The following is a 230,686-nucleotide window of genomic DNA, read 5'->3' on the forward strand; positions in this document are numbered from 1 at the left end:
ATGGATGAAGCCAGCCTGGGCCAAGGTTTGTGGCGTGCAGTTGTAGAGCAACTCGCCCAAGAAATGCCCGAGCAACAGTTCAACACCTGGATCAAGCCGCTGACCGCTGTCGTGTCGGACGACTTGTCCAAGGTCACGCTCTATGTGGCCAACCGTTTCAAGCTCGACTGGATTCGCGCCCAATACACCGGCCGCCTGGCCGCCATGCTGGAGGAAACCTACGGACAACCGGTGGCCATCGAGTTGGCCATTGCCCAGCGAGATGCGGCCGTGCGCACCGTTGTGCGCCCACCGGTGCGCAGCGGTGGTGCGCTTGCAGCGTCGGCTCAGGGCAGTGGCACCTCGTCAGGCATGGGCCTGGGGCCGTCCTACGGGCCAGCTAGCCGCAACCCCGGCCAGGCTGCCGCCAACGCGGCCGAGCAGTACCGCAACAGCATCCAGATCAGCGACGCCAGCCCCGCGCCCCATACGGGCCAGGCCAGCAGCGCCGAGGGTGATACCGGCAATGCCAGTGGCAACTTCCGCAACCGCCTGAACCCGGTGCTCACGTTTGACACGCTGGTCGAAGGTACTGCCAACCGCATGGCGCGCTCGGCGGCCATGCATGTGGCGGCGTCTCCCGGACATCTGTACAACCCCTTGTTCATCTACGGCGGCGTTGGTCTGGGTAAGACCCACCTGGTGCATGCCGTGGGCAACAAGCTGCTGGCCGACAACCCGGACGCCAAAGTTCTCTACATCCATGCCGAGCAGTTCGTTTCGGATGTGGTCAAGTCCTACCAGCGCCGCACCTTTGACGAGTTCAAGGAGCGCTACCACTCGCTCGATCTGCTGCTGATCGACGATGTGCAGTTTTTCGCCAACAAGGACCGCACGCAGGAAGAGTTCTTCAACGCCTTTGAAGCGCTGCTGGCCAAGAAGAGCCACATCGTGATGACGTCCGACACCTATCCCAAGGGTCTGGCCAACATCCACGAGCGCCTGGTCTCGCGCTTTGACTCGGGCCTGACGGTGGCTATCGAGCCGCCCGAGCTGGAGATGCGCGTTGCCATTCTGATCAACAAGTCGCGCGTCGAAGGCACCGAGATGCCCGAGGAAGTGGCCTTCTTCGTGGCCAAGAACGTGCGCTCCAATGTGCGCGAGCTCGAAGGCGCGCTGCGCAAGATCCTCGCCTACTCGCGCTTCAACCAGAAGGAAATCTCCATCCAGCTGGCGCGCGAGGCGCTGCGCGATCTGCTCTCGATCCAGAACCGCCAGATCAGCGTGGAAAACATCCAAAAGACCGTGGCGGACTACTACAAGATCAAGGTCGCCGACATGTACAGCAAAAAGCGCCCGGCCAGCATTGCCCGTCCGCGCCAGATTGCCATGTACCTGGCCAAGGAGCTGACCCAGAAAAGCCTGCCGGAAATCGGCGAGCTTTTTGGCGGCCGCGACCACACCACCGTGCTGCACGCGGTGCGCAAGATCGGTGGCGAGCGCCAGCAATTGACCGAGCTGAACCAGCAATTGCACGTGCTGGAGCAGACCCTCAAGGGCTAGCCGATGGAATTTTTTGATTTCGCCAATTGCCTGCCTGCCGCAGGCACAATGGCAAATGGGACAGGTGCAGAGGGGGCTCCGTGCACAACTGCCGTCCACAACAACACCGCAATTTGACAAGAGGTTGAAATGATTGTTCTGAAGGCCACACAAGACAAAGTCATCGCAGTACTGCAGTCGGTCGCCGGTATTGTCGAGCGGCGCCACACTTTGCCGATTCTGGCCAACGTGCTGATCCGCAAGACCGGCAATGCGCTGCAGCTGACCACCAGCGACCTGGAAATCCAGATCCGCACCACGGCCGAGCTGGGCGGTGACATGGGTGACTTCACCACCACCGTGGGCGCGCGCAAGCTGATCGACATCCTGAAGACCATGCCCAGCGACCAGACCGTGAGCCTGGAGACGCAGCAGTCCAAGATGATCCTCAAGGGTGGCAAGAGCCGCTTCACCTTGCAGACCCTGCCGGCAGAAGACTTCCCGCTGGTGCAGGAAGCACCCTCGTTCGGCCCCGTGTTCAGCGTGCCGCAAAAGGTGCTCAAGGACCTGATGGGCCAGGTCTCGTTCGCGATGGCTGTGCAGGATATCCGTTACTACCTGAACGGCATCCTGTTCGTGGCCGAGGGCAACACGCTGAGCCTGGTGGCCACCGACGGCCACCGCCTGGCCTTTGCCAGCGCCACTCTGGATGTGGAAGTGCCCAAGCAGGAAGTGATTCTGCCGCGCAAGACCGTGCTGGAGCTCCAGCGCCTGCTGTCGGACGCCAGCGGCGACAACCAGCCCGTCATCGAGATGCAGTTCGCCAGCAACCAGGCGCGCTTTACCTTTGCCGGCATGGAGTTCGTCACCAAGCTGGTCGAGGGCAAGTTCCCCGACTACAACCGCGTCATCCCGCGCAACCACCCCAACAGCATCACGCTGGGCCGCGCGCCACTGCTGGCCAGCATGCAGCGCACGGCCATCATGACCAGCGACAAGTTCAAGGGCGTGCGCCTGACCATCGAGCCCGGCACCCTGCGCATTGCAGCCAACAACGCCGAGCAGGAAGAGGCGGTGGATGAGCTCGACATCGACTATGGCGGCCCGGCCGTTGAAGTCGGCTTCAACGTCACCTACCTGATCGATGTGCTCTCCAACATGGGCCAGGACATGGTACGCATCGACTTTGCCGACAACAACAACTCGGCGCTGATCACCAACCCGGAAAACGACACCTTCAAGTACGTGGTCATGCCGATGCGCATGTAAGCCACGCAGGCGACCCGCGCGCCGGTTTGCAGCAGCAGGCCGGCGCAGCACCGAGATTTATTTGATTCAAAGACATGGCAGGGCGCCGCGCCCGCCAGTGCAGTACCAAGGCAGCTTCATGACCGCAGAAAACCAGCCGGAACAATCCCCCAGCACGCCAGGCCCCGATGCCAGCGGCTATGGCGAAGGCGCCATCCAGATCCTGGAAGGGCTGGAGGCGGTGCGCAAACGCCCGGGCATGTACATCGGCGATACCTCGGACGGCACCGGCCTGCACCACCTGGTGTTTGAAGTGGTGGACAACTCCATTGACGAGGCCCTGGCCGGCTATTGCGACGACATCCTGGTGACCATCCATGCCGACGGCTCGCTGTCGGTGGTGGACAACGGCCGGGGCATTCCCACCGGCGTGAAGATGGATGACAAGCACGAGCCCAAGCGCTCGGCCGCTGAAATCGCGCTGACCGAGCTGCACGCCGGCGGCAAGTTCAACCAGAACAGCTACAAGGTCTCGGGCGGTCTGCACGGCGTGGGCGTGTCCTGCGTGAACGCGCTGTCCATCAAGCTCAAGCTCATCGTGCGCCGCGAAGGCCAGGTGCACCAGATCGATTTCTCGCGCGGCTTTGTGCAAAACCGCCTGGTCGAAGTGGTCGACGGCGTGGAAGTCTCGCCGATGCGCATTGTGGGCGCCACCGAGAAGCGCGGCACCGAAGTGCACTTCCTGCCCGACCAGGAAATCTTCAAGGAAAACTACGAGTTCCGCTACGAGATCCTGGCCAAGCGCCTGCGCGAGCTGTCCTTCCTGAACAACGGCGTGCGCATCCGCCTCAAGGACGAGCGCGATGGCAAGGAGGACGACTTCTCCGGCGCCGGCGGCGTGCAGGGCTTTGTCGAGTTCATCAACGGGACCAAGAAAGTGCTGCACCCCACCGTGTTCCACGCCGAAGGCAGCCGCCCGGCCGAGACCTATGGCGGCATCCCCGGCACCGAGATCGGTGTCGAAGTGGCCATGCAGTGGAACGACGGCTACAACGAGCAGGTGCTGTGCTTTACCAACAACATCCCCCAGCGTGACGGCGGCACCCATTTAACCGGCCTGCGCGCGGCGATGACCCGCGTCATCGGCAAGTACATCGCTGACCATGACCTGGCCAAGAAGGCCAAGGTCGAAGTCACCGGCGACGACATGCGCGAAGGCCTGTGCGCGGTGCTCAGCGTCAAGGTGCCCGAGCCCAAGTTCAGCAGCCAGACCAAGGACAAGCTGGTCTCCAGCGAAGTGCGCGCGCCCGTCGAGGACATCGTCGGCAAGCTGCTGACCGAGTACCTCGAAGAAAAGCCCAACGACGCCAAGATCATCTGCAACAAGATCGTTGAAGCGGCCCGCGCCCGTGAAGCGGCCCGCAAGGCCCGCGAAATGACGCGCCGCAAAGGCGTGCTCGACGGCATGGGCCTGCCCGGCAAGCTGGCCGACTGCCAGGAAAAAGACCCAGCGCTGTCTGAAATCTACATCGTCGAGGGTGACTCCGCAGGCGGCTCGGCCAAGCAAGGGCGTGACCGCAAGTTCCAGGCCATCCTGCCGCTGCGCGGCAAGATCCTGAACGTGGAAAAAGCCCGCTACGAAAAGCTGCTCTCCAGCAGCGAAATCGTCACCCTGATCACCGCGCTGGGCACCGGCATCGGCAAGGTGAGCGAAGACTCGGGCAAGAGCAGCACCGACGACTACAGCCTCGCCAAGCTGCGCTACCACCGCATCATCATCATGACCGATGCGGACGTCGACGGCGCCCACATCCGCACCCTGCTGCTGACCTTCTTCTACCGCCAGATGCCCGATCTGGTCGAAGCCGGCCACATCTACATTGCGCAGCCGCCACTGTACAAGGTCAAGAACGGCAAGGAAGAGCTGTACCTCAAGGACGGCCCTGCCCTCAACCAGTTCCTGCTGCGCGTGGCCCTGCAAGGCGCCAGCGTCAGCACCGGCGGCGCCAACCCGCGCACCATCGATGGTGAAGAGCTGGGCCGCCTGGCCGGCATGCACCTGGCCGCCGAAACCGTCATCGACCGCCTCTCGTCCTACCTGGACGCCGAAGCGCTGCGCGCCATCGCCGACGGCGTGCAGATCCGCCTCGACACGCTGGACGACGCCATGGTCTGCGCCCCGGTGCTCGAAGCCAAGCTGCGCGAGCTGACCACCACCGGCGTGCCCGCCGAGGTCACGGGCGAGCTGGACCCGCACACCGAAAAGCCGATCCTGCGCATCAGCCGCCACCACCACGGCAACATCAAGAGCTCCATCCTGACGCAGGAGTTTGTCGAAGGCCAGGACTACGCGGCGCTGGCCGCCGAAGCCCAGAACTTCCACGGTCTGCTCGCCGAAGGCGCCAAGGTCACCCGTGGCGAAGGCGAAAAAGCCAAGATGGAAAAAGTGACCGACTTCCGCCAGGCCATGCAGTGGCTCATCAGCGAAGCCGAACGCACCACCGCCCGCCAGCGCTACAAGGGCCTGGGCGAAATGAACCCCGAGCAGCTGTGGGAAACCACGATGGACCCCCAAGTCCGCAGCCTGCTGCAGGTCAAAGTCGGCGACGCCATCGAAGCCGACCGCGTCTTCACGATGCTGATGGGCGACGAGGTCGAGCCCCGCCGCGACTTTATCGAGACCAATGCATTGCGGGCGGGGAATATTGATGTGTGATGGTGTAGGTTCTCGTAGGGCGCCGTATTGTTTGCGACTCGCGACACAATTTTGCGACTGGATGCCACAAACCAAACGACTCACCTACCTTTAGGCGTTAAATGAAGACTCTTGGCATAGCCAGCAAAAAGAGCCCGGATTCATCCGGGCTCTTTTTTATATCTTTTTCTATGGACAATTTGCAGTGATTGTTGTTACCTATGATCTCATTGCACTATTTCGCTCACAACCGCATAGCGGTCATTCGCGCACGGATGTTCGAGATGGCTCTGTGACGGCTTTCAACTCTTGATGGGCATGTTTTCGTAGCCCAAGCGGTGAGCGTTGGAGGGCGAGGTCAGGCCTTTCGCGCGAGCACCTCAAACTCGTGGTGAATTTCGGCTGGATTCGATGTGTTACGCAGGCCCGTGCTGAATCGCGCGACGGCATGAAGAAAACCCATGTGGTCAGTAACCCGGTAGAAGCCTGATTCTGGCTCCGGCCTTCCAAGACTTGGCGGCAAGGCCTCATCCCATCCCTCTTCGGCCGCTGGCCATGGCCGCAGGACATAGTCGCCCTTCTTGTGCGGGTACAGAACCCATTTACTGCCATCGTCAAAGGCGTAGCAGAAGAAGCTGCCGTTCAATTTCACCTCCTGCGCCCAAGGTGGAGAGGGTGGCGCCACAGGACCATCAGGCTCTTGGTGCTGCGTGAAAACGCGCGGTACAGGCTCTTGGATCACTTTGTTGGCAAATGCCGCTCTCAAAGCTCGAAGCTTTTCCCGTGGATCGAAGGCAACAGTAGATCTTGCAGCCAGGCGTTGGGCTTCCCGGCGACGCTCTTCCATTTGGGCAGCGAGTCGCCTTTGCTCCTGCTCCTGCTCCTGCGCCTGCGCCTGCTCCCGGATCAGGCGCTGACGCTCTTCCTCCTCAAACCGCGCCAGCAGAAGATCTGTATTGGTATCCAGCAACTCGCGCTCCTCGGTTGTCAGCGGTCGACCAGACCCACCGAAGTTGAACTGGGGCTGTCCCAGAGCTTTGGCGCTTCCATAGCGGCGCTCAAAGCATGTGCTGCCCAGCACCATCAGGACTCCGCCCTCGCGCACGATATGGATTGCCGCGTGCACCCCATGGCCACAACCAGGGTTCTGGCAGCGAACCCGCTCGTTTTCAGGTACACGAACAATCCCCAAGAGCTTTGAACCCATTGTTTGCATCTAGAACACCTCCGCTTTTTCGACAGTCTACAAGTGGCGGACCGAGCCAAACGGCACTTCATCCATCATTGCGCCCCGCCCATAGGACAATCCATGAATGACACTCATAGCCACCATCGCGGCAACCGGTAAAGATGTCGAGTCATTCAACCCGCCACCGGACATCTGGGCGCATTGGCGGAAGCAGCCCATCTTCACCTTTGTCATTGGCCGACACCGAACGCCAGCAGTACTCAAGCGCAGCCCACGCGGTCTCCAGTTCCTTGCCGCAGCACCAGGATATGCAGAAAGATGGCACACAGCATGGAAGTGGCAGGAGGGACGACCGGCTATGAGCACGAGGTTTAAAAAGGCGGCTCAACGCTTAGCATTTGAGCAGACTGTGCCACCCATGAGTGGAATTTGAAGCGCGTGAAATGAACTGGGCCGACTGCCGCTATTGGGTCAGACCGATGACTGCATAGGGCCGAGCAGCAACAGTCATGCGCCGCCACTTGGAGCTGCTGGTACGATGCCTCAATTCGGCCAGATGCAGTCCTTGACAGCATCCCTGAAGGCAGCAGCAGTCAGACTGAATGCAGTCAATCGAACAGGTTCGCTTATAGTTCCTAAGCAACTGATATCGGCTCCAACCCGTTGACTTGTCTGTGAAGCTTGAGGTACTTCATGATGCCTAGATGCATGTTAAGCACATCTCTTCGTAATCGAATGTTCTGATCGACTCCGAAGTGATGCATTTGGCCGCGTGCCAGATTAGGATGGATCACCACGTAACCGCTGTCGTCGAAACCGATTAATCCGCGGTCGAAAAGTTTATCTAGGCTTGGTGTGAGGAGCAGTCCGTTATCTGGATCCCAGCGCTCATCAGCGCTTTCGCACTTGCCCCAAGCATGAATGTGGGATGCGATGAGGAATTCCGTCAATTTGCAGCCCGTCACCGAGCAGCCACCCCATCTCCGGATGAGCTGCTGCCGGTAGTTGCTCTGCCCTATACGGATCTTCACCAAAGCCAAAATTTCTGACTCGCTAAGGTCAGAATTAGCCTGTAGCTCCTCTAGCGCCGCCTCATCACGAAGCCACGCAGGTGCAGGGTTGCTAGGCCTAGTGTCCGGCAGCGCGTCGTATTCAGCACCACCAGTCACAACAGCCTTAGCGAACAGGCAAAATTCCTCGCATAGAGAGTGAATGCGGGCATTAAACGTTTCGTCAGGCCAGGAGGACACATTGATTGTTGTTTCGTAACCAACAACGGGTCTACCTTCATCCTCCAAGTAACGCAACCAAGACGCGCCCGGATATGCGGGATTGCGTAGCAGCGCCACCCCTTCAAATGAGAAGAACTTGCCCAACAGCAACCGATCAAACTCATCTTTGTATTGCTCGTACAGAAATACGCGCAGCTTCAAGTATATCGGGCCATCTCCGCGGTTTGGCGTGATCCCTATGAAGCGCATTTCGTGCATGGGATGCATGACGCGAATCCAAGGGTGCCCATCTGGGTTGGGCATCATGTGGGACTTAATCCCCTTGCGTTCGAAAAGCTGGTCCAGCCCAGCTGCTGCTAGCCTTAATGCATCGACGACCCGATCTAATCCTTCGCGCATGATCCCCCCATTTTCTCGAGAAAAAATCTCACACCTCCGCTAAACGGCACGGTTTCACTACTGCGGCCAGCCCAACCAGTCTCTAGCAGATTCTCTACTGCTTTCAATCCAAATACCCCTGACAATAGTTCTATGTGGCTTAACTTTTAATTCACCGGCCGAAAAACGTGGTCGGTGCAGCGGAGCGTGAGGTCAGTCTCGGAATAAACAAAGATTTTTTATAAGCCGATCGCTAACTGACCGCCATGGTTCATGTCGAGCCCGACTGAATTACAAGAAATGTAACAGATGCATCATTTGGCGCTTCTCTACGCTTGCTAAGAGAGACCGCTTTGGGTCGGTTTGCGACAGTCGTAGATCGGCCAAATACAGTCGGAAACCGGCCACAAGCTGCCTCTGATGGCATCATAAAGCAGCCATACAACGGACTAGGTAAGCCGCCCACAGAATGCGTGTCGGCTTGAGCTAATAGCTAATGAATTCTTAAATCTTAAACTCTATACATTCACCTAGTCCATCAACCATAAGGGCGACGCTCACCCATATATCAAAAAGTGCTTTATTTTCATCAATCACCTTTTTCAGCTCATTGCTCACTATTTCTTGTGCTTCCTTTCTTTGTTTGGATGCAATATATGATTCAAGATAAATTTCCCCAGCAAATGCAGTCTCTACATCAGTAAGTTTTTCCCATTTATCTTTTTCAATTTCAGCAATTTGCCTTCTAGTGGAATTTGCTTTTTGAATTTTTGTTGCCTCATCACTCATTGGAGAGACTGAATACGTGAACAAGAAATTAAAAGTTGGCATATTAAAAATTTCCTAGTTTGGATGATTTCTCTAACATAGTTTGGCCCGTACCAAGCCGCAATCCATATTTGGCACATGCGGTATAAATTGACACGAAATAAATGCGGAGTGAGTTTTTTCGCCTAGATTTATAGAATCTATAATGTATAAAATACAGAAATAAATTCATTTATGAAATCCACTGGCCGGGCGTGTGTTGTACGCCACTCAGTTGCTGGACAAAGTCTGTGGGAGAATTCGTTACAGACACTACAGCCTCCCGGAGCAGGACTATGTGCAATGAGAGAATGGCCAAATTAGCTCCTTTCAATAATAGCCGCAAAAGTTATGGTTTGATGATTCGGCTGTACGCCGCCCAATCGATAGCTGGTACTGTGCCCAACGATTGCAATCGAGCCAACAAGCGGAAGAGGAAGTACATCAATGCGCCCTGTTCCGCGAACACTAGCTTGTTGCCGTCGTAGTCATCGTAGCAACCATCTTCGAGCGAACAGACACAGTCCAGTGATGAGTCAACATCATCTCCAAGGTTGCCAAGAAACGTATCACCTAAGCCACCAACCCAACCAGTATTCGGGGCGAGAAGGCCAGCAATGATGCGGAAATGCGGCTTTGGTTTAAAAGTACCACCAGCATGAGAGATAGCCACCGAAGTCCGACTCATTGAACGGACCGAAGCTGCCTTGTTCTCTGCATAAGCGATATAGCCTTTATTAACTTCCGGTTTGCACTCAAAAATTGCATACACCGCCTCAGCAGGGATGTAACGATGGCTTTTCTGGTCTAGCAGCGTGGGGGTGAAGTGCCGGTCAAATACCACAACGTCAATTTGGTCACTGCGATTGCCGAGTGAGTCAATAACGATGCCAGTGGCGACCTCGTAGCGATTGGGCAGGTATGAACGCAACAGCTCCAGCCAATACTCTTCATTTACCGAACCCATAGTTCCAGCGTGGCTAATGGACTGAGATGCGAGGGCCATCTGACCACTGAGGTTGCTCTGAACATTGACGAAAGCTCTCTTAAGCCACGTGGTGTCGTTAGCGCCCGCACCAAGCGCTGTTGCGGTCGCTGTTGTTGGAGAATTCTGTTGGGTCATAGAGAGAAATTAGGACAAAGGGAACTTGGGACCGAAGAGCTGTCGCCAAGCTTTAAGCGCTTCAGTGTTTTGGCCTTTACGCGCCAAATGAATAGCGTTTGAGGCTTCTCGACTAGCTGCGACAAGCATTTGGTAAGCACGCTCTTTGCGTGCATCGTCCATGCCATCGCTAATAGGTGAACCTAGGCCGGCTGGGTCTTTCCACTCATCCTTGATGCGGTCTGCTAGCGACGAAAACAGCGTCTGCACTTCATAGTCAAATCGGCCCTGCCATCCACCGTGCAGGCACTCCAGGGCCATCACTTCAATGAGAAACGAGGGCTTAACCGGCTTGTCAGCGCCATGCTTCGGGTTGTTGTTCCAGTACTTGGCCATCCGCACTAAGCCTTTCCATTCACTGGAAAAAGCTTGGTGAGCATCTCGCGCCTTGCCCGCATGGATTTCGGGGTTCGTCTTCATCCACTTACCCGTGTCATTGTTCGGAATTTCGTAGTCTGAGCCTGCAGACACTGCAGGAACTACATCCACGCTCAGAACTCGGTAGTCAGTGTTGTCGTCAGCATCGACCACTACACCGAAGTCAACGTTGATAGAGCGCCCTTGCTTACGCACAGCGGCCTCACCATACTTGTCTACCAAGACCTTGTGGAAATCCTCGAGCACTTTGGAGGGTGGTTGAGAGTGATATTTCTCAGTCTCAGATGCGCTCAGCACGAAGAAGATGTCAATATCCTTGAGCGGCTTAGTCTTAGTGTGCCGTGCATAGGAGCCCGTCAAAAAGTCACGCTGGATGGCGAACTTGGTGCGGATGTATTCGCGCACCTCAGTGTGGCGCTTTGATGCGTTAGTCTGCTCACGTTCATTTAACTCAAGACGCGACTTGAACTTGCGAAATGCTTCATCAAGGGAAATCATTAGCTGTGCCTCCAATATGCGGCGCTTGCTCCAAGGCCGCTGTGTTCCACGGTTGAGCCCAAGGCCTGACGGACCATGCCAGTTGTTGGACGGTTAGATGCCGGCCCCCAGCCAGAGACATCCGGGCGCCCAGCTTTCGTCTTGAGCAGAATGGAATAGCTGGCGTTCTCGGGTGCTACGCCAGCTTTCTTGATGGCGTACTTGAGCTGTTCTGTGTCGGTGTAAAACGCCCCATCACCGTCCGACCATTGGTAGACGATGTCCAGGTCCCAACGAACAAGCAGTGCGTTCGTCAGCGGGTTATAAATCTCAAGCTCCACGCGCTCTAGGTGTCGTGACTCGAGCCAAGTCTTGATGGCCCGGTGCTTGCTGTCCCAGCTATTCACCAAGTTCTCGGGAGAAAGACCGCTGAGGCGGATGACATCCTTAAGACTCTTAAGCACGTTGTCGGTGACATAAGTGGTTGATTGGGTGTATGAGTAGACTGCTACGGCGCTCATGATTTCAAAAAGCCTTCCATATCGAGCGTCACGGCGGTTGCACTCGCAGAAGCCTGTTCTTCTGCAATGACCAAGCCGGAGGCAGCATCGCGGGCGACAACACGAGAAGTGTGCTTCTTCAGTGCTGCCTGGACCCAGGCGAGGTCTTCGGAATGGACGGCGACGGAAACTTGCCATGACCCTTCAGTAGCGTCGAAGCTTAGCTTTTCCTCGTTGCAACTAGAGTCATCAAGCGCATCGTCGTCGTAAGAGCAGTAGATGCGGGTGCGCGGCCCATCGCAAGTCACAACGATGGGGCTGGATTTTGGAGCCTGGTCTGCGATGACACTACTAACAATACCTGCCACCTTCATCAGCTCCTTGCGGGCATCATCAGTGGTACTTTTCGCAGTGAGTATGTCGACGATAGAGTTCCAGGTTTCGAGGGCATCGCGATAGGGCACGCTTCGAAAGTCTCGGCGGACAGTTGAGCTCACTTTGCACCTCCTTTCTGCATGCGAACAGCTTTCGCGCTTGCCGCCGCAGAGAGCAGATGGTCAATGGTCAACTTGTTGGGGTCGGCAGCAACTTCACGGCTCTGAGCCATAGCGTTGACCACCATCTTGCGCAGTGCTCGGCCGTCGAGACCTTCACAAGCTTGAGCAACCTTAGCCAGGTCTTTCGACTTGGCAATTTTTGCGAGTGCAGGGAAATGCTCACTCAAGCTATCAATGCAGTGCTCGAGAATTTGAGCAACAGCTTCCTGTGCCGGAGGCGGAACCTCCACCACCAGGTCACATCGCGAAGTGAAGGCATCATCAATGGCCTGTGGGAAGTTGCTGGTAGCTATAAACAGGATATTGGGATTGCGTTCAGCCAGTGCGTCCAACTGCACAAGGACGGCATCTGTTGCGCGATGGATGTCGACAGGATTTGCTTCCAAGCTCATGCGGGAGCGGTCTGCCGCCAGCGTCTCAACTTCATCCAGTAGCACGATAGTAGGTCCACTGCTCGCCAATTCCGCGATGGTCTGCGAAAACAACTCGCTTACAGAGCGCTGTGTCTTACCCATCGCTGAACTGGTCAGTGCATGCGGGTCCACCTCAACAAGACGAGGTTTTGCTCTCGGCATGAAATGAGCCAGTTGGCTGGCTAATCCACGGGCGAGCGTCGTTTTGCCAGTACCTGGTGGGCCAACGAGCAGGATTACGCCATGCATCGGAAGCTTGTCTCGCGACACCTTTGTACGCAAAGAGAAGTTCAGAATGCCTTGCGAGAGCAGCTGTTCTTTGATTTCAGATTTGACGATGATGCTTCCCCACAGCGCATCGAGCTGCGAGTCAGGGAGCAGGCGCACGGCAGAAATACCGCGAGGGAGGTCTTCAGGACGCACAAGATGTTGTGCAGAGGTGCTTGCGTTCAAGGGTAAATCGCCCACAACCGGGCGCTGTTGTTGCTATGACCACTAGTGTTGCTGCAACGTGGAAAAGATTGGTTGAACTGCGGTTCAGGTGCTGAAACTAGCTATGCGCAGATTCCTAAACACCTGTAGAACCTCGACCGGTTTCCTTGACATCCTGTGGAAGGCGGTTCCGAAAGCTGAACCGGTGTTCAGGAAATTTTGGTCAAAGGCATGAGATGCTCGAAGGTCCCAGAATCATGTTCCAAGGTGCCGAATGAAACGCATCGCCATCATCGAGGACGTACGCCAAGACAGCGACATCCTAAAAGCGCTCATCGAAGACTCTTTTGACGCTCAAGTCGAACAAGCATTTAATAAAGCTGAAGCCGAAGCACTTCTACGCGATGGTAGATTTGACTTGGTAATAATGGATATCGAGCTTGGCTCAGGTGCAAAAAATCGATATGCAGGCTTAGGTTTATTAAGCGATATCCGAGCCACTTGGCCAACCCTCGTAGTTTCGGGCATGCCTGAGGATAACCTTCGAAGTCTTGCTCTTACGCTTCATGCTTATGATTTCATAGCTAAACCAGTTGATGAACGAGACCTTATCAACAAAATCGAACATGCATTTGAATGGTTCAAAGATGATGTGAGCAGCGACCTAGCAACGAGAAATGGCTTGCCTGACGGATTAACAGCTGACCCGCACAGGAAAAACAAATACCTTTGGAAAAATAGGCCTGTTGCACTTACGATGACCCAATTGAGCATCGTCCAGTGTTTAATTGAGAAGCCTGGCGCAGTAGTTGAAACTAGAAATCTCTTAAAGAATCTAAAATCAGGGATGAGCTCCAAAGCCCTTGCGACCCAAATCTCTAATATTCGAAGTCAATTTAAAGAAATAGATAATGAATTTGACCACATTAATAATGAGCAGGGTCGTGGCTACTACTGGAAAATCTAAACGGTGGCGTCTGCTGACGTTTTTTAGGAGCTGGGATTTTACTCTCGGCTCTATATTTCTTTTGACGGTTCTTACGACTCTTTTATTGGGTGCATTGTTCGACATCAGCTGGTCAGCATACAAAAAAGAACAAAGAGTTCAAGAGTCAGAGCTGAAGGGACAGCTTGCTCAGTTTTTACTTAACATTCGGGAAGCAGATGGTTCATCTTTACTTGAAAATCCATCTGACTTTTCTGCAGCTTCGCGTCCAATCACGATAGTTTCGTTGCGCAAGTCGTTCTTCTCTTACATGCTGCAGAGGGCTAATGCAAGAGCATTTAAGACGGGTGACATCAATATAGAAGTACCGCGTGCGTGCCAGTTGGTATACCAAGACAACACCAAAGGTACCGAATTACCAGGAAGCTTGCGCGCATGTTTTGCAGCAGTTCCTGGAGACCCCACTGGAAAGTATGTCTATTTCTTTCTACGCTATCCAACGAGCAAAATAGAACGCCATAGAGTAGGAAAACCTTTGGCAGAGGTTAACCGGGTAGTCCTTACCTTCAGTGGACAACGTGAGAGTCGCATCTCTTTAGCTTATCAAGTCCCTCCATTGGCTCGCATGCGCTACCCCTCACAACTCGCACGCTTTGAACAGATTCATGAGTTGTCGGGCTTTGCTGCGGGCGAAGGAGGATTGTCATCACGCTACATAAGCGGCCAAGCATTTGAAAGCTTGGTGGAGGAGAATGGAACCTCTCCTCAGAACTATGTGACTATTGTTGGCCGCCTCGACTCCGCACTATTACAGGCAGCCGGCTCCGACGAAAATTGGCCGCCAGATGCTTTAAAAAGGACCTTTGTTGGAATTAAGGTTTATGACAAGTCGGAACCGGAAATTGAGTCCAAGGTGATATTCGATATACCGCCAGGTAAAGAAGGCACCCCTCTTGTATCACTGACTCAGGCATATCTTTCTGCTGTTTCCTCCGGGACTTCACTTGAAATAACCTCTTCTAACTTAGCGGGAGTCCGCAACACTGTTTGGCGTTCAGACGATGTCGCCATAAGTCCATCCACAACTCGACTAGACGGCTGGTGGCAAAATGTCGCCGATGGCTGGTCTGAATTTATAATATCTCATGGCATACGACAGAGAGGCCCAGTTTCAGTTGCTGAAGATATGCGCGTGAGAGGACTTAGCAAAGTCCAAGCATCTTTGACCGCAACCCCATTCAAGCTGCCAGACCTTGCAACTCGAGCTTTTACCTGGATGTCCGCAGCAGGCTTAGTCATTATTGCTTTAGCCTTCTATTGGAGCCATAACGCAATCAAGCTAAGAAAACTAAGAAAAATGGCTTATGCGATGACTGTTGTACCTACACGCGATGGAGACCTCAAGAGGTTTGCCGGTAGAAACGAAATTGGGACGCTAGCTCGTGTTTTCTATCTATTGCTTAAACGTAGTCGTTCAAGAGATGTTAGCCTTGTTAAAAGACAGCGTCGAATAGCGATAGAGCAAGCTGAGCAAATGCGCCTCGCTGAAGCGCATGTAGTAAATCGCAAGTCTATTCTCGACGCCATTGGTCACGAAATTCGTGCCCCTCTCAACTCTCTATTTAATGCAACGAAAGGTCAGGAACTGGTCCAACAGAAGCTCTCCCGTATTCGACGTGCTGTTGAAGCACTTCAAGATGCGACAAGCGTTGAGGACGGCCTTCGTTCTGGTGAAATAACAATGGCGCCCACAAACTTAGCATTGTGGCTTCAAGTATTCTCTGACAATCTTAATCAAGACGGTAAAAATGTTACGTATGTTGGACCAACCGAAGAAGTAACTGTAGAGATGGATTCAATTCAGTTGGAGCAAATTCTGGACAATTTACTAGATAACGCCCAGCGATACAGAAAGCACGGTACGGATGTTGAACTAAGACTTTCGTTAATCAATGACAAAGTTGAATTAGCAGTCTTTAATCATGGAAAACCCATTCCAGAACAATATCTTCCGCGAATTTTTGATTTAGGTGTTAGCGGGACGGAAAAAACAGGGAACAGTGGTTTGGGACTTTTTGCGTCTAGAATCTATGCACTGGCAATGAACGTGACACTTAGTGCGAGAAACGAAGCGAATGGAGTATCATTGATTTTACAATTCCCTCGCGCAAAGGTTAAATAATTAAATAAATTCCAATTCATTATATTTACAAAGCTTAGCCGGTCAAGATGGCAAGGTATCCCAAAATGTCAGCGGTGCGCAAACTAGCTGGGAAGGCATTCCCTGAGCGAGGATTTCTTCAACATCTCCCTCATCCACCATTGGCCATTTAGCTCGGCGAATTGGATTAACATTTTTTACCTCAATAACCCTCATGCCTGTAGGGGCGGGTGTGATAATTATCCACTCTCCTGATTCGACAGTATTGCGATAACGTTTGTTATCGCCTCCGAGCATATCGCTATTTAGAAGCACCTGACTAATTGGAACCCGCTCCAGAGCTACAGCCTCACAGCCGGTGTAATCGCCTGTAGTTGACCACGAGGTCAACGTGTCATGGGGGACCTGAATGCTTGCTAGACCTGCTATCTGAGCTGCACGTGCGTACCTGAGGAGGCGGTTAGCATAATTGGAGCTTACACTTGACAGTCCCTGCCTCCAGCTTTCGTTTCGGTAACCGCGACCAATCTTTACCACCCCATTTGCGTATTGCGAAGAATGCTTCACCTGAGCTTGAACGAAAGGCTGCATATCCCTAAGCTCTTGAATGGCCTCTTGCACGGCATGGGGTACGGCAAGCAATTGTGCGGAGAATCGACGTATATCATCCTCGGTGTACCAGCCTCCACAAGTGAAGCAAGTGTCGGGAGATTCTTGATTTCGACTCAAACCGTAAGCTCTAGAGACTAGCCAAGTCAATAAACCACGCACTACTTCAATGTGTTCTTTGCTTTGTGTCCAATCACTACATATATTCAAGATGGATGGCTTATTATGATTTGAGCGCAATACAAAGTTATCCGTCATCAACTCAACAAGCAAATCACTTCCCAGTATCCATTTCGTTTGGCACTGACTCATCGGCATTAATACATCCTATTTTTTGCGCCACTATACCTCGGTCGGTGTGTGGCTTGGCATGAAATTTGGCAAAGCAACTAGATTTCACTGGCTTCAAGGATAATTCAATTTACCATCAACAATTTAGAAGATAGCCCAATTACGTAGAAAGGCGTTGTTGCACGAATCAGGCTGTCGGCTGCGGTAGGCTCAGGAGATGAGTGAGTGTTAGGGCCGATGCAATCTTGACCAGCAGGGGGTGCGGATAAAAACTTGGACTACCAGGAGGTAGTTCATGTATTCCTACGAAGATCGAATCCGAGCCGTTGAGCTCTACATCAAGCTGGGCAAGCGCGTCAGGCCCACCCTCCGGCAGCTGGGCTATCCGACGAAGAATTCTTTGAAGGGTTGGTACAACGAGTACCAGCTCAAGCTCGACTTGTCCGCTGGCTACGCAGGCCGTGAACCGAAGTTCTCGCAGGCGCAGAAGGCCGCAGCCATCGAGCACTACCTCACCCATGACCGATGCATCGCGGCCACCATGAGGGCGCTGGGCTACCCCAGTCGTGGAACGCTTACCAAATGGGTGCGTGAGGCTTTCCCTGAGGCCAGAAGGGCTCTGGTTGGCAGTGTGGGTCAACGAAGGTATCCCGAGAGCTTGAAGCAAGCGGGAGTCATGGAGCTTTGCACTCGGCAGGAAAGTGCGCAAACAGTGGCTGATAAGTTCGGCGTATGCCGGCCAACGTTGTACAACTGGAAGAACCAGCTGCTGGGACGTGAGGCACCCGCATCAATGAAGCACACCGATCAATCACCGCAGGAGCGAGAGCGCGAAGAACTCGAGCGCCAGGTTGAGATACTGCGCCGCGAAGTCAGGCAACTGCGCCTTGAGCAGGACCTCTTGAACAAGGCCAATGAACTGTTAAAAAAAGGTCTGGGCGTCGATCTGCAGCTCCTGTCCAACCGGGAGAAGACACTGCTGATTGACGCCCTCAAGGAGCACTACCGCCTGCCAGAGCTCCTTGCACAGTTGGGTCTTGCACGCAGCTCATACTTCTACCATCGGTCCCGCACAGTGGTCGGCGACAAGTACCTTGTGGTGCGCCAGTCCCTTACCGAGATCTTTGAGTCCAACCACCGCTGCTACGGCTACCGCAGGCTGCAAGCCTCTCTGGCCAGAGAGCAAGGCCCGATCTCCGAGAAAGTGGTGCAGCGACTGATGAAGCAAGAGAATCTGGTCGTCGCAAAGCCCAAGCGGCGCAGGTTCGCGTCCTACCTCGGCGAGATCAGCCCGGCACCAGATAACATCATCAACCGTGACTTCCAGGCGGCCACCCCAAATGAAAAGTGGCTCACGGACATTACAGAATTCCAGATCCGAGCAGGCAAGGTGTACCTGTCACCCATCATCGATTGCTTCGACGGCATGGTGGTGAGCTGGACCATTGGAACGAGCCCGGACGCAGAGCTGGTCAACTCAATGCTGGATGCAGCTATTGAGACAGTGGCAGACACAAGCGATCGTCCAGTGGTCCACTCTGATCGTGGTGGCCACTACCGTTGGCCAGGCTGGCTCTCTAGGATGAGCGAGGCGAACCTCACCCGCTCGATGTCTCGCAAGGCCTGCTCTCCTGACAACGCGGCTTGCGAAGGCTTCTTCGGCCGCCTCAAGAACGAGTTGTTCTATCCTCGGGACTGGAAGGGCACGACCATCGAGCAGTTCATTAAGGTGGTCGACTCGTACATCCGCTGGTACAACGAGAAGCGGATCAAGATATCCCTTGGCTCTCTCAGCCCTGTTGAATACCGGGCGAGCCTTGGACTTGCGGCGTAAACCAGTCCAAGTTTTTATCCGCATCCCCATACTTCGGACTAGTCAGAAACCTCCATAAAACAGCCGCGAAAGCGGCTGTTTTTGCGTGTGCTGGCGCGCTCGCGATTCATGCCTGCTCTCGCAATCTGCCTGCGACTGACAGACTGGGATTTCCATCAAACCCGAACTACTATCCAGCCATAAATCCTATTTTGCTAGGCATTTTTACAAACGTTATCAATGCCTTTCCATAATTCCTAGTCAACCAGGAACTATGAAGCTCGACATCAAGTCTTCGTCAGACCTTGGCCATGCCGTCCGAGCCATGCGCAAAGCCTCCAGTATTCGGCTGGATGGTCTCTCCGGCATCGTTGGTATCAGCAAGCAGACGACGTCCAATCTGGAGCTACACTGCTCCCGACCTCACTCCCCGCCCTTTCGCCTTGGCCCAAGCACCCCACAACCGCGCCGCCCAACGCAAGCGCAAGTCCAGCTGGTCATCGCTGCGCATGCCCCAGCACATGGCATCCACCCTGCAGAAAAAACACTGGCTGCGTCTGCATGGCCTGTGCATGGGGCTGCTGGTCTTGCTGGTGATGTGGGCGGTCACGGCAGCACTGCTCCATTCCGGGGTGACATCGATGGCGCTGCGCTATGCCATCAGCCTGGGCGTGGGCTATGCCGTGTACCTGCTGGTGCTGCGGCTGTGGGCGGCCTACCTGGTGCGCAATGCCTATGCGCGCAAGCGCGAAGACTCCTGGGCCGATGGCATCGACCCGGTGCCCGATCTGCACGTAGACAAAGGCGCGCCCGATTGGCAGTCAGGCGGGGGCGGCAATTTTGGTGGTGGTGGGGCGTCAGGAGATTGGGCGGAAGTGGACCTGTCGTCGACTGCATCAGGTGCTTCCAGCTCCTGGACCGATGCCGTCGATGTGGTCGATATCGGGGGCGGCGATGAGGGCATCATCATCGTCCCCATCCTGGCGGTGTTTGCCGCCCTGCTGCTGGCCTTCTTTGGCTTTGGCGCGCTGCTGTGGCTGTACTTTGGCGTGGATGTGCTGCTGACCGTCGCGGTGGAGCTGGCCTTTTCGATGATGACCGCCCGCGCCCTGGTGCGGGTCGAGCGCGCAGGCTGGCTGGCCTCGGCCGTGCGACTGACCTGGAAGCCGCTGCTCGGCGCCCTGGTCTGCGCCGTGGCGCTGGGTGCGCTGGCAGACTGGTGGGTGCCAGAGGCCACCACCTTGCGCGAAGTGATCGCCCATATCCGGGGCACGCGATAACTACCTTGGCCTACCCAGCGCTGCCACAAAGCCCGTTTATGCTGGTCCTTTGCTGGCCGCCACGGCTTCCCTCTCATCCATGACAAGGACTGTTCATGCCCATCGTTGTTACCGCCCAGAGCACCATCCAGATCGGCGCTGCCGAGCCGATGCAAGGTAATGCGCCCGAAGGCAGCTATGTGGCCGTGTTTGAAGACGATGGCGACACCGCCTACTTCTATGCGCTGGATTTTGCCAATGCCGAGCAACCCATCCAGAACGCGCTGCACATCTACAACGTGGCCGATGTCTCCGACAAGCACCTGCCGTCCGAAGTGACGATTGGCTGGTCCACCGACGGCAGCAAGGTGGTGCTGCTGATCAATGGCTACCCGCATGCGGTGTTTGATTTTGCGGCCAAGCGCGGCTACTGCCGCACCGCCTTTCCGCCCCCTGATGCAGATTCCGGCTGGAGCGGCCATGACTGGTCGGACGACGCCATCGAGCTGTTTGCCACCGAAGCCTGAGACGACGAGGAGCATCGCCATGCACAGCCACCAGTTTGACCGTTGGCCCTTTGCCGATGCGCACAACACCGCCAGCTTTTCTACGACCAAGGTGGTACGCGAGCATCTGCCAGTGTTGATGGTCTCGCATGATGCCGATGGGGCTTGGCAGTTTCTGGATGCCAGCACCGACGAGCCCGGCGAGGCCCTCCTGGTCTGCATGGCTTGCATGTATGAGCGCGACCAGAGCCTGGCGCAAATCGCAGACCTGCCACTGGGTTGGAGCGCCTGGCGCCAGGAAGTAGGTGGCGCCTGGGAGCGGTTTGAAAACCCGCCAGAGGACGACGACGAAGACGCGGACTGCGCGGATTGAATCCTCGCGCATCAGCGCCCTGCTCCAAGCCACCTCCACCGCCAGGGCTGCCGCCATCCCTTATTCTTGGGGTTTTGTTCAACCCAAGGCCCGCATGCACTACACCGTCCAACACGAAGAAGCCGATTCCAAAGGCGCGTTCTTTATCAACCGCGATGCCACACGCGTGGCCGAGATGACCTACAGCCGCACCAATGCCACGATGATCATCATCGACCACACGGAAGTGGATGATTCACTGCGCGGCGAAGGCGCAGGCCGCCAGCTGCTCAATGCGCTGGTGGCTTGGGCCCGTGAGACCCACACCAAGGTGCTGCCACTGTGCCCCTTTGCCAAGGCCCAGTTCGCCAAGGATGCGTCGCTGCGCGACGTGCTGTCCTGATCGGCTCTAGGCTGCACACATGGGACCTTACTTCGGCCCATGTGCGCTTTGACCACCGCCAATGCAGATCGACCCCCATAGCAGCAGCCGTCTGCCTCGCTCGTAAAGCTCAACCGATCAAAAAACCTGCAGCAATCCCCATGGAGAGAAACGGGAAGATTGCGCCATCCAGCAACAAATACTTCAGCTTGCCCTCATCCATCCTTTTCAGCAGCTGCACCTCCATCAGCGCCAACACCATTCCAATGCCAAACGCTTTGAAGAAGCTCAGCGCTGGCACCGAAAAAGCCATCCTCATCAAAAAGCAAATGCAGGCAGCAAGCAAAAATATGAGTGAGGGGATGAGAATCGAAGTGAGTCTGTACATTACAGTTCCGCAATCGCCATATTAAGCTCCATCAAGAAATAGGCCAATGCAACTGCCAGCAAGACTCCTAGCACCGCGCCTGTAATAGGGTTGGCAAAGAATAGCCCCAAAGCAGCAGCGCCCTCCATCGCGGCGACAGAGAATGACAGCACCATCAGAATCTGAGCCACTTTCTTGGGGGTAGACAGATCCGGATTCTGGACAATATCGACAATGGATACGATGAACGACAGAATCGTGGCGGCTTTAGCCGCCAAATTGATGTAATACGATCTCGTCAGTTCATTCAAAGGTCCATTGACTGCATTGGGGTTTCGGAGTTTTGTGATCAATGCATCTACCAGCCCAGCCAGGGCGGCTGAAAGCAACGTCAACCAGCCTCCATTGCTGCCCCCCTCAATGGTATAGGCGCCAGCGCCGGTTTCTGGATCAATGCTGATAAAACCAGCACCTTTCCAGCCATGCAAAATGATCGGGCGCTCGTGGATCGTTACCTCTTTCCCCGCAGCCAGTGCTTGCCCCACTTTCATCTGCGTCTCATAGCTGTGCGCGCTGAGTGCAGCATTCACGATGTTCGGATGGTTGGCGTAGATTTTTTGGGTGATGGTGTAAATCTTTTGCCCTTCAGCCGTTGCAAGCCCAATGGCTTTGACTGCCGAGATGCCCTCGGGGCAACTGGGCAGGCCTGCTACCGGATTGGCTGCCCCCACCAGGTTGCACTGCGCCGAATCATTAAAGAACCGCTCCGGTACTGCATGCTCCAGCGCACTCATGAACTGCCCGCGAATGCGGTTGTAGCCAATCCACTTGCTTTTGTCGTTGTCCTTCGCCCAGGTCAGGTTACGGATATGGCCAATGTCCAAATTCACACCGGGAAATCTGACCTGTCGAACCACACCCCAACTGTAAATAGGGCTGGCCGCAGCATGGAATAGACCGTAGCTCAGTCCTGGCGTCTCCATGACGCCGGTTTGGTTCTGGCTGAGGCGATTATGGCTTTCCGCCACCGCAAACCAGCTCCAGATGACGGCCGTCAGCAGGTCGCCACTGACTTTCTCACCCGTGAGGTTCTGCACGTCATTGGCTTGCAGCTGGCTCTTGGTGTTGTTCAGCCTTGCTTTGAGTACCTCCAGCTGCTTAGCACTGATCCCTCCCGCACTGATCCCAATCGCAGTCGCCTGCCCCACCACATGGCTCGAGTCGGGCGTCAGGTCCCACTGAGTGGGGTTGCTGTATTGCGTAAAACCGCCCTGGCCTTGCAAATCGGTGCCCATGGTGAGCCCCATGCTGCTGCGGGCGACAACCTGGCCATCCACATTGATTTGCGGGTTCAAGCGGATCAGATAGCCCGGCAGGCTTGTGGGCAGCTCGCTTGGCTGGATGGGGCTGCCGTCTGCATGGGGCTTGGGCAGATAGCTGGCGATCAGGTCTTCGGTGGCCTTGTCGGCGGGTACATAGCTCAGCGTGATGCGCTTGCCGGCCAACTGGCTGACTTTGGCGGTGTAGCTCAGGATCTGCTCGCCCCACTGGTCCATCAGGCTGTACTGGAACTGGTGCTGCAGGCTGGCAGGGATGCGGCTGGTGGCGGGGTTTTCCGTCACCACCGTGTAGGGCAGCTGGCCGCTCAGCGTGGAGGGCATGCGCTCGGCAATGATCTTTTTACCGATTACATCGCCCACGGTGGCGCCAGCGTTCTGGCTGTTGATGTAGCTTTGCAGTTGGGCCTGGTACTGCTGCATCTGGTTTTGCACGGCGGCCTGGTTCAGGTTCTGCACCCAGCCTTCAGCTTCGTTGACGGTGGCACCCAACTGGGCACTGTCGAGTAGCGCCTTGGCATCCAGCGGGACCGCCTTTTGCAGGTCCATGCCCGGGGCGTACTGGTATTGCTTGTAGCTGGCATCGAGCGGCAGCCAGCCATTGGCGTTCGCGTTGATGTTGGGGTGCTGCGGTGGGCTGGCATCGGCGCCGCCATCAACGGCGCCTTTGCTGGCTGCATAGTTGACATAGGCGCTGGCCCAGACGTGCTCCATACGAATGGAGGCAATCTTGCCATTCATGATGATGCCGGTGTTGGCGATGCCGCCCTGGGCCATCAGCTGCTGCGCAGCCGCGGGCACCTGGGCGCCGCCTACCCAGTTCATGGTCTGGGCCACGGGCAGCTCAATGGTGCCCAGCTGGTAGCGGGCGGGGATATTGCTCGCGCGCAGCAGCGCAATGGCCAGGCTGGCAATGTCAAAGGCATTGCCCCGGCCGCTGGCCAGCACGGTGTCGGCCGTCTGCACGGCTCCCCAGGTGGGCACCCATTCGATGTGGTTGCGCACCCAGTTTTGGATAGCGACGGGGTTCTTGCCCAGCTCGGCGGCCTTGGCCTTGATCGCATCGGTCAGCACGATCTCGTCGGTCTCGCCCAGGTCGGCATCGCTGGGCGCCTGGTCGGCGCTGGGTGGCACGGTAAATTGCACGCCGCCCACGGTGGTGAGCTTGGTCACTGGTGCAGACTGCAGCGCGGCCTGGCCCATTGGCAGGCCCAGTTGCTCGCTCCAGGCCTGGCGGGTCTGCGCGGGCTCGCGTTTGGTAGGGGTGGGAGTGCGCCAGGGCAGCTCCGGGCTGGTGGTGATTTTCTTCTGCGGTGCGCCTTGCGCGAGCAGTGCACCCAGCGCTTGCAGATCCGTGCTGTTGATGGCGGCGGCAGACTTGGCCGCCAGGCCGCCGTTGTTGCCCAGCAAGCGCGCAGCCAACGCATCGAGCTTTTGCACCTTCAACTCAAACTCGGCAGCCGCTGCATCGTGGCGGGCCAGTATCTCGGCACCCAGGCCTTTTTGCACCGACTCAGCGCGCATGCTGCGCAAGTCTTCGCGCGCCGTACCACTCTCGTCCTGGATAGCGGCCAGCGTGTCGCGCAGCGATGCCGGGGTGGTCTTGGCGTTGTAGATGGGCCCTGGGCCCGCCTTCTTTTGCTGGGGTTGGGTGAGCGACTGCTGTACCTGCAGATCCCGGGTTTGCTCGCCCGCTTGCGCAATCAATTCTTGCAAGCGCAACGATCCGGCCTGTTCCATTTTCTGGGCCTGGTAGTTGGCCGCCTTCAGTTTGGCATCCCAGGCCTGCAGGCGCTGCATTTGGCTTTGCGCCATCGGGTTGTAGGCCTGCTGGCCTTTTTCCTGGGCGATGGCGCTCAGCGGTTGCAGCGCCAACGCGATATGGGCGGCAGCCACCACGTAGGCAACAGGACGCACTATTTTCTTGAAGCCGCGCATCACGGCATCGGTCGCTGCATCACCCGCTGCGACTGCCATCCGGCTGTTTGCATTAACGATCGCCATGTCGTTCTCTCTCTCTTTTTTTGTCGTTGTCATGTGCGGGCCCATACCTTGGCGCATGGACCCGTTTTGTGGTGCTCAGCGGACCGATTGCCGGCGTCGCAGGCCCGCAGCGGCCAGGCAAGCCAGCGCGGCGCTCAGCAACAGCAATCCAGCAGGGCCATGGACTGGCACCTTCTTGGCTGTGCCGGTGTCTGTTCCGCTGCCATTGCCGCCGTTGCCAATCTTCAAGGTCGCAGTCGCCACCGCTTCCTCGCAGCCCGCTGCACCCAGGCTGGCAATCACCAGCACGTTGGCGGGCGCACCTTGCGGCACGGTCCAGCGGTAGTTCTGGCTCCACTGGCCAGAAGCTGCTACCGACACATTGGCGCTGGCCTCTTCCATCAGCAGCGCGCCGCTGTCGGGGTGGACCACACGCAAAGTGACAGCGCCGTTGGCCAGCGCAGCGCCGGGGTTGTCCAGCTTGAAGCCCAGCGCAACGCTGTCGCCAATGTTGGCCGTGCTGGGCGTTGCGGTAATGGCACCCACTGCACCAGGCACGCAAGCGGCTGCCGCCTTGACCTGGAAGCCCGTCGTGCTTTCAGACAAGAGGTTGCCCGCGCTGTCGTACAGCTTTAGATGCGCCTGGTAGGTGCCTTCGCTCAGTTGCCCTGCGAGCAGGGTGTAGCCAAACTCGCGCGATCCGGCGGGCACCAGCTGCGTGATCGCCTCCATCTGCTGGAACGAAGGGGACGCCTTCATCCGCTCACGCTTGGTGCTCGTCAGCTGCAGCACCACGGTTTCTGCACGCAGGTTTTGCTGCACCACGTTCGATGAAGTGTTGCCTGCACGTGAGGTGATCTGCGTGGCCTGGCCCACCAGGTACTCGGCCTTGTCGGTGCTGATCTTGGTCGCATTGCCGGGCCCCGGGCCGCCCACCACCTTGAAGGGTGCGGTGGCACTGCCGTAAACCACCCCTTCTGGCGACACCAGCTCGGCCAGCAGCAGGTAGTCGCCCGCCAGCACACCCGCTGCCGGCCAGGTACTGTCCACCTGCAGGGTCTGCCCCACACCGACGTTGACCGGTGCAGGCAAAGGCAGAGAGGCCACGGCATCGCCATTGGCATCCAACACGGTAAAGCGCACTTGTGCCTCACGCGCAGCCACACCCTGGTTGGTGACCGGAGCGGAGAAGAACGCGGTCTCCTGGCTGGTGTACACCGGCTTGTCCGTCAACGCCTGGATGCGGATGTTGGCATTGGCGGCAATGCGCGGCACCACGATGGGCGACACCACCTCGCCCACCACAAAGCTGTTCTGGAACTGCAGGCTCGCGATCTGCGCGGCCGGGCGCACTTCTTCAATGGCCATGTTGGCCAGCGCCAGGTCAAAGTTGACCTCGCGGCCCGTCTCGGTAATGCCGGTGAATGACCACAGGTATTGCGTGGAGCCATCGGCCTGCGGCAGCGTCTTGGTGGGCGCGGGCTGGATATTTGTCGGCGCCGTGTTGGCCGCAAAGTTCACCACCAGGTCGGCATCGAGCGCACCCAGACGGTCCAGCATCGTGGGCAGCCAGATCTCGATCCAGGTCGAAGACAGCAGCGATCCGCCCAGCCCCTGGTTACTCAGCCAGGAGCCATCGGCGCGCTGCTGGTTAAGCACATACTGAATCGCTCGCCGCAACCTCGGGTCGCTGCGCGAGGGGTTGGTGAAGTCCAGCGCCACGCCCACGATGGCCGTCGCCACCGGGTCGCTGGTGGTGTAACCCGTCGTATTGCCCCAGCCGCCGTCGCTGTTCTGGCGGCTCCACAAGGTCTGCGCCATGTCGTAGATCAGCGTATCGAACTCCGCAGCGCGCGCCGTGCCTTGGTAGTACTCGCGCAGCTTGGACAGGCCCATCATTCTGAACGCCATGTCCGCATTGTTCGAGGCATTGAATATCGAGCCCGCCACCAGCTTGGTCGCCGACTTCGCCAAGGCCGCGTCGATCTTGGCCGCAACATCAGCAGCGTCCGCCGGCGTGAATGCCATGCGGTTGAGGCTGTAGCTGTCGCTCCACAGCAGCGAGCCATCCGGCAAGGCCACCGCCGTGTTGACGGAGGCAAAGCCCAGGCGCTCGACAATCCAGTTCTCGTTGTACCAATACAGCCCATTGCTGGTGCTCAGCAAATAGCCCTTGTCGCCCCACCGCACCAGCTGGTAAGGCGTGCCATTGGTATATGCCGCAGGCGTGTCTCTGAACGCGCCACTCAGCTCAAAGCGCAAGACGCGGTTTTGTCCGGGGTGGGTCACCAGAATGGCGCCATCGGGCTCCTGCTCCAGTTGCCCGCCCGTCGATTCGAGCAGGTTGCTGTTAAGGAACTCCGACAGGTTGCCCGCGTCATCGAGTTTGAAGAGCTTGGTCTGCCCATAGGCCTTGAGCAAGTAGCCCCCGCCTGCCAGCTCCATCGCATCGCTGCTGGCCTGGCTGCTGATCCTGACGGGCGTGCCCCCGGTGTCCGACAGGTAGACACCCGAAGTGGTGGCGATCAGCAATTTGCCATTGGCCAGCACACGCAGGTTCTGGATCGGCAAACCCGTCGCCACTGGCGTCGCCTGGGCAGAGGCCAGATCCACCGCATAGACAGTTTGCCGGCCCCTGTCCCCCACATAGACCTGGCCGTTGGCAGCCACGGCCAAGCGCTGGTCACCAGTGCTGAGCCCTGCAATGCTGACTGGCGCATTGGTTTTGACGGTACCCGGGCCGTGCTTGTTCAGCAGCGTGCTGTAGTCCACCAAGCTGGCCACATTGATGCCCGTCGATTGACCGGTTGAGCCCCACCAGTGGCCGCCATAGTCCGGATTCCATTCGCCATTGTTGGCGATGGAGACAATGGCTTCGGCCAGCTTGCGGTTGCTCGATGCAATCTCCTGCGGGTTGTGCCACTCCTTGGTCGCCCACAAGCCCAAGGTGGTGGTGGTACGGATGTAGGTGTCACCCGAGTAATTGACTTTGCCGTCCGCACGCACCTGCTGCAAGATGGCATTCATCAGCTCGTTGCGCTTGTTCTGGTCGAGCGGCTGCACAAAGCGCAGGTTCTTCTCGCCACCCACCACAGCCTGCGTCTGCACATGGCAGGCAAAGCACTTGAGATCGCTCACATGGTGCTGGTAGGCATAGCTGTCGCCATAGCGCACGGCCTTGGTCACGGCATCCCGAATCACCGGCGCCAACGGATCGGTGCTGCTGCCCGATGCCATATCCAGCCCGGTGATCTTGATCTTGCCTTTGACCGTCTGGTCACCTGGCGGAACCACTGGCTTGTCAACCGTGAACTCGGCCTTGGCCATATCACCCACATACAGGCTGGACTGGATAGCGGCGCCCGGCGCAATGCCTGCCGTCACCTCCACCTTCAGGCTGGCCGCCTTGTCGGGCATCCAGGTACCAAAGCTGATCTCCTGCAGGCCACCAAGCGCAATGCTGGGGGCTTGCGCCGTGGTCTGGTACACCAGCGCGCCGGTGGTGGAGTCACTCACCTTGAGCAAGTAGCCCGATGCGGGCAGCACCACGTTGCCATCGTTCTTGACCAGGGCGCTAAAGGCCACCGGCGTATTCGCACCAGCCTGTACGACCGGCGGCTCTGCATTGGCCGAGCCAGAGAATGCGGCCTGGGGCGTGATGTCCAGTGCGGCGCGCAAGCTGCCGGTGACCACGCCAGTGGGGTTGTCCTTGCCGCGCGATCCGGGCTCGACCAGCTTGGCAATCACCGCATACCGGCCGGCGGCGTGGCTGGCGGTGTTCCAGTCAAAAAACACCTCCAGCGCTTGGCCAGGGTTCAGCGTCGCATCGCCCAATGGAATGGCCGCCGCATCCAGCGCAGACAGTGTGGCCACCACATCGCCGGCGGGGCGCTGGATCTCCAGCACGATGCTGGTGGTCGATGCCGCCGCAGAGTTGTTCTTCAGCTTGACGCTGGCCTTGACAGGCTTGTTCAAACCCGTGGTCGTGGGCGCTACCACCAAGTCGGCGAGATCGAGAAAGCCCACCCCTGCCGACGCCGGAATCACAAAGTCCTGCGTGATATCGCCGGGCTCGGCAATCGTCAGTTGGTAGCTACGCGATTGGAAGCCGCTGGCAGACACCTGCACATCCCAGGCGGTGCCTGTCAGCCCCTCGAGCACATAGGCACCGGCCGCATTGGTCAACGCGCTGTTTGCACCCACGGCCACCGTGGCATTGGCAATCGCAGCGCCCGATGTATCGGTCACCAGGCCATGCAAGACGCTGGTTTGGCGCGCCGCAGACATCTCAATGATGCCGGCATCCAGCCGCGATCCGATGGATGAAGTGCCAGACTGGCTGATGGCGCCATAGCCCGTCAGGGTGTACCTCAGGGTGATGGCCCCGATGGGCGCCGTCATCGAGAACTTGCCATCGGCACCCGAGGACCCGGTGGTTTGGGATGAGGGCCCTTGGATCGCGATCACGACACCGGCCAGTGGCGCTTTCGTCGCCGCATCGATGACCTGTCCGCTCACCGGCACCGATGTGGCACCCGCCGAGCTCGCATCGATCAGCGCAGGCGAGAAAAGGCCCGTGCTGCCGGCAGGCAGGTGTGCCGTGCCCGATGCACTGACCCAGCCCGCTTTGTCAGCAGAAAGTACGACTGCACCGGCAGCCACACTGGCGATGCTGTATTTGCCTGCGGCATCGGTGCTCGCCTGGTAGCTTGTTCCGGCGGCCGTGTTCTTCACTGTCACCGTCACCCCGGCCATCGGCGCGCCATTGGCTTCTTGGGTCACCGTGCCCTGCACCGTCACCGTCGTCACTGCGGGGTCCGGGTTGGCAGGCGGGGTCACGGTGATCGCCTTGGTCAACGTGGGCGAGAAGCTCAAGCTGCCGCGCGCCTGCACCACACCAGACCCGGAGACCAGGCTATAGCCCTCCTTGGTCGCCGCCACGCCTACCTGGCCGGCAGGCGATACCGCGATTTCGTACAAGCCTTGTGCATTGGTTTGCACCGAGATGGGAGCTCCTCCTGAAGCCGGTGTCACCGTGACCGTGGCGTTCTCCAGCGGTGCATTGCTGCTGCCATCTAGCACCATGCCCAAGACCGTGCCGGAGTTGGCCTGCTGGCCCGGGTCGGTCGGCTTGACGGCAACCAACGCCAAAGCCCTCAAAGCGAGGGCGGTCGTGTAGCTGTCGGCTTCCCAGGATCCATCGGGCTTTTGGCTGGCCAGCAAATAGCTTTGCACTTGGGTAGCAACCTGCGGTGCCGATGCGGTGTAGGGATGCACTGCTTCAAACACCAAAGCGGTGAGCATTTGGCTCTCGCCCCATGCGCCAGAGGCCGCCTGCTTGGCCAGCAGCGCCTGGGCCAAAGTCTGTGCCAAGGCCAAGGTGCCTGCGTCCTTCAAGGCATCTGGATTGATGGCGCGCAGCACCACCGCCGTGGTGTAGAGATTGGCATAGCCGCCCGCCTTGAGCATGCCGCCAGACTGCTTGGACATCAGCCACTGCATGACGCCTTGGCGCGTGGATGCGGCGGGTGTCGCCATGGTGCTGTAACCCCAGGCCGTGTCGATGATGCCGGGCACCATTTCATCGGGATAGGTGGCAAAGCCTTTGTCGGCAATAAACCGAGAGGACAACGGCGAGGTAATCTGCACGCCCTGCTGGGTTTTAAGCGACTGCCAGCAAGCCAGGGTTTCCGTCGGTACGTTATCGCCCGATGCGGGCATGGCATTCACCAGCGCCGTTACCTGGCTGTTATTGCCTGCCAGGCGAAGCAACGTTTGCGCCGCTTCGCATTGCGCCTGCGCAGCAGTACCAAAGCGTGATTTACTAGCCAGTTTGCCGGACGGCAGAACCTGCCCCTGCAACCATGCCAAACCTTTGGCCTGCGCCACGCCATCGGCCCGTGCTGCAGTCACCCCGGCAGCCATGAACAGCAGCAGTAACAGCCATATCGATAAGCGTCTGCCCCACGCACGAAAAAAATGCTTCCCCTCTGGCACCATTGTCGTCACCATCCATCTCTCGTATTTATAAAAATCGCAGCAGACACGACAACGCGGATGCGTACAGGCATCCCTCCGTTTCAGATCTGCAGGTATTAGGTTATCTCGGTATTTGCCACCACAGCGGGTGAGCCAGCCAGCGCGGCGCTGGTGCCAACCTCTCTAAAAGGGGTCGATGGCTATGAGAATTGACCAAGAGTGCGATCAGCTATTCATAGTGATCACTCACCACGCATTGCCAGCGTGGTTTTCGCCAGGGCGGCGAAGCATTACGACATCGATGCAGCGCGCGGCCGCTTCCCTCCCCCAGGCTCCCTCTATATACATTTTGTTTCCATTTGATATAACTATGGAGGCAAATGTAGACGAGCTTTACAAAAGCACCTAACGTGTTTGTAACCGTCGAAATGATGGTGGGTTTCTGGTTAGTTGTCAGCGACTTGTCAGTATCAAGCGCTAGGCACAATGGCGCACTGACTTGGATTTTTGGCCTAGAAATAGACCGTTTATCTTGAGATTTATTACGCTACAAGCTCTGCTTTTGGATAGCGGCTGTCAGGCACTAATCCCACGCCCCAGCATCGCCGTTCTAATAGTTCGGGATCCAATACAACGGCCAAGACACGCAAAACGCTGGTGGTGTTTATACAGATTTACACAGTTTGAAACAAAAAAACCCTGTTTTCTGACGCACAGGATTCAGATTTGTCTCATTTCAGCGTAAGGCCCCGTTACGTCATAGGCACCATGGACGCATATACCAGCGCAATTCTGAAAGCACGGATATCCCACCCAAGCCGGCCATCAAAAACTGCTTTGCTGGATATAGCATGGCTTATTGCAGCCGTTTTATTCGCAAAATGCGGCTCGACTCAAGCCCCCAACACCCCATCCCGCAACTGCGCCAGTGCCCCATTACCCAGCGCCTGCACGTTATAGCAAAGCCCAATGCGGCGTTTGAGCTCCACCTCCAGCGGCTGGGTCTGCACGCCCGGAATTGCTTGCGCGAGAGTTTCGGGCACGATCGCCCGGCCCACGCCGGCAGCCACCAGGTCCAGCGCCAGCGAGAAGTTGCCGGCCAGCGCGGCGGGGGTGTCTGCGCGGCTGCCGTAGATCGGCATCAGGCATTGGTGGCTGGCGTGGCTGGGGCAGACGATCCAGTCGGTGGCGAGGTCTTGTGGGGTGCCCGCTGCGTGGTCTGGCGGCAGCGCTTGGTCGGGCAGGGCCAGCACATAGCGCTCGCTGAGCAGCGGTAAAAACAGCTCGTCCTCGCAGCGCAACTCTTCGCTGGCCAGGCGCGCATCGCCCTCGCACTGCGCCAGCAGGTGCAGCTGCAGGCCGGGCACGCAAGCACGGGCGGTGGCGGCCAAGTGCTGCACGGTGCTGCGGGCCACATCTTCTTCGACGCCAATGGTCAGGCGCGCACGCGCGCCGCGCTGGCGAAAGCGCTGGGCCAGGTCGTCGGCCTCGGCCACCATGCGGCGCAGCTGGGGGTAGAGCGCGCGGGCGTCGTCCGTCACCTCCACCCCCCGCGCCTTGCGCACAAACAGCGCCGTGCCCAGGGCCTCTTCCAGCAGGCGGATGCTGCCTGACAGCGCCGGCTGGCTCAGGTGCAGGCGCTGCGCGGCGGCGGTGATATTGCGCTCTTCAAAGACGGCCACAAAGGCGCGGAATTGGCGGTAGTCCATCTCAAGCCATAAGTAAAACGTATGAGTGAAAGAAGAATAAACCATTTTTCAAACGCCATACGCTCGCTCTACACTAGATTCTCTACTGATTCATCAGAAAAATCTATTTCTTTAGAAAGCCACACCACCATGCAAAACCGCCAACCCCTGATCGTCATCACCGGTGCCAGCTCGGGCATTGGCCTGGCCACCGCGCAGCTGTTTTCGTCGCTCGGCCACCCGCTGCTGCTGCTGGCGCGCCGGCTCGAGCCCATGCAGGCGCTGAACCTGCCTGGCACGCTGGCGCTCTCCGTCGACGTGACCGACCGCGCCGCACTGGCCGCCGCCGTGCAGCAAGGCGAAGCGCGCTTTGGCCCGGCCGATGCCATCGTCAACAACGCCGGCGTCATGCTGCTGGGCGAGATCACGCGCCAGGACCCGGACCAGTGGGACCGCATGCTCGACGTGAATGTCAAAGGTGTGCTCAACGGCGTGCATGCCGTTGCCGCCGGCATGGTGCAGCGCCAGCGCGGCAGCATCATCAATGTGAGCTCGGTCGCCGGCCGCAAGACCTTCCCCAACCATGTGGCCTATGTCGGCACCAAGTTTGCCGTGCATGGCCTGACGGAGAACCTGCGCGAAGAACTCGCTGCCCACCATGTGCGCGTGACCACCATCGCCCCCGGCGCGGTGGAGACCGAGCTGCTCGGCCACACCACGGATGCGGCCATCAAGTCCGGCTATGAAGACTGGAAAACTGCCATGGGCGGCAAGGTGCTGGCGGCCCAGGATGTGGCCAACGCCATCCACTACGCCTATGCGCAGCCGGCCGGCGTCTGCATTCGCGAAATCGTGCTGGCCGCAACGCGCCAGCAAGCCTAAAAGCTCCGGCTCCACCCCGGCCACAGCCTCCATCGCCGCCAGCATGTTGCGGCCTTGGAGGCTTTTTGTGGACGACTGAAGATGCCCCACCCAAGCGAAACTGATCCTAAGTATTAGTTTTAATTAAGTTGTTATCAAAATCTCCGATTAATGGCTAGTATTTGTAGAAATACTAATACTTAACGACCCTCTGTAAAACTCCCTGCCGTGGTCTGATCGCGGGCTCGGGCGATCCGCTGTGTTTTCTTTCTTGTCAATAGCGCGCTATTGACTGCAAAAGACGCCTTGCGCCTCATCCCGATCCGCGTCCATCCCGCTTGGCGAGGGTTTTGCAGAGGATCCTTAATAATCCACCGCAAAACGCCTCAGTTGCTGCAGCGGATCCACAACGGAGACGACATGAAGACAACCTCGGGTCTCGATGTGCGCGCCTTGAAGATTTTCGAGGCCGTGGCGTCTTCGGGCAGCCTGTCCAAGGGCGCGGCGGCGCTGGGGGTCACGCAATCGGCGGTCTCACAGACCATCACGCAGATCGAGGCGATCTTGCAGACGCAGGTGTTTGACCGCTCGCAGCGGCCGTTCAAGCTCACGCCGGCAGGCATTGCGCTCAGCCGCCGGGCCGGGCAGATTGTCGAAGACATGGAGCGGCTGGTGGTGCATGTGCGCGATGCCGACCTGGCCAGCCGCCCGGCAATGCGTGTGGGCATGATCGACTCCTTTGCCGCCACGGCAGGGCCGGCCATCGTCAAGAAGGTCACCGAATCGGCCAGCCAGTTGCTGCTCTGGTCGGGCCTGGCCAACAGCCATGCGACGGCGCTGATGAAGCGCCAGCTCGACCTCATCGTCACGACAGACACGCTCGATGACATTGACCACATCGTGCGCCGCTCGATCTTCTCCGAGCCCTTTATCGCGGTGATCCCCAAGGTGCGCGAGAAAGAGTTCAAGAACGCCGACCTCACCACCTTGATCGAGAAGATGCCGCTGATCCGCTTCAGCGCCCGCTCCCACTTTGGCGCGCTGATCGAGCGCCACCTGCGCCGCCAGGGCTTCACGCCCCGCCCCTATCTGGAGATCGACACCTCCGACGTGGTGATGGCCATGGTCGCCGCCGACCTGGGCTGGACCATCACCACCCCCATCTGCCTGCTGCAGGGCCGCACCTACAGCGGGCAGATCACTGCCATTCCGCTGCCCGGCGCCAGCCTGCACCGCACCATCTACCAGCTCTCCAGGGAGGGGGAGTATGTGGACATGGCCGAGAACTGCTTCCAAGTGAGCAGAAGCGTCATGGAAAACGACATCTTTCCCGATGTACGCCAACTGATCCCCTGGCTCAGAAGCGGGATCGCGCTGAGCTAGCCCACCCTTGCACAAGCCGCTGTCCATGGCTGGGATGCCGCCGCATCCGCGCCAGGGGAGTGTCTTGTCCAGCGATTGGCCAGCTCTTTAAAAAACAGGAAATCCAAGGAGACACATATGACCCTCAACCGCCGTTCTTTTATCCAACAAAGCGCCGCCGCCTCATTGGCCAGTGCGCTGTCGCTGCCCAGCTGGGCGGCCGATGCGACCGTCAAATACGGGGGCTCACCCTGGCTGGGCCACTACCCCGCCCACCTGGCGATGGCCGAGGGCTATTTGAAGGAGGTGGGCATCACGCAGGACTGGCAGTCCTTTGCCACCTCGTCGGCCCGCATGAGCGCCTTCATGTCCGGCGGCGTCGATATCGGCTGCGCCGGCATTGTCTCGGCATTGGCGCTGATGTCGCGCGGCGCCAAGCAGTTCGCGATCATTGCGATTCCGGAAAACTTTGGCCGCGTCGAAGGCCTGGTCGCCCGCAAAGGCATCGACTCCGTGGCCGATCTCAAAGGCAAGAAGATCGGCGTGACCTTTGCATCCAGCACCCACCTGCTGGTGCTCGATGTGCTGGAGCAGGCGGGCATCAAACCGGGCGGGGCCGATGTGCTCAACATCCCCGGCCCGGAGCTGCATGGCGCGATCAAGACCGGCCAGATCGATGCGGCCGCTGCCTGGACCCCGCACTTTGACAACATCCTGCGCGAGCCCGGCGTCAAGCTCTTGGCCGATGACTCGCAGTTCAGCCTCTACAAGTCCTTCAAGGTCACGCCCGGCCCCGATGTGCTGCTGGTGCGCCGCGAGTTTGCCGCCAAGAACAGTGAGCTGGTCAAGCGCTACCTGTCGGCCTACTTCAAGGCCAGCGATCTGCTGCGCGAGCAGCCCGAGAAGGCCTCGCAGGCGCTGCTCAAGTTCACCGGCCTCACCATGAAGGAGCAGATGTCGGCCGTCACCGGCTCGGACTGGTACCCACAGGCCCAGCAAAAGGAGCTGCTGACGGGCGAGTTTGTGCAAGGCCTGCAAAAGCTCGCCGAGATGCTGGTCAAGCACAAGCAGATTGACAAGGCCCCGGTCGTCAAAGACTGGATTGATGCCTCCTTTGTCTGAAGGCCGGAGCACACCCCGTGATCGCCAAACCCCCTTCTTCCATGGCGCTGGCCGCCACCAGTGCAGCCTCCGTGCTGCTGTTCATCGCCGTCTGGGAGGCCGTGTGCCGCGCAGGCCTGGTCGACCCCATCTTTCTGCCCCCGCCCAGCGCCGCGCTGGGCAAGGCCGCCGCCATGCTGGGCGATGGCACCTTCTGGCCCCACATCCTGGCGTCTGCGCGCCGGGTGATGATCGGCTTTTTGGCGGCCACCGCCGTCGCCATTCCGCTGGGCATTTTTCTGGGCACCTCGTCGTACGCCCGGGCGGCCTTTGACCCCATCCTGTCGTTTCTGCGCCCGCTGCCGTCGATGAGCTGGATTCCGCTGTCGCTCTTGTGGTTCGGCATCACCGAGACGCAGAAGTACAGCATCGTCTTCATGGGCTGCTTTGCGCCAGCGATGGTCTATGTGATAGAGGCCACGCGCAATGTCGATCCGCTCCTGGTACGCGCCGCGCAAAACCTGGGCGCTTACCGCTGGCAGGTGATGAAGGAGGTGATCCTGCCGGGCAGCCTGTCGCAGATCCTGAGCGGCTTCAAGGTGATCCTGGGCCTGGCCTGGACCTGCGTGATCGCCGCTGAGCTGGTCGCCGCGCGCGAAGGCCTGGGCTTTCTCATCATGAATGGCAAGGAGTTCTTCCAGACCGAGGTGGTCGTGCTGGGCATGGTGCTCATCAGCACCACGGTGCTGATCACCGACTTTTTCTTCCGACTGATTGAAAACTGGGTACTGAGGTGGAAACAATGAACGCGCAACACAAAGGCCCGATGATCTCCATCCAGGGGATCGCCAAGCACTACGGGGATTTCAAGGCGCTCGAGCGCGTCGATCTGGAGATTGAAAAGGGCGAGTTCGTCGTGCTGCTGGGCGCCTCGGGCTGCGGCAAATCCACCTTGCTCAACCTGGTCACCGGTTTTGACAAGCCCACGGCCGGGCGCATCGTCGTCAACGGCCGCGAGGTCAACAAGGTCGATCCGCACTGCGGCATGGTGTTCCAGCAGTACGCGCTCTTTCCCTGGCTCACGGTGCTCGACAACGTCGCCTTTGGCCTCAAGATGAAGGGCATTGCCAAGGCCGAGCGCCTGCAGGTGGCGCGCCGCTTTATCGACATGGTGGGCCTGCAGGGCTTTGAGGACAAGTACCCCAATGCCTTGTCGGGCGGCATGCGCCAGCGCGTGTCCATCGCCCGGGTGCTCGCCAATGACCCCGATGTGATCCTGCTCGACGAGCCCTTTGCCGCGCTCGATGCGATGACGCGCCAAGTGCTGCAGGACGAGTTGCTGCAGATCTACGAAAAGAGCAAGAAGACCATCATCTTCATCACCCACTCCATCGACGAGGCGCTGCTGCTGTCCACCCGCATGCTGATCATGAGCGCGCGGCCCGGCCGCGTGGTCACCGACATCCGCAACGACCTGCCCATGCCGCGCAATGCACAGGTGCAGCTCTCGCCGCGCTACAACGAACTCAAGGGCCAGATCTGGGACACCGTGCAGTCCGAGGTCATGCGCAGCCTGCAGGCCACCCGCCACTAACCAACACCACCCCATGTCCAAGCAACCTACTTTCCCGAGCTACCAAGCGGGCTCGGGCTGGAATACCTTGCTCCCCAAAAGGCAGGCCCACACGCAGGCGCCCACGGAGCGGCACTTTGATGCCATCGTCATTGGCGCCGGCGTCACCGGCCTGGCCGCTGCCCGTCGCATTGCTGAGCTCGAGCCCCAGGCACGCGTGCTGCTGGTCGATGCCAGCACCGTGGGCGACGGCTCCTCGGGCCGCAACTCGGGCTTTTTGATCAACCTGCCGCACAACACCGGCATGTCCGGCCACGGCAGCCCCATCGAGGTGGCGCGCAAGCAGATGGCGCTCTACAACACCGGTCTGGCCTGGCTCAAATCGCTGATCGACCAGCACCAGATCGGCTGCGGCTGGAACCCTGTGGGCAAGTACCACGCGGCCGCCACGCCCGATGGTGCCGCCCGCCTCAAAAGCACGCTCCAGCAGTACCAGGACTGGGGCGTCGCCTATACCGAGCTGGGGCGCGATGCCTTGCAGCAGCAGCTGGGCACCACGCACTACCGCTACGGCTACCACTCGGACAACAACGTCTTTGTGCAGCCCGCCGCCCTGGTGCGCGGCCTGGCCGACAGCCTGCCCGCCAATGTGCAGCTCTGGGAGGGCGAGCCCGTGCTGTCGCTGCACGAGGGCAAGCCCCACCGCGTGCGCACCGCCACGGCCGAGCTGAGCGCCCCGCGCATCGTCATCGCCAACAACGGCTTTGCCCGCAAGCTCGGCTTTGCGCGTGACCGCGTGTTCACCATCTACACCTACGCGGGCCTGACCGAGCCGCTGGACGAGGACGAGCTGAAAAAACTGGGCCCCGCACCGGAATGGGGCGTGATCCCCGCCAACCGCCTGGGCACCACGTTGCGCAAGGTCGCGGGCGGGCGCTTCATGGTGCGCAGCTCGTACTCGTACGACAGCGAAGAGCCGCTCGCCGAAGTGCGCCAAGCGCTGCAGGGCTGCTACCAGATGCGCTACCCGCAGATGCGCTCGCATGCGCTGCCGCTGGTCTGGGGCGGCGTCACCGCCCTCACCCGCAACGGCGCGCTCTACTTTGGCCAGGTGGGCGATGGCCTCTACATTTCCATCGGCTGCAATGGCGCGGGCATGCTCAAGGGCAGCATGTTCGGCAAGCTGCTCGGCGAGATGGCCTGCGGCCAGCAGTCGCCCCAACTGGCCGATGCGCTGGGCTTTGAGCGCCCCAGCTGGCTGCCACCCGAGCCGCTGCGCCGCATCGCCGTGGTCAGCACCATCCAGTACCAGAAATACAAGGCCGGCATTGAGCGCTGATAAAGCACCCGCCTTTTGCCACCATTCAGGAGAACACCCCATGAGCAACAACACCATCACCCGCATCGGCGGCAACCACCGCATGTCCCAGGTCGTGCGCCACGACCACACCTTGTACCTGGCCGGCCAGGTGGCCGACCAGGCCGATGCCGGCATCAGCGGCCAGACCCAAGAGGTGCTTGCCAAGATTGACCGCCTGCTGGCCGAGCATGGCAGCCACAAGGAGCGCATCCTGAGCTGCCAGATCTACCTGGCCGATATGCGCCACTTCGCCGAGATGAATGTGGTCTGGGACCAGTGGGTCGCCGCTGGCCATGCACCGGCCCGCGCGACGGTGGAAGCGCGCCTGGCCAGCCCGGCCAAGCTGATCGAGATTTGCGTGGTGGCCAGCGCGGCCACTTGATGCCGCCGGCATGGCGCCCGCCATTGATGAGCCCCGCTCATGATGGCGGGCCATGCCAGCCGTCTAGTCATCACGGGGCTACATACCTACGTTGATAGGCATGAACTCTGATACCCACACCCCCATCCCCGCCCGCCCACTCAGTCGCAGCGGCCTGCAGGTCTCCGCCCTCGGCCTGGGCTGCATGGGCTTGAGCTTTGGCTATGGCCCCGGGGTTAGCCGCAGCGCAGGCGTGCAGCTGATCCGCGAGGCAGCAGCCCGTGGCGTCACCTTTTTCGATACGGCCGAGGCCTATGGCGCCTTGAACGAAGAGATGGTCGGCGAAGCGCTGGCACCCTAGCGCAACCAGGTGGTAATTGCCACCAAGTTTGGCTTCAAGGATGATGACTCTAAGAACCTGTTCAAAGTCTCCTCGCGCCGCGACAGTGTCTTTGCGGGATGGGATGCGAGGGGGGGGGGGGGGGGGGCGCCCAGCCGCGCAATACCGCAGCAATAGCCCAGCTATTGCGAGGATTTGCAACGACGCAGACCGCCCCTGCCCGGGCGGCCCTCGCCGGGCGCCCCTTCCCGGGCAGCGCAAAGCCACTGTCCCCCTAAGGGTTGGAGTGAAATCGGGCGATTTCTGCGCGCTGGCCCTGGCTTGCACCCCGGTGCAAGCTGCGTTCCATCCCTTCGAACTCATCCCGATTGCACTCCAACGCGGCTGCGTGGAGACTTTGAACAGGTTCTAAGGCCGGGCTCGACAGCCGGCCCGAGCGCATCCGCGCGGTGGTCCATGCCTCGCTGCAGCGCCTGCGCACGGACCCTATCGATCTGCTCTACCAGCACCGCGTCGATCCTGTCGTGCCGATGGAAGAGGTAGCCGGTGCCGTCAAAGACCTGATTGCCGAGGGCAAGGTCCGCTACTTTGGCCTGTCCGAAGCCGGCGTCGATTCGATCCGCCGCGCCCATGCGGTGCAGCCAGTTGCAGCGCTGCAAAGCGAATATTTGCTGTGGTGGCGCGAGCCCGAGCAGGCCACCTTGCCGCTGCTCGAAGAGCTGGGCATCGGCTTCGTACCCTTCAGCCCGCTGGGCAAGGGCTTTTTGACCGGAGCGATCCAGGCAGACACCGCCTTCAGCCCGGATGATTTTCGCAACATCGTGCCGCGCTTTAGCACCGAGGCGCGCCAGGCCAACCAGGCGCTGGTCGATGCGCTGGGCAGCATGGCGATTGAAGGCGCACGCTACCTCGGCCATCTGGCCAGTCGGTTCAGCCGTTGACACTTGCGGCCATCGCCCCAAGTGGCGCGTGCGGGTGCAACACCCCAGGGGCCTATGCCAGCGCTGCGCTCAGGCGGCCATCAACAGCCATATGCAGCCATATGCAGCCAGCCACCCAGATAAATACCGCCCATCAATGGGCGGAATGTGCTGCAGCCAGCATTGCGCCCCCTCTCCAGGTCAAAAACGACGACTTCTCCTCTCGCCTTGCGCATCAAATGCGCAGGCATTGCAATGCGTTGCAATCCCATTTTCATGACCTATATCAAGAATATTTGATAGCAAGATTTTGACAATCTTTAACAAAGTGAATAATCACATTCTTTTAGAAAATTGAATTTAGAAATATGCATAAGTACTTGTTTTTATGGACTATTGATGGCTCTATGCGTTTGGTATAGTAATTTTCTCATCTCTTATAACTATGATAAAAAACCTCATCATAAATTTAAATACTAAATGAGGTGAGAGCATGAAACTAGGACAACTGTTGGCGGGAGTGCTGGTCAGCGTGCCAGCCATCGTTTTGGCCCAGGCCAATATCGACAACGGCACCTTGCGGGTGGGGGTGCGCAACGATGGCTCGTTGATGCCCGAAGAAATATCGCCACTGACGGGCATCACCTATTTGGCCAACGGCGCCGATGGTCTGACACCAGGGTGCTATTGCGAGGCCTGGGGCATTGCCGATGCCCTGAGCAATACGTCGGGATTTACCGGCGCCAGCGTGGGCATCCAAGGGATTACGTCAGAGTCGTTCACCTCTACGGCCACGACCGCAACCGCCGTGGCCAATGCCTTTGGCACCTTCCGCGTGACCCACGCTTTCGCGCCTTCTACGGCCACCAGCAATATTTACGAAGTCAAGGTCACAATCGAAAACATCTCGTCCGCACCGGTCGAGGCGCTGTATGGCCGCGCGATGGACTGGGATGTTTTCCCCACCCAGTTCAACGAATACACCACCATCCAGCGCGGCAGCAGCACGGCGCTGGTCTTCTCCAGCGACAACGGCTTCCATACCGCCGACCCGCTCGAGAGCGATTCGGGCATCCTGTTTGTCGACCAGGATGTGGTGGACAGCGGCCCGACCGACCACGGCGCGCACTTTCGCTTCAACTTTGGCACCATTGCGCCCGGCGCCAAGGTCGAATTCACCATCGGCTACGGCGTTGCGGGCAACCAGGTCGATGCGCTGGCCGCATTGGGCAGCTTTGGCGCCGAGGCCTATTCGCTGGGCAAGCCCAGTGAGAACCCTCCCGGCACCCCGAACACCGATGGCACGCCCAACACCTTTATCTTTGCCTTCAAGGGCATTGGCGGTGTGCAGCTGATTGGTGTCGATGCCGTCAATGACGCCGCCCCCGCCATCACCCGCCCCACCAGCGGCACGGTCACCGCCGTCAATGTGCTGGCCAATGACACGGTCGATGCGGCACCCGCCACCACCAGCAATGTGGCCCTGACGCCCGTGGGCACCTGGCCCACCGGCATCACCGTCACGCCCGATGGCAATGTGCTGATTGGCGCGACCGCCACGCCGGGCGCCTACACGGTGAGCTACCAGATCTGCAGCACCGTGCAGGCCACGCAATGCGATACGGCCACCGTCACCTTGGAGGTGACTGCCCCCGTAGTGGTCGTGCCCAAGGCGGTGCCGGTCGGCCACCCCCTGGCGCTGGCGGGCCTGGGTTTGCTGCTGGTCGGCCTTGCCCGCCGAAAACTGGTCTGAGTCTGCGGCGCGTCGCGGCCTAGCAAGACCCCAGGGTGCGCTGCACGGCCACCCTGCTCCGTCATAGTCAATGCCCCGTGGCCTGCGCCCGGGGCATTTTTATCGCTGGTGCCCAGAGCGCCGTCGCCGCTACGGCGCCCTGGCGCGGGCACAAAAAAGCCGGGGCAGCTGCCCCGGCGGTTTGGCGTATCGGCGCTCAGCGGCCCCGGTGGAATGGGCCACCTAGCCCCTGCTGCCGCGCAGAGGCTTAGTGCATTCAGCCCTGGCGCCGGCGCAGCGTGGCAGCGCCCAGCAGCATCAGCGACAGCGCCACCAGCGCCCATTGCTGCAGCGTAGGCACGGCAGCGGGCACGGCGGGCACCGTGCGCACAAGGGTGTAGACAAAGGATGCCGTGTTGCCGCTGGCGCCAGTCACCAGACCCACCGATACCGGCAGCGTCTCGCTCCAGACATAGTCTGCGGGGGCCGCTGGCATGGTGGGCGTTTGTTCTACCGTGCAGTTGGCACCCACAGGCACATTGGTGATGGCAATGGCTCCGGCGCTGCTGCCGCTCAGGTTCACGGTGGCGCTAAAGCTGCCATCGGCACCGCAGTTGGCGGTATAGCCAAAGCTGCCGCTGATGCCCGCTGCCGGGCCACCGGTCACGGTGGTGCTGATGGTGATGTCGGTATTGGCACGTGCCAAGGTGTTGACCAGCAGCGCATGGTTGGCCGCTGGCGGCGCGGCCATCGCGACCGAGACGCTGGGCGCCGGGTCTTCCACCCAGATATGGTTGGCGGGGGGCGCGGGGCGTGTGCCCTCGGTCACCACGCAGCTGCCGCTGGCGATCACTGGCGTGACGGTGACACTGCCGGTCTTGGGCGTATCCAGCGTGATCAAGGTGTCGATCCCGGGCAAGGCCTGCCCATCGCTGCCGGTGCAGACCACCGAGACGGGGAAGCTGCTGCCGGTCAGATCCACCGGCGTGATGTTTGCCGGCCAAACCACTTGCTTGGCGATGGAGAGTTGCGCGGGCTGGCAGGCCAGCGTGGCCGTCGCTGGCGTGTTGACCTGGCCAATCGGCGAGACAAAGTCTGTGCCCGGCGTGATGGTGTTGGTCAGCACCGGGGTGTTCACGCAAGCCTGGCGGCCAGCATCGGTGTTGGGCCAGACCACCGGCACCGTGATGCTGCAGCCGCCGGGCGGAATGGTCACACCTCTGCTGCGGATGACATTGGCGCCAGCGACGGCACTGAGGCTGCCGCCCGTGCAGGTATTGCCGATGGTGCCTGCCCCCACCACCAAAGGCGCTGGCAGGTTGTCGGTCATATCGACATGGATGATAGGGTCGCGCGTGCCATTGGACAGATCGATCGTCAGCACGGTGCTGTTGTCGCTACCGCCCAGGTAGATATCGCTTTTGTCAAAGCTTTTGCTGACCTTGGGCAGGCCGCAGGCGCCGTTCTCGGAGGTCGCAGCATGAAGGAAGGTGGGGCCCACCTTGCCTCGGTTTTCAGTCCAGGTGGGGTAACCAGCGAATGCCGATACGAACGGCGACACATCCACCACCGCGAACACACAGGCGCCCGTACCTTGGTTGGATTCGGCGGTAGGGATTAGCAGTCCATAAACATCATCGACTGGGGAGGTGCCAGCCGGTGGAAAATTGCCTGGCGCGGTACCCGTTGCCAAATAGAGCGCGTTGTTCGCAGGCACCTGGTTGATATAGGTGATATCGCCGCCTGCAAAAGGACTCAAGCCCGCAAACGAGGGGGCAAAAGGAGAATTGGTGTTGAGCGGAAACCGGGCAAAGCGCCAGGCAGAACTTCCGAGGGAGAAGGCGGTTCCTGCGCCGCCATTCAAGGTGGCGACCAGTCGCCGCGCATTGCCTCCATTCTGTGCATCACAGCACCCATCGACAAAGAACACGATGGAATTGGCCCAGCGGTTGGCTATCGCATCTTGCAATACGGCCCAATTGGAGGGATCTATCGCCTTAGCCCCGCTGGCGACGATGACAATGTCATAAGGCGCTGGCGCATCGGTAAAGGTGCGCTGCGAGATGGAGCCTGCAGTGTTCAGCACCGACAGGCGCGTCAGATCACTGGGGTTGGCCAGTTGCGAAGTAAATTCACTTTGCAGGTTGTCGAAGCCCACACGCTCAGGAGCGCCCTCCGCATTGGCGCCTGTGATATCAGTCGTCAGCAGCAGCACCTTTTGTGCCCAGGCCTGCTGTGCACCCACGCTTAGCAACAAAGCCGCCAGGCATAGCCTGAAAAAATGGGGGAAATTCTTCATTTCGTCCTCTCTGAACTTGTCCATCTAAAAAACAGATCTGCAACGCAAACCGATGGACCGCCTGCCGGGCGGCTGTTGCGGCCGGCCGTGGCAAGCGCCTGCTGTTACGCGGCCCTGATGGCGCACAAGGGCCGCAAGGAGGCGACCTTGCGCTGCAGAGATATCGTGTAAAAAGGCATCATACATACGCAAAAGCTATTAGGAAAATTTACCAAACTATCAAATGCAATCTATTGCAATTGTGTTGTTAATTGATTAAAAGCATCATTGGAAATCGGCGGGCGATCAGGTGTGGCCGGCGTGGGCGCCGCAGCACGGACGGCCCAGAGCAGCCAGTGCACAGCGCAGCGGTTGTACCCACGCAAGGTTTCACAAAGCTAGGGATATACCCGTGTGCTCGCAAAAAATCTGAGGCGAATCAACACCGTATTGCCCGATCTGTGCTGCCTGTCCATAGACCTAGGGACAGACAGCGCCAGCGCGTGACCGCAGACTGGGTGGCATGGGCGCAGACGCTGTGGCAAGGGCCGGGCTTGGCTTGGCAGGCAGCCGCGTTGGCGTGAATGAACACCATGGATGGACTACCAAGGAGCACCAAAGCGATGGCAAAACCGTTTGCATCATCGGCCGACATGACGGCCAAAACCGAGACGCTGGAGATCCTGGGCGATGGCGTCTATGCGCTGACCGCGCAAGGCGACCCCAATGTGGGCGCGATCGAGGGCGAGGACTTTATTGTGGCGATCGAGGCGCGCGCCACACCAGCGGCAGCGCGTGACTGGCTGCGCACGCTGCGGGCGCACACGCAAAAACCCATCAAATACCTGGTGCTCACGCATTACCATGCCGTGCGCGTGCTGGGCGCATCGGCCTTTGAGGCCGAGCACATCATCAGCAGCGACGTGACCCGCCAGCTGATCGAGGAGCGCGGCGAGCAGGACTGGGCCAGCGAGTACGGCCGCATGCCGCGCCTGTTCAAGGAGTTCGAAGGCATTCCGGGCCTGACCCGGCCGACCCAGACCTTTGCCACCCGCCACGAGATCGCGCTGGGAGGCGAGCGGGGCACGCTGGAGCTGCAGTTCAACGGCCGGGGGCATACGGCGGGCGACATCGTCGTCTGGCACGACAAGAGCAAAACTCTGTTTGCGGGCGATCTGGTGGAGGCCGAAGCGGCCTTGTACACGGGCGATGCCCACCACTTTGAATGGGCCGGCGCAACGCTGGACCAGCTCAAGCAGTACCGCGCGCAGAACCTGGTCGGCGGCCGGGGCGCGGTGGCCCGGGGCGAGGCGGCATGCGACGCGGCCATCGAGCAGACGCGCGCGTTCCTCCAGGGCATGATCGACCAGGTGGGGCCGGTCTACCGGCGCGGCGGCACGCTCAAGGAGGCTTTTGAGGCCACCCACCAGGCGTTGGCGCCCCAGTTTGGCCGCTGGCCCATTTTTGAGCACTGCCTGCCGTTCAATGTGCAGCGCCTGTGGGACGAGTTCGATGGCATCAGCTGGCCGCGCATCTGGACGGCCGAGCGCGACCGGGACGTCTGGGCCCAGCTGCAAGGGTGAGCGCCATGGCAGCGAGCACGATGCATCCCCTGGCGCAGGCGCGCAGTGCCACCGCGCCGCCCGCCACCCCACAGCACCGGGGCATTCCGGTGTGGCGCCATATCGGGGCCACGCCGGCAGCCAGCCGCCAGGAGCCGCGTGCCAGCGTGGTCATCGCCGGGGCCGGGCCGGTGGGGCTGGCCATGGCGCTGGACCTGGCGCGGCGCGGCCATGCGGTCGTGGTCATCAGCCGGCTGGACTTTGTGCCGGGGGGCTCCAAGGCGATCTGCTTTTCCAAGCGCTCGCTCGATATCTTCGAGCGCCTGGGCGTGGGCCAGACCCTGCTGGACAAGGGCGTGACCTGGAACGTGGGCAAGGTCTTTTGGGGCGCGCGCGCCGAGCCCATTTACCAGTTCGACATGCTGCCCATCAAGGACCAGCAGTACCCGGGCTTTATCAATATCCAGCAGTACTACGTCGAAGAGGCCTTGCTCGATGCGCTGCGCGCCCTACCCAACGTGCAATTGCGCCTGGGCCAGAACATCGAGTCTCTGCAGGTCTTGGCGGACCATGTGCGGCTGGGCGTGCAGGCGGGCGCGCAGCATTACACGCAGGAGGCCGACTGGCTCATCGCCTGCGACGGCAGCAAATCGACGCTACGCGGTCTGATGGGGCTCGATTTCAACGGCCGGGTGTTTGAGGAGAACTTCCTCATCGCCGACATCCGCATGCCCCAGGAACGCCCTGCCGAGCGCTGGTTCTGGTTTGATCCGCCGTTCAACCCCGGCCAGTCGGCGCTGATGCACCGCCAGCCCGATGGGCTGTGGCGGCTCGATTTTCAGCTTGGCTGGGGCATTGACCGCGAGGCCTGCGCCCAGCCCGAGAACGTGGAGCGCTATGTGCGCGCAATGCTGGGGCCCGGGGTGCCGTTTACCACGGAGTGGCACAGTATCTACACCTTCCAATGCCGCCGCATGGACCGCTTTGTCCATGGCCGCGTGCTGTTTGCAGGCGACAGCGCCCACCTGGTATCGCCCTTTGGGGCGCGCGGCTGCAATGGCGGCCTGGCCGATACCGACAACCTGGGCTGGAAGCTCGACCGGGTGCTGCGCGGGGAATCGGGGCAGGCGCTGCTGGAGAGCTACAACGACGAGGCCATTGCGATGGCCGATGAGAACATCCTGCATTCGAGCCGCTCCACCGACTTCCTCACGCCCAAGAGCGCTGCCAGCAGGGCCCTGCGCAATGCGGTGCTGGAGCTGGCAGCGCGCGAAGCCTGGGCCCGGCCCTTTGTCAACTCAGGGCGGCTGTCCACCGCCATCCCCTGCCCGCACAGCGCGCTCAACACCGCCGATGACCAGCCATGGGAGGGCGGCCTGTGCCCCGGCGCGCCAGCGGTGGACGCACCACTGGCCGGGCATTGGCTGCTGCCACGCCTGGGGGGGCGCTTTGTGCTGCTGGCCCACCAGTGGCATGAGGCCCTGCCCGCAGGCGTGGAGCTGCTCGATATTGCCGCGCTGGGCGATACGGCCCTGCTCCAGGCGCGCTATGCGCTGGCGCCGGGCTGCGGCTACCTGATCCGCCCGGACCAGTATGTGGCCGCGCGCTTTCAGGCGCCGGTCGCGGCCAGCGTCTTGCAAGCAGCACTGGATACCGCTTGCGCCTGTGACAGCGCCAGCACCGGTGCCGCCCCGTTGCCCACCCGATTCACCACTGCCACAGGAGCACGGCCATGACCTGCCTGATCCGCCACCCCAACCTGGAGCGCGTCGATGATATTTACCAGCAACTGTTGCACATGCACGAGGGCCTGGACGAGGCCCAAAGCCTGCAGGCCAGTGCCAGGCTGATCTTGCTGCTGGCCAACCATATTGGCGACAGCAGCGTGGTGCTCAGCGCCATCGCACTGGCCACATCGGCTGCGGGCAAAGCGGCGGACTGACCGCGCCCCGGGGACCCCTGGCCCCTGGGCTCGGTGGCCTGTTCGCAAGCCGCAACGCCAGCGCCAGCGCCAGCCAGCAAATAGGGCATAGACCCACTTTATAAAAGGAGACAAATACATGGGGAATTCATCGATCAGCAGCCTGCCCGCGTCGCCGGCAGGCACCACCACCCCGGATGAACGCCGGGTGCTCACTGCCACCTTGGTCGGCACGGCCATCGAATGGTATGACTACTTCATCTACGCGCAGATGGCCGGCCTGGTGCTGGGCACCTTGTTCTTTGGGCCTTTGGCCCAGCACAACCCGGCCCTGGCACAGATCATTGCCTTCGCCACCATCGGCATTTCGTTCTTGTTCCGGCCGCTGGGCGCGGTCGTCTGCGGCTCGCTGGGTGACCGGCTGGGCCGCAAGGCCGTGCTGGTGATGACCCTGGTGCTGATGGGGGGCGCAACGATGCTCATCGGCCTGCTGCCCACCTATGCCCAGATTGGGGTATGGGCGCCCATTTTGCTGGTCGTGCTGCGCGTGGTGCAGGGCTTTTCGGCCGGCGGTGAATGGGGCGGCGCGGCCCTGATGGCGGTGGAACACGCCCCGCGCCACCGGCGCAGCTTTTTCGGCTCCTTTCCGCAGATCGGGGTGCCCATTGGCCTGCTGCTGGCCACCTTGGTGCTCAGCATCCTGACCTCGTCGATGTCCAGCGAGCAGTTCATGGCCTGGGGCTGGCGCATTCCGTTCCTGCTGTCGATCGTGCTGATCGGGGTCGGCACCTTGATTCGCCGCAGCGTTGGCGAGTCGCCGATCTTTGAGCAGATGCATGCCCGCAAGGCCGCTTCATCCGCCCCGCTGCGCAGCCTGTTCCGCCACCACGGCGGCACCGTGCTGCGCACGGCGCTGATCTTTGTCGGCAACAACGCCGCCGGCTACTTGCTCATTGCGTTCTTTGTGGCCTATGGCCGCAACAAGCTGGGCCTGTCGGCCACGCCGCTGCTGGTGGTGACCATGGCCGCCTCGCTCAGCTGGCTGGTGTTCACGCTGGTGGGGGGCATGATGGGAGACCGCTTTGGACGGGTGCGCACCTTCCAGATCGGCTATGTGCTGCTGGCCCTGTGGGCGGTGCCGATGTGGTGGCTGGTGGATTCGGGCAGCCTGGCTCTGTTCTTTGTCGCGCTGGCGCTGCTGAGCATTCCGCTGGGTCTCACCTATGGCCCGCAGGCGGCGCTCTATGCAGAGATGTTTCCGGCCCATGTGCGCTACTCGGGCGTGTCCGTGGGCTATGCGCTGGGAACCATCCTGGGCGGGGCCTTTGCCGCCTCCATTGCGCAGTGGCTCATCACCAGCTATGGCCAGTCCTTCTATATCGGCATCTATATCATGGGGCTGGCCCTGGTGTCGCTGGTCGCCGTCAGCACCACGCGCGAGCGCATGGGGGTCGATCTGCAGCAGTAGCGGGTGCACAAGCGGGTCAGCGCACTGCGATGGCCCGCGTCGTTCCACGATGCCACCCACAGAGCCCCTAATGGCTGCCCAGGCCGCAGCAAGGAGTCGCCACCATGCAAGCGTTGATGTTTGATCCCTCGATGGGGCAGTCGCTGCTCGACGCGGCGCTGTCGCCCGATTTTGCGCAGACGCTGCTGGGCGCCTCGCGCGGCCTCGACCAGGTCGAAGAGATCTTCGCCTACCAGGTCGATGCAGCGGGCGGCGTGCACGAGGTCCTGGCTGCCGGCGAGCGCCGGGGGATTGCCGAGCGGACAGGCGCCTACGCCCGGCGCTTCCATGCGATGGACCCGGTGCTGCAGGCGCAGGCCTTGCGCGGCAAGCGCAGCGGGGGATTTTCGCAGCAGGTGCGGGCCTGCCATCTGCCCTCGGGAGAGTACCGCGAACTGTGTTTTGAGCAACCGGGCTTTGTCGACAAGCTCAGCTTCAGCTGGGTCGATGCTTCGCAGCGCTTGCTGATTCTGAGCTTTTACCGGGGTCTGCATGTGCAGTCCGCCAGCCCCAGCCCGCAGCTGGCCGCCCTGGGGCAGTTGGCGATGGTGGCCTTGCATGCCCGGGTCCGGGAATCGGCCGCCCCCACCCGGCCGCAAGCTGATGCCGATGCCCAAGGTCTATTGCTGGCGCGCCTGCAGCGCAGCTTTCCGTCCCTCACCGCACGCGAGCGCCTGGTCATTGCGCGCTCCTTGCTGGGCGACAGCGCCCAGGACATTGGCGCCGCGCTGTCCATCAGCACGGCGACAGTGCATACCTACCGGCTGCGTGCCTATGCGCGTTTCCGGTTTCGCCGGGCCAGTGATTTTTTGCCAGGGCTGCTGAACTAGCGCCTGCCGTCTTCAGAGCAGTTGAGGCGCTCGCAGCGCGCAATGAGCCTGCCTTTGCGCACACGGGCATCCAACCAACAGGCATAAAAAAACCGGGGCATCAAGCCCCGGTTTTGCTGGTTGTGCTCACCCAGCCAGCAGTGCGGAGTGGACCGCCCTGCTGGAAGGCTGATTTAGCGCTTGCGCAGTTGCAGGCTGGCGCCGGCAGCCAGCAGCAGCGCCAGCAGCAGCAGTGCTACGCGGCTGTCCACTGGCACGGGCGTTGGCGTGCCCGCTTGTGCCTTGACCAGGCTGTTGCTCACCGTCACCGGCACATTGGTGTTGGCCGCGATGGTCACCGGGCTGCCTTCCAGCGTTGGCGCATCCCACTGGTAGCCAGCCGGTGCGGCAGGCAAGGTTTGCGCAATCGTGCACTCAGCGCCGGCCTGGGCACCGGTGATGGTGCCGGTCGCGCTCGCTGGTGGCGACACGATGGTCACGCTGTGGGTGGTTCCCGCTGTGGGCAGGTTGCAAGTGGCAGTCACGACAAAGCTGAAGGGACCGGCCACGCCATCGGGCAGGGTGGTGTTCAGGTTCACCAGGATGTCACCGGTCTGCCCGGTCAGCGCATTGGTCACACCGACTGCCACCGCACCGGTGCTGGGCACCACCACGGGTGCGGGCACCGACGGAGCCGCCCACACGTAGTTGGCAGGCGCCGTTGGCAGCGGCTGGTCTTCCACCACCGTGCAGTTGGCACCGGCTGGCACATTGGCGATCGTCACCTTGGTGTTGGTCGGGTAGTCGGCCAACGTGGCGGTGTAGACCGTGCCAGCGCTAGGCAGGTCGCAGGTGGCGGTAAAGCCAAAGCTGAAGGGGCCGGTCACGCCGCTGGGCAGTGCCAGGGTCTTGGTCACTTCAATGCCCGCTTGCTGGCGCACCAGGGTGCTGGCCATCGTGGCGGCAACGGCGCTGTTGGCAGACACCGTGACGTTGACATTGGCCGCCGCAGGGCCCCAGCTGAAGTTGGCAGGTGGCGTGGGCAGGGGGCCTTCAGCCACTACGCACTGGGCGCCAGCGGGCACATTGGCAATGGTGGCCGACGTCGCGGTCGGGTAGCTCAAGCTCGCAGGGAACACCGTGCCGGCACTGGGCAGGTCGCAGGTGGCCGTGTACGTGAAGTTGAACGGACCGGTCACGCCATTGGGCAGGGTCAGCGTCTTGTTGATGGTGATGCTGCCAAACTGCTGGTTCAGCGCATTGGTCACCGCCACCGAAGCCACGCCACTGCTGGGCACCGTGACCGGAGCAGGCACGCTAGGCGCTGCCCATTCGTACCCATCCGGTGCGGTTGGCAGCGGGGTGTTTTCCGTCACCGCGCAGCTGGCGCCCGAGGGGATGCCAGGGATCGTCACCCGGGTGTTGGTCGGGTAGTTGGCCAAGGTCGCAGTGAAGGTCGAGCCCGCGCTGGGCAGGTTGCAGGTGGCGGTAAAGCCAAAGCTGAAGGGGCCGGTCACACCGCTGGGCAGCGCCAGGGTCTTGGTCACTTCAATACCGGCGGTCAAGCGCACCAGGCTGCTGGCCATCGTCACCGGGGCTGAGGCATTCAGCGGCACCGTCACATTGGCGTTCGCTGCCGCAGGGCCCCAGGTGTAGTTCGCAGGGGCTGCAGGCAAGGGGCCTTCCGCCACGACGCACTGCGCACCAGCGGGCACATTGGCAATGGTGGTCGACGTCGCGGTCGGGTACGTCAGGCTGGCGGGGAACACCGAACCGGCCGTTGGCAGATCGCAGGTCGCCGTGTAGCTGAAGGTGAACGGACCAGGGGCGTCACCTGGCAACACCAGATCCTTGGTGATCGTGATGCTGCCATACAGCGCATTGAGCGTATTGGTCACCGTCACCGCCGCGTTGCCGTTGGCAGCGATCACCACGGGCGCAGGCGCCGAGGGGGCCGCCCATTCGTACGAGGCAGGGGCCGCGGGCAAAGGGGTGTCTTCGGTCACCGTGCAGTTGGCAGTGGCGGGCACCTCGTCAATCGTCACCGAGGTATTGGCCGGGTAGCCGGTCAGGGTCGCAGGGTAGGTGAAGCCAGCGGTGGGCAGGTCACAGGTTGCGGTAAACGCAAAATCAAAAGGACCGGTCACACCCGCGGGCAGCACGAGCGCCTTGTTGATGGTCAGGCTGCCCTGCTGGCGCTCGGCAAACAGGTAGTCCACCGCCGTTCCGCCCGTGGGTACCACGATGCCGCTGATGCTGCGGTCCACCGCCGTGCCAGAGGCTGTGCCATTGACGGTGCCGGGGGTGGCACCAACGGCCAGCCACTGCGCACCGGGGGCAATGCTCAAGGTCCAGGAGCCGCTGGCAAGACCTGGGAAATTGGCCTGGCCATCGACCGTGGCGCCCGGCGCAAAGCTGTACACGCCCGAGGCGTCGGTCACTGCGCTATGCGTTTCGCCCGCCGTGCAGGCAGGGCCGGCATCGCAGGTCAGCGTGGCCGTGATGCCCGCTACTCCCGCTTCACCAGCGTCCAGCGTGTTGTTCATGTTCAGGTCATTGAACACCAGGCCCGTCAGGCTGGCAGCCGCCTGGCCACGCAGCTCCACCTGTCCGCTTGCCGTCAGCACCAGGCCCCCGGGGCTCAGCTCGCGGCCAAACACGTCGTTGTACAGCTCGGTGGTGGGCGCCAGCGGGGAAGCGCTGCGCATCGTCAGGTTGGCAATACCGCTGTAGCCCGGTTGCAGCGTCGAGCTGGTGGTAAAGCGCAGCGCCGTCACACCGGCGGGGAAGGCACCGCCGGCGTAGGCCGTCCAGGCCACGCCGGTGGCTGCATCTTCATTGCCCGGGGTTTGGACGGCAGCGCGCACCGTGGCCGCTGCCGTGGTGGTGTACTCAATGCCGATCGTGCCCTGGCCGGAGCCACCCATGGCGGCGGTGGCGCTGACCATTTGCAGCGGGCCCAGGCCCGTGGTGCCGCGGTCGTCGCCATCAAAGGGCAGCACATCGACCATGCGCAGCTGGCCCTTGGCCGTGCTGGTGGCATTGCCAAACGAGATCGCATAGGTAAAGGGCTGTCCAGCGGTGATGCGGGTGACCGGATTGGCCGGGTCGCTGTTGTCGACCGTGCCGCCACTGACCAGCGCCTTGCTCATCTGGAAGCCGGCAACGCCCGACACCGTGGTGCTGACCCGCTCGGTGCGGTCTTGCAGCAACGCCGATGGGGCGATATTGGCCACGCCGGTGTAGTCGGCAAAGCTCAGGTCATTGTTGGCTGCCACCAGGCCCACCAGCGGGTAGCCACCCACCGGGGAGATATAGGCCGCCTGGGCCTGGAAGGTGATGGCCGGGTGCGCGGTGGCATGGCCCTGGAACGGGGCCGGGCCCACAGCGCCACCGGGCGCTGCCAGGTCGCCCAGGTTCAGCACCAGCTTGGCGGGCGCGCCGTCATCGGCGGTGCCGGGCAGGCCGTCCGCGCCCAGATCGGCAGGCGTGAGCACATAGGTTGCCCCGGGCGGCAAGGCCGGTGCAATCGAGCTCTCCAGTGGCTGGATATAGGTGTTGGGAAAGTCAAGGGTGATCTGCACATTGCGCGAGACGCCATTGATCCCGGGCGTGGTCGCGCCAATGGTGGTGGGCGTGACACTGATCGGGAAAATATCGCCAGGCGACACGCTGGCCGGCAGCGCAATGCGGTGGCGCACCTGGGCAGAGGCAGCCTGCACATAACCGCCGCCGTTGCCACCATTGGTATTACTGTTGCCGTCATAGGTGGAATACACGCGTCCGCTGGCCGCCGTAAAGTACTGGCGGAACCAGGGCAGCGGTGCATCATCGGCCAGCGCCAGCGAGGTGGCGCTGCTGCTGCGCTGCAGCGGCAGCACCAGGCCTACGGTTTGGCCAGGCTGCAAATCGGGGCGGTAGGCATAGCGCACGCTGGTGATGGTATTGGGCGGCAGCGATGCGTAGTTGCTGGTCCACAGCGGATTGCCATCACCGGCGACGCCGCAGTTGGCCGCACGGCGCGCCGCATCATCGGCATAGGGCTGGGCCGAATACTCCAGCACCATATCGGCAGCGGCGACATCGGGAAATCCCAGTTGGGTCGGTAGGTAAAAGAGCGGGGTATTGCCCAGCTTCAGGCTAGCGGCAGCGCGCAGCTCCAGCAAGGCCGGGTTCCAGGCCACGCAGGATTGCGCATCGGTAACCGGGTCTTCGGAGGTTGGGCGATTAGCCAGGCCCAGCAGGGCATTAAAAGTCTGACCAGGCGCCACCTTCTCAAAGCCCTGGGTATAACCATGGCCATCGCCATACAGAAAATTGCTCCCGTCATAAACCGCACCGCCGCTGATGGTCAGCTGCACGGTCTGGGTACGGTTCACGACCACACTGAGGCAGGTTTGCGAGGGGTTCACTGTGGTGTTGGCAGCGCAGCTAAAGCCGGGCTGGTAGCCCGGTGCTGGCACTGCATTGGGCTGGCCGCCGAGGCCCAGCGGTGCAAAATTGACCAGCTGCGCCGTGATAAAACTGGCTTGGCCTGCCGGAAAGTTCGGGATCTCAGGGACGCCAATCTCGACAGTTGTCAAAACCGTGCCTCGCCAATCGGCTTCCATACCGCCGACAGCAGCGGCATCGAGGAAATGGGTGACGGGGCTGTTGAGTTGCACCGTCACATCGGCGCCCGGGGCAGACTGCGTGCAGGTGGCCGCAGCGGGGCAGTTGCGCACCACGGCGCCAGGCTGCACCTTGATGGTGACAGCCACCGGGTTTTGCAGCGCCTCATAGCCCTTGAAGTTGCCACTGGCGGGCAGCAAGGCGCCCAGGCTGATGGTGACCGGCATGCGCCGCTCCCAAACACCGGAGCCTGGCGTCGTTTCTGCACGCACAATAGCACCAGGCTCCGCCCGCACGCGGGTATCGGTTTTTGGGGTGGCGGACACGGTGACCGACGGAGAGATGGCCGACGAGCCGCCGGAGGCGGCCGTCAATGCCACCGAGGCGCCATTGGCCACATTGCCCACCCAGCTGAGCACCTGGAACGACTCTACGCCCGCACTGGCGGGCTGGCGGTTACAGGTCAGCACGGTTCGGGCAGCATTCAAGCTGCCGCCGCCGGGGCCATTACACACGGTGGCAGCAGTGGCCGTGGGATCCCAGCGCATGCCCGCTGGCAAGGTCGCGGTGATCACGCTGTTGCTCGTGTCCGAGGCGTTGTAGTTAATGGTGTAGAGGACGGTGTCCTGGCTGCGCACGACGCCATTGGCAGGCCCGCTGTCATTGCCGGGGTTGTTGTCGGCGTCGAATGGGCCGCTGCCGTCGGCACTGACCACCGCGCTGGTGATGGTGATGGCCGCTTGCGCCGGGCTGGCCAAGGCGCACAGGCCCGCCAGGGCCAACAGGGCCCTGCCAATCACCGCGCCGCGTAGGGCGCCTCCTTTGGGCCGGGTCGCAGGCCCTTGCGCCTCCCAGCGCATGCGATGCAGATAATTTTTTATCACATCAACTCCATTCATTGGAAATATTAATATGTACAAATTTTAATGGCCTCGTTACCTAAATTAGCACCGCGGACAAGGGCTGGCACAAAAACCACTGTTTTCGCCTTGGTTTGAAAAAATTAACATTCATACGTTACATATGCCACAACCTAGGGTTTACGCGGGCGCTCCGGGTCGGCTGTTCGGCGCCTATTTTGTCGCCACCAAAACTTCGCAAACGCCTATGGGATAAGGGTTCTACCTCTGACATGCGACATCGCTGCAAACCCATCCGCCAAGGCGTTGGGTTAACAATTTGTCGCCAAAATGGCATAACGCTCTCTTTGGTTTATTTCGTAACCTTTCGTTTTTTATGCATGCAATCCACAGTATTTACCGTTTATCAGCACGCGCACAAAAACTACCACTTCTCGAAAAATTTGTTGTATTAGCAATGCTCTAGGCATCTGCCGATTTTCATAAGTTCTGATCAGAAAAGTGTCAGATATGACTGGCTAGTTATTCAATTAATGACTTTATCTATACACTTTTGATTTGTTAACTTCTGACAACCCAGCGCTGTACCTGACTGGCACCACAGGGCTCTAAAACCCTAGAAATTCACAGCAAAAATCGCATTTGACGCTTGCCAGGTCACTGCACCTGAACGCGCCCAATGGGCTGTAAAAAAAACCGCGCCCCCGCCATCAAACCCTGTAGCTCCAAGGGTTTGGCCACCTGCAGGCATGGTATCGACGGCCTTTTTCCGCCCACACACCCAGCAGCAGCGCCAGCACAGAATGCGCATTCAACATAGCTGTTAATGATTTGATTCATTGATTTATTAGCATAAAGCTATAATTTATGCGCATGTGTCGCTGTATGCCGCCCAGTCTCTACAGATGGCGGCCCAGACACGCTTTCTTCAGGTCTGCAGGCACAGGGTGGGGTACCGCCCAGCCATTGCGGGCCTGATTCCCCGTTTCATCCCGGGTGGTGAGGTCACCGCCCGCCTTGCGCTACCGCTGCCTGCGGTCGTACCAATCAGCCCCTCGCAGGCAGCACAACACGCCCCTTCTTTCTGCCATGTACCTCTTGATCATTGCTGTCAGCCTGTTGATGCTGAAAATCTATGAAATTCCACCAATAGATAGCTGGCCATGGCCCCATGTGCTGGCGCCCTCGTTGCTGGCCCTGCTGTGGAAGCTGTGGGCCGACTGGTCCGGCTACACACGCCGGCGCAGCCGGGCGCGGCGCGCCCGCAAGCAATCGGCCCGCTATGTGAAAGACAAGGACCTTTTCAGATTCAACGCGACCCGGTCCCGCGACAGATAAGAGCGGCCCACACCGCCCCGGCAAACCCACCCCGTGTTTGCCCTGGAGACGAGAGGCGAGCCGCTGGCGGTGCCACAAGCACCGCCGGGCCTGGCTACCGGGCATGTGTGGGCCACTCAGCGCCGGCTGCATACCGCGCAAGGTATGCGCCATTTCCCCCACGCACTAGAAGAAGTAGTTATGCTCACCTTGATTGGCTTAGCCATTGTTGTTGTCATCGTCGCCTTGCTGCTGAGCGAGAAGGTCTCGCCCGTGATCAGCATGGTGCTGGTGCCCCTTGCCGGCGCCCTGATCGCTGGCTTCAGTACCAGCGAGATCACCGGTTTCTACCGCCACGGCATCAGCTCCGTGGTGCAGGTGGTGACCATGTTCATCTTTGCCATTTTGTTTTTTGGCGTGATGAACGATGTGGGCTTGTTTGACCCGCTGATTCGCGCCATGGTGCGCATCACGCGCGGCAATGTGATTGCCGTGGCCGTGGGCACGGTGCTGATATCGGCCATCGCTCAGCTCGATGGCGCAGGCGCCTCCACCTTCTTGCTGGTGGTGCCGCCGCTGCTGCCGCTGTACCAGCGCCTGAAGATGAGCCCCTACCTGCTGTTTTTGCTGCTGGCTGCCAGCGCCGGCGTGGTCAACATGCTGCCCTGGGGTGGGCCGGTGGGCCGCGTAGCCACGGTGCTGGAGATGGATGCCGTGGCGCTGTGGCGCGAGCTGGTGGTGGTGCAAGGCCTGGGCCTGGCCTTGCTGCTGGTGCTGGCGGTGTTTTTGGGCCTGCGCGAGCAGCGCCGCATCCGCCGCCAGGCGCTCAAGGCCGAGCTGGCGCAAGCCATGCCTGCTGCGGTGTCCGGCTCTGCGTCTGCAGCTGCGTCTGCGTCGGTGGACACATCGGCGCCCGCATCCGCCCATCCCAGCCATGTCGACGAGCTGGCCGCGGCACTGCAGCCCCATGCCGCCACCGAACTGGCCATGCAGGCGGCTGCGGCCAAGGCGGCCGATGAGGCGCGCGCGCAGCTGTTGCGCCCCCGGTTGCGCTGGGTCAATGCGCTGGTGTTTTTGCTCACCCTGGCGGTGCTGGTGATGGGCGTGTTCCCGCCCGGCTATACCTTCATGATTGCGCTGTGCGTGGCCCTGGTCATCAACTACCCCCAACCCAAGGTGCAGATCGAGCGCATCAATGCCCACGCGGGCGGCGCCATCATGATGGCCAGCATCATCTTGGCGGCCGGTACGTTCCTGGGCATCCTCAAGGAGTCGGGCATGCTCAACAGCATTGCGCGGGCCTTGGTCGATGTGCTGCCGGCCGTGCTGCTGCCCTATATGCACCTGGTCATTGGCGCCATCGGCATTCCGCTGGAGCTGGTGCTGAGCACCGATGCCTACTACTTCGCGCTGTTCCCCGTCGTCGAGCAGATCACCTCGCAGGCGGGGGTGCCGTCGACTTCGGCAGCCTACGCGATGATCATCGGCAGCATTGTGGGCACCTTTGTCTCGCCGTTCTCGCCGGCGCTGTGGATGGGCCTGGGCCTGGCCAAGCTGTCGATGGGCCAGCATATCCGCTACTCGTTCTTCTGGATCTGGGGCTTGTCGCTGTCACTGCTGGTGCTGACCTGGATGCTGGGCATTATCTGACCGGCACGGCGCCAGCCCTGCCCCGGGGCAGGGCTGGCGCACCGTGCTAGCGGCGCAGCAGACGGCTCGCTGCAGCGCGCGCAGGCGCACTCTCCTCAGCCGGTGCCGGCCGAGCCTGCAGGGACTGCCGGAAATCGCGCGCATAGCCAAAGCTGGGCGCCGGGTGGCGCGCAGCAAACCAGAAGGTGGTGGCCGCGGCAATCTGCGGCCTGCAGTACCAATAGGCATGGCCATCACCATCCATGGCCCACCAGCGCGCATCCTCTGGCGCCTGGCTCCAATCGATGCTTGAAAAATTCATAGATGAGCTTGTAAAAAAATAAAAGACATTCCCGCGCCGGCTGTCCGGCCCGTCGATGGGCCCGGTCTGCCGCACCAGCAGCGGAGTTTCGGAAATGCACCAGGGGATGCCATTGCGCAGCGGCAGCTCCGGCCCGGTCAAGACATGGCATCCGGGCAAAGGGGCAGGCTGCTGCGGGCATGCACAGCGCATCGGCAGCATGGGCAGCCGGCTGCGGCAGGCAGTGCGCTGGCCCAGGGCCAGGGAGGCGCTGAACGCCACCGGTCAAAACCGCCCTGTGGGCGGCACGCCAGCCTCGGGCCGATCTGTGCGAAAAAACCAACTTAAATAATATACTATATCTATCGTTAATAAATAGCGATAAATTCAACAAATGTTAGGTATGCCTACGATCTACCCCATGTGTGGCACAGTCGCTACCCATCGCGGCGCCATCACTTCGCCATTCATCGGTGAAAACACCGATGAAACAGAGGCAATTTCGTAAAAATCTCCGGAACTTTTACGCTTCTGCCTGGTGCTATCCAGTTGCCATCGGCGCCCGTTACCACCCATTTTTTTACGCATCTGTAAAAAATTTAATTACATAGCAATTTACAATTGGAGTAATTATTTTGATTTGAAAAAATGAATTCATCATGACCCACGTTTACCAGCCGCAGAGATCGGCATCCATCCCCACATTGCGGCAGCTCAGCTGCTTCAAGCAGGCCGCTGAGCACCCCACCTTCACCCAGGCTGCCCAGTCGCTGGCGATGAGCCAGCCGGCCTTTTCCTCCGCCATCCGCGAACTCGAAATCACGCTGGGCGTCACCTTGTTTGACCGCAGCATGCGGCGCGTGCGGCTGACACCAGCGGGCGAATCGGTGCGCGCCCAGGTCAGCTGGATGATTGCCACCTTTGACCAGGGCATGGAGGAGATGCTCCAGCGGCTGCAGCACCAGAGCCGCTCTATCCGCATCCACTGCATCCCATCGGCATCGCAGTGGATTGCGCCGTACATGGCCCAGTTCCAGCAGCGCCACCCGGAGGTGCATTTCGTGCTCGACGACATGCACAGCGACACGCTGATCGAGTCGATCACGCAAGGGGATGCGGATATTGCGGTCGGGCTGCATTTCGATATGCCTGCGCACATTGATTCGCGCCTGATCACCAGCGATGAGATCGTGGTCGTGGTCTCCCCGCGCCATCCGCTGGCCCAGCAGGCCAAGCTGCACTGGCACGATCTCAAAGACCAGCCGCTGGCGGTGCTGCGGCGGGGCAATACCTATGACATGATCACCACCGTGCTGCGCGAGCAGGGCGTGCATGTCAATGTGCCGCACAACCTGTCGTCGATCGAATCGCTGTACGCGCTGGTGCACAGTGATCTGAAAGTCGGGCTGATATCCAGCCTGAGCAAGCAGGCGCACACTGACCCGCAGCTGTGCTACCTGCCGATCGCCCGGCCACAGCTGGCCAGAAAAATCTGTCTGATGAAGCACGGCAAGCAGGCCGACACCCCGTTGCTGGTGCAAGCCTTCTGGGACATGCTGTGCGAGACGCTGTGAGCCCGTCCAGACCACCGCCTATTGGCTGCAGGCCAGCCATTGCTTGCCCTTCCTTCCCCGGCGCCAGTGCGTTATCGCCAGCGCCACAGCCCCGCCCTGCGCTAGTCTGAATACCCTTTGGGCCAGGCGCTTGGCCGCTCACAACAAGCCTCCCAGCTCTTGCCCCGCGCCGTATGGCCAATGCCGGGGTTCAGGCTGTTGCTGGGGTCCAGCTGGCGGTAAAAATCAGCCAACGCAGGCTTGGCCACATAGAGGTGGCCCACATTGTGCTCGGCCGGGTACTCGGCCCGTCGCGCATCGAGCAGCGTCCACATGCGGTGTTCCATCGCCAGCGGATCGACACCTTTTTTGACGATGTAGTCCTGGTGGAAGACATGGCAGAAAAAGTGGCCGTAGTAGAGCTTGTGCACTATGTCGGCCTCGACCTCGGCGGGCAACTGCTCCACCCAGTCACGGTCATTGCGGCGCAGGGCGACATCGAGCGCGACGATATCTTCGACCTGGGCGCGGTGCACTTCGCGGTAGCGGATGGCAGCGCCGGCAATCGCAAAGCGGTGCAAAAAGGCCTTGCGCCCTTCATCGGCATCACACTCAAACCAGCCGCCACTGGCACTGCCAGCAAAATGCGTGCTCAGAAACGCGCGTGTGGCGTCCGCCGTGTCGTTCGATACGCGCAGCAGCAGGTGGTGCTCATAGCGCTCGCGCCACTGGCGCATGCGCGCGGGCAGGTGGCTGGGCAAGAGGTTGGTGAACGCCTGGATGATGCGGTCGCTGACGCCGCGCAGGCCCAGGCGCTCAAAGAAACCATCGACCCGGCTTTTGAGCGCAAAGGCTGCAGGCACGCGGGCAGTGCCAAAGCGGTCAATCAGCAAGAAGGTGTCCTTGCCGTATTGCTCGCCAATGTCGTAGGCGGTGCGGTGGATGTACTCACCGGCAATCGGCAACTCCGGCAAGGCGGTGAGCAGATGGCGGCGCACGGTGGTCAGGTCGTCGGCCGCATTGCTGCCGATATAGAAGACGGTGCTGGGCACTTTGGGAAAGGTATCGAGCCGCACCGCAAACAGGCAGAGCTTGCCGGCCGAGCCCGAGGCCTCAAACAAGCGCGAGGGATCGGCATTGAAGCGCGCGGGCGAATCCTGGTCCACATCGCGCACGGCGGCGGCGTAGCGCGGGTCGGAGGCGGCGCGCTGCGCATCGTGCGTGATGTCGGCCTCGCGGTAGTCGCCGTTATGCAGGCGGGTCAAAATCTCTTGCGGGCTATCCCCCAGCGCAATGCCCAGGTGGTTGACCAGCGCCAGCGAGCCATCGGCCCGCACCTGGGCGTAGAGCGCCAGCTCGGTATAGGCCGGTCCGCGCCGTACCAGCGAGCCGCCGGAGTTGTTGCAGATGCCGCCGAGCACCGAGGCGCCGATGCAGGACGAGCCGATGACCGAATGCGGCTCGCGCCCCAAGGGTGCCAGGACCTGCTCCAACTTGTCCAAGGTTGCCCCGGGCAGGCAGACGACCTGGGCTCCACCGCCAATCACCTGCACCCCGGTGATGCGCAAGGTGTTGATCAGCACGATCTCGCGGTCATAGCCGCTGCCGTCGGGCGTTGACCCGCCGGTGAGCCCCGTGTTGGCCGCCTGCATGATGACAATGCGGCCTGCGGCCACAGCGGCCTCCAGCACCTGCCACTGCTCCCACAGGCTGGCCGGGCGCACCACCGCCAGCACCGGGCCTTCGCCAGTCCGGTGGCCTTTGCGAAAACGGCGCGTGGCCTGGTCGCCCGTCAGCACATGGGCGGGGCCGACGGCGGCGCGCAGTTGGGCCAGCAGCGCTTCGCGCGATACGGGGGTGGTGGTGACAGCGGTCATGGCAGGTCTTGGTAGGGTGCGTCGTTTACTGGCGCACCAGCAGATCGCCGTTGATATCGGCGACCTTGGCCACGCTGGTCAAGGTCATCGCCACGCGCATTTCCTTTTCCATCAGCTCCAGCAGGTGCTTGACGCCGGCCTGGCCGGAGGTGGCCAGCGCATAGATAAAGGCGCGGCCGAGCAAGGTGGCGTCCGCCCCCAAGGCGATGGCGCGCACAATGTCGAGCCCATTGCGGATGCCCGAGTCCGCCAGAATCTTGATCTGGCCCTTGACCGCATCGGCAATGGCCGGCAGCGCGCGGGCCGACGACAGCACGCCATCCAACTGGCGGCCGCCATGGTTGCTGACCACGATGCCATCGGCGCCAAAACGCACGGCATCCTTGGCGTCTTCCGGATCGAGGATGCCCTTGATGACCATCGGGCCCTTCCAGAAGTCGCGAATCCATTCCAGGTCCTTCCAGGAGATCGATGGATCAAAATTGCTGCCCAGCCAGCCGATGTAGTCGGCCAAGCCGGTGGGGCTGCCCCGGTAGGCGGAGATATTGCCCAGGTCGTGCGGTCGGCCGTTCAAGCCTACATCCCAGGACCAGGCCGGGTGGGTGACGGACTGCCAGTAGCGGCGCATCGCGGCGTTGGGGCCGCTCATGCCCGAATGCGCATCGCGGTAGCGGGCGCCAGGCACGGGCATATCGACGGTGAACACCAGGGTGGAGCAGCCGGCGGCCCGCGCGCGCTCGAGCGCGTTCTTCATAAAGCCCCGGTCCTTGAGCACATAGAGCTGGAACCACATGGGCCGGCCCAGGCCGGGTGCCACCTCTTCAATCGGGCAGACCGAAACGGTGGACAGGGTGAAGGGAATGCCATGGGCAGCGGCGGCGCGTGAGGCCTGCACCTCGCCCCGGCGTGCAAACATGCCCAGCAGGCCCACGGGGGCCAGGATGGCGGGGATAGAGAGCTTCTCGCCAAACAGCTCGATGCTGGTGTCGAGCTGGCTCATGTCCTTGAGCACGCGCTGGCGCAGGGCCACATCGGCGTAATCAGCCACATTGCGCTTGAGCGTTTGCTCGGCGTACGCGCCGCCATCGATGTAGTGGAACAGAAACGGCGGCAGGCGCTTTTGCGCGGCGGCGCGGTAGTCGGATGCGGAAGAGATGATCATGGTGGCGCTCTCAGGGCTGGGAGGTTTGTCTCGGTATGTTGGTTGTCAGGGTCCGCGTAGATCAGGGCGCCCCGGGCGGGCTGGGCATCAGCTCGGCCGGCAGGCGCATCGATCGCTCGCGCCGCGCGCGCTCTTCGTCCATCTGCAAGATGGTGTGGCGCACATGCTCCAGGTGCTCGCCAATGCAGGCGCGGGCGCGCTGCGGGTCGCCCTCCAAAATCGCCTGCATCAGGCTTTGGTGCTGCACGGTGAGCTGCTGCAGCGTGACCGGGGCGCTCAAACGGAACATGTCATGGCGGTTGCGCTCCACGGTAGAGAGCACCACGGTGAACAGGCTTTGCATCACCTGCACCAGCACCAGGTTGTGCGAGGCCTCGGCAATCGCCAGGTGGAACTGCGCATCGGCGCGTGCGGCCAACTCGGCATGGCCGCTTTGCTGGTGCTCAATCATCACATCAAAGCAGCGCTGGATGCGTTCCTTGTCTTGCGCGGTGGCACGCTGCGCGGCCAGCCAGGCGGTGCTACTCTCCAGCGCATGGCGGGTCTCCAGCACGTCATAGCGGTAGTTGGGGTCCGATTCAATCAGCCCGGCCAACGGCCCCATGGCCTCTTGCAGCCAATCGGCCGATGGCACCGTTTGCACATAGGTGCCATCGCCGCGCCGGGCCGACAGCACCCCCTGGCTGATGAGCTTTTGCAGCGCCTCGCGCACCGATGTGCGCGACACCCCCAGCTCCAGCGCCAGTTGCCGCTCCGCCGGCAGGCGCTGGCCCGGCTGCAAGCCACGGGCCTGCACCAGGGCAAGCAGTTTTTCGACAACATGGTCAGCGAGGCGCATGGGGAGAGCTTTCAGGTGGTATGTGTTGCCGTCGCGGGCTCCATCAAGGGCGATGGCGCAGCGACGCTCAATGACCCGGAATCATCCACGGAAACACATAGGCCTGCAGCGTAGTCATCAAACCGATGATGACCGCAAAGATCAGGCTGTGCTTTACCGTAAAGCGGAACAGATCCGATTCGCGCCCCGCCAGACCCACGGCCGCGCAGGCAATGGCGATGGACTGGGGCGAGATCATCTTGCCCGTCACACCGCCGGTGGTGTTGGCGGCCACGGTCAGCACCTGGGGCAGGCCCAGCTGCTGCGCAGTAGTGGCCTGCAGCGCGGCAAACAGTGCATTGGCAGAGGTGTCCGAGCCCGTCAGGAACACCCCTATCCAGCCCAGGAAGGGCGAGAAGAAGGTAAAGGCCTGGCCGGTGTGCGCCAGTGCCAGCGCCAGGGTGGCCGACAGGCCCGAGTAGTTGGCGACAAAGGCAAAGGCCAGCACCATACCGATGGAGTAGATCGGCACGGCCAGTTCCTTGAAGGTCTCGGCCAAGGTTGCCACTGCCTTGGACGGCGACAGGCGGGTGAAGGCAATGGTGATCAGCGCCGCAATCAGGATGGCGGTACCGGTGGCCAGCAGCCAGTTGAAGGTGTAGACGGCGCCGTAAGGGGCGGCAGCGGCCACGACGGGCGGTGTCTTCTCGACCAGGTTGTGCAGAAACGGCACCGGAATATTGATGACGGTGGACGCCAGCGGGCCACCCGCGGCAAACAGCGCCTTGAAGGGCTTGATGCTCCAGACCGTGACCATGGCGGTCAGGATGATGAACGGCGACCAGGCCTTGATGACGGCAACAGCCGTCAGCGGCGCGCCCGACGACACAGGCGCTGCGGGCACGGCCGTTGCAGCCGGCTCACCCGCCTCTGGCGTAAAGCGGAAGATGCGCTTGGGCTGCCAGACTTTGAGGAACAGGGTCAGCGCAATCAAGGACACGATAGCCGAGGTGATATCGGGCAGCTCCGGGCCAATGTAGTTGGCGGTGAGAAACTGCACGATCGCAAACGAGCCGCCACCGACCAGCACCGCAGGCCAGGTCTCCTTCACACCGCGCCAGCCATCCATGATGGCCATCAGCCAGAACAGCACCAGCACGGTCATGAACGGCAGCTGGCGGCCAGCCATCTGGCCAATCGCAAAGGCATCGACGCCCGAGACCTGGCCGGCCACGATGATCGGGATGCCCATCGCACCAAAGGCGACCGGGGCGGTATTGGCGATCAGGCACAGGCCTGCGGCATACAGCGGCTTGAAGCCCAGGCCGACCAACAGGGCCGCCGTGATCGCGACCGGCGCGCCAAAGCCTGCCGCCCCTTCCAGAAACGCGCCAAAGCAAAAACCCACCAGGATGAGCTGCAGGCGCTGGTCCGGTGTGACCGACAAGATCGACGAGCGGATCACATCGAACTGCCCCGTCTTGACGGAGATCTTGTACAGAAACACCGCAGCCACAATGATCCAGGCAATGGGCCACAAACCATAAAAGAAGCCATAGACGGCCGAGGCCAGCGCCGCGCTGACGGGCATGCGGTAGAACAACAACGCCACCGCCAGCGCCAGCACCACCGTGACGGTGCCCGCCTGGTAGCCCTTGAGCCGCAACTTGGTTAATGCCAAAAAGAAAAACAGGATCGGAATCAATGCCACCAGGGCCGACACCCAGATGTTGCCAGCCGGGTCGTAGTTTTGCTGCCAGAGAGTTTGCATGGCGATGTCTCGAAGTTATTGGACGGGCGCATGGCGCGCCTTGTTCTTGGGCTGTTCACTGGAGGCTTGGCGCTGACGGGCTGCTAGGGCTGCCCTGTTCTTGGCCTTGCCTGGTGAATGGCTTGTTCGCTATGCCGTTGGTTGGACCTTTGGTCTAAATTGGTATTACCAATAAACCATGAAATCGCCAATCTGCGGCAAAGTTGGGCGATTATTGGGGAATCATGCAAATTTATTGCCAGGGTAAACCCTTAATTTGACAATCTAGTGTGCCATTTTCCATATTGGTCATACCAATATGAAGCAATCAAAGCGCAATGGCTTTGCATGGAACACGTCCGGGTTGCATCAGGCATGGCCTGCCCATGTGCATGTCCAGACGCCGCGGATCCTGCGGTTTTGAGGTTGACTGGATGTGGATGGGGTTGGCGTCGCTGGCAGCAAGAACTTGTCTTGGTTACTGGCGCATGGCGTGTTCAGAGGAAAGCATGCCGAGGGAACCGTAAGCATGCGGGCCTGCGGCTTTCCAACTGGCATGCCGCATCGAAGAAGCGTTGCGCTTCTCCGGTTTTCAACATGGGGCTGAGCTGATCAGCCCCGTGCAGCACGTTCATCAGCTTCTGCATACGTCACTGCCTTGGCGTATCAATTCTCAAGAGACTAAATTACCGCGTCTTTATAGGCAGCCATCGTGATATTTTTCATTTGCGCCCAATCCTCCAACGAAATGGACTGTCCACACCTAGACCAACGAGGGGCCGGATCATACTTTTCAAAATCATCTGGATATAAAAATTCAGAGAATTTCATAGGATTTGGAAAATCAAAATTATCCAACAGACTATATTTCGTCAAAAATAATCTAGATTTCTCTCTCAGCTCTTGCCAACATTCTCCATTCTCAAACCCATTCAAAGATGTATTAAATTCAAGATTTTCAAAAAATCTATTTGACACCTCATCATCAAACAGATTTTCTCGTTCATTGTTTATCTCGCGATATATATCACCACCACCAAACAGGCCCTCCAATAGCGGCATTATCTTTAGCGAATTCAGAAAACAAGATATAAACAGCTGATATAAAGGGTTTATAATGTTCGAATTGAAATCATGATCCAGATCCATGGCTTGAAAGTGCGACTCTGCACAAACAGGCATAATCCTCTTAACGTAGAAATGCGCCAGCTGTGATTCAGGCTTAATCAAAACAAAGTTCATTAAACAATAAACTTCGTATTGGTAAAATCCCTCGTCACTTAGAGAAAGCATTTATCACATTCCAGGCGGTAACTGCAGACGCAGCGGGTTCAAAACCGGATCTTTTAAATATTCTTCACGGCTGTAGTAGTCGCACTTCCCTACAAAGAAGGGATGGTTCTTAAGTTGCTCCACAACCTCAATCTGCTTACAAAAAAGAATGGGGCGAAATGGATCATCGCCTCCCATATCCCCCGTCAAATAAAAATCCAATGCCTCACCAACCATATCCATATCCTCAAATACAGTTAGTACTGAGTCATAGGCATTTAAGGCATTGAGCTCCAAATCAAAATTCAACGCATTTATTGCAAGTGCATGAAATTTTATCGCTATGTCTTTTGAGCAATCAGTACAAGAGTAAGCAATAAAATTAATATCCCAGCAATACCAAAAAGAAATCAACCACAAGAAGGATGAATTCACCTTGGTCAGCACATCAAAAGAGCATACACCTAGGCGTGGAAAATCAGCCAATTCCCAAACTGGTCCAATTGTCGGCCAGTTCTCCCTCAAAAATCTAGGTGGGTCGTAGTCTGCATCATACGACGCAACATTTTCCATTGCCTCTTTAAAACACGACTGCCAGTCCTCTTGGTGCTTTGAAATCAAACTGAAATGAGGAAATTTGCCATTCAACTCTGACAGCAAAATATTCATTTCATCGGTTGTCAGCTTCTCAAAAATAAGTGCATTTTTATTCATGGCATGCCTATTTTGCGCAGTGATAATGATATGACCCTCCTGCAATAGGAAAGCACAAACTTTGGGAGTTATGGCCCACAGCGCTATGCCAATCCTGCCGGAACCATTGCAAATTCCCTTCGCGGCTCCATCGATGACCGGCGCCGAGCATGCGGCCCCCTTGCTGCGATCTAACGCCAAATTCAACATATATGTCTCGATGCGATTTGCTGAGAGACAACGTGCCCACCTTAACCTGTTTAACCGGAAAAGGAGAAACTTTACCTGGTATTTCGGGGGTTGGCCCATAAATCAGCAGCGCATTTCTGGTACCTCTAATAAATTCCCCCATAGCTTTAGCGACCCCCTTATTTGCAAATATTGCAGCAGACTTCCCTGCCAGCTCTGCAACCGCTACATCAAAATTTTCCATGGCATTCACAAAACCCTTTTGATTTTTTGCATCCTTCATGGAATTTTGCCACTCTGGGCCTTGGAAAACACTCCATACCTGTTGGTATGCATGTACCAACTGCAGCAAGGTCAGCGCATGGTCTAGCTTGTCCAAAATCCCGAGCGCTCTGGTACCTGCGGAAGTTACGCGCATCAAATGTCCAAAATTGGGCATCGCCATGGATATAAAAATGTTCCCACTCGGATCCACCGTATTCACCGGGTCCGCATTGCCATACAGGTACTTGTTCAAAGTCAGCGGAATGCGACTCGCGCCGGGGTGCTCATCCATCGAGATAAAGCGACCAACTTGCGGATCGTAATCACGCGCACGGAGATGCAGCAGACCCGTCTGGCTGTCGGCATATTCGCCGGTGTAGCGGTGGCTGGTGGCAGCGGCATCGGCCGCATTGGCGGGCATGCCTTCAGTGGCGCCCAGCGCAATGCCGAATGCGTCGTAGCTGAAGACATGGCTGGTGGCAGCGGTTTGGGCCACACGCACGCTGCCCAGGCCATCGCTGAACAGCTGGGTTTGCGCGCCAGCCGAGGTGCTGGCGATCAGCTCACCTAAGCCATCGGGGGTGTGCACATGCACGGTATCGACCCAGGCGCCGCTGTTGACCTTGGTGCTCTCGACCAGGATCTCGCTGTAGCTTCGCTGGTGGTCGACCTTGTAGTGGGTCTCCGTGGTGGTGGCGCCCTCTTTGACCAGGCGCTTGATGCGGCGGCCGCTACTGTCATAACCGTACTCAACCGTTTTAGCGCCGGTGCTGACCTTGGCCAGGCGGTTGTCCACCGTCCAGGCATAGGTGGTGGTATCGGCGGGTGATGCCTTCTGCACCAGGTTGCCGCGCTCGTCCCACTGGTAAGTGGTGGTGCCGCTCAGGCTATCCACACTTTGCGTGAGGCGGTCATGGCTGTCGTACTGGTAGGTGGTGACCTGGCCGTTGTGGCTGACGCTGCGACGGCTGCGGTTGCCTACGTCGTCGTAGACGTAGTCGATGGTCGAGTCAAACACCGCAGGCGCGGTTTGTGCCACGCGCTCCTGCAGCAGCTTGCCGGCGGCGTCGTACTGGTAGCGCACGGTGCGCTCCACCGTCTCTGCCGGGCTGCCTACCCCCACCATGCGCTCGGCCACCTGGGTGCGCTGGCCTGCGGCATTGAGGGTGTAGACAAAGCTGGCAATGTCTGCACCGTCTGCCTTTTTGTGCAGCACGGCTGTCAGCTGGTTGGCCAGGTTGTACTGGTAGTCGGTGGTGCTGCCATCGGCCCGCGTCACCTGTACCCGGTTGCCTGCGTTGTCGTAGGCAAAACGGGTGGTGCTGCCATCGGGGTGGGTCAGGGTCTCCAGCTGGTTGAGCGTGTTGTAGCCGGCCTTGATGGCCTGGCCCGAGGTGCTGACCTGGGTGCGGTTGCTGTTGGCGTCCCAGGCGTAGTCCAAGGTCGCACTGAAGCTGGTGCCCAGGCTGCTGTGGCTCCAGACCTCGCGGGTGACGCGGTCGTTGCCGTCCAGGGTCAGGCCCAGGTTGCCATAGGCGGTATCGGTCTGGCTGTTCATGCGGCCAAAGCTGTCATAGCCTTGGCTCAGGCTGCGGCCATCGCTGCGCGTGACTTTGCTGAGCTTGCCGCCCACGTCATAGCTGTAGATGGTCTGGCTGCCGTCAAAGTCAGTACGGGTCACCAGGCGGCCTTCGCTGTCGTAGACCAGGCCTTCGCTCTTGCCGCCCGGCAGCGTGCGTGCCACGCGACGGCCAGCGCTGTCGTAGCCATAGCGGGTGGTGTGGCCGTTGGCATCGGTCTGGGTCAGCAGCTGGTTGCTGCCATTCCAGGTGTAGCCGGTCGCCTTGCCCAGTGGGTCGGTCACAGTCTTGAGACCGCCCAGCGGATCGTGGCCAAACTGGTAGGCATGGCCCAGCGGGTTGGTCTCGCTCAGCAGCACGCCATTGGCGTCATACGCAAACTGCGTCACCGCGCCATTGGCCAAGGTGGTGCTGGTACGCTTTTGGGTGTTGTTGTAGACGTGGACTGTCGCCCGGCCCAAGCCGTCGGTGGTCTTGACGAGGTTGCCCGCCAGGTCGTACTCGCGCGTCACCGCAATGCCAGCGGCATTGGTCTGCTTGGTTTCACGGCCAGCCAGGTCGTATTCAAACGCCGTGCTGTTGCCGCGCGCATCCTTGCTGGAGCTGAGCTGGCCTGCTGCGTCGTACACGCTCTCGACGACAAAGCCCATTGGGTCGGTGACCTTGGTGGCGCGGTCCAGCGCATCGTAGGCTGTGCGCGTGCACAGGCTACCGATGCAGCTCTGGGTTTCGTTGCCGTTGTTGTCATAGGCCCAGCTCTCTACCCTGCCATCCGGGTAGGTGGTCTTGGACTTCTCACCACGCAGGCTGTACTCATGCGCTGTCTTGCGGCCCTGGCTGTCGGTCTCTTGCACCAGCTGGTCCGCCGCATCGTAGAGGTAGGTGCTGGTGTCGCCCACCGCATTGGTGCGGCTGGTGACATTGCCCTTGGTGTCGTAGCTGCTCTTTTCTACCACCGTGGTGGCAGGTTGGCCCGGCTGGGTGACGATGGCGCGCGTAGTGGAGATGACGTTGCCTGCGCTGTCGTAAGCGTAGGTGGTCACCGTACCGTCCGGAGCCGTCTCGGTCTGCTTGAGCGTGGCGCCATTAATCTTGGCATAGGTGTAGCGGGTGGCATTGCCGACCTTGTCGGTCATGCTGCTCAGGCTACCCGTCGGGCTGTAGCCCATGCCAAAGGCCTTGCCAGCAGCATCGGTGATGGCTGTTAGATCACCGCTGGCGTTGTAGCCATTGGTGGTGACGTTGCCTGCCGCATCGGTGATGGTGGTGACATTGCCTTGCGCATTGAAAGCCGTCTTGGTCACACGGCCGGCGGGATCGGTTTCGCTGGTGACATTGCCGAAGGCGTCGTAGCTGCGCGTGGTCTTGCGGCCCAACGCGTCGATCACCTCGATCTCGTTGTCATTGGCGTCATAGGCGTACTTGGTGGTGCCGCCTGCGGCATCCAGCACGCGGGTGATGTTGCCCCGGTCATCAAAGTCATACACGGTGGTGTTGCCGTTGCGGTCCTTGATGGTCTGCTTGTTTGCCGTGTTGTCGGTGCTCACCGTCACGGCCTTGCCGGCGGCATCGGTCTGGCTCAGCACGCGCCCGGCGTCATCGTACGTGGTCTTCAGCGCCAGCCGGCCCAGTGGATCGGTATAGCTGGTCAGGCCATGCGCCACCTTGGGGTTCTCGTAACGGAAGTCGGACGCCGCATTGCTCTGGTCGACCACCGAGATCAGGTTGTCGGCTGCATCGTAGCCATAGTTCAACACCTGGCCGCCGGGGCCGCTGATCTTGCTAATCTTTCCCTGCGCATCGCGGGTAAAGGCCAGCGCCCAGCCGCCAGAGTGGCTGATACCGCTGCGCGTGAACTGCAGGCTGTTGCCATTGCGGTCCTTGATCTGCTGAATGCCGAAGTCCTTGTTCAGGATGTATTCGATGCCATCCAGAGTGGTGAGCTTGTACTGGCTGGGGTTGAAGGTCTCGGTCGTGCCCATGTCGAACAGATCACCACCGGCCAGACGCAGATCGCTGTAGCCCAGCGCTTCGAGCTTGCTGCCGCTCTTGTTGCTGGCCTTGGCGCTGAATGCGAGGCTGACGCTGGGGTTGGACGCCCACTGCAGCACGCTCACGCACTCCGGACTGGCCCGCAGGTCGAACTGCTCAAGCCTGCCGTCGGGCATACGCACCGATGCCACGCGGGAGCCTTGGGGCCGCACGCAGATCTTGCGGTTGAAGCCCGAGCCCGTCTCCTGCATCACCCAGGAGCGGCCCAGTACGCCATTGGTCTGCAACCAGACGTCCTGGTAGTCCACCGACCAGCCGTAGCCAAAGTCCATGCGCTGCGCGCGTTTGAGCGAGTCATAACTGCGCCGCACAGTGAGCGGCAGGCCTTCGATCTCAAAAGCCATATCGGTAAAGGTCAGCTGCAGGGGCGCCGTCTTTTGCTCTCCGCTGATAGCCACCGTCACCTTGGCGCTGGTCTCATTGCCCGAGATATCGCGCACGACCAGGCCCAGGTCGTACAAGCCGTTGGCCAGGGTCTGGGGGTTGAGGTCGCCCAACTTGGCGGCCGTCACGCTGGCGCTGCCGCCGCCAATCTTGCTCCACTGGTTCTGGCCCGCTGGCGAGATCATCAGCAGGTACTCAGCCAGGTTGGCATCGGAGGCCGTGCCCATGATGGCCGTGGGCTCGAACACGTCCGTCACCGTGATGTCGTCCGAGCTGCCCGGCGCGGTGATGGCCGCCAACGGCGCCAGCACATCGCTGGGGTCCTTGACGCCGAACCAGTCGTCCACGGTCACGCTGCTGCCCTTGGCATCGCGCAAGGTGAGGCGCAGGTTGTGCTTGCCCATCGCCGTGGGCGTGAAGATGGCCTGGTAAGCGGCGTTTACCGTCACGGCACGGCCGTTCACGGTCAGACTGCTGACGGTGTAGGGCGCTGTTCCGCCCTGCGCAAACACCTGCAGGGTGGTCGATTCACCCAGGTTCAGGTATTTGGGCGATGGCGTCACGCCCGCCTCCAGCGGTCCGCCCGCTGCGGGCTCGGTCACGCGCAAGGTCCAGCTCTGGGTGACGGAGGCCTGGCCGTCCGACACCGTCACGATGATCGCATGCGTGCCTTGCGAAGTCGGCGTGCCCGAGATCAGGCCTGTGGCCGACATGGTCAAGCTGGCCGGTGCGCCGCTCATTCGGTAGGTGAGGAAGTCACCATCCGGGTCTGTGGCCACCACCTGGTAGGCATAAGGCGCAGCAATGGCCGCAGTGGGCACGGGCGCGCTGGTGATGACCGGCTCGCGGTTGGCCGCAATCTGCAAGGTATAGCTTTGCACCACATAGGCGCCACGGCTGTCCTGCACCTTGATCTCTACCGCATGGCTGCCCAGCACCGGGCTGTTCCAGGTCAGCAGGCCGCTGGCCGATATGGCCATGCCCGCAGGGGCCTTGTCCAGCGCATATGTCAGCGGGTCGTTCTCCGGGTCGGTCGCCGTAACCTGGTATTGATAAGGCACGCCCGGGGCCCAGCGCAGCGCGGGCTTGCTGCTGATCTGGGGTGGGTTGTTGGTTGGCAGCTGCACGTAAACGCCAAAGCTTTGCGTGGCATAGGCCCCCTTGGCATCGGTGGCGCGCACGGCTACTGCATGGGTGCCGCCTTGCGCCAAGGTGGGCGTCCAGCTGATGGCGCCCGATGTGGCATGGATCGCCATGCCGGCGGGGGCTGAGACCAGCGTATAGCTGATGGCATCGCCATCCGGATCGGTCGCCCGCGCCGTGTAGGCGTAGGCCGAACCTGCGGTGGCCGAAGTCACCGGTGTGGAGCTGAATGCGGGTGCGCGGTTGGAGGCGCCCGAGACCGAGATGGCGTAGCCCTGGGTGGCGATGCCACCCTTGCCGTCCGTCACCTCCACCATCACAGGTGCCAGCCCAGCCACATTGGCAGGAACGCTCCACTGGATGGCACCGGTGCTGCTGTCAATCAGCATGCCCTGCGGGAACTCCGTCAATGCATAGACCAAGGTATCACCATCGGCATCCACGGCCTTGAGCGCATAGGTATAGCTGGCGCCCGAGACAGCGCTGGTGCCAGGCTGCGTGGTCACCCGGGGTGGGCGGTTGCCGGGCTGGCCCACGCCAATGGCATAGGTCTGCGATGCGGTGCCGCCCTTGCCGTCGGTCACCTGCACGGTCAGCTGCGCCTGTCCGCTCGTGCCTGCCGGCACGGCCCAGGAGACCCGGCCCGTCTGCGCGTCCACGGTGATACCGGGCTCGCTGGTGGAGACGCTGTAGGTCAGCACATCCGCATCGGGATCGCTGGCCAGAATCTGGTACAGATAGGCCGCGCCGGCCGTGCCGGTGGCGACCGGGGTCGAATTGATCAGCGGCGGCCGGTTGGCGGTAACGCCCACGCCTATCGCATAGGCCTGGGTCACTTCGCCATCCCGGCCATCGGACACTTTAATCTCCACCGTCTCGCTGCCGGCAAAGCCAGCGGGCACGGGCCACTCCAGCTTGCCGGTGGCAGAGATCGTCATGCCTGCCGGGCCGGTCAGCAGCTGGTAGCTGAGCGGGTCACCATCGCGGTCGGTGGCAACCACCTGGTATTCATACACCCCACCGGCAACGGCCGTCACCTTGGGGGTGGAGCTGATCACCGGCGGCTGGTTGCCGCTGGCGGGCAGCACTTCGAGCTGCCAGTTCTGCTGCGCGACATTGCCGGCGGTATCGGCCACCTCGATCAGCAGCGCATGCACGCCCACATCGGCCACGCTGGTGGCCCAGCTCAGCTGATTGCCAGCCCAAGCGGCTGCGGCAGGCCCGGAGGCGAGGCGGTAGCTGAGCGTCTCGCCCTCAGGGTCAGTAGCACTGACCGAGTAGCTATAGATGGCGCCAGCGCGCACCTGGCTAGGCGGGCGGCTGGTGATGGCGGGGGCGCCATTGCCATACACCGGCAGCTGGATTTCAAACGCCTGCTCGGTCTGGCCACCACGCTGGTCGTCCACCTGCACGCGCACAGCAAACTTGCCAGCGGCGTTGCTGGCAAACTTCCAGGCGATGGCGCCCGTGCGCTCACTGATCGTCATGCCAGCAGGTGCCTGCAGCAGCTTCCAGACCAGGTTGTCACCATCGGCATCGCTGGCCGAGGCCGTGTAGCCGTAAGTGGCGGGGTAGGCCACATAGGTGACCGGTGTGGCGATAAACACCGGTGCCCGGTTGGGCGTTGCCGTGGTGCGAATGCTGAAGCTTTGCTTGCCCTGGTTGCCATCCGGATCAGTGGCTGCCAGGACGACCGCGGCCGTCCCCGCCACAGGCGATGGCCAGGTCACGGCGCCGCTGCTGGCGTTGATCACCAGGCCTGCAGGGCCACTGAGCACGCTGTAGACAATAGCGTCACCATCGCGGTCGCTGGCCAGCGCCTGGTAGGTATAGGGCTGGGCCACGGTGGCCGTCAACACCGGCAGGCTGGTGAATGCCGGGAACGCCTGCACGGACACCACCACGCGCTGCACATCACGGGCACCAAACTGGTCGGTGACCTGGATCACCAGCGGATAGGTGCCGGGCTCGGGGTTGGTCCAGTAAATGCCTCCAGAGGCATTGATGCTGATCCCCGCCGCCTGGCTGCCCAAGGTGTACTGCAACGGCCCTCTCTCGGGATCTGTGGTGGTGACCTGGTGGGAGAAACTCACACCCGCAGGTACCTTGGCAGGGAACTGGCTGGTGATCTGCGGCGGCAGGTTGCCATCCACCACATGGATGGAGAAGGCCTGGCTGGCCAGCAGCCCCTTGCCGTCGCTCACCTGCAGGTTCACGCGGAAATCCCCCATTAAGCCTGGCTGCCAGCTGATCTTGCCGGTGGCGGCATCCACGGTCATGCCCACGGGGGCATACATCAGCTGGTAGCTGAGCGGGTCGCCATCGGCATCGATGGCCGTGGCCTGGTACTCATACAGTTGGCGCACATCCCCAGCAAGCACCGGCTGGCTGGTAAAGATCGGCGGGCGGTTCACCTGGTCGCCCACACTCCAGTGCGCAGGCACATAGGTCGCTACCTCGCCAGAGCTGCACCGCGCATGGCCATCCACATCCAGCGCCCGGATGCTGTAGTAGTAGGTTTTTTGCGCCTGCACCGTGCGGTCCAGCCAGGTAGAGTGGCGCGACTGCGTGGTGCCCAAACGCACAAAAGGACCTTCCAGCTTGTCTGCGCGGTAGACCGCATAGCTGGCGGCGCCGGTATCGGCCCAGGTCAGCTGCACATTGCCAGGTTTGGCGCGCAGTTGCAGGTCATTGACGCAGGCGCCCTGCGGCGGAATGCTGACCGAGCCAAAGGCATCGACATAGACATAGCCGCCATGGCCGCCTTGGGAGCAATCGGCACCCACTACGCGGATCTGCAACTCGTTGCCCAGGCTGCTGTCGGGCACCTCCAGGTCCACATCGATAAAAGGGGTGGATAGCCATTTGCTGCCCTTGTAGACCGTGGTGTAGAACACGCGGCCGGGCTGGTTGGCAAAGGCAAAGTCGTAGTACAGCGTCTCGCCCTTGGTCAAATCCTTGATCTCGACAAAGAAGTAAGGCTGGTTTGTGGGATTGTGGCTGGGGTCCTCCAGCACGGCGGCATAGCTGAAGCGCACATGCAGCTTGCCGTCACCCGGGTCGCGGTCGGTTTCGGCAATCACACCCTTTTGGATGATCTCGTTGATGTGTGCGCCGTTGTCGTCGTCGTTGACCTTGGCCGAGAAATTGCCCTGGCGCGGCAGCACCAGCTGCGGTGCGCGCGGGTCAAAGCGGCCATCCACCACGCTGACCTTCTCCAAGCCGCTGCCATTGAAGCGCACATCGCCAACTTGAAAAGGCGGCGCGCCGGTCAAGCCCGGGTTCAGGCCAAAGCGCTTGGTCCAGCCCGTCACCGTTTGGCTTTCAAAATCGCCATTGACAAAGATGGCGTGCGAATCACCCCCCGCGCCCAGGCCCAGCACCAGCAGCAAGGCCAGCATCCAGCTGCGCCGGCTGCCCAGCCCTCCTTTGCGCTGCAGCCACCGTGCGCCCAGCAACAAGGTGCAGCCCGACAGCAAACTCAGCGCCAGCCAGCCCATGGTGGGAATGGATTTGAGGGCGCCCGCAGGTGCATTGACGGAGGCGGATGCGCTGTTGTTGGACTACACGGGATCGGGCAGCTCGGACGCGACTGAAGCGGTATTCACCAAGTGGCCACCGGCCTGCGCCATGGCGCCCGCCACATCGATGGTGATGGACGCGCCCACCGGCATCTCCGCCAGCACTTGGATATCGCCGCCTTGCCCTGACGCTGTGCCGCATACGGCACCACCGCGCGCACTGCAGGTCCAGCGCATGTCCTCCACGCCCGAGGGCATCAAATCTTGCAGCCGCGCTGCGCTGACCGCTGCCGGGCCATGGTTGACAGCCACCAGCTGGAAGGCCAGCTTGCCGCCGGGCAGCACTTTGGGTGTGCTGGTGGTTTTGAACACCGCCAAATCGGCCTGCGCAGCCCCTGCAGTGCTGACACTGACCTGCACCAAGCTGTCATTGTTGGCTGCATTCGTATCCACGGTATCGGCGTTCGTTGGCGCCACCGAGGCTCGGTGCGTCAGCACGCCATCTGCAGTCGCTTTACCGGTCACCGTCACCATTACCTGGTTGCCAGCGCCAGCGGGCACCTGGGCATCCACCCGCAGCTGGTGGCCCATGCCTGGGCTGGCATCGCAGGCAGCCAGGCCCTGGGCAGTACACACCCACTGCACATCGGCCAGCGAGGCTGGCACCGTACTGCTCAAGGTCACGCCCGAGCCAGCAGCCAGGCCGGCATTGCTGACCACCAGGCGGTATTGCACCAACTCACCCACCTTGTATTGGGTACTGGCCACCGTCTGCGTGACGGCGTAATCCACTTGCGCACGGTTATCCGGTGCCGCGTCTTTGAATAGATAGAACTGCGCAAAATGCTTGCGCAGCGATGCCAGGTCATTTTGCGTAGCCCCGGCATTGTCCTGGTCACCCACAACCAACCAGACGCTGAGCTCCTGTCCGGGAGCCAATTGCCCGGGTATGGCGGACAGGGCGATCGCCATATCCTCGCCAGCAGCCGGTGCCTGGGTGCTATTGAGCAGATCACCGACCGCAGCGCGTGACAGCAAGGAGCCGGTCCAATAGCCCATCTCTCCCGCTTCCCATCGATCCGCAGCAATATGGCCAGCAGGTGCGGTCAGCGTCGGGGCCAACACCGATTCGTTGAAAAAGGTGTTATCGGCAGCATCCTGGTCAATATCCACAAAGCCGGTGATGCGCACATCGTCAAGCGGCGATAAGGTGCTATTGCGAAGTAACCACTTCCACTGCACGCCACTTGCACCAAAGCTGGATTTCTCGGCATTGATAAGCGTCAAGCCGTTTTTAAGCGGTGCTTGGGCTTGCGCAGGGACTTGTCGTATTTCCTCAGCTGAAACGCCATCGCTGAAGAAAAGACTTACCCGCTCCAAAGTCATATTGGCAGTCTGTGCGGCAGCAGATGCGGACCACAGCCATAAAGTCATCAAAAATATGCTTACCCAAACTATCTTTTGTTGCAGCTCTTGTCTTTGCGGCTGCGATACCTTCTGACCTGTCATACCCCGCCCGTCATCCAATTATAGAAATGGGCGCCATTCTCTCTTGAAACCTTTGTTTCTCTCTATCACTGTTTTCAAAAAGAACTATATTTACTTATGGTTTCTAAACTTATAGATTACTTACGGTGTGACTTCCGTCAATCTATTTGCCGAACCTATAAATAGAAAACTGCATTTTCAGGTAGGTTGTTTTTTCGCAAACGTCAGATTTAAAACCCGCATTAACTGCTTCTTCCCCTGCCATTCGCTGCGCAGGCCTGGCTCCAGCCGGAGCGATTCCGCGCAAATTCCCCACTTTCAGGGATAGCATTTTTCGCCCACTCGCATACCATCGCGGGGTCCGCCCGCGCGTTTTTTGGTTATCCATGCTTGAACCTTCGTTGCTTGTTGAAGATGCTCTTTTGCCTGTCCCCGTCCTCGTCGTGGAGGACGAGCCGCTTCTGCAGCAACGCTTGCGCCAGGTGCTGCACCAGCTTGGCTATGAGGACGAGGCGCTGATCTTTGCCGGCACGCTGGCAGAGGCGCGGGCCGTGTTCGCCGAGGGGCCGGTGGGCCTGGCCTTGGTGGATTTGCGCCTGCCCGATGGCAATGGCCAGTCGCTGATCGAAGAGCTGCGGGCCGAGGATCCGGGGCTGGGCATTCTGGTGGTGTCGGCCTGGAGTTCCGAAGACTTGATCCTGAGCGCGTTGCGCGCCGGGGCCACCGGCTATGTACTCAAGCAGCGCGACGATTTCGAGGTGATGCTGTCCATCCGCAGCGTGCTGCGCGGGGGCGCGCCCATCGACCCTTTTATTGCCCGGCGCATTTTGCAGCTGCTGCCACTGCGCGCGCCCAAGCCGGCCGGCCACGCAGCGCCCGCTGCCAGAGGCGGCGAGCCCGATGTGGGCCTCACGCCCCGGGAGGCCGAGATCTTGCGCCTGGTGGCCGATGGCATGAGCAACCGTGAGATTGCCAACGAAGTGCATCTGTCCCGCCATACGGTGGAGAGCCATGTCAAGCGCATTTACCGCAAGCTGGCCGTCTCCTCGCGCATGATGGCGGTGCGCGAGGCGCGTGCCCGGGGAATGATTGAGTGAGCCCGCGCGCTCACCCCCTGCCCCGCCTGTTGCAAGCCGGGGCGTACCTGCTGGCGCTGCTGCTGGTACTGCTGTTTGTGCTGCTGGCTGGACCTGCGATGGCCCAAACCGCGCCAGCCAGCACTCTCCAGGCTGGTAGCTGCAAGGCGCAGATCCTGCACGTGGATGCGGCACGCGCCAGCGCGCTCAACCCGCAGCTGCCCGCCCCTAGCGAGGGCTGGGAGCCGGTCACGCTGCCCGATCTCTGGACCCAGCGCTGGCCTGCGCACGATGGCGCGGTCTGGTACCGCATTGCCTGGCAGCGCAGCTGCGCCAGCCCACAGCCGGGGCTCGATACCGAGTCCACAGCGCCCCCCGAGCCCATCGCACTGGGCATTGATGGCATCAGTGTGGCCGGCGCGGTGTATGTGAACCATGACCTGCTCTGGAGCGATGCCTCCCTGGTCGAGCCGCTGTCGCGCAGCTGGAATGTGCCGCGCTGGTGGCTGCTGCCCGAATCGCTGCTGCAGCCCGGGGTCAACACCATCTGGGTATATGCGGTAGGCCACCGCGCCTTGAGCCCGGGCCTGGGCCAGCTGCGCCTGGGATCGCCGCAAGAGGTGGCCCAGGTGCAGGCGGGCAAACAATGGCGCCAGCGCACGGTCTACTTTGTCAATGCCGTGCTGTGTGCGATGGCCGGGGTGCTGTTCTTCAGCATCTGGTTGCTGCAGCGCAAAGCCCGCACCTATGGCTGGTTTGCACTGATGGCCTTGTGCTGGATGCTGTATTTGAGCACCTACCTCGCGGGCAGCCAGTGGCCCTGGCCCGATTCACTCACCCGCGCCCGCTTCAGCCTGGTGGCGCTGCTGGGCTATGTGCTGAGCGTATGCATCTTCACCTTCCGCTTTGGCGCGCAAAAGCTGCCCTGGGTAGAGCGCTTTTTGTGGCTGCTGGCCTTTGTCGGTGCAGCGGTCACCTGCCTGGTGCCGGCCGAGCATGCGCGCCAGGGCTTTAGCCTGGTGTGGCAGGGCGCGACGGCGGTGTTCCTGGTCAATGGGCTGCAGTTCCAAGTCCATGCCTGGTTTCCGCGCAAACGGCCGCGCAATCTGGCGCATATCCTGCTTGCCTGCATCTGGCTGCTGTTGACTCTGGTGGCGCTGAACAACCTCTACTCGGTGCTGGACCGCTGGCAGGTGGCGCGCGACTGGGCAGCGCTCAGCGGCGTGCTGGTGATTGGCCTGCTGATGCTGCTCTTGGGCGGCCAGCTGGTGCGGCAGATGCATGAGGTACGGCGCTTTAACCGCGAGCTCAAGGTCGGGGTGGAATCGGCACGCAGCGAGCTGGCCCAGGCGCTGCAGCGTGAGCATGTGCAGGCGCTGGAGAACGCCAAGCTGCAAGAGCGCATGGCCCTGGCCCATGACCTGCACGACGGCCTGGGCGGTGCCCTGGTACGCAGCATGGCGCTGGTCGAGCAGGCGGACGAGACCATCAGCAGCGCGCGCGTGCTGTCCTTGCTCAAAAGCATGCGCGATGACCTCAACCAGCTGATCGACTACGGTTCCAGCGCCGGCGCATCGGTGCCCGACACCCCCGTGCAATGGGCCGCGCCCCTGCGCCACCGCATCACCCGCATCTTGGATGAGATTGGTGTGCAAACGCACTGGAGCATTGCCGCGCAGTGGCAGGGCAGCGTCGAAGAAGGCAAGCGCCCCAATGCGCTGCAATGCCTGCTGCTGACCCGGCTGGTGGAGGAGGCGCTGTCCAACGTCATCAAACACAGCCATGCGAGCAAGGTGCGGGTGGAGTACTCGCAGCCCCGGCCCAACCAGCTGCTGGTGCGGGTCGAGGACGATGGCGTGGGCTTTGATGTGCAGGCTGTGCAGCGCGCCGGCCAATCGGTGGGCATGCGCAGCATGGCTGCCCGCGCCGAACGCCTGGGCGCCAGCTTCAGCGTGCAATCGAGCCCGGCCGGCACGATGGTGACGGCGGTGCTGCAGCTGGGGGCGGGGCTGCCTCATGCCGCCACCACCGTCACTGGCAAGCGCTGAATGCTGCGGCAATCACCAATACGCAGGGTTTCAGGGTGTCAGCACCCCGTCTGGCATCACACTTAAAGCTCGAACGCCCTGCACAGGTCGTCCATTATGTCTCTGCGCCGTCGGATCTTGGGGCTGTATGTTGTCCTGTTGCAGGCATTCGGTGCCCACCCAGCCGTTACCAACACCAGGGACCTGAGGTGTGCAAGACGACACTGGCTTCCACGGGGTGCGGCGCACATCACAGGTCAAATCGTAGCCAGGCGTGACAGTGGTGCGGCAGGCGCCCGGTCCGCCTTGCTCCCGCTTGCTCCAGCGGTTCTGAGGTTCGGTGCATTCAACCATGTAGTTGCCTTCTAACCCCGCATGGCAGGCGCTGGGGGCAACAGTGCTGCTCAAGGGGCTGCCACGGCCTTCGCAATAAAGGTTCATCCGCCCGGGTTGGTCATCGCCCTTCCCAGGCTCGCAAAAGGCGACCATTTCTGAGTCCGAACGCTGCGCACACGCGGTATAGATGCCACTGAGCGCATCCCATACCGGTGCGCTGGTAATGGGACAGCTGTTGTCCGTTTCTCCATCGGCGCCGTTGACTGCCACGGACGCACAGTTGGCATCCTGGTCCACATCCGTGGGGGCGCTTTGGGTGGCTATGCACCGTTGGCGATACTGCATTTTATGTATGTAAGTCCAGCTCAGGCGCTGCTGGTACAGTTTTTTGGTGACGGTGTGGGTGCCTTGAACATACCAGTACTGGCTCGCTAGCGCCAAAGCCTCCCCATCCAAGACCAACTTCTGGCGGGTGTTACCACTTCTGCTGGTCGCATGAATGGCCGCAAGGCTAGCGGCAGCACTATCTTGAGCATGCGGCGAAATAGGACCGGCGGTCGCCACGTTGGGGCATAAACCCGCCGCCATTGCCCCCACAACGGCTAATACACACCGCTTCACCGCTAAGCGCAGAGCCACAAAAGTTCTGAATCCTTGCGGATTCAGCCAACGCAGCTTTGAATAGGTGTAGGCACCGGCCAGCGTGGTCTGTAGTCTGCACAAGGTGCCACAGCCCTCACACAAGTACAGAGAGGTTGCTTTTGGTCGTAGGGGTCTGGATTGCATCATCCACGCATGATTAATAAATACTATCTTAAATTACATTTTTATAGATTATCTATTAGAGCAAATCATAGATGACCTCTTACCCATCAAGCAAAAACAAGTCCATCTGCCGCTACTTTCGGGGTTCTAAAATGCTGAAAATTTAAGCAAATTAACATCAATTAACAATGATCAGAAAAGCGAATTTGATACCAGTTTTTTATAATTTGAGAGCCTTAACAGATATTTGATTGCTCGTAAGGTCGACCCTAGCCCAGGGTATGCGTCAGGCAGAGGGACGGGAAAGCATTCACACCGGCGGTCGAGTGTGCATCTTCCAAACCAAAAACTGCGCAAACGCGCACATTGAATAAAGTCAGACCCGCTCCAGATCCCAACCTGTGTGCGTGATCCACTGGCGCCAAACGGGTGCGTAACGCCATGGAGAAGCGTCAAGATGGAGGACGCTCCGCACCATGGACAGCAATAGTCCGTCGTGGTCGTAAACGCCGTCTGTCATGCTGCAGGGACAAACGGCGATCCACTATGGCTGCGGATTGCCTAACCCGCCTGCAAGGCCTTGAGCAAGGTAGCCGCGTTGGTCTCGACCATGTCGACGTAGGTGCTGGCAGGGCCGCCGTCGGGCGACAGTGCATCGGAGTAGAGGCGCCCACCTATGGCAGCGCCGGTCTCGCGGGCGAGCTGCTCCAACAGGCGCGGGTCGGAGATGTTCTCGACAAAGATGGCGCCAATGCGCTCCGCGCGGACCTGTTTGACGAGGGCCGCCAGATCACGGGCCGAAGGCTCGGACTCGGTCGACAGGCCCCGCACCGGCACAAAGCGCAGACCGTAGGCCTGGGCAAAATAGCCAAAGGCATCATGGGTGCTGACGACACTGCGCCGTTCGGCCGGCAGCGCGGCAAAGCGCTGGCGCAGGCTGGCATCCAGCGCCGTCAGGCGGGCGATGTACTGCGTGGCCTGCTTGTCGTACTGCGCCGCGTTGGCCGGGTCTGCTTTGGCCAGGCCTTTGGCGATATTGCGCACATAGACGATGGCGTTTTTCACATCCTGCCAGGCATGGGGGTCGTTGGGGCCATGGTGGTGGCCGTGCCCATGGTCATGGTCATGGTCGTGGTCATGCCCTTCCTTGCCAGCGCCGTGGTCGTGCCCGTGGTCATGGCCTTGGCCTTGGCCTTTGGGCAAGGTGCGTACCGCAATGCCCTGCGATGCGACGATCTCCTGGCCTTGAAAGCCGGACGCTTTTTTCAAGCGCGGCAACCAGCCCTCAAAATCCAGGCCATTGGCCACCAGCACCTTGGCCTGCTGCAGCTGGCGCGCCTGCTGCGGGGTGGGCTCAAACACATGGGCGTCGCCGTCGGGACCGACCAGCGCAGAGACGCTGACCCGATCACCGCCGACCTGGCGCGTCAAGTCCTGCAAGATCGAAAAGCTGGCCACCACGGGCAGCGGCTGGCCCGCAGCCCAGACGGAGCCGACAGGCAAAGCGCTGGTCAGTGCCAGCCCCAGCAGCGCACGGCGGTTCAAGTAGAAATTGCTCATTCGGATACTCCCATTGGTTCAGACACAGAATCGTTGGCCGGCCGCTGGCGTTGCGCCCGCACGCTGCCCAGCCGCCCCAGGCAGAGCGACAGCAGGTACAGGCAGCCGAGGCTCAAGGTGATGGCGGCCGACGCCGCAATGCCCGCGTGGTAGGACAGCAGCAGGCCCAGCAGGCTGCCGGCCATCGCGATGGCGGTGGACAGTGCCATCTGCAGGCCCACACCGCGCAGCCAGAACCGCGCACTGGCGGCGGGCAGCACCACCAGGGCGACTGCCATCAAAGTGCCCAGCGAATGGAAGCCCCCCACCAGGTTGAGCACAAGCAGCAGCATGAACAGTGCATGGCTGATGCTGCCCATGCGCCCCTGCAGACGCAAAAAGCCGGGGTCCAGGCATTCCATCAGCAAGGGCCGGTACACCAGCGCCAGGCCCAGCATCGACAGGCAGGCGATGGTGGCGGTCAGGTACAAGGTGGGGTCATCCAGCGCCAGCACCGAGCCAAACAGCACATGCAGCAGATCCACATTGGAGCCGCGCAGCGAGATCAGCAGCACGCCCAGCGCCAGCGAGATCAGGTAGAGGCCGGCAAAGCTCGCGTCCTCGCGCAAGGCGGTGTAGCGGGTCACCACGCCCGAGAGCATGGCCACGATCAGGCCGGCCGCCAGCCCGCCGATCGTCATCGCCGGCAAGGACAGGCCAAACAGCAAATAGCCCAGGGCCGCGCCCGGCAAGATGGCATGCGACATCGCATCCCCCACCAGGCTCATGCGGCGCAGCAGCAAGATGGTGCCCAAGGGCGCGGCGCCAGCGCTCAAAGCCAGGCAACCCGCAAACGCGCGGCGCATAAAGCCGTAGTCCACAAAGGGCTGCCACAACAGCTCGGCGATCATGCGCGCCTCCTGGCACCCGCGCGCGCAGCCAGGCTCGGCAGCACATCGGCGCTTGCCCCCCAGGCCAGCTGCGTGCCCGCCAGCGCCAAGGCCTGCGGAAAAAATGCCTCCACCATCTCGCGGTCATGCAGCACGGCCAGCACGGTGCGGCCCCGCGTATGCCACTGCTGCAACAGCTGCAGCAGCACATCGATGGAGGGCTCGTCGACGCCAGTGAAGGGCTCGTCCAGCAGGATCACCGGCGGGTTCTGCACCCACAGCCGGGCAAAGCGCATGCGCTGGAACTGCCCGCCCGAGAGTTCGGCAATCCAGCGCGGCTGCCAGCCCTGCAGGCCCACTGTCGCCAATGCCATGCTGATCTGCGCGCGTTGCGCATCGCTGACGGCCCCCAGCGCACCCGTCTGCGCCCACAGGCCCATGCTGACAAAGTCCTCCACGCTGATGGGAAAGTCGCGCTCTACCTCGCAGGCCTGCGCCAGGTAGCCCAGCGCAGCGCGCGGATAGCGGCAGCGCAGCGACCCCTGCATCGGCGCAAGCTGCCCCAGCAGGCCCTTGAGCAAGGTGGATTTGCCGCCTCCATTGGGGCCGACGATGGCCGTCATCGAGCCGGCCGCAAACTGCCCACTGACCCCGCGCAACGCCAGTTTGCCGCCATAGCCCAGGCCCAGGTTGGAGAGTTCGAAATCGATGCCATGCACGGCCGCCGCTGCCAGGCCGGAAACGGACTGCATCATGGCTGCTGCACCGCCCATAGCACCACGCCCCAGAGCAGCACGCTCAGGCCCAGCGCCAGCAGGCAGCGCGAAAGCGCAGACGCCTGCAAGGCACTGCGGCGCCTGGTTGTTTGTATTGATCCCATAGCTCGCCCATTCGCAGGCGCCCTGCCGACCAGTCAAACTGGCAGCATCGGCAATGCACCTGCAGCATTTTCAAAATGTGATGTTATAACATCAAATGAAAATACCAACGCAAAAAGCGCAGCCCAGCTTGGCGGTGGCTGCCATGCACTAAAGCAGAAGAATCGTGTGTTGTGAGGAGAGAAGGGGGCTGGCCGAGGCGCTTAGAACCTGTTCAAAGTCTCCTCGCGCCGCGACAGTGTCTTTGCGGGATGGGATGCTAGGGGGGCGCCCAGCCGCGCCATACCGCAGCAATAGCCCAGCTATTGCGAGGATTTGCAACGACGCAGACCGCCCCTGCCCGGGCGGCCCTAGCCGGGCGGCCCTAGCCGGGCGCCCCTTCCCGGGCAGCGCAAAGCCACTGTCCCTAAGGGTTGGAGTGAAATCGGGCGATTTCTGCGCGCTGGCCCTTGCTTGCACCCCGGTGCAAGCTGCGTTCCATCCCTTCGAACTCATCCCGATTGCACTCCAACGCGGCTGCGTAGAGACTTTGAACAGGTTCTTAGGCCGCCGGTGCCGCAGCGCAGCGGCTGCAAATGCCATGCATCTCGACATGGGTGCTGCTGGGCCGGAAGCCGTTGGCCTTGGACCAGGTCTTCAGGCGCCGCTCCACCGCAGGCTCCAGAAACTCATCGACCTGGCCGCAGGTATCGCAGATGGCGAACACCACCAGGCCATGGTCATGGCCTTCGGCATGCGTATGGGCGCAGATCACAAAGGAGTTAAGGCTTTCCACGCGGTGCACCAGACCGTATTCGATCAGCTTGTCCAACGCGCGGTAGACCTGCTGGGGCGCGCGCAGGCCTTCGTCACGCAGCTGGTCGAGCAGCGCATAGGCACTGGCCGCATTGGCCTCGCGCGCAAGCGCTTGCAGCACCAGGGCTTGGTGCTTGGTCAACTCGGGCTGGGGCGTTTTGGCGGCTGTGGACATGGTGACAACAAAGGCAGAGGCCCGAGTTTAGCCGGTCTGCTGTGCGGGCGCCGCCAGCGGGGGCACCGCAGCGGCGCCCTCCTGCTTTTGCTCCTGCGCCGCCTGCACAAACCAGCGCTGCACCGCCTGCCAATGCGCGTCGCCATAGAGGCGCCTGAAGCGCTGTGTTTCTTCCAACTGCGGATTGCGCCACACCGCCAGGCGTTGCGCGATGAAGTCGGCGCTCAAGGGGATGCCGCATTCGACGGTGATGCAGTGCCGCCACTGCGCGTAGGTTCTGGGAATCATCGCTGTCCTTCTTCTATCTTCACAGCCACCAAGCCAGGTTCTCGGTAAACAGTTGAGAAAGCTGATTTTCATTTGTTATGTTATAACATATCACACTGCAGTTGAACCATAGCCAAGACCTGGCCTGGACATGCACCACGCCACCCAGACCCGCACCAACCCGCTTTCCACGATGACCTCCACAACACGCGCCTAACCGCTGGCCAACACCGCCCAACCCAAGCTTCCCGTCACCGTGCTCTCGGGATTCCTGGGCGCCGGCAAAACCACCTTGCTCAACCACATCCTGAACAACCGCGAAGGCCGGCGCGTGGCGGTCATCGTCAATGACATGTCCGAGGTCAATATCGACGCGGCCCTGGTGCGCCAGGGCGGGGCGGAGCTGTCGCGCACCGATGAGAAGCTGGTGGAGATGAGCAATGGCTGCATCTGCTGCACCTTGCGCGAGGATTTGCTGCTGGAAGTCAGCCGCCTGGCCAGCGAAGGCCGCTTTGACCAGCTGGTGATCGAATCCACCGGCATCTCCGAGCCCCTGCCCGTAGCAGAGACCTTTACCTTTGCCGGCGAGGACGGCCGCAGCCTGGGCGATGTGGCGCAGCTGGACACGATGGTCACGGTGGTCGATGCCTTCAATTTCCTGCGCGACTACAGCTCGCGCGACCAACTGCGGGCACGCGGCCAATCGCTGGGCGTTGAGGACCAGCGCACCGTGGTGGACCTGCTGGTCGAGCAGATCGAGTTCTGCGATGTGATCGTGCTCAACAAGGCCGATCTGGTGTCTGACGCAGAGCGCGAACAGCTGATGGGCATCTTGCGCGGCCTTAACCGCCGCGCCCGCATCGAGCTGGCCGAGTTTGGCCAAGTGCCCCTGCACAAGGTGCTGCAAACGGGTCTGTTCGATTTTGAGCAGGCCTCCCAGGCCCCCGGCTGGCTGCAGGAGCTGCGCGGCAGCCACCAGCCTGAGACGGAGGCCTATGGCATTGGCAGCTTTGTCTACCGCGCTCGCCGCCCTTTCCACCCCGAGCGCTTCTTTGCGCTGATCAACCAGGAATGGCCGGGTGTTGTGCGCTCCAAAGGCTTTTTCTGGCTGGCCAGCCACCCCACGTTGGCAGGCCAGTGGTCACAAGCCGGAGCGGTGGCCCGCCACAGCGCCGCCGGCTACTGGTGGGCCGCCGTGCCACAAGAGCGCTGGCCGCAGGACGAAGAGGCCCTGGCCCTGATTCGCGCCGCCTGGGACGAGCGCGTGGGCGATGCGCGCCAGGAGCTGGTGCTGATCGGTATCGACATGGACGAGGCGGCGTTGCGCACGCAGCTGGACAGTTGCCTGCTCAGTGATGCGGAGATGGCGCAGGGGCCTGGGGTGTGGACGGGGTGGCGGCATTCGTTTGTGGATTGGCCTTGAGGGGCCGGCAGCGCCTCTGCCTTTGCCCCGCTGTTGCAAGCGCTGCAGATTTCGTCAGCTTCAAGCAAAGGAAAATTAGGTTGGCGCACTCACACCAGTTTCTGATATACAGCGATGGTTTCACTGGCACAGCGGTCCCATGAGAGCTGTGCCGCTCGTGCGAGCCCTTTGGCCCGCGCATCGGCCTGCCATGCCTCGTCGCTCAAACAGTGCTCCAGACCGTGGCGGATGTCATCTACATCTCGAGGGTTGACCAAATAAGCGGCACCACCAGCTACTTCGGGCATACAGGATGTGTTGGAGGTGAGCACAGGTGTGCCACTGGCCATCGCTTCCACGATGGGCAGACCAAAGCCTTCGTAGAGGGACGGATAGGCCATCAAACGCGCTCCCGCATAAAGGGCAGGTAGCAGGCGCTGATCAACAAAAGACATATATCGAAGCCATCCTTGCTCTTGCGCTTTAGCCATTCGAGCGTGAACGGACTCGGAGTTCCAGCCTTGGCCTCCAGCTACCACCAACGGACATGCGCGCCGCATTTCTTCTGGCAGCAACGCATAGGCTTGCACCAATCGATCCAGGTTCTTGCGCGGCTCCACCGTACCTACGAATAGGCTGTAGGCCCCACACTGCAAGCCGAGCTCTGTTATCGCCGGTGCTAGCATTTCATGGGTATGCGGCCGATACACGTCGCTTGCTGCCAAGTGCACTGCTGTGACGCGATCTGCTGGCACCTGGTGGCGGCTGATCAACTCTTTGCGAACAGCTTCCGATACCGTGATGACGTGGTCTGCCCGACGGAGAGACTCGGGCAGCATGGAGGACATCAACAGCGCGCGAGCAGCAGGGTGAAATTCTGGAGACTGTTCGTGCGAAAGATCATGAACGGTAACGATCTTGATCGCTTGACTAGGCAAAACGAAAAAGTTGGGCGCATGGAAAATTGTTTTGCTGTCCAGCTTTCGCAGTGCCCATTGAAAGTACATGGGTGCTAGCGCGGTGTAAGCCGATGCAGCCAAGCGATTGTTGGCCAAACGTGCACGCAAGTCCCATGCCTGACGCCGGGCAGACCCCTGTGACGTCATGCACTGCGTAAGAGGATCTGCGATCCAGCGCCCCAACGAAAAATACCTCACGCGACTAATGCGCTCATCGCTATCCAACCGCGATGCTAACTCGTAGGCATAACGGCCAATACCAGTGAGCGGGTAGTGAAGATTGTCAGCACCAAAAACCAGATCCAGCTTCATCACTGCTTTCGGATGGGCTTACAGGGTGCACCGGCATAGACACCGGGACTGGCAATGCTTCTGATAACAACGGATCCAGCTCCCACCATCGTATGGTCGCCAATAGTGATCCGATCAATGACTGTGGCTCCAGCACCTAGCATCGAAAAATTTCCAATTCTAGAGCTGCCAGCGAGCGTCGCATTGACCGACACATGTGCAAAGTCGCCTACGTAGGTATCGTGCTCCACCACAGCAGCCGTATTGACGATTGCACCTCGTCCCACACAGGCGCCAGGCCCAATATGGGCGTGGTGCCCAACAAAGCTACCTATGGCAACTTTTGCATTGAACGCAATGGTGCTCCGAGGTGATAACAACGAGATCACTTGAAAGCCCAACTGCGTCAACTCATCGAGCTGCATTTGGCGTTTGGATCCATCTCCCGACGCGGCGATTGCCTCTGACCAATCTCCTTGTAGATCCCCAAATGCAGACACCACCGGGTGCCCAATAAATGTTTCATGGGGACGGGCTTGCGCGTCAACAAACGCCAGGTGGGTATAGCCACAGCACAGCGCTACATCCGCCACACTGCGCGCATGCCCCCCAAATCCATATACAAGAAGTTTTCGGTCACTCATGGTTGAGAAATGCGGTCCAAAATAGCGACGTGCTCATTGACGACATCTGTCCAAGTCCTGCGGGAAAGCTGCTCAAAGGCCTTGTTCTGCACCTCCAGGAGTTCATCTCGATGGTGGAGCCCCCATTCAATGCGGTTTGCACAGTCCTGCCAGCTGTAGGGATCAAACAGGGTCACTTGCTGCAAATCCGGGTCAGTCAATACCTCTTCTGTCACGGGTATACGTGCCATCACCACCGGAGTGCCCACAGACAACGCCTCCGTAAAGGTAAATGGGCAACCACCTTCGGCAAAAGACGGATTCACCGCCAAATCTGCCAACTGATAGCACGCAGCCAGTTCGCTGGTGGACAGTCCATGCAAAAACAGCACGTCGTTTTGCAGGCGATGGCGGGTCACAAATTCTTTGACGTCAGCATTATCACCATTTCCTGTCAAGAATAGCTTGTGAGAAATGTACTTATTTCTCAACAAATGAAGGTAAGCCTGAAGCAAGGTCAAAACATTTTTATTCGGCCTAAACTGACTGGCATAAAATAAATATTTTACTTCGTTATTTTGAAAATCTTTAGAATATTTATAATTTGCACTGCGACGTATTGCTCCCAACAGTAGGGCTTTGCAGTACTTTAAAGACAATTCCGGATTGATTGGTGATATTTTATTAAACTCATCCATCCGATTAGGCGCGTGATGGATGACCGATATTTTATCTGAACGCAACCCATAGTGATCAACCAATGTCTTCCATTTAATATGGCTACTATAAGTCACCAAATTATCCGCTCGATATATAGATTCGCCTACGCGATCCACAATCAGCTTCAAACGATCTCCATTTTTTGCAAACCCCACGGGAAAGTCGGTCGGCCAGACATCAGGAATGCATATAAGACGAGGCTTTGCAATATTATGAAATGAAGGCCAAAATGCGACTGGACAATACCAAGCCTTAACAAAATCAAGCGTTGCAATGATAGACTGCATACGATCGAGCTCGGCACGATGCATTTCATCAAAAAGATGCATCGCAAATCCATTACCGGCACTGGGCATTAGCATCGACACAATTCGCTGAAATGAACGCGACTTAGATAATGTCTTTAAGGTATATACAATTGATGCGGCAACGAATAAAACCGGTATGGCAATTACACCAACGATAGATACCGCTAGTAGTTTAACGCCAGTGATGCCCGCAAACGAAAAAATATCAGGAACAGAATGAATTTTCACAGCGCTGGATGCCACGCCATGCCAAAACTCGCGACTATATCCTTTTATTTTCCGCGTAAGGTTAACAATCCATCTACCCTTACGATTTTTCCTACGTTGATGTAATTTTTCAAAAAACTTAAGGACATACGGTGCACCTTGAGGAGTTTCAATAGTAAATAGGAGACTAGAGACCCGTTCACTTTCAAATAATTCCTCAAGCGCTTCTTTGCTCCAACTAGGACACACGATAGTAAATCGAACATCATCCAGAGCCTCTGCACCCTTAAGGAACATTGCCAGATATCGACCCAGACCTTCTTTCTTAAGGTCAGACATCGGTGGATACGCTATGTAAATACCATATTCTTTTACAGGCATGATTTCACCTCTTGCCAATACTTGCGGGCATGGGCAGACACCCCCCCCCTCTCAAATATATCAGGGCTAGGCAAGAAGGCGCGAAGTGCCTGACAGCTTTCTTCCATCTGCTTAAGCATTTTTGCCATATTGCGCGCAGAAGATCCGTCCATGAAACTCAGATTCAAGGAAAACCATTCATTCATCTCGCGCATTGCGGGATAATTTGTTGAAAGCGATGGAACACCTAACTGCGCTGCTTCAATAACGCTGAAAGTACCATTGTCAACCCGTGCAGCGTGCATCAGGAATTGCGCAGACTTCAATTGCACTCGGTACTCATGATCCGGCAAATCTCCCAGCCATCGAATTCTAGACCTCAGCAGATTGGAATTTTTAATTAATGCTCCCACAGGCTTGAGATGCGAAAGCTTACTCTCGGGGATTGTCGAAGTACCAACGCCTGTCACTCTGCATATCAAAGAACCTTGGTATTCTTCGTAATATATCCGTAATGCCCTCATCACTTCGAGATGATTTTTGTGAGGAGCTGCGTTAGTGGTCCAGAGGAAATAAGGTTCGACTACTTGGCCCTCAGGTAGATCTTTTTGGGAAAACTTAGGTATCAGCATCGGCACCTGTACCAGTCGTCGTGGATCCACGCCAGCATATTGCAACGCATCGTTTTTAGTGAATTCTGTGGTCACAAAAATTTTGTCCGCAGAACGAGCACCTTGCACAAAATTTAGATCATTCGATCGTGACATGACATTTTCATAACGCTGCAGATAGTCATATATCATCATTACCCTGGGCCGCACAGGCAACAGGGCAGTTGGGAGACGATCGCTGACAACAACCCAAAGATCGCAATCTGTAAACTGGATCATCCCATCATCCGGAACTGAGTGAGTGACTTCAGTAAACCAACCTTCATGCCCAGCAAAATGCATAGCACGACAGGCTTCTGTGCTAGACAATTTCTGCCATCTGAAAGGTCGTCTTGCGATTTTCTCTCCTAGCTCCAAGAAGTCATCGTCTTCGTAAACGTCAGTATCTTCTCGGTGTGCGAAAATAACTTCGACTGCATCTCCACACTGGAGACTTCCCATATGAATTGCCTGCGCTAACATTATTGCACCACGCAAGGTACCACCTCGATATGGCTCCGGCAATATAACAGCAATGCGTTTTAACCTATCCTTGGGTCGCTGGATTGACGCTTGCTTATGGGCTTGGTAGTCTGCCTCAAGGCGCTCTATTCCCAATTTCCATGCAGGACTCAACACCTCCGCACTCATACTTTTCAGCAGAATTTTTTGAGATGTGCGGATTGACTCGATAAATGCTTTGTCACCGTTCATCAATCGACGAATGATTCGACGCGCATCTTTAATGGAAGCCGCCCGACCAGGCAGGCCCTTTCCACCCATACGATCGAGCATACCGCCCGCCATGTAGACAAGAGGCATACCTGCCAAAATAGCCTCAAATGGATGATAATGGATATGATTAGGCTCTTGGGAATGATAAAACATCACACGGCTTTGAGTCATGTTTGCCGTGTGTGCTTCATTGGATACATATCCCAAAACCTTCGGATCGCTTACAGGAATCAGCTGCTCACCAGCGACCACATAATCAAATTCCACAAAATCTCGTCTAAATGATTCGTAAATATCTTTGTAATATTGATTGAATCCAATACTTGGGCACACGAAATATATTTTCTTTTCATCGCCTAGCCAAGGAGTCGCATGCCGAGCTGCCATACCCAATGGAAGGTATAATCTCCGATGAGAAATATATCGTTCTTCAATATCTGCCAAATGTGGATACGCTTCGGCAAAATAAAATCTTGAATACATATTTCTAATATGTGTCTCAAGACCAAAATGACGGATAAGATCGCTGTAAGTAAGCGTTTTATCTAACCCATATGCACGATAAAGAACTAGGCCACTAAAATAGCGTGAGATCTCTCGAAATAGAGCATCATCATGCAATATAACGAATGCCACATCAAAATATTTATTAGCTAAAGCCCAAGCTTCTGGTGTAGCACCAGAATACCAATCACAGGCATTTAATATTTCAAGCTCATCCGCAGGTATATCAAGATTTTGGTCCTCTTCATAACTAACACTGCTGCTTCTGAAGCTTATGTCACTAGGTACAATTTTAGGAAAGTATATTTGAGAAATCCCACACTGCTTAAGCATGGGAATCTCAAATTTTCTGGCTGAAGTATGGTTCAGCAGCCACATGACACGCAGAGTCATTGCATGCATCCAATCACTGATGAGCTAAATGGACTTTGATAGCTTCTTCAATGTCGCCATCAAACAGAACTGAACCACGCTGTAACACAATGCCGCGTTCGCACAAATTCTTCAAAGCCCCGAAATCATGGGACGCCAACACCAAAATCTCCGCTTGCGCAATCAGCTGTGAAATACGGCTTTTTGCCTTGGCCATGAAATTTGCATCACCGGCACCAATCACTTCATCAAGTAACAATATATCCCCACCGATCGCAGTAGAGACAGCGAAAGCCAAGCGCACTTGCATACCCGCTGAATAGGTTTTGATTGGGTAATCAATGAACTCACCCAATCCAGCAAATTCCACGATTTCCTCTTCTTTGGAACGCATGAACTTGGGAGACATACCTAACAATAGGCCTCGATAGAGTATGTTTTCTCTTCCTGTGGCATCCGGTTCAAAGCCAAGGCTCAGATCAAACAAGGATCTAATCTCTCCAGTCACATTCAAGTTGCCGCTAGAAATTGGATAAAGTCCTGCAATAGTTTTTAGCAAGGTACTCTTTCCCGCACCATTATGACCGAGCAAGCCTACGCGTTCCCCTTGTTTGATGGACAAAGAGAGATTCCGCAGTGCATGCACATCCGCGACCTTAGATTTAAAGGTACGGGTTTTTACCAGACGTGTAATGGTAGCCTGAAGGGAATGATCTTTAAAAGCGGAGGATGCATAGTGAAGATTCACCGCATCCAGCTTGATGCCGGGGTTTGTCATATGTAAAAAATCACTTGCTTTTCAGCACGCCTGCCCACAATCCAGGCAGCACATAAAAATACGAAAGCGGTGCCCAATGAAAAAGCATAATTTTCTACTGTGGGCCATTGGCCTGTCAGCAAAGGGGCGCGGAAAATTTGCAGCAAATGGTATATGGGATTGTAATCAACCAAGAAGCTAAGGCCACCTTGCCTAAATATTTTCTCTTCAAAATACACAGGGGATACAAACCACAAAGCCTGCATTACCAAACCAGCAGCATGCGGAATATCTCGAAACCGGGCACCTGAGTAAGCTAACAACGTTGAAGCTGGCCACAATATGCAAGCCAAGATTGGAAAAATAGTCAGCGTTGCCAACCATGACCATCCGAAATTTTTCGAAAGAACAATTGCAGACCATCCATACAGAGAAGTACTGGCAAGGGCCAGTACAATCAAACTGGTCAGTACCGTTCTTAATGTGTAGATCGCCAGGGGATGACGATACTGCTTGATATACGCATCTGCCTGAACAAATGACAATGATCCCCCAACCACGCAGGCCATGATGCATTCCCACACGATAATTCCGGAAAGGATATATGGTGCATAAGCATAGATATTCGAATTGAACATCTTGCTGAATACCAGTGCTATCAATGCCGTCATACCCAAGGGTTGCAGAATCGACCACAATATCCCGAAGAATGATCTGCGCCATCTTGAGCGTAGATCTGACAACGATAAATGCGTCCAAAAATAACGTGCTTTCCAAACGCCGGTCAAATAGTTGATCACGCTCGCCTTCCCCTGTCAATATCAGAAATTACAATACTCAATCAAAAAAACCTCGAATTGACTTAGTGACCAAACTCACATCTTCGCGCTTCAGGCCGGGATAACTAGGCAAGTTGATTCCTCGTGCGCCGATGGATTCAGCGATGGGGTAATGACCGTCAGCAGCACAATGTGGCATGGTATGCGCAGGAAAGAATAAGGGCCGCGTCTCGATTCCCTCATTTTTTAGTTTACTGCGCAAATCCGATCGATTTTCTGCATCATCGACAGCAATCGAGCACATCCAAAATGAATGAACAGTATCCGGCTGCTCATCATGCGTCTTAAGTGGCAACCCTTCCAGATCCTGTCTGTACCATTCCGCAATACAGCGTTTCTTCTCCAGGATCTCTGGCGCATTTTCTAGCTGTGCCAAGCCGATGGCTGCACAAATATTGGTCATGCGGTAGTTATAGGCGACGCGATCATGCCAATACTCTCTAGTCGGAGAGACGCCTTGGTTTTTCAAGTAGTAAGCTTTTTCCAAGATGTCTTTATTTTTGGCAACCACCATACCACCTTCTCCAGTAGTAATGGTTTTATTACCAAAAAAGCTAAAAGTGGCAATGTCCCCAAAAGTGCCGGCGTGCTGACCCTTGTAGCTACTACCAAATGCTTCTGCACAATCTTCGACCAAAAATATCTGATGTTCTTTGCAAATAGCTACCAAAGGATCCATATCGCAAGGCAGGCCGTAAAGATGCACGGCCATCACAGCTTTGGTCTTAGGAGAAATTTTGCGCTTGACATCTTCCGGGTCAATTTGCCAAGTGCTCTCCAGCGAATCGACAAACACAGGCGTAGCACCTGTTTGCAAAATGGTATTAACTGACGCAATGTACGTCAACGTAGGGACAATGACCTCGTCACCAGGACCAATACCCAAAGCCTCTAACGCCAAGTGAATAGCAACGGTTCCATTACTGACAGTCGTTGCATGCTCTACACCGATGAAATCTGCAAAACCACGCTCAAATCTGTTGATGAATTCACCCTTGGATGAGATCCACGTCGAATCAAGACACTGGTTAACATACTCTTTCTCACGACCTGAGAAATAAGGCTGATAAACGGGGATCATGTTGACTCTTTACTCGTGGTGATTGAAATATTTAAAGCCATGCTGCTTTACAAGCTCGTCACGCTGTGCTTCTTTAAGGTCTTCACGCATCATTTCTGCAACCAACTCGGCAAAGCTTGTCCGTGGCGTCCAACCCAGTTTGTTTTTTGCTTTGGATGGATCACCGAGGAGCGTTTCGACCTCAGCAGGGCGGAAATAGCGCGGATCAACAGCAACAATGCACTTTCCAGTGGCAACGTCGTAGCCCTTCTCCTCAATGTCATTGCCTTCCCAGCGGATTTCAATACCAATCTCTTTCGCTGCCAGCTCGACAAACTCTCGCACAGAGTGCTGCTCGCCGGTCGCAATAACAAAGTCTTCAGGCTTATCTTGCTGAAGCATCAACCATTGCATCTCGACATAGTCACGTGCATGGCCCCAATCGCGCAGAGCGTTCATGTTTCCCAGGTAAAGACAATCTTGCAGGTTGAGCTTGATGCGAGCTAGTGCACGGGTAATCTTTCGCGTGACGAATGTCTCTCCGCGAATCGGAGATTCATGGTTGAACAAAATCCCATTACACGCGTAAATGCCATAGGCTTCACGATAATTGACCGTGATCCAATATGCATACATTTTCGCTACCGCATAAGGCGAGCGAGGATAAAATGGAGTTGTTTCTTTCTGTGGAATCTCTTGCACAAGCCCATATAGTTCCGAAGTAGATGCCTGATAAAAGCGCGCAGTTTTCTCCAGTCCGGCAATTCGAATGGCCTCTAGGATACGCAATGTACCCAGCGCATCAGAATTAGCGGTATATTCAGGTTCTTCGAAGGATACGGCCACATGGCTCTGTGCTGCCAGATTATAAATTTCATCTGGCTTGACCTGTTGAATGATGCGAATGAGGCTAGATGAATCAGTCAAATCCCCATAATGCAGAGTCAGGTCGTAGCCTTTTTTATGCGGATCATGGTACAGATGATCAATACGATCAGTATTAAACAATGAAGCTCGGCGTCGGATTCCATGCACCTCATAGCCCTTGGCCAGTAGGAATTCAGCCAAATAAGCTCCATCTTGCCCAGTGATACCGGTGATCAACGCAATTTTCTTACTCATAAAACTCTCAATTAAAATATTATATTAATAAAAGGACAGTGTAAATATCTTCATTACCGAAGAGTTCTCACCATTTATTTGGTTCGCCCATAGGTATCTTCAAACCGAACAATATCGTCCTCACCCAGATAGCTGCCTGACTGCACCTCGATGATCTCAAGCGGCACCTTGCCCGGGTTGGCCAAACGGTGGACATGGCCCAGCGGGATAAAGGTGGACTCGTTCTCACCCAGCAAGAACGTCTGATCGCCATTGGTCACTTCGGCCGTACCCTTGACCACAATCCAGTGCTCGGCACGGTGGTGGTGCATCTGCAAACTCAGTTGGCCGCCGGGATTGACGACGATGCGCTTGACCTGGAAACGGCTGCCGCTGTCGATGCTGTCGTACCAGCCCCAAGGGCGGTGCACCTTGCGGTGGGCCGAGGCCATGCTGCGGTTCTGGGCCTTGAGGGCGGCCACCACTTTCTTCACATCCTGGGTGCGCGATTTGTCGGCCACCAGCACGGCGTCGGCCGTCTCCACCACCACCACGTTGTCCAGGCCCACTGCAGCGATCAGGCGGCTTTCGGAGAACAGCAGGCTGTTGTTGGTGTCGATGGCCAAGGTCTCGCCGCTGCCGGCATTGCCTTGTGCATCGCGCGGCAGTACATCCCACAGGGCGTCCCATGCGCCCAGATCCGACCAGCCGGCATCGAGCGGTACCACGCGCGCAGGCACGCCCAGCTCGGGGCGCACCGGCAGCTTTTCCATCACCGCGTAGTCGATGGAGTCTGCGGGGCAGGCGCCAAACAGTTCGGCATGGGGGCGGATAAAGTCCATATCCCGGCTGCTCTGCGCCATGGCTTGCTCGCAGGCCTGCAGCATCGCGGGTTGCAGGGCGGCCATGGCCTTGAGCCACTGGTCAGCACGCACCATGAACAAACCGCTGTTCCACAGGTACTGGCCGCTGCGCAGGTACTGCTCAGCCAGTTCCAGCGTTGGCTTCTCGGCAAAGCTCTCAATGCCAAAAGCACCATTGCTGTCTGCAGCGCCCTTTTGGATATAGCCATAACCCGTCTCGGGGCGGTTGGCCACAATGCCAAAAGTCACCATCGCGCCTTCGCTGGCCAGCGGCCAAGCCGCTTCTACGGCACGGTGCAATTGCTCAGGGCGCGTCATCACATGGTCGGCCGGCATGGCCAGCAATACCGCATCGGCGTCTGCAGCCAAGGCGGCCAAGGTCAGCGCGGGGGCGGTGTTTCTACCAGCGGGCTCCAGCACCAGCTTGGCATTGGCAATACCTTGCTCCTGCAATTGCTGCGCGGCCAAAAAGCGGTGGTCGGCATTGCAGACCAGCACAGGGCTGGTTTGCGTAATGCCGGGGTGGACGCCATTCAAGCGCAGCGCCGTGTTCTGCAGCATCGACTGGCCGTCGCCTCCCAGGCTCAAAAACTGCTTGGGATAGTGCTCGCGTGACAAGGGCCACAGGCGGGTTCCACTGCCACCACACAGAATGACAGGCGTTAGTTTTGGCATTCGAATCAATCTCGGTAAATAGGAGTTGCAGCAGCGTCTCAGCGCTTGTCGTTGGCCGCTTGCTGGTTTTTGAGCTGCAGCAGCGCCAGGCTTTGGTTCAGGCGCCGAACCTGCCGCTCGATACGGGTATTGACCATATCCGCATGCAGGGCCTTGATAAACAGCACGCCGACTGCACAGACCAGCAGCAAGGTGGGGGAGTAACGAATCCCCAGCTCGTCGGCAAAGTGGTCCAGCAGGCGCGGCCATACCCCCAGCAATACGGCCAGCAAGGCAACAGCCATCCAGAACAGGCCCAGGCGCAAATACAGCCGGTCGCCGCGGATCAGAAACAAAATCACCGCAGCAAAAAGCACACCCAGAACGGTGGTCGTAATTTGATAATTGGCCATTCCAACCTTGATGCACAGGGACATAACGACGGCCTGGATAAGACGCAAGCGGCGCGTGTCCCATGGTGGCGTCTTTACTGCCTGACACAGAAAATTCTTTTACCCTGCTCAAATCGCTTATTTGAACAGCCGCATGATTCTACTGTGCAGGGACGCCAGGGATTGCAGCCAAATGTCACTGCCTGGCGGGAGTTCGTTCTCTGAATGCCCTGGTTGCGCTGCTCCTGAACTGCCGACCACGGCCAACTACCGCATAAAACCCCAGTACCCGCGATAGCGGCCAATCCATGCCACACTCCCCGCCTATGTCTAGTTCCGAATGGGCCCGCAGCGCTGTTTCCGCCTTCGATCGCATGGTCAATGTCGAGGGTGGCTTTCGCTCGCGCCCCGGCCAGCGGCTGATGGCGGAGAAAGTGGCAGAGACTTTTGCAGCTGCCCAGCTGGGCAAGCTCGAAGAGGACGAAGAGCCGCAGCGCGCCATTGCGGTGATCCAGGCGGGCACGGGGGTGGGCAAGTCGCTGGCCTATGCGGTGCCGGCGATTGCGATGGCGCTGCAGCGTGGCACCCGGGTGCTGATCTCGACGGCCACCGTGGCGCTGCAGGAGCAGCTGGTGAACAAGGATTTACCGGCGCTGGCCCAGCAGATGGACCAGCCATTCAAATACGCGCTGGCCAAGGGCCGGGGCCGCTATGTCTGCAAGCTCAAGCTCGAGCGCCTGGCCAGTGTGGCCCAGGGCGATGGTACGGAGGGCGGCGAGCCCATCGACGACGATTTCTTTCCCGAAGAAGCGGCGCAGGCACGCCAGTCGCAGCGCAGCCCGCAAGAAAACGCCGCGCGCCTGCAGTTCTACACCAGCATGGCCGATGCGCTGACCACCCGGGGCTGGGATGGCGACCGCGACAGCCTGGACACGCCGCCCGAGCCCGAGGTCTGGAGCCCGGTCGCGGCCGAAGGCAGCTCCTGCACCGGAAAGCACTGCCCGGTGTTTGGCAGCTGCAGCTACTACGAAAAACGCAAGGACCTGGTCCAGGCCCAGGTGCTGGTGGCCAACCATGATCTGCTGCTGTCCACCCTGGGCGCGCGCCTGCTGCCCGAGCTGGACAACTGCCTGCTGATCCTGGACGAGGCCCACCACCTGCCCGCCACTGCGCTCTCGCAGTTCGCCTGCGAGATGAACCTGAGCCAGCTCACCTGGATCGACAAGCTCGCCAGCCGCGCCCAGCGCGTGGGCGCCTTGGTGGAGGTCAGCGAGATTGCCGATATCCCGCGCCACTCCGGCCAGTTGCGCCAGCATCTGCAAGATTGCGCAAGGCTGTTGATGGATGAATACGGCGAGGGCATGCGCCAGCAGCTGCAGTCGGGCGGCCGGGGCCCGGCCCGCGTGCGCCTGCCGCGGGGCGAGCTGACGCCCACGCTGGTCGAGCCGCTGGCCCAGGCCGCGCACCATGCCAGCGCATTTCTGGATGTGCTGCAAGCGATCTCCAAGGCCCTGCGCTCGCAGATGCGCGACCGGCCCGACGAAGCCAAGCGCCTGTCCACCTTGTATGCCCAGGTGGGCAGCCTGGCCCCGCGCCTGGAGGCCGTGCATGACACCACCCAGCTGCTGCTGCAGGATGCGCCCCAGGGCAGCGTGCCGGCCGCCAAGTGGTTCACTCTGGATGTCGTGGGCGATTTTGTTGCGATAAAAGCCTATGCGAGCCCGGTGATTCCGGGCTCCACCTTGCGCCACCACCTCTGGAGCCAGGTGCGCGGCGCAGTGCTCACGTCGGCCACGCTCACCAGCGGTGGGCAGTTCGATTTCTTCTTGCGCGAATCGGGCCTGTACAACGACGCGGCCGTCTCGACCTTGGAGGTCGCCAGCCCCTTCAACTATGCCGAGCAAGGCAGTCTGATCGTCACCGAGACCCAGGCTGACCCGCGCACGCCCCAGCAGTTTGCCAACGAGATGGTCGATGCGCTGCTCGAAGACCTGGCCCAGGTGCAATCGGGCGGCCTGGTGCTGTTCACCTCGCGCGAGCAGATGCGCCTGGCCGTTGACGCACTGCCCACCGCGATGCGCCAGCATGTGCTGGTGCAAAACACCTTGCCACGCAGCCAGCTGCTGTACCAGCACCGCGAGCGCGTGGCCGCTGGCCTGCCCAGCATCATCTTTGGCATGCAAAGCTTTGGCGAAGGGCTGGACCTGCCCGGCGCGCTGTGCGAATCGCTGTTCATCACCAAGCTGCCCTTTGCGCCGCCCGATGACCCGGTCGACGAGGCCCGCGCCGAATGGCTGAAGAACTCGGGCCGCGACCCTTTCAGCGAGATTGTGGTGCCCGCCACCGCCATTCGCCTGGCCCAGTGGGTCGGGCGCGCGATCCGCACCGAGGTGGACCAGGCCCATGTCTACTGCTACGACAAGCGCCTGGTGCGCACCGGCTATGGCCAGCGGCTGCTGGCCAGCTTGCCGCCTTTTACGCTGCAGCGCCGCACGGCCAGCGCTGCTTAGAGTCGCTAAAACGACCCAGCAAACCGAAGGTTTGCGGTTGAGACTAGGCGTCCCCGACTAGGCGCCGAGCTGCAGGCAGTACAGTAGTACGACAAGGCTCGGTAACGACGTATCAAGGGTTGTGTTACCGACTCTTAGTCCTTGGTGGGCGCCTCGCCCGGACTGCGCAGGTGCACGCCTTCGAGCGAAGGAGCCACCAGCGGCGGCAGCGGCGAGGCCACCGGCGCCCCAAAGCCTTCACCGTTTTGCCAGTCGCGCAAAAAGCCCTCGATCTCTTGCTGGCTCTGGCCAACAAAGTTCCACCAGATCATCACGCCGCCTTCATAGGGCGTGCCGCCCAGCAAGATGCAGCGGCTGCCGGCGCCGCATTGCAGATCCAGGCTGGTTTGGCCATCGGGCAGGTAGACCAGTTCATTGCTGGGGGCCGCCTCGCCATTGACCTGCACTTCGCCGTAGAGGCAGAGCACCGCGTATTCAAAATCGGGCCGCAACGCGAGGCTGGCGCTGCTGGCCTGCGCCGCTTCCATATCGACTGCTACCAGCGGGCTGTGCACCTCGGTGGGTGCCTGCTGGCCCAGCCAGTCTCCCGCCAGCACCGTCATCTGGATGCCCTGATCCTGCAGCCGGGGCAGCTGCGGGTAGTGCTGAAAACGCGGGGGCATAAAGCGCTGGTCCTTGGGCAGCGCAATCCACAGCTGCACCGCATGAAAGTCCGGCTTACCCAGGCTCTCTTCCGAATGCGCAATGCCCTTGCCAGCGGTCATCAGGTTGACCTGGCCGGGGCGGATCGGCTGCTCGCTGCCCAGGCTGTCGCGGTGCAGGATCTCGCCCTCGATCATCCAGGTGAAGGTCTGCAAACAGGTGTGGGGGTGTGGGCCCACCTGCATGCCGGGCCCGCTCTCAAAGTGCGAAGGACCCGCATGGTCCAGAAAACACCAGGCGCCCACCATGCGCCGTCCGCGCTGGGGCAGCGCGCGCAGCACCGGCACACCGCCCACATCCGCAACCCGCCCGGGGTAATGCCGCAAGGCCTTGTTATCGTTACTCATATTCCATCTCCTTCATCGGGGGCGGGTGCGCTTGCGCGAAGGCGCGCACATTCCGCCGAAACAGACCTACACATCACTGCCTTGCAGGTATGGTACAAACAAGTGGTGCGGAAGTGATGACCAGAGAGGGCGTCACTGCCACATATTCCAACGTGTTAGCGCCCGGCAGCAGCTGGCGCGACGACAGGCTCCCAGGGATTCGCTCTGGCAGCCGGTGCAACTCTCAGATTTGCCAGGTCGTGCTGGCGGCTTCCATGACTCCGGCTTGGCAACGCATGATGCCAGGCTGGAATTCGGTGCCCCCTCATTGAAAGGAGACAACCAATGACGACTCAACACTCCCACAACTACCCCGAGAACTTCAAGGCTCGCGTGGTAGGCATTGTTCAGCACCGCATCGGGGACGGTCAGCTCGAAACCATCCCAAGCCCCATGGAAGTCGATGTATCAACGGCCATCGCCAGCTTTGTGCTGTCCTGGACCATCGAAGGCCAACCCGTGACCGTGTCGCTGGCCAAGCCCGACTTTGACTACCATATCGACCACAACAATATCGTTGTGCAATAACGCGCCGTCAATCGCGCTCCAAAGCAAGCCTTCAGGGCCTGCTTTGACTCTCCGGGTGTCCGGCCAGCCTTCATGAGGCGTTAATACAGCCCAACAAACCGAAGGTTTGCGGTTGAGACTAGGCGTCCCCGACTAGGCGTCCCCGACTAGGCGTCCCCGACTAGGCGTCAAGCCGCAGGCAGTACAGACGTACGACAAGGCTTGGCGCGGCCGGCCAGGCAACGACGTATCAAGGGCTGTACTAGCGTCTCTCAAGCCAGCGCCGTGACCACCCGCACCTCCCCCACCAACAACTTGTGCACCGGGCAGGCTTCTGCAATCTGCTGGAGGCGGCTGCGCTGCTCGTCGCTCAGATCGCCTTCGAGCTGAATGCGGCGCACGATGTCGTTGCCCGCTGCGGCGCCGCCATCGGGGTTCAGCGCCAGATCCACCTTCACCCCCGTCAGTGGCCAGGCCTTGCGCTGTGCATACATCTGCACCGTAATCGTCGTACAGGCACCCAGGGCCGACAGCAGCAGCTGCATGGGGCTGGGGGCCGTATCGCCACCGCCCACGGCCTGGGGCTCATCGCCATGCCATGCATGGCCTTGGGGGTTGTGCAAATCCACGCGGTAGTTGCTGGTCGTGCTCTGTGCCTGGGCTTGTGCCTGCTGCGCCATATCAGTAGATCTCCTCAAATTGATCAGGCAATATAGGTGTTTCTGCCAGACGGCGCTTGCAAACGGGCACAAAAAAACCAGCACGGTTGCCGGTGCTGGTTTTCTGGGTAGGGTGTGCCGTGCGCCGGGCCTGCGCCCGGGCCGCCCACCGCGCTTACTTGGCGGTGACGACGCGCACCATCTCCAGGCACTTGTTCGAGTAACCCCACTCGTTGTCGTACCAGGAGACGACCTTCACAAAGGTCTTGTCCAGGGCAATACCGGCTTCGGCATCGAACACCGAGGTGCAGGTCTCGCCACGGAAGTCAGTGGCCACGACCTTGTCTTCGGTGTAGCCCAGCACGCCCTTGAGCGCGCCTTGCGACTGGGCCTTCATCTCGGCGCAGATCTCTTCGTAGGTCGCTTCGCTGTTCAGCTCCACGGTCAGGTCGACCACGGACACGTCCGACGTAGGCACGCGGAAGGACATGCCGGTCAGCTTCTTGTTCAGCTCAGGAATCACCACGCCCACGGCCTTGGCAGCGCCCGTGCTCGATGGGATGATGTTTTCCAGAATGCCACGGCCGCCGCGCCAGTCCTTGTTCGAGGGGCCGTCCACGGTCTTTTGCGTGGCAGTGGCTGCGTGCACGGTGGTCATCAGGCCGCGCTTGATGCCCCACTTGTCGTTGAGCACCTTGGCCACAGGGGCCAGGCAGTTGGTGGTGCACGATGCGTTGGAGATGATCGCTTGACCGGCATAGGTCTTGCAGTTCACGCCAAACACGAACATGGGGGTGTCGTCCTTCGAGGGGGCCGACAGAATCACCTTCTTGGCGCCCGCATCGATGTGCTTTTGTGCCGTTTCCTTGGTCAGGAACAGGCCGGTCGATTCGATCACCACATCGGCGCCGACTTCGTCCCACTTCAGGTTGGCAGGGTCGCGCTCTTGCGTCAGGCGGATCTTCTTGCCGTTGACGATCAGGGTGTTGCCTTCGACGGCAATCGTGCCCTGGAAACGGCCGTGCACGCTGTCGTACTGCAGCATGTAGGCCAGGTAGTCAGGCTCGAGCAGGTCGTTGATCGCAACGATTTCGATATCGGAAAAATTCTGCACTGCAGAGCGCAGCACATTGCGGCCGATACGGCCAAAGCCGTTGATGCCTACCTTGATTGCCATAGTGATCTCCAAGTAATGAAATGCCGCATGCCCGCCGGCCTGGGCCACGCTCGCTGCCGCTGGCGCCACTTGCCGGATAGGCCAGACCTGCCAAACCGCAGCCATGGGCAAGCTACAGAGAGCGGGCCGGGAAGGTGCGAGGAGGGGCGGTCTGATTTTGCCGCGTATTGTAGAGAACACTGGCTGGGCCCTGGAATAGTGGGCCATTGCCAGCCCCCAGCCAGCTATCGCCGGCGTGACTACCGGCACGCAACGGCCGTTGGCGGCCCTGGCCCCCAGGCTGTGCAACAATCCTTGCCAGCACGGGGGCCCTCCCGGCATCCTTTCAACAGCCTGCAGCAACACTGCCCCAGATGGTGGGCCGCCTCACAAACGCCATGAGTCTGTCGCTCCCCTCTTCGCCTTCCAGCCTGCGCACGGCAGTCGTCATTCCCTGCTACAAGGTGACGCGCCATATCCTGGCGGTGATTGCCGAGATCGGCCCCGAGGTCGATGGCATCTACATCGTCGACGACTGCTGCCCCGATGGCAGTGGCCGCTTTGTGCAGGAACACTGCCCCGACGCGCGCGTGCGGGTGCTGTTCAACGAGCTCAACCTGGGCGTGGGCGGCGCCGTGATGGCGGGCTACCGCGCAGCGATTGCAGACGGCTATGGCGTGCTGGTCAAGATCGATGGCGACGGGCAGATGGACCCGACCCTGGTGCCCCGCTTTGTAGCCCCCATTGCCAGCGGCCGCGCCGATTACACCAAGGGCAACCGGTTTTTCAACCTGGAGAAGATCGCCCGCATGCCGCGCATCCGCATCTTTGGCAATGCGGTGCTGTCGTTCATGACCAAGTTCTCGTCGGGCTACTGGAGCAGCTTTGACCCCACCAATGGCTTTACCGCCATTGCCGCCAGTACGGCCGCGCAGCTGCCGCTGCACAAGATCAGCCAGCGCTATTTTTTCGAGACCGACATGCTGTTCCGGCTGAACACGGTGCGCGCGGTGGTTCTGGACATCCCCATCGATTCGCGCTACGAGGACGAGGTCAGCAACCTCAAGATCCACAAGGTGCTGACCGAGTTCATGAGCGGCCATCTGCGCAACTTCTGCAAGCGCATTTTCTACAACTACTACCTGCGCGGCATGTCCGTGGCTTCGCTGGAGCTGCCGCTGGGCCTGCTGCTCATCACCTGGGGCACCGTGTTTGGCCTGTTCCACTGGGTCCAGTCCATCGTCTCCAATGTCGCCACCACCGCGGGCACCGTCATGGTCAGCGCGCTGCCCATCATCCTGGGCGTGCAACTGGTGCTGGCCTTTATCGCGTTCGATGTGGCGTCCGAGCCCACGCAATCGCACCGCCACGACGGCGAAGGCCTGGGCCGATAAGCACTGCCCTGCCTGCCACGGCGATCACCCAGCAACAGGCATAAAAAACGCAGGGTGCAGGCCCTGCGGCCCGCATCCCTGCGTTATTGGTTGCTGAGGCGGTGCGCGTTTAACGCTTTTGCAGCGCCACTTGCACCGTGTTGGCCACGTTGTCGGCGGTAAAGCCAAAGTGCTCGAACAGCACGCCAGCGGGGGCCGATTCGCCATAGGAGTCAATACCCACTACGGCCGCGCAGCCGTACTTCCACCAGAAGTCGGTCACACCCATCTCGACGGCCACGCGTGGCAGGCCAGCGGGCAACACGCTGCGCTTGTAGGCCACGTCTTCGCGGTCGAAGGTGGTCGTGCTGGGCATCGAGACCACGCGCACAGCAATCTTGCGCTCGGCCAGAAGGCGCTGGGCCTTCAAGGCCAGCTGCACTTCCGAGCCGGTGGCGATGATCACGGCTTGCGCCTTCTTGTTCAGGCCGATGTCCGAAGGCTCGGACAGCACATAGGCGCCGCGGCTGATGTTGCCGATCGCGTCGCCATTCTTGGGCGCATAAGGCAGGTTCTGGCGCGACAGCAGCAGCGCGGTGGGCTTGTTGCGGTTGGTCAGCGCCACGCTCCAGGCCACGGTGGTCTCAGCCGTATCGGCCGGGCGCCACACATCCAGGTTGGGGATCAGGCGCAGGCTGGCGGCGTGCTCGATCGACTGGTGGGTGGGGCCGTCTTCGCCCAGACCGATGGAGTCATGGGTAAACACATGCACCACGCGGCGCTTCATCAGCGCAGCCATGCGGATGGCATTGCGGCTGTAGTCGCTGAAGGTCAGGAAGGTGCCACCGTAGGGGATGAAGCCGCCATGCAGCGCCACGCCATTCATGATGGCGGCCATGCCGAACTCGCGCACACCGTAGTTGATGTGTCGGCCGATCTTGCCGTCTTCGGTCTTGACCACGGCGCCGCTGTCGTCCACGCGGAAAGCGGGTGTCGACTTGGTGTTGGTCAGGTTGGAGCCGGTCAGGTCGGCCGAGCCGCCCAGCAGCTCAGGCATGGCAGCGGTGAAGGCTTCCAGCGCCAGCTGGCTGGCCTTGCGGCTGGCCACGGTCTCGCCCTGGGTGTGGGCCTGGGCCACGGCTTCCACGGCCACTTGGGCAAACTGCTTGGGCAGGTCGCCGGCCATGCGGCGCTTCAGTTCTGCGGCCAGCTCAGGGAAGGCCTTGGCATATTCGGCAAACTGCGCATCCCAGGTGGATTCGGCCTTGGCGCCAAAGGTCTTGTGGTCCCAGGCTTCGTAGACATCGGCCGGGATCTCGAACGGGGCCGAGCTCCAGCCCAGCGCGGCGCGGGTCAGGCCGATTTCTTCAGCGCCCAATGGCTCGCCGTGGGCCTTGCTGGTGTCCTGGCGGTTGGGGCTGCCCTTGCCGATGGAGGTCTTGCAGATGATGAACGTGGGCTTGTCTGCCACCTTCTTGGCCTTGGCAATCGCGTCGCTCACGGCCTTGGGGTCGTGGCCGTCGATCGGGCCGATGACGTTCCAGCCGTAGGCTTCAAAACGCTGGGCGCTGTTGTCCACAAACCAGGGCTGCACCTTGCCGTCGATCGAGATGCCGTTGTCGTCGTACAGCGCGATCAGCTTGTTGAGCTTCCAGGCGCCAGCCAGCGCGCAGGCTTCGTGGCTGATGCCTTCCATCAGGCAGCCATCGCCCAGGAACACATAGGTGTGGTGGTCCACCACATCGTGGCCGGGGCGGTTGAACTCAGCGGCCAGCAGCTTTTCTGCCAGCGCAAAGCCCACGGCATTGGTCACGCCCTGGCCCAGCGGGCCGGTGGTCGTCTCCACACCGGGGGTGATGTCCACTTCGGGGTGGCCCGGGGTCTTGCTGTGCAGCTGGCGGAAGTTTTTCAGCTCGCTGATCGGCAGGTCGTAGCCGGTCAGGTGCAGCAACGCGTAAATCAGCATCGAGCCGTGGCCGTTCGACAGGATGAAACGGTCGCGGTTGATCCACTGAGGATTGAGCGGGTTGTGCTTGAGGTGCTTGCTCCACAAGGCCACTGCCATATCGGCCATGCCCATTGGCGCACCGGGGTGGCCGGAATTGGCTTGTTGAACGGCATCCATTGCGAGTGCGCGGATCGCATTCGCCATATTCTGATTGTTGACCATGGGAGTGGAGGAAGAAAAAAGCGACAAAGGCCGCATTTTAGCGGGCTGCCGTCTCACGCGTCCGGCATGGCAGTCTTGGCCTACGGCGGCGCAGGGCCACCGCCTACCCCAAGGGCTTGGGCAAACACTGACAATACGCAAGCTATCGCCAATAAAATTCTATTAATATAATTTATACCGACTATCGTTTGTCAGCTACCGCTTGAAAGGATTGACCATGCAACGCACCCTCTCCACCACCGCTCTGGCCTTGACGCTCGCCCTGGCATCGCTGAGTGGCAGCGCCCTGGCCAGCACCGCCGACAAGATCGCTGCCGTGCAAGCGGCCCGCTTCGACCTGGCCCAAGCCATCCAGAGCGCGCAGAGCCAGCATGGCCTCAAGGTGCTCAAGGCCGAGATCGATACCAAGAAAAAGCAGCCCATCTACGAAGTCAGCGGCATCAACGCCCAGGGCCGTGAAATCAAGCTCAAGTTCAGCGCGCTGGACGCCGCCAAGGTCATGGAAAACAAGGACGATGGCGCCGCCGAGAAAAAGGACACCGACCGCCTGGCTGCCGCCAAGATCGGCATCAACGACGCCATTGCCACCGCCTTGAAGCACACCCCCGGCAAGGCCATTGACGTGGACCTGGACGACCACCTGGGCGTGCTGACCTATGACGTCAAGATCCTCAACGCGGCCAATACCGAGGTGGAAGTGCGCGTCAACGCCGTTGAAGGCAATATCCACCAGTAAGCGGCTTTAAAAGCAAGATACCAAGGCCAGCCCCATGCTGGCCTTTTTTGCGTCCGGGGTTTGGACTCAGACCAAAGCTTGCGCCATGTACTGCGCATCCTCGCCATAGCTCAGCAAGGCCTCACGCTCCTGTGCCGACCAGGGCAGCAGCGCTGCATAGCCTTTGCGCTGCCAATACGGCTGCGAGCCCATCACCGACACCAGCGCCGAGTAACGCAGCCCATCGGCCTGCGCTTGTTGCAGCATCGCCTGCAGCAGCGCGGAGGCCAGGCCCTCGCCGGCCCGCTCGGGCGCGACGGCCATGTCATGCAGGTACAGCGTGTCGGCTGCCGATGCACAGGCAAAGCCGCCATGCAGCGGTGTTACCTTGCCCAACACGGAGCGGTAGGCCGCCAGATAGGCCAGCACCTGGCCTTGCTGCACGGCCACCAGCGAGCACTGCACAGGGCTGGCCAGCCGCGCTGCATACAGCGCGGCACTCTCCATAAAGTCCGCGCCATAGCAGGCCAGCTGCACCTGCATCAGGCCATCGAGGTGCTGCGCGGTCAGGGGTTCAAGGGACCAAAGGGGCTGGTCGTTGGAATGAAAACGCATCGGCCCATTGTCGGCGATGCGGCAGCCATCACATCAGGCCAAGGGCGCCAGTGGCTGGGCGGTCGATGCTGGCACCGCCGTGCACGCCGCGTTCATCACCATCGACAGCAGGCTGTAATAGCCATTGATGCCGATCAGGTCCATCACGCCCTGGTCGCCCAACAGCTGCTGGGCCCGGGTCCAGGTGGCATCGCTCACCTGGCGCTGCTGGTGCAGCTCGATGCAGAAGTCATGCACAACGGCCTCATCCTCAGGCATCGCATCGGGGCGGCGGCCTTGGGCCACGGCGTCCACAGTGGCCTGGCTCAGGCCTTCGCGCAGCGCAATGGGCGCATGGATGGCCCATTCCACCTGCTGCGTCCACTGGCGGGCCGTGACCAGGATGGCCAGCTCGGTCAGGCGCAGGCCGATGGCGCTGCGGTAGCGCAGGTACTCGCCCAGGCGCTGGGTGTGGTCCATCAGCTCGGGGCTGCGCAGCAAAGGCACAAAGGGCGATATCAGCGCGCCGCGCGGGCCATCGATGATGGGCTGGGCATAGCGGCGCTGCTCTTCGCTCCAGGTCTCGGGGGGCAAGGGCGGCATGCGGTCCTGGAAGGGCGTCATCGGGCAGGTTCTTTCAGATCGTTTCGGGGGCGTGTTCAGGCGGCTACCGGTTGCTGGGCCAGCACTTTGTCGATGGCATCGCCCAGGCGCTCGACCACCTGGTCCAGCTCGGCCTCGCCGCTGATAAAGGGCGGCGCCAGCAGCACATGGTCGCCATGCAGGCCGTCGATCGTGCCACCCATCGGGTAGCACAGCAAGCCCTGCTCCATCGCCTGCGCCTTGACCTTGGCATGCAGCTTGAACGCCGGGTCAAACGTCGCCTTGCTGCTGCGGTCCTGCACCAGCTCCACGCCCCAGAACAGGCCCCGGCCCCGGATATCACCGACATGCGGGTGCTCGTCAAAACGCGCATGCAGCTGCTTTTGCAGATAGGCGCCGCGTGCCAGCACCTGGGGCAGCAACTGGTCGCGCTGTATCACCTGCTGCACCGCCAGCGCGGCGGCCGCCGCCATCGCATGGCCGATGTAGGTATGGCCATGCTGGAACAGGCCACTGCCGCGCCGCATGGCCTCCACAATCTTGCGCTGGGCCAGCACCGCGCCAATCGGCTGGTAGCCGCCGCCCAGGCCTTTGGCAATGGTCATCAGATCGGGGCTGATGCCCTCTTGCTCGACCGCATGCAAGCTGCCGGTGCGGCCCATGCCGCACATCACCTCGTCGGCAATCAGCAAGATGCCATAGCGGTCGCACAGCGCGCGCAGGCCCTGCCAGTAGCCGGCAGGGGCGGCCACCGCGCCCAGGGTCGCACCCACCACGGGCTCGGCGACAAAGGCGATCACCTTGTCCGGGCCCAGCTCTTGGAACTTGGCATCGATCTCGGCCAGCAAACGCGCCACATAGGCGGGCTGGCTCTCGCCGTCCAGGCGGTCGCGGTATTCATAGGCGGGGGCCACGCGCCCCACGTCCATCAGGATGGGGGCAAACTGCTTGCGGCGCCATTCATTGCCGCCCACGGCCAAGGCACCCAAGGTGTTGCCGTGGTAGCTTTGGCGGCGCGCGACAAAGTGCGTGCGCTCGGGCTGGCCGATCTCGACAAAATACTGGCGCGCCATTTTCAGCGCGGCCTCGACCGCCTCGGAGCCGCCGGAGACAAAGTAGACATCGGTCATGCCCGCGGGCGCATGCGCGACCAGGTGGTCGGCCAGCGCCTCTTGCACCTCGGTGGTGAAAAAGCTGGTGTGGGCATAGGCCAGCTGGTCGAGCTGGCGGTGCATCGCTGCCAGCACATCCGGGTGGGCATGGCCCAGGCACGACACGGCTGCCCCGCCACTGGCATCCAGGTAGGCCTTACCGGCCTGGTCAAACAATTCCACGCCTTTGCCGCCGACCGCAACAAGAGGAACCTGGGCCAGAGAACGATGGATGACATGGCTCATGCGAGCACTCCTTGACAATGCGTCACCAGCCCTGCGCCGGCAGCGATACGCACAGTATAAGGATCATTTGTAATTTTTCAATAGATTAATGGATCATTTGCTCCATTTCCACCTATTTCTGTTCCCAGGCTTCCCCTTCCCTCCCTGTCGCTATCCGTTCAACGCAAGCCGCCTACATAGCGCTTGGCCGAGGCCACCAGCCCCTGCGGTGCAGCCGGATCGCTGGCAGGGGCCGGCGCCGCTGGGGCGGGTGCGCCCGGCAGGCTGGCCGCAAAGCGCTGCGCCAGGCGCTCCAGCTCCGCATCCTGGTTGGCCAGCGCATGGCTCAGCGCAAAGCGCGCCATCGCCTGGCCGTAGGCGGTATCGCTGGCCATCCACTCGGTATCGGTCACCCGGCCCGTCTTGCGGCGCAGCGCCACATGCAAATGCGCGGCGATGGCCAGGCGTTCACTGTCGTTCATACAAGCTCCTCCATGGCAGAACCTGAGGGGCAGGCGGCAGGCACAGAGCGCTGCTGCCTGGTGGCCCGGCGGCACCCGGTGGCGCCGGGCCTATCACGCTAGTTTTGGCTTTCCTGGTGCAGGCTGATATCCAGCCCATCGATCTCCTGCTGCGCCGTCACCCGCAAAGGCAGAACCACGCGGATAACGGTCAGCAAAATGGCAGTGCCCGCCGCGCTGTAAATAGCCACGGCCGCCACGGCCACCAGCTGGTTGAGAACCGTGGCATCCACGCCGGCAATGGCGCGGTCGGCAAACAAGGCGGTGAGCAGCGAGCCGGCAATGCCGCCCACGCCGTGCACGCCAAACACATCGAGCGAGTCGTCCACACCCAGGCGGCGCTTGAGCCAGGTGGCGCCCCAAAAGCAGGCTACGCCAGCCATCAGGCCGATGGCGACTGCGCCGCCCACCTGTACAAAACCGGCCGCCGGTGTGATGGCCACTAGACCGCCAATCAGGCCCGAGAGCACGCCCAGCAAGGTGGGCGCGCCGCGCACCCACCACTCGACCAGCATCCAGGACAGCGCGCCGGCAGCAGCGGCCACCATGGTCACCAGCATCGCCAGCGCCGCACGGCCATCGGCCGACAGGGCAGAGCCCGCGTTAAAGCCAAACCAGCCAATCAGCAGCAGCGCGGCACCCATCGCCGTCCAGCCCAGGCTGTGCGGCTCAAAGGCCTGGCGGCCATAGCCCTGGCGCCGGCCCAGCATGGCCGCGCAGACGAGGGCCGAGACGCCCGCATTGACGTGCACCACCGCGCCACCGGCAAAGTCCAGCGCGCCCAGCTTGTTGAGCCAGCCATCGCTCTCCCAGACCCAGTGGGCGACCGGCGCATAGACCAGCACGCTCCACAGCGCCGAGAACAGCAGCAGCGCCGAAAAGCGCATGCGCTCGACCACGGCGCCAATGATCAAGGTGGTGGTGATGACGGCAAAGGCCATCTGGAACAGCGCATAGAGCGACTCGGGCAGATGGGGCGCCAGGTGGCTGACCGACACGGTGCCCGCTGCCGCATCCAGGCGCATCGATGAGAACCAGGCCCGGTCCAGCCCGCCCAGCCAGGCCGTGGACTTGCTGAAGGCCAGCGAGTAGCCCAGCGCAAACCAGGTGAGTGACACCACCGCCGCCACCGCAAACACGGCCACCACCGTGTTGACCACATTCTTGCGCCGCACCAACCCGGCATAGAAGAGCGCAATGCCCGGCAGTGTCATCAGCAACACCAGCACCGTAGAGACCAAGAGCCAGGCCGTATCGGCCTTGTCAATCGCAGCCATCTGCACCATTTGCATGCCATCCCCTTTTTACGTTGTCATCCATTGCGGGTTTGTTTCAAAAGGTAGCAGTTTCTATGCCATGGAGCGGGAAAGCGCCTGGATACGCGGTCTGCGGGCATGCGCAGGGGTGGCCAGGCCGCCGGCCTATGCCCGATCGCACCACATCGGTGCCATGGGCCTTGGAGCAGCCACCAACGGAAAACCGGCGCATGCATCGCTGCAGGCGCCGGTTCTGTCTGAGGGGACTACAACGGAATTCAGTCCGCAGCCAACACCTTGCCCGGGTTCATCAGCCCCAGCGGATCGAGCGCCTGCTTGATCGCCCGCATGGCGGCCAGCTCCTGCGGCGTGCGGCTAAAGCCCAGGTAGGGCATCTTGTGCAGGCCAATGCCATGCTCGGCCGATACGCTGCCCTGGAACTGCTGCACCAGGCCGTACAGCACGGCCTCCAGCGCCTCGTCCTCACCGCCAATGGTTTTGCTGTCGGTCGTGACATGCAGGTTGCCGTCGCCCACATGGCCAAAGAACAGGCTGTGGTGGCCAGGCCAGCGCGCATCAAAGGCGGCGCGGCAGGCCGCAGCAAAGCGGCCAATATCCACCTGGGGCAGGCTGACGTCAAAGTTCACCGGCGGGTGCATGTGCGCGGTCATCTCGGCCGGTGCCTCGCGCAGCTTCCACAGGCTTTTGGCCTGCTCGCTCGACTGCGCAATCACTGCATCCACCACCTCACCGGCCTCCATGGCCTCGCCCAGGGCCTCTTCCACCGCAGCGCGCAGCGCAGCCTCGTCCTTGCCATCCACATCGATCAGCGCCTGCAGCGGGTGCTGCTGGGCAAACGCCGGCTGCAGCTTTTGCCACTGGATGGAGGTCTGCACAAAGTCGCTCCACATCAGCTCGAACGCGGCCACGCTGTTGCCAAAGCGGGCCTGCATGCGCGCCAGCACCGCCAGCGCTTCGTCAAAGCCAGGCAGCGCCACCATGCAGGTGGCCTTGGCCTGGGGGGCGGGCCGCAGGCGCAGCAGCACGCGGGTGATGATGCCCAAGGTGCCTTCGGCACCGATAAAGAACTGCTTGAGGTCATAGCCGGTGTTGTTCTTCAGCATGGGCCGCAGCATCGGCAGCACCGTGCCATCGGCCAGCACCACCTCCAGCCCCAGCACCTGCTCGCGCATCATGCCGTTTTGCAGCACGCCGTTGCCGCCCGCATTGGTCGAGACATTGCCGCCAATCTGGCAGCTGCCGCGCGCGCCCAGGTCCACGCCAAACACCCAGCCCGCCGCCACGGCCGCTTCCTGCACCGCCTGCAGGGTGACGCCGGCCTGCACCGTCATCAGGCCGGTGCGTGCATTCACGTCCTCGATCTGCTGCATGCGGTCGAAAGCCACCGCCACGCCCTGGGCCACTGGCACGGCCGCGCCGGCCAGGCCGGTCAGCCCGCCCTGGGGCACCACGGGCACCCGGTGGGCATGGCAGATGCGCAGCAGGGCGCTGACCTCTTCGGTGCTGCGCGGGCGCAGCAGCGCCAGCGGCGGCACCGGCGGCGTTCCGCTCCAGTCGGTCCAGTACTTCTCGGGGATGGCGCCCGCGCCGCGCGAAAAGCCGTTGGGGCCCAGCGCTTGCTCAAGATCGGTCCAAAAAGCCGCCGCAGGAGCGGCTGCCGCGTTGTCGGTGCGAGAGGTAGTCATAGACCGCTATTGTCGGGCGGTTTGCCTGACAGGCGCGGCCCGCCAGCAGCAAAACCTGCTGGGCCACTACAGCAAAAAACGGCATCCCAGGCCTGCCGTGCAAGCCCTGGATACCGTTTGCGGAGGCGTTGGAATCAGCGTGCCGATTGCTGCACGTAAGCCAGCAAGGTCTCCACCATGCGGCGCACATGGGGCTGCACCTTGGCGGCCACGGCCGGCAGGTAGTCAAAGGGCATGTGCTCCTGCATATAGCTGCTCTGCGTCATCTCCAGCTGGATGGCATGCACGTTCAGCGCCGGCTGGCCATAGTGGCGCGTGATGTAGCCGCCCTGGAAGCGGCCATTGAGCACGCTGGTAAAACCGTCAGCCTCACCCTTGCGGGCCTCGGCCAGCAGCGCCTCGCCCAGGCCTTCGCCGCAGCTCGCACCCTTGTTGGTGCCCAGGTTCAGATCGGGCAGCTTGCCGTCAAAAAAGCGCGGCAGCACCGACTGGATCGAGTGCGCATCCCACAGGCCAGCTGCGCCATGCTGGGCCTTGATGCGGGCCAGCTCGGCGGCCAGCTGGTCGTGGTAGGGCTTCCAGACCTGGTCGCGGCGCTGGGCAATCTCGGCGTCATCGGGCTGCAGCGCGGCGCTTTGGTAGACGGGGGTGTCGGCAAAGGTGTCGACCGGGCACAGGCCCGTCACGCTCTGGCCGGGGTAGAGGCTGGCGCCATCGGGGGGGCGGTTCATGTCCACCACCAGGCGCGAATGCGTGGCCACCAGGGTCGAGGCCCCGATCTCCTGCGCAAACGCATAGAGCAGCGGCAGGTGCCAGTCGGTGTCATGCACCTCGCGCGCCTCGGGCGTGAAGCGCTCGGCCAGCGCGGGCGGCACATAGGTGCCCACATGGGGGAAGGAGATCAGCAGCGGCGCCGTGCCTTGGCGGAATTCAAACGCTGCGCGGTCGGTTTCAAAATGCATGGATCACGTCTCCTGAAGAAGTTCGCTGCGCGCGGCGACAAAGCCGCGCTGCGCGCTGTGGTGCAGCCGGTGGCGGCCGTCGGCCACGCGGCACTGGCCGCCCACCCAGACACTGGCCACCGCACTGCTGCGGCTGCTGGCAAACACATGGGCATCGAGCTGCTCGGCAGCGGGCAGCCCGGCCAGCGCCAGGTGCTGGCCATCGAGCACCACAAAATCGGCCTGCTGGCCCACGGCCAGGCCGGCCACTGCGCGGCCACTGGCCTGCGCGCCGCCCTGCACCGCTGCCAACAGCATATGGCTGCCCACATGGGGCTGCTGGGCACTGGCCGCCACATTGCGCTGCTGCGATTGCAGGCGCTGGCTGTACTCCAGCATCATCAGCTCTTCGGCGGCGTTCACGCCGATGTGGCTGTCCGAGCCAATGCCCCAGCGGCCGGCACCGGCCTGCCAGCGCGGCAGGTCAAAGATGCCGTCGCCCAGGTTGGCTTCCGTCAGCGGGCACAGGCCCGCCACCGCCTGCGAGGCGGCTGCGGCTGCGTATTCGGCCTCATCCATGTGCGTGGCATGCACCAGGCACCAGCGCGCGTCCACCGGCATATGGTCCAGCAGCCAGGCCACCGGGCGCTGGCCGCTCCAGGCGACGCAGGCGTTGACCTCAGCCATCTGCTCGGCAATGTGGATGTGTACGGGCGCCTGGGCGCTCAGCGCATGCAGGCCCTGCACGGCCTCTTGCAAGGCCTCGGGCGCCACCGCGCGCAGCGAGTGCGGCGCCAGGCCCAGCGCCGCGCCTTGGGCGGCGCAGGCGGGGGCCAAGGTCTCCAGCAGGCGCAGCATGTTGTCGGTGCTGCGGATAAAACGCTTTTGCCCGTCATTGGGTGCCTGGCCGCCAAAGCCGCTGTTCTGGTAGAGCACCGGCAGCAAGGTGATGCCGATGCCCGCTGTCTGCGCGGCACGCAGCAGCGCCAGGCTCAGCTCGCCATCGGGGGCGTAGGCCTGGCCATCGGGCTGGTGGTGCAGGTAGTGGAACTCGCAGACGCTGGTGTAGCCCGCTTCGAGCATCTCGATGTAGAGCCAGGTGGCAATCGCCTCCAGGTGCTGGGGCCCCAGGCGCGCGGCAAAGCGGTACATCAGGTTGCGCCAGCTCCAAAAGCTGTCCTGCGCCTGGCCGCGGAACTCCGAGAGCCCGGCAAAGCCGCGCTGGAACGCATGCGAATGCAGGTTGGGCATGCCCGGCAGCACCGGTCCGCCGGCCTGCGCCACACCCGCGCAGCGGGCCGCATCCACTCCCGTTTCGATGGAGCTGAAGAGGCCTTGCGCATCCCAGCGCAGCAGCACGTTCTGCGCCCAGCCCGTGGGCAGCAAGGCCTGGGCGGCAAACAGTTGGTTATGGGTATTCATCGCATCAGACACCGGCTGCTACCTCCTGCAGCGCGACAGCGATCAACAGGGCGTCGTCGCTGCTCGCTTCCAGCTGCAGCGGCTGGCCGGGCGCAGCGGTCCAGTACAGGCCATCTTCGCCACCGGCCACCAGCGCAGCGGCTTGCGCAGGCAGGCGCCAGCTGCCAGCCCGCGCCAGCAGCAGGCCCTGGGCACTGCCCAGCTGCAGGCTGCCACCCCGGTGGATCGTCACCTGCGCCTGCACGCGGCCGCGCCGGGTCATCACATTCAGATCCTGCGAGGCGCCACCCAGCAGCTGGCAGTCCAGCGCCACATCGCCCGAGAACGCAAAGGGCTGCAGGCAGTGCTGCAACAAATGGTCCACGCTGCCATCGGCAGCCTGCAAATGCACGCCATCACCACCCAGCAAGGTGATGATGCGGTCCACCCCGGCAAAGGCCGAGAACGGCCCACTGCTGGCGATCTGCGCAATGCTGATGCGCCAGGCAAAACTGTCGATGCTGGCGCCAGGCGGCCAGCACAGCACCTCTTGCGTCGTGCCGCCGCCGTTCTTCCATGGCGCGGCGGGCAGCGCGCTGCTGCTGAAAAATTGCATGCTCATCCCTGCCCGTTTATTGCTTTGTCAACACGGCCTGCAAAAAGCTGCGCGTGCGCTCCTTGGTCGGGTTGCTGAAGATGGTCTGCGGGTCACCGGCTTCGATGATGCCGCCGCCATCCATGACGACGACCACATCGGCCACTTCCTTGGCAAAGCCCATTTCATGGGTGACCACCATCATGGTCATGCCTTCGGCGGCCAGCATCTTCATCACCTGCAGCACCTCGCCCACCAGCTCGGGGTCGAGCGCCGAGGTCGGCTCGTCAAACAGCATCACTTTGGGCCGCATGGCCAGCGCGCGCGCAATCGCCACGCGCTGCTTCTGCCCGCCCGAGAGGCTGCCGGGCATCGCATCGGCCTTGTGGCCCAGGCCCACTTTTTTCAGCAGGTCATGCGCCAGCGCATCGGCATCCTTGCGGCTCAGGCCGTGGAGCTTGCGCGGGCCCAGCGTCACGTTGTCCAGCACCGACAGGTGCGGAAACAGGTTGAAGGACTGGAACACCATGCCCACCTCTTCGCGCAGCGCATTGAGGGCTTTTTCGGGCAGCATCTGGCCGTCCTGCACCAGGGTGCGGCCACAGATGTCGATGCGGCCGCCCTGCGGGGCTTCGAGCCCATTGCAGCAGCGCAGGAACGTGCTCTTGCCCGAGCCGCTGGGGCCGATGACGACCACCACCTGCTGGGGCTGCACATCGAAGTCGATGCCATCGAGCACCACATGAGTGCCAAAGGCCTTGCGCAGGCCACGGATGCGGATCATGGATTCGGAAAGTTGGGGAGCTGCGGTCATTGCACCATGCCTCCAGCGCGCAGGCGCTTTTCAAAATGGCGCAGGGCCAGGGTGGTCACGCCGGTCAATACAAAATAAATCACGGCAATCGCCAAATACACTTCCAGCGAGCGGTAGGAGACGCTGATGATCTTCTGGCCCTGGTGCATCACATCATGGATGGTCAGCAGCGAGACCAGCGCCGAGTTCTTGATCAGCGCGATGAACTCATTGCCCAGTGGCGGAATCATGCGCACGATGGCCTGGGGCAGGATCACCGAGAGCATGGCCTGGCCCGACGACATGCCGATGGAGCGCGCCGCCTCCATCTGGCCGCGGTCGATGGACTGGATGGCGCCGCGCACCACTTCGGACACATAGGCGCCCGAGTAGATGCCCAGGCCCAGCACGCCGCAGGCAAAGGCCGGCAGCATGATGCCAAACTGCGGCAGGCCAAAGAACAGAATGAACAGCTGCACCAGAAGCGGCGTGCCGCGGATGGCGGCCACATAGGCCGTGCAGATGCCGTAGATGATCCTGTTCTTGGGGTTGAGCCGGCCAATGCCGATCAGCAGACCCATCACGCAGCCCAGCACCAGCGCAGCGGCCGTGATCTCCACCGTCACCGCTGCACCGCGCAGCAGATCGGGCCACCCTGCCCAGACGGGCGAAAAATCCAAATCCATAGTCAATCCTGTCGTCTCAGATCAGCGCACTGCCTGGGCAGCGCGCTGCGGCACCCTTGCCAATTACTTGCTGCTGGGGAACCACTTGTCCACGATGGCCTTGTAGCCACCGTCGGCCTTGAGCTGCTCGAGCGCCTTGTTCACGGCGGTGGTCAACTCAGGCGTGTCCTTGCGGATGGCCATGCCGTATTCCTCGGTGGTGATCTGCTCGGCCAGCACCTTCATGCCGCCGCGCGTGCGGTTGTACTGGAACGCAGCGGGCTTGCCGGTCACGGCGGCATCGGCGCGGCCGATATCGACCAGGTTGAACATTTCCTGGTTCTTTTCGACCTCAACGCGCTGCACCTTGGGGAAGTGCTCGGTGAGGTAACCCACCGACTTGGTGCCCACCTGCACCGAGACCTTCTTGCCGTCCAGATCGCTCAGCTTGGTGATGGGGCTGCCTTCCTTGACCATGGCCACCAGGCCACCGGCGTAGTAAGGCTGGGTGAAGTCCACCACCTTCTTGCGCTCATCGGTGATGTAGATGGCAGAGACGGCCATGTCGTAGCGCTTGGCGATCAGACCCGGCACCAGGCCCTTGAAGTCGATATCGACCCATTCGACCTTCTTGCCCAGCTTGGCCGCCACGGCCTCGACGAGTTCGACATCAAAACCGGTCTTCTTGCCGTTTTCGACAAATTCCATCGGCGGGAAAGTGGCATCGGTGGCCACGCGCAGCACATTGTTCTGGGCAAAGGCAGCGCCTGCACCACAGGCCAGGGCGATCAAAGAGGTCTTCAAGACCAGGCGACGGAAGTTCATGGGAGAGTCCTTTTTCAATTCAAGTACCAAGCAAAATCGCAATGTCATCCAGCCAGACTGCGGGAGATGCGGGCCGCTGCTGCCAAGGTTGCCTGCACCAGCTGGGCTTGCTGGTGCTGCACGCGCTGCTGCGGGGCCATCAGGCTGAGCGCAGCGACCGCGCGGCGGCCGCTGGCAAACACCGGCACGCTGCAACCCCAGACACCGGCGTCGACCTGGCCCACCGTGGTGATGTAGCCCTGTGTGCGCAGCTCCTGCAGCTCGGCAGCGGCCTCGGCGCGAGCGGGGGTGCCTTCGCCGTAGTGCTGGTTGAGCAGCGCTTCGCGTTGCACGGCGGGCAGGTAGGCCAGCACGCACTTGGCAGAAGCCCCCACCTTCAGCGGCACGCTGCTGCCCTTGTCGAACGAGCAGCGCAGCGACAGCGGGCTTTCCACCATGTCCAGGCAGACGGCCTGGCCATTGGCCGCTACCAAGAGGCCTGCGCTCTCCTGGGTCTGCTGCGACAGCTGCACCAGCACAGGGCGGGCCACATGCACCAAATGGGAGCCATCGTCAAAGCCACGCGCCAGCTGCAGGCCAAGCGGCCCGGGCGCATACAGCGCGCCACTGTCGGCCACAAAGCCAAAGCGCTTGAGGCGCGCGAGCTGCCGGTACAGGCTGCTGCGGGGCAAGCCGGTGCCCTGCATCAGCTCGCTGGCCGACAGCGGCCGCCCGGCGCAGGCCAATACCGCCAGCACCTGCAGCACCCGGTCGGCCGCCGACACCTCGGAACCCGGGGTATCCGCTGCCGTGCGCTCGCTGACCAACAACTCTGTAGCATCCATTCGCAATTCCCATTCTTCGGGACTAATGACAACAAGGATCTTGCAAGATCAATGCCAGAATTGTCGATTTGCTCTCTGTATTGCACCCTAGCGCAAACCCTAGGTCGGAATTGAATGGCCCATTCAATTCCCACTTATTGGGAATTTGAAATGTAAAAAACACCGGCGTGGTGCGGCGCTTGGCGCGCAGGCCAGCGCCGCCGCACCCGTGCAGGGCGGGGTGGACGGGAGAGAGAGAGGGGAGTGTTTGGGCGGGCCCGTGGTGGGGGCGCCGCTCCATCAGCGTTGAGTCAACGCTTCGTCAGCGCACAGGCTGCGGTCAAAGTGCTGCCAGATAGCCCAAAGCCGCGAGCGGCGCCGTCTCGGCGCGCAAAACACGCGGGCCCAAGGTCACCGGTGCAAAGCCGTTGCCGCGCGCCAGCGCTTCTTCGGCGGGCGACAGGCCGCCTTCGGGGCCAGAGAGGAAGACGAGGGGCTGGGCGCCCGCCTGCTGTACCACCTGGGCCAGCGGCTGCGTGCCGTCTGCCAGCGACAGCACCAAGCGCTGTGCATCGGCCAGGCCGCCGGCCTTGACCCATTGCGCCAGGTCCACCGGCGCATGGATGCGTGGCACCTGGTTGCGGCCGCACTGCTCGCAGGCGCTCGCGGCAATCGCTTGCCAGCGCTCCTGGCGCTTGGTGGCGCGGTCGCCCTTGAGGCGGGTGACCGAGCGCTCGGCCTCCAGCGGGGTGATGCTGGCGACGCCCAGCTCGGTCGCCTTCTCCACCAGCCATTCCATGCGCTCGCCAGCGGTAATGCCGGCCAGCAGGTGCACGGCGCGGGCCGCTTCGCGCTCGATCGCTGTGTGGCCCTCAATCTGCACGGTCACATGGCTGCGGCCCATCTGCACGATGGTGGCGTCGTATTCACCTGCGGGGCTGCCGGCTACGCCATTGAACAAGGTGATGTGTTCGCCCGGCTGCATGCGAAACACCTGCACATGGCGTGCAGCCTCGGGCGGCAGATCCAGTGCAGCGCCTACGCGCAACTCAACGGGGCAGTAAAAACGGGGCATGGTGCTGGGTCAAAGTGGATGGCAGGAAAGGGCAGAGATTGAAGCAACGAGGTTCAGCCCCGGCCCATCATCCAGCCGCCTTGCTCCTCGATGCCCTCGACCTCATGGATCAGGCGCATCAGCGGCACCAGCTCGCGGTAGCGCGAGGCCGTCGCGCGGATGTAGTGCAAAAAGCGCGGTGCATCGGCCAGGTAGCGCGGCTTGCCGTCGCGCAAGGTCAGGCGGGCAAAGATGCCAGCCACTTTCAGGTGGCGCTGGATGCCCATCCATTCGACTGCGCGGTAGAAGTCACCAAAATCGGCACCAAAGCCCGAGGGGCTGTCAGCGCCCAGCAGGCCAGCCTTGCGCGCCTTCTCCCAGTAGCGGATGGTGATGTCCACGACAAAGTCTTCTTCCCAGCTGATGAAGGCATCGCGCATCAGGCTGGCAATGTCATAGGTGATCGGGCCGTAGAGCGCATCCTGGAAATCCAGCACGCCCAGCGGCGCACCGGCGCTGGGGGGCACCATCAGGTTGCGCATCATGAAGTCACGGTGCACAAACACGCGTGGCACCGACAGGTTCTGCGCCACGATGGCGTCAAAGGCGTTTTGCAGCACGGCCTGCTGTTTGTCGCTCAGTTGCACCTGGCGGTGCTGGGCGATGTACCAGTCAGGGAACAGCTGCAGCTCGCGGCGCAGCACGGCCTCGTCATAAACGGGCAGCACGCCTTCGCGCGATGCCTTTTGCCAGTCCACCAAGATATCGACCGCCTGCATGTACCACTGGTAGGCGGCCTGGGAATCGGGCGGCTGGAGCTTTTCGATCACCGTCTGCGTGCCCAGATCGGACAGCAGCATGAAGCCGTGAGCGGCATCCCAGTCCAGCACCTGGGGGGCATTCAGGCCAGCCTCGGCCAGCAGCGCTTGCACCTTCACAAAGGGTTCGCTGTTTTCCTTGTCCGGCGGCGCATCCATGATGATACGCGTGCCGCCCTGCAGGTCGTCCACCCGCAAATAGCGGCGAAAGCTCGCATCGGCAGACGCCAGGCGAACGCTCTCGGGCCGCAGACCATGGCGGGCCGCTACCGCTGCCAGCCAGGGGGCAAACTGCGCGGCGCGAGTGGCATCTGCCCACACAACTGGGGTAACGCCCTGTAAAGATTGCTTGGCGCTGTCAGGCTGGGGTGCTACAGAAGATGCAGCAATAGGGTCAGACATGGGGGAAATAGATTGGCTCATGGATAATGCAGATTCTACAAAGCCCTGCCGCCCGGCTGGGCCCCAGATCCAGATCCGTGTGCATGTATGCACCGCAGATGCACAGGCCAGTGGCTATTTCCCATGGATATTCACGCTTTAACCGATGTGGCGCCAGCCTCGCCCCGCCCTGCAGGCGCCGCCGCAGGGCTGCGCGCGCGCGCAAACACCAACACATCGCCCCGCACCTTGTCCCGCACCCCCCTTAGCTTCTCCCCCACCACCATCGCCCGGCTGTGCATGGCCATGCTCTGGGCATCGCCCGCGCTGGTACTGGCCCAGGCGCCCGCTGGCAGCGATGACGCCGGCCTGGTGCTGCGCGCCAGCCCCCGCCTGCAAGAGAGCCTGAGCTCCGAGCAGCGCGGCAAGATGCCGGTCTACCTCGAGGGCGACGAGCTCACCGGCCAGACGGCGGACATGACCACCGTCACCGGCAATGCCAGCCTGCGCCGCGCCGACACGATGATCCGCGCCGACCGCCTGCGCTTTTACGAGCCCAGCAACACCGCCTATGCCGATGGCAATGTGCACATCAACCGCGCCGGCAGCGTGTTTGACGGCACCGAGCTGCAGATGCAGCTCGATTCGAACGAGGGATTCTTCAAGGACGCCAACTACCGCCTGCTGCCCAACAACGGCTATGGCGTGGCCTCGCGCGTGGATTTCATCGACCGCGAGCGCTCGGTCGTGCATGATGGCACCTACACCACCTGCCAGCGCGACGACGAGGCCAGCTGGCAGCCCGACTGGATCATCCGTGCTGAAAAAATCAGCATCGACAACCTCGAAGAGGTCGGTGTGGCCGAGAATGGCGTGCTCGAATTCAAGGGCGTGCCGATCATCCCCATCCCCAAGATGAGCTTTCCGCTGTCGGAAAAGCGCAAATCGGGCCTGCTGCCGCCCACGATGTCGCTCGACAGTGACAGCGGCTTCACCTACGCCCAGCCCTATTACTGGAACATTGCGCCCAACCGCGATGCGACGATCACGCCGACGGCCATGGTCAAGCGCGGCCTGGCGCTGGGCGGCGAGTTCCGCTACCTGGAGCCGACCTACAGCGGCACCCTGGCGGGCCTCTACATGCCCGGCGACCGCCTGCGCGACCGCGACCGCTGGTCCTGGCTGTGGATGCACAATGGCAGCCTGGATACGCCCATTGGCGGCCTGGGGCTAAACATCAACGCCAAGCGCGTGAGCGACTCGGACTACTGGCGCGACTTCCAGGGCAACAGCTACAAGCTCAACGAGCGCCTGCTCAACAGCGAAGCCTCGGCCAGCTGGTCGCGCGATGACCACAGCCTGCTGCTGCGCGCGCAGAAGTGGCAGACCCTGCAGGACCCGCTCTCGCCGATCGTGCCGCCGTATGACCGCATGCCCCAGCTGCAGTACCGCTACACGCCGCAGAACCTGCCGCTGGGCCTGGAAGGCTCGATCGAGGCCGATGCCACGCGCTTCCGTGCCGACACCAGCCTGCTCAACCAGCCCAATGCCGACCGGGGCTATATCCAGGCCGAGCTGAGCCGCCCCTTCATTGCGCCGCAGGGCTACATCACGCCCAAGCTGATGCTCAACACCCGGCACTACAACTTTGACAACTCGGGCCTGGCCACCGTCAGCAGCGCCAGCATCACCGTGCCCACCGTCAGCCTCGACAGCGGCCTGACCTTTGAGCGCAGCACACGCCTGTTTGGCCGCAACCTGATCCAGACGCTGGAGCCGCGCGCCTTCTACACCTACACGCCCTACCGCGACCAGAGCATGATCCCGGTCTACGACACGGCGCCGTACGACTTCAGCTTTGCGACCATCTTCAGCTCGAACTCGTTCAGCGGCTATGACCGCATTGCCGACAACAATATGCTGACCGTGGGCGCCACCACGCGCTTTCTCGATGCCGAGACCGGCGCCGAGGCCGCGCGCTTTGGCATCGCCCAGCGCCTGCGCTTCTCGGACCAGCGCGTGGTCATGCCCAATGCCAGCTCGGTCGAAGAGCGCTGGTCGGACATCATGCTGGGCGCGGGCATCAACTGGACACCCAAGTGGGGCTTTGACACCACGGTGCAGTTCAACCCGGACAGCGGCCGCTCGGTGCGCTCGACCATGCAGGCGCGCTACAAGCCCGGCGACTACAAGACGCTGGCACTGGCCTACCGCTACCAGGCGCAGAACAGCGAGCAGATGGACCTGGGCTGGCAATGGCCAGTCAATGAAATCTTTGGCTCCGGGGGCAAAAAAGCCAAGGGCGAAGGCCGCTGGTACACTGTGGGCCGCCTGAACTACAGCATGCGCGACAAGAAACTGGTGGACTCTGTGGTCGGTGTGGAATACGCCGGATGCTGCTGGAGCAGCCGCATTGTGCTGCAGCGCTTGCAGAACTCGCTGGTGCAGTCCAACACCAAGCTGCTGTTCCAGATGGAATTTACCGGCCTGACCAAACTCACCCTGGGCGCTGACCCGCTGGCCAGCATGCGCGAAAACGTGCCCGGCTACCAGTCTCTGCCCAGCGGCAACGGCGCTGCAGTACCCAGCCGTTTCAGCAATTACGATTGAAGCATTCCCTGACCATGAAACAACGCATTCTCTCTTTGAGCGTGGCCTGCAGCCTGGCTTTGCTGGCCGGTGCCAGCGCAGCGCAAGGCATGAAGGCCAGCGGCGACAGCGCATCGGCTCGCATGCGGGCCCCTGGCGCAGGCCTGGCCACGCCGACGGCCGTTCCTTCGGTGGCCATCCCGGCGGCCGCTGTTGCCCAGCGCAGCAGCAATGCCCCGCGCTCTGCGGACTTCATCGTCGCGGTCGTCAATTCCGAGCCGGTCACCAACGTCGAAGTGCAGCAGCAGTACGAACGCCTGCGCGCCCAGGCCGAGGCCAACAACATGCCCGCCGAGACCGCTCGCCGCCAGGCGCTGGAGATGCTGATCGGCCAGAAGATCCAGCTGCAGATGGCTGCCGAGCGCAACATCACGGTGGACAACTTCGCCGTGCAACAGGCCGAAGAGTCCGTCGCGCGCCAAAACAGCATGACCATGCCCGAGCTGCGCCGCCGCCTGGCCAGCGAAGGCATTCCGGAAGCGCAGTTCCGCGCCGATCTGAAAAAGCAGCTGGTGATCCAGAAGCTGCGCGAGGCCGAGGTGGACTCCAAGGTGCGCGTGAGCGACCTCGACATCGACCAGTACCTGCGTGAGCAAAAGGCCAAGGCCGGCATGGCCAGTGCCGCCACCCAGCTCAACCTGGGCCACATCCTGATCACCGTGCCAGAAAACGCCAGCGACGACCAGGTCAAGCAGCTGCAGGCCAAGGCCCAGCAGGCGGCCGACAAGATCCGCGCTGGCGAAGACTTTGGTGCCGCCGTGGCCGAGTTCTCCGATGTGCCCGACGGCAAGGGCGGCGGCGCCATGGGCCTGCGCCCGGCCGACCGCTACCCCGAGCTGTTCGTCAAGGCCACACAGTCCACCCCGCTGGGCGCCATTGCCGGCCCGGTGCGCTCGCCTGCGGGCTTCCACATCCTGAAGGTGCTGGAGAAGACCAGCGGTGAGGTGCCCGCCATCGTCACCCAAAGCCATGCCCGCCACATCCTGCTGCGCCCCGGCCCCCAGCTGAGCGAAGCCCAGGCCGTGGAGCGCCTCGAAGACTACCGCCGCCGTGTACTGGCCAAGCAGGACACGTTCGAAGACCTGGCCAAGCGCTACTCGGAAGACGGCAGCGCCAAGGAAGGCGGCGACCTGGGCTGGGCCAGCCCACGCAAGTTCGTGCCGGAGTTCGAAGAAGCGCTCAACGCACTGCAGCCCGGCGAGATCAGCCAGCCCATTGCCAGCCGCTTTGGTATCCACCTGATCCAGCTGCTCGAGCGCCGCGAAGCCAAGCTCAACCAGCGCGAGCAGCGCGACATGGTGCGCTCCATCGTGCGCGAGAACAAGCTCGAGCAGGCCTTCAGCACCTGGGCGCAGGAAGCCCGTGCGCGGGCCTACGTGGAATACCGCGAGCCGCCCCAGTAACCCATCCAGCGGCCTGGGGCGCGATGACCCTGCCCGGCGCTGTGGCGCTGCGGCGGTGTCATCATCGGCCCAGGTCTGCCCACTCCAAGAGCGGTGCTTTCGCACCGCTTTGTCATTGCATGAAACACATTCCCCGCAAGCGCTTTGGCCAGAACTTTCTGACCGATCGCGCCGTCATCGACGCGATTGTCGACGCCATCCACCCGCTGCCCGGCCAGACGGTGGTGGAGATCGGCCCGGGCCTGATGGCGCTGACCCAGCCGCTGGTCGAGCGCCTGGGCAAGCTCAGCGTCATTGAGCTCGACCGCGATCTGGCCGTGCGCCTGCGCACGCACCCGCAGCTCGATGTGGTCGAGTCCGATGTGCTGAAGGTCGATTTCCGCGCCCTCGCCCAGCGCCTGGGCGTGGACAAGCTGCGCGTGGCCGGCAACCTGCCCTACAACATCTCCAGCCCCATCCTGTTTCACCTGCTCGACCAGGTCGATGTGGTCGAAGACCAGCACTTCATGCTGCAAAAAGAGGTGATCGACCGCATGGTGGCTGCACCCGCCACCTCCGACTACGGGCGCCTGACGGTCATGCTGCAGTGGCGCTATGCGATGGAGAACGTGCTCTTTGTGCCGCCCGAGAGCTTTGACCCGCCCCCCAAGGTGGACAGCGCCGTCGTGCGCATGGTCCCGCGCGCCGAGCCCGCCCAGCTCGATGCCAAGCTGCTCGAAGACCTGGTGCGCGTGGCCTTCAGCCAGCGCCGCAAGATCTTGCGCAACACCTTGGGCAAATGGCTGGAGGAAAAGGGCTACAGCGGCAACTTCGACCTGCAGCGCCGCGCCGAAGAGGTGCCGGTGGCCGAATACGAACAGGCCGCTGCCAGCCTCTCAGCAGCTTCCAAGGTGGCCTGAGCGTTGGGGCCCCGCCCATAAGCAAAACGCCCGGCGCAAGCCGGGCGTTTTTTCTGGGTCATCAGCAAGCCGATCAGAGGAAAGAGTAAAAGCAGCGAAAAGGCACCTTGCGCTCGGCCCAGTACTCGGCCGCATCGCGAAACACATCGAGCAGCTGCTCGCGCGCTTCGCGGTCAAACTTCATCGCAGTCGGGATCTGGTCCAGCACCACGACAAAGCCGGGCTGGGGGCCACTCTTGTGCAAAGGGTCGGTCAGGCAGTCGAACAGCGCGTCGAAGTTCTTGCCGTAGTGCGACGGAAAATAAAACTGCATGCCAATCAACTCGAGCACATCGGCCTTGGACAGGGCGTGCGCCAGATTGGCGTACAAAAAGTGCTGCCCCAGGTTCTGGGCTGCGTCGCGCAGGTCTTCCAACCGGTAGGCACGAATGGCCTGCACGATGTTGGGACGCACAAAACGCAGCGATGTATCTTGTACCTGACGAAGTGGAGTGTCCATCTCCGTTGCTCTTTCCATTAGCATTTTTTAAAAACCACACCCCATCCCTGGGGCTCATTGGGCATTGTTGACTTAGCACATCACTCTGCGCAAGACATCTCTTGCGGAAAAGCGACATAGGAGGAATCTGACTGGCTAATTCACAATACGCCGAAAGCTGCTGTAGTGATCCTGGGTGTAGTAGCAAGTATCGGGCATTGTGGCGACCTGACCGCCACAAATAATGCGACGCGCCCCCCGATCACGGGAGCCGGGTGTCTTGACGGTGTATTCCCGGTAGTAACCACGCGGGTGCCTGGGCAGGTTGCGTTCACGGTTACCAAATACCGAGCCGTCCTTGTCATAAGGAAAAGGGCCGCCCTCGAAGATCAATGCATAGGTTTTGCGGCCTTGTGGCGGCAATTCGGCCACAGCCACGACCGGCCCATCGAATGCGGAAAGCCCGCTGCCTCGGGCCTGAACCCCAGGCGGCAGCGCAGCCATGACCGCAGCGAGCACACCAGCCTTCACAGACGAGCGGGCCAGAAAACCCCATGCTTTGAGCATCGACAACACCTTTCAGAACTGCGGGCGCACCGAAAGTTCAGCCGGTCAGTGTGACGGATTGCCCCCCAAAATGCAAGAAGCCTGCCCAAAATTTGAGCAGGCTTCTCAGTATTTTACAGCTGCAAGCGTGGCAGACTCAAGCCAAATGCGCTGTAAATATCTTTATCAGCGCGCAAAATTCGCGTCCGCTACCGCAACAGCCGTCATGTTGACAATGCGGCGCACCGTGGCGCTGGGGGTCAAAATATGCACCGGTTGCGCGGCGCCCAGCAGAATCGGGCCAATGGCGATATTGCCGCCAGCGGCCGTTTTGAGCAGGTTGTAGCTGATATTGGCCGCATCAATGTTGGGCAGCACCAGCAGATTGGCGTTACCTACCAGCGGGCTCTCGGGCATGATGCTGGCGCGTTGCTTCTGGTCCAGCGCCACATCGCCGTGCATCTCGCCATCCACTTCCAGCCAGGGCGCCTGGATGCGCAGCAGCTCCAGCGTCTGGCGCATCTTGATGGCGCTGGGCTGGTTGCTGGAGCCAAAGTTCGAGTGCGACAGCAGCGCGGCCTTGGGCTTGATACCAAAGCGCATCATCTCCTCGGCCGCCATGATCGTGATCTCGGCGAGCTGCTCGGCCGTCGGGTCGTAGTTCACATGGGTGTCGACCAGGAAGACCTGGCGCTCGGGCAGCAGCAGGCCGTTCATGCAGGCGTAGGTCGCCGTGCCGGCGCGCTTGCCAATCACCTGGTCGATGTAGTGCAGGTGGATGGCGGTGTTGTTCCAGGTGCCGCAGATCAGGCCATCGACCTCGCCCTTGTGCAGCAGCATGCAGCCAATCAGGGTCAGGCGGCGGCGCATTTCGATCTTGGCGATCGGCACCGTCACGCCCTTGCGCTCGGCCATGCGGTGGTAGGACTGCCAGAAATCGCGGTAGCGGTCGTCATGCTCGACGTTGACCACATCGTAGTCCGTGCCTTCCTTGAGGCGCAGGCCGAACTTCTCGATGCGCTGGGCAATGATCGCCGGGCGGCCGATCAAGGTGGGGCGCGCCACACGCTCGTCCACGACGATCTGGGCCGCACGCAGGATACGCTCTTCCTCGCCTTCGGCGTAGGCAATGCGCTTTTTCGCAGCGCGCTTGGCCGCCATGAAGATGGGCTTCATCGCGGTGCCGGAGGCGTAGACAAAAGTCTGCAGGTGCTCGCGGTAAGCATCCATGTCCTGGATCGGACGCTCGGCCACGCCGCATTCCGCTGCCGCCTGCGCCACAGCGGGCGCAATCTTCATCATCAGGCGCGGGTCAAACGGCTTGGGGATCAGGTACTCGGGGCCAAAGGACAGGTCCTGGCCGGCATAGGCATTGGCGACCTCTTCGGTCTGCTCGGCCTGGGCCAGGTCGGCAATCGCGTGCACCGTGGCGATTTCCATCTCGGTGGTGATCGTCGTCGCGCCGCAATCGAGCGCGCCCCGGAAGATATAGGGGAAGCACAGCACGTTGTTGACCTGGTTCGGGTAGTCCGAACGGCCGGTCGCCATGATGATGTCGTCGCGCACCGCCTTGGCGTCTTCGGGCGAGATCTCGGGATTGGGGTTGGCCAGCGCAAAAATGATGGGGCGCGCAGCCATGCGCTGCACCATGTCGGGCTTGAGCACGCCGCCCGCCGACAGGCCCAGGAACACATCGGCGCCGTCAATCACCTGCGACAACGTGCGCTTGTCGGTTTCTTGCGCGAAAAGCTCCTTATCTTCGTCCATCAGCTCGGTACGGCCTTTGTAGACCACGCCAACGATGTCGGTGACAATCACGTTTTCGCGCTTGAGGCCGATCTCCAGCAGCAGGTTCAGGCAGGCAAGCGCTGCAGCGCCCGCCCCCGAGGCCACCAGCTTCACTTCTTCAATCTTCTTGCCTGCGACCTTGAGCGCATTGACCATGGCCGCTGCCACAGTGATCGCGGTGCCGTGCTGGTCGTCGTGGAAGACCGGGATCTTCATGCGCTTGCGCAGTTCACGCTCCACATAGAAGCACTCGGGCGCCTTGATGTCTTCCAGATTTACGGCGCCAAAGGTGGGCTCCAGCGCGGCGATCACTTCCACCAGCTTCTGGGGGTCTTTTTCGTTGATTTCGATGTCAAAAACATCGACACCTGCAAATTTCTTGAACAGAACACCCTTGCCTTCCATCACCGGCTTGGAGGCCAGCGCGCCGATGTCGCCCAGACCCAGCACAGCCGTGCCGTTGGAGATCACGGCCACCAGGTTGCCACGGCTGGTGTACTTGAAGGCAGCTGCCGGATCCTTGACGATTTCTTCGCAAGGTGCAGCCACGCCGGGCGAATAGGCCAGCGCCAGGTCATGCTGGTTGGCCATGGGCTTGGTCGCGGCAATCGCCACCTTGCCGGGGCGGGGAAACTGGTGGTACTCCAGTGCGGACTGGCGCAGCAGCGCACGCTTGTCCACCGCAGTGGGGGTTGAATTCTTCTCAGTCATGGCGGTCTCCGGCATCACGCAGCATTCACTACGAAAAACAGCTGGAACATGCTGCCATCTGCATGCATGTCTCAACAGTATGTCCAAGGGCCCAGAACGATTTTCCCACGGCCAAATGCTGTGGATCGTATACAAGGCACTCACCATTCTAGGCGCAGGCTAAAAATCAAGTATTCCAGTCGCCGTCTAGAACTATGAAAAAGATGTATAGCTTTTTCCAGTTTAGGCATACATTGCGTAAAGCCCGCCCATCTCGGCGGAAGCCAAGGTCTACAATGGCTCACGTTTGCGCTATATAGGCCCTGCAAGGCCTCATTTGTCATGGATTTAATGCTGCTGGTCGTTCTCATCCTGGGCGTGAGCTATGTGCTGCGCGCCAAGGCCCAAAAGCAGCGCATCGCCTTGCTGGCCCAATATTTGCGTAATTACGACATCGAAAAGCTGATGGAGCGCCTGGTCAGCAGCTACATGCGGGCGCTGGACGAGAAAGACAGCAACCGCCAGCAGCAAATCTGGGAGCTGCAGGCATCGGTGGAAAACAGCCTGGCCAGCCAGTTCAGCAGCTTTGCCGACACCTTGGCCAAGGCGCCCGAGCCGGCCAATGGTGCCACGTTCAAGATCAGCACCCAAAGCTTTTACTTCCCCTTCTCGCAGCTGATCGACAAGCTCCAGGGCGGCAGCAGGTCCTTTGACCTGCGCACCGCCATCCGCCTGCATGCCGATGGCATTGCACGCGTAGTGGCCAACACCGCCGGCCGCAGCCCCAAGGACCGCGCCTTTACGCTGCTGGCCGAGATGTATCTGATGCAGCACACCTGCCACTGGTACTGCAAATCCAAGGCCGTGGCCTCGGCGCGCATGCAGCTGCGCAACCAGACCACCTATGAGCAGGTTATACAGAGCGTCTCGCCCGAGACGCGCAATGCCTATCTGGCGCTGCTGGGCGAGCGCTGATTGCCGTGATTGGCTGACACCTGGGCGCCCGGCCTGCGGCGACAATGTCGGTGTTACCAGTACCACTACAGGGAAAAGCCCATGCCAGCCATTCCAACCCGACTTGCCGCCCTGGCAGCCGTCGTTGCCACTGCCAGCCTGCTGAGCGCCTGTGACGAACGCCCCGGGCCCATGCAGCCTATCTCCGGCACGGTAGCGGCTTCGCGCCAGCCCTTGCCCGACAAGCCGCTGTTCAACGCGCCCATCACCGACAGCCACTCGGTGCTGCCCCCCGCCAAGGCCGACAAACACGATCCGCTCCCCCCTGCGGTGCCACTGGCTTCTGCCGATGACCCCAAGACCTCCAACGGCGGCACCACGGCAGAAGGCGGCAGCGTGAACCCCTCGGCCGGCATGGGCGCCGTCATCACCGACAGCAAGGGCGCGCAGCACGAAGCCGATGGCAAGCCTTGACCGGTCTGCGGCGCGGGTGCCGCATCGCCAATCAGGCACCGTCCTTGCTAGCTAGCTGGCCATGACGACCTCCAACACCCACCCCGCTGCGCTGGTTCTGGAGGCGCGGCCTCTGACCGCGCACAACTTCTCGGCCTTTGGCACCGTGATTGGCCTGGCCGACCCCAGCCTGCCCAGCCAGTCCATCAACCAGGGCAATGCGCTGCGCTATGACCTGCTGCCCGATCTGCAGCTGACGGCGCAAGGCGGCTGGCCGATGCTGGCGCTGTTTCGCGCGCAGGCGCGGCAGTTTCCGCTGGCGGTGACCGAGGTCGAATGCCATGCACTGGGCAGCCAGAGCTTTGTGCCACTGGGCACCCAGCGCTTTGTCGTGGTGGTGGCCGCTGCCGGCCCCGCCCCCAAGGCTGACGACATGCAGGCCTTTGTCACCGATGGCCGCCAGGGCATCGTGCTGGCACCCGGCACCTGGCACCATGCCTTGCTCGCCGTCGAGGGCGGTGATTTCGCCGTCATCGAGCGGCGCGCCGATGCGCTGGACTGCCGCTGCGAAGCAATCAGCGCGCCGCTGCAGGTCCGCCTGCCCGCCGATCTCGCTTAATCACTTACACCGCAGCCGCCAGCTGCTGCGCAATCGCGATCAAGCTGCGGTCCGTGCCTGCCGGGCCCAGCAGCGAGATCCCCAAGGGCGCGCCGTCGCGGCTGGCCAGCGGCAGCGAGATCTGCGGAAAACCCGCCAAGCCCGCCAGGCACAGCATCTGCACCGCCTGGTTGCGGTAGGCCTCCAGCGATACCTCATCGGCGCTGCGCAGTGGCGCAATATCGGGCATGGTCGGCATCACCAGCACGCCATCGCTGCCCAGCAGATCGGCCAGATGCTGGCGGAAGCGCGCACGGAACTGCTCGGCCTCCTGCACCTGGGCATCGCTCACATTGCTCGACCAGTCAAAGCGCTCCTTCACGCCCGGGCCCAGCACCGGCGCATAGCGGCTGATAAAGGCGCCATCGGTCATCCAGGCTTCGCGCCCCTGGATATAGCGAAAGCTCCAGTACATCGCGTCGAAAGAATCGAGCACCGCATTGCAATCCTGCGCGCTGCCCAGCAGCTGTGTGATCTGCTGCAGCGCGCCATCCCAGGCCGGGCGCACGGCGCTGTCCACCAGGCCCCAGACGTCGCTGGGCATCAGCAGGCGTGGGCGGGCCGGCAGCAGCGTCGTGTCGGGCGCCAGCAGCACATCGGCCACGCGGGCAAAGGTGTGGGCATCGCGGGCCAACCAGCCGCAGGTATCCAGGCTGTGGCACAGCGCCAGGGCTGACTCCAGGCTCACCCGGCCATGCGTGGGCCGTATGCCGTACAGGCCGCAGTGGCTGGCCGGCGCACGCACCGAGCCGCCCGTGTCCGTGCCCAGCGCAAAGTCGCACAGCCGGCTCGATACCGCCGAGGCTGAGCCCGATGACGAACCGCCGGTGATGCGCGCGGGCGCGTTGCCATTGATCGGCGCGCCAAAGTGGGCGTTGTTGCCATTCATCGAGAACGCCAGCTCATCGGTCACCGTCTTGCCCGCCAACGCCGCGCCGGCATCGAGCAGCTTTTGCACCGTGGGCGCCGTCTGCGTCTTGATGCCGGACAGGGCCAGCAGCAGCGGGTTGCCGCCCCCCGTGGGATAGCCGGCAATGTCGAACAGGTCCTTCACCCCAAAGTACAGGCCGCTGAGCGGGCCGGTGGCGGCATGGCGCACCGGCACATCGGGGTAGGGAACAAAGGCATGGGCAGGGTCGTGCAAGGGCATGGTGGGGTCAGTCCTGGGCAAAAAAATAGAAATGCAGGGGCCTAAGCAGCGGCCAGCACGTTGGGCGCAAAGGCTGCCGCCGTTGCAGTGTGCACGCAGCGCGCCATATGGCCAGGCGCCAGCGTGACCGGCTCCGGCACCGCTTGCAGGCAGGCGGCCGTGGCCAGCTTGCAGCGCGGTGCAAAGGCGCAGCCCGGCGGGATGGCGGTCAGATCGGGCGGCGCGCCAGCAATGGTCTGCAGCGGCTGGCCGCGCTCCATAGCGCCATGGGATCGGCTTTGCAGCAAGGCCATGGTGTAGGGGTGGCGCGGGCTGCGGATCAGCTGCTCGGCTGTGCCCTCTTCGACGATGCGGCCCGCGTACATCACCGCAATGCGGTCGGCCACTTCCACCGCCGCGCCAATGTCGTGGGTCACAAACACAATGCCCAGGCCCAGCTCACGCTGCAGCTCGCGCAGCAGCAACAGGATCTGGATCTGCACGGTGGCATCGAGGGCGGTGGTGGGCTCGTCGGCCAGCAGCACCTGCGGGTTGCAGGCCAGGGCCAGCGCAATCATCGCCCGCTGGCGCATGCCGCCCGACATCTCATGCGGATAGGCCTTGAGGCGCTGCTCCGGGCTGGGAATGCGCACCCGCTCGAACAGCGCCAGCGCGCGCTGCTGCGCCTCGCTCTGGCTCACGCGCTCGTGCCGGCGTATGGCTTCGACAATCTGCGCGCCCACCGGGTAGACCGGGTCCAGCGCCAGCAAGGGGTCCTGAAAAATCATCGCGCAGGTCTTGCCGCGAAAGTCGTTGAGCGCACCGCCGCGCAGCGCCAGCACATCCTGGCCGGCGACCCGGATCTGGCCCTTCATCGTGGTCTTGCGCTCGGGGTGCAGGCGCAGCAGGCTGCGCAGGGTCACGCTCTTGCCCGATCCCGATTCGCCAATCAGCGCCACCGCTTCGCCCTTGGCGACCGACAGGCTCACGCCGCTGACGGCCTGGACCACTTTCTTGCCGCTGGCAAACTGCACATTCAGGTCCTGGATCTGGACCAGGGGAGGAGAGGCTGTGTTCATCGTGGTGCTCCGGGTTCAGGCGGCCAGCGCAGCAGCGGCGGCCAGGGGGTGGCCACTGCCAGGCTCATGCACCAGGCAGCGCGCGGCATGGTGCAGCTGCACCGGGGTGACGGCCGGCGCGGCCTGGGCGCAGACCGGCGCCGCCAGGGGGCAGCGCGGGTGAAAGCGGCAACCCGTGGGCGGGTTGATGGGGTTGGGCGGGTCACCAGCCAGCGGGGCCACCAGGGTGCGGTGGCTCGGGTCCATCGACGGCACCGACGACAGCAAGGCCTTGGTGTAGGGGTGGGCCGGCGCGGCAAATAGCGCATCCGACGGGCCGATCTCGGCCACCTGGCCGAGGTACATCACCATCACCCGGTCGCTGATGTAGTGCACGACGCCCAGGTCATGGCTGATGAAGACATAGGTCAGGCCAAACTCGCGCTTCAGATCAGCCAGCAGGTTCAGCACCTGGGCCTCCACCGATTTGTCGAGCGCCGAGACCGCCTCGTCCAGGATCACCATGCGCGGCTGCAAGGCCAGCGCGCGCGCAATGTTGATGCGCTGGCGCTGGCCGCCCGAGAGCTCATGCGGGTAGCGCTCCGCAAAGCGGGCCGGCGCCAGGCCCACCCGGTCCATCAAATGGTGCGCGCGGGCGACCGCCTCCTTGCGCGAGACGCCATGCACCTGCGGGCCAAAGGCGATCGAGTCCTCGATGGTCAGGCGCGGGTTGAGCGAGGCATAGCTGTCCTGGAAAACCATCTGCACCTGGCGGCGAAACTCCTTGAGGCTCAAATCCCGCGAGCCCACCGTGCGGCCATCGAACACCAGCTCGCCGGCGGTCGGGTCCATCAGGTGCATCAACAGGCGCGCCGTGGTCGACTTGCCGCAACCGGACTCGCCCACCACGCCCAGGGTCTCGCCCTTGAGCACCTCGAAATCGACACCATCGACCGCGCGCACCAGCTTGCCTTGCTTGAGCGGGAAATGCTTGGTCAACCCGCGCACCGTCAGCAGCGGCTGGGCCGGGCCACCCACATCGGCGGCCAGGGTGGCAGCCGGGTTCAGAGAAGAAGGCTGGAGCATGGCTTACCCCTTGTTGTCCATGGCCGTGCGCAGGCCATCGGAGAGCAGATTGAAGGAGATGGAGGTGATGAAGATCATCAGCCCCGGCAAGGCCGCCACCCAGGGCTGGGTGTAGATCGCCGTGCGCAAGGTGTTGAGCATCAGGCCCCATTCGGGCTCGGGCGGCTTCACACCCAGGCCCAGAAACGACAGGCCCGAGGCCAGGATCATCGACACCGCAATCAGGCTGGTGGCGTAGACAAAGATGGGGCCCAGCACATTGCCCAGCACATGCACGCGCACGATGGTGAAGGCGCTGGCCCCGGTGGCGCGCGCGGCCTCCACATAGTCGCGGTTGCGGGCCTGGGCCGTCACGCTCTCGGCCACGCGGGCGATCTGCGGGATAAAGACAATCGTCAGCGACACCAGCGAGTTGAAGATGCCCGCGCCCAGCGCACCCGACAGCGCAATGGCCAGCAGCACCGAGGGGAAGGCATAGAACACATCGATGGTGCGCATGATCACCGTGTTGGTGCGCCCCCCCGCGTAGCCGGCCACAATGCCGATACCCGTGCCAATCACAAAGGCCAACAGCACCGGGGTGATGCCCATGAACAGCGACAGGCGTGCACCCATCATCAGGCGCGAGAGCATGTCGCGGCCCAGCTCATCGCTGCCCAGTGGCAGGCCCGCGGTGCCGATGGGCTTGAGCCGCTTGAGCATGGAGGCCAGGTAGGGGTCGGACGGCGTGATCCAGGGCGCCAGCGCCGCCACCACAATCAGCAGCACAATGACGGCGGCCGCGCCCATGGCCACCGGGTCGCGCAGCAGGCGCTGCAGCACCGAGGACCAATAGCCGCGTGAGCGCTGGGCCGGCAGCGGCTGCACCTGGGCCGCTGCTGCATCGGGAAGGGAAAGACTGGTCATGGGGACGGAACCTCCAGAAATCTGCGCTCAGCGGGCGATGCGGGGATCGAGCAAGGTCTGCACCACGTCGATGATGAGGTTGAGCAGCACAAAGAAAACGGCCAGCACCAGGATGGAGCCCTGCAGCAGCGGCAGATCGCGCTGGAAGATGGCCTGGTTGAGCAAAAAGCCGGTGCCCGGCCAGGAGAACACGGTCTCGATCAGGATGGAGCCGCCCAGCAGGTAGCCCAGCTGCAGGCCCATCACCGCCAGCGCCGTGGGCGCTGCATTTTTGAGCACATGGCGGAAGATGCCCAGATGGCCCAGGCCCTTGGCCTTGAGGCCGAGGATGAACTCCTGGTCCAGCAGCTCAGCCACCAGCGCCCGCACCGTGCGCGCAATGATGCCCATGGGGATCACCGACATGGTGATGGCCGGCAGGATCATGAACTGCACATGCGCCCAGTCCCAGGCCCAGTCGCCCGAGCCACCCGGCCCCGCGCCCGTCGCGGGCAGCCACATCAGCTGCGATGAGAAGACGATCACCATCACCATGCCCAGCCAGTAGTGCGGCACGCTGACGCCCAGCATCGACAGCATCGAGCAGCTGCGGTCCACCCAGGAGTTGCGGAAATAGCCCGCCACAAAGCCAAACAGGCTGCCCAGCACAAAGCCGATCAAGGTCGCCACCACGGCCAGGCGCAAGGTGTTGACCACGGCGGCCATCACCTCGGTGGTCACCGGCCGGCTGGTGGCAATCGACTGGCCCAGATCGCCCTGCAGCGCGCGCCAGACCCAGCGCAGAAACTGCTCGGGCAGCGGCCGGTTAAAGCCATAGAGCTCGCGCATCTGGGCCTGCAGCTCGGCCGATGCATCGGCGGGCAAGACCGACACCAGAGGGTCGCCGGGCGCGATATGCACCAGGGCAAAGCACAGCAGGGCCACGCCCAGCATGATGGGCAGGGTGTAGACAATGCGTCTGAACAGGTAGGCAAGCATGGCGGATCAGAGGTTCGTGGGGGAGAAGCGGACCATGCGGGGTCGCACTGGCGGGTTGGGCCATCGGCCTGCGCCCGGCATGCAGCGATGTCTCAGCACCGGTCTGCATGCCCGGGGACGCCCGGCTTACTTCATCGTCATCGTTGCGATATCGATGAACCAGCTTTGCGGCTGCACCACATGGCCAACCTTGGCCGACATGGCGCGCGGGCCTACATCGTGGGCCACAAACAGGAAGGGCGACTCATCGACCACCAGGGTGTGCAGCTCGGCCAGGGCCTTGTCGCGCTCCTTGGCATCAAAGGTGGTGCGGGCCTTGTCCACCACCGCGTCCACCTGCTTGTTGCTGTAGAAGCCCCAGTTGTTGGACAGCGGCGGGAAGGACTTGGTGCTGACAAAGCGCACCATCGCAAAGAAGGGGTCCATGGTGGCGGCCGTCACATTGGTCGCACTGGCCTTGTTGGCGCCCGGGTCCTTGGCGCCCAGGCGCCAGCCGGAGAACAGCGTGTTCCACTCCACCACGTCGAACTCCACATCAAAGAAGCATTCCTTGAGGTTCTGCTGGATGAACTCGTTCATCGGCAACGGCTGCATCTGGCCCGAGCCCGACGCGGAGGTCTGGATCTTCACCTTGATCGGCTTGCTGGCGCTGAAACCGGCCTGCGTCATCAGCGCCTGGGCGGCCTTCACGTCGTACTTGATCTGGAAGCTGGGGCTGCCGCGCCAGGGGTGGCCGGGCTCAAAGATGCCGGTGGCCGGCTCCATCTGGCCATTCAAGAGCTGCTTCATGCTGGCGCGGTCCACACACAGATTGGCGGCATGGCGCACGCGCTTGTCCAGCCAGGGTGAGCCCTCGACAAACGAAAACTGCCAAGGCCAGATGTGGGGCTGCAGGTTGGAGTACACCTTGAAGCCGCGCGCCTTGATCGCGTCGAGCGCATCGGGCGCCGGCGCCTCAATCCAGTCCACCTGGCCGCTCATCAGCGCGGCAGTGCGTGAGTTGGCCTCGGGCAGCGGCAGCAGCACCACCTTGTCGATGGTCGGCGTACGCTTGGGGTCCCAGTAGCTGGCATTCTTCACCATCTCAAAGCGCTCGCGCGGCACCAGGCGTGCGCCCTTGAAGGGGCCGGTGCCCGAGGGGTCGGCGGCAAACGCCGTCCAGGCGGCCTTGCTGCGCTCGGCCTTGCCGCTGACGGAGGCCGGCACTGCAGCCAGCTTCTTGGCCCAGTGCGCGGGCGAGGCCATGAACAGATTGCTCAGGTTGATCGGCAAGAAGGAATCGGGCTCGCTGGTGGTCAGCTCGACGGTCAGGTCATCGATCTTCTTGGCCGACTTGAGCGTGGGCATGCGCGAGGCAGTCACGCCCACCTGGGCCGGGTCAAACTGCTCGGCCTCCTTGTCCAGCACCTTGTTCACGTTCCAGACCACGGCATCGGCCGTGAAGGCGCTGCCATCGTGGAACTTGACGCCGGGGCGCAGCTTGAACAGCCACTTGGTCTTGTCCTTGGCATCGACCTCCCAGGACAGCGCCAGGCCCGGCACCAGCTCGCTGGGCTTGTCGGCCTTGCTCAGGTCCCACTGGGTCAGCGCGTCATACATCGGGATGCCGGTAAAACGGTTGCCCTCAAAACCCTGGTCGGGCTGGCCCGAGGTGCGCGGGATATCGCCCGCAGTCATCGCAATGCGCAGCACCTTTTCCTGGGCCATGGCAGCTCCCGCGCCCAGCGCCAGGGTGACAGCCAGAGCCAGGCTTTTGAGCGCGGGACGGAAGACGGAGAAACCGGAAGACGCTTGCATCACAGGACCTTTCCAAGGAGTGGGGGGATGACAAGTCCAAAGCAAGCTGCGTGCCACATCACACATATCGATAATCGATACAAGTGTTTGATTCATCGATATTTTTGGCATGCTTTATGCGAACGCTCTGCGCATTGTTCGCCTCAACCCAGGAGTACCCGCATGACCCCAATAGACCACCTGCGCATTGATGAAAACCGCCTCTGGCAATCGCTGATGGACCTCGCCCAGATAGGGGCCACGCCCAAGGGCGGTGTCTGCCGCATCGCCTTGACCGACGAGGACAAGGCCGGCCGCGACCAGGTGGTGCAGTGGTTCCGCGACGCAGGCCTGCAGGTGCGTGTGGACGAAGTGGGCAATGTGTTTGGCCGCCGCCCCGGCACCGATCCGCAGGCACGCGCCGTGGCCACCGGCAGCCATATCGACACCCAGCCCACCGGAGGCAAGTTCGATGGCAACTACGGCGTGCTCGCCGGGCTGGAGGTGATGCGCACGCTCAACAGCCATGGCATCCAGACCGTTGCGCCGCTGGAAGTGGCCTTCTGGATGAACGAGGAGGGCACGCGCTTCACGCCGGTGATGATGGGCTCTGGTGCATTTGCGGGAATTTTTGGTGCAGACCACATCCGCTCGCAACAAGATGGTGCAGGCATTACCGTCGGCGCTGAGCTCGCCCGCATCGGCTACCTGGGCGATGTGGCCTGCGGTGATGTGCCCGGTGGCGCGTTTGCCGCTTACTTTGAAGCGCATATCGAGCAAGGCCCGGTGCTGGAAGCCTATGACAAGCCGATTGGCATCGTCAGCGGCGCGCTGGGCCAGCAGTGGTATGACGTGACCGTCACTGGCATGGACGCCCATGCCGGCCCCACGCCGATGGACCTGCGCCATGACGCGATGCTGGCCGCAGCCCGCATGGTCGATGCCGTCAACCGCATTGCGCTGGACCAGGCGCCGCACGGGCGCGGCACCGTCGGCCATCTGCAGGTGCTGCCCAACTCCCGCAATGTGATCCCCGGCCAGGTCAAGTTCAGCGTCGATTTTCGCAACCTCTCGCAGACCGGGCTGGATGCGATGGACGCCGCCATGCGCACCGAGTTTGCGCGCCTCGCTGCCCAGTGCCAGTGCGAGGTGGCCATCGATCAGGTGGTGCGCTTTGCGCCCTGCATCTTCCACCCCGACTGCGTGGCCAGCGTGCGTGGCGCGGCCGACACCTTGGGCTATGACCACATGGAGGTCGTCAGCGGCGCCGGCCATGACGCCGTCTATGTGCACAGCGTCGCGCCCACCGCGATGATCTTTGTGCCCTGCAAGGATGGCATCAGCCACAACGAGATCGAGGACGCCAAGTCCGAGCACCTGGCCGCTGGCTGCAATGTGCTGCTGCATGCGATGCTGGCGCATGCCGGCGTGGCTTGATGCGGCGCTGAAAGGCCATCAAAGCGGTAGAAGAACGTGGAGCGCTCGGGCTCCGCGTTTTTAGTCAGCCGGCAATAGCTGCGACACCGCCCGCGCGCATTCAATCACCAGCGGCGCCAGCGCCTGCTGGGCATCGGCCATGTTCCAGCGGCTGGTGGGCGGCGCCAGGTGGATGGCACCCACGACCACGCCGCGTGCATTGAAGACCGGCGCGGCAATGCCCATGTCGCCCAGAAACAGCTCTTCGCAGTTGGTGGCATAGCCCGTTTGCTGGCACAGCGCCAGGCGCTCCATGACGGCATCCACCGTCGTCAAGGTGGCGCGGGTGCGCGCGGGCATCGGGGCCTGCTGCAGCAGTGCGCGCGCCTCTGGCGCAGGCAGCTGGCTCAGGTAGGCGCGCCCGCAGCTGCTGGCATACAGCGGCACCTGGGTGCCCACCGGTGTCAGCACGGGGATGTGCTGCGTCGTCAGCACCTGGGCCAGGTAGACCATGTGCGTGCCCGCCGGCTCGGACAGGGTCGCCGTCTCGCCGCTTTGCCGCGCCAGCTGCGCCAGATAGGTGTGGGCGGCGCTGATCATCGGGTGCGCCTCCAGGTAGTTGAAGCCCAGCTCCACCACGCGCGGCAGCAGCACAAAGCGCCGCGTGCTCGGGTGCTTGCCGATATAGCCCAGCGCCTGCAAGGTATGCACCGAGCGCTGCGCCGAAGCCTTGGTCATGCCTGCGGCCTGCGCAATCTCGGCCAGGGTCATGCTGCGGTGCGCGGCGTTGAAGGCACACAGCACCTGCAGGCCCTTGGCCAGCGAGAGGTTGAACAGGCTGTCGGATGGGAGATCGGACGCGGGCACCGGCGTGGGATTCGGTGCGGGCACAGCCGCAGACAAAGCCGCCACCGGTGAGTATGCCGGTGGCGTGCTGGGGGAGGTACTGCGGGCTGCGGCTTCAGCTGAAGCGGCGGTGTCCGACGATCGGCGGTGGGCGGTGCTGGTGCGCATGGTGCAAAGGCTGGGGGCAAAGGCCTCAGCCTTCGCAAGAAACGCACCAACTTGCAGCCTGGCCCTTCGCGGGGCGGCTGCATCCAGGGTTTAGCGGCTGCTCGGGAAGCTGAACACCGCGCCGTCGCGCACACCGGCGCTGGGCCAGCGCTGGGTGATGGTCTTGCGCTTGGTGTAGAAGCGCACGGCATCCGGCCCATAGGCGTGCAGGTCCCCAAACAGGCTGCGCTTCCAGCCGCCAAACGAGTGGTAGGCGACAGGCACGGGCAGCGGCACATTGATGCCAACCATGCCCACCAGAATATGGTCGCTGAAATAGCGGGCTGCTTCGCCATCGCGGGTGAAGATGCAGGTGCCGTTGCCGTACTCGTGCGCGTTGATCAGGTCCATCGCCTCTTGCAAGGTCTTGACCCGCACAATGCCCAGCACCGGACCAAAGATCTCTTCCTGGTAGATCTTCATGCCGGGGCGCACGTTGTCGAAGAGGCAGGGGCCCATGAAGTAGCCTTCCTCGTGACCTGCCACCTGCAGGCTGCGGCCGTCGATCAGCAGCTTGGCGCCCTCTTGCACACCGCTGTCCACATAGGCCTTGACCTTCTCGAAATGCGGCTTGGTGATCAGCGGACCCATGTCATTGCCGTTGTCGGTGCCCGGGCCCACCTTCATCTTGGCGATCTCGGCGCTCAGGCCTGCAATCATCTGCTCGGCCACCTCGTCGCCCACGGCCACCACCAGCGGCACGGCCATGCAGCGCTCGCCGCAGCTGCCGTAGGCGGCGCCCATCATCGCGGTTACGGCGTTGCTGATGTCGGCATCGGGCATCACCACCGCATGGTTCTTGGCACCACCCAGCGCCTGCACGCGCTTGCCGCTCTTGCAGCCTTCGCCATAGATGTACTCGGCAATCGGCGTCGATCCGACAAAGCTCACTGCCTTGACGCGCGGGTCCTTCAGCAAGGTATCGACCGCTTCCTTGTCGCCATTGACGACATTGAGCACGCCCGGTGGCAGGCCGGCCTCTTGCGCCAGCTGGGCAATGAAGAGCGCGCTGGTCGGGTCGCGCTCGGAGGGCTTGAGCACAAAGGTATTGCCGCAGGCCACGGCCATGGGCCACATCCACAAAGGCACCATCGCGGGGAAGTTGAAGGGCGTGATGCCCGCCGTCACACCCAGCGCCTGGAACTCGCTCCAGCTGTCGATATTGGGGCCCACATTGCGGCTGTGCTCGCCCTTGAGCAGCTCGGGCGCGTAGCTGGCGAACTCCACGTTTTCGATACCGCGTTGCAGCTCGCCATGCGCATCGGCCAGCACCTTGCCGTGCTCGGCGGTGATCATCGCGGCGATCTTGTCGGCGTTCTGCTCCAGCAGCACCTTGAGCTGGCCCATGATGCGCGCGCGCTTGAGCGGCGGCGTATTGCGCCAGGCGGGGAAGGCCTTTTCGCCAGAGGCAATCGCGGCCTCCACCGTCGCCTTGCTGGCCAGCTCCACGCTCACCGTCGATTGGCCCGTTGCCGGGTTGAACACCGGCTGCGTGCGGCCGCCATCGTGCACGATCTTGCCGTCGATCAAATGGCCTACGGTGGCCGTCACATTCTTGTCGTGGTTCATCAAAGTCTCTCTTGGAAATGTCTCGAAATGGGGGGCGACATAGCGCGGATCTGAACGCAAAATGCTGCTGGCCGGTGCGTCACCGTCGCCAGCAGCCAGGGGCGCACCGTCAGTTGGTTTCAGCCAGCGCGTCACCCAGCGCATTGATCAAACGGTCGATCTCGGCCTTTTCGCTGATAAAGGGCGGCGCCAGCTGGATGGTGTCGCCACCATAGCGCACGTAGAAGCCTTTTTCCCAGCACTTCATCGCGATCTCATAAGGGCGCTTGGCAGGCTCGCCGGGCAGCGCGGCAATCGTAAAGCCCGCAGCCAGGCCGTAGTTGCGGATGTCGGCGATGTGCTTGGCGCCCTTCAAGCTGTGCACAGCGTTTTCAAAGTACGGCGCCAGCGCCTTGACCCGGCCGGGCATGTCTTCTTTTTCCAGAATGTCCATAACCGCCACACCGGCCGCGCAGGCCACCGGATGGGCCGAGTAGGTGTAGCCGTGGGCAAACTCCAGCATGTACTCGGGGCCGCCTGCGGCCATGAAGGTGTCGTAGATCTCTTTCGTGACCACGCAGCCGCCCAGCGGCTGGGCGCCATTGGTCACCTGCTTGGCAAAGTTCATGATGTCGGGCACCACGCCAAAGGCTTCTGCGCCCGTCCAGGCACCGCAGCGGCCAAAGCCGGTGATGACTTCATCAAAAATCAGCAGAATGCCGTTTTGCGTGCAGATCTCGCGGATGCGCTCCAGGTAGCCCTTGGGCGGGATCACCACACCGGCCGAGCCCGAGAACGGCTCGACGATCACCGCTGCGATATTGCTCGCGTCATGCAGCGCGATCACATCGAGCAGCTTGTCGGCCAGTGCGCGGCCGCCTTCATCGGACATGCCCTTTTGGAAGGTGCCGGCCGGTGGCTGGGTATGGGGCAGGTGGTCGGCCACAATGCCCTGGCCAAACATCTTGCGGTTGCCGGCAATGCCGCCCACCGAGATGCCGCCGTAGTTCACGCCGTGGTAGCCTTTCTCGCGGCCCACCAGCACCGTCTTGCCGGCCTGGCCCTTCAAGCGCCAGTAGGCGCGCACCATCTTGAGCGAGGTGTCGGCCGCTTCCGAGCCGGAGCCGGTGAAGAACACATGGTCCAGGCCCGCTGGCGTGTGTTCCTTGATCTTGTTGGCCAGCGCAAATGAGGCCGGGTGGCCAAACTGGAAAGCCGGTGCGTAATCGAGCTGCAGCGCCGCCTTGCCAATCGCCTCGGCCACTTCCTTGCGGCCATGGCCAATGCCCGAGCACCACAGACCCGAGAGGCCGTCAAAAATCTTGCGGCCATCGGCATCGGTGTAGTAGGCGCCCTGGCCGCTGACGATCATGCGCGGCTTGGCCTTGAAGTTGCGGTTGCCGGTAAAGGGCATCCAGTGTGCGTCCAGCCAGGCCGCATCGGTGCGCAGCTGCGTGCTGCCCGTCGTATCGTCAATCTGCACAAAGCTCATGTCTGCTCCTTGAATCCGCGTCGCGGCTACCGGTGTTGATACGCCATTGTGGGGCGCGCGGATGCTTATTCAAAGAATGAGATATCAAAGCTCACTTGCTGAATTGCGCAAGTAATACCGTTCACACAAGCCCGCAAAACGCAGCCAGCCGTTGCTGCATCTGCAGCTTTCCAGCATAGAAAATGCTACTAATACTATAGCTTTTATCGCTGAAGCAGAAAGCGTTAACACGCTGTTTCATGCTTCATCCCGGTGTCACAGGCCCTGGCTATCGTGGCGTTTTTTGCTGCCACCGGTACCGCTACCATGACCTCCCACGACCCTTCCGCCCGCCGCCGCTTTCTGCTCTCTTCCAGCGCCATTGCCGGCACGGGCCTGCTGCCCGGCATCCTGCGCGCGCAAACGGCCCCCGCGGCCATCACCCAGGATGCCGCGCGGCCGATGCTGCTGTCGGGCCTGCAAAGCGGTGATGTGCTGGCCCACAGCGCCATCGTCTGGGCGCGGGCCAGCCGCGAGGCGCGCATGCGCGTGGAATGGTCCACCACCAGTAGCTTTGCCCAAAGCACGCTGGTGCGCGGGCCCGATCTGCTGCCCGATAGCGATGGCACCGGCCGCGTCGATCTGCAGGGCCTGCCCGCCGGGCAGGACATCTTCTACCGCGTGCTGCTCGATGACCTGGCCAGCAGCAACACCCGCAGCCCGGCGGTGCTGGGACACTTTCGCACCCCGCTGGCCAGCCAGGGCCCTGCCAGCCGCCCTTTTCGCCTGGTGTGGAGCGGCGATACCGTGGGCCAGGGCTTTGGCATCAACGAGGGCATCGGCGGCATGCGCATCTATGACGAGATGCGCAAGGCCAACCCCGATGTGTTTTTGCACAGCGGCGACACCATCTATGCCGATGGCCCCATCGCCGAGACCGTCGCGCTGCCCGATGGCAGCACCTGGAAGAACCTGGTCACGCCCCAGGTCGCCAAGGTGGCCGAGACGCTGGACGAATACCGGGGCCGCTACCGCTACAACCTGATGGACCGCAACGTGCGCGCGCTGGGCAGCGAAGTCGCACAGATCTGGCAGTGGGACGACCATGAGGTGACCAACAACTACTCGGACAGCAAGAGCGTGGCCAACGACAAGCGCTATACCGAAAAGAATGTGCAGCTGCTCACCGCCCGGGGCCGCCGCGCCTTTATGGAATACGCGCCCATGCGCCCCTTTGGCGCGGCCGAGCAGCAGCGCGTCTACCGCCACCTGCCGCAAGGCCCGCTGGCCGATATCTTTGTGCTGGATATGCGCAGCTACCGTGGCCCCAACAGCCACAACCTGCAGGCCGCCGAAAGCGCCGAGACCGACTTTCTGGGCCGCCCCCAGCTCGACTGGCTGCTGGCGGGCCTGAAGGCCAGCACCGCCACCTGGAAGCTGATTGCCGCCGACATGCCGATCGGCCTGTTTGTGCCCGACGGCAAGGACGCACAAGGCCGCGACCAATGGGAGGCCATTGCCAATGGCGAGCACGGCGTGCCCAAGGGGCGCGAGCTGGAGATGGCGCGCCTGTTGAAGGGCATCAAGGACGCGGGCATCCACAACGTGGTCTGGCTCACCGCCGATGTGCACTACACCGCCGCCCACCACTACAGCCCCGAGCGCGCGCAGTTCAAGGATTTCGCACCGTTCTGGGAATTCGTCTCCGGCCCCCTCAATGCCGGCGGCTTTGGACCCAACGAGGCCGACCAGACCTTTGGCCTCGATGTCGTCTTCCACAAGGCGCCGCCCAAGGCCAACTCCGCCCCCAGCGAGGGCTACCAGTTCTTTGGCCAGCTCGATATTGACCACCAAAGCCGCGCGCTGACCGTGGTGCTCAAGGACCTCAACGGCGCCGCGCTCTACACCAAGACACTGGCGCCGCAGCCGGCCTGAGCAGCGGGCCACGCGCCATTACGGCCAGCCGCAGACGCCATGGGGCGCTGCGGCTTTTTGACATGGGCACCGCTTGCAACGCCCAGCACAGAGCACCGCCCAGCTTGGGCGCATACTGCGCCATTGCGCCTATTTCCGGAGTACCGCCTATGCCCACCACCACCCCACTGGTCGATGCCCTGGACCACCTGGTGCTCACCGTGCACAGCATCCCGCGCAGCCTTGCCTTTTACGAGCGGGTGCTGGGCATGGAGGCCAAAGAGTTCAAGCCTGGCCGTTATGCGCTGCACTTTGGCCGGCAAAAGATCAACCTGCATGAGGTCGGCCATGTCGTCGACCCGAACGTCAAACATGCAACCCCTGGCTCTGCCGATATCTGCTTTCTGACCCGCATGCCCTTGGCCGAGGTCATCGCCCACCTACAGCGCGAGCAGGTCGCCATCGTGCAGGGGCCGGTGCGGGCGACGGGTGCGCAGGCCACGCTGCAATCGCTGTATTTCTACGACCCCGATGAGAACCTGATCGAGGTGGCCAACGAGGTGCAGGCAGGCTGATTTCTGACGAGGTAGGGCTTAGCGTTTGACCGCCGCATCGCACCAGCGCTGCGCCACTGCCGGCGAGGTCATGCACACCACCTCTTGCGTCACGGTCGTCACCGCCCGCTCCAGCAGCTGGATATCGGCCTCATGCTGGCGGGCCACATGCGGGTCTTCAAAGAAGATCGCGCGCTGGCAGCGGCGCTCCAGCACCAGGTCGGCAATTTGCGCATCACCCCCCAGCGGGCCGCTGTTGAAGCGGTCCACCCAGGGCTTGTCCGCCGGCCAGCCCTTGCTCCAGGCCAGCTCGTTGAGCTTTTGGCCGGTGGTGCCGGTGCCCACGCGGCGGCGGTAGCGCGAGAGCAGCGCAAAATTGCGCTCGCAAAATTCCAGCATCGCCGGCTTCATCGCATCGTGGGCGATCAGCGCCAGGGTCTGGTTGCCATAGTCGTGCAGGCGGTCGGCATGGCGGTCGGGCGCGAGCCCGGCGTGGATGCGCTCCATCTCCACCCAATCGCGCGCGCTGGCTGCGGTGGAGATAAAGGGTTTGCCGTGGATCACGCACTGGCGCTTCAAGGCCAGTGCTTCAGGGAAGATCGATGACGGGTCCACCGGGTCAATCAGGTAGATCGCGCCATCGAGCACGCGGTTGTCACCGGGCATGCCCACGACCTCGGCCACCAGCTTCATCAGGCCGCCTTCGCGGCCATAGGGGTAGCGCACCATGCCCTTGTAGCCTTTGAGCATTTCTGCCGCTGCAATCGCGTCATAGGTGCGGCCCACCGCATGGAACCCGATGTTCAGCTCCCGAATCCCCTGCTCGCAGGCGCGCAAAAAGCTGAACAGTGCAGCATCCTCGTTCTGGTGGTGCAAACGGTTGGCGGCAAGGCCTAAAAGCATGGTCAATCCCGTGGGTGTGGCAAGCGACTGGAAATATAGCGCCAAAACCACACTTTGAGTATGACAGCCGACTGGCGCAGGGGCCCAATGCACTATCAAATTCATAGCATCAAGCCACCGGATCACAGCCAAGCAACCGGCTTTAACCCGGCATGAGCACCCTGCCCCATCAAGCCCGGCTCGCCCACCAGGTCTGCCACCGAAACCCCAGCCACAGCACCAGCAGCATGGCCGCGCCAAACACCCAGCCGCTCAGCGCACCCGCCATGCCGCCGGACAACAAGGTGCCCACGGTGCAGCCAATACCGGTCATGGCCCCCCAGCCCAGCAGCACGCCGCCGAGCAAACCCCGGCCCGCATCACGCCCGGTGGGCAGGCGCGGGCGGAACTGGCCGCTGGCAAACGCGGCAATAAAGGCGCCGGCCAGCAAGCCCAGCAGCACCAGCGCATTGGGCGTGGCCCAGGTCGCTGCCGGCAAGGTGGCGCAGCCGGCAAAGCCATCGAGGCCATTGAGCCGCTCAGGCACCCAGCCCTGGCCTTGCAACGCGCCGCGCACCTGGCTGCCGAGCAAGGCCGTCACGCCCAGCGGCCGCATGCGCACAATCGCGGCAGTGGCAATCAGGCCGACCAGCAGGCCGCCCAGGGCATAGTTCCAGCGCCCTTGCCACAGGCTGCACCACAGCGCAGTCACGCTGCGCGGCGCAGCCGTTGCGGGTACTGCAGGCAGCGGCAAGCTGCGCTGGCGCTGCTGCACATGGCGCTGCCACACCCAGGCGGCCCAAGCCGCCAGCACGCCCAGCTGCAGCAGCAGCGCGCCGCCATAGCCCAGGTGCTGCGGCAGCCAGACGACGGGCGCATCAGCCACCGCCAGGCTGTAGAGCGGGTTCCAGGTCTGAAAGCCCAAGGCAAAGCCCAGCGCCGTGCCCAGCAGCGCAAATGGCGATGCGGCCGATCCCTCCGCCAACCGGTACCAGTGCGCGCTGATGCAGGAGCCCGACACCAGCATGCCCGCACCAAAGGCCAGGCCCGCCAGCACCAGCACCCAGCTCACGGGCCCAATATGCATATCGGGCGGCAACTGCCCCGCCTGCGGGTTGGGCACCCAGCTGCTCTGCACCACCGTCATGCCCACAAGCCCCACGGCCAGCGCCAGGATGATCGCCAAAATCCCGCGCGGGTCATCGCGCTGCAGCCAATCGCGCGCATGGCAGTAAAAGCAAAAGCGCGAGCGTTGCAACACCACACCCAGCGCCAGCCCAATCGCCAACGCAAACACGAGGGTGCGCCCGCCATCGCGCTGCAGCAAGGCCTGCTGCAAGGGCCACAGCGCGAGCAACAATACCGCCGCCGCCACCGGCTGCCAATAAGCGCTCGCAGCGCTGGCAGCCCCGGCCGCGCGCTGCCCGGCCGCAGTGCCCGCGCCACCCAAACCCAAGCTGGAATCAGTCATGGCCATCCATCCAAAAAAATGCCCGCGCTAGGCGGGCAGTGAACACAGGACCAAGGCCCATGCGGAGACATTCAATACATTCAGGATTGGGCTTACTTGGCAGCCCAGATCGTGCCGGCCGGGTTGCTGATCGGCACGCCGACGCTGTTGCCGTATTCGGTCCAGGAGCCGTCATAGTTCTTCACCTGGTAGCCCAGGATCTTGCTGAGCGCAAACCAGGTGTGGCTGCTGCGCTCGCCAATGCGGCAGTAGGTGATGATGGGCTTGCTGCCGTCGATGCCGGCATCGGCATAGAGCTTTTGCAGATCGGCCCGCGATTTGAAGGTGCCGTCCTCATTGACCGCCTTGCCCCAGGGCACATTCACCGCGCCAGGGATATGGCCGGCACGCACGGCCAGCTCAGGCACTCCAGCCGGTGCAAACACCTTGCCCTGGTATTCGTCGGCCGAGCGGATATCCACCAGCTGCGTGGCGCCCTTGCCCTCTACCGCCGCCAGCGCATCGCCCAGGCGGGCGCGCAAATCGGTGTTGACCTGGCCTACACGGTAGGTGGTGGCGGCGTAGTCCGGTGCGCGGTTGTTCAGCGCACGGTTCTCCGCCTCCCACTTCTTGCGGCCGCCATCGAGCAGCTTCACGTTCTTGACGCCATACACATCAAACACCCAGGCGCCCCAGGCCGCAAACCAGTTGTTGGTGTCGCCGTAGAGCACCACGGTGGTGTTGTCGCTCACCCCGCCCTTGGAGAGCAATTGCTCAAACGCCTCCTTGCTGACAATGTCGCGGCGCACCTTGTCATTCAGGTCGTTGTGCCAGGAGAAGTTGACCGCCCCCGGAATATGCGCCCGCTCGTACAGCCCCGGGTTCACGCTGACCTCGATCACCCGCACATCGGGCCGCTGCAGGTTGGCCGCCAGCCATTCGGTGCTGACCAGCGCGCCCGCAGGCACCGCTTGCGGCGTGTTGGCAAAAGCAGGGCTTGCGCCCCAAACGGTTGCCGCGATGGTGCCGGCAATCAAAACGCGCCAAGGCGCTGCTGTGCGGATAGTCATGCTGTGTCGTCCTTCAATACATGGGAGAAAAGGCTGCCATCACGGCAGGGCCTGCTTGCACTGTGCATGTTGCAAGCAGCTACTCCAACTGAGGAATGCGCAGATGCATATGTGATCTGCGCGCTTGACAGGGGCCAAGCATGAACGACATCGTTGCAGCGCCAGCATGCACCGGTCTGGGCTGCTTCTACTTTGGGAGCTAGAACGCCTCCCTAGTGCCTTGGGCTAACCCCAGCCAAGCCGGGTTTCTCAAGCCTGGCTGACCGAGTCCGCCCACTGCTGCGCCGTCTGCAGCCGCGCACGCGGGCCAAAGCTGCTGGTGCTGCTGAGGGTGATGTTGTGGTGCGCAATCACCTGCTGCGGCGTGACGGCGGCATTGCCGCAGGTAGTGTGCGCATCCTCCAACAGCACCACCGAGTAGCCATGGCGCAGCGCCGCGCGCGTGGTCACATCCACGCAGTACTCCGTGTGCATGCCCCCAATCACCAGCTCCTGCACGCCCAGGTTTTGCAGCATGGGCAGCAGGTCGGTTTTCCAGAACGCGTCGCCGGTGGTCTTGTCCAGGGTCAGGTCAGCGCTCTCCACCTGCAGGCCATCGGCCAGTTGCCATCCCGGCGTGCCCGCTTCCAGGCCAGGCTCGGCGTGGCGCACCCAAATGATGGGGGTATTGGCCTGGCGTGCGGCGGCGGTGATCTGGTTGATGCGGGCGATCAGGGTGGGGCAATCCCATGCGGCGTTGGGGTCGGTGCAGAGGGATTGTTGGATGTCTATTAGGAGGAGGGCTGTGTGCATCGTAGTTTCGCTGGATAGACAGGCGACAAGGCGGAATTTCGGGTTGAATTAGTGCGGGTATGACGGTGATTGCCGGAGCTACTATTAATAAGTACTCGATGCCCAAACATCTGAGTCACTCACACCACTTGCGGAAGTGACAACAGTTGTTTGTACGACCCGTTAAACGCTGCACAGCGCTCTAAAACGCCTGCTCAATGGCGTGTTAAGCGACCTACCTTATCGCCAGATCAGTTTTAGGAGTGATGAAGTTGTATTTCGGCGATTTGCATCAAATGTGATCCGACTGTTATTCGACAGCGGTGGCTCATCATTGCCCTTCAACCTACATCTGCCATCATTTAGACCAAGCGTTAGAAAGTGACTCCGCCTGCTTCAGTACCAGTTCGATGGCCGCATCCTCTCCCACTGGCGGATACTTCCACTTCTTCAGCGTACGTCGCACCAAAATTCGCAGCTTCGCCCGCACGCTCTCCCGCACCTGCCAATCTACCGTGGTGCTATTGCGCAGTTTCTCCGTGATCTCGATGGCAATGTTCTTCAGAGTGTCGTCACCCAACTGCCGTACCGCACCTTCGTTGTTGGCCAAGGCATCATAGAAGGCGATCTCATCCTGACTCAGACCCAATGCAGCCTCTCGTTCCAAGGCTGCCTGGAAGTCCTTGGCCATCTGAATCAGTTCCTCGATGACCTGCGCCGTCTCCACTGCTCGGTTGTGGTACTTGCGCAAGGTTTCCAGCAGGCGGTCGCCGTACTTCTTCTCCTGCACCACGTTGTTGCGCGCCCGCGCCTTGATCTCGTCGCGCAACAGTTTTTCCAGCAGTTCCACCGCAAGGTTGCGGCTCCTCATCTGTCGCACATCCTCCAGGAACTCGTCCGATAGCAGGCCGATGTTGGGCTTGTCCAAGCCCGCCAGAGCGAAGATATCCGCTACCCCGTCTGCCACGATGGCATTGTCCAAGATCTGCTTGAGCGCGCTGTTCTTGTCCGCGTCGGAACGCTTGCGGTCCACCGTGGTGAACTTGACGATGGCGGCCTTGATGGCGGCGAAGAAGGCAATCTCCGTGCGCAAGGCGGCGGCCTCGTCCAACGTGCTGCACAGGGAAAACGCCTTGCTCACGGCCAGCATGGCATCAAGGAAACGCTGCTTGCCGTCCTTCAGGCCCAGGATATGGTTGGCTACCGGCACCAGCAGTTTCATTGCATCGGTCTCGAAGCCGCTGTAGTCGAAGCCATGCATCAGCCCGCGCACGATGTCGAGCTTTTCCAGTAGTACCGCTAGGGCCTCGGCTGCGTTGTGCGCCGGGTCGCCCTTGCCCTTGGATTCGGTATAGGTCTTGAGCGCCGCTTTCAGTTCGTTGGCAATGCCGATGTAATCCACCACCAATCCACCGGGCTTGTTGCGGAACACCCGGTTGACGCGGGCAATGGCCTGCATCAGGTTGTGGCCCTTCATGGGCTTGTCTACATACATGGTGTGGCAGCAGGGCGCGTCGAAGCCAGTCAGCCACATGTCGCGCACGATCACCAGCTTCAACGGGTCTGCCGGGTCTTTGAAGCGCTTTTCCAGGCGTTTCTTCACCTGCTGGCTGTACAGGTGCGGCTGCAGCAAGGGCTTGTCCGCTGCCGAGCCGGTCATCACTACCTTGATTGCGCCCTTCTCCGGGTCGGCATCGTGCCAGTCCGGGCGCAGGGCGACGATGGCGTTGTACAGCTCGGCGCAAATGTCACGGCTCATGCAGACGATCATCGCCTTGCCTTCCAGCGTGGCCGTGCGCGTCTCGAAGTGCTGCACCAAGTCGGCAGCCACCTGTTCCAGACGCGGCTGCGCGCCGACCAGCTTGGTCAGCGCAGCCCAATCGCTCTTGGTCTTTTCGCGAGCGGTGATGTCTTCCTCGTCCTCGATGACCTCATCTACCTGGGCATTGAGTGCGTCAATCTCGGCCTGGTTCACGTCCAGCTTGGCCAGGCGGCTTTCGTAGAAGATAGGTACCGTGGCGCCATCGTCCACCGCGTCCTGAATGTCGTAGATGCTGACGTAATCGCCGAACACCGCCCTCGTGTCTTTGTCTTCCAGGGCGATGGGGGTGCCGGTGAAGCCGATGAAGGTGGCGTTGGCCAGCGCGTCGCGCATGTGCTTGGCGTAGCCAAATACGTACTTGCCGGTCTTCGTATCCAGTCGCCCTTTCATGCCGTACTGGCTGCGGTGCGCCTCGTCGGAAATCACCACGATATTGCTGCGATCCGACAGCAGCGGGTGCTGTTCCTCATCGTCCAACAGGGCAAACTTCTGCACCGTGGTGAAGATGATGCCGCCAGCCTCGCGCGAAGCCAGCATCTCGCGCAGTTCCTCGCGGCTGCCAGCCTGCACCGGCGTCTGCCGCAGCAGGTCTTCGGCGGCGCAGAAGGTGCCGAACAACTGCCCGTCCAGATCGTTGCGGTCGGTCACCACCACCAGCGTGGGGTTTTTCATCTCCGGCTGCTGCAACAGCTTGCCCGCGTAGCAGGCCATGGTGATGCTCTTGCCCGAGCCTTGCGTATGCCACACCACGCCGGCCTTGCGGCTGCCGGGCCGCACTTCCTTGCCATAGGTGGCACGCGGCTCCTGCACTTCCAGCACGCCTTTGTTCGGACTGCTGGCGGCGATCACCGTGGCCTTCACCGCCTCGCGCACCGCATGGAACTGGTGGTAGCCCGCGATCTTCTTGACGATGTGGTCGGCATCCTGTTCGAACAGCACGAAGTGGCGCACGTAATCGAGAAACAGCGCAGGTGCGAAGAACCCGCGCACCAGCGTCTCCAGTTCGAACTCCAGCAGCGGTCGGTCGTCTTCATTAGCGATTGCCCGCCAGGGCTGCATGCGCTCCTGATTGGCCGTGAGCGACCCCAACCGCGCCGTGAAACCGTCGCTGACCACCACCGCCACATTGGTGTTGAACAGGTCGCTGATCTCTTCCTTGTAGGTCTGGATCTGGTTAAACGCATCCCAGATGTCGGTCTGCTCGTTGGCCGGGTTCTTCAGCTCGATCACAGCTAGCGGCAGACCGTTGACGAAGGCCACCAGATCGGGACGGCGCGGCTGCTTGGTGCCGGCCACGGTGAACTGGCTGACCAACAGGAAGTCATTGTTGCGTGGGTTGGCGAAGTCGATCAGGTTGACTAGATCGCTGCGCTTCTCGTCGCCCAAGGAAAAATCGACGGAGATGCCCGACAACAACAGCCTATGCACGCGGCGGTTGCGGGCGATCAGCAGCGGCTCGCTCACCGTAAGAAGCTCGTGTGCCGCCTGCTCCAGCGCCGCAGCGGGGATGTGCGGGTTGATGCGGGTGAGCGCGACCAACAAGCGTTCGCGCAATACAGTTTGACGATAGTCGAAGCGGGCAGGTTGGTCTCCATCGGGTGCAATATCCGGCTGCTGTGTGTACGTCCAACCGAGAGCCCCGAACCACTCAATGCAGATGTCTTCAAGCTGTTGTTCAGTAATCACTTCCCCTCCGCTGTCTGCTGCTTCACCGCATCCATGATTTGCTCGACCACGTCATCACGTAGTTGCGATGGATAGCCGTTCTTTCGCAACGTGACTCGGATAACGTTGCGCATACGAGCCTGAGCGTCTTCGCGCTTGTCCCAATCTACAACCTGATGTTTGGAAATATCTCGGGACAGCTCGCTGGCGATCAAGGTGATACGCCCTGGTTCCACTTGCTGCGCGTCAGGATGAGCACGCAAGATGGCCTCAATGCTGAAAGACGTTTGCTCCGAATCAATGATGGGAGCCTCCACAACGCCCACAGATGGAACAGAAGGTACTTGAACAACTTGAGTGGTAGCCGAGCGTTCAAGTTCTGCGGCTCGTGCAAGGCTGGCCTCCTCCTCCGCTTCGGCGGTTGTGATATTGCAATAATCAGATGCGCCGATTAGATCAGGAAAGAGACTGGCATGATGCACGTTCATGCGCCTAAGATGGCGCAAGCAAGCATCGCGCCCGTCGTTACGAATATAAATCTTGCAGATGTATCGAGCCAATAGGTCGGGCTGATCTTCTTCCGATGCGGAACGAAACTCCTCATCTTCAAAAGCCTCATCGTCGGCTAAGACATTCACCAGCTTATTTTCTATCGTGGCGTCATATGGAGAAAAGGTGAAAAGTCCTGCTTGATTCACCAACCTCCCATAGCTGTCTTTGCGTGGCTCCCATAGTCGAATGCCTGTCTCACCCTGGTGTTCCAGAATAAAACTTTTGTTAAGCACGTAGACAACTCGATACGGATTTTCTTCTTCATCCTTGCTGTCAGGCTTGGAAAATGCAAAAAACAAGGCGACATACGGAGAATAAGTCCAATCAAGTAAAGGAGTCATCAGTCCGTGATGCTGACCAATAGACCAAAGTTCCTCATCTTCATCCAAGAGACTATTGTCACTAAGCCGGCCTCGGATCGCACGTTTAAATCGCTCAAGCTGAGATGCCGCCAATTCTTCGGTGACGATTCCATTATCGGATAGACGGCCCAGAGTCGGCATAAGACTCCAGTCGGAGCGACGCTGGCCACGAAAAATAAGCTGTATGCCCAGACGATTGAAGAATGGGCTCTCTAGAAGTTCAGTGTAATCACGCCAAGATTCCAATTTCGTGACCGGGATGCGGCCACTGAGTTTATCTGCCATGACCTCAAAGCATTTCTGGCCATCATTCCAGACTGGAATCTTCTCAAAATAGTCCGTGCTTTGCTCTTCAAGAGCGACTTCAGACTGGGTCATTGCGCGACCTCATTCATCAATGTCTCTACAGAAATCTCTCTAGAAAGGAGCTTGGGGAGAAGAGTGTTGCGAAGTTCGGCCAACGATTGACTTGCAATTTTATTTGATCGCATTACCCTCCTCATTTGACCAATCAAGCCATCGAAAGCATTTAAAATCTCTGGGGTTGGCTTAACCAACTCAAGTCGGTAAACGTTCTCGCGATTTAATCCAGGAACCGCCGCATCGGTATTCATTTTTTCCAACCCGAGCGTTTGCATGGCATAGAAGCAGTAAATCATTGGAACCGCTTTAGGTTTGACGTAAAAAGTAGTGTCGATTGGGAAAAATGACTTATCTTCCCAGTAGAGGCTACCCACGGTTCCTTTGCGGCCAACAATGATTGCTCCGTGTGGCACCAGTGCTTCATTGTGGTAACCGGTAATGCCGCCAGAACCGTAAACAGGAACAGAACCTTCTTTACGATCAGCTGATTTGAGAGCCTTGCCGTATGCCAATTCAATCAGTTCACCAACGCGCTTAAATTCCCATCCCAATGGAATGTCCCCTAACCCCAACTCTCCCATGGCATCGGGAAACAGTGCGGCGGTGGCGGCGACTTGATCGAGGCGCTCGTGGGACATCTGGTCGAGTTCAGCGTCGGTTTTGCCACTGATGGTCCGCATGGCGGCGCGTAGCGGGTCTTGGCCTTCCCCAATGGCGGCAATCTTGGCCTTGACCGGGTCGAAATCGACAAACCAGGATTTGAAAATGGCTTGCGCCATGGCTTCAAGGGTTTGGTTGATACGGCGGTTGATGTCGATCTTGTCGTCTAGGCTCCGTAAAACTCTCGAAATGTGCACTTGTTCCGAACGATTTTCTGGAATCGGAATTTTAATAGCTCGCAAAGACGTTAGAGCCTGTGCTATGGCAGGGACACCCACCTGAGAGGCATTAGATAGGAGTCGCGATTGTCCGAGCGGTGATTTCAAGAAGTAGTAGACAAAATAAGGATCAACTCGTTTGATGTCAAAGGACATTTTGAGCTGACTCTGAGATACGACATACTCTTTATATTTTGAGTCTTCTGGTATTAAACCAACTTGACCGAGAGTCCCTCGATGTGTAATTACAATGTCCAGTCTACGAGCCTTAGCGGATTCCAGTTCGTCAGCTTTCTCTTGCGTCAAGAAATCGAAGTCCGACTCATCTAGATAGGTCGCATTGAGATTACCTCCTTTGATTACAGGAACGCCCGCAGTCGTGAAGTTCTCTGCCTTAATCTTTGAGCCAAAAGGCCCCATGGCGAAGGCACTCTTGGTCTGAGCTTTGAGCTGCTCTAGTGGCACTTCTACCCATCTAGAAGCCATAACCCAACCCCGCCAGATTCTTCTTGATCTCTTTCTCCAGCTTCGCACTTTCCACGAACTGGTCCGCCAGTTGTGTCGTTAGACGCTGCATCTTCTCGGCAAAGGGCTCGCCGTCATCTTCCTGCTCCACCGCGCCCACATAGCGCCCTGGCGTCAGCACATGCTCATGCTTGCGCACGTCCTTCAGCTTGGCGGAGTAGCAAAAGCCCGATGCATCCTCGTACTCCTCGCCCTGCTGCCAAGCATGGAAGGTGTCGGCAATTTTCTGAATGTCTTCGGCAGTGAAGTCTCTCAGTACTCGGTCTTTCATGTAGCCCATCTGGCGGGCGTCGATAAACAGGAACTCACCGCGCCGGTCGCGCTTCTTCTTTTCCAACGCAAAGCCGTTCTGCTTGTCGCAGGTCAGAAACCAGATGCAGGCCGGAATTTGGGTGTTGGTGAACAACTGGCCTGGCAGCGCGACCATGCACTCCACGTAGTCGTCCTCGATTAGCCGCTTGCGGATTTCACCCTCGTTGTTGGTGTTGGAACTCATCGAGCCGTTGGCCAGCAGCAGCGCCATGCTGCCGGTGGGCGCCAGGTGCCAGAGCATGTGTTGCAGCCAGGCAAAGTTGGCGTTGCCCTGCGGCGGCGTGCCGGCAATCCAGCGCGGGTCGGCGGCTAGCTTTTCGTTCCACCATTCCTTCATGTTGAAGGGCGGGTTGGCCATCACAAAATCGGCGCGCAGGTCCGGGTGCAGGTCGTTCAACAGCGTATCGGCCGGGCCGGGGCCGAAGTTGAAGTCGATACCGCGAATGGCCATGTTCATCGCGGCCAATCGCCAGGTGGTGGGATTGCTCTCCTGCCCGTAGACGCTGATCTGCCCGCTCTTGCCGTTGGCTGCCTTGCCGCCGTGCTGCTCGATGAACTCCTCGCTCTGCACGAAGAAGCCGCCGGAGCCCATGGCCGGGTCGTAGACGCGGCCCTTGAACGGCTGGAGCATTTCCACGATCAGGGTGACGATGCTCTTGGGCGTGTAGTACTGGCCGCCCTTCTTGCCTTCGGCAAGGGCGAACTGGCCGAGGAAGTATTCGTAGACGTGGCCGAGGATGTCTTTGGATTTCAGGTCCAACGGCTGGCTTTTGTACTCGCGGGCAGCAAAGTCGGTATCCGAGAAGTGGCTGATCAGCCCGGCCAGCTTGCTGGACTCGAGCTGCACGCGGGCGAAGTCTTTGTTGAGCACGTTCTTCAGGCGGGCGTTCTCACGCTCGACGGCTTCCATGGCGTTGTCGATCAGCCAGCCGACCGAGCGCATTTCCTCGGGCTCGTCCTTGCCGGGCTTGTTCCAGGGCAATGCCGCTTTGGGCGGCAGTTGCGCACAGTCACGCAGGGTTTGCCAGCGCGCTTCCACAGGCACCCAGAACACGTTCTTCTCGGTGTAGTAGTCGCGGACTTCAAGCTCGGCGGCGATGTTGTCTTCGTACTCCTGGGTACCTGCCCCGCCGTACTCGTCCGGGTCCATGTAGTAGTCATGACTCGGATTGGTGAACTGTTCGCGCAGTTCGCGCTGCCGTTCTTCGAAAGCATCGGAAACGTATTTGAGGAAGATCAGCCCGAGCACGACGTGCTTGTACACGGCGGCGTCGAGGTTGGAGCGCAGCTTGTCGGCGGCGGTCCAGAGTTTCTTTTCCAGGTCGTTGAAGAACTGTTGTTCTATAGGTCTCATGTCTTTTTCCTGTGTGGTAACCGTCTCGACTCTCTTGTGGTCGTCGTAGGTTTGCCGCCTGATGGCAACTGATGGTTCGTGGCTGAGGGTGGACAAGGGAAAAACGCTCTCGGCTACGGCCACCGAGCCGCCGCGTCCCCTCCCAACGCGAATGCGGCCGGTGTCAATCAACTGCTGCTTCACGCGTTGATAGGCGCTATCGTTCCAAGCCAACGCAGCAAGTAAGCGCTGATTGCCAGCGCTACGGCCAAGGGAAGCCAAAGTGCTGATAAATTGTTCGATCTGCTCTTCTGTGGGGCTCACTTGCTGCTCCTAAGCCTTAAGCAGGCCAGTACAGCCGTTTAAGCGGCACGATGCGTTTGGTTTCGGCGTCGGTGGCGTCGTAATGCTCGATCAGTGCACGAACAACATGGTCCAGAGTCCACATCGCAAGCGGAATGGCAGCGCGCTCTGCTTCGTAATGAGCATCTTTGGTGAAACTGCCAGTACTAACATACAATCCGCGATCGTCTTTGTGGCGGCCACCGAGGAAGCTGCGGATTTCCTGACTACCCATTTGTCCCTTGCGGTGCTTGACCTCCACGACGATGCGCGGATGTTCGAAGCCAAAGCCATCCGGCGAGGCAACGATGTCTTTGCCTCTGTCAGCTCCTGGCGGTGAGACTTGCGTCTTGTAGCCCATAGCTCTCAGAATGCCGGCAACCAGCTCCTGCATGTCATACCATTCAAGTTTGTTCACCTGATCCTTGATCCGCTCCAGAGCCTGGGATTCGATGTTGGCCAAGGGATCAGCAGTGATTTCTATGGCTTCATCTTCTATTACAGGCACTGGCTTGCCCTTCAACGCATTCAGCACCTCAGTTGCTGCGTTGGATGGCACCTCAAACAACGTCAAGGTCGAGCCCAAACTGTTCTTGGTGCTGTTGCTCAGGCTGTCCCGTGGTAGTTCCTGAGCTTGCCACTGAACCTTGCGTGTGAGCGACATGCCTTGTTCGTCCCACTCAGGGCAATGTTCAGCCGGCCCTGTGACGTTGCCAATTGAGTAGAGGCGATTAATCGGCGAATAGGTGACGATCCAATCGCCATCCTGGATATCGTTGACAAAACGCCAAACCTGAGAGGCGCCCGACACCACAGTCCCTTGTTTCGTTTGAGGCTCAGCAGACTGATACAGGTCAATGAGCTGCTTGCGCCCAACACCAGGTTTGGCATGAGCGGCCAACTGATTCCAACCTAATGCAGCTACACCGCGTTCACGAAAAGCGTCATACAGGCTTCCTCCATCGCCGCGCACCATCCACATCCGTGCCATTGCATTCCCTCTCGTACTCATGTCATCAATCCCAAACGACCAGTAATTTGGTTGCAGGCGCGTTTAGCTACATACCTCGAACATCACGCTCCCGCGTAACCGCCTCTCCCGCTAAGGTCAGCGATTCGGCTATCAAACACCGACGACGCAGCATTTCATGCACTCAACCCAAAAGATACGTTAATTTACAATAAATTCAATTACTGATACCAAAGATCCCAGAGTTGATTTACACCAAAAAAATCACACGGATCTCTGATCGCCCTCTAAGTTTCGCGGGCAGCAGATACCTGAAATCGGCCTTTGAGCCATCACTGCTCCTGATACTGGGATGATTTCTATATCGCGTTCGCACCTTCGGCAGTGACCGCCTCAGCGTCTGATGCACCGCCTGCAAGGCCAACTCCTTGAGCGCAATCGCCACTAAGCCCCCGATTGCATGTAAGTTCATATCTAGCTCGACAGCAGCGCAACGCGCGCGCCGGCCATGCAGGCGTCGTGAATACCTTCAACGCTGTTGATGGTGCGGCGCCAGGCTACGCGCACCCGGCTCTCCTCGTTGCCTGTTTGCAAGATCAGGATTGCTGCTCGGTTGTGGTGATGCACTGGTGCTGGGCCAGTTCGCTCAGCAGGTAGGGGGCAGGTCTGCAGAGCAGAGAATGCTGCACAGTGCGATAGCCACCAGCTCGGACTCGCTCAGCCCCCGATGCGCACAAACTCATCGCTATAACCAGACACTGTCTTCAAAAGCTCATCGCCCTCCCGCATTGCCGTCCTGCCCGTGTCCCCAACGGGTCAACCCTTAGCTATCCCCCACAGCACCCAGGTCGGAATATAGGAATACGCTGTACTCCGTTTCAGCAAGCTGCCGATGGAGCCACCCTGCGGCTCGCCTGCCGCCGGAACCATCGCCCTCCACAGCGCACAACCAACCGGACACCCACCCATGCAAAGAACCACCGACCCGTCCCTCACCCCCGCCAGCAACGCCACCCCACCATCGCAGCTGTTCCAGCCCCTCACCCTGTCCCAGCTCCAGCTCCCCAACCGCATCGTCATCGCCCCCATGTGCCAGTACTCGGCGCAAGAGGGCAATGCCAATGACTGGCATTTGATGCACTACGGCAGCCTCGCGGTATCGGGCGCGGGCATGCTGGTGCTGGAGGCCACGGCGGTGTCGGCGGTGGGGCGCATTACCGATGCGGATCTGGGCATTTATTCCGTTGACAACCAGCAGGCGCTGGGGCGGCTGATGGGGTCGCTGCGCAAACTCTCGGCCATTCCGGTGGCCATTCAGCTGGCCCATGCGGGCCGCAAGGCGTCCAGCCATTTGCCTTGGGAAGGTGCTGCGCAGATTGCGCCCGATGCGCCCCGGGGCTGGGTGGCGCAGGCGCCTTCGGCCATTGCCCATGCGGCGGGCGAGGTGCCCCCGGCGGAGATGACACCCGCCGAGCTGGCAGAGGTGAAGAACGCGTTTGTGGCAGCGGCCAAGGCGGCCGATGCGCTGGGCATCGATGGCATCGAGATCCACATGGCCCATGGCTATTTGCTGCATGAGTTCCTCTCGCCCCTTTCCAACACCCGCAGCGACGCCTATGGCGGCAGCCTGGAGAACCGCCTGCGCTACCCGCTGGAAGTGTTTGCCGCCGTGCGCGCGGCCGTGCCTGCGGCCAAGCCGGTGTGGGTGCGCATCTCGGCATCGGATTGGACGCCGGGCGGCTGGGATATCGATGGCTCGATGGCGCTGGCCCAGGGGCTGAAGGCGCTGGGTTGCAGCGCTATCCATGTGTCCTCGGGCGGGCTGTCGACCGCCCAGCAAATCCCCGTGCAGCCGGGCTACCAGGTGGGCTTTGCCGAGGCGATCAAACAGGCCACGGGCCTGACCACGATTGCCGTCGGTTTGGTGACCGAGCCTGCGCAGGCCGAGCACATTGTGGCCTCGGGCCAGGCCGATGCCGTGGCCATTGGCCGCGCCGCCTTGTACGACCCGCGCTGGCCCTGGCATGCGGCCGCCAGCCTGGGCGCGCAGGTGGATGCACCGCGCCAGTACTGGCGCAGCCAGCCGCGGGAGTACAGCAAACTGTTCCGTGGCGCAGCGGTAGGCGTGCGCTAAGAGCCACTCACACAACCCTTGATACGTCGTTGCCTCGCCGGCCGCGCCAACCCTTGTCGTACTTCTGTACTGCCTGCGGCTTGGCGCCTAGTCTCAACCGCAAACCTTCGGTTTGCTGGGCCGTGTAAGCGGCTCCAAACACGTTCTGTAAACACCGAGGGCGGCGGCCGCCAAAGCCGCTAAGCTATGCGGATGCCTGCCCGCCCTCCCGTGTTTGCCTCCCCACCCCACCCCCCTGCTGCTGCCCGCCGTGCCCGCGCGGTGCTGGGCCAGCTCAGCGATATGGATTTGCGGCTGCTGCAGGTCTTCAAGAGCGTGGTGGAATGTGGGGGCATGTCAGCCGCTGAGCTGGAGCTCAATATCGGCACGTCGACCTTGAGCCGCCACATGAAGGATCTGGAGACCCGCCTGGGCATGGTGCTGTGCCGGCGCGGGCGCGCGGGCTTTGCGCTGACGCCGGAGGGCCACCAGGTCTACGAGGCCACCTTGCAGCTGCTGGGCGGCGTCGATCTGTTCCGCAGCCGCATTGACGATATCCACGCCCGCATGGGCGGCAATCTGGAGATCGCCATCTTCGACAAGACGGTGAGCAACCCGCAGGCCCAGATCCACCGCGCGATTGCGCAGTTCCACGGCCAGGCGCCAGATGTGAACCTGCAGCTGCATGTCAGCTCGATCAACGCGATCGAGCGCGGCCTGATGGATGGGCGTTTTCATGTGGGCATCATCCCGGCGCACCGCAGCTCGGCCAGCCTGGTCTACCGCGATCTGTTTGCCGAGAACATGCAGCTGTACTGCGCCGCCGGCCATGACCTGTGGGAGCAGGCGCATGAAGACCTGGACTGGGAGCAGCTGCGCAGCTACCCCTTTGCCGGCCTGGGCTACCACTCGCCCAATATGGAGCTGAGCCACAGCGTGCGGCTGCCGCGCGCGGCCACCGGGTTTGACCAGGAGTCGATTGCCACCTTGATTTTGTCCGGGTGTTTTTTGGGCTTTCTGCCGGACCACTATGCCGCCAGTTTTGAAAACCAAGGTTTGATGCGGGCTGTGCGGCCAGAACGCTTCCAATACCGCTGCCAATTCGTGGCCATGTGGCGCTTATCGCCCGCTCCGAGCCGTGTGGCGCAGGCCTTCATCGACTGCCTCCTCAACGCCCACACAGCACTTGACTAAGTTGCTATGAAATTAACTTATCCACAGAAACCGGCTTCCCGGTGTGCATTTCTTCTCTAGAGGGAGATTGCAGGGAGTTTCTCGCGCAACGACGGCAACATTGCACAAAATTATCCACAGGCGCCAAGTCGGAGAATCCTGACAAGTGCGGCGATCCGACCGGCCGATGTAGCGGGCCCGGACAACGCACCCGCATCCTGCGCCCGCCACCGCGCCTGCGCGACTGCCCCTGCCGCACCACGGGCATGCCAGCGCCGGGCCTGGGCGGTTCGGCGCTACCATCGCTACCGTAACGACCACCCTGGACCGCCCCGTGCCCAAGCCTGCGCCCCCTGCCACTCCCCAGCGCCTCAGCCCGCCCGGCGCAGCCAAGCCTGTCGCCGCCAAGGCCCGGGCCACAATTGCCGATGTGGCGCTGGCGGCCCAGGTCTCCAAGGCCACGGTCTCGCGCTACCTCAATGGCCGCACCGACATCCTCACCCCCGACATGGCCAAGCGCGTGCAGGAGGCCATTGCCAGCCTGCAGTACCGGCCCAGCCCGATGGCGCAGGCGCTCAAGCATGGCCGCACGCGCCTCATCGGCCTGGCGGTGGCCGATGTGACCAACCCCTTCTCGGTCGCAGTGCTGCAGGGTGCAGAAAAAGCCTGCCAGGCCGCTGGCTACCTGCTGGTGCTGTTCAACCTGGGCAATGAGGCCGGGCGCGAGCGCGATGCCATGCATGCGCTGTCGGCCTACCAGCTCGACGGCATGATCCTCAACCGTGTGGACACCAGCGCCCAGCTCTGGCAGGACGCACAGCTGCACGGCAAGCCCATCGTGCTGGTGGACCGCTTCCAGGAAGGGATGGACGCCGATTTTGTGACCGTGGACAACCCCGGTGTGATCCAGATCGCGATGGACCACCTGCAGCAGCAAGGCTTTGACGAAGTGCTGCTGGTGACCGAGCCGATTGCCGATGTCAGCTCGCGCACCGCGCGCCAGCAGGCCTTTGCCTACTACCTGCAAGACCTGCAAGGCCAGGCCGGCACGCGGCGCGGCCAGCCCGCCGCCATGCAGGGCAATGTGTGGGAGAGCACACCGCACAACGCCAGCGCCTTGCAGCAGCACCTGCAGCAATGGCGCGATCAGGCACAGCAAGCGGGCCGCCACCCCGCCGTGCTGGCCGGCAATGCCGTGGCCAGCCTGCGCGTGGCCACCGCCGTGCATGCACTGGGCTGGGTGCCCGGGCGGGAGCTGGGCATCATCGGCGTGGACGAGACCGACTGGGCCGCGCTGGTGGGCCCGGGCCTGAGCACCGTGGCCCAGCCCACCGATGCGCTGGGCCAGGCAGCGGCCACCTGTCTCATCGAGCGCATCCAGGGCCTGCAAAGCCCCGCCCGCACCGTGGAGTTACCAGGCACCATCATTGTGCGCGGCTCGACAAAATCTCCAAACCATTGATTCACAACCACTAAAAACAGCGTTACGCACCAAACTAGGGCAAACCCTAGTAATCGTTCCGTAACCTTGCGCTAAACTGCGGCGCTACTGAAACCGGTTTCAAAAGCGCCGCATCGCCATGAACTACACGTTCCAATTCGACCAGGTCCTGGCAGCCTGGCCGCAGCTATTGCAGGGCACCTGGGTGACCATCCAGCTGTCTTTTCTCGCCATGGTCATCGGCCTGGCCGTCGCCATCGTCTGCGCCTGGGGCAAGACCTCGGGCCCGGCACCGCTGCGCTTTGTCATCAATGCCTACATCGAGCTGATCCGCAACACGCCCTTTTTGGTGCAGTTGTTTTTCTTCTTCTTTGCGCTGCCGGCCATCGGCCTGCGCTGGTCGCCGCAAACCGCCGCGCTGGTGGCCATGGTGGTCAATCTGGGCGCCTATGCGACTGAGATCATCCGCGCCGGCATCGAATCCATCCCCAAGGGCCAGATCGAAGCCGGCCTGGCGCTGGATCTGAAGCGCTGGGAGATCTTCCGCTTTGTGATCCTCAAGCCCGCGCTCAAGACCATCTACCCGGCGCTGACCAGCCAGTTCATCCTGCTGATGCTGAGCTCGGCCGTGGTGTCGGTGATCTCGGCCGACGACCTGACCTCGGTGGCCGCCAACATCCAGTCCGAGACCTTCCGCAGCTTTGAGGTCTACATCGTGGTGGCTGCCATCTACCTGCTGCTGTCGCTGGCCTTCAACCTGCTGTTCAAGCTCATCTACCAGATGGCCTTGAACTACCCAGACCGTCGCTGAACTCGGAGAACAAGAAATGCGTACTTTTGGTTGGCCCGAGTTGTGGTTCATCGTGGAAGCGGCCAAGTGGACCGTGGCCCTGTCCCTGATCGCCTTTATTGGCGGCGCCCTGGTGGGCCTGGTGATTGCGCTGTCGCGCACGTCAGAGAACGGCCTGGCGCGCGGCATTGCCACCGCCTTTACCCAGATTTTTCAGGGCACGCCGCTGCTGCTGCAGCTGTTCCTGGTGTTCTTTGGCGCGCCCATTCTGGGCTTTGAGATCAACCCCTGGGTGGCGGCTGCCGCTGCGCTGATTCTGAACAGCGGCGCGTTCCTCGGCGAGATCTGGCGCGGCTGTATCCAGGCGGTGCCACGCGGCCAGTGGGAAGCGGCCGAGGCCTTGTCGCTGTCCTACTTCTGGCGCATGCGCGCCGTTGTGCTGCCCCAGGCGATGAAGATTGCCGTGGCCCCCACCGTGGGCTACCTGGTGCAGATCATCAAGGGCACGTCGCTGGCCGCCATCATCGGTTTTACCGAGATCACGCGCGCCGGCCAGATCATCAACAACGCTACCTTCCAGCCGATGCTGGTGTTCGGTGTCGTCGGTGCCGTTTACTTCATCCTGTGCTGGCCGCTGTCCCTCTGGGCGGGCCGCCTTGAGAAGCGCCAAGCCAGATGAACACCCCCCTGAGTCGCTTACGCGCCTTCCCCCAGGGGGACGACGCCCTCGCTGCGGGGCGGCCCTTGCTCGGCATCCCGCCGATGGGCCCTGCTGCAACGACGCGGGTGCTTCTTACGTTTGGCCTGTTTAATCCCTTTCCCTTCTTGCTGCGTTAATAAACCCTTAGGAGACATGAGCATGCAGATTTCCCGCCGCACTTTCACCTCCGCTGCTGCCGCCCTGGCTGCCAGCGCCCTGTTGCCCCTGACCGCATCGGCCCAGTCGCTGGCGGATCTGAAGAAAAAGGGCAAGATTACGATCGGCATGCTGGTGGACTTCCCGCCCTACGGCATCCTGAACGGCAGCAACCAGCCTGACGGCTACGATGCCGATGTAGCCAAGCTGCTGGCCAAAGAATGGGGCGTGACCGCCGACATCGTGCCAGTGACCGGCCCCAACCGCATCCCCTTCCTGCTGACCAACAAGGTCGACATGCTGATCGCCTCGCTGGCCATCACGCCCGAGCGCGCCAAGCAGGTGCTGTTCTCCAAGCCTTACTCGGCCGCTTCGATCGTGCTGTACGGCGCGACCAAGACCGCCATCAAGGGCCCGGAAAATCTCAAGGGCCTGCGCGTGGGCGTGGCCCGTGCCTCCACCCAGGACGTGGCCGTCACCAAGGCTGCACCCGAAGGCACGCAAATCCGCCGCTTTGACGACGACGCATCGGCCATGCAGGCGCTGCTGTCGGGCCAGGTCGATGCCATCGGCTGCTCGGTGACCGTGGCTGCCCAGATCGCCAAGCGCGCGCCTGCCGGCCAGTTCGAGAACAAGTTCCAGCTGCTGCAGCAGAACATGGCCGTCGCGCTGCGCCCCGGCCAGGACGAAGTGGCAGAAGCCGTGAACGCCTTTATCGCCAAGAACACCGCCAATGGTGAGCTGAACAAGCTGTACCAAAAGTGGTTGGGCGCCGACCTGCCCAAGCTGGACTAAAACTGAGGCGCAAGCCGCTGTTCTCCATCTGGTGGAACAGCGGCCCGGGCAGCGCCACACGATCACCTTCAAGAACACGACTGCTTTATGACGACCCCCTCGCAAGCACCCATCATTCGCCTCCAAGGCGTCGAGAAATGGTATGGCAACTTCCAGGTGCTGACCGATATCAACCTCGACGTGCGTGCTGGCGAGCGTATCGTCATCTGCGGGCCTTCGGGCTCGGGCAAGTCCACGATGATCCGCTGCATCAACCGGCTTGAAGCCATCCAGAAGGGCCAGATCACCGTGGACGGCACGGACCTGACGGGTGACAGCAAGGCGATCGACACCATCCGCAAGGAAGTGGGCATGGTGTTCCAGCAGTTCAACCTGTTTCCGCACCTGACGATTGTGGAGAACTGCATGCTGGCGCCGATGCGCTCGCGCGGCCTGAGCAAGGCCGAGGCGCAGGAGCGCGCGATGCACTACCTGACGCGGGTGCGCATTCCGGACCAGGCGGACAAGTACCCCAGCCAGTTGTCGGGCGGCCAGCAGCAGCGCGTAGCCATTGCCCGCGCGCTGTGCATGGCCCCCAAGATCATGCTGTTTGACGAGCCCACCTCGGCCCTCGACCCCGAGATGGTCAAGGAAGTGCTGGACACCATGATCGGCCTGGCCGAAGACGGCATGACCATGCTCTGCGTGACCCATGAAATGGGCTTTGCCCGCAGCGTGGCCGACCGCGTGATCTTCATGGCCGACGGCAAGATCATCGAGCAAGGCCCACCGGCCGCGTTCTTTGACAACCCCCAACACCCCAAGACCCAGCAGTTCCTGGGCCAGATCCTGAGTAATCACTGAGACACCCCCTGTGGCGCTTCGCGCCGTCCCTGAACTGCGGGGCGGTGCGGCCGGCGAGGCCCTTGCTCGATGTGCGCCGATGGGCCGCGCCAGTTTTTGAGAACGTGCGAAGTTTCTGCAGACTGTTTGCTCACTTATCAATAGCTGTCAACGCTTGGTATACGGGCGTAAGCGGCCAAAAAATACGAAAACCATGGCCTTGTCTTTGCAAAACGCGGGCTCGCCCGCGCTGATCTCCCTCACCTCGTTTGGCAATGCCGAAGTGCGCCGCCACGGCCAGCTCTACTTTGCCCAGCTCTCGCACCGCGCAGGTGCCAACGGCTATGAAGTGCGCGAAGAGCTGCTGCTGAACCCCGCTGAGGAACTGCCCGCGCTGGCCGCCTATGGCCGCGCGCACCAGCTGGACCTGGTCTACTCCTGCCCCCAGCCGCTGTTTGCGATGGACGGCAGCCTGAACACCGCCGCCGTGCAACACGCGATTGCCGCCAGCCACACCTTGGGCGCACCCTGGCTCAAGATGTCGATCGGCGGCTTTGCCAGCCAATCGGTCGCACATTCGGCCCAGGGCTTTGCGGCGCTCAAGAGCGCCATCGATGGCGCGGGCCTCACCTTGCTGATCGAGAACGACCAGACCACGGCCGCCGGCACCGTGCAAGCGCTGCAGCGCTTTTTTGCCGCTGCCGATGCCGCCGGCTTGAACTTGCCGATGACCTTTGACATGGGCAACTGGCACTACCTGGGCGAATGCGCACTGCAAGCGGCGCAGCTGTTTGGCAGCCGCGTGGCCTATGTGCATGCCAAGGGCGTGCAACGCCTGCCCGCCAAATGGGTGGCCGTGCCGCTGGCCGAATCGGCAGCGGCCTGGCGCGCCATTTTGCGCGCGCTGCACAGCGATGCACCCCGCGCCATCGAGTACCCGCTGATCGGCGACGACCTGGTCGCCGTCACCCAGCAGGAGCTGGCCGTGCTGCGCGATGCCACGGCACTGCAGGCCAAGGCCTCTTGATCAGCTCCCAACAAACCCACAGCTACCAGCACCCAAGAGAGACACGGCCATGACCACCAAGACCTTTGACATCGCCACCTTTGGCGAAGCGATGATGCTGCTGATTGCCGACCGCGCCGGCCCGCTGGAGAACGCCGAGTTCTTTACCAAGCGCATTGCAGGCGCCGAGATCAATGTGGCCACCGGCATGGCACGCCTGGGCTTCAACACCCACTGGGCCAGCCGCCTGGGTGCCGATTCGATGGCGCGCTACCTCATCAACCAGATGAAGAGCGAAGGCGTGCACTGCGAACATGTGGTGCTGGACCCGGCGCAAAAGACCGGCTTCCAGATCAAGGGCCGCAGCGATGATGGCAGCGACCCGCAGGTGGAATACCACCGCAAGGGCTCGGCCGCCAGCCTGATGACCCCCGCCGACATCGACGAGCCCTGGCTGGCCTCGGCCCGCCACCTGCACGCCACCGGCGTGTTTGCCGCGATCTCGCAGACCAGCCTGGCCACTGCCCAGCGCACCCTGCAAATTGCCCGCGCTGCGGGCAGCACCATCTCCTTCGATCCCAATCTGCGCCCCACGCTATGGCAAGACGAGGCCACGATGCGCCGCGAGATCAATGCGCTGGCTGCTGGCGCGGACTGGGTCTTCCCTGGCCTGGCCGAGGGCGAGCTGCTGACCGGCCACAAGACGCCCGAAGCGGTGGCCAAGTTCTACCGCGACCAGGGCGCAAGCCTGGTGGTCGTCAAGCTTGGCGAAGCAGGTGCTTATTACGATGACGCGCAGGCCGGCACCGGCTATGTGGCCGGCTGCCCGGTCGAGAAGGTGGTGGACACCGTGGGCGCTGGTGATGCCTTTGCCGTAGGCGTCATCAGCGGCCTGCTCGATGGCCGCTCGGTGGCCGATGCGGTCAAGCGCGGCTGCTGGATTGGCGCGCTGCAGGTACAGGTGCTGGGCGACTCCGAAGGCTTGCCGACCCGCGAAGCCTTGACCGCCGCCGGCTATTGATTTCAACGCATCCAGGAGCAGCCATGAGCAGCAACCGCCACCAGATTCTGGTTTTTCGTGAACTGCCCGAGGACCAACTGGCCCGCCTGCAAGCCGCGCATGACGTGACCGTGGCCAACCCGCGCGTCGCCGCGCAGCGCGATGCCTTTTTTGCAGCGCTGCCCCAGGCCCAGGCGCTGATCGGGTCGAGCTACCCGATCACCGATGCGCTGCTGGACGAGGCACCGCAGTTGCGGGTGATCTCCAGCATCTCGGTGGGCGTGGACAACTACCCGCTGGCAGCGCTGCGCGAGCGCGGCATTGCGCTGTGCCACACGCCTGGCGTGCTGACGGAGACGACGGCCGACACCATCTTTGCGCTGCTGATGGCCACCAGCCGCCGCATTCCGGAGCTGGCGATGTATGTGCGCTCGGGCCAGTGGCAGCGCAATATTGGCGAAGAGCTGTTTGGCTGGGATGTGCATGGCAAGACGCTGGGCATTCTGGGCATGGGCCGCATCGGCATGGCGCTGGCGCGCCGCGCGGCGCTGGGCTTTGGCATGCGCGTGCTCTACAACAACCGCAGCGTCGTGCCCGAGAGCGAGCTCGGCGCGCTGGCCGGCCAGGTGCACTATGTGGCGCGCGATGCGCTGCTGCGCGAGGCGGACTTTGTCGTCTCCGTCGTGCCATCGACCCCCGAGACCAAGCACCTGCTGGGGGCTGACGCCTTTGCAATGATGAAGCCCAGCGCCATCGTCATCAATGGCTCGCGCGGCGCGATTGTCGATGAGGCCGCCTTGCTGCATGCGCTCGATACCGACCAGATCCGCGCCGCCGGCCTGGATGTGTTTGCCACCGAGCCGCTGCCAGTCGAATCGCCCCTGCGCACCCATGCCAAGGTGGTGGCACTGCCGCATATCGGATCGGCCACGCACGAGACCCGCCACGCGATGGCCGAGATGGCGACCAGCAACCTGCTGCAGGTGCTGGCCGGCGAGCAACCTGCGGGCAGATTCGACCTGAGCCAGGCCTGAGCCCCCAGCGGCGCCATGGGCTGCGCCGCGCGAGACTGGGTGAGGGAACGCGCGCCCGCATAATGGCCGCCAGACCTTCCGATGTTGGCCTCCTGCTTGTGGCCAGCGGCCACCTCTTTCGTACGATCTCGTACCGTCTCTTGACTGCGGCATGCCCTCCACGCTCCAGGTTCTCTCCCTCGCCTCCCCCTCTGCCGGCTACCGCCGCATCCGCTTTGCCGGCGCGCAGCTGGCGCCCTTTTGCCAGCACGACAACATCCACTGCCGCCTGGTGTTTCCGTCGGCGCAGGATGCGCAAGGCAGCAGCGCCAGCAGCACACGCGTCTACACGGTGCGCGCCTTCGATGCCGATGCGCAATGGCTGGAGATTGATTTTTTGCTGCATGCCGATGCCGGCCCGGGTGCGGACTGGGCCCAGCAGGCGCAGGTGGGCGACCGGGTCGAAATTCTCAAGCCCGGCGGCCGCACGGCCCGCATTGCCGACTGGATGGTTCTGGCCGGTGACGACAGTGCATTGCCCGCACTGGCCCGCATTGCAGAGCAGCTGCCCGCCAGCACACGCGGCCATGTGGTTTGCGAAATAGCGGACCCGCAGGATGCGATCGACATCCGCCTGCCAGCCGGCATGCAGTGGCATTGGCTTTACAGCGAAGGCGCAGCAGCCGGCAGCGGCGAGCAGCTGCAGCGGGCGGTACAAGCGTTGGATTGGAGCGCCGCACACACCACCGAAGGCGCCAGCCGCTTTTTATGGGTAGGCGCCGAATTTGCCACCGCGCAGGCGCTGCGCGCATGGGCCGTGGACAGCCTGGGGCTGGGCAAGCAGGAGCAGCTGATCGTGGCCTACTGGCGCCGGGGCATGAGCGAGAACGAGCTGCGCGCGCCCAAGCCCGAGCTGGAAAAAGCCTAGGCCCTGTTTTTTAGATTTCTGCCGAGCGCGAAATATGCCGGCGCAGCAGCGCCGCGGCATAGTCGGCATCGCCTTCCTTGAGCGCCTTGAGAATGCCCAGGTGGTCAGTGCAGGCCTGGCGGATGTGCTGCTCGCTCAAATGGCTGAAATGCGCAAACTCCGAGATCTTGCGCAGCGAGTTCTGCCGGCGCACCGACTCGATCAAAAAGCGGTTGCGTGACCAGGACACCAGCGTTTCATGAAAATTCGCATTGGCCTTGAACCACACATCCTGGCGCAGCTGCTCAACGGGCATCTGCAAGATGTCTGACTGCTCGCGGAACAGCTGCTGCAGCTGCTCGGGATCGGGCGCAAAGTCCGCCATCTTCAGCGCGCCGCACTCGACGATGAGCCGAAAGTCATAGCTCTCGTGCACGGCCTGGGGGTTGTCCAGGCTCTCGGTAAAGCGCCAGCCGTGGCCGGGCAGGCGCTCGGTCAGGCCTTCTGCCGCAAAGCGCATCAGCACGCGGCGCACGGCGCCCCGGGTCACGCCAAACAGCTCCACCAGCTGCGCCTCGGAGACTTCGCCGGCCAGCTGGCCACTGGCGCGGTGGTCCATGATCTGGCTGTACAGCGCCTCGGCCTCAGACGGGGGCACCAGCTGCTCCAAGGCATCGTCGCCATCGGGCACGCGCTCGACCCGAAAGCCCCGGCCCGGGTGGTAGGCCACCAGACCCTGGGCGGTCAGCAGCATCAGCGCCTGGCGCACCGGCGTGCGCGAGACCTTGAGCTCATCGGCCAGGTGCAGGTCGGAGATGCGGTCGCCCACGCGCCAGCGGCCGCCATGCATCAGCGCCGTCAGCTTGCGCGCGACGTCGATCTGCAAAGAACTCAGCGATTGCTTCAAACCGATTCTCCCCTGGGTAGTGCTGCTGCGGCCCGCGCCTGCGCAATGCGGCGGCAGTGGCGGCGGCGCACAGCATCTTGTTTTTGCCGGCCAGCCCCGAGCATACGCGCCAGGCTTCCCGTCTTGGCAGCATCCTTCATCGTAGTTTCCCTAAGTTTTGTTTGATTCTATAAAAAACAAATTGACAGTCAAAGACCTGGAAATTAATGTATTAAAAGTTCACAAAACACAAAAGGAAAAAGATGTCGCCGTTTCCACTCGTCACGCTGTCTGGCGCCCCCCAAGCCCGTGGGCGCCAGTATGGCGCGGCGCTCAAAGACCGCATTGCCCGCAGCGCAGCCCTCTACGGCGGCGCGCTGGAGAAGTACGGCATCAGTGCCGCACACAAGGCCGCGCTGATCGCCGAGTACGCCCAGAAGATCGCCGCCTTTGACGAGAACTACCTCGAAGAAATGCGCGGCATTGCCGAGGGCTCGGGCGTTGCGCTCGACGACATCGTGATGATCAATGCCCGCACCGAGGTGGTGGCCCTGGCGCGCGCCCAGTCCAGCAAGCCGGTCGATGACGAGCTGGACGACGGCTGCACCGGCGCCATGCTGCTGCCCGAGCGCAGCGCCTCGGGCAACCTGATCCATGGCCAGAACTGGGACTGGCGCGCCGAATGCGCCGAGACCGGTGTGGTGCTGCGCGTGCGCCAGGACCATGGCCCCGACTACCTGACCTTTGTCGAAGCCGGCGGCCTGGCCCGCAGCGGCCTCAACGCCGCAGGCATCTCGATCACCGCCAACTACCTGGAATGCGAGCGCGACTACACCCAACTGGGCATTCCGCTGGGCCTGATCCGCCGCAAGGTGCTGGAGCAGGAGCACTTTGCGCTGGCCGCCAAGGCCGTGGCCACCACGCCCAAGTCCTGCTCCAACAACATCATGGTGGCATCGGCCGCCGGCTTTGGCATTGACTTTGAATGCGCGCCCGACGAGGCCTTCCCGCTCTACCCCGAGGACGGCATGATCGTGCACGCCAACCACTGGGTCAGCCCGGTGGCGCTGGCCAAGCTGCGGGACACCGGCATCCCCCATGTGCCCGAGAGCTTTTACCGCGACTGGCGGGTGCGCAAGATCCTGCAGGAGCAAGGCCGCCTGCTGACGCGCGAATCGCTGAAGAAGGCACTGTTTGACGACTTCCTCTCGCCGTATGCGGTATGCCGCCCACCGCGCCCCGCCGATGGCGGCAACCTGACTGCCACCGTCGCGATGATCGTGATGGAGCCAGCGCTGGGCATCATGGAGATTGCACCGCTGCCCGCCATCAACCGCCAGTTCACCACCTACCGCCTGCATGGCGATGGCGCGGCTGAACCGTCTGCAGCCGCCGCTGCGGCGCTGGAGCACTGAGCGCCATGTGGAAATTCGCTGCCACCCGCATCGGCATGGCGATTCCGACCTTGGTGATCGTGGCGCTGGCCGTCTTCATTCTGGTGCGCCTGATCCCCGGTGACCCGGCAGCGCTGATGCTGGGTGACTCGGCCGATGCCGCATCGCTGGCAGCCCTGCGCGAGCAGCTGGGCCTCAACGCCAGCCTGCCCACGCAGTTCCTGGTCTGGGCCGGCCATGTGTTGCAGGGCGACCTGGGCCAGTCCATCTCCAACCGCCAACCCGTCGCCGCGCTGATCTGGCAGCGCTTTGCCGTCAGCGCCCAGATCGTGCTGCCTGCCGTGCTGCTGGCCACGCTGGTCGCCGTGCCGCTGGGCATGCTGGCGGCCTGGCGGCAGGGCCGCATCACCGACCTGGCGCTGGTCGCCACCGCCACCTTGCTGCTGTCGCTGCCCGCGTTCTGGATGGGGCTGCTGCTCTTGATGTTCTTCGCGCTCAAGCTGGGCTGGTTTCCGGTGGTCGGCTTTGTCGCCTTTGGCGAGAACCCGCAGCAGGCGCTGCTCTACCTGGTGCTGCCGATCACCACCTTGCTGCTCCATGAGATCGGCGTGATCCTGCGCATGACCCGCGCTTCCACCTTGGAGGTGCTGCACCTGGACTACATCACCCATGCCCGCGCCAAGGGCCTGAGCGAGATGACGGTGATGCTGCGCCATGCCTTCAAAAGCGCCTTTGGCCCCACCTGGACCCTGCTGGGCCTGATCCTGGGCAACCTGCTCGCCGGCGTGGCGGTGATCGAGACCGTGTTCACCATTCCCGGTCTGGGCCGTCTGCTGGTCGATGCGATTTTTGCCCGCGACTACCCGCTGATCCAGGGCTGCCTGCTCTTCATCGCCAGCATCTATGTCCTGGTGAATCTCTTTGTGGACCTGCTCTACCCCATCTTTGACCCCAGGGTGGCCGCATCATGAACCGCCGCTCCCTCTCCTTCTGGCTGGGCGCTGGCCTGGTCTCCGTGGTGGTCGTCGTGGCCTTGCTGGCCACGTTCTGGACGCCGTATGACCCGCTCAAGCTCGACTTCAAGACCCGCCTGGCAGCGCCCGGCTGGCAGCACTGGATGGGCACCGACGAGCTGGGCCGCGATGTGCTCAGCCGCCTGATGCGCGGCACGGCCACCAGCATCCGCATCAGCCTCAGCACCGTGTTTCTGGCCACCTTCTTTGGTGTGCTGATTGGCGCGCTCAGCGGCTACCTGCGCGGCTGGCCCGACCGCATCCTGATGGCCATCAACGATGCGCTGCTGGCCTTCCCCGGCCTGTTGATGGCGCTGGGCCTGCTGGCGGTGTTTGGCGCCAGCACCAGCGGCATCATCATCGCGCTGGCACTGGCCTATGCGTCATCGGTGTTGCGGGTGGTGCGCGGCACGGTGCTGGGCCTGCGCGAGCGTGATTTTGTGCGTGCCTCGCGCGTCATGGGCAACTCCGAGACCTACACCTTGCTGCGCCATGTGCTACCCAACTGCATTGCACCGGTGATCGTCATGGCCACCTCGATGTGCGGCTGGATCATCCTGGCCGAGAGCTCGCTGAGCTTTCTGGGCCTGGGCGTGGCGCCACCGGCACCCACCTGGGGCAACATGCTGGCGGGCAGCCGCTCCTATGTCAGCCAGGCGGCCTGGCTGGCGATTTTCCCAGGGCTGGCGATCTCGCTGGCACTGCTGGGCATCAACCTGCTCGGCGACGCCCTGCGCGACCGGCTCGACCCACGCATGCGGAGGCGCGTATGACCCCATCCCCTACCCTGCTGCAGATCCAGAATCTGAGCCTCTCGGCCGGCGCCGGCAAACTGGTGGTGCGCAATGCATCCTTGCAGCTGGCCGCTGGCGAGATTGTCGGAATTGTCGGTGAATCGGGCTCGGGCAAGACCATGCTCAGCCGCGCCGTGATGCGGCTCACGCCCCATGCCATCAGCCGCAGCGCGGGCGACATCCTGCTGGACGGCCAGTCGCTCTATGCGATGAACGAGCGCCAGCTGCGCGCTGTGCGCGGCCCGCGCGTGGCCATGGTGTTCCAGGAGCCGATGACCTCGCTCACGCCCACCCTGAGCATTGGCGAGCAGCTGCTCGAAGGCCTGCGCATGCACCTGCCCCAGGCGCGCGAAGAGCACATGCCGCGCATCCATGCAATGCTCGAGCGCGTGGGCCTGCGCGATACCCAGCGCATCCTGAGCGCGTTTCCGCATGAGTTCTCGGGCGGCATGCGCCAGCGCATCATGATCGCCTCGGCCATGCTGCTGCGCCCGGCGCTGCTGATTGCCGACGAGCCCACCACGGCGCTGGACGCCGTGGTGCAGCGCGAGGTGATGGAGATGATGCTGGAGCTGACGCGCGAGAACGGCACCGCCGTGCTGCTGATCAGCCATGACCTGCCGATGGTGGCCCGCTACGCGGACCGCATGGTGGTGATGAAGCAGGGCGACATTGTGGAGACCGGCCCCACCGCCCAGGTGCTGGCCGCCCCTGCGCATGACTACACGCGCCAGCTGCTGCGCACCCTGCCCCAGCGCCGCGCACCGCGCCAGATCGACCGCACGGCCCCGCTGATGTCGGCCCGCGACCTGGTGCTGGAGTTTGGCGGCCGCCAGCGCTGGTTCCGCAAGGGGGCACCGGCGCGCGTGCTCAAGGGCATCAGCCTGGATATCTTCCCCGGCGAGGTGGTGGCCGTGGTCGGCGAATCGGGCTCGGGCAAGACGACGCTGGGCATGATCCTGTCGGGCCTGCTGCAGCCCACCAGCGGCAGCCTGCGCTACAAGGGCCAGCCCTTGCTGCCGGGCAGCCCGGGCTTCAAGGACTACCGCTACAACTGCCAGATGGTCTTCCAGGACCCCTACTCATCGCTCGACCCGCGCATGACGGTGCAGGCCCTGGTGGCCGAGGCGCTGCGCATGGCCGAGGGCCTGAGCGCCAGCGACAAGCGCGAGCGCGTCCAGCAGGCGCTGGCCGATGTGGGGCTGGGCGGCGATTTTGCGACACGCTACCCGCATGAGCTCTCGGGCGGCCAACGCCAGCGCGTGGCCATTGCCCGGGTGCTGGTGCGGCGCCCCGCGCTGATGATTGCCGACGAGGCGGTCTCTGCGCTCGATGTGACGGTGCGCGCCCAGGTGCTGGACCTGCTGGCCGAGCTGCAGCAGCGCTATGGCTTCTCGTGCCTGTTCATCAGCCACGACCTGGGCGTGGTCGAGCAGATTGCCGACCGGGTCATCGTCGTGCAAGGCGGGGTGATTGCCGAGCAGGGCACACGCGACGCCGTGTTTGACGAGCCGCAGAACCCCTATACGCGCCAGCTGCTCGATGCCATCCCGATGCTGCAGGCGACGCCCGATGGCGGCGTGCACCTGCGCTGGCGCCATGCCAACGCCCATGCGGACAACGCCGCCTACCCTGCCTAAAAATTCAGCAAACTTTCAGGAGTCCTCTATGTCATCCCCTCCCGCCCGCCAGGGTCACGGCATCCAACTGAGCTTTTACGACTTTGGCGCCACCACCTTTTTTGCCAGCCAGTTCGACCAGCGCTTCAGCTACTGCCTCTACGTGCCCAAGAACTACAGCGAAAGCGAGGACAAGCTCTATAACCTGGCGGTGATCGTGCACGGCACGGGCCGCACCGCCAGCCAGTACCGCGACCGCTTTGCCGACTTTGCCGACCGCAATGACTGCATCGTGCTGGCGCCGCTTTTCCCCGCCGGCATTGGCGTGGCGGGCGATCTGGCCAACTACAAGCGCATTCTTTTCCATGGCATCCGCTATGACCAGGTGCTGCTGTCCATGGTCGATGAGGTGGCGGCCAAGTACCGCGTGCGCAGCCAGCGCTTTTTGATGTATGGCTTCTCGGGCGGCGGCCAGTTCTGCCAGCGCTTTTTTCTGCTGCACCCCGAGCGCCTGCAGGCCGTCTCGATTGGCGCGCCGGGCGTGGTCACCCTGCTCAACACCGACTACGACTGGTGGGTGGGCGTGCGCGATATCGAGCAGCGCTTTGGCCGCACGCTCAACCTGGCCGCGATGCGCGAGGTAGCCGTGCAGACCATCATCGGCACGGCCGACACCGCCACCTGGGAGATCACCATTCCGCGCGACAGCGCGCTGTGGATGGATGGCGCCCAGCTGCAGGGCGACAACCGCATCGAGCGCATCACCGCGCTGGCCGACAGCTTTGCCGCGCATGGCATCCGCGTGCAGCGCGACACCGTGCCCGGCATTGCGCACGAGCCCTTCAAGGTCATCGAGCCGGTCGAGGCCTTCTTGCAGCAGTGCCTGCGCACGCCGCAAGCTGCCTCGGTGTAAGAACCTGTTCCAAGCCCCCACGCCACCGTCCCCACCACCACAAGGAAGACCATGCCCACCAGCCGCTCTCTTTGGTCGCCCGCGCTGCTTGCCGCAGCCTGCGCGCTCAGTGCCCACAGCCAGGCCGCCGGCGTCCCCGATATGCTGCGCGTGGCGCTGCATGCCGATATCGCCAGCGTCAACCCCGGTGTCAACCGCGACGCCAACTCCGACATGGTGATGGCCCATGTGGTCGAGGGCCTGGTGGCCTATGGCGAGGACCTGACCATCAAGCCCATGCTGGCCAGCAGCTGGAAGGCCAATGACGACAGCACCAGCTACGACTTCAAGCTGCGCCCGAATGTGCGTTTTCACAATGGCAAGACCTTGTCGGCCGCCGATGTGGTGTGGAACTTCAAGCGCTACCTCGATCCCAAGACCAACTTCCAGTGCATCAACCGCTACAACGGCAAGATCGGGCCGGCGCTGCAGGAGGTGAAGGCGGTCGACACGCAGACCGTGCGCTTCAGCTTCTCGGCGCCTGCGCCCAACTTCTTGATGACCCTGGCCACCATCCAGTGCACGCCCTGGATCATCCATCCTGACTCGGTAGCCGCCAACGGCAGCGTCAGCCAGGTGATCGGCACCGGCCCCTATAGCTTTGCCGAGAAGCAGACCGGCCGCTACACCGAGCTCAAGCGCTTTGCCGACTACAGCGCGCTGCCCGGCGCGCGCGATGGCTATGCCGGCAACAAGCAGGCCAGCATTGCCACCCTGCGCTTTGTCACCGTGCCCGATGCCAGCACCCGCTCCAACGGCGTGCTCTCGCGCGATCTGGATGTCATCGACGATGTGGACCCCGACACCATCAAGGTGCTCAAGGACAAGGGCGTGCAGGTGGAGGTGCAACCCACCCCGAGCTGGGTGGTGCTGCAGCTGCAGACCGAGGCGCCGGCGCTCAAGGATGTGCGCATGCGCCAGGCGATTGCCAAGGCGCTGAGCCTGCCCGATGTGGCCGAAGCCGCTGGCAAGGGCCTGTTCACGCCCAACCCCTCGGTGATATCGCCGCTCAGCCCCTACTACGACCAGCGCAGCAAGGCCTGGCCCGGCTATGACCCGGTGGGCGCCAGCGCACTGGCCAAGCAGGCGGGCTACAAGGGCCAGCCCATCACGCTGCTGGTGGCCAACCGCCAGGAGCGCGTGCAGCTGGCCACCATCTTGCAGGCGCTGCTGGGCTCGGCCGGCATCAACATCGACATCAAGGTGCGTGACTGGGCCTCCCAGCTCGATCTGTACGGCAAGGGCCAGTACGAGCTGGCCATCTTTGCCTACTCGGCGCGGCTCGATCCCTTGCTGATGTATGAATCGCTGATCGGCGACAAAAAGGCCGAACCCACCCGCCAGTGGGACGATGCGCAGGCCTCGGCCTTGCTCAAGCAGGTGGCGATGGAGCGCGACCCGGCCCGCCGCAAGGACCTGTTCAACCAGCTCCATGCGCTGATGGCCAAGGAGGTGCCGATCATCGGCCTGTACAACCTGCCCGTCGTCACCGCGATGGCGCCCAGCATCAAGGGCTACAAGGGCTGGCCCGCCGGCACGCATCGCTTCTGGGGCGTGACCCGCGCCGCGCCCTAAAGCCGCCTCTGCGCGTGGCCAGAACTGCCTGGTTCTGCCACGCGCCCGCCTCTTTCCCCGCATTCCGCTCTCTGCGTTTCACACCCTGTATGTCTTTTTCTGCAACCGACTACCGCCTGGCCGACGCCACGGCACTGGCCCAGGCCATCCGCGCTGGTGCGCTCACACCCCAGGCAGCCGTGGACCATGCCTTTGCCGCCATCGAGCGCTGCAACCCCCAGCTCAATGCCGTGATCCTGACGATGCGCGCGCAGGCCGAGGAGCAACTGCGCCAGCTGCCGGCCGACGCGCCGCTGCGCGGCGTGCCGGTGCTGCTCAAGGACGACTGCCCCAGCTATGCCGGCGCGGCGATGTCCTTTGGCTCGCGCGCGGCGCTGGGCCATGTCTCGACCACTGCCCACACCCTGGTAAGGCGCTACCAACAGGCGGGCATGGTCATCGTCGGCAAGACCAATCTGCCCGAGTTCTCGGCCAATGTGGCGACCGCGCCCAGCCTGCATGGCCGCACCCTGAACCCCTGGAGCGCGGCGCACAATGTGGGCGGCTCCTCGGGGGGCTCGGCCGCCGCGGTGGCCGCGCGCATGGTGCCGCTGGCCTATGGCAATGACGGCGCGGGCTCGATCCGCATTCCGGCAGCCTGCACGGGGCTGTTTGGCCTGCGCCCCTCGCGCGGCCGCGTGGCCTGCGGCCCCGTCTCCAGCGAGAACTGGGGCGGTCTGGTGAGCCACCATGTGCTCACGCGCAGCGTGCGCGATTCGGCCCTGATGCTGGACCTCACTGATGCGCTGGAGCCCGGCTCGCTCTATGCCGCGCCCGCCAAGGCCGAAGCCTTTAGCCAGGCGCTGCTGCGCCCGCCCGGGCGGCTGCGCATTGGCGTGCTGCAGGATGCGGACCCGGCCCAGGCGCTGGATGGCGACATCCTGCAGCGCCTGCAGGACACGCGCCGCCTGCTGCAGGAGCTGGGCCATGCGACCGAAGAGGCGCACTGGAACTTTTCGCACAGTGATCTGGCCGCTGCTTTTAGCCGCATCATTGCCGCCTACACCGCGCTGGAAGTGGATGACCTGGTGCGCAGCACCGGCAGGCCAGCGACGGCGGAGTTCTTTGAACCGGTGAACCTGGGCCTGGCCGAGCAGGGCCGGCGCCTGGGCGCTGTCGAGCTATTGGCCGCGCGCAATACCTGCAACAGCATCGCCCGGCGCCTGGGCGAGATGTTTGGCCGCTATGACCTGCTGCTCTGCCCGGTAATGCCGACCCTGCCCCAGGGCCTGCAGGCGCTGGATGTGCGCCAGGCCGATGCGCAGCACTTCATGCGGGAGTTCATGGATGCGACCGTGTTCACCCGCCCGGCCAATGCCGCCGGCGTGCCCGCGATGAGCGTGCCGCTGTGGCAAAGCGCCAGCGGCCTGCCCATGGGCATGCAGTTCATCGCCCCCTATGGCGCAGAAAGCCGGCTGCTGCAGCTGGCCACGCAGCTGGAGCAGGCCCTGCCCTGGGACCCGCGCCTGCCCCCCGTCCACGCTTGATTCCAGACCCCTATGCTCTACACCAAACCCTATTACCAACCCCAGCAGCCCGCGCAGATCAAGGAGCTGGTCGACCGCGTGGTGCTGGGCACCCTGGTCACGCCGCACAGCGAAGGCGTGGCGCTGTCCCACCCGGTGTTCCGGCTCGACCCCACGCGCGGCGCGCTGGGCACCCTGGAGTCCCATGTGGCATCGGCCAGCGACCATGTGCGCTTTCTGCGCCAGGGCCTGCCGAGCATCGCCATCCTGATGGACCCGGGCAGCTATATCTCGCCGTCCTGGTACCCCAACTACCCGCATCGCGACAGCGCGCCGACATGGGGATTCCAGGTGGTGCACCTGCATGGCACCCCGCGCATGCTGGAAGAAGATGAACTCGTCGCCCACCTGCAGGACCTGGTGGGCCATATGGAGCGTGGCCGCCGCTGCCCCTGGGACAGCAGCGAGCTGGGCCCCGGCGGCATGGAGCGGCGCCTGCCCGGCATTGTGGGCTATGAGATGCCGGTGGCGCGCTGTGAAGCCAAGTTCAAGCTCGGCCAGGACGAACGCCCGGCCGACATGCGCGGCGCGGTCGAGCGCCTGCGCGAGCAGAACCAGCATGCGCTGGCCGATACCATAGAGCAGCACTGCCAACTCCAACAACCATGACCACCCCAGACAAACAGACCGACCCCATCGCCGATGCCATTGCGCGCCACCACAGCGGCCTCAGCGCCGTGCCGGAGGCCGCCGCCTTCCATGCCTGGGTGGCGCAGCAGCGCGGCAGCTGGAGTGGGCTGCTGCCCGGCCTGGCACAGGCGCGCATGGGCCATATCGATTTCCGCAGCCCGGATTCGGCCGTGGCCGCCGCCAGCGCCAGCATGGACCGCGAGAGCGCCATCCGCGCCTATGAGGACCTGCAGCAGCGCCAGGGGTTTGAGATGGGTGTGGGCCACTGGATGGAGCAGCGCTGCGTCTACCAAAGCAGCAACTACGCATCCACCCGCCTGGCGGGCGCGATGCGCGACTGCCACCTGGGCCTGGACCTGTTTGCGCCCGCAGGCACCGCGCTGCGGCTGCCGCTGGCCGCAGAGGTGGTGGTTGCGGAGGTGCGTGATATCCGGCTGGACTATGGCGGCATGCTGGTGCTGCGCCACCAGGGCCCTGCACACCCTCAGTTTTTCAGCATCTGGGGACATCTGAGCCATGCATCGGCCCGGCGCTGGCAGCCGGGCGATCAGATTGCCGCAGGTACCGAGTTTGCCCGCCTGGGCGACTTTGCAGAGAACGGCTGGTGGCTGCCCCATCTGCACTTGCAGCTGTGCCTGTTGCGCCTGCCCGACTTTAGCGACGCGCCCGGTGTCGGCGAGCAGGCCTTTGCGCCGGTCTGGCAGGACATCTTCCCCAACCCGGCGCCGCTGCTGCGCGCCGATGATGAGGCGCTGCGCAGCTAATTACTGTGCGGCTGGGTCGCAGCGCACCTGGTTCATATAGATCGAGCAGTTGTACTTGTTGCCCTGAAAGCTCGCCTGGTAGCGCGTCGATTCGCGCTGGCGGTCAAAGCCAAAGACCTGCACATGGGCCTCGGTGCTGCTGAAGTAGTTGGCGGTTTTCTCGGCGATCACCTGGTCCGACAGCACCGCATTGCTGCCAATGGGCGCCACCACATCGCAGCCCTGCAAGGCCAGCACGGCCACGCACAGGGCGGGCCAGGCGGCCAGGGGCAAAGACTTGCGCAAGATGGAGGGGGTCATGGAGGCATCCTGTAGGTAGCGGCAATGCGCTACTGTCTCACATCCCGTCGGTCCTGTCAGGAGGTGGTGCGCCAGGCTGCTTGCGCTTCGGCAGGCACGGCAGCCGAGCGCGCATTCCAGCGCTGCCAGGCCTTTTCATGGAAGAAAAAGGCAAAGGCCTGCACCGTGGGCTCGAGCAAGCTCAACGTGAGCGAGGCAATCAGGTTGCCGGTGACGGCATAGGCCACCATCGCGGCCACCGTGATGTGGATCAGGTAGTAGCTGGCGGTCTTTTTGAGGGTTTGGCGGTTGTTCTGCAGGCTGCGGCGGAGGGAGGACATGGCGGGCTCTTTCTTGCAATGAGGGCCACTAACACAACCCTTGATACGTCGTTGCCTGGCCGGCCGCGCCAAGCCTTGCCGTACTACTGTACTGTCTGCGGCTTGGCGCCTAGTCTCAACCGCAAACCTTTGGTTTGCTGGGTCGTGTTAGCGGCCCTAAATCAATGACAGTGCTGTAAATGATATTTATTAGCAATGGCAAAGGCCAATGAATCCTCGCTAAAAACAGCATAGGTCAGCGCAATACCTGCCGTCACGGGCAGGCGGCCCGCGCGCCAAGGCCTGCGCTATGATGCGGTGCGGTTGCCGACCGGGCGACGTAATAACACCTCCATAACAAGCCAGACGACCTATGACGACGGACCAGCAACGCAGCTATACGGCACCCTGCCCGGGTTGCGGTGCGCCTGTGGAATTTGCCAGCGCCCAGTCCGCCTTCGCCGTCTGCCCGTATTGCCACAGCTCCATCGTGCGCAATGGCGATATCTTGAAGCGCATCGGCAAGATGGCCGAGGTCTTCAACGACTACAGCCCGCTCAAGCTGAACCAGACCGGCCAGTTTGCCAAGGGCAGCCAGGGCAAGCCGGAGGGCTTTCGCCTGGTGGGCCGGCTGCAGTACAAGGGGGAGACCGGCAGCTGGAACGAATGGCTGGCACTGGGCGACAGCGGCGAGACCGCCGTCATCAGCGAGGACAACGGCCAGTTTGTGCTGAGCCGCGCGAGCCAGGCCCCCACCAAGAACCTGCCCCCCGCCGACCGCTGGCAGCCGGGCCAGCGCATTGCGATCAGCGGCGTGCAGTACAGCGTGACCAGCGTGGTGCTGGCCCAGCTGATGGCGGCCGAGGGCGAGATGCCGCACCAGCCCGAGCTGGGCAAGCCCTTTACCGTGGTGGAGCTGCGCACCGAAGACGACAAGGTGCTGTCCATCGACTACAGCGAGCAGCCCCCTGCCGTCTACCTGGGCGCGCCGGTGCTGCTGGGCTCGCTCAAGATTGCAGGGCTGCGGCCCACGTCCACCAAAAAGGACCAGGGCCGGCACTTCAACTGCCCGCGCTGCGCGGCGCGTGTCGACATCAAGCTGGACACGACCCAGGCCCTCACCTGCCCGAGCTGCGGCTCGCTCATCGATGTCTCGCAAGGCATTGGCGGCGAGCTGCGCGCGGCGATGCAGAAAGACCCGGTCAAGCCCCTGGTGCCGCTGGGCAAGATAGCAACGCTGGCCGGCAGCAAATGGCAGTTGGTGGGCTTTCAGCACCGCATGGGGATCGAACCCGATGACGACGAGTACTTTGGCTGGGATGAGTACCTGCTCTACCACAGCCAGCAGGGCTTCCAGTTTCTGGTCAACAGCAGCGAAGGCTGGAGCCTGGTCAAGACGCTGACCGGCGCGCCCGACTACCGCGCAGGGCGCAGCACGGCGACCTGGAAGCAGCAGACCTACCAGCTGCAATCGCGCTACCGCGCCGAGACCACCTATGTGCTGGGCGAGTTCTACTGGCCGGTGGCCCGGGGCGACAAGACCGACAATGTGGACTTTGCCCGTGGCAAGGATGGCGCGCAGCTGCTGAACCTGGAGCAAAGCGCGCGCGAGCTGAGCTGGTCGCTGGGCCGCAAGATGACGCCCGAGTCGGTCGCAGCCGCCTTTGGCATGAGCGACCAGCTGGCGCTGTTCAAGCCCGAGACCAGCAGCTTTACGGTGCCCAAGCTGGGCTGCATGCCCATCATCATTGGGCTGTTCCTGCTGTTCTTTTTGCTGATCTGGTTGTGGCCCAAGGGCTGCGATACTGCGCTGGAGCGGCGCAAACTGGCCGCCGACCCGACCTATGTGAGCAAGTGCAGCACCAGCACGGGCAGCGGCCGGTCGTCGAGCGGTTCCTGGGGTGGCTACAGCTCCGGCGGCAGCCACAAATAAACAATGGCTGGCAACAGCACTGCGCAGAGCCCAACCCGGGCGCGCATTTGACGAAGGAGAGAGTTGTGATGGATTTGGAATGGTTCCGCCCTGCGGCGTTTTTTGGCTCCATCCTGTTCGCCATGGTGGGCGTGGTGGTCTTCTGGCTGTGCTTTCTGATCATCGACAAGATCACCCCCGTGGACATGTGGGCCGAGATTGTGGAAAAGCAGAACCTCGCGCTGGGCGTGGTGGTGGCGGCGATGAGCCTGGGCATCAGCATCATCGTGGCAGCGGCCATCGGCTAGCGCCTGTTCGTGCCACGCCAGCTGCTGCGGCTGGCATGGCCACTACCGCCGTCGCCCGTTGATGATCGCTGTTGGCCACGGATGGCCGCTGCTGCAGCGCCTGGCATCTGCGCGGGCGATTGGCCCTTTTTTCCTGTTAGCCCACGCTGCTGGTGCCCGCGCGCCTGGCACCGTCCCTGCACTGTTCGCCCGTGTCGACCTCCAGCCCTGACAACCCCTCTGCCAACGCTTCCCCCCCAGCATCGCCCAGCCCGCGCCCCGATGGCGCTTTAGGCAGCGATCACGCGCTGGAGTTTGGCCACGCCGCCCTGCCGGAAAGCGGCGTGCGGCGCGCCAGCCCGCTGGAAGTGGCGATGCTGTTCAGCGTCTTTGTGGTGGCGGCCTGTGGCCTCTTGTACGAGCTGGCCGCAGCGGCGCTCGCGTCCTACCTGCTGGGTGATTCGGTGCTGCAGTTCTCCACCATCATCGGCACCTATCTGTTTGCGATGGGCATCGGCTCCTGGCTGTCGCGCTACCTGGTGCGCGAGCTGCCGGCGCATTTTCTGCGCATCGAGCTGATGGTGGCGCTGGTGGGCGGGGCCTTGCCTGCCGTGCTGTCCATCATCAACGCCTATGTGCCCAGCGCCTTCCACTGGATGCTGTATGGCACGGTGCTGGTGGTGGGCACCCTGGTGGGGCTGGAGATACCGCTGGTCATGCGCATCCTCAAGCGCAATGTGGTGCTGCGCGATCTGGTATCGAAAGTGCTGACCTTTGACTACCTGGGCGCGCTGGCGGTGTCGCTGGCCTTCCCGCTTCTGCTGGTGCCGCACCTGGGCCTCATCCGCACCGGACTGGTGTTTGGCCTGCTCAATGCGCTGGTAGCAGTATGGGCGCTGTTTCTCTTCAAGGAAGAGCTGCGCCGCTTTGGCAGCCATGTGCTGGCCTGCGGCCTGGTGATTGCCGCCTTGCTGGGCGGCCTGGTGGGCGCCGAGCGGCTGACGTCGCTGACCGAGGACCACTTCTACCAGGAGCCCATTGTGCTGACCCGCACGACGCCCTACCAGCGCATTGTGGTGACCCAGGGCAAGCGCGGCGCGCGCCTGTACCTGAACGGCAACCTGCAGTTTGCCCAGAGCGATGAATACCGCTACCACGAGGCCCTGGTGCACCCGGTGATGAGCCGCTTTGGCGCGCCGCGCAAGGTGGCGGTGTTTGGCGGTGGCGACGGCATGGCCGTGCGCGAAGTGCTCAAGTACCCCTCGGTCGAATCGGTGACCCTGGTCGAGCTGGACCCGCAGATGACCGACCTGTTCCAGAACGTGCCGAGCATGCAGGCGCTCAACAGCAATGCCTTGAACGACCCCAAGGTGCGCATCATCAATGCCGATGCCTTCCAGTGGCTGCAGAAGGCCGACGAGGTGTTCGATGTGATCATCGTGGACTTCCCCGACCCGACCAATTTTGCAGTGGGCAAGCTGTTCACCAACAGCTTCTACGCAATGCTGAGCCAGCATTTGGCGGCCAGCGGTTTTGCGGTGATCCAGACCACCTCGCCGCTGATTGCGCGCGAGAGTTTCTGGACCGTGGTGACCACCGTCGAATCGGTGGGCATGCAGGCCACGCCCTACCACGCCCATGTGCCCAGCTTTGGCGAATGGGGCTTTGTGATTGCCAGCCGCCGCCCCTGGAGCCTGCCGACCACCTTGCCCGAAGGCATGCGCTTTTTGAGCCTGCCCAGCCTGCCGCTGTTGTTTGACTTTCCGCCCGACATGGCGCGGGTGCCGACCGAGGTGAACCGCCTGTCCAACCAGGTGCTGGTGCACACCTATGAGCGCGAATGGGGCAAGGTGGCGCACTGACATGATGGCCTGCCACCCTTGCCCACTGCGGACCGCCCAGTGATGCAGCGCCGCTCCGTCCTGAAAGGCGCCGCGGCGCTGGCTGGCAGCAGCGCGCTGGCCGGCTGCAAGCCCGCGCCACCCAGCACCAGCACAGCCCATATCCAAGGCGGCTTTGTGGGCCAGGCCTGGGAGCGCGGCCATGCGATGCGCGACCGCCTGGCACAAGGCCTGCCGCTGCCCGCGCCCAGCCGTACCCACCGCGTGCAGGTGCTGATTGCCGGCGGCGGCATTGCCGCGCTATCGGCCGCCCGCGCCTTGCGCCTGGCAGGCGCCAGCGATGTGGCCCTGCTGGAGCTGGAAGACCAGGCCGGCGGCAACAGCCGTGGCGGCACGGTGCAGGGCCTGCGCTGCCCCTTGGGCGCCCACTACGTGCCGGTACCTGGCGACAGCGCGCCCGAGGTGCAGGATCTGCTGGAAGAACTGGGTGTGCGCCAGCGCGTAGCTGGCCGCTGGCAGTACAAGGACGAGTACCTGTGCTTTAGCCCGCAGGAGCGCCTTTTTATCCATGGCGAATGGCAGGAAGGCCTGCTGCCCACGCAGGACGTGGCCGCCAGCACCATCCCCCAGTACCAGCGCTTTGCCCAGCTGGTGGACAGCGCCATGCGCGCGCAGCCCTTCAGCATGCCGGTGATGCGCAGCTGGCAGGCCCAAGGCGGCCTGGCCCCCGCCCACCAGGCGCTGGATGCGATCCCTTTTGACACCTGGCTGGCCCAGCACCAGCTGGACGACCCGCTCCTGCGCTGGTATCTGGACTATGCCTGCCAGGACGACTTTGGCGCCGGCTGCGTCCAGGTATCGGCCTGGGCGGGCCTGCACTACTTTGCCAGCCGCCACGGCTTTCAGGCCCCGGGCATGCCAGACGACGCGCACGACAGCGTGCTGACCTGGCCGCAGGGCAATGGCTGGCTCAGCGAGCAGCTGAGCGCCCCGGTGCAGGCCGCCGGCTGGCTGCACAGCGGCCACACGGTGATGCGGATCGCCGAGACGCGCCAGGGCGTGGAGATCGACAGCTTCAACCACGCGAGCCAAAGCATGGAGCGCTGGCAGGCTGCGCACTGTATCGTGGCGCTGCCGACCTTTATCGCGGCCCATGTGGTGCAGGACCCGCCCGACTTTCTGCGCGCCGCCGTGCAGGCATTGGATTGGGCACCCTGGCAGGTGACCAATGTGCATATCCGCGCCCCACTGCGCGACCGCCCCGGCGCCGAACTGGCCTGGGACAATGTGCTGTACGACGATGTGGCCCACGGCGGCCTGGGCTACGTCAACGCAGGTCACCAGCGCCTCAATGCCATGCAGCAGCTGCCCACGGTGCTGACCTGCTACCGCGCCTTGGGCGGCAACGCGCCTGGCGCCAGCGCCCGCAGCGCCCGCCAGCAACTGCTGGCCCAAACTTGGGAAGCCGCCCGCGACCAAACCCTGGCGACGCTTGCCCGCGCGCACGCCGACATCTACGAAAAAACCACCCATGTCGAGGTCATGCGCTACGGCCACGCGATGGCCATTCCCCGCCCCGGCACCCAAACCGTGCTGAGCCGCATCGGCCAGCCCGCCACCAGCGCCAAGCGCCCAGCGCGGATCAACGGCGAACGCCTCCAAGCCCTACCCACCCCGAGCACCGGCCGCCTGCATTTTGCGCACAGCGACTGGTCGGGGTATTCGGTGTTTGAGGAGGCGTTTACGCGGGGGTTGTATGCGGGGGCGGCAGCGGTACGGGGGTGATGGAGGCAGCTGCGCATGCACATTGGGAGCCATGCCTCACGCCGGCAAGTGAAGCGCATGGCTGAGATGCAGCAGGCGCTGGTAAGCTCCTTTGCTCACAAAAAAAGCAGGGGTTCTTCTACCGGACGCGAGGCGTCCCGATCAATCTGCCTGGACTTTTGCCGACTTGACCACCGCCTCCCATTTCTTGCGGTCTTGGGCGATGGTCTTGGCAAACTCCTGCGGGCTGCTGTACAGCGGCTGGATGCCGTAGGGTTTGAGTGAATTTTCCATCGACGGCTCGCGCATCACCTTCACCAACTGACGGTTGAGGTAGGACACGATCTCCGGAGAGGTCCCGGCCGGCGCCAAAACGCCCAGCCACAGCGAGACGTCATAGTCTTTGAAGCCTGCAGTCTCAGCCATGGGCGGCACCTCCGGCATGGCCGGCATGCGCTCACGTGACGTCACCGCCAGCGGGCGCAGCTTGCCGCTCCTGGTGTACTCGCCAAAGAGCGACGCGGTATCGAAAGTCATGTCGATGCGCCCAGCAATCAGGTCGGGAAGCCCGGCTGAGCTGCCCTTGTAGGGAACATGCTGCATGTCCACCCCGGCGATCGATTTGAACAGCTCGCCCGACAGGTGGCTGCTGGTGCCGTTGCCCGCAGAGCTGAAACTCAGACTACCCGGTTTCTTGCGCGCCAGCGCCACCAGCTCGGCCACCGATTTTGCGGGCACCTGCGGATTCACCACCAGCAGGTTGGCAGTGACATGCGTCAGGCCCACCGGCGCAAAGCTGGTGGCCGGATCGTATTTGAGGTTGGGATAGAGGCTGGGATTGATGGTCAACACCCCCATCGTCGAGTACAGCAGCGTGTAGCCATCCTTGGGGGCATTGGCAACAGCCTCGGCACCGATACTCCCGCCTGCGCCAGCCTTGTTATCCACGATCACCGGCTGCCCCAGCGCCTCTGCCAGCTTCTGCGCCATACCGCGCGCCATCTGGTCGGTGGCGCCGCCTGCCAGGAAAGGCACAACGAGGCGGATGGGCTTATTCGGGTAGCCACCCGGGCCCTCATCCGCCTGCACTCCAGTCACTGCCACAGCGGCCAAAGCGAATCCGGCGATGAATTTCTTGCATTGCATTTGATGTCTCTCCATTTCTTATGCGCTGTATTGCCACGGCGGACCAGCACTGCTCCGAGTGTAGGCACAGCACAGCCCAATACCAGCCAAGCTGCGGCAAGGCTGGCATGCATCCCGAGACATAGCGGCGGTGCCTGCATCGCTCCAATGCGCATAGCAGAAGTGATGCTGCAGAGCTGGCTGGCACAGGGGGGCATTGGATAGACTGATCCTTTGCCATCACCAAGAGAAGAGACATGAGCGACTGGAAAGAATTGACGCAGTTGAGCGTGGAGGTGAGCGACCATATTGCCGTGATGACGCTCGACAGCCCCCCGGTGAACGCCCTGACGCGCACGCTCAATGACGAGCTGACCTGGGCGTTGGATCGGGTCTCGGAAATGGACGAGGTCCGCGTCGTGGTGCTCACGGGGGCTGGCAAAGTGTTCTGCGCCGGCGCGGATCTCAAGGGCCGGGCCGATGTCATCAAAGGCCCCGGGGACCTGCTGGCGCACTCGCGGCGCACGCGCGAGTGCTTCCATGCGATCCGCGAATGCGCCAAGCCGGTGATCTGTGCGATCAATGGCGTGGCGCTTGGCTCAGGCCTGGCGATGGCTGCATCGTCCGACCTGCTGCTGTGCTCGGACAAGGCATCGCTGGGCCTGCCCGAGGTGGATGTGGGTTTGCTCGGCGGCAGCCGCCATGCGATGCGGCTGTTCAACCATACCCAGCTGCGCCACATGATGCTCACGGGCTACCGTATGCCCGGCGCCGAGCTGTACCGCCTTGGCATCGTTCTGGCCTGCACCACTCCCGAAGAGCTGATGCCCACCGCGATGAAGCTGGCGGCCGTCGTCGCCTCCAAAAGCCCGGTGTCGACACGCATGGGCAAGCACACCATGAATGTGGTCGAGGACATGAGCCTGCGCGATGGCTACCGCTATGAACAGGACATGACAGCGCAGATTGCCAAGACCGACGATGCCAAGGAAGCGCAGCTCGCGTTCAAGGAAAAGCGCGCCCCGGTTTTCACCGGGCGTTGAGCGCAGGCGGCGCGCATGGCGCGCCCCCCCCACCTCGTCAGTCGTAGAGTCGCGTCGGGTTGTCCTGGAGCACCTGGCGCACCGCTGTGTCGCTCCCGGACCATTGCTTGAAGGTTTCCAGCAGCTGCCCGGCATCGGGCTCAGGCGTCACACGCAGGTGCGGCCAATCGCTGCCCCATACCAGCTGCTCGGGGTTGGCCTCCAGCAGCAGGTCGTGAAACGGCCGGGCACGCTCCAGGTCGGCATCGCCTAAGACGTTGCGGTAGGCGCACAACTTGACCCACACCGTGCCCTCCTCCAGCAAAGACAGCAGTTGGCGAAAGCCGGGCGCATCCACGCCCGCGGTGGCATCGAAACCGCCCATGTGATCGATGACCACCGGCACCGGCAGCTGGCGCAGGCGCGGCGCGATATCGGGCAGCACTTGGCAGTCGGTCCACAGCTCGGCATGCAGTCCTTCGCTGGCCAAGGTAGCAGCCATGTCTTCCAGATCCTGCAACGACGCACTACCGGCGAAGTTGCCGCTGGCGCTGCGTTGGCTGAAGCGCGCCGCACGCACGCCACGCGCGCGCAGCCCGCGCAGGCGCTCCGCGGCATGGGGGCGCAGCACGGCAACGCCGCGCAGCTGCGGCAAGGCGGCGAGCGTGTCCAGCAGCAAGCGGTGGTCTTCCCCATAGGCGCTGGGCTGCACGAGCACGCCGTGGGTCAGGTCCAGGCGCCCCAGCAGCGCCAGATAGTCGGCCTGCAGGGCTTCGGGTGGCGTATAGCTGCGGTCCTCGTTCAGCGGATAGCGCGCGTAGGGGCCGAACAAGTGGGCGTGGCAGTCCCAGCCCCGGGTGATCGCATCGCTCATGGCCTATTTCCTTGGTGTTGGGGCAAGGGGAATGCCGGCTGCTGGCCTTCGGGCAACGGAATCTCGTGGGCATTGAGCGTCATCGCCACCATGGTGTAGTAGCCGACCAGCGCCGTCAGCTCCACCACAGCGCGCTCGCCAAACACCTCCAGCGTCGCCGCGTAGGTGGCATCCGAAACCGAGCGCTGCTGGTTGAGCTCCAGCGCGAACTGGTACACCAGCTGCTCCTCCGGCGCGCGAAAGGGCGGCGGCGTCTGGGCCAGCAAGGCTTCGAGGATATCGACCTCGATGCCGATCTTCTCCGATTCGCGCCGGTGCGCATACCACTCGAAGGGAGACTGGCAGGCGCGACCCGTCACCAAGATGGCGATCTCCGACTGCCGCTGCGTCAGGCTGGTGCGGTAGCGCAGCAGCGCACCGAGGGCTTGCCAGCAGTCGGCCAACTCGGCGTTGTGCAGCGCCGCGCGCAGCGGGCCCTCGATCTTGCCGCGCGGGCCGGACACGACCTTGTCGTAGACCTGGCGCTGAGCGGGTGACATGCTCTCTGGGGCGGGTAGGGAAATGCGGGGCATGGGTCTCCTTCGTATGCAGGTCATGGATTTCACCATGCATCCCGGCCGTCTCACCCCCCTGCAGCCGGCAAAGCTGTTATGCCTGCAGCGTGGATCGCCACATGCCGGCGTGCGCCTGTTCATCGACGATCTGCGCGATCTGCCGCGCCACGGCTGACGCCGCGCGGCCCGGGCCCTTGTTGCGGGCAAAGACCATGGAGACGATGCGCTGCAGGGGAGGATTGACGATGCGCGCGGCGCTGAGGCTGCCGTCTTGCACCTCGCTCCAGACGGCATGGATCGGTAGCACGGTGTAGAGCCCCTCCTGGGCGACCAGAGAGCGCATCAGCGGCAGCGAATCGGCTTCGATGACAGGGACCAGATTCATGTGCTCCTGGCGCGCCAGCGCATCCAAGGTCGTACGCAGGCCATTGGGAGCACCGGGCAAGATGAAGGGCAGATCGTGCAGCGCAGAAAAGTTCACCTCTGGTGCCGAAGTCAGCGCATCGCCTGCCGGACCGATCAGAAAGCTCTCCACGCTGGCCAGCGCCTGCTCCTGCTCGGGCACCGCATGGCTGTATCGATAGAGAATGGCGATGTCCACGCGCGCATCGGCCAGCCATTCCTCGACCTGGCCGCTCGAGCCTTCGAGGATCTTCAGGTGGATGCCAGGAAACTGCGCCCTGATCTGCTGGAACAGCCGCCCGACGATAGGTCCGGAGATGGAGGGCAGGGAGCCCACCGTGACACGCCCGGCGGGCTCGCGCGCCTCGCCGCGGATCTCGACTTCGAGCTGCTCGGCATCCGCCAGCAGGTTCTTCACATGGGGAAAGATGCGCTCGCCCACATCGGACAGTGTCACGCCGCGCCCGGTGCGGTTGAACAGCCGCGCGCCGCAGTCGCGCTCCAGCGCATTCAGTTGGCGGCTCAGCAGGGATTGATTGCTGTCGAGAAAAAGCGCGGCCCGCGTCAAGCTGCCAAGCTCGGCAATGGCCAAAAACGTGCGCCATTTTTGCAGGTTGGAGGCGATGTCGAGCTGGAGTGTGGTGGCTTTAGCGCTGCACATGGAATCGGAAAGAGGCATCAGGACAATGGCTGATTAAACCCCATGTGCTGCGCCCGCGCTGCTTGCGCCCCCCTCCGGCAGCAGGGCCATCCAGCGCGCGATTGCGCCAGCCACCGCGACGGGTTGCTCCACCACCAGCGCATGGCTGGCCTGGTCGATCACCTGCACCGTCACCCGCTGCGCGCCCAGCAGGTTCTGCAGCTCGCCGCGGCTTTCAAGCGGGCGCCAGGGATCCTGAGCGCCTTGCAGGTCCAGCAGCGGCGCATTGGCCACCGTCCACCAGCGGTCCTTGGCCGGCACCGTGCCCGCCACGCGGTAGACCGCACGCAACTCGGGATGCCAGCCTTCGAGCCAGGCCCTGGGGTCGTTGCCCGCGGCGAAGAAGGCGCGCTGCAGATGGGCGATGCGCAGGGCATCGGGCTGGCTGGGGTCGGAGGCGATGTCCAGCGATTCCGCCATGCCTGCCGGAAACACCCGCGCTGCGGCCCCCGCTACGACCACGCCGCGCACGCATTGCGGGTGGTCCATATCGGCCACGCGCGCGATGAAATGGCCAAACGCATGGCCGACCAGCACTGCGCTGCCGCCGCCCAGCGCCTCTACGGTGTCGATCACGTCCTGCGCTAGCGCGTGAAGTGTGAGCTGCCTGACGGGCAGCGTGGTGCGCCCCATGCCGCGTGGCTGGGGCCGCAGCACGCGGTGACCGAGCAGCGCCAGCTGCCGCGCCAGGGGGTCGAAATCCAGCGAATCGCGCTGCGACGACGGTAGCAGCACGATGGCCGGGCCCACGCCGTTCTGCGGAGCATCGATCACTACATCGATCTCGCCATCACCGGTGCAGACCATCTCACGGCAGTGCAGCACCGCTGGGGGGATCGTCGCGTTCATGGCATCAATCCACCGTCGCGCCGGACTGCTTGACAATGCTGCGCCACTTGGGAATCTCGCTGCGCACCAGCTGGGCAAACTCTTCGGGGCTGCTGGAGGTCGGCTCAATACCCAGTTGGGTGAGCTGTTTGCGCAGCTCGGGCGTGGCCATGGCACGCACCAACGCGGCATTCAGTCTGTCGATCACGCCTTTGGGTGTGCCGGCTGGCGCCATGACGCCCAGCCAGTTCGAGACGTCGTAACCGGCCAGCCCCGACTCGGCCAGCGTGGGAATGTCCGGCAGCGAACTGAGCCGGGTACGTGATGTCACGGCCAGCGCGCGGGCCCGTCCGCTGCGGATCTGCTCTTCGTAAACGGTGTAGGAGTCAAAGGTCATGTCGACCCGGCCAGCCAGCACATCGGTGAGCAGCGGCGCACTGCCCTTGTACGGAACATGCACCATCTTCACCCCGGCAAGGTCATCGAACAGCGCACCCGACAGATGGCTGGAGCTGCCGTTGCCAGCCGAGCCGTAGGTCAGCACGCCAGGCTTGCTTTTTGCCAGCGCAATCAGCTCCTTGACGCTGCGCGCCGGCACCGCCGCGCCCACCACCAGCACCCGCGGGGTGGTGTGCGTCAACGCCACCGGCGCGAAGTCCTTGACCGGGTCGTAGCGCAGCTTGGCATACAGCGCCGGGTTGATGGCCTGTGTGCCCATGGTGGCAAAAAACAGCGTATAGCCATCGGCAGGCGCACGAGCTACCAGCTCCGCAGCAGTCACGCCGCCAGCGCCTCCACGGTTTTCAACGACCACCTGCTGTCCCAGCTCGGATCCCAAGCGCTGCGCCATGCCGCGCGCCATCATGTCAGCGGCGCCACCGGCGGGGAAGGGCACCACCAGCCGCAGTGGCTTGTCGGGAAAGCCTTCAGCCCTTGCCAGGGACGGCACAGCGGCGTACAGCGCTGCTGCCGCCAGCGCCAGCAGCAACGGGCGTCGGCCTATGCCTGCGGCAGCGCTCGCAGGCGCAGCCAAGTTTTGCGGAAATGTCATGCCGGCTGTCTCCTCGTTATTGAAACCCTGCCACCGGGCAATCTGGGTTCTACCGTCTGGGGTGGTCTTTCGCGCAGTCTCAGCTACGCCAGCCCACGCCGCAGCCCTGCCCCTTGGGCAGTGTCAGGATGCCGTCTTGCACTGGCAGCGGCGTGAACGGGTCGTCTTGCAGATGCAGATGCTCAGACAGCTCGCAGGCATAGGGAAGCGCCTTTGGAATGCATGCCGCCTGCAGTGCCATGGCCTGCATCAGCGCCGGCCCGAACGCCGCACCGATGCGGCAGGCCACCTGGCCGCCCTCGCAGATACGCACGGCTTCGAGGAAGTGGCGCAGCCCGCCAAGGTTGGTGACCTTGAGGTTGATCACATCCACCACGCGTTCGGATACCAGCCTGAACACATCGCGCACGCTCTGCGCGCTCTCGTCAGCCTCGATGGCCACCGGCAGCGTCCGCGTCAGCAGGGCCAACCCGGCGATATCGGCCGCAGGCACGGGCTGCTCGATCAGCGCGATGTCATAACGCTCCATTTTGGAGAACGCGCTGATCAGCTGCTTGGCGTGGTACGACTGGTTGGGGTCGAGCGTCAGCGCCACATGCGGCCCCACTGCCGCGCGCACGGCGGCAATGCGCTGGATGTCGGTCACCGTATCGCCCGCCAGCTTGAGCTTGAGCTGCGAATAGCCTTCGCCCGCCAGCCTTGCCGCGATGGCCGCCATTTCGTCAGGCGACTTGATTGGAAGAATGCGCGACAGCGCGACGCCATCGCGCATCTTGCCACCCAGCAGCACATGCACCGGCACGCCCAGGCGGCGTGCCAGCAGGTCATGCAGGGCCATATCGATGCCGGCCTTCACGGTGGGGTTGAAGGCCAGTGTGGCATCCACCTCTTCCATGATGGAGGCGATGTCGTCGGCACGCCGACCGATCAGCCGTGGCGCGAGGAACTCCAACGCCGCCAGCGCGCCGGCGCCATGTGTGGAGATCGCGGGTATCGCATGCACATAGCCAAGGCCGATGTGACCGTCCTCGTCCTGCAGCTGCAGCACCGCCCCTTCAAGGCGCGGCACCTGCGCGCGTGCAAACTTCCATTGCGGATCAGCCAGCCCCTGGATGCAGGGCTTGACCAAAGCGTGGGTAATCTTCATCGCGTTCAGTCCAGCGTGATCTTCGCACTGGTGATCACACCGCGCCATTTATCAGACTCGGCCTGCATCAGGCTGCGGTACTCCGCTGGCGTCGAGGTGGCAGCGATCGCGCCTTGCTTGAGAAACCGCTCCTTCATCTCCGGCGAGTTGATGGCCGCTACGGCTGCTTCGCGCAGCTTGGTCTGCACGCCGGCAGGAAGGCCCTTGGGCGCAATCAGACCATAGGTGGTCTCCATCAGCACATTCGGCAGCCCCAGCTCCACCGTGGTGGGAACATCGGGCAGCTGCGGTGCGCGCGTCTTGCCCGCGACCGCCAGCACCACCAGGTTGCCATTGGCGGCAAAGGGCAAGATAGGAAGCAGATCCACCATGGTCATCTGCACCTCGCCCGACAGTACCGCGCTGATGGCAGGCGCCGCGCCCTTGTAGGGCACATGCACGATGGCTGCGCCCGTCTCCTGCTTGAACAGCTCAAAGCCGATATGCGGCGTGGTGCCCGCACCTGCGGAGCTGTAGTTCAGGGTATTGGGCGCGGCCTTGGCCTTGGCAATCAACTGCTCCAGCGAGGTGATACCGGACTTGCGGTTCACCACGATCACGCTGGGTATGCGCGCCGCCAGCGTGAGAAACTCCAGGTCGTCGAGCGAGTAAGGTACTTTCGTCAGGTTGGGCATGCCGGCCAGCGGGCCCGGCGCGACCAGCGCAAATTGGTGGCCGTCCGCTGGCGACTTGGCGGTGGCATCGACGCCAATGGTGCCGCCCGCGCCCGCCCGGTTATCAACTACCACCGGCTGCCCCAGGGAAGCTGCCATCTTGGTTCCGATCATGCGCGCGATGGCGTCGGTCGGGCCGCCAGCCGCATAGGGAACGATGAGCTTGAGCGGCTTGGTGGGCCAGTTGTCGGCCCACGCGTGGCCGCTTGCGAGCAAGGGGCCGATAGCCGCCAAGAGGCTGGCAAAAGTACGTCTATGCATGGTCGTTGTCTCCTTTTGCACCAGTCTATGCAGAGCCTTGCGCCCAAGTAAGACCCTTGCATCGCAAGCCTGCTATGTGCCTTGAAGCATCTCAGCCTTGCGCGCGCACCGGCTAGGCGCACTGCCAATGCCGCCCTAAAGTCCAGGCATTGCATAGCTGACTGGAGTCTTTCTGATGACCAATGCCAAAGTGGCTTCTGGCCCGTTGTCGCACCTGCGGGTGCTCGACCTGAGCCGTATTCTTGCGGCGCCCTGGGCTGGGCAGATCCTGGCCGATCTGGGAGCTACGGTCACCAAGGTGGAGCGCCCGGGCGCCGGCGACGACACGCGCTCCTGGGGCCCACCCTTTCTCAAGGATGCCGAGGGCAAGGACACCAAGGAGGCCGGCTACTACCTGGCGGTGAACCGCGGCAAGCGCTCGATCACCGTGAGCCTGGACACCGCAGAAGGACAACAGATCGTGCGCGACCTGGCCCTGCAGTCGGACATCGTGCTGGAGAACTACAAGGCCGGCACGCTCGCGCGCTATGGCCTGGACGAAGCCAGCCTGCGCAAGATCAATCCACGGCTCATCTATTGCTCGGTCACTGGATTTGGACAGACCGGTCCGCGCCGCGACCAGCCCGCCTATGACTTCCTGATCCAGGCCATGGGTGGCCTGATGAGCGTTACCGGGGAGCGCGACGGCCAACCGGGCGGCGGCCCGCAGAAGGTCGGTGTGCCCATCGTCGACCTGATGACCGGCATGTATACCGCAGTGGCAGTGCTCGCGGCCGTGGCGCGCCGCGATGAAAGCGGCGTTGGCGAATCGATCGACATCGCCATGCTCGATGTACAGGTGGCGATGCTGGCCAACCAGGCCATGAACTACCTGGTGTCCGGCAAGACGCCTCAGCGCAACGGCAATGCGCATCCCAATATACAGCCGCAGGATGTCTACGCCTGCGCCGATGGCGACGCCATCCTGGTGGTCGGCAACGACGGCCAGTTTGCCAAGTTGTGCGATGTGCTCGGCCACGCCGAGTGGGCCCAGGACGAACGCTTTGCCACCAACGCACAGCGCGTGCGCAACATCACCGCCCTGTCGGCGATGCTGCGCCATGAATTGGCCCAGCGCCCGCGCGCCGAGCTGATAGCGGCGCTCGACGGCGCGGGCGTGCCCTGCGGCGCCATCAACTCGGTGCCCGACGTGTTCGAAGACCCGCAGGTCAAAGCCCGCGGCATGCTCCACTATGTGCCGCATCCCAGCGGCGTGCAGGTGCCGCAGGTGGTAAGCCCGATGCGCTTCTCCGAGACACCATTGCAGGAGCAAATGGCCCCACCGCTGCTGGGGCAGCATTCGCGCCAGGTGCTGGAGGAGCTGGGCTATTCGGCCGAGCGCATCGACCAGCTGCTGGCCAGTGGTGTGGTGTAGCCTCTGAACCGGCCAATGCCCCATGCGCGCCAGCGCCGGTGCGCTCTTCTGTCGTCACTTCCAGGTTTTCTATGCAACTGCACTGGTCCCCCAAATCGCCGTATGTCCGAAAAGTCATGATCTGCGCCCATGAGCTGCAGCTGACGCAGCAGCTCCAGCTGGTCCGCTCCGTGGCCGCGATGCTCAAGCCCAATGCAGCCCTGATGCAGGACAATCCGCTGTCCAAGATCCCGACACTGATCCTGGACGACGGCCGGACGCTGTTTGACTCGGTCGTCATCTGCGAGTACCTGGACGATCTGGCCAGCGGCTCGCTGTTCCCTCGGGAAGGCGACGCCCGCTGGGCGGCGCTGCGCTGGCATGCGCTGGGTGACGGCCTGCTCGATGCGCTGATTCTGTGGCGCAACGAGCGCGAGCGCGCCGTGCCGCTGGCGGCCCTATTGGCCGCGTTCGAGCACAAGACCCGCGCCAGCCTGGATCTGCTGGAGGGCGAGGTCCCGGCGCTGGAGGCGCGCGCCTTTGGCATCGGTCATCTGACCCTCGTCTGCGCGCTGGGCTACATCGATTACCGTTTCGAGACGCTGGGATGGCGCGAACAGGCACCGCAGCTGGCGGCATGGTTTGCGAAGATGCAACAGCGCCCATCCGTGGCGGCTACCGAGCCGGTGGACGGCTGATCGCACGCAGTGTGTGGGACTCCATTTGTCTGAATCATCGCCAGGACGGAGGGCCTAGCAAACGGTTCATCGATACGGCTGGCTCGATTCCCGGTTCAAGGCCCCAAAATCCGAACGTAACGGCAATCTCATGGAGTGCTACTGCGATGGCTTACGCCAAGGAATTTTTTGATCTCCAGATCTACTTCGCCAGAAAGATCGCGGTACTGGCGAACCTGAAGCTGGAGACGGCCCTGCTCGACTACACGAATTTCTACGTCCGACTAGTGGGCGGTCGAGATTTCGACCCCCACCACCCCAGATGGATGGCCTACATTGCGGGGCTGAAAGACCATCCGGACCTTGGTGCATGGACCTACCATGTCTACACCCAGCGTCCGCACCTTGACCGTCCCGACTCGGTGATCGCAACATTCGGCTGTTTTTCGTATGCTTTGGGGGAGCCGGGTCAGATCAGGCTTCACTTCCACAACGACGACCACAGTTTGCAGGGACCCTTGAGCGACGAACGCATGGGGTTGCGCTTATCGGAGCTCGCTGCACTCGTGGCCCATGTTCGCGCCGAGCAACCATCAGCCAGGCAGATAGCGGGTGTCTCCTGGCTCTACCACTTGCCAACCTACAAGCGGCTGTTTCCTCCGCCTTACACCGCGCACGCAATGGTGGCCAGCAACCGATTTCGCAACATGCCACTGTGGGGCCAGTTTTTGAACCGCCACGGCGGCGTCCGAAAGAGCGCTGCGGCAGCGTTCCTTCAGCGGGTCGACAGTCAAGCCAGCGCAGACAATCCCGCACAATGCTTTCCGCTACTACCACTGGCCACTTCCGCCCCGGTAGACGTCTTCCACGATTTCTACCAATCGCAACTTGCCACCAGGTTTTAGTGCTGCCAAGCCTTGCGGTAGGACTCAGGGGAACACCCAGACCACGCGTGCATGCCCCTCTGTGAACCATCCCTTCACTGCCGGCTCCTTCTGATCTTGGCGCACACCCCCCACCCTTTCGCAACCCCACCCCCGCCAAAGCCACACCCCAACCAGGGATTGCCACCCCGCCCTAGCCACAGAAATGGTTCTCATTTAAGATAAAAGATATATCTTACACACGGAATGAACACACCATGCCCTTGCAACTGAGCCTTCCCACTTCCCCTTCCCCCGAGCTGTTGGCTGCGCGTGCGCCTGAGCGGGCGCGCCATGAGATCAAGCTGCGCCGCACCACCGTTGCATCGGTGGAGCAGCTGACGCCGCATATGCTGCGCATCCGTTTGCAGGGTGCTGACCTGGCGGGTTTTAGCAGCCTGGGCTTTGATGACCATGTGAAGCTGCTGTTTCCGGATGCCAATGGCGAGCTGCAGCTGCCGCCACCCGGCAGCGAAGGCCTGCCGCCCGCGATGCGCGAGGCGATGCGGGACTACACGCCCCACTCTTACGATGCGCAGGCGCAGACCTTGGCGATTGACTTTGCGGTGCATGAGGCCGGCCCTGCCACTGCCTGGGCGCTGCAGGCGGCCGCTGGGCATGCACTGGGTATTGCGGGGCCGCGTGGCTCCTTCATCGTGCCCACGGCGTTTGATGGGCACCTGCTGATTGGTGATGATGCGGCGCTGCCAGCGATCACGCGCCGCCTGCGCGAGCTGCCTGCCGGCACCCAGGCGGTGGTGGTGGTGGAGGTGAATGACGCAGCCGACGAGCAAAAGCTGGACAGTGCTGCCGACCTGCAGGTGCACTGGGCGCACCGCCAGGGCCAGCCAGCTGGCGATGCGCAGCGGCTGCTAGCGGCTTTGCGCCAGATCGATGCGCCAGCCGGCGATTACTACAACTGGGTAGCGCTGGAATCGACGGCCGCCAAGGCGCTGCGTGCAGCGCTGATTGCCGAGCATGGCGCCCACCCCAAATGGACCAAGGCAGCGGCCTACTGGAAGCGTGGCAGCTCCGGCGTGCATGAAGTCATTGAAGAGTGACCGCACACATCCATTATTCAGGATAGGCGCGCAGATAGCCCAGCAGTTGGACGATGCGCGCCTTGGTCAGGCTGTTGCGGTACTCGCTGCGCGACAGCGCTGAGGAGCTGCCAAAGTCCTGGGCGTTCCAGGTGCCGTCGATAAAGGCGGCCTCGGTGGTCATAAAGCTCAGCCAGTTGCGCTGCGCGGCGCGCAGCTTTTGCGCGCCGGTGGCGCCCACCTTGGCCATCAGCGCACGGTAGGTCTGGTTCAGCTCTACATCGAGCTGCTTGGCATAGGCGCTGCTGGCGCGCAGCATGTCTGCCGTCGTGTTCTGGTTGCCGATGGCCGCTTCCAGCGGCTGTATGCGCTGCTCAAACGCGGCCAGGCGGTCGGGGGCATCGGGGTTGTCCACGGCCTTCGCGGCTGTTGATACCAATATGGCAGCGCCCAGGCAAGCGGCGCGCATCCATAGCCTGCGGGGCTGGCGGCGGTGGTTGAAGACCATGAACATCCTCCTGATGAGTGCTTAAAAAATGGGCAGCGGGATCAATTGACCTCGCTGGCCGCAATACCTGCATTGCCGGACTGCGGCGCCGCCGTGCCAGACGGGGTGGCGCGGCGCCAGACCATGCCGCCATCGGCCGTGGGTACGGGTTGGCCCACGGTACCGGACGACACCGGCGAGACGACCACACCGCGCTCAATCGGCGGTGGGTTGCCCGCGGGCTGGCCCTGGGGCGCACTGGCGCTGCCGGGGAAGGCCGGGGCAGGAGAGACGCTGGCCGGTGCCGGGTTGGAAGGCGCAGGGTTGGACGACGCGCCAGGCACCACGACACCGGGTTGCGGCTGGCTCGGATCGGCCGGGCGCTGCGCAGGCATCTGCGGCTGCTGCGCTGGAGATGGGTTGTTCTGGAAGACGGGGTAGTCGCCCTCACCGCTGGGGCCGCGCGGGCCCGCGCCGCCCTGGCCTATCGGCCGGGCCTCGGGGTCGTCGATGATGGGCGCATCACCGGGGTTGCCGCGATCGGGCAGCTCCTGCATCGCAGGCGGCTGCTCAAACGGATCGACCGGTTGCTTGTTGTCGCCAAAGCCCAGCATCCAGCTGCGCAGGCGCTGCACAAAGGTGTTGTTCTCGGCCGGCATCTCAAAGCGGGCCTGTGCCTGCACCAGCTTGGCGCGCTGCGATGCGGCGGCCACCTCGGCCACCACAGGCAGTGCACTGTGGGCGCCCTGGCCCCAGTAGTCGTTCAGCTGCACACGGCTGTCGTTGAAGCCGACCCAGGCGCCGCCCACCCAGTCGGGGTGCGCCAGCATGAACCAGCCGTCGGCATTGTCTTGCGTGGTGCCGGTCTTGCCCACCCAGTCGCCGCTGACGCCATAGCGCGCCACACCCCGGCCCGTGCCCTTGGTGATGACGCCGCGCATCATGTCGATCAAGGCGTAGGTCACGCCGCTGTCCAGTGCCACCTCCGGCGCGGGTGGCTCAAACTCGGCCAGCACCTTGCCCTCGCGGTCAGTAATGCGGGTGACCATGACGGGCGCGCGGTAGCCGCCGCCGTTGGCCAGGGTGGAATAGGCGGTCACCATCTCCTGCAAGGTGACCGGGCTGGTACCCAGCGCCAGCGACAGCACATCTTCAAGCTTGCTGTCGCGCACACCCAGCGCCCGCGCCAGCTTGGCCACCTTGGCGGGCCCCACCTTGGCCATCACCTGGGCGGTGATGGTGTTCTTGGAGTAGGCCAGGCCGTCGGCCAGGGTCATCGGTTGGTCAGAAGGCGGGCCGCCATCGGTGGGGCGCCAGAACTGCCCGCCGCCCAGCGGAATGCGCACGGCCTCATCCATCAGCTGGTCGGTGGGCAACGCGCCATCCTGCAGCGCTGCGCCATAGACAAAGGGCTTGAAGGTGGAGCCGGGCTGGCGGCGCGCTTGCGAGACATGGTCAAAGGGGTCGATGGCAAAGTCGCGGCTGCCCACCCAGGCCAGCACATGGGCGTTGCGTGGGTCCATGGCCATAAAGCCCACCTGCACGCGCACCTTGTCCTGGCGCAGGTTGGCCATAAAGTCGGCATCAGCCAGCAGGCGCTGCAGCGCTTCGTCCTTGTCCTGGTCATCGGCCACCGCCTGGCGGTAGACTGCGCTTTCGCGCACAAAGCTTTGCACCAGCGGGTTCTTGGCGGTCCACTGGTTGCGGTTGCTCCACAGGCCATTGGCTGTCACCTGCAACTGCCGGCCCTGGCGCACCACGGCCTGGTTGGCCCATTGCTGCACGCGCGAGTCGATGGTGGTCTGCACCACCAGGCCATCGGCATAGATGTTGTAGTCGTTGGCGTCGGCCCATTCGATCAGCCACTTGCGCAGCGCCTGCGCAAAATGCGGTGCCATGCCCACGGCCTCGTCCTGGCGCTCAAAATCCAGCTTGATGCCGCGTTTTTTGAGGGTCTCAAAATCCTGGTCGCTGAGCTTGCCGTGCTTGTTCATCTGCGCCAGCACGGTGTTGCGGCGCTGCTGGGCCCGCTCCGGGTTTTGCACGGGGTTGTAGTAGCTGGTGCCCTTGAGCATGCCCACCAGGGTCGCCGCTTCGAGCACGCTCAGCTTCTGGGCGGGCTTGTCAAAATAGGTGCGTGCGGCCATCTCGATGCCAAAGGCGTTGTAGAGAAAGGGCACGGTGTTGAGGTAGGTCTCCAGGATCTCGTCCTTGGTGTAGGCCGATTCGATCTTGTAGGCGGTCACGGCCTCCTTGAGCTTGCGGTTGAGCGAGCGGGCGCGGCCGATTTCCTCGGGGAACATATTGCGCGCCAACTGCTGGGTGATGGTGGAGCCGCCCTGGGGCCGGCCCATCGCCGTGTGCAGCACAGAGCCAAAGGTGCGGCGCCAATCGAGCGCGCCATGCTCATAAAAACGGTGGTCTTCGGTGGCGATCAGCGCGTTGATGACGTTCGGTGAAATGTCCTTCAGCGCCACCCATTCGCGGTTGGCGCGCTTGTACTGGGCCAGCACCTTGCCATCGGCCGACAACAGCTGGGTGGGGGCCTCGACCTTGTTTTTCTGGATATCGCCGATCGACGGGGTGAGCGGAATCAGCAGCAGCACATAGAGCAGCAGCAGCACCGGCAAGGCTGCCACCGCCAGCAACCATTGCTTTTTGCTGCGTGCGGCCAGCCAAGGGCGCAGGCGCCGGGCCAGCCCGGGCAAGGCGCCCGCTGCGCGGCGCAAGGTGTTCATCAAACCGGAGAGAAGGGGGATCGCCATGGAAGAAGTCTGCAAAGCCTGGGCCGGCAGCGCGCTGTCCGCACCGCTGCCTTGGCCAAGGCGCCATTGTCGGGCAGGCACGGTTTCCCCACCTGTCGGCTGTGCAAAGCAGACTGCAAACCATGTAACAAATGTAGGGGGCGGGCATAAGCTATAGAAATGGGACAAGACCGAATTTCGAGCGTTTTGGCAGCATTAAACGGCACGTTGCAGAAGAATATTGCCTGCAGGTCTTGCCACCCCAGCAATACCGCCCCCGCAGGCCAGCGCGGGGCAGGCCAGCATCACTCCATGAACCAGCCGTGGCTCACGATCATTGACTGCCCCGTCAGCGCATTGGTGGGGAACGCCGCAAAGAACAGTGCCACGCGTGCCACATCGTCCACGGTGGTGAACTCGCCGTCGACGGTGTCCTTGAGCATCACGTTCTTGATCACATCGGCCTCGCTGATGCCCAGCTCCTTGGCCTGCTCGGGGATCTGCTTGTCCACAAGCGGCGTGCGCACATAACCCGGGCAGATCACATTGGCGCGTACGCCTTGCGGGCCGCCCTCTTTGGCGACGACCTTGGCCAGGCCTTCGAGGCCATGCTTGGCCGTCACATAGGGCGCCTTGAGCTTGGAGGCCTCCTTGGAATGCACTGAGCCGGTATAGATAATGCTGCCGCCACGGCCCTGCGCATACATGTGCTTGATGCAGGCGCGGGTGGTGAGGAAGGCGCCATCGAGCTGGATGGCCAGCATCTTCTGCCACTCCTGCAACGTAAAGTCCTGCACCGGCTTGACGATCTGGATGCCGGCATTGCTCACCAGGATATCGATGCCGCCATAGGCTTTCACTGCGGCTTCGACAGAGGCGTCGACCTGGTCTTCCTGCGTCACATCGACCGCCAGGCCCATGGCGGTGCCGCCCTTGCTGGCAATATCCTGGGCCGCCGCCTCGGCTGCTTCCTGCTTCAGATCGGCGATCACCACCTTGGCGCCCTGCTGCGCATACAGATCGGCGATGGCCTTGCCAATGCCACTGGCGGCGCCCGTCACATAGGCCACCTTGCCTGCGAGTTGCTGAACCATTTCTTCATCCTTTCGACCGGAAAAGCGGTCACAAATAGCCAGTCTCGCGCTGCGCTGCAGCATGCTGCCGTAGGAGAGCAAGCCGTTTGCATGACAATCACCAAACCCTTGGCGCTGCCCCTGCCATCCGGCAAGGCGCTGCGCCCACCCCGCCTCAGCCCCTACACTTGCGTTTTTGCCAGACTCTTCGAACAAGACCATGAACATCACCAAAGACTGCGCCGTCACCATCCAATACAAGGTGACCGATGCGCAAGGCAAACCGCTGGACAGCGGCAACCTCGCCTACCTGCATGGCGGCTATGAAAACATCTTCCCCAAGGTGGAAGCTGCGTTTGAGGGCCAGGCCGTGGGCTTTAGCACCAGCGTGGATCTGGCAGTGGAAGATGCCTTTGGCGTGCGCGACGAGAGCCTCGTGCGCGTGATCCCCAAGAGCGAGTTCCCACCGGGCGTGAAGGTGGGCGGCCAGCTGCGCGGCGCCAATGACCGCGGCGAGCCCCAGGCCTTCTATGTCAAGAAGATCAAGGGCCCGGAAGTGCACCTGGATGGCAACCACCCGCTCGCCGGCCTGGCGCTGCGCTTTAGCGGCAAGGTCGTCGATGTGCGCGCAGCCAGCGAAGAAGAGATTGCCCACCGCCATGTGCATGGCGCGCACGGCCACCACCATTGATACTGCCGCGTAGCGGGCCGGTGCAGTGCACGGCCCTCTTGGCGTTGTTGATCACCCCAGCGGCTCACGCAAAGGCCTTGCGTGCAGGCCGCTTTTTCATTGGAGCAGCGACCCCATGACCACCCTGATCGAGCCCCGAACCGCCCGCCTGCAGCTGCGCCAATGGCAGCCGCAGGACAGGGAGGCCTTTGCCGCGATGACGGCGGACCCCGAGGTAATGCGCTACTTCCCCGCGCCGCTGACGCGGGCGCAGAGCGACGCGATGGCAGACCGCTGCGAGGCGCTGATGGCCGAGCGCGGCTGGGGCGTCTGGGCGGTGGAGCGGCTGGAGGACCAGCAATTTATCGGCATCGTCGGCCTGCATGTGCCCCAGGCCGAGCTGCCTTTTTCTCCCTGCGTCGAAATCATGTGGCGCCTGGCGCGCCATGCCTGGCACCAGGGCCTGGCCACTGAGGCCGCGCGGGCGGCACTGGCCGTCGGATTTGACCATGTAAAGCTGGCTGACATCGTGGCCTTCACGACCACCAGCAACCTGCCATCGCAAGCACTGATGGAGCGCCTGGGCATGGAGCGCGACCTGGCAGGCGATTTTGCGCACCCTGCCTTGCCTGAGGACCACCCATTGCGAGCCCATGTGCTGTATCGCTTGTCCGCTTCAAAATTCGCAGCAACCTAAACCTTGCACTGCGCGGCCGCCATGACCGGCTGCTGGGGATGGCTCGCCGCGTTTCAAGCCAACCGCCGCCCTGCCCCGCCGTCCGAGCGCGCACCCAGCAGGCTGTAGGACGCTTGATCTTTCTCAGGGCTTTTACGCATATTGACCATGTCGCAGCCTTTGTTGCAGTTTTGCGAGTTAGGATGTGATCAACAAGGTGCCGCAAGGCGATGGCCTTCGCTGCATCCGGTTGCTATAGCTGGGCTGCCGCCCAGCATGTTCGAGAAAGGAGCACATCCATGCAAGTTCAAGTGCACGCTGGTGACAATGTTCAAGGCGGAGAATCCCTCTCCCAATGGGCACAAACCGAGGTACAAAACAAGCTTTCGCGCTTCCGCGAATATGTGACCCGGGTGGAGGTTTACCTCACCGATGTGGACGCCCTGAAAAACGGCGGCAAAGGCAAGCGCTGTGTGATGGAAACACGGGCTACCGGGCGCCAACCCCTGGCTGTCAACGCCGAGGCCGAAAAGGTCGCCGAAGCCTTCAACGCAGCGCTGGAAAAACTGCACCGTGCTTTGGACACCGACATCGCCAAGATGCGCGACAAGAGCAACCGCGAAACCATTCGTACCGGCACCGATGAGGATGTCGAAGCCTAAGGGCTGAACCGGGCCAGCACCGCCCACCCTTCTGAGCAAAGCACCGCCTGGCGGTGCTTTTTTGCTTCTGAGGCTTGCTGTTTTCGCGGCCCTGGCACCCACCAGCTGCGTGGTTTGCAGCTCGGGCGCCGCGCAGTCGGTCGGTGCAGCGCAAGCGCTCGCAACACCACCCAAGCAAAAAAACTTCGCCAACACCAGACTGGCTGCGCCTACGCCGGCCCACGCGCTCGGCACTCGGCAATCCGCACCCAGCCCCTAGGCGCCAAGCGCCGGCCGCCTTGGCAGGGACCTGAATAACGCTGCAGCGCGCATGTCTGCCGGCGTACAGCGCCCATGGCAGAACACAAGGCAGCTACCGGCAGACAGAGGCGGACACAGGACAGCGCGAGCGCGCCTGCTCTGGCGCTGTGCCCTCCTCCAACGGCCCTCAATGCTGCCCTCCATCCGCAGAGCTCGAAAAAGCTTGGGGCACGAACGCAGCAACGCCGAATCACGGTCGTTCAAATCCACTGAATGCACTGTTCAGACCAGGCGTTCAGACGCCGAAAAACCAGTGGATATCTTCATGCGCTCAGTCTATTGATTTGCACACAGCTTATGCACATTTGAAAAATTTCTCTGTCAAATTTTCTGACTGGAAAGATATCCACAGATAGATGTGACTTGAGAGAAGCTATGTTTGGAGTGGCTTCATCAAATAAAAATAGCTATATGCCGCACATATGTCGCATAACTGCCCGCAATTTTCACTTAAATATCCGCATTGCTGAGCCGTAGGACTTGAGCATGGCATGCAATCTATACACATACTTTTCCACATTTTTTGATCTTTATCGCCTATTTATTAAGCATTTATACGATGGAAAGTTATTTCGTAAGCACTGTGCATAAGAATACAAGTGACTCGCTTTAAACAGGAAATTTACAGAACCCTGTGGGTAACTCGAAATTCTATGGATCAATTTATCCACAATCCATGCTACAGCCACCTTCACATGTCAACATGTGGATAAGTCATCCGGGGAAAAGTGCTTGTCGTTTTATCGCATAAGTCCTTTACTTATCCACAAATTTGCGCCATCGTAGAGGGAGGCTCCTGCCATGCCTATGTGCATAACCCCCCACCACCAGACTCTCATATGGTGAAATATCCCACGATGTGAGATATTATGCACAAGCACGATAAGGATAACTTGTTGAAAAAGCAAGCTCCCTTTTCGACAGTTTTGCATAAAAATTAGGCATTCGTTCGTATATGCTCGCCTTGTAGTGCTGTCATTGATTTGAATTGAATCGCTTTTGATTTCAGTTTATTTGAATTATTCAAATTGAAATTTGGGCTTTGTCGTTAGGGGCCCAGGATCCAGCGCACTCCGGTCTGAGATGCCGTCAATCACCGTCATCGCCCTCTGCGCCAGCCGCTGGGGGCTGGCAGAAATCAGCCTAGCGCCATCCCTCGATCTGCGCTTGCGTCAGAAGGTCCCGGTCGAACGTGCTTGTTCGATGCCAAACACGTGCGCAATAGCCGGTGAATACCAAAACACTGCGTCGAAAGCGCCCGAATCAGCGACGCCCCTCGTTGCGCTGAGGGCGCGACGACCACCCGCGCGCTTGTTGGGCCTGGCGATGGCTGTTGACTGCATCGCTTGATCGCCTGGCACAGCAGAAACGAAGAAAAGACCGGTGCGGGCAAATACCGGAATGCGCCGATCCTCCCCAGCGGCGAGCTCCGCCAACCGTCGGCGCCGGACTGCCGTCCCGGCGCGACGCCACGATCCCATCAGGCGCGAGATGTCCACAGATGTGGCGCATCGCGGGCAGCGGCCTTCATCGCGGGTGTGAGGCGCACCACTGCCTATGCGAATGGCGCTGGTCCGCTGTTTTGCACATGCAGTTTTTGGAGGCCTGGCGAACGTCTCTTTGCCCAAAAGTCAGCCCCAGGCAGATGGCTTTGTATCCCTAAGCGGCCGTTGCTAGCCAGTAAGTTGTTGTTTTTATTGGGTATCTTTTTGGAAAGACGGTGGACCCTCAGCGGCCACCTCCAGAACCGATGGGAGGAGCCCCAAAAGAGCTGTGTATAACAATCGGTACAAGCCCCTAACAATCCCCTAGTTATCCACAGATAGAAGCCAGATCGCGAACTTGCTCCACTACCATGCACCGGAAATAGCGTCCGGTGTCCACAGACCAATAGTGCAGTAGATATTTGTTTTGTAACGATAAAAAACTTATCCACAATTTAATGGGCCAAACTCTCCGGCATCCAAAGTGGCCGATCGCCGCCTAGGTATTGTGGACAATATTTGCGGCCCAGAGTTTCCTGCGCACAGCAGTCCAGCGGGTGCTACCATTTTGTGCTGATCACTGAGTGATTGTGGATAAGCTATTAATTATCAATCACTTGGTGAGAATTTGAGATTGAAGAATGGCTGTGGATAATGCGCATGGTCGTATCAGCTTATCCACAGAAATATCCCAGATGCCGGACTTATCCACTTCGCAGTGACAAGGATGAAGGGGTACCATCAACATGGTTGGAAAAATTTCAAACGGTTGACAGCATTGGGCTTAATGGACTTATCCACAGAAGGTGGGGCCCTTCTACTACTATCTACTATTCTTTTAAAGAAAATAAAAGAAAAACCAAAGGCAAGCTCGGCAAAGTTTCATATCTTGAAAATTTTCAGACTGTGAAAAGTCAAGCCTCTTCGGCAGAAGTGAGCGGGGCAGAGCAGTTCTCAAAATACGCAGCACATCACCTCAGCATCCCTCTCCCCTATGGACGAGGGCATCCTATAACTTGGGGTGCTTGGTCGCAGCACTGTCGTACTGACCCAGAGTTCGATCACACAGAGAGGGGCGCTGTGCGCAAATGCACAGCCCAGCATAGGTGTTAGCTATACTTTTGGATATGCTTGGCGAGTGCGGATGCCGCTTTGCGCGGCATATGGCGGGATGAGAAGGCGGCATTGATTGGTGCGGCTGCCGCCTAGGTGTCGTTGCGCAGCAGGGAACGCATCGCAGCGGATCGCCCGGCAGGCCCTGCAGATCCGTCCACCAAGCCGCTGGAGCCTGCCCAGGCGTTGCCTGGCGCTGGGTAGAGGGGGTCAAGCGGGGTTGGGAGTGGTTGGGGCCAAGGATGGCTTACACCGTCTCTGCCGGCCGTGAATGGCCGTGAGAGTGTTCTATAGCCTTGGTATCTTTTGGCAGGTGGTGGTCGTGCAATGGATCAAGGAGCTGGACCCTCATCTGCGATAACTGTATTTTTATACAGTCATCGGTATGGCTTCTTGCCACAGCCCGTTTGACCTGTAGCCCATTCGACACCGCCAGCCTCTCAAGCGCCGCTATGGCTGCGTAGAGGCCCCGAACGGCGTTTCCAGCCCATAACCCCTCAGACAGGCAAAAAAATACCGCCAGATGGCGGTATGAAGGGGAAGAGGGGGGGTTATGGGGCGATCAGAAGTGGCGCGCGTAGCGCAGCTGCACAAAGTTCTCGCCAGGGTTGGGACGCTTGATCGAGGCGTTGGACAGATGCTCCAGACGCACCGACCATTCATTCTCGCGGCGCATGCCGGTAAAGTAGCCCACGCCGATGTGGGTGCCGAAATTGAAAGCGGTCGAGAAGCGCTTGTCGCGGCTTTCATAGAGCTTGCTGGAGACATAACCGCCGAGGCCCGCTTCAACAAACCAGGGGTACTGGCTCTTGCTGTGAAAGCGCATCGTGGGCACGAGGCCAACCACAGCAATGGTGCGGCTGCCTTCTTGCTCCATGCGGTCGGAGTTCCAGGCGGACAGGCTCATGTCCCAATGGGCGGTGACCGCATGGCCCCACCAATAGGTCTTCCAATCCATTGGGATGGTCGAGCCAATGGTGAGCGCACGCGCGTCACGTTCGGCAACCCCTGCTTGCAGGTACAGGGTGGGGCTGTTGCGCTTGTCGGCAAACTGCGCTTGGGCAGAGGCACTCCAGACAGTCAGCGCGCACAAGCCGATAGCGGAGAGGAGAGGGCGGTATTGCATTAAATAATGTTACACCTGGACCACAGCAGCTTTTGTCAGCAAAAGCAGGATGTTGTCTGTATGCAACCGCTGACGCTGTCACGGGCATATACACAGGCACAAAAAAGCGCAGCTGGTCAGGGCTGCGCAGGAGGGGTTGGAGAGGGAGACAGATGCCAGGAGGCGGGCGGTTGCCCTATTTACTGTCCATAGGTGGAACAGTCTGTTTCGGATTGGGGCCTTGATGGCGCTGGCCATGCGGGCCCTTTCCGTCCGGGCCGCGTCCGCGGCGCTCATGCATCTTCAAGGTTTCCACATCAAAAGTCTTTTGCTGCTCAGGCGTCAAGGTGGCATAGAAAGCCTTGGTCGCCTGGTTGCGCTGGTCCATCGCAGCCTGGTGCTTGGCATGCATGGCCTGCATCGCGTCAATACGCTCTGGCGTGGTCATCTTGGCAAAGTCTGGACGCTCAGGGCGGTCACCGGGGGCCGGGCGCTGGGGCTTGACGGCCGTCATATAGCTGGTCCAGGCGGCTTCCTGGCTGGCATTGAGCTTGAGCGAGGCCTTGAGTGCCTGCATGCGTTTGGCCATGTGTGCCTCGCGTGCTTCGGGGCCATGGGCCTTTTTGGCAGGGGCGGGGGCGCTTTGTGTGGTGGGGGCTACTGCGGGGGCAGCCGGGGTTTGGGCGAAGCTGGAAACCGACAGGCTGGCCAGCATGGCGGTCACGATGGCGCTGCGTTGTAAGAGAGACATAGTGGTTCCTTTCCGGGTTGTGATGTCTTATGCGATGTCTGCAGTGTCCGCCTGCCATGTAATAGCGCTGTCACTGGCCGGTATGGCTGTGTAAAGAATTAGCAATTTTGGTTGTGTGGCTTTGGGGGAGGCAAGCGCTGCTGCTACCAGCGCCCACCCATCGCAAACCCGGTTTTTTGCCTGGCGCATCGGGCTGGGACGGGCCCGATTCGCGGCACAATGGACAGCAGATCAGTGCGGCACACCAGGGCCGCTTGTGTTTTTTAAAGGGCTGCTGCGCAAGACTGCAGCCCCCCAGAACAAAGGAATGGCATGTTCAAGAACATGATTTTTTACCGCATCTCCGAAACCTGGCAGCCGGATTTGGTCGCGCTGGATACGGCCTTGGCCAAGCAGCAGTTTGAGCAGTGCGGCGCTACCCAGGAAAAATCCACCGGTTGGGTGCCTCCGCGCGGCGAGGAGCACGGCGCGATGGTCGAGTCGGTAGGGGGCCAGTGGATCTTGCGGCTGATGAGCGAGAGCAAGATGCTGCCCGCCAGCGTGCTCAACCGCAAAGTTGATGAAAAGCTCGCCCATATCGAAGCCCAGGAAGGCCGCAAGCCCGGCAAGAAGGAAAAGCAGGAGCTCAAGGACGAGTGCAAGCTCGATCTGCTGCCGATGGCCTTTACCAAGCAGGGCGGGCTGTGGATCTGGATCGATCCGCAGGCGCGCCTCCTGGTGCTGGACACGAGCAGCCAGGGCCGTGCCGACGAAGTGATCACCATGCTGGTGGAGGCCTCGCCCGGTTTTGCGGTGGCGCTGATCGACACCCAGAACAGCCCCCAGGGGGCGATGTCTGCCTGGCTGCACAGCTACGATGCGCCGGCGGGCTTCAGCATTGACCAGGAGTGCGAGCTCAAGAGCGCCGATGAATCCAAGGCGGTCGTGCGCTATGCCCGCCACCCGCTGGGCATCGACGAGATCCGTGAGCATATCGACCAGGGCAAGCTGCCCACCAAGCTGGCGCTGACCTGGGATGACCGGGTCAGCTTTGTGCTGACCGAGGGCCTGCAGCTCAAGAAGGTGGCCTTGCTCGATGTGGTGATGGAAGGCGCCAGTGAGGATGGCGGTTTTGACGCCGATGTGGCCATTGCCACCGGGGAGTTCAGCCAGCTGATTCCCGACCTGATCCAGGCGCTGGGCGGCGAAGGCCGCACCGAGCTGGGCCAGCTGCCCGACCGGGGCGACAAACCCGCCGCAGCGGCCCGGGAAGGGGCTGCAGCGCCCGCCAAGCCGATGAGCCAGGGGGTAGGCGCTGCCAAGCCATTCCAGGCGTCTGGCAAGCCTGGCGGCATGCAGACCGGGCCCAAATCGGCACCGGTGGACCAGGATCCGGATTCCAGCCCTTTCTGATCTGGGCCAACCGCAGAAACGATAACGCGCTCCCAGGAGCGCGTTTTTTATGCCTGTGCAATGCTTGGACAGGGCTTTAGTGCTTGCAGCAGCTGGCTGCGTCAGGGTCGGCATGCGGGTCGGACAGGCTGTCGAGAATAGGGCAGTCCGGGCGCTGGTCGCCCTGGCAGCTGTGCACCAGCGCCTGCAGCGAGCGCTCCATCGTCTTCATCGCGGCAATGCGCTCGCGCAAGGCGCCGATATGCTTTTGCGCAATCTCCTTGACCGAGCTGCTGGCGCGCTGCTTGTCGTGCCAGAGGTTGAGCAGGTTCTCGATCTCCTCCATCGAGAAGCCCAGATCGCGGCAGCGGCGGATGAAGGAGAGGGTATGCACATCGGACTGGGTATACAGCCGGTAGCCGCTGTCGGTGCGGTGCACATTGGGCAGCAGGTTCAGCGATTCGTAGTGGCGCGCCATGCGCGCAGAAATACCCGCCAGCTGGGCTGCCTGGCTGATGGACACCGGCCAGGCGATGGACCGCTCAGTGGCAGGCTTGCGTGACGGGCTGGCCATGCTTACTGGACCTGGTAGCCTTCGGCCGCAATGGCCGCTGCGATCTTGTCAGCGGGCTGGCTGGACTCGACCACCACCTTGCCTTGGGCGCGGTCGATGGCTACCTTGGCCTGGGCGTCGAGCTGCTGCACAGCCTGGGTGACGGCACGCTCGCAGTGGCCGCAGGTCATGCCTTGGACTTGGAAGGTGTTTTGCATCAGAGTTTCCTTTTCCTGTAGTTGATGGCTTGATCTTGAAAGCTGACACGGTGTGAAGGTCAAGAGCAGGGGCTTTCGCCTGGAACAAGCCATCAGAACTGCTTCGGTTCGGATGTGTTTCACGTGAAACAGCATCCATGGACCGACAGGCTGCATTACTGCTTTTCGTCCGCGATGGCCTTTTGCACCGAAGGACGGGCGCCCACGCGCTGCAGGAAGCTTGCCAGGTTTTCCAGGCCGCTGATGTCGACACCGACAAACTTGCTCCAGCCGCAGACGGTGAACAGGTAGGCATCGGCCACGCTGAAGTCCGCGCCCATCAGGAATTCCTTGCCGGTCAGCTGCGCATCCACCCAGGTCAGGCGCTTGAGCACTTGTCCACGGGCCATGTCCTTGACGGTGTCGGGCATATTGGGGTTGAACAGCGGGGAGAAGCCCTTGTGGATCTCGGTGCCGATAAAGCCCAGCCACTCTTGCAACTGGTAGCGCTCGAAGGTGCCGTTCGCGGGAGCCAGCTTGGAGGCGGGCGCCTGGTCGGCAATGTACTGCACGATGGCGGGGCCTTCACGCAGGCGCTGGCCATTGTCCAGCTCCAGCACCGGCACATAGCCCAGCGGGTTGATCGTGTAGAAGTCGGTGCCGTCCTTGAGCTGGTGGGTCTTGGTGCTGGCCATCTCCAGGGTGAAGGGCAGACCGGCTTCCAGCAGAGCGATATGGGGCGACAGCGAACAGGCGCCGGGAGAGAAATACAGCTTCATCGACAAATCTCCAGTGAAAGGTGAAAGCCAAACCATGCTATCGCTTTTGACAAAGCTTTGCAGCCAGGTGGCTGCGGCGCAATAACACGGCTGACCGCGTGTAAACCCCCAAGTCATTAAAATAGCGGGCAAAACCGACTATTCGCCATTCTGTCAAAGGGCTGCAGAAGGGCATGACTGCATGCAAGGCAGCTGCCTTGCGAGCCCTGGAACGAGGCCGTATGAGCCAAACCCCCTATACCTATCCGCAAGAATTTGATGTCATCGTTGTGGGTGGCGGCCATGCCGGCACCGAGGCAGCGCTGGCCGCAGCCCGCATGGGCAGCAAGACGCTGCTGCTGACCCACAACATCGAAACCCTGGGCCAGATGAGCTGCAACCCCAGCATTGGCGGCATTGGCAAAGGCCATCTCGTCAAGGAAGTGGATGCGCTGGGCGGTGCCATGGCGCTGGCCACCGACAAGGGTGGCATCCAGTTCCGCATTCTCAACAGCTCCAAGGGCCCGGCCGTGCGTGCCACCCGTGCGCAGGCCGACCGTATCCTGTATAAGGCAGCGATCCGCGAGACCTTGGAGAACCAGCCCAACCTCTGGTTGTTCCAGCAAGCGGTCGATGACCTGATGGTCGAGGGCGACCGCGTGGTGGGCGCCGTCACCCAGGTGGGTATCCGTTTTCGCAGCCGCACCGTGGTGCTGACGGCCGGGACTTTCCTGGACGGCAAGATCCATGTGGGCCTGAACCACTATGCCGCTGGCCGTGCTGGCGATCCGCCAGCGGTCAGCCTGTCGGCGCGTCTCAAAGAGCTGAAGCTGCCCCAGGGGCGCCTGAAGACCGGCACGCCGCCGCGCATCGATGGCCGCTCGATCGACTTCAGCCAGTGCGAAACCCAGCCGGGCGACGGCATGCCCGGCGGCGTCAATGAAGGCCAGCTGCCAGTGTTCAGCTTCATGGGCAATGCAGAGATGCACCCGGCGCAGATGCCTTGCTACATCACCCACACCAATGCGCGCACGCACGAGATCATCCGCAGCGGCTTTGACCGCAGCCCGATGTTCACCGGCAAGATCGAAGGGGTAGGGCCGCGTTACTGCCCGAGTGTGGAAGACAAGATCAACCGCTTTGCCGACAAGGAAAGCCACCAGATCTTTCTGGAGCCCGAAGGCCTGACCACCCACGAGTACTACCCCAACGGCATCTCGACCAGCCTGCCGTTCGACGTGCAGTACGAACTGGTGCGCAGCATGAAGGGCCTGGAGAACGCCCACATCCTGCGCCCGGGCTATGCGATCGAGTATGACTACTTCGACCCACGCTCCTTGAAGAACAGCTTTGAGACCAAGCAGGTCCAGGGCCTGTTCTTTGCCGGCCAGATCAATGGCACGACCGGCTACGAAGAAGCGGCAGCCCAAGGCCTGTTTGCCGGCCTGAACGCCGCACTGCAATGCCGGGGCGAAGGCCCCTGGACGCCGCGCCGTGATGAAGCCTACCTGGGCGTGCTGGTCGACGACCTGATCACCAAGGGGGTGACCGAGCCCTACCGCATGTTCACCAGCCGGGCAGAGTTCCGCCTGCAGCTGCGGGAAGACAATGCCGACATGCGCCTGACCGAAGAGGGGCGCAAGATGGGCCTGGTCGACGATGCGCGCTGGGATGCCTTCAGCCGCAAGCGCGATGCTGTTTCACGTGAAACAGAACGCCTCAAGGCTACCTGGGTAAACCCACGCATCGTCGCTGCGCAAGAAGCCGAACGTGTGTTGGGCAAGGCCATGGAGCGGGAGTACAACCTGTTCGATCTGCTGCGCCGCCCTGGTGTGGACTACACCACCTTGATGAGCATGAACGAAGGCGCCTACCAGACCAGCGACGTTTCACGTGAAACACTGGGTGCACTGAGCGAGTCCGTGGTCGAGCAGGTGGAGATCGGTGCCAAGTACTCGGGCTATATTGACCGCCAAAAGGACGAAGTGGAGCGCGCAGCCCATTACGAGAAACTGCGCCTGCCCGCCGAGCTGGACTATATGCAGGTGACTGCGCTGTCGTTTGAGGTGCGCCAGAAACTGCAGACCCACCGCCCCGAAACCCTGGGCCAGGCATCGCGTATTTCCGGTGTCACGCCCGCTGCCATTTCCTTGCTGATGGTCCACCTGAAAAAAGGTGGCTTCAAAGGCTTCAGCACTGCACAAGAGGTAACGACTGCATGAGCGCACCATTGGAAATCCCACTGCGTGACGGCGTACAACAACTGGGCCTGTCGCTGAGCGATGAGCAAATTGCCCAGCTGATGGCTTTTCTGGATCTGCTGCAGAAGTGGAACAAGGTCTACAACCTGACCTCGGTGCGTGACCCGCAGGAGATGCTGACCCACCATTTGCTCGACAGCCTGGCTGCAGTGCCGCCGCTGGTGCGCCATCTGGAGGGGGCCGGCCTGCCAGCCCCCAAGCTGCTCGATGTCGGCTCGGGTGGCGGTCTGCCCGCTGTGGTGTTCGCCATCTGCCTGCCGCAGCTGGATGTGAGCTGCGTGGATACCGTGGGCAAGAAGGTGGCCTTTATCCAGCAAGCGGCTGCCGCGCTGCGCCTGCGCAACCTGCATGGCATCCAGTCGCGCGTCGAGCAGCTGAGCCAGCAGTACGACGTGGTCAGCTGCCGTGCCTTTGCCGCCTTGCAGGATTTCACCGCCTGGTCGGCCCAGACCTTGAAGGCCGATGGCATCTGGCTGGCGATGAAGGCCAAGCGCCCTGACGATGAGCTGGCGCTGTTGCCCGCGTCGGTACAGGTGCTGAACATCGAGCCGCTGCAGGTGCCTGGGCTCGATGCCGAGCGCTGCATTGTCTGGATGCGGCAGCAGGCGGCATAGCCCCGCGTTGCGGATCGCAGGCCGCGCCACCTGCACCATCCACCAGCCCCGATTTTTCGGGGCTTTTTGCTGACGCTTGCGCCGGTAACAACGCGCTTTTGCTGGCTTGCAAGCAGGGCCGTCGTTTACACTCAAAGTTTCCATCGCAGAGGCGGCACATGTTTGGCATTTCTGACTATGGTGCATTTGTCTTCGCCGTGCTCCTGTTCTTGATGATTCCCGGGCCCGGCAACCTGGCGCTGATCACCTCCACGGGCAAGGGCGGCATCCAGGCCGGTCTGGCCGTATGCGCGGGCTGCATGGCCGCTGACCAGTTGCTGATGTGGCTGGCCGTTGCCGGCGTGGCGGCCGTGATGAGCGCATACCCGGCCGCCTTTCAAGCGGTGCAATGGCTGGGCGCTGCCTACTTGGCCTGGATTGGCTACAAGCTGATAACGGCCCGACCAGGTGACCAGCCGGTCATCAAGATTGCGCCCCGGCATTATTTCAGGCAAGGCTTTCTCATCACCATGATGAATCCCAAGGCCATCGTGTTCTACATGGCGTTTTTCCCGCTGTTTGTTGATCCGGCCACCCACCGGGGCTTGCCCACTTTTGCGGTGATGGCAGCGACCGTGGCGGTGATCAGCCTGGCCTATTGCACGGTCGTGGTGCTGCTCACCAGGATGCTGGCTGAGCGCCTGCGCGCCAATCCGGCGCTGGTCAAATGGCTGGAGAAAACGGCGGGTGTGTTTTTGATTGGTTTTGGCCTTAAGCTGGCCCTGACCAAATAAGTTAGTGGACAAGCGAGTTCTCATGGCAAAAATTTTCTGTATCGCCAACCAAAAAGGCGGCGTCGGCAAGACCACCACCGCAGTCAACCTGGCGGCCGGTCTGGCCAAGATCAAGCAGCGTGTGCTGCTGGTTGACCTGGATCCGCAAGGCAATGCCACCATGGGCTCGGGCATCGACAAGCGCGCGCTGGAGACCTCGGTCTATGACGTGCTGCTCGAATCGAGCACCATCAAGGAGGCCGCTGTCCATTCCGAGCGCTGCGGCTACTGGGTGCTGGGCGCCAACCGCGAACTGTCTGGCGCCGAAGTCGAGCTGGTCGAGCTCGAGCGCCGTGAAAAGCGCCTCAAGGCCGCGCTGGAGGCGAGCGACGCCGACTTTGACTTTGTGCTCATCGACTGCCCGCCCAGCCTGTCCATGCTCACCTTGAACGGCCTGTGCTCGGCCCATGGCGTGATCGTACCGATGCAGTGCGAGTACTTTGCGCTCGAAGGCCTGACCGACCTGGTCAACACCATCAAGCAGGTGCATGCCAACCTGAACCGCGATCTGGAGATCATCGGGCTGCTGCGGGTCATGTTCGACCCGCGCATCACCTTGCAGCAGCAGGTGAGCGACCAGCTGCGCGAGCATTTCGGCGACAAGGTGTTCGACACGGTGATTCCCCGCAATGTGCGCCTGGCCGAAGCCCCCAGCTACGGCCTGCCCGGCGTCGTGTTCGACCCGGCGGCCAAGGGCAGCAAGGCCTTTGTCGAGTTCGCCAAAGAGATGGTCAAGCGCATCAAACGCATGAAGTGACAGCCGGCCCCGCCGCTGCCCGACCGACCTCCGCTGCCTGGCATGCGGAGGTCTTTTTCTTGGTGGCCTGCGCGCTGCAGGCACCCGCGTTGCGTATGGCAAGCATTCGGGCACAATAAGGGTTTGCATTTCTTTGAAACAGCGCAGTACGGTGGCGCTTTTTTGCTATTAAAAAATGAGCATTGAATCCTCGTCCATCAAGCTGCTGCCGGGGTGGCAAAACAGCGGGCCGGGCCATTGGCAAACGGTGTGGGAGCAGCAACTGGGGTATGAGCGCGTGCAGCAGCACGACTGGCTGCACCCCAAACGCGGTGACTGGACGGCGCGCCTGCAGGATGTGGTGCTGGATGCGCCCCAGCCCGTGGTGCTGGTCGCCCACAGCCTGGGCTGCATTCTGACGGCCTGGTGGGCCGCGCATTCGCCCCAGGCGGCCAGCAAGGTGCGCGGCGCGCTGCTGGTGGCGCCGGGCGATGTCGAGCGCGCCGACTTGGCCGAACAGATCCCTGGCTGGTCGCCGATCGCGCTGCAAAAACTGCCCTTTCCCGCCATCTTGGTGGGCAGCCAAAACGACCCCTATTGCAGCGCCGAGCGCGCGCAGTGGCTCGCTGGCCACTGGGGCGCGCGCTGGGTGGACCAGGGCGCCTGCGGCCATATCAATGCCGAATCGGGGCTGGGCGACTGGCCGCTGGGCCAGGCGCTGCTGGCCGAGCTGATGGCCGAACCAACAAAGGTGAATTAAGACATGGTTACCAAGAAACCCAAGGGTCTGGGACGCGGCCTCGAAGCACTGCTGGGCCCCAAGGTCGAGGACGCTGCGCCCGCCGGCGACGACAAGGGCCAGCTGCCCCACCAATTGCGGCTCGATGACATGGTCCCCGGCGTCTACCAGCCGCGTACGCGCATGGACGAGGGCGCTCTTTATGAGCTGGCCGAAAGCATCAAGGCCCAGGGCATCATGCAGCCCATCCTGGTGCGCAAGCTGGCCTCGGGCGACCACGCCGGCAAGTACGAAATCATCGCCGGTGAGCGGCGCTTTCGAGCCGCGCGCATCGCCGGTCTGGCCGAGGTGCCGGTGCTGGTGCGTGATGTGCCGGACGAGTCCGCCGCGGCGATGGCGCTGATCGAGAACATCCAGCGCGAAGACCTCAACCCGCTGGAAGAAGCCCAGGGCCTCTCGCGCCTGGTGGGCGAGTTCCAGATGACGCATGAGCAGGCTGCGCAGGCGGTGGGCCGCTCGCGATCGGCTGCGTCCAACCTGCTGCGCCTGCTGAACCTGGCCGAACCCGTGCAAACCATGCTGATGGCAGGGGATCTGGACATGGGCCACGCGCGTGCCTTGCTGGTGCTGGACCGCGCCGCGCAGATCACCGCAGCCAACCAGATCAATGCGCGAAAAATGAGCGTGCGTGAGGCCGAGAGCCTGGTCAAAAAGGTCAGTGCCGAGTTCTCGGGCGAAACCCCGGTCAAGGCCAAACCGGCGAAATCGCGCGATTTGAAGCGCGTCGAAGAAGAGCTGTCGGACCTGTTGATGGCCGAAGTGGAAGTGCGCGTGAAAAAGCGCGTCAAGCGCGCCGGCAAACTCGAAGAGATGGGTGAATTGGTAATCCAGTTTGGCTCTCTGGATGCCCTGAATGGATTGATTGATAAATTACGTGGATAATGCACCGGCCATGTGCTGCACGTCGTGATTTGGGTGACATTTACTAACAACTTCGCTTAAGAGCGGACAACGCTCCACCGAGGTTCCTGGAAGCAGGTGATTCCCGTGTCAGCAGCGCAAAGCAAAAATACGAAATCGAAGTAATCGAGCCTGGAAGGAATTCCGGGCTCGCTTTGAATGAACAACTGAATGATTTGCGGGAGAGCGACATGAAAAAGGCAGCATTGGCGGCACTGGCCGTCTTGGCATTGGCAGGCTGCGAAAGCACCGGTATGAAGCTGGGCGGCGGCACCAACAACATGGTGACCGGTGGCGCAGCAGGGGGCAGCAGCCAGGGCGAAAACAGCCAACTCGAAAAATGTGATTCGCCGGTGGGTACCGTCTCCCTGGTCGAGAACCAGCAAGCGGGCTGGTACACCATCTTGCGCAACGAATACCGCCTGCCACCGACTGCCAATCTGCTGCGCGTGCTGATCCAGCAATCGAACTGCTTTGTGGTCGTGGAACGCAGCGCTGCCGGCATGAACGCGATGAACCGCGAGCGCGCGATGATGGACAACGGCGAAATGCGCAAGGGCAGCAATTTCGGCAAGGGCCAAGTGGTCGCATCGGACTATGGCCTGACGCCTGAGGTGACCTTCAGCGAAGACAATGCCGGCGGCTTTGGCGCGGCGCTGGGCGGCATCCTGGGCGGCCGTGGCGGCGGCGCGCTCGCTGGCGTGGCTGCCAACAGCAAGACCCGTGAAGCATCGGCCATGCTGACCCTGGTGGACAACCGCTCGGGCGTGCAGGTGTCCTCGTCGACGGGCAATGCCAGCAACACCGACTGGGGTGGCTTTGGCACCTTGTTCGGTGGCGCAGCTGGTGCCAGCATGGGTGGCTACTCCAACACCTCGCAAGGCAAGGTCGTGTCGGCCGCTTTCGTCGATGCCTACAACCAGATGGTGCAGGCGCTGCGCAACTACAGTGCGCAATCCGTCAAGGGCCAGGGTCTGGGCGGTGGCGGTCGTCTGGGTGTGGATGGCGCCGCAGCGCCCAGCCAGACCTCGGCACCCGGCGCCAAGACCAATGTGCGCCTGAGCATGAAGCAAGCGCAGCAGCGCCTCAACGAGCTGGGCTACGATGTGGGCACCCCCGATGGCGCCTCCGGCCCGCGCACGCAGAACGCGCTGCGCTCCTTCCAGCAAGACCAGGGCCTGTCGGTGACGGGACGCCTGGACCAGGCCACGATGCGCCAGCTGTCGGAATAAGCCTTCCGCACTGCCTAGCCAGGCCAGCAAACCCGCCACTCACCCCGGCGGGTTTTTTCATTCCTTGTCGATGACCTCGTCGATATCGGCAGGCGGCTGGGTTTCCATGAACTCCTCGATATCGCAGCGCAGCTGCAGCTCCCGGGCCAGCAGCTTGTGCAGCTGGCGCGGATCGATGGGCTTGTGCATCAAGGTCGCCCCCAGGCTGTTGGCCATCTGCAGCCGTTTGGGGGCCGTGTCGCCGGTCAGGATCACGTAGTGGGGCAGCATCTGCTGCCAGGGCACATGCTCGGCCGTGGCATCGCGCACGGCCATGACGACCATGCTGCCGTCTTCGGTAGCCGACAGGCGCAGGTCGGTCAGCACCACATCAAAGGGCTTGCTGTTGCTCTCCTGCATATGGCCGATCAGGCGCCGCACCTGGTCCACATTGGCCGCGCTCATCACCTGGCAATGCCATTGCTCGAGCATGCTGGCCAGACCCACGCGCACCAGCGGCTCGTCATCGACCACCAGCACCTTGAGGCCATGCAGCGACGAGTAGTCGCCATCGTCGGGCTGCTCCCACAGGCCGGCGACCAGCCCATAGCCGCCGGCGGGCACGGCCTCTGCCATCAGGCTGACGCGGAAGACGCTGCCGCGCCCTGGGATCGATGACAGCGCGACCTTCACGTTCAGGATATCGGCCAGCTCGCGCACGATCGCCAGACCCAGCCCCAAGCCCTTGGTGCCCATGTGCTGGTCTTCGGCCACCTGGCGGAACTTCTGGAAGATTAGGTCGTGGTGCTCGTCATCGATGCCCACACCGGTGTCCCAGACCTCGATCACGCGCTGCAGGCCGCGTTTGCGCACCCCCAGCAGCACGCCACCGTGGTCGGTGTAGCGCAGCGCGTTGGACACCAGGTTGCGCAGCAGCATAAAGAGCAGCGACTGGTCGGTGTAGATCCAGTCTTCGCTGTCGCGCACGCGGAAGACCAGGTTCTTGGCGTCGGCCTGTGGGCCGAACTCCTTCTCCAGCCGGCGCAAGAAGCCGGCAATGGCCACCGGCTGGAACTTGGGGTCCAGCACGCCGGCCTCGATGCGCGAGTAGTCCATCAAGGTGTCGAGCATCTCGCGGCTGGCCGACAGCGCAGCGCGCGCGTGCTCGAGCACCACCGCCTGCTGGCTGTTGAGGCCCGAGCCGCGCAAGGTCTCCAAAAACAGGTTGAGCGCCTGCACCGGCTGGCGCAGATCATGGCTGGCGCCGGCCAGAAAGCGGTTCTTGGCGCGCACCGCGTTCTGGGCCGAGCGGGCATGGTCGCTCAGGTGCTTCTTGTACGACGCAATGGCCCGGCCCAGCTGGTCGATCTCGTCGCCCCACTGCTGGGGCACCGCGTAGATGCCGCCAAACTCGTCATTGCTGACCTCGCGGCGCAGCGCCACCAGGCGGCGCGAGACCGAGGCATGCATGTAGATGCCCGCCATCGCCACGCACAGGATCAGCACGGCCACCAGCCAGTTCAGATTGCTCTGCTGGGCCGCCACATCCCGGGACAGCTGCACGCTGCGCTCATTGAGCTGGCGCCGCAGGTCGGCCGCAGCGCGGCTGGCCAGCAAGGACATGTCGGTGGCCAGCATCTGGTTCTCGGCCACCAAGTGGAAGACGGCGCGGTCATCGAGGCCATGCTGCGCGGGCTGAAAGATCGCCTGGCTCAGCTGCTGCACATTGGCGTTGAGCGCATTGCGCTTGGACTGCATCAGCGGGTCGATCGCGCCATCGAGCCGTGTCTGCGTCATCTCGCCGAGCAGCTTGTCGAGCCAGCCCATGCGGTCGGTCAGCTCCACCATGTTCAGCCGCCGCTCGCCGATGTCGTTGGTGATGGCGACCAGGCGCGCATAGCTGCCGATCATCTCGCTTTGCTGCATCACGCGCGTGCTGGCAATGAGCTGCTCCATCTCCACGCTGGACAGCTGCTGCAGGGCCTGGTTGGTGCGGCGCAGGCCCTGCAAGGTCAAGGCAAACACCACGGCAATACCCACGGCCAGAATCACCAGCATCAGCAAGATGCGCGAGGTCACCGACATCGGAAAACTGCGCTTGTCCGGTGCGGCCTGCGCGGCAGGCGCTGGTGGTGGTAGTGATGGGCTGTCTGGCATAGGGGAAGCTGCCATTGCTGTCAGTTCTGCCAGCGCAGGTCTTCGAGCGCAAAGGTCGGGATCGGGCATTGGGACCACATGCCCACCAGGCCCTTGCGCATGAAGTTGCGCTCGGGCCGCACGACGATGAAGGCGTTGACCGCATCTTCGGCCAGCTGCCTTTGCGCCTGGCCCAGCCAGTCATCGAGCTCCTGGGGCGATGCGGATGCGCGCAGCTTTTCCCAGATCTTCTTGAACACACGGTTGTTGTACTGGAAGTAGTAGTCATCGCGCGCATAGATGCCGATGTCCATTGGCTCCACATGCATGATCAGGCTCAGGTCATAGTCCTTGCGCTTCATCACCTGGTCCAGCCAGGTGGGCCAGTCCATGCGGATGATCTCGACCTGCAGGCCGATGGCTTCGAGCTGCGCGGCCACGATCAGGCTGCCGTAGCGCCCGTAGTCGGTGGGCGGCACGGCCAGGCGCAGGCTGGTGCCCGGGGCCACCTGGGCCTGGGCGAGCAGGGCCTTGGCCTGGGCCGGGTCGTAGGGGTAGCGCTGCACCAGATCGACATAGGCCCGGTGGTGGGGCGAGAAGTGGCTGCCAATGGGCAGCACCTCGATGGAGCCGCCATAGATATTCTGGTAGCGGCTGCGGTCGAGGGCATGGTTGATGGCCCGCCGCACGCGGATATCGTTCAGCGGCGCGCGCGCATTGTTCATCGCGATCAGCAGCTTGCCTTCCACCCCGCGCTGGCCCATCACATAGTCGGTGCGCGCCATGAACGAGGCCGTCAGCCGCGTGACCGAGCTGAGCGCATCGATGCGTCCTTCGGCCAGCATGTTCTCGGTCTCGGCTGCGCTCGACATGAAGAGGAAATCGGCCATGCGGATGGCGGGCTTCTTGCTGTCCCACCACTGCTCGTTGCGCAGCAAGGTGATCGATTTGCCCTTGGTCCATTTTTCGACCTGGTAGGGGCCGGTGCCCACCGGCGTGCCGGCATTGCTCGCGGCGCTGTCGGGGTGCACCATCACCGCGCCGGGCATGGCCAGCGCATAGCTGAGCAGTGCGTCGGGCTCGCTCAGGCGGATGCGCAGCAGGTACTCGTCCACGGCCTCGACGGAGATGAGCTTGTCGAACCATTCGAGGTAGGCATTGGTGTTCTTCATCTGCAGCAGGCGCTGCAGGCTGAAGGCGGCCGTGGCGGCATTGAAGGGCTTGCCATCGTGGTAGCGCACTTGGCGGCGCAGCACCATATCGACCTGCTTGCCGTCCTGGCTCACGGTCCAGCTCTGCGCCAGACGCGGCTTGATCTGGCCTTGCCCGTCGATGATGGTCAGGCCCTCGAACACATTGGCGTAGGTGATCTCGCTGGCGGTGGCCGCTGACGTGCTGGTGATGTCGAACGACGCGGGCTCCAGCGGTATACCGATGCGCAAGCGGTCAGATGCCGCCTTGGCGGGCGCCTGGCCCACCAG

Annotated in this window: 184 protein-coding genes and 2 pseudogenes (1 of these 186 cut by a window edge); 85 read left to right on the top strand and 101 right to left on the bottom strand. The window is 62.0% G+C overall.

Annotation, left to right across the window (positions count from 1 at the left end; translation table 11 throughout):
• From dnaA to gyrB, 3 genes are all read left to right on the top strand, one after another.
• Positions 1 to 1,542: a chromosomal replication initiator protein DnaA gene (dnaA, locus tag ACPEE1_RS00005; RefSeq protein ID WP_116925467.1), complete on the top strand. Its 1,542-nt coding sequence runs from the start codon at positions 1 to 3 to the stop codon at positions 1,540 to 1,542.
• 129 nt (positions 1,543 to 1,671) lie between these two features.
• Positions 1,672 to 2,790, top strand: coding sequence for a DNA polymerase III subunit beta (gene dnaN, locus ACPEE1_RS00010; RefSeq protein WP_116925466.1), 1,119 nt, complete (start codon positions 1,672 to 1,674; stop codon positions 2,788 to 2,790).
• Positions 2,791 to 2,908: 118 nt separating this feature from the next.
• The gene (gyrB, locus tag ACPEE1_RS00015) at positions 2,909 to 5,485 is read left to right on the top strand and encodes a DNA topoisomerase (ATP-hydrolyzing) subunit B (protein ID WP_182344529.1); all 2,577 of its coding nucleotides are present in this window, start codon (positions 2,909 to 2,911) and stop codon (positions 5,483 to 5,485) included.
• Between the two features lie 337 nt (positions 5,486 to 5,822).
• On the opposite strand, the gene ACPEE1_RS00020 is transcribed toward gyrB, so the two are convergent.
• The 8 genes from ACPEE1_RS00020 to ACPEE1_RS00055 all read right to left on the bottom strand — a co-directional run bounded on the left by ACPEE1_RS00020 (position 5,823) and on the right by ACPEE1_RS00055 (position 13,010).
• Positions 5,823 to 6,680: a hypothetical protein gene (locus ACPEE1_RS00020; protein ID WP_423934898.1), complete on the bottom strand. Its 858-nt coding sequence runs from the start codon at positions 6,678 to 6,680 to the stop codon at positions 5,823 to 5,825.
• Between the two features lie 608 nt (positions 6,681 to 7,288).
• On the bottom strand, positions 7,289 to 8,284 hold the full coding sequence (locus ACPEE1_RS00025) for an HNH endonuclease (RefSeq protein ID WP_423934899.1): 996 nt from the start codon (positions 8,282 to 8,284) through the stop codon (positions 7,289 to 7,291).
• A gap of 483 nt (positions 8,285 to 8,767) precedes the next feature.
• Positions 8,768 to 9,052: a hypothetical protein gene (locus ACPEE1_RS00030; protein WP_423934900.1), complete on the bottom strand. Its 285-nt coding sequence runs from the start codon at positions 9,050 to 9,052 to the stop codon at positions 8,768 to 8,770.
• A gap of 367 nt (positions 9,053 to 9,419) precedes the next feature.
• Positions 9,420 to 10,193, bottom strand: coding sequence for a DUF6602 domain-containing protein (locus ACPEE1_RS00035; protein ID WP_423934901.1), 774 nt, complete (start codon positions 10,191 to 10,193; stop codon positions 9,420 to 9,422).
• 9 nt (positions 10,194 to 10,202) lie between these two features.
• On the bottom strand, positions 10,203 to 11,108 hold the full coding sequence (locus tag ACPEE1_RS00040) for a CBASS oligonucleotide cyclase (RefSeq protein ID WP_423934902.1): 906 nt from the start codon (positions 11,106 to 11,108) through the stop codon (positions 10,203 to 10,205).
• Positions 11,108 to 11,608, bottom strand: a complete 501-nt coding sequence (locus ACPEE1_RS00045; RefSeq protein ID WP_423934903.1) for an HORMA domain containing protein — start codon at positions 11,606 to 11,608, stop codon at positions 11,108 to 11,110. Before ACPEE1_RS00045 ends, ACPEE1_RS00040 begins: the two co-directional genes overlap by 1 nt.
• On the bottom strand, positions 11,605 to 12,084 hold the full coding sequence (locus ACPEE1_RS00050) for a hypothetical protein (RefSeq protein WP_423934904.1): 480 nt from the start codon (positions 12,082 to 12,084) through the stop codon (positions 11,605 to 11,607). Before ACPEE1_RS00050 ends, ACPEE1_RS00045 begins: the two co-directional genes overlap by 4 nt.
• Positions 12,081 to 13,010, bottom strand: a complete 930-nt coding sequence (locus ACPEE1_RS00055) for an AAA family ATPase (protein ID WP_423934905.1) — start codon at positions 13,008 to 13,010, stop codon at positions 12,081 to 12,083. Before ACPEE1_RS00055 ends, ACPEE1_RS00050 begins: the two co-directional genes overlap by 4 nt.
• 253 nt (positions 13,011 to 13,263) lie before the next feature.
• Between ACPEE1_RS00055 and ACPEE1_RS00060 the strand changes: the two genes are divergently transcribed.
• Complete coding sequence (locus ACPEE1_RS00060; RefSeq protein ID WP_423934906.1) at positions 13,264 to 13,956, top strand: response regulator transcription factor; 693 nt, start codon at positions 13,264 to 13,266, stop codon at positions 13,954 to 13,956.
• Positions 13,934 to 16,117 (top strand): sensor histidine kinase, encoded by a 2,184-nt coding sequence (locus tag ACPEE1_RS00065; RefSeq protein WP_423934907.1) that lies wholly within the window; start codon positions 13,934 to 13,936, stop codon positions 16,115 to 16,117. Before ACPEE1_RS00060 ends, ACPEE1_RS00065 begins: the two co-directional genes overlap by 23 nt.
• 42 nt (positions 16,118 to 16,159) lie before the next feature.
• Here the strand turns inward: ACPEE1_RS00065 and ACPEE1_RS00070 are convergent, their stop codons facing one another.
• Positions 16,160 to 17,023: a hypothetical protein gene (locus ACPEE1_RS00070; RefSeq protein WP_423934908.1), complete on the bottom strand. Its 864-nt coding sequence runs from the start codon at positions 17,021 to 17,023 to the stop codon at positions 16,160 to 16,162.
• Positions 17,024 to 17,291: 268 nt separating this feature from the next.
• On the opposite strand from ACPEE1_RS00070, the gene ACPEE1_RS00075 reads away from it, so the two are divergent.
• The 5 genes from ACPEE1_RS00075 to ACPEE1_RS00095 all read left to right on the top strand — a co-directional run bounded on the left by ACPEE1_RS00075 (position 17,292) and on the right by ACPEE1_RS00095 (position 21,329).
• Entirely contained in the window at positions 17,292 to 18,830 is a 1,539-nt protein-coding gene (locus ACPEE1_RS00075; protein WP_423934909.1) for an IS3 family transposase, read from the top strand.
• 422 nt (positions 18,831 to 19,252) lie between these two features.
• A complete protein-coding gene (locus tag ACPEE1_RS00080) occupies positions 19,253 to 20,089 on the top strand; it encodes a hypothetical protein (protein WP_423934910.1) in 837 nt (278 codons plus the stop codon).
• A 95-nt stretch (positions 20,090 to 20,184) separates the two neighbouring features.
• Positions 20,185 to 20,595 (top strand): DUF2251 domain-containing protein, encoded by a 411-nt coding sequence (locus tag ACPEE1_RS00085; RefSeq protein WP_423934911.1) that lies wholly within the window; start codon positions 20,185 to 20,187, stop codon positions 20,593 to 20,595.
• Between the two features lie 19 nt (positions 20,596 to 20,614).
• The gene (locus ACPEE1_RS00090) at positions 20,615 to 20,947 is read left to right on the top strand and encodes a hypothetical protein (RefSeq protein WP_423934912.1); all 333 of its coding nucleotides are present in this window, start codon (positions 20,615 to 20,617) and stop codon (positions 20,945 to 20,947) included.
• Positions 20,948 to 21,041: 94 nt separating this feature from the next.
• Positions 21,042 to 21,329 (top strand): GNAT family N-acetyltransferase, encoded by a 288-nt coding sequence (locus ACPEE1_RS00095; RefSeq protein ID WP_423934913.1) that lies wholly within the window; start codon positions 21,042 to 21,044, stop codon positions 21,327 to 21,329.
• A 109-nt stretch (positions 21,330 to 21,438) separates the two neighbouring features.
• On the opposite strand, the gene ACPEE1_RS00100 is transcribed toward ACPEE1_RS00095, so the two are convergent.
• The 4 genes from ACPEE1_RS00100 to ACPEE1_RS00115 form a co-directional block, all read right to left on the bottom strand.
• The gene (locus ACPEE1_RS00100) at positions 21,439 to 21,696 is read right to left on the bottom strand and encodes a hypothetical protein (RefSeq protein WP_260718626.1); all 258 of its coding nucleotides are present in this window, start codon (positions 21,694 to 21,696) and stop codon (positions 21,439 to 21,441) included.
• Positions 21,696 to 25,016: a transglutaminase domain-containing protein gene (locus tag ACPEE1_RS00105; protein ID WP_423934914.1), complete on the bottom strand. Its 3,321-nt coding sequence runs from the start codon at positions 25,014 to 25,016 to the stop codon at positions 21,696 to 21,698. The genes ACPEE1_RS00100 and ACPEE1_RS00105 overlap by 1 nt, the downstream gene beginning before the upstream one ends.
• Positions 25,017 to 25,091: 75 nt before the next feature.
• A complete protein-coding gene (locus tag ACPEE1_RS00110; protein ID WP_423934915.1) occupies positions 25,092 to 30,908 on the bottom strand; it encodes a carboxypeptidase regulatory-like domain-containing protein in 5,817 nt (1,938 codons plus the stop codon).
• 959 nt (positions 30,909 to 31,867) lie between these two features.
• Positions 31,868 to 32,683, bottom strand: coding sequence for a LysR family transcriptional regulator (locus ACPEE1_RS00115; protein ID WP_423934916.1), 816 nt, complete (start codon positions 32,681 to 32,683; stop codon positions 31,868 to 31,870).
• A gap of 129 nt (positions 32,684 to 32,812) precedes the next feature.
• Here ACPEE1_RS00115 and ACPEE1_RS00120 point away from each other — a divergent pair, with 129 nt between their 5' ends.
• The 9 genes and pseudogenes from ACPEE1_RS00120 to ACPEE1_RS00160 form a co-directional block, all read left to right on the top strand.
• Entirely contained in the window at positions 32,813 to 33,544 is a 732-nt protein-coding gene (locus ACPEE1_RS00120) for an SDR family oxidoreductase (RefSeq protein WP_182344523.1), read from the top strand.
• A 399-nt stretch (positions 33,545 to 33,943) separates the two neighbouring features.
• Entirely contained in the window at positions 33,944 to 34,906 is a 963-nt protein-coding gene (locus tag ACPEE1_RS00125) for a LysR family transcriptional regulator (protein WP_116925459.1), read from the top strand.
• 117 nt (positions 34,907 to 35,023) lie between these two features.
• Complete coding sequence (locus tag ACPEE1_RS00130; RefSeq protein ID WP_116925458.1) at positions 35,024 to 36,007, top strand: ABC transporter substrate-binding protein; 984 nt, start codon at positions 35,024 to 35,026, stop codon at positions 36,005 to 36,007.
• Positions 36,008 to 36,048: 41 nt separating this feature from the next.
• Positions 36,049 to 36,792, top strand: coding sequence for an ABC transporter permease (locus tag ACPEE1_RS00135; protein ID WP_423936490.1), 744 nt, complete (start codon positions 36,049 to 36,051; stop codon positions 36,790 to 36,792).
• A gap of 20 nt (positions 36,793 to 36,812) precedes the next feature.
• Positions 36,813 to 37,580 carry an ABC transporter ATP-binding protein gene (locus tag ACPEE1_RS00140; RefSeq protein ID WP_116925529.1) on the top strand — a complete coding sequence of 256 codons (768 nt, stop codon included), beginning with the start codon at positions 36,813 to 36,815 and terminating at the stop codon, positions 37,578 to 37,580.
• A 13-nt stretch (positions 37,581 to 37,593) separates the two neighbouring features.
• Entirely contained in the window at positions 37,594 to 38,898 is a 1,305-nt protein-coding gene (locus ACPEE1_RS00145; RefSeq protein WP_423934917.1) for an NAD(P)/FAD-dependent oxidoreductase, read from the top strand.
• Positions 38,899 to 38,938: 40 nt separating this feature from the next.
• Positions 38,939 to 39,301, top strand: a complete 363-nt coding sequence (locus tag ACPEE1_RS00150; RefSeq protein WP_423934918.1) for a RidA family protein — start codon at positions 38,939 to 38,941, stop codon at positions 39,299 to 39,301.
• A 100-nt stretch (positions 39,302 to 39,401) separates the two neighbouring features.
• Positions 39,402 to 39,638 (top strand): annotated as a pseudogene (locus tag ACPEE1_RS00155) (aldo/keto reductase); the annotation flags it as partial.
• A 398-nt stretch (positions 39,639 to 40,036) separates the two neighbouring features.
• Positions 40,037 to 40,561: pseudogene (locus ACPEE1_RS00160) on the top strand (aldo/keto reductase); the annotation flags it as partial.
• A gap of 80 nt (positions 40,562 to 40,641) precedes the next feature.
• On the opposite strand, the gene ACPEE1_RS00165 reads toward ACPEE1_RS00160, so the two are convergent.
• Positions 40,642 to 40,818 carry a hypothetical protein gene (locus ACPEE1_RS00165; protein ID WP_260718619.1) on the bottom strand — a complete coding sequence of 59 codons (177 nt, stop codon included), beginning with the start codon at positions 40,816 to 40,818 and terminating at the stop codon, positions 40,642 to 40,644.
• 215 nt (positions 40,819 to 41,033) lie between these two features.
• Between ACPEE1_RS00165 and ACPEE1_RS00170 the strand changes: the two genes are divergently transcribed.
• Entirely contained in the window at positions 41,034 to 42,293 is a 1,260-nt protein-coding gene (locus ACPEE1_RS00170) for an Ig-like domain-containing protein (RefSeq protein WP_133248109.1), read from the top strand.
• Between the two features lie 256 nt (positions 42,294 to 42,549).
• Here ACPEE1_RS00170 and ACPEE1_RS00175 read toward each other — a convergent pair whose 3' ends face one another.
• Positions 42,550 to 44,571, bottom strand: a complete 2,022-nt coding sequence (locus ACPEE1_RS00175; RefSeq protein WP_423934919.1) for an IPTL-CTERM sorting domain-containing protein — start codon at positions 44,569 to 44,571, stop codon at positions 42,550 to 42,552.
• A 602-nt stretch (positions 44,572 to 45,173) separates the two neighbouring features.
• Here ACPEE1_RS00175 and ACPEE1_RS00180 point away from each other — a divergent pair.
• From ACPEE1_RS00180 to ACPEE1_RS00200, 5 genes are all read left to right on the top strand, one after another.
• The gene (locus ACPEE1_RS00180) at positions 45,174 to 46,133 is read left to right on the top strand and encodes an MBL fold metallo-hydrolase (RefSeq protein ID WP_116925452.1); all 960 of its coding nucleotides are present in this window, start codon (positions 45,174 to 45,176) and stop codon (positions 46,131 to 46,133) included.
• Between the two features lie 5 nt (positions 46,134 to 46,138).
• Positions 46,139 to 47,848 carry an FAD-dependent oxidoreductase gene (locus tag ACPEE1_RS00185; protein WP_260718617.1) on the top strand — a complete coding sequence of 570 codons (1,710 nt, stop codon included), beginning with the start codon at positions 46,139 to 46,141 and terminating at the stop codon, positions 47,846 to 47,848.
• Positions 47,845 to 48,054, top strand: a complete 210-nt coding sequence (locus tag ACPEE1_RS00190; protein WP_165841158.1) for a DUF2783 domain-containing protein — start codon at positions 47,845 to 47,847, stop codon at positions 48,052 to 48,054. Before ACPEE1_RS00185 ends, ACPEE1_RS00190 begins: the two co-directional genes overlap by 4 nt.
• Before the next feature lie 118 nt (positions 48,055 to 48,172).
• Positions 48,173 to 49,501 carry an MFS transporter gene (locus tag ACPEE1_RS00195; protein WP_116925451.1) on the top strand — a complete coding sequence of 443 codons (1,329 nt, stop codon included), beginning with the start codon at positions 48,173 to 48,175 and terminating at the stop codon, positions 49,499 to 49,501.
• A 104-nt stretch (positions 49,502 to 49,605) separates the two neighbouring features.
• Positions 49,606 to 50,370: a helix-turn-helix transcriptional regulator gene (locus ACPEE1_RS00200; protein WP_423934920.1), complete on the top strand. Its 765-nt coding sequence runs from the start codon at positions 49,606 to 49,608 to the stop codon at positions 50,368 to 50,370.
• A 173-nt stretch (positions 50,371 to 50,543) separates the two neighbouring features.
• Here the strand turns inward: ACPEE1_RS00200 and ACPEE1_RS00205 are convergent, their stop codons facing one another.
• Positions 50,544 to 55,844: a DUF5979 domain-containing protein gene (locus tag ACPEE1_RS00205; RefSeq protein WP_423934921.1), complete on the bottom strand. Its 5,301-nt coding sequence runs from the start codon at positions 55,842 to 55,844 to the stop codon at positions 50,544 to 50,546.
• A 1,065-nt stretch (positions 55,845 to 56,909) separates the two neighbouring features.
• Here ACPEE1_RS00205 and ACPEE1_RS00210 point away from each other — a divergent pair.
• Together ACPEE1_RS00210 and ACPEE1_RS00215 are read left to right on the top strand one after the other, a co-directional pair.
• Positions 56,910 to 57,158, top strand: coding sequence for a TIGR04438 family Trp-rich protein (locus tag ACPEE1_RS00210; protein ID WP_116925448.1), 249 nt, complete (start codon positions 56,910 to 56,912; stop codon positions 57,156 to 57,158).
• A gap of 180 nt (positions 57,159 to 57,338) precedes the next feature.
• Positions 57,339 to 58,787, top strand: a complete 1,449-nt coding sequence (locus tag ACPEE1_RS00215) for a CitMHS family transporter (RefSeq protein ID WP_423934922.1) — start codon at positions 57,339 to 57,341, stop codon at positions 58,785 to 58,787.
• A 46-nt stretch (positions 58,788 to 58,833) separates the two neighbouring features.
• Here ACPEE1_RS00215 and ACPEE1_RS00220 read toward each other — a convergent pair whose 3' ends face one another.
• Positions 58,834 to 59,088, bottom strand: a complete 255-nt coding sequence (locus ACPEE1_RS00220) for a hypothetical protein (protein ID WP_021026177.1) — start codon at positions 59,086 to 59,088, stop codon at positions 58,834 to 58,836.
• Between the two features lie 638 nt (positions 59,089 to 59,726).
• Here ACPEE1_RS00220 and ACPEE1_RS00225 point away from each other — a divergent pair.
• Positions 59,727 to 60,641 carry a LysR family transcriptional regulator gene (locus tag ACPEE1_RS00225; RefSeq protein WP_182344501.1) on the top strand — a complete coding sequence of 305 codons (915 nt, stop codon included), beginning with the start codon at positions 59,727 to 59,729 and terminating at the stop codon, positions 60,639 to 60,641.
• 101 nt (positions 60,642 to 60,742) lie between these two features.
• Here the strand turns inward: ACPEE1_RS00225 and dld are convergent, their stop codons facing one another.
• The 8 genes from dld to ACPEE1_RS00265 all read right to left on the bottom strand — a co-directional run bounded on the left by dld (position 60,743) and on the right by ACPEE1_RS00265 (position 78,611).
• Entirely contained in the window at positions 60,743 to 62,497 is a 1,755-nt protein-coding gene (dld, locus tag ACPEE1_RS00230; RefSeq protein ID WP_423934923.1) for a D-lactate dehydrogenase, read from the bottom strand.
• 25 nt (positions 62,498 to 62,522) lie between these two features.
• Positions 62,523 to 63,659: an FMN-dependent L-lactate dehydrogenase LldD gene (lldD, locus tag ACPEE1_RS00235; RefSeq protein WP_116925444.1), complete on the bottom strand. Its 1,137-nt coding sequence runs from the start codon at positions 63,657 to 63,659 to the stop codon at positions 62,523 to 62,525.
• Between the two features lie 61 nt (positions 63,660 to 63,720).
• Entirely contained in the window at positions 63,721 to 64,497 is a 777-nt protein-coding gene (gene lldR / locus ACPEE1_RS00240; protein ID WP_116925443.1) for a transcriptional regulator LldR, read from the bottom strand.
• 67 nt (positions 64,498 to 64,564) lie between these two features.
• Entirely contained in the window at positions 64,565 to 66,247 is a 1,683-nt protein-coding gene (lldP, locus tag ACPEE1_RS00245) for an L-lactate permease (RefSeq protein WP_182344497.1), read from the bottom strand.
• A gap of 660 nt (positions 66,248 to 66,907) precedes the next feature.
• A complete protein-coding gene (locus ACPEE1_RS00250; RefSeq protein WP_423934924.1) occupies positions 66,908 to 67,519 on the bottom strand; it encodes a hypothetical protein in 612 nt (203 codons plus the stop codon).
• A 3-nt stretch (positions 67,520 to 67,522) separates the two neighbouring features.
• On the bottom strand, positions 67,523 to 68,212 hold the full coding sequence (locus ACPEE1_RS00255) for a hypothetical protein (RefSeq protein WP_133248106.1): 690 nt from the start codon (positions 68,210 to 68,212) through the stop codon (positions 67,523 to 67,525).
• Positions 68,213 to 68,219: 7 nt separating this feature from the next.
• Entirely contained in the window at positions 68,220 to 77,303 is a 9,084-nt protein-coding gene (locus tag ACPEE1_RS00260) for a putative Ig domain-containing protein (protein ID WP_423934925.1), read from the bottom strand.
• A gap of 63 nt (positions 77,304 to 77,366) precedes the next feature.
• Positions 77,367 to 78,611: a hypothetical protein gene (locus ACPEE1_RS00265; RefSeq protein WP_423934926.1), complete on the bottom strand. Its 1,245-nt coding sequence runs from the start codon at positions 78,609 to 78,611 to the stop codon at positions 77,367 to 77,369.
• A 587-nt stretch (positions 78,612 to 79,198) separates the two neighbouring features.
• On the opposite strand from ACPEE1_RS00265, the gene ACPEE1_RS00270 reads away from it, so the two are divergent.
• The 3 genes from ACPEE1_RS00270 (at position 79,199) to ACPEE1_RS00280 (ending at position 83,054) form a co-directional block, all read left to right on the top strand.
• Positions 79,199 to 79,909, top strand: coding sequence for a response regulator (locus ACPEE1_RS00270; RefSeq protein WP_423934927.1), 711 nt, complete (start codon positions 79,199 to 79,201; stop codon positions 79,907 to 79,909).
• The gene (locus ACPEE1_RS00275) at positions 79,906 to 81,936 is read left to right on the top strand and encodes a sensor histidine kinase (protein WP_243419292.1); all 2,031 of its coding nucleotides are present in this window, start codon (positions 79,906 to 79,908) and stop codon (positions 81,934 to 81,936) included. Before ACPEE1_RS00270 ends, ACPEE1_RS00275 begins: the two co-directional genes overlap by 4 nt.
• A gap of 992 nt (positions 81,937 to 82,928) precedes the next feature.
• Positions 82,929 to 83,054: a cytochrome c3 family protein gene (locus ACPEE1_RS00280; RefSeq protein WP_165841155.1), complete on the top strand. Its 126-nt coding sequence runs from the start codon at positions 82,929 to 82,931 to the stop codon at positions 83,052 to 83,054.
• Positions 83,055 to 83,577: 523 nt separating this feature from the next.
• Here the strand turns inward: ACPEE1_RS00280 and ACPEE1_RS00285 are convergent.
• From ACPEE1_RS00285 to ACPEE1_RS00305, 5 genes are all read right to left on the bottom strand, one after another.
• Complete coding sequence (locus ACPEE1_RS00285) at positions 83,578 to 84,576, bottom strand: metal ABC transporter substrate-binding protein (RefSeq protein ID WP_423934928.1); 999 nt, start codon at positions 84,574 to 84,576, stop codon at positions 83,578 to 83,580.
• Positions 84,573 to 85,466 carry a metal ABC transporter permease gene (locus ACPEE1_RS00290; RefSeq protein WP_423934929.1) on the bottom strand — a complete coding sequence of 298 codons (894 nt, stop codon included), beginning with the start codon at positions 85,464 to 85,466 and terminating at the stop codon, positions 84,573 to 84,575. The genes ACPEE1_RS00285 and ACPEE1_RS00290 overlap by 4 nt, the downstream gene beginning before the upstream one ends.
• The gene (locus ACPEE1_RS00295; RefSeq protein ID WP_423934930.1) at positions 85,463 to 86,197 is read right to left on the bottom strand and encodes a metal ABC transporter ATP-binding protein; all 735 of its coding nucleotides are present in this window, start codon (positions 86,195 to 86,197) and stop codon (positions 85,463 to 85,465) included. Before ACPEE1_RS00295 ends, ACPEE1_RS00290 begins: the two co-directional genes overlap by 4 nt.
• A 667-nt stretch (positions 86,198 to 86,864) precedes the next feature.
• Positions 86,865 to 87,293, bottom strand: coding sequence for a Fur family transcriptional regulator (locus ACPEE1_RS00300; RefSeq protein WP_423934931.1), 429 nt, complete (start codon positions 87,291 to 87,293; stop codon positions 86,865 to 86,867).
• A 27-nt stretch (positions 87,294 to 87,320) separates the two neighbouring features.
• On the bottom strand, positions 87,321 to 87,581 hold the full coding sequence (locus ACPEE1_RS00305; RefSeq protein WP_312988245.1) for a hypothetical protein: 261 nt from the start codon (positions 87,579 to 87,581) through the stop codon (positions 87,321 to 87,323).
• A 199-nt stretch (positions 87,582 to 87,780) separates the two neighbouring features.
• On the opposite strand from ACPEE1_RS00305, the gene zigA reads away from it, so the two are divergent.
• Complete coding sequence (gene zigA / locus ACPEE1_RS00310; protein WP_423936492.1) at positions 87,781 to 88,983, top strand: zinc metallochaperone GTPase ZigA; 1,203 nt, start codon at positions 87,781 to 87,783, stop codon at positions 88,981 to 88,983.
• An 89-nt stretch (positions 88,984 to 89,072) separates the two neighbouring features.
• On the opposite strand, the gene ACPEE1_RS00315 is transcribed toward zigA, so the two are convergent.
• From ACPEE1_RS00315 to ACPEE1_RS00360, 10 genes are all read right to left on the bottom strand, one after another.
• A complete protein-coding gene (locus ACPEE1_RS00315; protein ID WP_423934932.1) occupies positions 89,073 to 90,233 on the bottom strand; it encodes a glycosyltransferase family 4 protein in 1,161 nt (386 codons plus the stop codon).
• The gene (locus ACPEE1_RS00320) at positions 90,233 to 90,856 is read right to left on the bottom strand and encodes a NeuD/PglB/VioB family sugar acetyltransferase (protein WP_423934933.1); all 624 of its coding nucleotides are present in this window, start codon (positions 90,854 to 90,856) and stop codon (positions 90,233 to 90,235) included. Before ACPEE1_RS00320 ends, ACPEE1_RS00315 begins: the two co-directional genes overlap by 1 nt.
• Positions 90,853 to 92,451 (bottom strand): glycosyltransferase, encoded by a 1,599-nt coding sequence (locus ACPEE1_RS00325; protein ID WP_423934934.1) that lies wholly within the window; start codon positions 92,449 to 92,451, stop codon positions 90,853 to 90,855. Before ACPEE1_RS00325 ends, ACPEE1_RS00320 begins: the two co-directional genes overlap by 4 nt.
• Positions 92,442 to 94,697: a hypothetical protein gene (locus tag ACPEE1_RS00330; protein WP_423934935.1), complete on the bottom strand. Its 2,256-nt coding sequence runs from the start codon at positions 94,695 to 94,697 to the stop codon at positions 92,442 to 92,444. Before ACPEE1_RS00330 ends, ACPEE1_RS00325 begins: the two co-directional genes overlap by 10 nt.
• A gap of 28 nt (positions 94,698 to 94,725) precedes the next feature.
• Positions 94,726 to 95,469, bottom strand: coding sequence for an ABC transporter ATP-binding protein (locus ACPEE1_RS00335; RefSeq protein WP_423934936.1), 744 nt, complete (start codon positions 95,467 to 95,469; stop codon positions 94,726 to 94,728).
• Positions 95,466 to 96,248 (bottom strand): ABC transporter permease, encoded by a 783-nt coding sequence (locus ACPEE1_RS00340; RefSeq protein WP_116925428.1) that lies wholly within the window; start codon positions 96,246 to 96,248, stop codon positions 95,466 to 95,468. Before ACPEE1_RS00340 ends, ACPEE1_RS00335 begins: the two co-directional genes overlap by 4 nt.
• 37 nt (positions 96,249 to 96,285) lie before the next feature.
• Positions 96,286 to 97,368: a DegT/DnrJ/EryC1/StrS family aminotransferase gene (locus ACPEE1_RS00345; protein WP_423934937.1), complete on the bottom strand. Its 1,083-nt coding sequence runs from the start codon at positions 97,366 to 97,368 to the stop codon at positions 96,286 to 96,288.
• A 9-nt stretch (positions 97,369 to 97,377) separates the two neighbouring features.
• Positions 97,378 to 98,469 carry a GDP-mannose 4,6-dehydratase gene (gene gmd, locus ACPEE1_RS00350; protein WP_116925426.1) on the bottom strand — a complete coding sequence of 364 codons (1,092 nt, stop codon included), beginning with the start codon at positions 98,467 to 98,469 and terminating at the stop codon, positions 97,378 to 97,380.
• Positions 98,470 to 98,543: 74 nt separating this feature from the next.
• On the bottom strand, positions 98,544 to 99,986 hold the full coding sequence (locus tag ACPEE1_RS00355; RefSeq protein WP_423934938.1) for a mannose-1-phosphate guanylyltransferase/mannose-6-phosphate isomerase: 1,443 nt from the start codon (positions 99,984 to 99,986) through the stop codon (positions 98,544 to 98,546).
• 38 nt (positions 99,987 to 100,024) lie between these two features.
• Positions 100,025 to 100,378, bottom strand: a complete 354-nt coding sequence (locus tag ACPEE1_RS00360) for a DUF2304 domain-containing protein (RefSeq protein ID WP_021026198.1) — start codon at positions 100,376 to 100,378, stop codon at positions 100,025 to 100,027.
• Positions 100,379 to 100,683: 305 nt separating this feature from the next.
• Between ACPEE1_RS00360 and dinG the strand changes: the two genes are divergently transcribed.
• Positions 100,684 to 102,867 (top strand): ATP-dependent DNA helicase DinG, encoded by a 2,184-nt coding sequence (gene dinG, locus ACPEE1_RS00365; RefSeq protein WP_423934939.1) that lies wholly within the window; start codon positions 100,684 to 100,686, stop codon positions 102,865 to 102,867.
• 134 nt (positions 102,868 to 103,001) lie between these two features.
• On the opposite strand, the gene ACPEE1_RS00370 is transcribed toward dinG, so the two are convergent.
• The gene (locus tag ACPEE1_RS00370; RefSeq protein ID WP_116925423.1) at positions 103,002 to 103,916 is read right to left on the bottom strand and encodes a pirin family protein; all 915 of its coding nucleotides are present in this window, start codon (positions 103,914 to 103,916) and stop codon (positions 103,002 to 103,004) included.
• A 324-nt stretch (positions 103,917 to 104,240) separates the two neighbouring features.
• On the opposite strand from ACPEE1_RS00370, the gene ACPEE1_RS00375 reads away from it, so the two are divergent.
• Positions 104,241 to 104,483 (top strand): hypothetical protein, encoded by a 243-nt coding sequence (locus tag ACPEE1_RS00375; RefSeq protein WP_021026201.1) that lies wholly within the window; start codon positions 104,241 to 104,243, stop codon positions 104,481 to 104,483.
• Positions 104,484 to 104,734: 251 nt separating this feature from the next.
• Here the strand turns inward: ACPEE1_RS00375 and ACPEE1_RS00380 are convergent, their stop codons facing one another.
• Positions 104,735 to 105,142: an OsmC family protein gene (locus tag ACPEE1_RS00380; protein WP_116925422.1), complete on the bottom strand. Its 408-nt coding sequence runs from the start codon at positions 105,140 to 105,142 to the stop codon at positions 104,735 to 104,737.
• A gap of 154 nt (positions 105,143 to 105,296) precedes the next feature.
• Positions 105,297 to 106,298 carry a type I glyceraldehyde-3-phosphate dehydrogenase gene (gene gap / locus ACPEE1_RS00385; protein WP_021026203.1) on the bottom strand — a complete coding sequence of 334 codons (1,002 nt, stop codon included), beginning with the start codon at positions 106,296 to 106,298 and terminating at the stop codon, positions 105,297 to 105,299.
• 377 nt (positions 106,299 to 106,675) lie between these two features.
• Here gap and ACPEE1_RS00390 point away from each other — a divergent pair, with 377 nt between their 5' ends.
• Positions 106,676 to 107,671, top strand: a complete 996-nt coding sequence (locus tag ACPEE1_RS00390) for a glycosyltransferase family 2 protein (protein ID WP_116925523.1) — start codon at positions 106,676 to 106,678, stop codon at positions 107,669 to 107,671.
• Positions 107,672 to 107,780: 109 nt separating this feature from the next.
• Here ACPEE1_RS00390 and tkt read toward each other — a convergent pair whose 3' ends face one another.
• Positions 107,781 to 109,820 (bottom strand): transketolase, encoded by a 2,040-nt coding sequence (gene tkt / locus ACPEE1_RS00395; protein ID WP_116925421.1) that lies wholly within the window; start codon positions 109,818 to 109,820, stop codon positions 107,781 to 107,783.
• Positions 109,821 to 110,037: 217 nt separating this feature from the next.
• Between tkt and ACPEE1_RS00400 the strand changes: the two genes are divergently transcribed.
• The gene (locus ACPEE1_RS00400) at positions 110,038 to 110,556 is read left to right on the top strand and encodes a PepSY domain-containing protein (protein ID WP_116925420.1); all 519 of its coding nucleotides are present in this window, start codon (positions 110,038 to 110,040) and stop codon (positions 110,554 to 110,556) included.
• Between the two features lie 66 nt (positions 110,557 to 110,622).
• Here the strand turns inward: ACPEE1_RS00400 and ACPEE1_RS00405 are convergent, their stop codons facing one another.
• The 15 genes from ACPEE1_RS00405 to ACPEE1_RS00475 form a co-directional block, all read right to left on the bottom strand.
• Positions 110,623 to 111,150 (bottom strand): GNAT family N-acetyltransferase, encoded by a 528-nt coding sequence (locus ACPEE1_RS00405; protein ID WP_116925419.1) that lies wholly within the window; start codon positions 111,148 to 111,150, stop codon positions 110,623 to 110,625.
• Positions 111,151 to 111,183: 33 nt separating this feature from the next.
• Positions 111,184 to 111,753, bottom strand: a complete 570-nt coding sequence (locus ACPEE1_RS00410) for a carboxymuconolactone decarboxylase family protein (RefSeq protein WP_116925418.1) — start codon at positions 111,751 to 111,753, stop codon at positions 111,184 to 111,186.
• A gap of 35 nt (positions 111,754 to 111,788) precedes the next feature.
• A complete protein-coding gene (locus ACPEE1_RS00415) occupies positions 111,789 to 113,129 on the bottom strand; it encodes an aspartate aminotransferase family protein (RefSeq protein ID WP_116925417.1) in 1,341 nt (446 codons plus the stop codon).
• A 158-nt stretch (positions 113,130 to 113,287) separates the two neighbouring features.
• Positions 113,288 to 113,590 carry a hypothetical protein gene (locus tag ACPEE1_RS00420; protein WP_116925416.1) on the bottom strand — a complete coding sequence of 101 codons (303 nt, stop codon included), beginning with the start codon at positions 113,588 to 113,590 and terminating at the stop codon, positions 113,288 to 113,290.
• Positions 113,591 to 113,688: 98 nt separating this feature from the next.
• Positions 113,689 to 114,921 carry an ammonium transporter gene (locus ACPEE1_RS00425; protein WP_116925415.1) on the bottom strand — a complete coding sequence of 411 codons (1,233 nt, stop codon included), beginning with the start codon at positions 114,919 to 114,921 and terminating at the stop codon, positions 113,689 to 113,691.
• A gap of 242 nt (positions 114,922 to 115,163) precedes the next feature.
• The gene (locus tag ACPEE1_RS00430; protein WP_423934940.1) at positions 115,164 to 116,591 is read right to left on the bottom strand and encodes an FAD-binding oxidoreductase; all 1,428 of its coding nucleotides are present in this window, start codon (positions 116,589 to 116,591) and stop codon (positions 115,164 to 115,166) included.
• Between the two features lie 134 nt (positions 116,592 to 116,725).
• A complete protein-coding gene (hutG, locus tag ACPEE1_RS00435) occupies positions 116,726 to 117,553 on the bottom strand; it encodes an N-formylglutamate deformylase (protein ID WP_116925413.1) in 828 nt (275 codons plus the stop codon).
• Positions 117,554 to 117,556: 3 nt separating this feature from the next.
• Entirely contained in the window at positions 117,557 to 118,954 is a 1,398-nt protein-coding gene (locus tag ACPEE1_RS00440) for a formimidoylglutamate deiminase (RefSeq protein ID WP_260718586.1), read from the bottom strand.
• A 4-nt stretch (positions 118,955 to 118,958) separates the two neighbouring features.
• Positions 118,959 to 119,549 (bottom strand): HutD/Ves family protein, encoded by a 591-nt coding sequence (locus ACPEE1_RS00445; RefSeq protein ID WP_116925522.1) that lies wholly within the window; start codon positions 119,547 to 119,549, stop codon positions 118,959 to 118,961.
• A gap of 16 nt (positions 119,550 to 119,565) precedes the next feature.
• Entirely contained in the window at positions 119,566 to 120,312 is a 747-nt protein-coding gene (locus ACPEE1_RS00450) for an amino acid ABC transporter ATP-binding protein (RefSeq protein ID WP_182345536.1), read from the bottom strand.
• A gap of 26 nt (positions 120,313 to 120,338) precedes the next feature.
• The gene (locus ACPEE1_RS00455; protein WP_116925410.1) at positions 120,339 to 121,007 is read right to left on the bottom strand and encodes an amino acid ABC transporter permease; all 669 of its coding nucleotides are present in this window, start codon (positions 121,005 to 121,007) and stop codon (positions 120,339 to 120,341) included.
• A 63-nt stretch (positions 121,008 to 121,070) separates the two neighbouring features.
• Entirely contained in the window at positions 121,071 to 121,811 is a 741-nt protein-coding gene (locus tag ACPEE1_RS00460) for a transporter substrate-binding domain-containing protein (protein ID WP_260718585.1), read from the bottom strand.
• 44 nt (positions 121,812 to 121,855) lie between these two features.
• Complete coding sequence (locus ACPEE1_RS00465) at positions 121,856 to 122,635, bottom strand: IclR family transcriptional regulator (RefSeq protein ID WP_116925408.1); 780 nt, start codon at positions 122,633 to 122,635, stop codon at positions 121,856 to 121,858.
• A gap of 319 nt (positions 122,636 to 122,954) precedes the next feature.
• The gene (locus ACPEE1_RS00470; protein WP_182344440.1) at positions 122,955 to 123,689 is read right to left on the bottom strand and encodes a 16S rRNA (uracil(1498)-N(3))-methyltransferase; all 735 of its coding nucleotides are present in this window, start codon (positions 123,687 to 123,689) and stop codon (positions 122,955 to 122,957) included.
• A 53-nt stretch (positions 123,690 to 123,742) separates the two neighbouring features.
• The gene (locus ACPEE1_RS00475; protein ID WP_116925406.1) at positions 123,743 to 124,888 is read right to left on the bottom strand and encodes an aminoglycoside phosphotransferase family protein; all 1,146 of its coding nucleotides are present in this window, start codon (positions 124,886 to 124,888) and stop codon (positions 123,743 to 123,745) included.
• Between the two features lie 123 nt (positions 124,889 to 125,011).
• On the opposite strand from ACPEE1_RS00475, the gene ACPEE1_RS00480 reads away from it, so the two are divergent.
• The 3 genes from ACPEE1_RS00480 to rsmA all read left to right on the top strand — a co-directional run bounded on the left by ACPEE1_RS00480 (position 125,012) and on the right by rsmA (position 129,818).
• A complete protein-coding gene (locus ACPEE1_RS00480; RefSeq protein ID WP_409935121.1) occupies positions 125,012 to 127,477 on the top strand; it encodes an LPS-assembly protein LptD in 2,466 nt (821 codons plus the stop codon).
• Positions 127,478 to 127,491: 14 nt separating this feature from the next.
• Positions 127,492 to 128,919: a peptidylprolyl isomerase gene (locus ACPEE1_RS00485; RefSeq protein WP_182344438.1), complete on the top strand. Its 1,428-nt coding sequence runs from the start codon at positions 127,492 to 127,494 to the stop codon at positions 128,917 to 128,919.
• Positions 128,920 to 129,038: 119 nt separating this feature from the next.
• On the top strand, positions 129,039 to 129,818 hold the full coding sequence (gene rsmA, locus ACPEE1_RS00490) for a 16S rRNA (adenine(1518)-N(6)/adenine(1519)-N(6))-dimethyltransferase RsmA (RefSeq protein ID WP_116925404.1): 780 nt from the start codon (positions 129,039 to 129,041) through the stop codon (positions 129,816 to 129,818).
• Positions 129,819 to 129,891: 73 nt separating this feature from the next.
• Here rsmA and ACPEE1_RS00495 read toward each other — a convergent pair whose 3' ends face one another.
• The 3 genes from ACPEE1_RS00495 to ACPEE1_RS00505 form a co-directional block, all read right to left on the bottom strand.
• On the bottom strand, positions 129,892 to 130,317 hold the full coding sequence (locus ACPEE1_RS00495) for a barstar family protein (RefSeq protein WP_027010748.1): 426 nt from the start codon (positions 130,315 to 130,317) through the stop codon (positions 129,892 to 129,894).
• 135 nt (positions 130,318 to 130,452) lie between these two features.
• On the bottom strand, positions 130,453 to 130,863 hold the full coding sequence (locus ACPEE1_RS00500; RefSeq protein WP_182344436.1) for a ribonuclease domain-containing protein: 411 nt from the start codon (positions 130,861 to 130,863) through the stop codon (positions 130,453 to 130,455).
• A gap of 165 nt (positions 130,864 to 131,028) precedes the next feature.
• The gene (locus ACPEE1_RS00505) at positions 131,029 to 133,341 is read right to left on the bottom strand and encodes an NADP-dependent malic enzyme (RefSeq protein WP_116925520.1); all 2,313 of its coding nucleotides are present in this window, start codon (positions 133,339 to 133,341) and stop codon (positions 131,029 to 131,031) included.
• Between the two features lie 321 nt (positions 133,342 to 133,662).
• Here ACPEE1_RS00505 and ACPEE1_RS00510 point away from each other — a divergent pair, with 321 nt between their 5' ends.
• From ACPEE1_RS00510 to ACPEE1_RS00520, 3 genes are all read left to right on the top strand, one after another.
• The gene (locus ACPEE1_RS00510; RefSeq protein ID WP_116925402.1) at positions 133,663 to 134,295 is read left to right on the top strand and encodes a hypothetical protein; all 633 of its coding nucleotides are present in this window, start codon (positions 133,663 to 133,665) and stop codon (positions 134,293 to 134,295) included.
• 81 nt (positions 134,296 to 134,376) lie between these two features.
• Positions 134,377 to 134,748: a hypothetical protein gene (locus ACPEE1_RS00515; protein ID WP_116925401.1), complete on the top strand. Its 372-nt coding sequence runs from the start codon at positions 134,377 to 134,379 to the stop codon at positions 134,746 to 134,748.
• Between the two features lie 61 nt (positions 134,749 to 134,809).
• Complete coding sequence (locus tag ACPEE1_RS00520; RefSeq protein WP_116925400.1) at positions 134,810 to 135,346, top strand: ureidoglycolate lyase; 537 nt, start codon at positions 134,810 to 134,812, stop codon at positions 135,344 to 135,346.
• Positions 135,347 to 135,350: 4 nt separating this feature from the next.
• Here ACPEE1_RS00520 and ACPEE1_RS00525 read toward each other — a convergent pair whose 3' ends face one another.
• The 6 genes from ACPEE1_RS00525 to ACPEE1_RS00550 form a co-directional block, all read right to left on the bottom strand.
• A complete protein-coding gene (locus ACPEE1_RS00525) occupies positions 135,351 to 136,535 on the bottom strand; it encodes an amidase (protein WP_116925399.1) in 1,185 nt (394 codons plus the stop codon).
• A 41-nt stretch (positions 136,536 to 136,576) separates the two neighbouring features.
• Positions 136,577 to 137,593, bottom strand: coding sequence for an ABC transporter ATP-binding protein (locus tag ACPEE1_RS00530; RefSeq protein ID WP_116925398.1), 1,017 nt, complete (start codon positions 137,591 to 137,593; stop codon positions 136,577 to 136,579).
• A gap of 15 nt (positions 137,594 to 137,608) precedes the next feature.
• Positions 137,609 to 138,658, bottom strand: a complete 1,050-nt coding sequence (locus ACPEE1_RS00535) for an ABC transporter ATP-binding protein (protein WP_116925397.1) — start codon at positions 138,656 to 138,658, stop codon at positions 137,609 to 137,611.
• Positions 138,659 to 138,661: 3 nt separating this feature from the next.
• Entirely contained in the window at positions 138,662 to 139,564 is a 903-nt protein-coding gene (locus ACPEE1_RS00540; RefSeq protein WP_116925396.1) for an ABC transporter permease, read from the bottom strand.
• A gap of 27 nt (positions 139,565 to 139,591) precedes the next feature.
• Complete coding sequence (locus ACPEE1_RS00545; protein WP_021024900.1) at positions 139,592 to 140,542, bottom strand: ABC transporter permease; 951 nt, start codon at positions 140,540 to 140,542, stop codon at positions 139,592 to 139,594.
• Between the two features lie 126 nt (positions 140,543 to 140,668).
• Positions 140,669 to 142,339 (bottom strand): ABC transporter substrate-binding protein, encoded by a 1,671-nt coding sequence (locus tag ACPEE1_RS00550; RefSeq protein ID WP_260718581.1) that lies wholly within the window; start codon positions 142,337 to 142,339, stop codon positions 140,669 to 140,671.
• A 162-nt stretch (positions 142,340 to 142,501) separates the two neighbouring features.
• On the opposite strand from ACPEE1_RS00550, the gene ACPEE1_RS00555 reads away from it, so the two are divergent.
• Positions 142,502 to 143,755 carry a Zn-dependent hydrolase gene (locus ACPEE1_RS00555; RefSeq protein WP_116925394.1) on the top strand — a complete coding sequence of 418 codons (1,254 nt, stop codon included), beginning with the start codon at positions 142,502 to 142,504 and terminating at the stop codon, positions 143,753 to 143,755.
• A 60-nt stretch (positions 143,756 to 143,815) separates the two neighbouring features.
• Here the strand turns inward: ACPEE1_RS00555 and ACPEE1_RS00560 are convergent, their stop codons facing one another.
• The 3 genes from ACPEE1_RS00560 to ACPEE1_RS00570 form a co-directional block, all read right to left on the bottom strand.
• Positions 143,816 to 144,748 (bottom strand): IclR family transcriptional regulator, encoded by a 933-nt coding sequence (locus ACPEE1_RS00560; protein WP_423934941.1) that lies wholly within the window; start codon positions 144,746 to 144,748, stop codon positions 143,816 to 143,818.
• Between the two features lie 90 nt (positions 144,749 to 144,838).
• The gene (locus ACPEE1_RS00565; protein WP_423934942.1) at positions 144,839 to 146,356 is read right to left on the bottom strand and encodes a CoA-acylating methylmalonate-semialdehyde dehydrogenase; all 1,518 of its coding nucleotides are present in this window, start codon (positions 146,354 to 146,356) and stop codon (positions 144,839 to 144,841) included.
• 109 nt (positions 146,357 to 146,465) lie between these two features.
• Positions 146,466 to 147,827, bottom strand: a complete 1,362-nt coding sequence (locus tag ACPEE1_RS00570; RefSeq protein ID WP_021024905.1) for an aspartate aminotransferase family protein — start codon at positions 147,825 to 147,827, stop codon at positions 146,466 to 146,468.
• A gap of 306 nt (positions 147,828 to 148,133) precedes the next feature.
• On the opposite strand from ACPEE1_RS00570, the gene ACPEE1_RS00575 reads away from it, so the two are divergent.
• Complete coding sequence (locus ACPEE1_RS00575; protein ID WP_423934943.1) at positions 148,134 to 149,741, top strand: alkaline phosphatase D family protein; 1,608 nt, start codon at positions 148,134 to 148,136, stop codon at positions 149,739 to 149,741.
• Positions 149,742 to 149,890: 149 nt separating this feature from the next.
• Positions 149,891 to 150,295: a VOC family protein gene (locus ACPEE1_RS00580; RefSeq protein WP_423934944.1), complete on the top strand. Its 405-nt coding sequence runs from the start codon at positions 149,891 to 149,893 to the stop codon at positions 150,293 to 150,295.
• A gap of 18 nt (positions 150,296 to 150,313) precedes the next feature.
• On the opposite strand, the gene ACPEE1_RS00585 is transcribed toward ACPEE1_RS00580, so the two are convergent.
• From ACPEE1_RS00585 to ACPEE1_RS00625, 9 genes are all read right to left on the bottom strand, one after another.
• Entirely contained in the window at positions 150,314 to 151,177 is an 864-nt protein-coding gene (locus ACPEE1_RS00585) for a methylglyoxal synthase (protein ID WP_423934945.1), read from the bottom strand.
• 169 nt (positions 151,178 to 151,346) lie between these two features.
• On the bottom strand, positions 151,347 to 152,627 hold the full coding sequence (locus ACPEE1_RS00590; protein ID WP_423934946.1) for a YeeE/YedE family protein: 1,281 nt from the start codon (positions 152,625 to 152,627) through the stop codon (positions 151,347 to 151,349).
• Positions 152,628 to 152,719: 92 nt separating this feature from the next.
• A complete protein-coding gene (locus ACPEE1_RS00595; protein ID WP_312988011.1) occupies positions 152,720 to 153,676 on the bottom strand; it encodes a sulfurtransferase in 957 nt (318 codons plus the stop codon).
• A gap of 249 nt (positions 153,677 to 153,925) precedes the next feature.
• Positions 153,926 to 154,468 carry a cysteine hydrolase family protein gene (locus tag ACPEE1_RS00600; RefSeq protein WP_423934947.1) on the bottom strand — a complete coding sequence of 181 codons (543 nt, stop codon included), beginning with the start codon at positions 154,466 to 154,468 and terminating at the stop codon, positions 153,926 to 153,928.
• A 337-nt stretch (positions 154,469 to 154,805) separates the two neighbouring features.
• A complete protein-coding gene (locus ACPEE1_RS00605) occupies positions 154,806 to 157,952 on the bottom strand; it encodes a type I restriction endonuclease subunit R (RefSeq protein ID WP_423936494.1) in 3,147 nt (1,048 codons plus the stop codon).
• Complete coding sequence (locus ACPEE1_RS00610) at positions 157,952 to 159,226, bottom strand: FRG domain-containing protein (protein WP_423934948.1); 1,275 nt, start codon at positions 159,224 to 159,226, stop codon at positions 157,952 to 157,954. The genes ACPEE1_RS00605 and ACPEE1_RS00610 overlap by 1 nt, the downstream gene beginning before the upstream one ends.
• Positions 159,223 to 160,575: a restriction endonuclease subunit S gene (locus tag ACPEE1_RS00615; RefSeq protein ID WP_423934949.1), complete on the bottom strand. Its 1,353-nt coding sequence runs from the start codon at positions 160,573 to 160,575 to the stop codon at positions 159,223 to 159,225. The genes ACPEE1_RS00610 and ACPEE1_RS00615 overlap by 4 nt, the downstream gene beginning before the upstream one ends.
• Positions 160,565 to 162,280, bottom strand: a complete 1,716-nt coding sequence (locus ACPEE1_RS00620) for a type I restriction-modification system subunit M (RefSeq protein WP_423936496.1) — start codon at positions 162,278 to 162,280, stop codon at positions 160,565 to 160,567. Before ACPEE1_RS00620 ends, ACPEE1_RS00615 begins: the two co-directional genes overlap by 11 nt.
• Before the next feature lie 319 nt (positions 162,281 to 162,599).
• Positions 162,600 to 163,592 carry a restriction endonuclease gene (locus ACPEE1_RS00625; protein WP_423934950.1) on the bottom strand — a complete coding sequence of 331 codons (993 nt, stop codon included), beginning with the start codon at positions 163,590 to 163,592 and terminating at the stop codon, positions 162,600 to 162,602.
• A 946-nt stretch (positions 163,593 to 164,538) separates the two neighbouring features.
• Here ACPEE1_RS00625 and ACPEE1_RS00630 point away from each other — a divergent pair.
• The 11 genes from ACPEE1_RS00630 to ACPEE1_RS00680 all read left to right on the top strand — a co-directional run bounded on the left by ACPEE1_RS00630 (position 164,539) and on the right by ACPEE1_RS00680 (position 175,508).
• Positions 164,539 to 165,705, top strand: coding sequence for an NADH:flavin oxidoreductase/NADH oxidase (locus ACPEE1_RS00630; protein WP_423934951.1), 1,167 nt, complete (start codon positions 164,539 to 164,541; stop codon positions 165,703 to 165,705).
• A 186-nt stretch (positions 165,706 to 165,891) separates the two neighbouring features.
• Positions 165,892 to 166,878, top strand: a complete 987-nt coding sequence (locus ACPEE1_RS00635) for a LysR family transcriptional regulator (protein ID WP_116925381.1) — start codon at positions 165,892 to 165,894, stop codon at positions 166,876 to 166,878.
• A gap of 313 nt (positions 166,879 to 167,191) precedes the next feature.
• Positions 167,192 to 168,319 (top strand): LacI family DNA-binding transcriptional regulator, encoded by a 1,128-nt coding sequence (locus ACPEE1_RS00640; RefSeq protein WP_423934952.1) that lies wholly within the window; start codon positions 167,192 to 167,194, stop codon positions 168,317 to 168,319.
• A gap of 118 nt (positions 168,320 to 168,437) precedes the next feature.
• Positions 168,438 to 169,109, top strand: coding sequence for an amino acid ABC transporter permease (locus tag ACPEE1_RS00645; RefSeq protein WP_116925379.1), 672 nt, complete (start codon positions 168,438 to 168,440; stop codon positions 169,107 to 169,109).
• Positions 169,110 to 169,125: 16 nt separating this feature from the next.
• Positions 169,126 to 169,767: an amino acid ABC transporter permease gene (locus tag ACPEE1_RS00650; RefSeq protein WP_116925378.1), complete on the top strand. Its 642-nt coding sequence runs from the start codon at positions 169,126 to 169,128 to the stop codon at positions 169,765 to 169,767.
• A 180-nt stretch (positions 169,768 to 169,947) separates the two neighbouring features.
• Positions 169,948 to 170,739 carry a transporter substrate-binding domain-containing protein gene (locus ACPEE1_RS00655; RefSeq protein WP_373449255.1) on the top strand — a complete coding sequence of 264 codons (792 nt, stop codon included), beginning with the start codon at positions 169,948 to 169,950 and terminating at the stop codon, positions 170,737 to 170,739.
• A gap of 87 nt (positions 170,740 to 170,826) precedes the next feature.
• Positions 170,827 to 171,582, top strand: a complete 756-nt coding sequence (locus ACPEE1_RS00660; protein ID WP_021027999.1) for an amino acid ABC transporter ATP-binding protein — start codon at positions 170,827 to 170,829, stop codon at positions 171,580 to 171,582.
• Between the two features lie 193 nt (positions 171,583 to 171,775).
• The gene (locus ACPEE1_RS00665) at positions 171,776 to 172,588 is read left to right on the top strand and encodes a sugar phosphate isomerase/epimerase family protein (RefSeq protein WP_423934953.1); all 813 of its coding nucleotides are present in this window, start codon (positions 171,776 to 171,778) and stop codon (positions 172,586 to 172,588) included.
• Positions 172,589 to 172,637: 49 nt separating this feature from the next.
• Complete coding sequence (locus ACPEE1_RS00670; protein WP_423934954.1) at positions 172,638 to 173,588, top strand: sugar kinase; 951 nt, start codon at positions 172,638 to 172,640, stop codon at positions 173,586 to 173,588.
• 23 nt (positions 173,589 to 173,611) lie between these two features.
• Positions 173,612 to 174,601 (top strand): 2-hydroxyacid dehydrogenase, encoded by a 990-nt coding sequence (locus ACPEE1_RS00675; RefSeq protein WP_423934955.1) that lies wholly within the window; start codon positions 173,612 to 173,614, stop codon positions 174,599 to 174,601.
• A 151-nt stretch (positions 174,602 to 174,752) separates the two neighbouring features.
• Positions 174,753 to 175,508 carry a siderophore-interacting protein gene (locus ACPEE1_RS00680; RefSeq protein WP_423934956.1) on the top strand — a complete coding sequence of 252 codons (756 nt, stop codon included), beginning with the start codon at positions 174,753 to 174,755 and terminating at the stop codon, positions 175,506 to 175,508.
• 10 nt (positions 175,509 to 175,518) lie between these two features.
• On the opposite strand, the gene ACPEE1_RS00685 is transcribed toward ACPEE1_RS00680, so the two are convergent.
• Positions 175,519 to 176,394, bottom strand: a complete 876-nt coding sequence (locus ACPEE1_RS00685) for a GntR family transcriptional regulator (protein WP_423934957.1) — start codon at positions 176,392 to 176,394, stop codon at positions 175,519 to 175,521.
• A 242-nt stretch (positions 176,395 to 176,636) separates the two neighbouring features.
• Here ACPEE1_RS00685 and ACPEE1_RS00690 point away from each other — a divergent pair, with 242 nt between their 5' ends.
• The 9 genes from ACPEE1_RS00690 to ACPEE1_RS00730 all read left to right on the top strand — a co-directional run bounded on the left by ACPEE1_RS00690 (position 176,637) and on the right by ACPEE1_RS00730 (position 186,679).
• On the top strand, positions 176,637 to 177,788 hold the full coding sequence (locus ACPEE1_RS00690) for a C45 family autoproteolytic acyltransferase/hydolase (protein WP_423934958.1): 1,152 nt from the start codon (positions 176,637 to 176,639) through the stop codon (positions 177,786 to 177,788).
• A gap of 5 nt (positions 177,789 to 177,793) precedes the next feature.
• Entirely contained in the window at positions 177,794 to 178,738 is a 945-nt protein-coding gene (locus ACPEE1_RS00695; protein ID WP_423934959.1) for an ABC transporter permease, read from the top strand.
• Positions 178,735 to 179,553 carry an ABC transporter permease gene (locus ACPEE1_RS00700; RefSeq protein WP_423934960.1) on the top strand — a complete coding sequence of 273 codons (819 nt, stop codon included), beginning with the start codon at positions 178,735 to 178,737 and terminating at the stop codon, positions 179,551 to 179,553. Before ACPEE1_RS00695 ends, ACPEE1_RS00700 begins: the two co-directional genes overlap by 4 nt.
• Positions 179,550 to 181,214 (top strand): dipeptide ABC transporter ATP-binding protein, encoded by a 1,665-nt coding sequence (locus ACPEE1_RS00705; protein ID WP_423934961.1) that lies wholly within the window; start codon positions 179,550 to 179,552, stop codon positions 181,212 to 181,214. Before ACPEE1_RS00700 ends, ACPEE1_RS00705 begins: the two co-directional genes overlap by 4 nt.
• A gap of 28 nt (positions 181,215 to 181,242) precedes the next feature.
• Entirely contained in the window at positions 181,243 to 182,106 is an 864-nt protein-coding gene (locus tag ACPEE1_RS00710; RefSeq protein ID WP_116925368.1) for an alpha/beta hydrolase, read from the top strand.
• A 51-nt stretch (positions 182,107 to 182,157) separates the two neighbouring features.
• Complete coding sequence (locus tag ACPEE1_RS00715; protein ID WP_423934962.1) at positions 182,158 to 183,720, top strand: ABC transporter substrate-binding protein; 1,563 nt, start codon at positions 182,158 to 182,160, stop codon at positions 183,718 to 183,720.
• A gap of 89 nt (positions 183,721 to 183,809) precedes the next feature.
• Positions 183,810 to 185,246 (top strand): amidase, encoded by a 1,437-nt coding sequence (locus tag ACPEE1_RS00720; RefSeq protein ID WP_423934963.1) that lies wholly within the window; start codon positions 183,810 to 183,812, stop codon positions 185,244 to 185,246.
• A 12-nt stretch (positions 185,247 to 185,258) separates the two neighbouring features.
• Complete coding sequence (locus ACPEE1_RS00725) at positions 185,259 to 185,894, top strand: FMN-binding negative transcriptional regulator (protein WP_423934964.1); 636 nt, start codon at positions 185,259 to 185,261, stop codon at positions 185,892 to 185,894.
• Positions 185,891 to 186,679 carry a peptidoglycan DD-metalloendopeptidase family protein gene (locus tag ACPEE1_RS00730; RefSeq protein ID WP_423934965.1) on the top strand — a complete coding sequence of 263 codons (789 nt, stop codon included), beginning with the start codon at positions 185,891 to 185,893 and terminating at the stop codon, positions 186,677 to 186,679. The genes ACPEE1_RS00725 and ACPEE1_RS00730 overlap by 4 nt, the downstream gene beginning before the upstream one ends.
• Here the strand turns inward: ACPEE1_RS00730 and ACPEE1_RS00735 are convergent, their stop codons facing one another.
• Both ACPEE1_RS00735 and ACPEE1_RS00740 read right to left on the bottom strand, forming a co-directional pair.
• Positions 186,680 to 186,979, bottom strand: a complete 300-nt coding sequence (locus tag ACPEE1_RS00735; protein ID WP_116925363.1) for a hypothetical protein — start codon at positions 186,977 to 186,979, stop codon at positions 186,680 to 186,682.
• Positions 186,980 to 187,035: 56 nt separating this feature from the next.
• Complete coding sequence (locus ACPEE1_RS00740) at positions 187,036 to 187,299, bottom strand: DUF2061 domain-containing protein (RefSeq protein WP_182344368.1); 264 nt, start codon at positions 187,297 to 187,299, stop codon at positions 187,036 to 187,038.
• A gap of 352 nt (positions 187,300 to 187,651) precedes the next feature.
• Between ACPEE1_RS00740 and ACPEE1_RS00745 the strand changes: the two genes are divergently transcribed.
• From ACPEE1_RS00745 to ACPEE1_RS00760, 4 genes are all read left to right on the top strand, one after another.
• Positions 187,652 to 189,211 carry a DUF4178 domain-containing protein gene (locus ACPEE1_RS00745; RefSeq protein ID WP_182344366.1) on the top strand — a complete coding sequence of 520 codons (1,560 nt, stop codon included), beginning with the start codon at positions 187,652 to 187,654 and terminating at the stop codon, positions 189,209 to 189,211.
• Positions 189,212 to 189,279: 68 nt separating this feature from the next.
• A complete protein-coding gene (locus tag ACPEE1_RS00750) occupies positions 189,280 to 189,498 on the top strand; it encodes a DUF350 domain-containing protein (protein WP_021027983.1) in 219 nt (72 codons plus the stop codon).
• A 353-nt stretch (positions 189,499 to 189,851) separates the two neighbouring features.
• Positions 189,852 to 191,339 carry a polyamine aminopropyltransferase gene (locus ACPEE1_RS00755; RefSeq protein WP_052330132.1) on the top strand — a complete coding sequence of 496 codons (1,488 nt, stop codon included), beginning with the start codon at positions 189,852 to 189,854 and terminating at the stop codon, positions 191,337 to 191,339.
• A gap of 42 nt (positions 191,340 to 191,381) precedes the next feature.
• The gene (locus ACPEE1_RS00760; RefSeq protein ID WP_423934966.1) at positions 191,382 to 193,103 is read left to right on the top strand and encodes an FAD-dependent oxidoreductase; all 1,722 of its coding nucleotides are present in this window, start codon (positions 191,382 to 191,384) and stop codon (positions 193,101 to 193,103) included.
• A gap of 141 nt (positions 193,104 to 193,244) precedes the next feature.
• Here ACPEE1_RS00760 and ACPEE1_RS00765 read toward each other — a convergent pair whose 3' ends face one another.
• Positions 193,245 to 194,072: a Bug family tripartite tricarboxylate transporter substrate binding protein gene (locus tag ACPEE1_RS00765; RefSeq protein ID WP_423934967.1), complete on the bottom strand. Its 828-nt coding sequence runs from the start codon at positions 194,070 to 194,072 to the stop codon at positions 193,245 to 193,247.
• A 392-nt stretch (positions 194,073 to 194,464) separates the two neighbouring features.
• Between ACPEE1_RS00765 and ACPEE1_RS00770 the strand changes: the two genes are divergently transcribed.
• On the top strand, positions 194,465 to 195,250 hold the full coding sequence (locus ACPEE1_RS00770) for an enoyl-CoA hydratase/isomerase family protein (RefSeq protein WP_116925358.1): 786 nt from the start codon (positions 194,465 to 194,467) through the stop codon (positions 195,248 to 195,250).
• A gap of 37 nt (positions 195,251 to 195,287) precedes the next feature.
• On the opposite strand, the gene ACPEE1_RS00775 is transcribed toward ACPEE1_RS00770, so the two are convergent.
• The 7 genes from ACPEE1_RS00775 to ACPEE1_RS00805 all read right to left on the bottom strand — a co-directional run bounded on the left by ACPEE1_RS00775 (position 195,288) and on the right by ACPEE1_RS00805 (position 201,759).
• Positions 195,288 to 196,103 (bottom strand): amidohydrolase family protein, encoded by an 816-nt coding sequence (locus ACPEE1_RS00775; RefSeq protein ID WP_116925357.1) that lies wholly within the window; start codon positions 196,101 to 196,103, stop codon positions 195,288 to 195,290.
• Positions 196,100 to 196,675: a carboxymuconolactone decarboxylase family protein gene (locus tag ACPEE1_RS00780; RefSeq protein WP_182344362.1), complete on the bottom strand. Its 576-nt coding sequence runs from the start codon at positions 196,673 to 196,675 to the stop codon at positions 196,100 to 196,102. Before ACPEE1_RS00780 ends, ACPEE1_RS00775 begins: the two co-directional genes overlap by 4 nt.
• 76 nt (positions 196,676 to 196,751) lie before the next feature.
• Positions 196,752 to 197,720 carry a LysR family transcriptional regulator gene (locus ACPEE1_RS00785; protein ID WP_116925355.1) on the bottom strand — a complete coding sequence of 323 codons (969 nt, stop codon included), beginning with the start codon at positions 197,718 to 197,720 and terminating at the stop codon, positions 196,752 to 196,754.
• A 33-nt stretch (positions 197,721 to 197,753) separates the two neighbouring features.
• Positions 197,754 to 198,608, bottom strand: a complete 855-nt coding sequence (locus tag ACPEE1_RS00790; RefSeq protein WP_423934968.1) for an alpha/beta fold hydrolase — start codon at positions 198,606 to 198,608, stop codon at positions 197,754 to 197,756.
• Between the two features lie 4 nt (positions 198,609 to 198,612).
• Positions 198,613 to 199,638 (bottom strand): Bug family tripartite tricarboxylate transporter substrate binding protein, encoded by a 1,026-nt coding sequence (locus tag ACPEE1_RS00795; RefSeq protein WP_423934969.1) that lies wholly within the window; start codon positions 199,636 to 199,638, stop codon positions 198,613 to 198,615.
• 79 nt (positions 199,639 to 199,717) lie between these two features.
• Entirely contained in the window at positions 199,718 to 200,785 is a 1,068-nt protein-coding gene (locus ACPEE1_RS00800; RefSeq protein WP_260718556.1) for a mandelate racemase/muconate lactonizing enzyme family protein, read from the bottom strand.
• A 5-nt stretch (positions 200,786 to 200,790) separates the two neighbouring features.
• Complete coding sequence (locus ACPEE1_RS00805) at positions 200,791 to 201,759, bottom strand: Bug family tripartite tricarboxylate transporter substrate binding protein (RefSeq protein WP_116925352.1); 969 nt, start codon at positions 201,757 to 201,759, stop codon at positions 200,791 to 200,793.
• 175 nt (positions 201,760 to 201,934) lie between these two features.
• Here ACPEE1_RS00805 and ACPEE1_RS00810 point away from each other — a divergent pair, with 175 nt between their 5' ends.
• From ACPEE1_RS00810 to ACPEE1_RS00825, 4 genes are all read left to right on the top strand, one after another.
• The gene (locus tag ACPEE1_RS00810; RefSeq protein ID WP_116925351.1) at positions 201,935 to 203,173 is read left to right on the top strand and encodes a CaiB/BaiF CoA transferase family protein; all 1,239 of its coding nucleotides are present in this window, start codon (positions 201,935 to 201,937) and stop codon (positions 203,171 to 203,173) included.
• Between the two features lie 71 nt (positions 203,174 to 203,244).
• On the top strand, positions 203,245 to 203,850 hold the full coding sequence (locus tag ACPEE1_RS00815; RefSeq protein ID WP_182344356.1) for a glutathione S-transferase family protein: 606 nt from the start codon (positions 203,245 to 203,247) through the stop codon (positions 203,848 to 203,850).
• Between the two features lie 146 nt (positions 203,851 to 203,996).
• Positions 203,997 to 204,734 (top strand): hypothetical protein, encoded by a 738-nt coding sequence (locus ACPEE1_RS00820; RefSeq protein WP_116925349.1) that lies wholly within the window; start codon positions 203,997 to 203,999, stop codon positions 204,732 to 204,734.
• 236 nt (positions 204,735 to 204,970) lie between these two features.
• A complete protein-coding gene (locus ACPEE1_RS00825; protein ID WP_423934970.1) occupies positions 204,971 to 205,813 on the top strand; it encodes a siderophore-interacting protein in 843 nt (280 codons plus the stop codon).
• Between the two features lie 13 nt (positions 205,814 to 205,826).
• On the opposite strand, the gene ACPEE1_RS00830 is transcribed toward ACPEE1_RS00825, so the two are convergent.
• The 3 genes from ACPEE1_RS00830 to ACPEE1_RS00840 form a co-directional block, all read right to left on the bottom strand.
• The gene (locus ACPEE1_RS00830) at positions 205,827 to 206,300 is read right to left on the bottom strand and encodes a lysozyme inhibitor LprI family protein (RefSeq protein ID WP_423934971.1); all 474 of its coding nucleotides are present in this window, start codon (positions 206,298 to 206,300) and stop codon (positions 205,827 to 205,829) included.
• 41 nt (positions 206,301 to 206,341) lie between these two features.
• On the bottom strand, positions 206,342 to 209,017 hold the full coding sequence (locus ACPEE1_RS00835; protein WP_423936498.1) for a transglycosylase domain-containing protein: 2,676 nt from the start codon (positions 209,015 to 209,017) through the stop codon (positions 206,342 to 206,344).
• Between the two features lie 311 nt (positions 209,018 to 209,328).
• A complete protein-coding gene (locus tag ACPEE1_RS00840; RefSeq protein WP_021027177.1) occupies positions 209,329 to 210,117 on the bottom strand; it encodes a 3-hydroxybutyrate dehydrogenase in 789 nt (262 codons plus the stop codon).
• Positions 210,118 to 210,316: 199 nt separating this feature from the next.
• Between ACPEE1_RS00840 and ACPEE1_RS00845 the strand changes: the two genes are divergently transcribed.
• The 3 genes from ACPEE1_RS00845 to ACPEE1_RS00855 all read left to right on the top strand — a co-directional run bounded on the left by ACPEE1_RS00845 (position 210,317) and on the right by ACPEE1_RS00855 (position 212,104).
• Positions 210,317 to 210,787: an FKBP-type peptidyl-prolyl cis-trans isomerase gene (locus ACPEE1_RS00845; protein WP_021027176.1), complete on the top strand. Its 471-nt coding sequence runs from the start codon at positions 210,317 to 210,319 to the stop codon at positions 210,785 to 210,787.
• A gap of 115 nt (positions 210,788 to 210,902) precedes the next feature.
• Positions 210,903 to 211,463, top strand: coding sequence for a GNAT family N-acetyltransferase (locus tag ACPEE1_RS00850; RefSeq protein WP_423934972.1), 561 nt, complete (start codon positions 210,903 to 210,905; stop codon positions 211,461 to 211,463).
• Between the two features lie 278 nt (positions 211,464 to 211,741).
• Positions 211,742 to 212,104 carry an HPF/RaiA family ribosome-associated protein gene (locus ACPEE1_RS00855; RefSeq protein WP_021027174.1) on the top strand — a complete coding sequence of 121 codons (363 nt, stop codon included), beginning with the start codon at positions 211,742 to 211,744 and terminating at the stop codon, positions 212,102 to 212,104.
• Positions 212,105 to 215,563: 3,459 nt separating this feature from the next.
• On the opposite strand, the gene ACPEE1_RS00860 is transcribed toward ACPEE1_RS00855, so the two are convergent.
• Complete coding sequence (locus ACPEE1_RS00860; protein WP_116925344.1) at positions 215,564 to 216,127, bottom strand: acyloxyacyl hydrolase; 564 nt, start codon at positions 216,125 to 216,127, stop codon at positions 215,564 to 215,566.
• 175 nt (positions 216,128 to 216,302) lie between these two features.
• A complete protein-coding gene (locus ACPEE1_RS00865) occupies positions 216,303 to 216,857 on the bottom strand; it encodes a Spy/CpxP family protein refolding chaperone (RefSeq protein WP_423934973.1) in 555 nt (184 codons plus the stop codon).
• 312 nt (positions 216,858 to 217,169) lie between these two features.
• Here ACPEE1_RS00865 and ACPEE1_RS00870 point away from each other — a divergent pair, with 312 nt between their 5' ends.
• Positions 217,170 to 218,249, top strand: a complete 1,080-nt coding sequence (locus tag ACPEE1_RS00870) for a recombination-associated protein RdgC (RefSeq protein WP_116925342.1) — start codon at positions 217,170 to 217,172, stop codon at positions 218,247 to 218,249.
• 76 nt (positions 218,250 to 218,325) lie between these two features.
• Here the strand turns inward: ACPEE1_RS00870 and cueR are convergent, their stop codons facing one another.
• The 3 genes from cueR to gstA all read right to left on the bottom strand — a co-directional run bounded on the left by cueR (position 218,326) and on the right by gstA (position 219,757).
• The gene (gene cueR, locus ACPEE1_RS00875) at positions 218,326 to 218,802 is read right to left on the bottom strand and encodes a Cu(I)-responsive transcriptional regulator (protein ID WP_423934974.1); all 477 of its coding nucleotides are present in this window, start codon (positions 218,800 to 218,802) and stop codon (positions 218,326 to 218,328) included.
• 2 nt (positions 218,803 to 218,804) lie between these two features.
• A complete protein-coding gene (locus tag ACPEE1_RS00880; protein ID WP_021027169.1) occupies positions 218,805 to 218,999 on the bottom strand; it encodes a heavy-metal-associated domain-containing protein in 195 nt (64 codons plus the stop codon).
• Between the two features lie 155 nt (positions 219,000 to 219,154).
• Positions 219,155 to 219,757 carry a glutathione transferase GstA gene (gene gstA, locus ACPEE1_RS00885; protein ID WP_423934975.1) on the bottom strand — a complete coding sequence of 201 codons (603 nt, stop codon included), beginning with the start codon at positions 219,755 to 219,757 and terminating at the stop codon, positions 219,155 to 219,157.
• 221 nt (positions 219,758 to 219,978) lie between these two features.
• Between gstA and mnmG the strand changes: the two genes are divergently transcribed.
• The 7 genes from mnmG (at position 219,979) to ACPEE1_RS00920 (ending at position 227,090) form a co-directional block, all read left to right on the top strand.
• Positions 219,979 to 221,958, top strand: coding sequence for a tRNA uridine-5-carboxymethylaminomethyl(34) synthesis enzyme MnmG (mnmG, locus tag ACPEE1_RS00890; RefSeq protein ID WP_423934976.1), 1,980 nt, complete (start codon positions 219,979 to 219,981; stop codon positions 221,956 to 221,958).
• A complete protein-coding gene (rsmG, locus tag ACPEE1_RS00895; protein WP_116925338.1) occupies positions 221,955 to 222,611 on the top strand; it encodes a 16S rRNA (guanine(527)-N(7))-methyltransferase RsmG in 657 nt (218 codons plus the stop codon). The genes mnmG and rsmG overlap by 4 nt, the downstream gene beginning before the upstream one ends.
• Positions 222,612 to 222,769: 158 nt before the next feature.
• The gene (locus ACPEE1_RS00900) at positions 222,770 to 223,384 is read left to right on the top strand and encodes a LysE family translocator (protein WP_182344311.1); all 615 of its coding nucleotides are present in this window, start codon (positions 222,770 to 222,772) and stop codon (positions 223,382 to 223,384) included.
• A gap of 22 nt (positions 223,385 to 223,406) precedes the next feature.
• On the top strand, positions 223,407 to 224,180 hold the full coding sequence (locus ACPEE1_RS00905) for a ParA family protein (RefSeq protein ID WP_021027164.1): 774 nt from the start codon (positions 223,407 to 223,409) through the stop codon (positions 224,178 to 224,180).
• A gap of 175 nt (positions 224,181 to 224,355) precedes the next feature.
• Positions 224,356 to 224,919 carry an RBBP9/YdeN family alpha/beta hydrolase gene (locus ACPEE1_RS00910; protein ID WP_420093971.1) on the top strand — a complete coding sequence of 188 codons (564 nt, stop codon included), beginning with the start codon at positions 224,356 to 224,358 and terminating at the stop codon, positions 224,917 to 224,919.
• Positions 224,920 to 224,922: 3 nt separating this feature from the next.
• The gene (locus ACPEE1_RS00915; RefSeq protein ID WP_116925336.1) at positions 224,923 to 225,840 is read left to right on the top strand and encodes a ParB/RepB/Spo0J family partition protein; all 918 of its coding nucleotides are present in this window, start codon (positions 224,923 to 224,925) and stop codon (positions 225,838 to 225,840) included.
• A gap of 209 nt (positions 225,841 to 226,049) precedes the next feature.
• The gene (locus ACPEE1_RS00920; RefSeq protein WP_182344309.1) at positions 226,050 to 227,090 is read left to right on the top strand and encodes a peptidoglycan-binding protein; all 1,041 of its coding nucleotides are present in this window, start codon (positions 226,050 to 226,052) and stop codon (positions 227,088 to 227,090) included.
• A gap of 57 nt (positions 227,091 to 227,147) precedes the next feature.
• Here the strand turns inward: ACPEE1_RS00920 and ACPEE1_RS00925 are convergent, their stop codons facing one another.
• Both ACPEE1_RS00925 and ACPEE1_RS00930 read right to left on the bottom strand, forming a co-directional pair.
• The gene (locus tag ACPEE1_RS00925) at positions 227,148 to 229,241 is read right to left on the bottom strand and encodes an ATP-binding response regulator (protein WP_165841152.1); all 2,094 of its coding nucleotides are present in this window, start codon (positions 229,239 to 229,241) and stop codon (positions 227,148 to 227,150) included.
• Between the two features lie 5 nt (positions 229,242 to 229,246).
• Positions 229,247 to 230,686, bottom strand: the 3' portion of a protein-coding gene (locus ACPEE1_RS00930) for an ABC transporter substrate-binding protein (protein ID WP_423934977.1). It continues 69 nt past the right edge of the window; only the last 1,440 of its 1,509 coding nucleotides appear in the window; the start codon falls outside the window, past its right edge; its stop codon occupies positions 229,247 to 229,249.

The sequence above is a fragment of the Comamonas sp. 23 genome, from assembly GCF_049601575.1.
GTDB classification, from domain to species: domain Bacteria; phylum Pseudomonadota; class Gammaproteobacteria; order Burkholderiales; family Burkholderiaceae_C; genus Comamonas; species Comamonas squillarum.

Excerpts from the sequence above, each read along its gene's own strand:
- dnaA (WP_116925467.1), top strand. The coding sequence starts at position 1 with ATGGATGAAGCCAGCCTGGGCCAAGGTTTGTGGCGTGCAGTTGTAGAG.
- dnaN (WP_116925466.1), top strand. The coding sequence starts at position 1,672 with ATGATTGTTCTGAAGGCCACACAAGACAAAGTCATCGCAGTACTGCAG.
- gyrB (WP_182344529.1), top strand. The coding sequence starts at position 2,909 with ATGACCGCAGAAAACCAGCCGGAACAATCCCCCAGCACGCCAGGCCCC.
- ACPEE1_RS00020 (WP_423934898.1), bottom strand. The coding sequence starts at position 6,680 with ATGCAAACAATGGGTTCAAAGCTCTTGGGGATTGTTCGTGTACCTGAA.
- ACPEE1_RS00025 (WP_423934899.1), bottom strand. The coding sequence starts at position 8,284 with ATGCGCGAAGGATTAGATCGGGTCGTCGATGCATTAAGGCTAGCAGCA.
- ACPEE1_RS00030 (WP_423934900.1), bottom strand. The coding sequence starts at position 9,052 with ATGAGTGATGAGGCAACAAAAATTCAAAAAGCAAATTCCACTAGAAGG.
- ACPEE1_RS00035 (WP_423934901.1), bottom strand. The coding sequence starts at position 10,193 with ATGACCCAACAGAATTCTCCAACAACAGCGACCGCAACAGCGCTTGGT.
- ACPEE1_RS00040 (WP_423934902.1), bottom strand. The coding sequence starts at position 11,108 with ATGATTTCCCTTGATGAAGCATTTCGCAAGTTCAAGTCGCGTCTTGAG.
- ACPEE1_RS00045 (WP_423934903.1), bottom strand. The coding sequence starts at position 11,608 with ATGAGCGCCGTAGCAGTCTACTCATACACCCAATCAACCACTTATGTC.
- ACPEE1_RS00060 (WP_423934906.1), top strand. The coding sequence starts at position 13,264 with ATGAAACGCATCGCCATCATCGAGGACGTACGCCAAGACAGCGACATC.
- ACPEE1_RS00070 (WP_423934908.1), bottom strand. The coding sequence starts at position 17,023 with ATGCCGATGAGTCAGTGCCAAACGAAATGGATACTGGGAAGTGATTTG.
- ACPEE1_RS00075 (WP_423934909.1), top strand. The coding sequence starts at position 17,292 with ATGTATTCCTACGAAGATCGAATCCGAGCCGTTGAGCTCTACATCAAG.
- ACPEE1_RS00085 (WP_423934911.1), top strand. The coding sequence starts at position 20,185 with ATGCCCATCGTTGTTACCGCCCAGAGCACCATCCAGATCGGCGCTGCC.
- ACPEE1_RS00090 (WP_423934912.1), top strand. The coding sequence starts at position 20,615 with ATGCACAGCCACCAGTTTGACCGTTGGCCCTTTGCCGATGCGCACAAC.
- ACPEE1_RS00095 (WP_423934913.1), top strand. The coding sequence starts at position 21,042 with ATGCACTACACCGTCCAACACGAAGAAGCCGATTCCAAAGGCGCGTTC.
- ACPEE1_RS00100 (WP_260718626.1), bottom strand. The coding sequence starts at position 21,696 with ATGTACAGACTCACTTCGATTCTCATCCCCTCACTCATATTTTTGCTT.
- ACPEE1_RS00105 (WP_423934914.1), bottom strand. The coding sequence starts at position 25,016 with ATGGCGATCGTTAATGCAAACAGCCGGATGGCAGTCGCAGCGGGTGAT.
- ACPEE1_RS00115 (WP_423934916.1), bottom strand. The coding sequence starts at position 32,683 with ATGGACTACCGCCAATTCCGCGCCTTTGTGGCCGTCTTTGAAGAGCGC.
- ACPEE1_RS00120 (WP_182344523.1), top strand. The coding sequence starts at position 32,813 with ATGCAAAACCGCCAACCCCTGATCGTCATCACCGGTGCCAGCTCGGGC.
- ACPEE1_RS00125 (WP_116925459.1), top strand. The coding sequence starts at position 33,944 with ATGAAGACAACCTCGGGTCTCGATGTGCGCGCCTTGAAGATTTTCGAG.
- ACPEE1_RS00130 (WP_116925458.1), top strand. The coding sequence starts at position 35,024 with ATGACCCTCAACCGCCGTTCTTTTATCCAACAAAGCGCCGCCGCCTCA.
- ACPEE1_RS00135 (WP_423936490.1), top strand. The coding sequence starts at position 36,049 with ATGGCGCTGGCCGCCACCAGTGCAGCCTCCGTGCTGCTGTTCATCGCC.
- ACPEE1_RS00140 (WP_116925529.1), top strand. The coding sequence starts at position 36,813 with ATGATCTCCATCCAGGGGATCGCCAAGCACTACGGGGATTTCAAGGCG.
- ACPEE1_RS00145 (WP_423934917.1), top strand. The coding sequence starts at position 37,594 with ATGTCCAAGCAACCTACTTTCCCGAGCTACCAAGCGGGCTCGGGCTGG.
- ACPEE1_RS00150 (WP_423934918.1), top strand. The coding sequence starts at position 38,939 with ATGAGCAACAACACCATCACCCGCATCGGCGGCAACCACCGCATGTCC.
- ACPEE1_RS00165 (WP_260718619.1), bottom strand. The coding sequence starts at position 40,818 with ATGAAAATGGGATTGCAACGCATTGCAATGCCTGCGCATTTGATGCGC.
- ACPEE1_RS00170 (WP_133248109.1), top strand. The coding sequence starts at position 41,034 with ATGAAACTAGGACAACTGTTGGCGGGAGTGCTGGTCAGCGTGCCAGCC.
- ACPEE1_RS00175 (WP_423934919.1), bottom strand. The coding sequence starts at position 44,571 with ATGAAGAATTTCCCCCATTTTTTCAGGCTATGCCTGGCGGCTTTGTTG.
- ACPEE1_RS00180 (WP_116925452.1), top strand. The coding sequence starts at position 45,174 with ATGGCAAAACCGTTTGCATCATCGGCCGACATGACGGCCAAAACCGAG.
- ACPEE1_RS00185 (WP_260718617.1), top strand. The coding sequence starts at position 46,139 with ATGGCAGCGAGCACGATGCATCCCCTGGCGCAGGCGCGCAGTGCCACC.
- ACPEE1_RS00190 (WP_165841158.1), top strand. The coding sequence starts at position 47,845 with ATGACCTGCCTGATCCGCCACCCCAACCTGGAGCGCGTCGATGATATT.
- ACPEE1_RS00195 (WP_116925451.1), top strand. The coding sequence starts at position 48,173 with ATGGGGAATTCATCGATCAGCAGCCTGCCCGCGTCGCCGGCAGGCACC.
- ACPEE1_RS00200 (WP_423934920.1), top strand. The coding sequence starts at position 49,606 with ATGCAAGCGTTGATGTTTGATCCCTCGATGGGGCAGTCGCTGCTCGAC.
- ACPEE1_RS00210 (WP_116925448.1), top strand. The coding sequence starts at position 56,910 with ATGTACCTCTTGATCATTGCTGTCAGCCTGTTGATGCTGAAAATCTAT.
- ACPEE1_RS00215 (WP_423934922.1), top strand. The coding sequence starts at position 57,339 with ATGCTCACCTTGATTGGCTTAGCCATTGTTGTTGTCATCGTCGCCTTG.
- ACPEE1_RS00220 (WP_021026177.1), bottom strand. The coding sequence starts at position 59,088 with ATGAATTTTTCAAGCATCGATTGGAGCCAGGCGCCAGAGGATGCGCGC.
- ACPEE1_RS00225 (WP_182344501.1), top strand. The coding sequence starts at position 59,727 with ATGACCCACGTTTACCAGCCGCAGAGATCGGCATCCATCCCCACATTG.
- dld (WP_423934923.1), bottom strand. The coding sequence starts at position 62,497 with ATGACCGCTGTCACCACCACCCCCGTATCGCGCGAAGCGCTGCTGGCC.
- lldD (WP_116925444.1), bottom strand. The coding sequence starts at position 63,659 with ATGATCATCTCTTCCGCATCCGACTACCGCGCCGCCGCGCAAAAGCGC.
- lldR (WP_116925443.1), bottom strand. The coding sequence starts at position 64,497 with ATGCGCCTCGCTGACCATGTTGTCGAAAAACTGCTTGCCCTGGTGCAG.
- lldP (WP_182344497.1), bottom strand. The coding sequence starts at position 66,247 with ATGCAAACTCTCTGGCAGCAAAACTACGACCCGGCTGGCAACATCTGG.
- ACPEE1_RS00250 (WP_423934924.1), bottom strand. The coding sequence starts at position 67,519 with ATGCTTTCTCTAAGTGACGAGGGATTTTACCAATACGAAGTTTATTGT.
- ACPEE1_RS00255 (WP_133248106.1), bottom strand. The coding sequence starts at position 68,212 with ATGAATAAAAATGCACTTATTTTTGAGAAGCTGACAACCGATGAAATG.
- ACPEE1_RS00260 (WP_423934925.1), bottom strand. The coding sequence starts at position 77,303 with ATGGGCTGGCTGGCGCTGAGTTTGCTGTCGGGCTGCACCTTGTTGCTG.
- ACPEE1_RS00270 (WP_423934927.1), top strand. The coding sequence starts at position 79,199 with ATGCTTGAACCTTCGTTGCTTGTTGAAGATGCTCTTTTGCCTGTCCCC.
- ACPEE1_RS00285 (WP_423934928.1), bottom strand. The coding sequence starts at position 84,576 with ATGAGCAATTTCTACTTGAACCGCCGTGCGCTGCTGGGGCTGGCACTG.
- ACPEE1_RS00290 (WP_423934929.1), bottom strand. The coding sequence starts at position 85,466 with ATGATCGCCGAGCTGTTGTGGCAGCCCTTTGTGGACTACGGCTTTATG.
- ACPEE1_RS00295 (WP_423934930.1), bottom strand. The coding sequence starts at position 86,197 with ATGCAGTCCGTTTCCGGCCTGGCAGCGGCGGCCGTGCATGGCATCGAT.
- ACPEE1_RS00300 (WP_423934931.1), bottom strand. The coding sequence starts at position 87,293 with ATGTCCACAGCCGCCAAAACGCCCCAGCCCGAGTTGACCAAGCACCAA.
- ACPEE1_RS00305 (WP_312988245.1), bottom strand. The coding sequence starts at position 87,581 with ATGATTCCCAGAACCTACGCGCAGTGGCGGCACTGCATCACCGTCGAA.
- ACPEE1_RS00315 (WP_423934932.1), bottom strand. The coding sequence starts at position 90,233 with ATGAAGCTGGATCTGGTTTTTGGTGCTGACAATCTTCACTACCCGCTC.
- ACPEE1_RS00320 (WP_423934933.1), bottom strand. The coding sequence starts at position 90,856 with ATGAGTGACCGAAAACTTCTTGTATATGGATTTGGGGGGCATGCGCGC.
- ACPEE1_RS00325 (WP_423934934.1), bottom strand. The coding sequence starts at position 92,451 with ATGCCTGTAAAAGAATATGGTATTTACATAGCGTATCCACCGATGTCT.
- ACPEE1_RS00330 (WP_423934935.1), bottom strand. The coding sequence starts at position 94,697 with ATGTGGCTGCTGAACCATACTTCAGCCAGAAAATTTGAGATTCCCATG.
- ACPEE1_RS00335 (WP_423934936.1), bottom strand. The coding sequence starts at position 95,469 with ATGACAAACCCCGGCATCAAGCTGGATGCGGTGAATCTTCACTATGCA.
- ACPEE1_RS00345 (WP_423934937.1), bottom strand. The coding sequence starts at position 97,368 with ATGATCCCCGTTTATCAGCCTTATTTCTCAGGTCGTGAGAAAGAGTAT.
- gmd (WP_116925426.1), bottom strand. The coding sequence starts at position 98,469 with ATGAGTAAGAAAATTGCGTTGATCACCGGTATCACTGGGCAAGATGGA.
- ACPEE1_RS00355 (WP_423934938.1), bottom strand. The coding sequence starts at position 99,986 with ATGCCAAAACTAACGCCTGTCATTCTGTGTGGTGGCAGTGGAACCCGC.
- ACPEE1_RS00360 (WP_021026198.1), bottom strand. The coding sequence starts at position 100,378 with ATGGCCAATTATCAAATTACGACCACCGTTCTGGGTGTGCTTTTTGCT.
- dinG (WP_423934939.1), top strand. The coding sequence starts at position 100,684 with ATGTCTAGTTCCGAATGGGCCCGCAGCGCTGTTTCCGCCTTCGATCGC.
- ACPEE1_RS00370 (WP_116925423.1), bottom strand. The coding sequence starts at position 103,916 with ATGAGTAACGATAACAAGGCCTTGCGGCATTACCCCGGGCGGGTTGCG.
- ACPEE1_RS00375 (WP_021026201.1), top strand. The coding sequence starts at position 104,241 with ATGACGACTCAACACTCCCACAACTACCCCGAGAACTTCAAGGCTCGC.
- ACPEE1_RS00380 (WP_116925422.1), bottom strand. The coding sequence starts at position 105,142 with ATGGCGCAGCAGGCACAAGCCCAGGCACAGAGCACGACCAGCAACTAC.
- gap (WP_021026203.1), bottom strand. The coding sequence starts at position 106,298 with ATGGCAATCAAGGTAGGCATCAACGGCTTTGGCCGTATCGGCCGCAAT.
- ACPEE1_RS00390 (WP_116925523.1), top strand. The coding sequence starts at position 106,676 with ATGAGTCTGTCGCTCCCCTCTTCGCCTTCCAGCCTGCGCACGGCAGTC.
- tkt (WP_116925421.1), bottom strand. The coding sequence starts at position 109,820 with ATGGTCAACAATCAGAATATGGCGAATGCGATCCGCGCACTCGCAATG.
- ACPEE1_RS00400 (WP_116925420.1), top strand. The coding sequence starts at position 110,038 with ATGCAACGCACCCTCTCCACCACCGCTCTGGCCTTGACGCTCGCCCTG.
- ACPEE1_RS00405 (WP_116925419.1), bottom strand. The coding sequence starts at position 111,150 with ATGCGTTTTCATTCCAACGACCAGCCCCTTTGGTCCCTTGAACCCCTG.
- ACPEE1_RS00410 (WP_116925418.1), bottom strand. The coding sequence starts at position 111,753 with ATGACGCCCTTCCAGGACCGCATGCCGCCCTTGCCCCCCGAGACCTGG.
- ACPEE1_RS00415 (WP_116925417.1), bottom strand. The coding sequence starts at position 113,129 with ATGAGCCATGTCATCCATCGTTCTCTGGCCCAGGTTCCTCTTGTTGCG.
- ACPEE1_RS00420 (WP_116925416.1), bottom strand. The coding sequence starts at position 113,590 with ATGAACGACAGTGAACGCCTGGCCATCGCCGCGCATTTGCATGTGGCG.
- ACPEE1_RS00425 (WP_116925415.1), bottom strand. The coding sequence starts at position 114,921 with ATGCAAATGGTGCAGATGGCTGCGATTGACAAGGCCGATACGGCCTGG.
- ACPEE1_RS00430 (WP_423934940.1), bottom strand. The coding sequence starts at position 116,591 with ATGACTACCTCTCGCACCGACAACGCGGCAGCCGCTCCTGCGGCGGCT.
- hutG (WP_116925413.1), bottom strand. The coding sequence starts at position 117,553 with ATGCATTTTGAAACCGACCGCGCAGCGTTTGAATTCCGCCAAGGCACG.
- ACPEE1_RS00440 (WP_260718586.1), bottom strand. The coding sequence starts at position 118,954 with ATGAATACCCATAACCAACTGTTTGCCGCCCAGGCCTTGCTGCCCACG.
- ACPEE1_RS00445 (WP_116925522.1), bottom strand. The coding sequence starts at position 119,549 with ATGCAATTTTTCAGCAGCAGCGCGCTGCCCGCCGCGCCATGGAAGAAC.
- ACPEE1_RS00450 (WP_182345536.1), bottom strand. The coding sequence starts at position 120,312 with ATGATCCGCATCCGTGGCCTGCGCAAGGCCTTTGGCACTCATGTGGTG.
- ACPEE1_RS00455 (WP_116925410.1), bottom strand. The coding sequence starts at position 121,007 with ATGGATTTGGATTTTTCGCCCGTCTGGGCAGGGTGGCCCGATCTGCTG.
- ACPEE1_RS00460 (WP_260718585.1), bottom strand. The coding sequence starts at position 121,811 with ATGAACTTCCGTCGCCTGGTCTTGAAGACCTCTTTGATCGCCCTGGCC.
- ACPEE1_RS00465 (WP_116925408.1), bottom strand. The coding sequence starts at position 122,635 with ATGGATGCTACAGAGTTGTTGGTCAGCGAGCGCACGGCAGCGGATACC.
- ACPEE1_RS00470 (WP_182344440.1), bottom strand. The coding sequence starts at position 123,689 with ATGCCCCGTTTTTACTGCCCCGTTGAGTTGCGCGTAGGCGCTGCACTG.
- ACPEE1_RS00475 (WP_116925406.1), bottom strand. The coding sequence starts at position 124,888 with ATGTCTGACCCTATTGCTGCATCTTCTGTAGCACCCCAGCCTGACAGC.
- ACPEE1_RS00480 (WP_409935121.1), top strand. The coding sequence starts at position 125,012 with ATGGATATTCACGCTTTAACCGATGTGGCGCCAGCCTCGCCCCGCCCT.
- ACPEE1_RS00485 (WP_182344438.1), top strand. The coding sequence starts at position 127,492 with ATGAAACAACGCATTCTCTCTTTGAGCGTGGCCTGCAGCCTGGCTTTG.
- rsmA (WP_116925404.1), top strand. The coding sequence starts at position 129,039 with ATGAAACACATTCCCCGCAAGCGCTTTGGCCAGAACTTTCTGACCGAT.
- ACPEE1_RS00495 (WP_027010748.1), bottom strand. The coding sequence starts at position 130,317 with ATGGACACTCCACTTCGTCAGGTACAAGATACATCGCTGCGTTTTGTG.
- ACPEE1_RS00500 (WP_182344436.1), bottom strand. The coding sequence starts at position 130,863 with ATGCTCAAAGCATGGGGTTTTCTGGCCCGCTCGTCTGTGAAGGCTGGT.
- ACPEE1_RS00505 (WP_116925520.1), bottom strand. The coding sequence starts at position 133,341 with ATGACTGAGAAGAATTCAACCCCCACTGCGGTGGACAAGCGTGCGCTG.
- ACPEE1_RS00510 (WP_116925402.1), top strand. The coding sequence starts at position 133,663 with ATGGATTTAATGCTGCTGGTCGTTCTCATCCTGGGCGTGAGCTATGTG.
- ACPEE1_RS00515 (WP_116925401.1), top strand. The coding sequence starts at position 134,377 with ATGCCAGCCATTCCAACCCGACTTGCCGCCCTGGCAGCCGTCGTTGCC.
- ACPEE1_RS00520 (WP_116925400.1), top strand. The coding sequence starts at position 134,810 with ATGACGACCTCCAACACCCACCCCGCTGCGCTGGTTCTGGAGGCGCGG.
- ACPEE1_RS00525 (WP_116925399.1), bottom strand. The coding sequence starts at position 136,535 with ATGCCCTTGCACGACCCTGCCCATGCCTTTGTTCCCTACCCCGATGTG.
- ACPEE1_RS00530 (WP_116925398.1), bottom strand. The coding sequence starts at position 137,593 with ATGAACACAGCCTCTCCTCCCCTGGTCCAGATCCAGGACCTGAATGTG.
- ACPEE1_RS00535 (WP_116925397.1), bottom strand. The coding sequence starts at position 138,658 with ATGCTCCAGCCTTCTTCTCTGAACCCGGCTGCCACCCTGGCCGCCGAT.
- ACPEE1_RS00540 (WP_116925396.1), bottom strand. The coding sequence starts at position 139,564 with ATGACCAGTCTTTCCCTTCCCGATGCAGCAGCGGCCCAGGTGCAGCCG.
- ACPEE1_RS00545 (WP_021024900.1), bottom strand. The coding sequence starts at position 140,542 with ATGCTTGCCTACCTGTTCAGACGCATTGTCTACACCCTGCCCATCATG.
- ACPEE1_RS00550 (WP_260718581.1), bottom strand. The coding sequence starts at position 142,339 with ATGCAAGCGTCTTCCGGTTTCTCCGTCTTCCGTCCCGCGCTCAAAAGC.
- ACPEE1_RS00555 (WP_116925394.1), top strand. The coding sequence starts at position 142,502 with ATGACCCCAATAGACCACCTGCGCATTGATGAAAACCGCCTCTGGCAA.
- ACPEE1_RS00560 (WP_423934941.1), bottom strand. The coding sequence starts at position 144,748 with ATGCGCACCAGCACCGCCCACCGCCGATCGTCGGACACCGCCGCTTCA.
- ACPEE1_RS00565 (WP_423934942.1), bottom strand. The coding sequence starts at position 146,356 with ATGAACCACGACAAGAATGTGACGGCCACCGTAGGCCATTTGATCGAC.
- ACPEE1_RS00570 (WP_021024905.1), bottom strand. The coding sequence starts at position 147,827 with ATGAGCTTTGTGCAGATTGACGATACGACGGGCAGCACGCAGCTGCGC.
- ACPEE1_RS00575 (WP_423934943.1), top strand. The coding sequence starts at position 148,134 with ATGACCTCCCACGACCCTTCCGCCCGCCGCCGCTTTCTGCTCTCTTCC.
- ACPEE1_RS00580 (WP_423934944.1), top strand. The coding sequence starts at position 149,891 with ATGCCCACCACCACCCCACTGGTCGATGCCCTGGACCACCTGGTGCTC.
- ACPEE1_RS00585 (WP_423934945.1), bottom strand. The coding sequence starts at position 151,177 with ATGCTTTTAGGCCTTGCCGCCAACCGTTTGCACCACCAGAACGAGGAT.
- ACPEE1_RS00590 (WP_423934946.1), bottom strand. The coding sequence starts at position 152,627 with ATGACTGATTCCAGCTTGGGTTTGGGTGGCGCGGGCACTGCGGCCGGG.
- ACPEE1_RS00595 (WP_312988011.1), bottom strand. The coding sequence starts at position 153,676 with ATGACTATCCGCACAGCAGCGCCTTGGCGCGTTTTGATTGCCGGCACC.
- ACPEE1_RS00600 (WP_423934947.1), bottom strand. The coding sequence starts at position 154,468 with ATGCACACAGCCCTCCTCCTAATAGACATCCAACAATCCCTCTGCACC.
- ACPEE1_RS00610 (WP_423934948.1), bottom strand. The coding sequence starts at position 159,226 with ATGACCCAGTCTGAAGTCGCTCTTGAAGAGCAAAGCACGGACTATTTT.
- ACPEE1_RS00615 (WP_423934949.1), bottom strand. The coding sequence starts at position 160,575 with ATGGCTTCTAGATGGGTAGAAGTGCCACTAGAGCAGCTCAAAGCTCAG.
- ACPEE1_RS00620 (WP_423936496.1), bottom strand. The coding sequence starts at position 162,280 with ATGAGACCTATAGAACAACAGTTCTTCAACGACCTGGAAAAGAAACTC.
- ACPEE1_RS00625 (WP_423934950.1), bottom strand. The coding sequence starts at position 163,592 with ATGGCACGGATGTGGATGGTGCGCGGCGATGGAGGAAGCCTGTATGAC.
- ACPEE1_RS00630 (WP_423934951.1), top strand. The coding sequence starts at position 164,539 with ATGCAAAGAACCACCGACCCGTCCCTCACCCCCGCCAGCAACGCCACC.
- ACPEE1_RS00635 (WP_116925381.1), top strand. The coding sequence starts at position 165,892 with ATGCGGATGCCTGCCCGCCCTCCCGTGTTTGCCTCCCCACCCCACCCC.
- ACPEE1_RS00645 (WP_116925379.1), top strand. The coding sequence starts at position 168,438 with ATGAACTACACGTTCCAATTCGACCAGGTCCTGGCAGCCTGGCCGCAG.
- ACPEE1_RS00650 (WP_116925378.1), top strand. The coding sequence starts at position 169,126 with ATGCGTACTTTTGGTTGGCCCGAGTTGTGGTTCATCGTGGAAGCGGCC.
- ACPEE1_RS00655 (WP_373449255.1), top strand. The coding sequence starts at position 169,948 with ATGCAGATTTCCCGCCGCACTTTCACCTCCGCTGCTGCCGCCCTGGCT.
- ACPEE1_RS00660 (WP_021027999.1), top strand. The coding sequence starts at position 170,827 with ATGACGACCCCCTCGCAAGCACCCATCATTCGCCTCCAAGGCGTCGAG.
- ACPEE1_RS00665 (WP_423934953.1), top strand. The coding sequence starts at position 171,776 with ATGGCCTTGTCTTTGCAAAACGCGGGCTCGCCCGCGCTGATCTCCCTC.
- ACPEE1_RS00670 (WP_423934954.1), top strand. The coding sequence starts at position 172,638 with ATGACCACCAAGACCTTTGACATCGCCACCTTTGGCGAAGCGATGATG.
- ACPEE1_RS00675 (WP_423934955.1), top strand. The coding sequence starts at position 173,612 with ATGAGCAGCAACCGCCACCAGATTCTGGTTTTTCGTGAACTGCCCGAG.
- ACPEE1_RS00680 (WP_423934956.1), top strand. The coding sequence starts at position 174,753 with ATGCCCTCCACGCTCCAGGTTCTCTCCCTCGCCTCCCCCTCTGCCGGC.
- ACPEE1_RS00690 (WP_423934958.1), top strand. The coding sequence starts at position 176,637 with ATGTCGCCGTTTCCACTCGTCACGCTGTCTGGCGCCCCCCAAGCCCGT.
- ACPEE1_RS00695 (WP_423934959.1), top strand. The coding sequence starts at position 177,794 with ATGTGGAAATTCGCTGCCACCCGCATCGGCATGGCGATTCCGACCTTG.
- ACPEE1_RS00700 (WP_423934960.1), top strand. The coding sequence starts at position 178,735 with ATGAACCGCCGCTCCCTCTCCTTCTGGCTGGGCGCTGGCCTGGTCTCC.
- ACPEE1_RS00705 (WP_423934961.1), top strand. The coding sequence starts at position 179,550 with ATGACCCCATCCCCTACCCTGCTGCAGATCCAGAATCTGAGCCTCTCG.
- ACPEE1_RS00710 (WP_116925368.1), top strand. The coding sequence starts at position 181,243 with ATGTCATCCCCTCCCGCCCGCCAGGGTCACGGCATCCAACTGAGCTTT.
- ACPEE1_RS00715 (WP_423934962.1), top strand. The coding sequence starts at position 182,158 with ATGCCCACCAGCCGCTCTCTTTGGTCGCCCGCGCTGCTTGCCGCAGCC.
- ACPEE1_RS00720 (WP_423934963.1), top strand. The coding sequence starts at position 183,810 with ATGTCTTTTTCTGCAACCGACTACCGCCTGGCCGACGCCACGGCACTG.
- ACPEE1_RS00725 (WP_423934964.1), top strand. The coding sequence starts at position 185,259 with ATGCTCTACACCAAACCCTATTACCAACCCCAGCAGCCCGCGCAGATC.
- ACPEE1_RS00730 (WP_423934965.1), top strand. The coding sequence starts at position 185,891 with ATGACCACCCCAGACAAACAGACCGACCCCATCGCCGATGCCATTGCG.
- ACPEE1_RS00735 (WP_116925363.1), bottom strand. The coding sequence starts at position 186,979 with ATGACCCCCTCCATCTTGCGCAAGTCTTTGCCCCTGGCCGCCTGGCCC.
- ACPEE1_RS00740 (WP_182344368.1), bottom strand. The coding sequence starts at position 187,299 with ATGTCCTCCCTCCGCCGCAGCCTGCAGAACAACCGCCAAACCCTCAAA.
- ACPEE1_RS00745 (WP_182344366.1), top strand. The coding sequence starts at position 187,652 with ATGACGACGGACCAGCAACGCAGCTATACGGCACCCTGCCCGGGTTGC.
- ACPEE1_RS00750 (WP_021027983.1), top strand. The coding sequence starts at position 189,280 with ATGGATTTGGAATGGTTCCGCCCTGCGGCGTTTTTTGGCTCCATCCTG.
- ACPEE1_RS00755 (WP_052330132.1), top strand. The coding sequence starts at position 189,852 with ATGCTGTTCAGCGTCTTTGTGGTGGCGGCCTGTGGCCTCTTGTACGAG.
- ACPEE1_RS00760 (WP_423934966.1), top strand. The coding sequence starts at position 191,382 with ATGCAGCGCCGCTCCGTCCTGAAAGGCGCCGCGGCGCTGGCTGGCAGC.
- ACPEE1_RS00765 (WP_423934967.1), bottom strand. The coding sequence starts at position 194,072 with ATGGCGCAGAAGCTGGCAGAGGCGCTGGGGCAGCCGGTGATCGTGGAT.
- ACPEE1_RS00770 (WP_116925358.1), top strand. The coding sequence starts at position 194,465 with ATGAGCGACTGGAAAGAATTGACGCAGTTGAGCGTGGAGGTGAGCGAC.
- ACPEE1_RS00775 (WP_116925357.1), bottom strand. The coding sequence starts at position 196,103 with ATGAGCGATGCGATCACCCGGGGCTGGGACTGCCACGCCCACTTGTTC.
- ACPEE1_RS00780 (WP_182344362.1), bottom strand. The coding sequence starts at position 196,675 with ATGCCCCGCATTTCCCTACCCGCCCCAGAGAGCATGTCACCCGCTCAG.
- ACPEE1_RS00785 (WP_116925355.1), bottom strand. The coding sequence starts at position 197,720 with ATGTGCAGCGCTAAAGCCACCACACTCCAGCTCGACATCGCCTCCAAC.
- ACPEE1_RS00790 (WP_423934968.1), bottom strand. The coding sequence starts at position 198,608 with ATGAACGCGACGATCCCCCCAGCGGTGCTGCACTGCCGTGAGATGGTC.
- ACPEE1_RS00795 (WP_423934969.1), bottom strand. The coding sequence starts at position 199,638 with ATGACATTTCCGCAAAACTTGGCTGCGCCTGCGAGCGCTGCCGCAGGC.
- ACPEE1_RS00800 (WP_260718556.1), bottom strand. The coding sequence starts at position 200,785 with ATGAAGATTACCCACGCTTTGGTCAAGCCCTGCATCCAGGGGCTGGCT.
- ACPEE1_RS00805 (WP_116925352.1), bottom strand. The coding sequence starts at position 201,759 with ATGCATAGACGTACTTTTGCCAGCCTCTTGGCGGCTATCGGCCCCTTG.
- ACPEE1_RS00810 (WP_116925351.1), top strand. The coding sequence starts at position 201,935 with ATGACCAATGCCAAAGTGGCTTCTGGCCCGTTGTCGCACCTGCGGGTG.
- ACPEE1_RS00815 (WP_182344356.1), top strand. The coding sequence starts at position 203,245 with ATGCAACTGCACTGGTCCCCCAAATCGCCGTATGTCCGAAAAGTCATG.
- ACPEE1_RS00820 (WP_116925349.1), top strand. The coding sequence starts at position 203,997 with ATGGCTTACGCCAAGGAATTTTTTGATCTCCAGATCTACTTCGCCAGA.
- ACPEE1_RS00825 (WP_423934970.1), top strand. The coding sequence starts at position 204,971 with ATGCCCTTGCAACTGAGCCTTCCCACTTCCCCTTCCCCCGAGCTGTTG.
- ACPEE1_RS00830 (WP_423934971.1), bottom strand. The coding sequence starts at position 206,300 with ATGGTCTTCAACCACCGCCGCCAGCCCCGCAGGCTATGGATGCGCGCC.
- ACPEE1_RS00835 (WP_423936498.1), bottom strand. The coding sequence starts at position 209,017 with ATGAACACCTTGCGCCGCGCAGCGGGCGCCTTGCCCGGGCTGGCCCGG.
- ACPEE1_RS00840 (WP_021027177.1), bottom strand. The coding sequence starts at position 210,117 with ATGGTTCAGCAACTCGCAGGCAAGGTGGCCTATGTGACGGGCGCCGCC.
- ACPEE1_RS00845 (WP_021027176.1), top strand. The coding sequence starts at position 210,317 with ATGAACATCACCAAAGACTGCGCCGTCACCATCCAATACAAGGTGACC.
- ACPEE1_RS00850 (WP_423934972.1), top strand. The coding sequence starts at position 210,903 with ATGACCACCCTGATCGAGCCCCGAACCGCCCGCCTGCAGCTGCGCCAA.
- ACPEE1_RS00855 (WP_021027174.1), top strand. The coding sequence starts at position 211,742 with ATGCAAGTTCAAGTGCACGCTGGTGACAATGTTCAAGGCGGAGAATCC.
- ACPEE1_RS00860 (WP_116925344.1), bottom strand. The coding sequence starts at position 216,127 with ATGCAATACCGCCCTCTCCTCTCCGCTATCGGCTTGTGCGCGCTGACT.
- ACPEE1_RS00865 (WP_423934973.1), bottom strand. The coding sequence starts at position 216,857 with ATGTCTCTCTTACAACGCAGCGCCATCGTGACCGCCATGCTGGCCAGC.
- ACPEE1_RS00870 (WP_116925342.1), top strand. The coding sequence starts at position 217,170 with ATGTTCAAGAACATGATTTTTTACCGCATCTCCGAAACCTGGCAGCCG.
- cueR (WP_423934974.1), bottom strand. The coding sequence starts at position 218,802 with ATGGCCAGCCCGTCACGCAAGCCTGCCACTGAGCGGTCCATCGCCTGG.
- ACPEE1_RS00880 (WP_021027169.1), bottom strand. The coding sequence starts at position 218,999 with ATGCAAAACACCTTCCAAGTCCAAGGCATGACCTGCGGCCACTGCGAG.
- gstA (WP_423934975.1), bottom strand. The coding sequence starts at position 219,757 with ATGAAGCTGTATTTCTCTCCCGGCGCCTGTTCGCTGTCGCCCCATATC.
- mnmG (WP_423934976.1), top strand. The coding sequence starts at position 219,979 with ATGAGCCAAACCCCCTATACCTATCCGCAAGAATTTGATGTCATCGTT.
- rsmG (WP_116925338.1), top strand. The coding sequence starts at position 221,955 with ATGAGCGCACCATTGGAAATCCCACTGCGTGACGGCGTACAACAACTG.
- ACPEE1_RS00900 (WP_182344311.1), top strand. The coding sequence starts at position 222,770 with ATGTTTGGCATTTCTGACTATGGTGCATTTGTCTTCGCCGTGCTCCTG.
- ACPEE1_RS00905 (WP_021027164.1), top strand. The coding sequence starts at position 223,407 with ATGGCAAAAATTTTCTGTATCGCCAACCAAAAAGGCGGCGTCGGCAAG.
- ACPEE1_RS00910 (WP_420093971.1), top strand. The coding sequence starts at position 224,356 with ATGAGCATTGAATCCTCGTCCATCAAGCTGCTGCCGGGGTGGCAAAAC.
- ACPEE1_RS00915 (WP_116925336.1), top strand. The coding sequence starts at position 224,923 with ATGGTTACCAAGAAACCCAAGGGTCTGGGACGCGGCCTCGAAGCACTG.
- ACPEE1_RS00920 (WP_182344309.1), top strand. The coding sequence starts at position 226,050 with ATGAAAAAGGCAGCATTGGCGGCACTGGCCGTCTTGGCATTGGCAGGC.
- ACPEE1_RS00925 (WP_165841152.1), bottom strand. The coding sequence starts at position 229,241 with ATGGCAGCTTCCCCTATGCCAGACAGCCCATCACTACCACCACCAGCG.